This window comes from Devosia sp. 1566, assembly GCF_004005995.1.
Classification (GTDB): Bacteria; Pseudomonadota; Alphaproteobacteria; order Rhizobiales; family Devosiaceae; genus Devosia.
Genome location: NZ_CP034767.1, coordinates 1694136 through 1924821 on the forward strand (window position 1 = coordinate 1694136; position 230686 = coordinate 1924821).

At 61.7% G+C, this 230686-nt stretch carries 208 protein-coding genes and 6 pseudogenes (2 of these 214 only partly in view); 94 read left to right on the forward strand and 120 right to left on the reverse strand.

Annotated features, from left to right (window positions below; genetic code table 11):
* Positions 1-2009, forward strand: the 3' portion of a protein-coding gene (locus ELX51_RS08305) for a ComEC/Rec2 family competence protein (protein ID WP_127753073.1). It extends 139 nt beyond the left edge of the window; 2009 of the gene's 2148 nt are visible here — the last part of the coding sequence; the start codon falls outside the window, past its left edge; it ends in the stop codon at positions 2007-2009.
* Positions 2010-2017: 8 nt separating this feature from the next.
* Here the strand turns inward: ELX51_RS08305 and ELX51_RS08310 are convergent, their stop codons facing one another.
* Genes ELX51_RS08310 through ELX51_RS08320 form a run of 3 tightly spaced genes read right to left on the reverse strand, consistent with a single transcriptional unit; the run spans position 2018 to position 4433 of the window.
* Positions 2018-2893: an SMP-30/gluconolactonase/LRE family protein gene (locus ELX51_RS08310; protein WP_127753074.1), complete on the reverse strand. Its 876-nt coding sequence runs from the start codon at positions 2891-2893 to the stop codon at positions 2018-2020.
* Positions 2890-3501, reverse strand: coding sequence for a 2-dehydro-3-deoxy-6-phosphogalactonate aldolase (locus ELX51_RS08315; RefSeq protein WP_127753075.1), 612 nt, complete (start codon positions 3499-3501; stop codon positions 2890-2892). Before ELX51_RS08315 ends, ELX51_RS08310 begins: the two co-directional genes overlap by 4 nt.
* 11 nt (positions 3502-3512) lie before the next feature.
* Positions 3513-4433, reverse strand: coding sequence for a 2-dehydro-3-deoxygalactonokinase (locus ELX51_RS08320; protein ID WP_127753076.1), 921 nt, complete (start codon positions 4431-4433; stop codon positions 3513-3515).
* 214 nt (positions 4434-4647) lie between these two features.
* Here ELX51_RS08320 and ELX51_RS08325 point away from each other — a divergent pair, with 214 nt between their 5' ends.
* The gene (locus tag ELX51_RS08325) at positions 4648-6477 is read left to right on the forward strand and encodes an IlvD/Edd family dehydratase (RefSeq protein ID WP_127753077.1); all 1830 of its coding nucleotides are present in this window, start codon (positions 4648-4650) and stop codon (positions 6475-6477) included.
* Positions 6478-7160: 683 nt separating this feature from the next.
* Here ELX51_RS08325 and ELX51_RS08330 read toward each other — a convergent pair.
* The 9 genes from ELX51_RS08330 to ELX51_RS08370 form a co-directional block, all read right to left on the reverse strand.
* The gene (locus ELX51_RS08330; RefSeq protein WP_282567582.1) at positions 7161-7526 is read right to left on the reverse strand and encodes an NUDIX domain-containing protein; all 366 of its coding nucleotides are present in this window, start codon (positions 7524-7526) and stop codon (positions 7161-7163) included.
* 41 nt (positions 7527-7567) lie between these two features.
* Positions 7568-8281 carry a transcriptional repressor LexA gene (gene lexA, locus ELX51_RS08335; RefSeq protein WP_127753079.1) on the reverse strand — a complete coding sequence of 238 codons (714 nt, stop codon included), beginning with the start codon at positions 8279-8281 and terminating at the stop codon, positions 7568-7570.
* A gap of 108 nt (positions 8282-8389) precedes the next feature.
* Entirely contained in the window at positions 8390-9592 is a 1203-nt protein-coding gene (gene glp / locus ELX51_RS08340) for a gephyrin-like molybdotransferase Glp (protein WP_127753080.1), read from the reverse strand.
* The gene (gene moaC, locus ELX51_RS08345) at positions 9589-10071 is read right to left on the reverse strand and encodes a cyclic pyranopterin monophosphate synthase MoaC (protein WP_127753081.1); all 483 of its coding nucleotides are present in this window, start codon (positions 10069-10071) and stop codon (positions 9589-9591) included. The genes glp and moaC overlap by 4 nt, the downstream gene beginning before the upstream one ends.
* Complete coding sequence (trpC, locus tag ELX51_RS08350) at positions 10068-10883, reverse strand: indole-3-glycerol phosphate synthase TrpC (protein WP_127753082.1); 816 nt, start codon at positions 10881-10883, stop codon at positions 10068-10070. The genes moaC and trpC overlap by 4 nt, the downstream gene beginning before the upstream one ends.
* On the reverse strand, positions 10880-11899 hold the full coding sequence (trpD, locus tag ELX51_RS08355) for an anthranilate phosphoribosyltransferase (protein WP_127753083.1): 1020 nt from the start codon (positions 11897-11899) through the stop codon (positions 10880-10882). Before trpD ends, trpC begins: the two co-directional genes overlap by 4 nt.
* Entirely contained in the window at positions 11899-12495 is a 597-nt protein-coding gene (locus ELX51_RS08360) for an aminodeoxychorismate/anthranilate synthase component II (RefSeq protein ID WP_127753084.1), read from the reverse strand. Before ELX51_RS08360 ends, trpD begins: the two co-directional genes overlap by 1 nt.
* Before the next feature lie 110 nt (positions 12496-12605).
* Positions 12606-14114, reverse strand: coding sequence for an anthranilate synthase component I (trpE, locus tag ELX51_RS08365; RefSeq protein ID WP_248305288.1), 1509 nt, complete (start codon positions 14112-14114; stop codon positions 12606-12608).
* A gap of 21 nt (positions 14115-14135) precedes the next feature.
* Entirely contained in the window at positions 14136-16010 is a 1875-nt protein-coding gene (locus tag ELX51_RS08370; RefSeq protein ID WP_127753086.1) for a peptidylprolyl isomerase, read from the reverse strand.
* A gap of 124 nt (positions 16011-16134) precedes the next feature.
* On the opposite strand from ELX51_RS08370, the gene tpiA reads away from it, so the two are divergent.
* The 4 genes from tpiA (at position 16135) to ELX51_RS08390 (ending at position 19432) form a co-directional block, all read left to right on the forward strand.
* Positions 16135-16890 (forward strand): triose-phosphate isomerase, encoded by a 756-nt coding sequence (gene tpiA, locus ELX51_RS08375; RefSeq protein WP_127753087.1) that lies wholly within the window; start codon positions 16135-16137, stop codon positions 16888-16890.
* Between the two features lie 101 nt (positions 16891-16991).
* Entirely contained in the window at positions 16992-17507 is a 516-nt protein-coding gene (gene secG / locus ELX51_RS08380) for a preprotein translocase subunit SecG (protein WP_127753088.1), read from the forward strand.
* A gap of 108 nt (positions 17508-17615) precedes the next feature.
* Positions 17616-19244: a CTP synthase gene (locus tag ELX51_RS08385; protein WP_127753089.1), complete on the forward strand. Its 1629-nt coding sequence runs from the start codon at positions 17616-17618 to the stop codon at positions 19242-19244.
* Positions 19245-19255: 11 nt separating this feature from the next.
* Positions 19256-19432, forward strand: coding sequence for a DUF4169 family protein (locus ELX51_RS08390; RefSeq protein ID WP_127753090.1), 177 nt, complete (start codon positions 19256-19258; stop codon positions 19430-19432).
* Here the strand turns inward: ELX51_RS08390 and ELX51_RS08395 are convergent.
* Complete coding sequence (locus ELX51_RS08395) at positions 19429-20433, reverse strand: serine hydrolase (protein WP_127753091.1); 1005 nt, start codon at positions 20431-20433, stop codon at positions 19429-19431. The two genes, ELX51_RS08390 and ELX51_RS08395, sit on opposite strands and share 4 nt — an antisense overlap.
* Before the next feature lie 201 nt (positions 20434-20634).
* Here ELX51_RS08395 and ELX51_RS08400 point away from each other — a divergent pair, with 201 nt between their 5' ends.
* The 3 genes from ELX51_RS08400 to ELX51_RS08410 all read left to right on the forward strand — a co-directional run bounded on the left by ELX51_RS08400 (position 20635) and on the right by ELX51_RS08410 (position 23978).
* Complete coding sequence (locus ELX51_RS08400; protein ID WP_127753092.1) at positions 20635-21696, forward strand: Gfo/Idh/MocA family oxidoreductase; 1062 nt, start codon at positions 20635-20637, stop codon at positions 21694-21696.
* 103 nt (positions 21697-21799) lie between these two features.
* Positions 21800-23077 carry a phosphopyruvate hydratase gene (gene eno, locus ELX51_RS08405; RefSeq protein ID WP_127753093.1) on the forward strand — a complete coding sequence of 426 codons (1278 nt, stop codon included), beginning with the start codon at positions 21800-21802 and terminating at the stop codon, positions 23075-23077.
* 109 nt (positions 23078-23186) lie between these two features.
* Entirely contained in the window at positions 23187-23978 is a 792-nt protein-coding gene (locus ELX51_RS08410; RefSeq protein WP_127753094.1) for an SDR family NAD(P)-dependent oxidoreductase, read from the forward strand.
* Between the two features lie 305 nt (positions 23979-24283).
* On the opposite strand, the gene ELX51_RS08415 is transcribed toward ELX51_RS08410, so the two are convergent.
* Complete coding sequence (locus tag ELX51_RS08415; RefSeq protein WP_127753095.1) at positions 24284-25759, reverse strand: AMP nucleosidase; 1476 nt, start codon at positions 25757-25759, stop codon at positions 24284-24286.
* A gap of 379 nt (positions 25760-26138) precedes the next feature.
* Between ELX51_RS08415 and folD the strand changes: the two genes are divergently transcribed.
* Both folD and ELX51_RS08425 read left to right on the forward strand, forming a co-directional pair.
* Positions 26139-27041 (forward strand): bifunctional methylenetetrahydrofolate dehydrogenase/methenyltetrahydrofolate cyclohydrolase FolD, encoded by a 903-nt coding sequence (gene folD, locus ELX51_RS08420; RefSeq protein WP_127753096.1) that lies wholly within the window; start codon positions 26139-26141, stop codon positions 27039-27041.
* A complete protein-coding gene (locus tag ELX51_RS08425; protein WP_127753097.1) occupies positions 27038-27580 on the forward strand; it encodes a DUF1643 domain-containing protein in 543 nt (180 codons plus the stop codon). The genes folD and ELX51_RS08425 overlap by 4 nt, the downstream gene beginning before the upstream one ends.
* Before the next feature lie 197 nt (positions 27581-27777).
* Here ELX51_RS08425 and ELX51_RS08430 read toward each other — a convergent pair whose 3' ends face one another.
* Together ELX51_RS08430 and metH are read right to left on the reverse strand one after the other, a co-directional pair.
* The gene (locus ELX51_RS08430; RefSeq protein WP_127753098.1) at positions 27778-28125 is read right to left on the reverse strand and encodes a hypothetical protein; all 348 of its coding nucleotides are present in this window, start codon (positions 28123-28125) and stop codon (positions 27778-27780) included.
* Between the two features lie 89 nt (positions 28126-28214).
* On the reverse strand, positions 28215-31985 hold the full coding sequence (gene metH / locus ELX51_RS08435) for a methionine synthase (RefSeq protein ID WP_127753099.1): 3771 nt from the start codon (positions 31983-31985) through the stop codon (positions 28215-28217).
* A 234-nt stretch (positions 31986-32219) separates the two neighbouring features.
* On the opposite strand from metH, the gene ELX51_RS08440 reads away from it, so the two are divergent.
* Genes ELX51_RS08440 through ELX51_RS08470 form a run of 7 tightly spaced genes read left to right on the forward strand, consistent with a single transcriptional unit; the run spans position 32220 to position 39363 of the window.
* Positions 32220-33257, forward strand: a complete 1038-nt coding sequence (locus tag ELX51_RS08440; RefSeq protein ID WP_127753100.1) for a septal ring lytic transglycosylase RlpA family protein — start codon at positions 32220-32222, stop codon at positions 33255-33257.
* A gap of 47 nt (positions 33258-33304) precedes the next feature.
* The gene (locus tag ELX51_RS08445) at positions 33305-34465 is read left to right on the forward strand and encodes a D-alanyl-D-alanine carboxypeptidase family protein (protein ID WP_127753101.1); all 1161 of its coding nucleotides are present in this window, start codon (positions 33305-33307) and stop codon (positions 34463-34465) included.
* Between the two features lie 21 nt (positions 34466-34486).
* Positions 34487-35173 (forward strand): dTMP kinase, encoded by a 687-nt coding sequence (tmk, locus tag ELX51_RS08450; protein ID WP_127753102.1) that lies wholly within the window; start codon positions 34487-34489, stop codon positions 35171-35173.
* Positions 35170-36198, forward strand: coding sequence for an AAA family ATPase (locus ELX51_RS08455; RefSeq protein ID WP_164854807.1), 1029 nt, complete (start codon positions 35170-35172; stop codon positions 36196-36198). Before tmk ends, ELX51_RS08455 begins: the two co-directional genes overlap by 4 nt.
* The gene (gene metG, locus ELX51_RS08460) at positions 36195-37742 is read left to right on the forward strand and encodes a methionine--tRNA ligase (RefSeq protein ID WP_127753104.1); all 1548 of its coding nucleotides are present in this window, start codon (positions 36195-36197) and stop codon (positions 37740-37742) included. The genes ELX51_RS08455 and metG overlap by 4 nt, the downstream gene beginning before the upstream one ends.
* A 1-nt stretch (position 37743) precedes the next feature.
* The gene (locus ELX51_RS08465; RefSeq protein ID WP_127753105.1) at positions 37744-38523 is read left to right on the forward strand and encodes a TatD family hydrolase; all 780 of its coding nucleotides are present in this window, start codon (positions 37744-37746) and stop codon (positions 38521-38523) included.
* 3 nt (positions 38524-38526) lie between these two features.
* Positions 38527-39363, forward strand: coding sequence for an MBL fold metallo-hydrolase (locus ELX51_RS08470; protein ID WP_127753106.1), 837 nt, complete (start codon positions 38527-38529; stop codon positions 39361-39363).
* On the opposite strand, the gene ELX51_RS08475 is transcribed toward ELX51_RS08470, so the two are convergent.
* The 5 genes from ELX51_RS08475 to ELX51_RS08495 are packed head-to-tail and all read right to left on the reverse strand — an operon-like array spanning position 39353 to position 44349.
* On the reverse strand, positions 39353-40435 hold the full coding sequence (locus ELX51_RS08475; protein ID WP_127753107.1) for a DUF2218 domain-containing protein: 1083 nt from the start codon (positions 40433-40435) through the stop codon (positions 39353-39355). The genes ELX51_RS08470 and ELX51_RS08475 overlap by 11 nt on opposite strands.
* Positions 40432-41280 carry an ABC transporter ATP-binding protein gene (locus ELX51_RS08480; protein WP_127753108.1) on the reverse strand — a complete coding sequence of 283 codons (849 nt, stop codon included), beginning with the start codon at positions 41278-41280 and terminating at the stop codon, positions 40432-40434. Before ELX51_RS08480 ends, ELX51_RS08475 begins: the two co-directional genes overlap by 4 nt.
* Positions 41277-42263, reverse strand: coding sequence for an iron chelate uptake ABC transporter family permease subunit (locus tag ELX51_RS08485; protein ID WP_127755222.1), 987 nt, complete (start codon positions 42261-42263; stop codon positions 41277-41279). Before ELX51_RS08485 ends, ELX51_RS08480 begins: the two co-directional genes overlap by 4 nt.
* A gap of 50 nt (positions 42264-42313) precedes the next feature.
* Entirely contained in the window at positions 42314-43357 is a 1044-nt protein-coding gene (locus ELX51_RS08490) for an iron ABC transporter permease (protein WP_127753109.1), read from the reverse strand.
* Entirely contained in the window at positions 43354-44349 is a 996-nt protein-coding gene (locus tag ELX51_RS08495; RefSeq protein WP_206524737.1) for an iron-siderophore ABC transporter substrate-binding protein, read from the reverse strand. The genes ELX51_RS08490 and ELX51_RS08495 overlap by 4 nt, the downstream gene beginning before the upstream one ends.
* Before the next feature lie 289 nt (positions 44350-44638).
* On the opposite strand from ELX51_RS08495, the gene ELX51_RS08500 reads away from it, so the two are divergent.
* The 5 genes from ELX51_RS08500 to ELX51_RS08520 all read left to right on the forward strand — a co-directional run bounded on the left by ELX51_RS08500 (position 44639) and on the right by ELX51_RS08520 (position 51486).
* Positions 44639-46732 (forward strand): TonB-dependent siderophore receptor, encoded by a 2094-nt coding sequence (locus tag ELX51_RS08500; protein WP_248305331.1) that lies wholly within the window; start codon positions 44639-44641, stop codon positions 46730-46732.
* A gap of 675 nt (positions 46733-47407) precedes the next feature.
* Positions 47408-48382 carry a sialic acid TRAP transporter substrate-binding protein SiaP gene (locus tag ELX51_RS08505; RefSeq protein ID WP_127753112.1) on the forward strand — a complete coding sequence of 325 codons (975 nt, stop codon included), beginning with the start codon at positions 47408-47410 and terminating at the stop codon, positions 48380-48382.
* A gap of 75 nt (positions 48383-48457) precedes the next feature.
* Positions 48458-49030, forward strand: a complete 573-nt coding sequence (locus ELX51_RS08510) for a TRAP transporter small permease (RefSeq protein WP_127753113.1) — start codon at positions 48458-48460, stop codon at positions 49028-49030.
* Between the two features lie 3 nt (positions 49031-49033).
* Positions 49034-50440 (forward strand): TRAP transporter large permease, encoded by a 1407-nt coding sequence (locus ELX51_RS08515; protein WP_127753114.1) that lies wholly within the window; start codon positions 49034-49036, stop codon positions 50438-50440.
* The gene (locus ELX51_RS08520) at positions 50437-51486 is read left to right on the forward strand and encodes an L-idonate 5-dehydrogenase (protein ID WP_127753115.1); all 1050 of its coding nucleotides are present in this window, start codon (positions 50437-50439) and stop codon (positions 51484-51486) included. The genes ELX51_RS08515 and ELX51_RS08520 overlap by 4 nt, the downstream gene beginning before the upstream one ends.
* Here the strand turns inward: ELX51_RS08520 and ELX51_RS08525 are convergent.
* The 5 genes from ELX51_RS08525 to ELX51_RS08545 form a co-directional block, all read right to left on the reverse strand.
* A complete protein-coding gene (locus ELX51_RS08525) occupies positions 51483-52160 on the reverse strand; it encodes an HAD-IA family hydrolase (protein WP_127753116.1) in 678 nt (225 codons plus the stop codon). The two genes, ELX51_RS08520 and ELX51_RS08525, sit on opposite strands and share 4 nt — an antisense overlap.
* A 76-nt stretch (positions 52161-52236) precedes the next feature.
* On the reverse strand, positions 52237-53037 hold the full coding sequence (locus ELX51_RS08530) for an ABC transporter ATP-binding protein (protein WP_127753117.1): 801 nt from the start codon (positions 53035-53037) through the stop codon (positions 52237-52239).
* Entirely contained in the window at positions 53034-53891 is an 858-nt protein-coding gene (locus ELX51_RS08535; protein ID WP_127753118.1) for an ABC transporter permease, read from the reverse strand. The genes ELX51_RS08530 and ELX51_RS08535 overlap by 4 nt, the downstream gene beginning before the upstream one ends.
* 54 nt (positions 53892-53945) lie before the next feature.
* Positions 53946-54911: an ABC transporter substrate-binding protein gene (locus ELX51_RS08540; protein ID WP_127753119.1), complete on the reverse strand. Its 966-nt coding sequence runs from the start codon at positions 54909-54911 to the stop codon at positions 53946-53948.
* Positions 54912-54971: 60 nt separating this feature from the next.
* Positions 54972-56957 carry a N,N-dimethylformamidase beta subunit family domain-containing protein gene (locus ELX51_RS08545; RefSeq protein WP_127753120.1) on the reverse strand — a complete coding sequence of 662 codons (1986 nt, stop codon included), beginning with the start codon at positions 56955-56957 and terminating at the stop codon, positions 54972-54974.
* A gap of 267 nt (positions 56958-57224) precedes the next feature.
* On the opposite strand from ELX51_RS08545, the gene ELX51_RS08550 reads away from it, so the two are divergent.
* Complete coding sequence (locus tag ELX51_RS08550) at positions 57225-58181, forward strand: nucleoside hydrolase (protein WP_127753121.1); 957 nt, start codon at positions 57225-57227, stop codon at positions 58179-58181.
* Here the strand turns inward: ELX51_RS08550 and ELX51_RS08555 are convergent.
* The gene (locus tag ELX51_RS08555; RefSeq protein WP_248305289.1) at positions 58178-59083 is read right to left on the reverse strand and encodes a MurR/RpiR family transcriptional regulator; all 906 of its coding nucleotides are present in this window, start codon (positions 59081-59083) and stop codon (positions 58178-58180) included. The two genes, ELX51_RS08550 and ELX51_RS08555, sit on opposite strands and share 4 nt — an antisense overlap.
* Before the next feature lie 133 nt (positions 59084-59216).
* Between ELX51_RS08555 and ELX51_RS08560 the strand changes: the two genes are divergently transcribed.
* From ELX51_RS08560 to mazG, 13 genes are all read left to right on the forward strand, one after another.
* Entirely contained in the window at positions 59217-60251 is a 1035-nt protein-coding gene (locus ELX51_RS08560; protein WP_127753123.1) for an ABC transporter substrate-binding protein, read from the forward strand.
* 96 nt (positions 60252-60347) lie between these two features.
* Positions 60348-61367, forward strand: coding sequence for an ABC transporter substrate-binding protein (locus ELX51_RS08565; RefSeq protein ID WP_127753124.1), 1020 nt, complete (start codon positions 60348-60350; stop codon positions 61365-61367).
* A 26-nt stretch (positions 61368-61393) separates the two neighbouring features.
* Positions 61394-62803 (forward strand): amidohydrolase family protein, encoded by a 1410-nt coding sequence (locus ELX51_RS08570; protein WP_127753125.1) that lies wholly within the window; start codon positions 61394-61396, stop codon positions 62801-62803.
* Positions 62803-63594, forward strand: coding sequence for an ABC transporter ATP-binding protein (locus ELX51_RS08575; protein WP_127753126.1), 792 nt, complete (start codon positions 62803-62805; stop codon positions 63592-63594). Before ELX51_RS08570 ends, ELX51_RS08575 begins: the two co-directional genes overlap by 1 nt.
* A complete protein-coding gene (locus tag ELX51_RS08580; RefSeq protein ID WP_127753127.1) occupies positions 63594-64352 on the forward strand; it encodes an ABC transporter permease subunit in 759 nt (252 codons plus the stop codon). Before ELX51_RS08575 ends, ELX51_RS08580 begins: the two co-directional genes overlap by 1 nt.
* On the forward strand, positions 64349-65122 hold the full coding sequence (locus ELX51_RS08585) for an ABC transporter permease subunit (protein WP_127753128.1): 774 nt from the start codon (positions 64349-64351) through the stop codon (positions 65120-65122). Before ELX51_RS08580 ends, ELX51_RS08585 begins: the two co-directional genes overlap by 4 nt.
* Before the next feature lie 5 nt (positions 65123-65127).
* Complete coding sequence (locus ELX51_RS08590; protein ID WP_127753129.1) at positions 65128-65430, forward strand: cupin domain-containing protein; 303 nt, start codon at positions 65128-65130, stop codon at positions 65428-65430.
* An 11-nt stretch (positions 65431-65441) separates the two neighbouring features.
* Positions 65442-66023: an AAA family ATPase gene (locus tag ELX51_RS08595; RefSeq protein WP_127753130.1), complete on the forward strand. Its 582-nt coding sequence runs from the start codon at positions 65442-65444 to the stop codon at positions 66021-66023.
* 9 nt (positions 66024-66032) lie between these two features.
* Positions 66033-66608 carry a nucleoside 2-deoxyribosyltransferase gene (locus ELX51_RS08600; RefSeq protein WP_127753131.1) on the forward strand — a complete coding sequence of 192 codons (576 nt, stop codon included), beginning with the start codon at positions 66033-66035 and terminating at the stop codon, positions 66606-66608.
* Positions 66608-68008 (forward strand): amidase, encoded by a 1401-nt coding sequence (locus ELX51_RS08605; protein ID WP_127753132.1) that lies wholly within the window; start codon positions 66608-66610, stop codon positions 68006-68008. The genes ELX51_RS08600 and ELX51_RS08605 overlap by 1 nt, the downstream gene beginning before the upstream one ends.
* Before the next feature lie 114 nt (positions 68009-68122).
* Positions 68123-68974: a MipA/OmpV family protein gene (locus ELX51_RS08610; protein ID WP_164854808.1), complete on the forward strand. Its 852-nt coding sequence runs from the start codon at positions 68123-68125 to the stop codon at positions 68972-68974.
* A 268-nt stretch (positions 68975-69242) separates the two neighbouring features.
* Entirely contained in the window at positions 69243-70139 is an 897-nt protein-coding gene (locus tag ELX51_RS08615; protein WP_127753134.1) for an rRNA adenine N-6-methyltransferase family protein, read from the forward strand.
* Positions 70140-70376: 237 nt separating this feature from the next.
* Positions 70377-71186: a nucleoside triphosphate pyrophosphohydrolase gene (mazG, locus tag ELX51_RS08620; protein WP_127753135.1), complete on the forward strand. Its 810-nt coding sequence runs from the start codon at positions 70377-70379 to the stop codon at positions 71184-71186.
* Here mazG and hflX read toward each other — a convergent pair.
* The 7 genes from hflX to dusB form a co-directional block, all read right to left on the reverse strand.
* A complete protein-coding gene (gene hflX, locus ELX51_RS08625) occupies positions 71183-72562 on the reverse strand; it encodes a GTPase HflX (RefSeq protein WP_127753136.1) in 1380 nt (459 codons plus the stop codon). The genes mazG and hflX overlap by 4 nt on opposite strands.
* 3 nt (positions 72563-72565) lie before the next feature.
* Positions 72566-72817 (reverse strand): RNA chaperone Hfq, encoded by a 252-nt coding sequence (gene hfq / locus ELX51_RS08630; RefSeq protein ID WP_046138466.1) that lies wholly within the window; start codon positions 72815-72817, stop codon positions 72566-72568.
* 181 nt (positions 72818-72998) lie between these two features.
* Complete coding sequence (locus ELX51_RS08635; protein WP_127753137.1) at positions 72999-74378, reverse strand: sigma-54 dependent transcriptional regulator; 1380 nt, start codon at positions 74376-74378, stop codon at positions 72999-73001.
* A complete protein-coding gene (locus tag ELX51_RS08640; protein ID WP_127753138.1) occupies positions 74378-76711 on the reverse strand; it encodes a PAS domain-containing sensor histidine kinase in 2334 nt (777 codons plus the stop codon). The genes ELX51_RS08635 and ELX51_RS08640 overlap by 1 nt, the downstream gene beginning before the upstream one ends.
* A gap of 154 nt (positions 76712-76865) precedes the next feature.
* Complete coding sequence (ntrC, locus tag ELX51_RS08645; RefSeq protein WP_127753139.1) at positions 76866-78314, reverse strand: nitrogen regulation protein NR(I); 1449 nt, start codon at positions 78312-78314, stop codon at positions 76866-76868.
* Entirely contained in the window at positions 78311-79432 is a 1122-nt protein-coding gene (locus ELX51_RS08650; RefSeq protein ID WP_127753140.1) for an ATP-binding protein, read from the reverse strand. The genes ntrC and ELX51_RS08650 overlap by 4 nt, the downstream gene beginning before the upstream one ends.
* Positions 79429-80433: a tRNA dihydrouridine synthase DusB gene (gene dusB / locus ELX51_RS08655; protein ID WP_127753141.1), complete on the reverse strand. Its 1005-nt coding sequence runs from the start codon at positions 80431-80433 to the stop codon at positions 79429-79431. Before dusB ends, ELX51_RS08650 begins: the two co-directional genes overlap by 4 nt.
* 174 nt (positions 80434-80607) lie before the next feature.
* Between dusB and ELX51_RS08660 the strand changes: the two genes are divergently transcribed.
* The gene (locus ELX51_RS08660; protein ID WP_127753142.1) at positions 80608-81801 is read left to right on the forward strand and encodes a bifunctional 2-C-methyl-D-erythritol 4-phosphate cytidylyltransferase/2-C-methyl-D-erythritol 2,4-cyclodiphosphate synthase; all 1194 of its coding nucleotides are present in this window, start codon (positions 80608-80610) and stop codon (positions 81799-81801) included.
* A complete protein-coding gene (locus ELX51_RS08665; protein ID WP_127753143.1) occupies positions 81801-82304 on the forward strand; it encodes a CinA family protein in 504 nt (167 codons plus the stop codon). Before ELX51_RS08660 ends, ELX51_RS08665 begins: the two co-directional genes overlap by 1 nt.
* Here ELX51_RS08665 and ELX51_RS08670 read toward each other — a convergent pair.
* The 13 genes from ELX51_RS08670 to aspS all read right to left on the reverse strand — a co-directional run bounded on the left by ELX51_RS08670 (position 82292) and on the right by aspS (position 97748).
* Positions 82292-82732 (reverse strand): type II toxin-antitoxin system RatA family toxin, encoded by a 441-nt coding sequence (locus ELX51_RS08670; protein WP_127753144.1) that lies wholly within the window; start codon positions 82730-82732, stop codon positions 82292-82294. The two genes, ELX51_RS08665 and ELX51_RS08670, sit on opposite strands and share 13 nt — an antisense overlap.
* Entirely contained in the window at positions 82732-83685 is a 954-nt protein-coding gene (gene lipA / locus ELX51_RS08675; protein ID WP_127753145.1) for a lipoyl synthase, read from the reverse strand. Before lipA ends, ELX51_RS08670 begins: the two co-directional genes overlap by 1 nt.
* An 89-nt stretch (positions 83686-83774) precedes the next feature.
* Positions 83775-84821, reverse strand: a complete 1047-nt coding sequence (locus ELX51_RS08680; protein WP_127753146.1) for a Gfo/Idh/MocA family oxidoreductase — start codon at positions 84819-84821, stop codon at positions 83775-83777.
* A 48-nt stretch (positions 84822-84869) separates the two neighbouring features.
* Positions 84870-86309: a dihydrolipoyl dehydrogenase gene (lpdA, locus tag ELX51_RS08685; protein WP_127753147.1), complete on the reverse strand. Its 1440-nt coding sequence runs from the start codon at positions 86307-86309 to the stop codon at positions 84870-84872.
* A 30-nt stretch (positions 86310-86339) separates the two neighbouring features.
* Positions 86340-86990 (reverse strand): SGNH/GDSL hydrolase family protein, encoded by a 651-nt coding sequence (locus ELX51_RS08690; protein ID WP_127755223.1) that lies wholly within the window; start codon positions 86988-86990, stop codon positions 86340-86342.
* 5 nt (positions 86991-86995) lie between these two features.
* Positions 86996-88387: a pyruvate dehydrogenase complex dihydrolipoamide acetyltransferase gene (locus tag ELX51_RS08695; protein WP_127753148.1), complete on the reverse strand. Its 1392-nt coding sequence runs from the start codon at positions 88385-88387 to the stop codon at positions 86996-86998.
* Positions 88388-88398: 11 nt separating this feature from the next.
* Positions 88399-89796 (reverse strand): pyruvate dehydrogenase complex E1 component subunit beta, encoded by a 1398-nt coding sequence (locus ELX51_RS08700; protein WP_127753149.1) that lies wholly within the window; start codon positions 89794-89796, stop codon positions 88399-88401.
* Entirely contained in the window at positions 89797-90147 is a 351-nt protein-coding gene (locus ELX51_RS08705) for a hypothetical protein (protein ID WP_127753150.1), read from the reverse strand.
* Between the two features lie 7 nt (positions 90148-90154).
* On the reverse strand, positions 90155-91150 hold the full coding sequence (gene pdhA, locus ELX51_RS08710; RefSeq protein ID WP_248305332.1) for a pyruvate dehydrogenase (acetyl-transferring) E1 component subunit alpha: 996 nt from the start codon (positions 91148-91150) through the stop codon (positions 90155-90157).
* Between the two features lie 138 nt (positions 91151-91288).
* Positions 91289-91687 (reverse strand): septum formation initiator family protein, encoded by a 399-nt coding sequence (locus tag ELX51_RS08715; protein ID WP_127753152.1) that lies wholly within the window; start codon positions 91685-91687, stop codon positions 91289-91291.
* A gap of 167 nt (positions 91688-91854) precedes the next feature.
* On the reverse strand, positions 91855-94149 hold the full coding sequence (locus ELX51_RS08720; RefSeq protein ID WP_282567575.1) for an NADP-dependent malic enzyme: 2295 nt from the start codon (positions 94147-94149) through the stop codon (positions 91855-91857).
* A 109-nt stretch (positions 94150-94258) separates the two neighbouring features.
* On the reverse strand, positions 94259-95833 hold the full coding sequence (locus tag ELX51_RS08725) for an EAL domain-containing protein (RefSeq protein ID WP_127753153.1): 1575 nt from the start codon (positions 95831-95833) through the stop codon (positions 94259-94261).
* Positions 95834-95969: 136 nt separating this feature from the next.
* On the reverse strand, positions 95970-97748 hold the full coding sequence (gene aspS / locus ELX51_RS08730) for an aspartate--tRNA ligase (protein ID WP_127753154.1): 1779 nt from the start codon (positions 97746-97748) through the stop codon (positions 95970-95972).
* A gap of 188 nt (positions 97749-97936) precedes the next feature.
* Between aspS and rnd the strand changes: the two genes are divergently transcribed.
* Complete coding sequence (gene rnd, locus ELX51_RS08735) at positions 97937-99109, forward strand: ribonuclease D (RefSeq protein WP_127753155.1); 1173 nt, start codon at positions 97937-97939, stop codon at positions 99107-99109.
* Here the strand turns inward: rnd and ELX51_RS08740 are convergent, their stop codons facing one another.
* The 4 genes from ELX51_RS08740 to ELX51_RS08755 are packed head-to-tail and all read right to left on the reverse strand — an operon-like array spanning position 99110 to position 104633.
* Complete coding sequence (locus ELX51_RS08740) at positions 99110-100648, reverse strand: Ppx/GppA phosphatase family protein (protein WP_127753156.1); 1539 nt, start codon at positions 100646-100648, stop codon at positions 99110-99112.
* A complete protein-coding gene (locus ELX51_RS08745; RefSeq protein ID WP_248305291.1) occupies positions 100645-102816 on the reverse strand; it encodes an RNA degradosome polyphosphate kinase in 2172 nt (723 codons plus the stop codon). Before ELX51_RS08745 ends, ELX51_RS08740 begins: the two co-directional genes overlap by 4 nt.
* Positions 102809-103564 carry a hypothetical protein gene (locus ELX51_RS08750; RefSeq protein WP_127753158.1) on the reverse strand — a complete coding sequence of 252 codons (756 nt, stop codon included), beginning with the start codon at positions 103562-103564 and terminating at the stop codon, positions 102809-102811. Before ELX51_RS08750 ends, ELX51_RS08745 begins: the two co-directional genes overlap by 8 nt.
* Positions 103542-104633 carry an AI-2E family transporter gene (locus ELX51_RS08755; RefSeq protein WP_127753159.1) on the reverse strand — a complete coding sequence of 364 codons (1092 nt, stop codon included), beginning with the start codon at positions 104631-104633 and terminating at the stop codon, positions 103542-103544. The genes ELX51_RS08750 and ELX51_RS08755 overlap by 23 nt, the downstream gene beginning before the upstream one ends.
* Before the next feature lie 134 nt (positions 104634-104767).
* On the opposite strand from ELX51_RS08755, the gene purM reads away from it, so the two are divergent.
* Both purM and purN read left to right on the forward strand, forming a co-directional pair.
* Positions 104768-105844 carry a phosphoribosylformylglycinamidine cyclo-ligase gene (gene purM / locus ELX51_RS08760; protein WP_127753160.1) on the forward strand — a complete coding sequence of 359 codons (1077 nt, stop codon included), beginning with the start codon at positions 104768-104770 and terminating at the stop codon, positions 105842-105844.
* On the forward strand, positions 105841-106455 hold the full coding sequence (gene purN / locus ELX51_RS08765; protein WP_127753161.1) for a phosphoribosylglycinamide formyltransferase: 615 nt from the start codon (positions 105841-105843) through the stop codon (positions 106453-106455). Before purM ends, purN begins: the two co-directional genes overlap by 4 nt.
* On the opposite strand, the gene ELX51_RS08770 is transcribed toward purN, so the two are convergent.
* Entirely contained in the window at positions 106433-107344 is a 912-nt protein-coding gene (locus ELX51_RS08770; protein WP_127753162.1) for a 5'-methylthioadenosine/S-adenosylhomocysteine nucleosidase, read from the reverse strand. The two genes, purN and ELX51_RS08770, sit on opposite strands and share 23 nt — an antisense overlap.
* A gap of 173 nt (positions 107345-107517) precedes the next feature.
* Between ELX51_RS08770 and ELX51_RS08775 the strand changes: the two genes are divergently transcribed.
* Positions 107518-108435, forward strand: coding sequence for a DMT family transporter (locus tag ELX51_RS08775; RefSeq protein WP_127753163.1), 918 nt, complete (start codon positions 107518-107520; stop codon positions 108433-108435).
* 25 nt (positions 108436-108460) lie between these two features.
* On the forward strand, positions 108461-108661 hold the full coding sequence (locus tag ELX51_RS08780) for a hypothetical protein (RefSeq protein WP_127753164.1): 201 nt from the start codon (positions 108461-108463) through the stop codon (positions 108659-108661).
* Between the two features lie 17 nt (positions 108662-108678).
* Here the strand turns inward: ELX51_RS08780 and ELX51_RS08785 are convergent, their stop codons facing one another.
* From ELX51_RS08785 to ELX51_RS08830, 10 genes are all read right to left on the reverse strand, one after another.
* On the reverse strand, positions 108679-109212 hold the full coding sequence (locus ELX51_RS08785) for a YqhA family protein (RefSeq protein ID WP_127753165.1): 534 nt from the start codon (positions 109210-109212) through the stop codon (positions 108679-108681).
* Complete coding sequence (gene gatB / locus ELX51_RS08790; protein WP_127753166.1) at positions 109209-110711, reverse strand: Asp-tRNA(Asn)/Glu-tRNA(Gln) amidotransferase subunit GatB; 1503 nt, start codon at positions 110709-110711, stop codon at positions 109209-109211. Before gatB ends, ELX51_RS08785 begins: the two co-directional genes overlap by 4 nt.
* A 106-nt stretch (positions 110712-110817) precedes the next feature.
* Positions 110818-111330 carry a GNAT family N-acetyltransferase gene (locus ELX51_RS08795; RefSeq protein WP_127753167.1) on the reverse strand — a complete coding sequence of 171 codons (513 nt, stop codon included), beginning with the start codon at positions 111328-111330 and terminating at the stop codon, positions 110818-110820.
* 11 nt (positions 111331-111341) lie between these two features.
* Complete coding sequence (locus tag ELX51_RS08800) at positions 111342-111650, reverse strand: chorismate mutase (RefSeq protein ID WP_127753168.1); 309 nt, start codon at positions 111648-111650, stop codon at positions 111342-111344.
* 75 nt (positions 111651-111725) lie between these two features.
* On the reverse strand, positions 111726-112043 hold the full coding sequence (locus tag ELX51_RS08805) for a hypothetical protein (RefSeq protein WP_127753169.1): 318 nt from the start codon (positions 112041-112043) through the stop codon (positions 111726-111728).
* A gap of 100 nt (positions 112044-112143) precedes the next feature.
* A complete protein-coding gene (gene gatA / locus ELX51_RS08810; protein WP_127753170.1) occupies positions 112144-113628 on the reverse strand; it encodes an Asp-tRNA(Asn)/Glu-tRNA(Gln) amidotransferase subunit GatA in 1485 nt (494 codons plus the stop codon).
* On the reverse strand, positions 113625-114098 hold the full coding sequence (locus tag ELX51_RS08815; RefSeq protein WP_127753171.1) for a hypothetical protein: 474 nt from the start codon (positions 114096-114098) through the stop codon (positions 113625-113627). Before ELX51_RS08815 ends, gatA begins: the two co-directional genes overlap by 4 nt.
* A complete protein-coding gene (locus ELX51_RS08820; RefSeq protein ID WP_127753172.1) occupies positions 114095-114577 on the reverse strand; it encodes a GNAT family N-acetyltransferase in 483 nt (160 codons plus the stop codon). The genes ELX51_RS08815 and ELX51_RS08820 overlap by 4 nt, the downstream gene beginning before the upstream one ends.
* A gap of 3 nt (positions 114578-114580) precedes the next feature.
* Complete coding sequence (gene gatC / locus ELX51_RS08825; RefSeq protein ID WP_127753173.1) at positions 114581-114868, reverse strand: Asp-tRNA(Asn)/Glu-tRNA(Gln) amidotransferase subunit GatC; 288 nt, start codon at positions 114866-114868, stop codon at positions 114581-114583.
* Positions 114869-114966: 98 nt separating this feature from the next.
* Positions 114967-115497: a hypothetical protein gene (locus ELX51_RS08830; protein ID WP_127753174.1), complete on the reverse strand. Its 531-nt coding sequence runs from the start codon at positions 115495-115497 to the stop codon at positions 114967-114969.
* A 70-nt stretch (positions 115498-115567) separates the two neighbouring features.
* Between ELX51_RS08830 and ruvX the strand changes: the two genes are divergently transcribed.
* From ruvX to dprA, 5 genes are all read left to right on the forward strand, one after another.
* Positions 115568-116032 (forward strand): Holliday junction resolvase RuvX, encoded by a 465-nt coding sequence (gene ruvX, locus ELX51_RS08835; RefSeq protein WP_127753175.1) that lies wholly within the window; start codon positions 115568-115570, stop codon positions 116030-116032.
* Between the two features lie 68 nt (positions 116033-116100).
* Entirely contained in the window at positions 116101-117087 is a 987-nt protein-coding gene (locus tag ELX51_RS08840; protein ID WP_127753176.1) for an aspartate carbamoyltransferase catalytic subunit, read from the forward strand.
* Positions 117084-118382 carry a dihydroorotase gene (gene pyrC / locus ELX51_RS08845; protein WP_127753177.1) on the forward strand — a complete coding sequence of 433 codons (1299 nt, stop codon included), beginning with the start codon at positions 117084-117086 and terminating at the stop codon, positions 118380-118382. The genes ELX51_RS08840 and pyrC overlap by 4 nt, the downstream gene beginning before the upstream one ends.
* A 69-nt stretch (positions 118383-118451) precedes the next feature.
* Positions 118452-119057: a glycerol-3-phosphate 1-O-acyltransferase PlsY gene (plsY, locus tag ELX51_RS08850; protein WP_127753178.1), complete on the forward strand. Its 606-nt coding sequence runs from the start codon at positions 118452-118454 to the stop codon at positions 119055-119057.
* A gap of 3 nt (positions 119058-119060) precedes the next feature.
* On the forward strand, positions 119061-120188 hold the full coding sequence (gene dprA / locus ELX51_RS08855; RefSeq protein ID WP_127753179.1) for a DNA-processing protein DprA: 1128 nt from the start codon (positions 119061-119063) through the stop codon (positions 120186-120188).
* A gap of 18 nt (positions 120189-120206) precedes the next feature.
* On the opposite strand, the gene ELX51_RS08860 is transcribed toward dprA, so the two are convergent.
* Positions 120207-121238, reverse strand: a complete 1032-nt coding sequence (locus tag ELX51_RS08860) for an aldo/keto reductase (protein WP_127753180.1) — start codon at positions 121236-121238, stop codon at positions 120207-120209.
* A gap of 146 nt (positions 121239-121384) precedes the next feature.
* Between ELX51_RS08860 and topA the strand changes: the two genes are divergently transcribed.
* Positions 121385-124021: a type I DNA topoisomerase gene (topA, locus tag ELX51_RS08865; protein WP_127753181.1), complete on the forward strand. Its 2637-nt coding sequence runs from the start codon at positions 121385-121387 to the stop codon at positions 124019-124021.
* A gap of 116 nt (positions 124022-124137) precedes the next feature.
* Here the strand turns inward: topA and ELX51_RS08870 are convergent, their stop codons facing one another.
* Positions 124138-125184, reverse strand: a complete 1047-nt coding sequence (locus tag ELX51_RS08870) for a dipeptidase (RefSeq protein ID WP_127753182.1) — start codon at positions 125182-125184, stop codon at positions 124138-124140.
* A 293-nt stretch (positions 125185-125477) separates the two neighbouring features.
* On the opposite strand from ELX51_RS08870, the gene rnr reads away from it, so the two are divergent.
* The 3 genes from rnr (at position 125478) to rpmG (ending at position 128413) form a co-directional block, all read left to right on the forward strand.
* Positions 125478-127760: a ribonuclease R gene (rnr, locus tag ELX51_RS08875; RefSeq protein WP_127753183.1), complete on the forward strand. Its 2283-nt coding sequence runs from the start codon at positions 125478-125480 to the stop codon at positions 127758-127760.
* Between the two features lie 4 nt (positions 127761-127764).
* Positions 127765-128163 carry a DUF983 domain-containing protein gene (locus ELX51_RS08880; RefSeq protein WP_127753184.1) on the forward strand — a complete coding sequence of 133 codons (399 nt, stop codon included), beginning with the start codon at positions 127765-127767 and terminating at the stop codon, positions 128161-128163.
* A gap of 82 nt (positions 128164-128245) precedes the next feature.
* The gene (gene rpmG / locus ELX51_RS08885) at positions 128246-128413 is read left to right on the forward strand and encodes a 50S ribosomal protein L33 (RefSeq protein WP_035096841.1); all 168 of its coding nucleotides are present in this window, start codon (positions 128246-128248) and stop codon (positions 128411-128413) included.
* A 360-nt stretch (positions 128414-128773) separates the two neighbouring features.
* Here the strand turns inward: rpmG and ELX51_RS08890 are convergent, their stop codons facing one another.
* Entirely contained in the window at positions 128774-130144 is a 1371-nt protein-coding gene (locus tag ELX51_RS08890; protein ID WP_127753185.1) for a PleD family two-component system response regulator, read from the reverse strand.
* 75 nt (positions 130145-130219) lie between these two features.
* A complete protein-coding gene (locus ELX51_RS08895) occupies positions 130220-130591 on the reverse strand; it encodes a response regulator (protein ID WP_127753186.1) in 372 nt (123 codons plus the stop codon).
* 99 nt (positions 130592-130690) lie between these two features.
* On the opposite strand from ELX51_RS08895, the gene ELX51_RS08900 reads away from it, so the two are divergent.
* The 7 genes from ELX51_RS08900 to ELX51_RS08930 all read left to right on the forward strand — a co-directional run bounded on the left by ELX51_RS08900 (position 130691) and on the right by ELX51_RS08930 (position 136093).
* Positions 130691-130972: a DUF3572 family protein gene (locus ELX51_RS08900; RefSeq protein WP_164854809.1), complete on the forward strand. Its 282-nt coding sequence runs from the start codon at positions 130691-130693 to the stop codon at positions 130970-130972.
* A gap of 322 nt (positions 130973-131294) precedes the next feature.
* A complete protein-coding gene (locus tag ELX51_RS08905; protein ID WP_127753188.1) occupies positions 131295-131753 on the forward strand; it encodes a RidA family protein in 459 nt (152 codons plus the stop codon).
* A gap of 57 nt (positions 131754-131810) precedes the next feature.
* Complete coding sequence (locus ELX51_RS08910) at positions 131811-132572, forward strand: glycerophosphodiester phosphodiesterase family protein (RefSeq protein WP_164854810.1); 762 nt, start codon at positions 131811-131813, stop codon at positions 132570-132572.
* The gene (locus ELX51_RS08915) at positions 132544-133740 is read left to right on the forward strand and encodes a GNAT family N-acetyltransferase (protein WP_127753190.1); all 1197 of its coding nucleotides are present in this window, start codon (positions 132544-132546) and stop codon (positions 133738-133740) included. Before ELX51_RS08910 ends, ELX51_RS08915 begins: the two co-directional genes overlap by 29 nt.
* A 72-nt stretch (positions 133741-133812) precedes the next feature.
* A complete protein-coding gene (locus tag ELX51_RS08920; RefSeq protein ID WP_127753191.1) occupies positions 133813-134937 on the forward strand; it encodes a hypothetical protein in 1125 nt (374 codons plus the stop codon).
* A gap of 42 nt (positions 134938-134979) precedes the next feature.
* Positions 134980-135435 (forward strand): HIT family protein, encoded by a 456-nt coding sequence (locus tag ELX51_RS08925; protein WP_127753192.1) that lies wholly within the window; start codon positions 134980-134982, stop codon positions 135433-135435.
* Positions 135368-136093: a YoaK family protein gene (locus ELX51_RS08930; RefSeq protein WP_164854811.1), complete on the forward strand. Its 726-nt coding sequence runs from the start codon at positions 135368-135370 to the stop codon at positions 136091-136093. The genes ELX51_RS08925 and ELX51_RS08930 overlap by 68 nt, the downstream gene beginning before the upstream one ends.
* Here the strand turns inward: ELX51_RS08930 and ELX51_RS08935 are convergent.
* Positions 136090-139572 (reverse strand): AsmA-like C-terminal domain-containing protein, encoded by a 3483-nt coding sequence (locus ELX51_RS08935; RefSeq protein ID WP_127753194.1) that lies wholly within the window; start codon positions 139570-139572, stop codon positions 136090-136092. The genes ELX51_RS08930 and ELX51_RS08935 overlap by 4 nt on opposite strands.
* Before the next feature lie 141 nt (positions 139573-139713).
* On the opposite strand from ELX51_RS08935, the gene ELX51_RS08940 reads away from it, so the two are divergent.
* Both ELX51_RS08940 and ELX51_RS08945 read left to right on the forward strand, forming a co-directional pair.
* Positions 139714-140196: a peroxiredoxin gene (locus tag ELX51_RS08940; RefSeq protein ID WP_127753195.1), complete on the forward strand. Its 483-nt coding sequence runs from the start codon at positions 139714-139716 to the stop codon at positions 140194-140196.
* Positions 140197-140267: 71 nt separating this feature from the next.
* Positions 140268-141413: a M23 family metallopeptidase gene (locus tag ELX51_RS08945; RefSeq protein WP_127753196.1), complete on the forward strand. Its 1146-nt coding sequence runs from the start codon at positions 140268-140270 to the stop codon at positions 141411-141413.
* Positions 141414-141416: 3 nt separating this feature from the next.
* Here the strand turns inward: ELX51_RS08945 and prfB are convergent.
* Positions 141417-142545, reverse strand: a protein-coding gene (gene prfB, locus ELX51_RS08950; protein WP_127753197.1) for a peptide chain release factor 2 whose coding sequence is annotated in 2 segments (ribosomal slippage) — positions 141417-142475 and positions 142477-142545 — 1128 coding nt in all. Because the reading frame shifts where the segments join, the coding sequence is not laid out codon by codon here.
* Positions 142546-142689: 144 nt separating this feature from the next.
* Between prfB and ELX51_RS08955 the strand changes: the two genes are divergently transcribed.
* A complete protein-coding gene (locus tag ELX51_RS08955; protein WP_127753198.1) occupies positions 142690-143163 on the forward strand; it encodes a cytochrome C in 474 nt (157 codons plus the stop codon).
* A 14-nt stretch (positions 143164-143177) separates the two neighbouring features.
* On the opposite strand, the gene ELX51_RS08960 is transcribed toward ELX51_RS08955, so the two are convergent.
* The 3 genes from ELX51_RS08960 to ELX51_RS08970 all read right to left on the reverse strand — a co-directional run bounded on the left by ELX51_RS08960 (position 143178) and on the right by ELX51_RS08970 (position 147569).
* The gene (locus ELX51_RS08960) at positions 143178-143687 is read right to left on the reverse strand and encodes a peptide deformylase (RefSeq protein WP_164854813.1); all 510 of its coding nucleotides are present in this window, start codon (positions 143685-143687) and stop codon (positions 143178-143180) included.
* Positions 143688-143692: 5 nt separating this feature from the next.
* Positions 143693-146194: a penicillin-binding protein 1A gene (locus tag ELX51_RS08965; protein ID WP_127753200.1), complete on the reverse strand. Its 2502-nt coding sequence runs from the start codon at positions 146192-146194 to the stop codon at positions 143693-143695.
* A gap of 124 nt (positions 146195-146318) precedes the next feature.
* Positions 146319-147569 (reverse strand): N-acetylmuramoyl-L-alanine amidase, encoded by a 1251-nt coding sequence (locus tag ELX51_RS08970; RefSeq protein WP_127753201.1) that lies wholly within the window; start codon positions 147567-147569, stop codon positions 146319-146321.
* A gap of 611 nt (positions 147570-148180) precedes the next feature.
* Between ELX51_RS08970 and ELX51_RS08975 the strand changes: the two genes are divergently transcribed.
* On the forward strand, positions 148181-151084 hold the full coding sequence (locus ELX51_RS08975; RefSeq protein ID WP_127753202.1) for a ribonuclease E/G: 2904 nt from the start codon (positions 148181-148183) through the stop codon (positions 151082-151084).
* Positions 151085-151116: 32 nt separating this feature from the next.
* Here the strand turns inward: ELX51_RS08975 and ELX51_RS08980 are convergent, their stop codons facing one another.
* Positions 151117-151626, reverse strand: a complete 510-nt coding sequence (locus ELX51_RS08980) for a GNAT family N-acetyltransferase (RefSeq protein ID WP_127753203.1) — start codon at positions 151624-151626, stop codon at positions 151117-151119.
* Positions 151623-152768: an aminotransferase class I/II-fold pyridoxal phosphate-dependent enzyme gene (locus tag ELX51_RS08985; RefSeq protein ID WP_206524715.1), complete on the reverse strand. Its 1146-nt coding sequence runs from the start codon at positions 152766-152768 to the stop codon at positions 151623-151625. The genes ELX51_RS08980 and ELX51_RS08985 overlap by 4 nt, the downstream gene beginning before the upstream one ends.
* Before the next feature lie 145 nt (positions 152769-152913).
* On the opposite strand from ELX51_RS08985, the gene ELX51_RS08990 reads away from it, so the two are divergent.
* The 7 genes from ELX51_RS08990 (at position 152914) to ELX51_RS09020 (ending at position 158208) form a co-directional block, all read left to right on the forward strand.
* Positions 152914-153783, forward strand: coding sequence for a DsbA family protein (locus tag ELX51_RS08990; RefSeq protein ID WP_127753204.1), 870 nt, complete (start codon positions 152914-152916; stop codon positions 153781-153783).
* A gap of 80 nt (positions 153784-153863) precedes the next feature.
* Positions 153864-154298: a type II 3-dehydroquinate dehydratase gene (aroQ, locus tag ELX51_RS08995; protein WP_127753205.1), complete on the forward strand. Its 435-nt coding sequence runs from the start codon at positions 153864-153866 to the stop codon at positions 154296-154298.
* Positions 154299-154335: 37 nt separating this feature from the next.
* The gene (gene accB, locus ELX51_RS09000; protein WP_127753206.1) at positions 154336-154824 is read left to right on the forward strand and encodes an acetyl-CoA carboxylase biotin carboxyl carrier protein; all 489 of its coding nucleotides are present in this window, start codon (positions 154336-154338) and stop codon (positions 154822-154824) included.
* Positions 154825-154835: 11 nt separating this feature from the next.
* On the forward strand, positions 154836-156182 hold the full coding sequence (accC, locus tag ELX51_RS09005; RefSeq protein WP_127753207.1) for an acetyl-CoA carboxylase biotin carboxylase subunit: 1347 nt from the start codon (positions 154836-154838) through the stop codon (positions 156180-156182).
* A gap of 152 nt (positions 156183-156334) precedes the next feature.
* Positions 156335-156967, forward strand: coding sequence for a leucyl/phenylalanyl-tRNA--protein transferase (gene aat / locus ELX51_RS09010; protein ID WP_127753208.1), 633 nt, complete (start codon positions 156335-156337; stop codon positions 156965-156967).
* Positions 156964-157740, forward strand: coding sequence for an APH(3') family aminoglycoside O-phosphotransferase (locus tag ELX51_RS09015; RefSeq protein WP_127753209.1), 777 nt, complete (start codon positions 156964-156966; stop codon positions 157738-157740). Before aat ends, ELX51_RS09015 begins: the two co-directional genes overlap by 4 nt.
* A gap of 105 nt (positions 157741-157845) precedes the next feature.
* The gene (locus ELX51_RS09020; RefSeq protein WP_248305292.1) at positions 157846-158208 is read left to right on the forward strand and encodes an SPW repeat protein; all 363 of its coding nucleotides are present in this window, start codon (positions 157846-157848) and stop codon (positions 158206-158208) included.
* Here the strand turns inward: ELX51_RS09020 and ELX51_RS09025 are convergent.
* The 3 genes from ELX51_RS09025 to ELX51_RS09035 all read right to left on the reverse strand — a co-directional run bounded on the left by ELX51_RS09025 (position 158198) and on the right by ELX51_RS09035 (position 159615).
* Entirely contained in the window at positions 158198-158698 is a 501-nt protein-coding gene (locus tag ELX51_RS09025; protein ID WP_127753211.1) for a GyrI-like domain-containing protein, read from the reverse strand. The two genes, ELX51_RS09020 and ELX51_RS09025, sit on opposite strands and share 11 nt — an antisense overlap.
* An 89-nt stretch (positions 158699-158787) precedes the next feature.
* Complete coding sequence (locus tag ELX51_RS09030; protein ID WP_127755226.1) at positions 158788-159198, reverse strand: DUF2155 domain-containing protein; 411 nt, start codon at positions 159196-159198, stop codon at positions 158788-158790.
* A gap of 33 nt (positions 159199-159231) precedes the next feature.
* Positions 159232-159615 carry an NADH:ubiquinone oxidoreductase subunit NDUFA12 gene (locus ELX51_RS09035; protein WP_127753212.1) on the reverse strand — a complete coding sequence of 128 codons (384 nt, stop codon included), beginning with the start codon at positions 159613-159615 and terminating at the stop codon, positions 159232-159234.
* Between the two features lie 466 nt (positions 159616-160081).
* Here ELX51_RS09035 and ELX51_RS09040 point away from each other — a divergent pair, with 466 nt between their 5' ends.
* The 4 genes from ELX51_RS09040 (at position 160082) to ELX51_RS09055 (ending at position 168904) form a co-directional block, all read left to right on the forward strand.
* Complete coding sequence (locus ELX51_RS09040) at positions 160082-163801, forward strand: vitamin B12-dependent ribonucleotide reductase (protein ID WP_127753213.1); 3720 nt, start codon at positions 160082-160084, stop codon at positions 163799-163801.
* Between the two features lie 490 nt (positions 163802-164291).
* A protein-coding gene (locus ELX51_RS09045) for an IS3 family transposase (RefSeq protein ID WP_248305293.1) occupies positions 164292-165418 on the forward strand; the annotation gives its coding sequence in 2 pieces (ribosomal slippage) (positions 164292-164535 and positions 164535-165418; 1128 coding nt in all).
* Between the two features lie 8 nt (positions 165419-165426).
* Entirely contained in the window at positions 165427-167226 is a 1800-nt protein-coding gene (locus ELX51_RS09050) for a TniQ family protein (RefSeq protein WP_164854815.1), read from the forward strand.
* A gap of 796 nt (positions 167227-168022) precedes the next feature.
* The gene (locus ELX51_RS09055; protein WP_282567583.1) at positions 168023-168904 is read left to right on the forward strand and encodes a LysR family transcriptional regulator; all 882 of its coding nucleotides are present in this window, start codon (positions 168023-168025) and stop codon (positions 168902-168904) included.
* Here the strand turns inward: ELX51_RS09055 and ELX51_RS09060 are convergent.
* The 5 genes from ELX51_RS09060 to ELX51_RS09080 are packed head-to-tail and all read right to left on the reverse strand — an operon-like array spanning position 168901 to position 174257.
* Positions 168901-170211 carry an amidohydrolase gene (locus tag ELX51_RS09060; RefSeq protein ID WP_127753217.1) on the reverse strand — a complete coding sequence of 437 codons (1311 nt, stop codon included), beginning with the start codon at positions 170209-170211 and terminating at the stop codon, positions 168901-168903. The genes ELX51_RS09055 and ELX51_RS09060 overlap by 4 nt on opposite strands.
* Positions 170208-170993: an ABC transporter permease gene (locus ELX51_RS09065; RefSeq protein WP_127753218.1), complete on the reverse strand. Its 786-nt coding sequence runs from the start codon at positions 170991-170993 to the stop codon at positions 170208-170210. Before ELX51_RS09065 ends, ELX51_RS09060 begins: the two co-directional genes overlap by 4 nt.
* Positions 170990-171847 (reverse strand): ABC transporter ATP-binding protein, encoded by an 858-nt coding sequence (locus ELX51_RS09070; protein ID WP_127753219.1) that lies wholly within the window; start codon positions 171845-171847, stop codon positions 170990-170992. The genes ELX51_RS09065 and ELX51_RS09070 overlap by 4 nt, the downstream gene beginning before the upstream one ends.
* Before the next feature lie 17 nt (positions 171848-171864).
* The gene (locus tag ELX51_RS09075; RefSeq protein ID WP_127753220.1) at positions 171865-172842 is read right to left on the reverse strand and encodes an ABC transporter substrate-binding protein; all 978 of its coding nucleotides are present in this window, start codon (positions 172840-172842) and stop codon (positions 171865-171867) included.
* A 26-nt stretch (positions 172843-172868) separates the two neighbouring features.
* Positions 172869-174257, reverse strand: coding sequence for a UbiD family decarboxylase (locus ELX51_RS09080; protein WP_127753221.1), 1389 nt, complete (start codon positions 174255-174257; stop codon positions 172869-172871).
* 213 nt (positions 174258-174470) lie between these two features.
* On the opposite strand from ELX51_RS09080, the gene ELX51_RS09085 reads away from it, so the two are divergent.
* Complete coding sequence (locus ELX51_RS09085) at positions 174471-175061, forward strand: UbiX family flavin prenyltransferase (RefSeq protein ID WP_127755227.1); 591 nt, start codon at positions 174471-174473, stop codon at positions 175059-175061.
* Here the strand turns inward: ELX51_RS09085 and ELX51_RS09090 are convergent.
* Both ELX51_RS09090 and ELX51_RS09100 read right to left on the reverse strand, forming a co-directional pair.
* Entirely contained in the window at positions 175012-175542 is a 531-nt protein-coding gene (locus ELX51_RS09090) for a TIGR02444 family protein (protein WP_127753222.1), read from the reverse strand. The genes ELX51_RS09085 and ELX51_RS09090 overlap by 50 nt on opposite strands.
* A gap of 1013 nt (positions 175543-176555) precedes the next feature.
* Positions 176556-176957 (reverse strand): hypothetical protein, encoded by a 402-nt coding sequence (locus tag ELX51_RS09100; protein WP_127753223.1) that lies wholly within the window; start codon positions 176955-176957, stop codon positions 176556-176558.
* 262 nt (positions 176958-177219) lie between these two features.
* On the opposite strand from ELX51_RS09100, the gene ELX51_RS09105 reads away from it, so the two are divergent.
* Complete coding sequence (locus ELX51_RS09105) at positions 177220-178497, forward strand: hypothetical protein (RefSeq protein ID WP_127753224.1); 1278 nt, start codon at positions 177220-177222, stop codon at positions 178495-178497.
* A gap of 10 nt (positions 178498-178507) precedes the next feature.
* Here ELX51_RS09105 and ELX51_RS20475 read toward each other — a convergent pair whose 3' ends face one another.
* From ELX51_RS20475 to ELX51_RS09120, 3 genes are all read right to left on the reverse strand, one after another.
* The gene (locus ELX51_RS20475) at positions 178508-178585 is read right to left on the reverse strand and encodes a hypothetical protein (RefSeq protein WP_127755228.1); all 78 of its coding nucleotides are present in this window, start codon (positions 178583-178585) and stop codon (positions 178508-178510) included.
* A gap of 145 nt (positions 178586-178730) precedes the next feature.
* Entirely contained in the window at positions 178731-179237 is a 507-nt protein-coding gene (locus ELX51_RS09115) for an ester cyclase (RefSeq protein WP_127753225.1), read from the reverse strand.
* Complete coding sequence (locus tag ELX51_RS09120) at positions 179234-180112, reverse strand: SDR family oxidoreductase (RefSeq protein WP_127753226.1); 879 nt, start codon at positions 180110-180112, stop codon at positions 179234-179236. The genes ELX51_RS09115 and ELX51_RS09120 overlap by 4 nt, the downstream gene beginning before the upstream one ends.
* A gap of 88 nt (positions 180113-180200) precedes the next feature.
* Here ELX51_RS09120 and ELX51_RS09125 point away from each other — a divergent pair, with 88 nt between their 5' ends.
* Positions 180201-181103, forward strand: coding sequence for a LysR family transcriptional regulator (locus ELX51_RS09125; RefSeq protein ID WP_127753227.1), 903 nt, complete (start codon positions 180201-180203; stop codon positions 181101-181103).
* A 405-nt stretch (positions 181104-181508) separates the two neighbouring features.
* On the opposite strand, the pseudogene ELX51_RS09130 reads toward ELX51_RS09125, so the two are convergent.
* Positions 181509-182833, reverse strand: a pseudogene (locus ELX51_RS09130) (cytochrome P450); the annotation flags it as partial.
* A 229-nt stretch (positions 182834-183062) separates the two neighbouring features.
* On the opposite strand from ELX51_RS09130, the gene ELX51_RS09135 reads away from it, so the two are divergent.
* Positions 183063-183779, forward strand: a complete 717-nt coding sequence (locus ELX51_RS09135; RefSeq protein WP_127753228.1) for a class I SAM-dependent methyltransferase — start codon at positions 183063-183065, stop codon at positions 183777-183779.
* Here ELX51_RS09135 and ELX51_RS09140 read toward each other — a convergent pair whose 3' ends face one another.
* From ELX51_RS09140 to ELX51_RS09200, 13 genes are all read right to left on the reverse strand, one after another.
* On the reverse strand, positions 183780-184421 hold the full coding sequence (locus ELX51_RS09140) for a ThuA domain-containing protein (protein ID WP_127753229.1): 642 nt from the start codon (positions 184419-184421) through the stop codon (positions 183780-183782).
* Complete coding sequence (locus tag ELX51_RS09145) at positions 184418-186058, reverse strand: acyltransferase (protein ID WP_127753230.1); 1641 nt, start codon at positions 186056-186058, stop codon at positions 184418-184420. The genes ELX51_RS09140 and ELX51_RS09145 overlap by 4 nt, the downstream gene beginning before the upstream one ends.
* On the reverse strand, positions 186058-187068 hold the full coding sequence (locus tag ELX51_RS09150) for a hydroxyacid dehydrogenase (protein WP_127753231.1): 1011 nt from the start codon (positions 187066-187068) through the stop codon (positions 186058-186060). Before ELX51_RS09150 ends, ELX51_RS09145 begins: the two co-directional genes overlap by 1 nt.
* The gene (locus tag ELX51_RS09155) at positions 187065-188918 is read right to left on the reverse strand and encodes a DUF2264 domain-containing protein (protein WP_127753232.1); all 1854 of its coding nucleotides are present in this window, start codon (positions 188916-188918) and stop codon (positions 187065-187067) included. The genes ELX51_RS09150 and ELX51_RS09155 overlap by 4 nt, the downstream gene beginning before the upstream one ends.
* Positions 188918-189952: an oligopeptide/dipeptide ABC transporter ATP-binding protein gene (locus ELX51_RS09160; protein ID WP_127753233.1), complete on the reverse strand. Its 1035-nt coding sequence runs from the start codon at positions 189950-189952 to the stop codon at positions 188918-188920. The genes ELX51_RS09155 and ELX51_RS09160 overlap by 1 nt, the downstream gene beginning before the upstream one ends.
* Positions 189949-190956 (reverse strand): ABC transporter ATP-binding protein, encoded by a 1008-nt coding sequence (locus ELX51_RS09165; RefSeq protein ID WP_127753234.1) that lies wholly within the window; start codon positions 190954-190956, stop codon positions 189949-189951. Before ELX51_RS09165 ends, ELX51_RS09160 begins: the two co-directional genes overlap by 4 nt.
* Positions 190946-192088 carry an ABC transporter permease gene (locus ELX51_RS09170; protein WP_127753235.1) on the reverse strand — a complete coding sequence of 381 codons (1143 nt, stop codon included), beginning with the start codon at positions 192086-192088 and terminating at the stop codon, positions 190946-190948. The genes ELX51_RS09165 and ELX51_RS09170 overlap by 11 nt, the downstream gene beginning before the upstream one ends.
* Positions 192088-193077, reverse strand: a complete 990-nt coding sequence (locus ELX51_RS09175; protein ID WP_127753236.1) for an ABC transporter permease — start codon at positions 193075-193077, stop codon at positions 192088-192090. Before ELX51_RS09175 ends, ELX51_RS09170 begins: the two co-directional genes overlap by 1 nt.
* Positions 193078-193224: 147 nt before the next feature.
* On the reverse strand, positions 193225-195132 hold the full coding sequence (locus ELX51_RS09180; protein WP_127753237.1) for an ABC transporter substrate-binding protein: 1908 nt from the start codon (positions 195130-195132) through the stop codon (positions 193225-193227).
* Positions 195133-195239: 107 nt separating this feature from the next.
* The gene (locus ELX51_RS09185; RefSeq protein WP_127753238.1) at positions 195240-197060 is read right to left on the reverse strand and encodes a heparinase II/III family protein; all 1821 of its coding nucleotides are present in this window, start codon (positions 197058-197060) and stop codon (positions 195240-195242) included.
* Positions 197061-197302: 242 nt separating this feature from the next.
* Complete coding sequence (locus tag ELX51_RS09190) at positions 197303-198310, reverse strand: LacI family DNA-binding transcriptional regulator (protein ID WP_127753239.1); 1008 nt, start codon at positions 198308-198310, stop codon at positions 197303-197305.
* A 387-nt stretch (positions 198311-198697) separates the two neighbouring features.
* Positions 198698-199390 (reverse strand): RES family NAD+ phosphorylase, encoded by a 693-nt coding sequence (locus ELX51_RS09195; RefSeq protein WP_127753240.1) that lies wholly within the window; start codon positions 199388-199390, stop codon positions 198698-198700.
* Complete coding sequence (locus ELX51_RS09200) at positions 199391-199819, reverse strand: antitoxin Xre-like helix-turn-helix domain-containing protein (protein WP_248305295.1); 429 nt, start codon at positions 199817-199819, stop codon at positions 199391-199393.
* Between the two features lie 258 nt (positions 199820-200077).
* Between ELX51_RS09200 and ELX51_RS09205 the strand changes: the two genes are divergently transcribed.
* Positions 200078-200536 (forward strand): helix-turn-helix domain-containing protein, encoded by a 459-nt coding sequence (locus tag ELX51_RS09205; RefSeq protein ID WP_248305296.1) that lies wholly within the window; start codon positions 200078-200080, stop codon positions 200534-200536.
* A gap of 5 nt (positions 200537-200541) precedes the next feature.
* Here ELX51_RS09205 and ELX51_RS09210 read toward each other — a convergent pair whose 3' ends face one another.
* From ELX51_RS09210 to ELX51_RS09230, 5 genes are all read right to left on the reverse strand, one after another.
* Positions 200542-200781 carry a hypothetical protein gene (locus ELX51_RS09210; protein ID WP_127753241.1) on the reverse strand — a complete coding sequence of 80 codons (240 nt, stop codon included), beginning with the start codon at positions 200779-200781 and terminating at the stop codon, positions 200542-200544.
* 898 nt (positions 200782-201679) lie between these two features.
* Positions 201680-201874, reverse strand: coding sequence for a hypothetical protein (locus tag ELX51_RS20480; RefSeq protein ID WP_127753242.1), 195 nt, complete (start codon positions 201872-201874; stop codon positions 201680-201682).
* Positions 201875-202302: 428 nt separating this feature from the next.
* The gene (locus tag ELX51_RS09220; protein ID WP_248305297.1) at positions 202303-203220 is read right to left on the reverse strand and encodes an FAD-dependent oxidoreductase; all 918 of its coding nucleotides are present in this window, start codon (positions 203218-203220) and stop codon (positions 202303-202305) included.
* A 162-nt stretch (positions 203221-203382) separates the two neighbouring features.
* Positions 203383-203805 carry a response regulator gene (locus ELX51_RS09225; protein ID WP_127753243.1) on the reverse strand — a complete coding sequence of 141 codons (423 nt, stop codon included), beginning with the start codon at positions 203803-203805 and terminating at the stop codon, positions 203383-203385.
* Between the two features lie 84 nt (positions 203806-203889).
* Complete coding sequence (locus tag ELX51_RS09230) at positions 203890-205038, reverse strand: histidine kinase dimerization/phosphoacceptor domain -containing protein (protein ID WP_127753244.1); 1149 nt, start codon at positions 205036-205038, stop codon at positions 203890-203892.
* Positions 205039-205454: 416 nt separating this feature from the next.
* Between ELX51_RS09230 and ELX51_RS20300 the strand changes: the two are divergent.
* Positions 205455-205663 (forward strand): annotated as a pseudogene (locus ELX51_RS20300) (DoxX family protein); the annotation flags it as partial.
* A 199-nt stretch (positions 205664-205862) separates the two neighbouring features.
* Here the strand turns inward: ELX51_RS20300 and ELX51_RS09240 are convergent.
* On the reverse strand, positions 205863-206207 hold the full coding sequence (locus tag ELX51_RS09240) for a helix-turn-helix domain-containing protein (protein ID WP_127755232.1): 345 nt from the start codon (positions 206205-206207) through the stop codon (positions 205863-205865).
* A gap of 119 nt (positions 206208-206326) precedes the next feature.
* On the opposite strand from ELX51_RS09240, the gene ELX51_RS09245 reads away from it, so the two are divergent.
* Positions 206327-206710 carry a nuclear transport factor 2 family protein gene (locus ELX51_RS09245; protein ID WP_127753245.1) on the forward strand — a complete coding sequence of 128 codons (384 nt, stop codon included), beginning with the start codon at positions 206327-206329 and terminating at the stop codon, positions 206708-206710.
* A 133-nt stretch (positions 206711-206843) separates the two neighbouring features.
* On the opposite strand, the gene arsH is transcribed toward ELX51_RS09245, so the two are convergent.
* From arsH to ELX51_RS09270, 5 genes and pseudogenes are all read right to left on the reverse strand, one after another.
* Positions 206844-207587, reverse strand: a complete 744-nt coding sequence (gene arsH / locus ELX51_RS09250; RefSeq protein WP_127751699.1) for an arsenical resistance protein ArsH — start codon at positions 207585-207587, stop codon at positions 206844-206846.
* On the reverse strand, positions 207544-207966 hold the full coding sequence (gene arsC / locus ELX51_RS09255; protein WP_127751700.1) for an arsenate reductase (glutaredoxin): 423 nt from the start codon (positions 207964-207966) through the stop codon (positions 207544-207546). Before arsC ends, arsH begins: the two co-directional genes overlap by 44 nt.
* On the reverse strand, positions 207963-209024 hold the full coding sequence (gene arsB / locus ELX51_RS09260; RefSeq protein ID WP_127751701.1) for an ACR3 family arsenite efflux transporter: 1062 nt from the start codon (positions 209022-209024) through the stop codon (positions 207963-207965). Before arsB ends, arsC begins: the two co-directional genes overlap by 4 nt.
* Before the next feature lie 4 nt (positions 209025-209028).
* Positions 209029-209467, reverse strand: a pseudogene (locus ELX51_RS09265) (arsenate reductase ArsC).
* The gene (locus ELX51_RS09270; RefSeq protein WP_127751702.1) at positions 209460-209816 is read right to left on the reverse strand and encodes a metalloregulator ArsR/SmtB family transcription factor; all 357 of its coding nucleotides are present in this window, start codon (positions 209814-209816) and stop codon (positions 209460-209462) included. The pseudogene ELX51_RS09265 and the gene ELX51_RS09270 overlap by 8 nt, the downstream one beginning before the upstream one ends.
* 174 nt (positions 209817-209990) lie before the next feature.
* Between ELX51_RS09270 and ELX51_RS09275 the strand changes: the two genes are divergently transcribed.
* Together ELX51_RS09275 and ELX51_RS09280 are read left to right on the forward strand one after the other, a co-directional pair.
* Complete coding sequence (locus ELX51_RS09275) at positions 209991-210494, forward strand: YetF domain-containing protein (protein ID WP_248305207.1); 504 nt, start codon at positions 209991-209993, stop codon at positions 210492-210494.
* Complete coding sequence (locus ELX51_RS09280; RefSeq protein WP_127753246.1) at positions 210491-211723, forward strand: DUF2254 domain-containing protein; 1233 nt, start codon at positions 210491-210493, stop codon at positions 211721-211723. The genes ELX51_RS09275 and ELX51_RS09280 overlap by 4 nt, the downstream gene beginning before the upstream one ends.
* A gap of 423 nt (positions 211724-212146) precedes the next feature.
* Here ELX51_RS09280 and proX read toward each other — a convergent pair whose 3' ends face one another.
* The 3 genes from proX to ELX51_RS09295 form a co-directional block, all read right to left on the reverse strand.
* Positions 212147-213175 (reverse strand): glycine betaine/L-proline ABC transporter substrate-binding protein ProX, encoded by a 1029-nt coding sequence (gene proX, locus ELX51_RS09285; protein ID WP_127753247.1) that lies wholly within the window; start codon positions 213173-213175, stop codon positions 212147-212149.
* Between the two features lie 88 nt (positions 213176-213263).
* Positions 213264-214196: a proline/glycine betaine ABC transporter permease gene (locus tag ELX51_RS09290; RefSeq protein WP_127753248.1), complete on the reverse strand. Its 933-nt coding sequence runs from the start codon at positions 214194-214196 to the stop codon at positions 213264-213266.
* An 8-nt stretch (positions 214197-214204) separates the two neighbouring features.
* Positions 214205-215347 (reverse strand): glycine betaine/L-proline ABC transporter ATP-binding protein, encoded by a 1143-nt coding sequence (locus ELX51_RS09295; protein WP_248305298.1) that lies wholly within the window; start codon positions 215345-215347, stop codon positions 214205-214207.
* Between the two features lie 432 nt (positions 215348-215779).
* On the opposite strand from ELX51_RS09295, the gene ELX51_RS20010 reads away from it, so the two are divergent.
* Positions 215780-215938, forward strand: a complete 159-nt coding sequence (locus tag ELX51_RS20010) for a hypothetical protein (RefSeq protein WP_164854817.1) — start codon at positions 215780-215782, stop codon at positions 215936-215938.
* Between the two features lie 751 nt (positions 215939-216689).
* Here the strand turns inward: ELX51_RS20010 and ELX51_RS09300 are convergent.
* From ELX51_RS09300 to ELX51_RS09320, 5 genes are all read right to left on the reverse strand, one after another.
* Complete coding sequence (locus ELX51_RS09300; protein ID WP_127753250.1) at positions 216690-217544, reverse strand: aminoglycoside phosphotransferase family protein; 855 nt, start codon at positions 217542-217544, stop codon at positions 216690-216692.
* Between the two features lie 272 nt (positions 217545-217816).
* A complete protein-coding gene (locus ELX51_RS09305) occupies positions 217817-218128 on the reverse strand; it encodes a type II toxin-antitoxin system RelE/ParE family toxin (protein WP_127753251.1) in 312 nt (103 codons plus the stop codon).
* 4 nt (positions 218129-218132) lie between these two features.
* The gene (locus ELX51_RS09310; RefSeq protein WP_127753252.1) at positions 218133-218396 is read right to left on the reverse strand and encodes an addiction module antitoxin; all 264 of its coding nucleotides are present in this window, start codon (positions 218394-218396) and stop codon (positions 218133-218135) included.
* Positions 218397-218802: 406 nt separating this feature from the next.
* Positions 218803-219231, reverse strand: a complete 429-nt coding sequence (locus ELX51_RS09315; protein WP_127753253.1) for a nuclear transport factor 2 family protein — start codon at positions 219229-219231, stop codon at positions 218803-218805.
* A 294-nt stretch (positions 219232-219525) separates the two neighbouring features.
* Positions 219526-220674 (reverse strand): glycosyltransferase family A protein, encoded by a 1149-nt coding sequence (locus ELX51_RS09320; RefSeq protein ID WP_127753254.1) that lies wholly within the window; start codon positions 220672-220674, stop codon positions 219526-219528.
* 296 nt (positions 220675-220970) lie between these two features.
* Between ELX51_RS09320 and ELX51_RS09325 the strand changes: the two genes are divergently transcribed.
* Together ELX51_RS09325 and ELX51_RS09330 are read left to right on the forward strand one after the other, a co-directional pair.
* A complete protein-coding gene (locus tag ELX51_RS09325; protein ID WP_127753255.1) occupies positions 220971-222764 on the forward strand; it encodes an ABC transporter ATP-binding protein in 1794 nt (597 codons plus the stop codon).
* A complete protein-coding gene (locus tag ELX51_RS09330; RefSeq protein ID WP_127753256.1) occupies positions 222761-225787 on the forward strand; it encodes a glycosyltransferase in 3027 nt (1008 codons plus the stop codon). The genes ELX51_RS09325 and ELX51_RS09330 overlap by 4 nt, the downstream gene beginning before the upstream one ends.
* A 287-nt stretch (positions 225788-226074) precedes the next feature.
* Here ELX51_RS09330 and ELX51_RS09335 read toward each other — a convergent pair.
* Positions 226075-226731: pseudogene (locus ELX51_RS09335) on the reverse strand (lyase family protein); the annotation flags it as partial.
* 59 nt (positions 226732-226790) lie between these two features.
* Between ELX51_RS09335 and ELX51_RS09340 the strand changes: the two are divergent.
* The 7 genes and pseudogenes from ELX51_RS09340 to ELX51_RS09370 form a co-directional block, all read left to right on the forward strand.
* A pseudogene (locus tag ELX51_RS09340) lies at positions 226791-227914 on the forward strand (IS3 family transposase).
* Positions 227915-227950: 36 nt separating this feature from the next.
* Positions 227951-228169: pseudogene (locus ELX51_RS09345) on the forward strand (hypothetical protein); the annotation flags it as partial.
* 68 nt (positions 228170-228237) lie between these two features.
* Entirely contained in the window at positions 228238-229248 is a 1011-nt protein-coding gene (locus ELX51_RS09350; RefSeq protein WP_127753258.1) for a sensor histidine kinase, read from the forward strand.
* Positions 229249-229593: 345 nt separating this feature from the next.
* On the forward strand, positions 229594-229800 hold the full coding sequence (locus ELX51_RS09355) for a cold-shock protein (RefSeq protein WP_127753259.1): 207 nt from the start codon (positions 229594-229596) through the stop codon (positions 229798-229800).
* 179 nt (positions 229801-229979) lie between these two features.
* Positions 229980-230225, forward strand: a complete 246-nt coding sequence (locus ELX51_RS09360) for a hypothetical protein (protein ID WP_127753260.1) — start codon at positions 229980-229982, stop codon at positions 230223-230225.
* A 55-nt stretch (positions 230226-230280) separates the two neighbouring features.
* Positions 230281-230529 (forward strand): hypothetical protein, encoded by a 249-nt coding sequence (locus ELX51_RS09365; RefSeq protein WP_127753261.1) that lies wholly within the window; start codon positions 230281-230283, stop codon positions 230527-230529.
* A gap of 141 nt (positions 230530-230670) precedes the next feature.
* Positions 230671-230686, forward strand: partial view of a hypothetical protein gene (locus ELX51_RS09370; RefSeq protein WP_127753262.1) — the beginning only. Its footprint extends 203 nt past the window's final position; the window shows 16 of its 219 coding nt (coding positions 1-16); the start codon lies at positions 230671-230673; the stop codon falls past the right edge of the window.

Here is a 230686-nt window from a genome sequence, read left to right on the forward strand (position 1 = left end):
CGGCCCTGGCGGGTCGACGGGTGTTTGTGCTCCTGCCTTTTGCTGCCATTGCCGGGCTGGTCAGCTATGCGGGCCTGCCGTTTGAACCGGCGGGCTCGGCACTCGGGGCGGTCGGCGCGGCCGCTTGCCTAGGGGCGTGCCTCGCGCTGCGCAATCTGGCGGCCTTGCGGCTGGCGGTGTTGTTTGCGGCCTTCTGGGGCGGTTTTTGCCTTCTCCCGGTTCATGGCGCGCTGTGGGGAACGGGCATGCTGCCGTTCCCGCTTTACGGGCAATACGAGGCAGTCATCGACGAGATTCTTTCGGCGACGCAAGAGGATCGCCGCGTCGTGGTTTCAGCCTTGCGGCCGTTGGGAGAAGCGCCATCGGCGCCGATCAACAAGGCGCGATTGCTGATCCCGGCCGAGCCGCCGCTGCAACCGGGTGACACCGTTCGGGGGCAGTTGCGGTTGGCGCCAGTGCCGGGGCCAGTGCTGCCCGGCGCATTTGACGGGCAGTTTCACGCCTATTTTGCGGGGATCGGCGCCTATGGCAATGCAACTGGTGCGATGACGCGTGTCGCTGAGGCGACGGACTTCAATCTGGGCCGTTCGGTCGAGGATCTGCGACGTGCGGTCGGCGCCCGGCTGGACGAACAGATGGAAGGCGCCTCGGCCGCCATTGCCCGCGCTATGGTGGTGGGGGATCAGAGCGCCATTACCGACGAAACGCGTGACGTGATGGCAGCTTCGGGCCTTGCGCATATCTATTCGATTTCCGGGCTGCACCTGTCGATCGTCGCGGGCGGCGTGTTCTGGTTGGTGCGGCTGTTGCTGGCGAGCCTTCCCGGTTTGGCCGTGCGCTGGCCGGTCAAGAAGCTCGCGGCGGTGGCCGGAATTGCTGCGGCTTTCAGCTATTTGCTGCTGGCGGGCGGGCTGGCCAATGTGCCGGCACTCCGCTCGACTATCATGCTGGCCCTGATCTTTGGCGCGGTGCTGGCGGGGCGGCGGGCGTTGACCATGCGCAATGTTGCCATTGCGGCGCTGGTGGTGATCCTGCTCGATCCCGCCAGTGTGTTTCGGGCCAGTTTCCAGCTGTCCTTTGCAGCCGTGGTGGCGCTGATCGGCATTTATGAGTTGCCCCGAAGAACCCCCTCGGTGCACCGGGCGGGTATTGCCCGTCTCATCGTCTCGGTGGGGACCGCCGCCCTGACCAGCTTCATCGCCGGCACCGCCACCTTGCTGTTCTCTGCCTATCATTTCCAGCAGACCGCACCCCTGGGGGTGATCGGCAATGTGCTGGTGTTGCCAGTGGTCAGCCTCGTCATCATGCCCTTTGGCGTCCTCTCGGTATTGCTGATGCCGCTCGGGCTGGAAGCACCGTTTGTTGCGGTGATGGGCTGGGGCATCGATCGGATGGTGCACGGCGCGGTCCTCGTGGCGGGTTGGAGCGAGGGGCTCACCGGCAATCCGCTGCTGACCTCAACCGCCTTGCTGCTGGGGCTAGCGGCGCTCGCCTGGTTTGCGTTCTTTCCCAGCCGGTGGCGCTTCCTTGCTCCGGTGGCGGCGATCCCATTAATCTTGCTGTTTGGTCTCGATCAGCGCCCCGATGTGCTGGTTGCCGATACGACCCAAGCCGTCGCGGTGCGCAGCGAGACCGGGCTGGGGCTGCTTACCGGCCGGGCAGGCAGCTTTGCCGTTGACGTCTGGGGTCAACATTACCAGGAAGAAATTGCGCCCGTCATCGACGCGGCTCGCTGCGACAGCCTCGGTTGCGTGGTCGCGACGGAGCAATTTGGGGTGGCGGTGGTGCGTGATGTCGGCGCCTTCGCCGAAGATTGCGCCCGCCACGATCTGGTGGTGACGCGGTTGCGGGCGCCGATTGCCTGCCGGGCGCAGGCCCAGGTGATTGACCGCGACGATCTCGCAAGGGGCGGCGTGCACTGGTTAAAATGGGAGGATGGAGAGCAGCGCTTTGTCGTGCGGACTGCCGTGCCAAACCTCACGCGCCCCTGGCGCGTGAGGTCACAATAAGGGGCAGGCTAGAGGACGATGCGCGCCTCCGGGATGCCGGGCACATCCACCTGGATCGAGAAGACCCCGCCGGCCACCTTTTCGGCAGCCAGCTGTTCAGCGCTTAGATTCTTGGCGGCGGTGGTGATGAAGAGGGTCTTGAGATCGGGGCCGCCGAAGGCAGGACAGGTGACCTGCGAGACCGGCACTTCGATGATCCGGTCGATCGAGCCATCCGGCGCATGCCGCACGACGCAGCCGCCGCCCCATTTCGCATTCCACAGATAGCCTTCGCTATCAACCACCGCGCCGTCGGGGAAGCCGCGGCCGTCCGAGACATCGGCGAAGAGCGACCATTCCCCGACCGGCATGCCGGTGGCCGGATCGGTCTGTACCCTGAGAATCTTTTTGGTGGGGGTATCGGTCCAGTAAGCGGTGCGCCCATCGGCCGTGAAGCAGGTGGCGTTGGGGATCGAGGCGTTGGAACGCAGCACGCTCAGTTGACCCGCGCGGTAATGATAGAGCTTGCCGCCCGGCGCTTCTTCCTCCTTGCGCATGGTGCCGATCCAGAAGGCGCCCGAAGGATGCACCCGGCTATCATTGCCGCGGTTGAGCGGATCGTCGGCTTCCAGCGGGATGATGAGGCTTTGCTCATCGGTCTGCAGGTTGAAGCGCTTGAGCCCGGTTTCGGTAACGAGAGCGAGGTTGTCCGCATCGATGATGGCGGCAGCGGCGACATTCTCGTCAAAGCTCCAGCTCACCTCGACATTGCCGCGGGCGGAGGTGGCAAACAGCTTTTGGTTGTTGATGTCAAAAAAGAACAGCTGCTGGCGGTCGGCGTGCCAGAACGGGCCTTCGCCCAAGGCACATTTGCTGTCGATCAGCAGGCTCGCGGTTTGCGTCACGCTGTGGTCCTCCCATCATAGGCCGCTACGGCCTGGGCGGCCCGCTGGCCGACTTCGGCGGGGGTGCTGCCGGGCTTGTATAAAAAGGTGCCCAGGCCAAAACCGCTGCAACCCGCAGCGAAATATTCACCGAAGTTATCCGGCTTGGCGCCGCCCACCGCGTAAAGCGGCAGCTCGGGCGGCAAGACCGCCTTCATCGCCTTGATGCCGCGCGGGCCCAGAACTTCAGCGGGGAAAAACTTGAGCCCGGTGGCGCCCGCCTTGATCGCCTTGAACGCATCACTGGGAGTGAACACGCCGGGATAGGAGCCCAGCTGAATGCGCACCGTTTCTTCTATAACCGACCGGTTGGTATCCGGGGATACAATAAAGGTTCCGCCGGCGTCGGCGACGGCCCAAACCTGCTTTTTGTTCAGAACGGTGCCCGCGCCCACCATCACGTCATCCCCGAGCGCCTCGGCCGCCAGCGCAATGCTGGTCAGGGCGTCGGGGGAATTGAGGGGCACTTCGATCATGGTGATGCCGGCCGCAACAAGGGCGTGGCACACATCCAGCGTTTCGGGCGGGGTGATGCCGCGCAGAATCGCGATCAGGTGGCGGTGGGGCATGGGGTCTCCAATCAGACGATAAAGGCACGTGCAGCTTTAAGGCCGGCGAGCACCACTTCGGTTCCATCCACGGCTTCGCCTTGTGCCCCGATCATGCCGAGCACCTCGGCATAAAGGGCGCAGAGCGCGGGGGCGCCGATCAAAGGAACGGTTTGTTCGCCGATCAGCGCACGGCGGCTGCCAATTTCGGTGCCGATCAGGAGGCCCGAAAGATAGCCGGTGCACCAACCGGGCTGACGGCCGGACAGGAGCGAACTGGCGCGGACCGCAAAGAGCTCGCTGGTGAGCTGTTCGGGCCGCTCGAGGCCGACCTCTGCACCCGCGGCAAAGCCTTCGGCGCGCTCGGGCCCATTGCTGTCTTCAGTCAGCGAATAGCGCAGCACCGAATGATGGCGCAGCAGATCGAAGAGCTCGCCCGTCATTGCGGTGGAGAAATGCTCAATGCGGGTGCCATTCATGCTGACCCATTTGGAATGGGTGCCGGGCATGCATACCACGCCATGGGCATTGGGGCGCAGGGTCGCGAGGCCCAGTAGCTGGGTTTCCTCGCCGCGCATCACATTGTCGCCGCCGGCCTTCTGGCACACACCGGGCAGAATTGCCGGGGCCAGGTGATTGTTGGGCATGGGCGGGCGCACTGCGCCGTCAAGCAGGCCGCGCAAATCGGTTGGTGCTTCCAAATAAGGCGCTTCGAACCAGCCCTGGCGCGCGCCGGCCATGCCGCAGATCAATACGTCGAGCGCACCGCCGTTGTTGCCGACTAGACCATCGAGCAAGGTTTCGAGCACGCCTGGATACTGGTCGCGCGTCAGCTTGCCCATGCCTTGATCGGATTTGCGCGCAACGATCACCGTGCCGTCGGAACTCAGGCCCCAAGCCCGCAGGTTGGAGGTGCCCCAATCGACCCCGACCCAATCCACAAATTCACTCATGCTTGCCCCTCTTGCAGTCCGCCCCGCACTTTCGGGCAAACCTAGTCGCTGCGCTGGCCTGCGCCTAGCCGATTCGACGCCGCCCGGTTGCCCTGCGAGCGCAAGGGGCGACGAAATCCAACAGGATTGGCGTTCACTCCTGCAACTAACATGCTAGAACTGTAGCAAACAGCAGCCTGTATTCGCCTCGGCGGAACTATTGAGGAATAAGGTAATGACGGCAGACAACAGCTTCTCTTCCCCCAATGGGCAGGGCAGCGCGCCCAAGAAGCTGCGCTCGCGCGCCTGGTTCGACAATCCCGAGAACCCGGACATGACCGCGCTTTATCTTGAGCGCTACATGAATTTCGGCGTGTCGCGGGAGGAATTGCAGGGCAACAAGCCCATCATCGGCATCGCCCAGACCGGTTCTGACCTTTCCCCCTGCAACCGCCACCATATCGTGCTGGCCGAGCGCGTGCGCGAAGGCATCCGGGAAGCGGGTGGCATCGCCATCGAATTTCCCGTGCATCCGATCCAGGAAACCGGCAAGCGCCCCACTGCGGGCCTGGACCGGAACCTGGCCTATCTCGGGCTGGTGGAAGTGCTTTATGGCTACCCGCTCGATGGCGTGGTGCTGACCATTGGCTGCGACAAGACCACCCCGGCCATGCTGATGGGCGCAGCCACCGTCAACATCCCCGCAATTGCGCTCTCGGTCGGACCGATGCTCAATGGCTGGCACAAGGGCGAGCGCACTGGCTCGGGCACCATTGTGTGGAAGGCGCGCCAGATGATGGCGGCTGGCGAGATCGACTACGCGCAGTTCATCGAGCTGGTGGCGTCCTCGGCGCCGTCCACCGGCTTCTGCAACACGATGGGTACGGCAACCACGATGAACTCGCTGGCCGAGTCGCTGGGCATGCAGCTGCCCGGCTCGGCCGCGATTCCCGCGCCTTATCGCGATCGCCAGGAAATGGCCTATCGCACGGGCAAGCGCATCGACGACATGGTGCATGAGGACCTCAAGCCCTCCGACATCATGACCAAGGACAATTTCATCAATACCATCGTGGTCAATTCCGCGATTGGCGGGTCGACCAACGCCCCGATCCACATCCAGGCGATCGCCAAGCATATCGGTGTCGAGCTCGATCTGCAGGATTTCCAGACCTATGGGCATAAGGTGCCGCTGCTCGTGAACCTGCAGCCGGCCGGCGAATATCTGGGCGAGGATTACTACCATGCGGGCGGCGTGCCGGCGGTGGTCAACGAGCTGATGAAGCAGGGGCTGATCCGCGAGAACGCACCCACCGTCAACGGCAAGACCATCGGCGAGAACTGCCGCAACACGCCCATCCAGGACGAGAAGGTGATCCGCCCGTTCGAGCAGCCGCTCAAGGAAGAAGCCGGGTTCCTGGTGCTGCGCGGCAATCTCTTCGACAACGCGATCATGAAGACCAGCGTGATCTCGCCCGAGTTCCGCGAGCGCTACCTTGCCAATCCCGAGCATCCCGGCATGTTCGAGGGCAAGGCGGTGGTGTTCGATGGTCCCGAGGACTATCACCACCGGATCGATGATCCCTCGCTTGATATCGACGAGCACACGCTGCTGTTCATGCGCGGCGCGGGCCCGATCGGCTATCCGGGGGCGGCTGAAGTGGTCAATATGCGGCCCCCTGCCTACCTCATCAAGAAGGGCGTCCACGCGCTGGCCTGTATCGGCGACGGGCGCCAATCCGGCACGTCGGGCTCGCCCTCGATCCTCAATGCCTCGCCTGAAGCGGCAGCGGGCGGCAACCTGGCCATCCTACGCACGGGTGACCGGGTGCGTATCGACCTCAACAATGGCACCGCCGATATCCTGATCTCGGACGCCGAGATTGCGACGCGCCGGCAAGAACTGGCGGAAGCGGGCGGCTACAAGTACCCCGCGCACCAGACGCCCTGGCAGGAGATCCAGCGCGGGCTGGTCGACCAGCTTGGCAATGGCGCCGTACTCAAGCCAGCAGTGGCTTACCAGCGCATTGCCCAGACCTATGGCGTGCCGCGCGACAACCACTAGGCTCAGCCGACAACGACTTCGAGATCCCCGCTTCGGCGGGGATTTTTGTTTCCAAGGCACGGCGAAACTCCGGTCGGCGCGAGGCCTCCGGTTGGGAGCGGCGTTGGCGAGGCATTGCCTCAAAAAACGTTGCGCAAAACGGAAGCTCCGCCCCGCCAACAGCGACTGGGTGCCGATGCCCGCTCCCTCCTGCGGCGCATGCCAGATTCCGCGGATGTCGAACTAAACCCTGGCGGGCACCGCTGCCTGCGCCACATCAGGGTTCCGATGGCCAGTGCAGCTGCCATCGCGATTCTTCACCCAAGACCACCGGACGATAGAGGTCCACGGCTCTTGCGGACACCGGCCGGATCGCGGCGACCCACGATCCCCCAGCCTCCGCGCACCAACCACTCGTCATGATCTCGCTTGGGTGCGCGGATGAGGAGACTATGCGGGTGATCGGCGGGGGCGGGGATAAGTTATTGTCGGGGGGTATGGGGCTTGAGCGGATTGCGCATTGGAGGTGGCCAGCCGGGTCTAACGTCACTCGCGGAGGAGGGACTAAACCCCCACCCCGGTCCTCCCCTCAAGGGGGAGGGTGAAGGAGGGGGCATACAGGCGCTGGTCTGGTGCGGCTGATGAGGACCCTAGGGCGGCAATCGAGTTCCGTCGAAGAGATTATTTCTTGGCCGATTCCGGCTTTAGGCGTGGCGAGCGATGTGGGCGAGGGCCCGCTGGAACATGGGGTGCCATTCGGGGCCCGGTTGGCGCTCGAGTGGCCACCAGAAGAACTCGAACCTATGACCACCATCATCCTGGGTAAAGTGACGCCAGTGTTCGGGGACGGGAGCGGCGGCACTCACCACAACGAAGTGCCAAAGCTGTTGCTCTGCAATGGCACTGCTGGATGGCAGCGTGCGCAAAGCCTCTGCCTGCAGGCCAGACTCCTCCGCGAGTTCGCGCAGGGCACCGACTTCAATCGGCTCGGAGCCTTCCCGTGTTCCTTTCACCAGCTGCAAGCCAGCCAAAGGATGCCTGAACGCCAAGCAGTGGCGCTCTTGCCCCACCCCGCGCAGCAGGACAGGACAGAGTTTTTCGACCCTGGGCGTCAATATTTACGCAGCAGGCCCACCAGGCGGCCCTGAACCTTGACGCGGTCGGGCGGGAAGATGCGGGTTTCGTAGGCGGGATTGGCCGCTTCAAGCGCGATGGTGTTGCCCTTACGGCGCAGCCGCTTGAGGGTGGCTTCCTCGTCATCCACCAGCGCGACGATGATCTCGCCGGTCCCGGCAACGTCCTGGCGGCGGATCAGCACCGTGTCGCCATCGAAAATGCCGGCATCGATCATCGAATCGCCGCGCACTTCGAGCGCGTAGTGCTCGCCAGGGCCAAGCATTTCGGGTGGCACCGAGATGGTGTGGGAATGGCTCTGGATGGCCTCGATGGGGGTACCGGCGGCGATCCGGCCCATGACCGGGACCGCGACGGGGCGCACATAATCATCGCTCCAGCCCGAGCGTGGCGGCGGAGCGGCAACACGGCCCAGATTGCCTTCGATGACGCTGGGCTCGAAGCGGGCCTTGCGGCCGCCGAGCGCGGGGTTCATCGAATCGGGGAGTTTGAGCACTTCCAGTGCCCGCGCGCGATTGGGCAGGCGGCGGATGAAGCCGCGCTCCTCAAGCGCCGTGATCAGGCGGTGAATGCCCGACTTGGAGGCCAGATCCAACGCGTCCTTCATCTCGTCAAACGAAGGGGGAATGCCGCTTTCCTTCATCCGCTCATGGATGAACATCAGCAGTTCATGTTGCTTGCGCGTCAGCATCGGAGCCCTTCAATCGCAGAATCGGAACAAAGACTGAACGAGCATAGGTGTTCCAGTTATGTTCTGCAATAACGCTCAAGGGCGCAGGAGAAAATTCTTTGGCTCTGCTTAGAACCCGTCCAGCGGAATGGCCGCAGCTAGGGTGCCGGCGGGTTGTCCGGGATCGTACTCCGGCTGCACCAGCAGCATATCGGCACGGGCCAGCGAGGAGGTATGACCGCTATCGGTTTCGCTGATCGGGAGCAAGCCCGCACCTTGGCTTGAATGCACCATTTGGGCACGCATGAAGTGGCGCCGGGCGGTATTGGGCGGCGTGGGCGCAAGAAGCGGCAGGTGCCAGCGGGCGGGTTCGGCGACGCCGAGCCAGCGGCGGAGCGCCGGCTTGATGAAGACGGCGGCGGTCACCATGGCCGAAACCGGATTGCCAGGCAGGCCAAACACCAGGGTTTTGCCCAGAGTGCCGAACATCAGTGGCTTGCCCGGGCGCATATTGATGCGCCAGAAATCAAGCTGCACGCCGAGACTCAGCAGGATTTCCTGCACGATATCATGGTCGCCAACACTGGCGCCGCCCGTGGTGATGACGAAGTCGGGCGCTTCGGCAAAGATGCCGGCAAGGCGCTCGGCAAGCGCCGCCCGGTTGTCGGGAGCGATCCCGTAGTCGCGGATCTCGGCGGCGTAAGGCGCAAGGAGCGGCCGCAAGCCGAAGCTGTTGGAGGCAACGATCTGGCCCGGTCCGAGAGCGGTGCCGGGCAGCACCAGTTCGTCCCCGGTGGCAAGGAGCGCTATGCGCGGCTGCATGGCGACGGGCAGCGTCGCGCAATTAGCGGCGGCCGCGACGGCCAGTTGCATGGGCGTCAGGCGCGAGCCTTTCGGAATCAGCTCTTGTCCCTGCCGGAAGTCGTGGCCAAGCGGGCGAATGCTGCGCCCGATGGGAGGTTGGGCCGCAAAGCTGACGCGGTCGCCGGTGCGGGTCGCTTCCTCCTGCATGATCACGGCATCAGCGCCCGGGGGCACGGGCGCGCCGGTGAAGATGCGCACGCAGGTGCCCGGGGCGATATCCGCGCCAAAGCCGGCGCCGGCCTGGGCGGTGCCGACGACATCTAGGATCGCGCCCGGCACGATATCGGCCGCACGCACGGCATAGCCGTCCATGGCGCTGGCGGGGAAAGGCGGCTGGTCATGGCGGGCGAGCAGGGGCTCGGTCAGTACCCGGCCGGCGGCGGCCTCAAGCGGCACCGACTCGGTGCGGGCGGGCGGCACGCGGGCGAAAATGGCCGCGAGGGCGTCTTCAACCGGGAGCAGGCTCATGGCGCCCGCTGGAAATCGCCGGACTTGCCGCCCGATTTTTCGAGTAGGCAGATCGCGGAAATAACCATCTCGCGGTCGATGCCCTTGGCCATGTCGTAAAGCGTAAGCGCCGCGGTGGAAGCCGCCATGAGGGCTTCCATTTCCACCCCGGTCTGGCCGGTGGTTTCGGCAGTCGCAAGAATGGTGATGGCGCCGGGCTCGCGCGCCTCCATCTCGACGCTGACCTTGGTGAGCGGGATGGGGTGGCAAAGAGGGATGAGCTCGGCGGTCTTTTTGGCTGCCATGATGCCCGCGACGCGCGCGACGGCCAGGGCGTCGCCCTTCTTGAGGGCGCCACCCATGATGGCGGCAATGGTTTCGGGCCGACCGCTGATCACCGCCTGGGCGAGGGCGCGGCGGCGGGTGACTGCCTTGTCGCCGATATCAACGATCCGGGCCTCCCCGCGCTCGTTGAGATGGGTCAGCTGCGGCTCGCTCATGGATGGGCGGCCTGGGGCACACCCTGCAGGAGGGCGCGGGTGGCGGCGACCACATCGGCCTGGCGCATCAGCGATTCGCCGACAAGGAAGGTGCCGATGCCGGCTGTGCGGTCGAGATGCTGCAGGTGTTCGTGGCCGTTGATGCCGCTTTCGCTGACCAGCACCTTGCCCGCGGGCACGCCGCCAGCAAGGTTGACCGAGGTATCGAGCCGGGTTTCGAAGGTGCGCAGATTGCGGTTGTTGATGCCGATGAACTCGGCGTCGAGCGCCAGCGCCCGGTCGAGCTCAAGCTGGTCGTGCACTTCCACCAGCGCATCCATGCCCCACTCACGGGCGCTATCGAGCAGGTAGCGGGCAACATCGTCGCCAATAGCGGCAAGGATGATGAGGATGCAGTCGGCCCCCCAGGCGCGCGCTTCGGCGACCTGGTAGGTTTCGAACAGGAAATCCTTGCGCAGGACCGGCAAGGCGGTGGCGTCGCGCGCCTCGCGCAAAAACGCCGGCGAGCCCTGAAACGAGGGCTGGTCGGTGAGGACCGAAAGGCACGTCGCACCGGCCTCTTCATAGGCGCGCGCGATCTCTGCCGGGTTGAAGTCGGGCCGGATCAGGCCCTTGGAGGGACTGGCTTTCTTGACCTCGGCGATCAAGGCGTATTCGCCGCGGGCGCGCTTGGCCTTGATGGCGGCGAGAAAGCCGCGTGGCGGGGGCTGCTCATGGGCGGCGGCAACCACTTCGTCCCAAGGGCGCAGGGCCTTGGCCGCGGCGATTTCCTCGCGCTTATAGGCTTCGATCTGCTTGAGAATATCGCTCATGGGGGTGTTCCATTGGAGATGGCGACAAGGCGCTCGAGGGTTTCCCGGGCCTTGCCGCTGTCGATCATTTCGGCAGCCATGGCGGCGCCGCTGCGCAGATCGCTCACCACATCGGCCACGATCAGCGAGGCCGCGGCGTTGAGGAGGACGATGTCGCGATAGGCGCCGGGAGCCCCATCAAAGAGCGCGTGGATGGCGAGGGCATTATATTCGGGCTCGCCGCCCAGCAGGTCATTGGGATCATGGCGTGACAGGCCGGCGTCTTCAGGGGTGACTTCGAAGCTGTGAAGGTTGCCGTCAGCGATCTCGGCCACATAGGAGGGGCCAGTGACCGTAAGCTCGTCCAGCCCATCGCGACCATGCACGACCCAGGCCTTGATCGCCCGGTTGGCGAGAAGCGCGGCGGCGACCGGCTCCACCCATTCCGGGGAATAAACGCCGAGCATATAGCGCCGTACGCCAGCTGGGTTGGACTGCGGTCCGAGCAGGTTGAACATGGTGCGCACGCCCATTTCAGCGCGCGAGGGGCCGACATGACGCATGGCCGGATGATGGGACGGCGCGAACATGAAGCCGATCCCGGCCTCGTTGATGCAGCGCGAGATTTCGGCGGGGGTGAGGTCGAGCTTGACGCCGAGGGCTTCAAGGGCCTGGGAGGAGCCCGATTTGGACGACAAGGCGCGGTTGCCGTGCTTGGCGACGGGAACGCCGGCGGCGGCAACAACGATGGCGCTGGCTGTCGAAATGTTGAGCGTGCCAACACCATCACCGCCGGTGCCGACAATGTCGATGGCGTGTTCGGGAGCGTCGACCGTCACCATCTGCTCGCGCAGGATCGACACGGCGGCAGCGATCTCACCCACCGACTCGCCCTTGAGGCGCATGCCCATGAGGAAAGCGCCGAGCTGGGAGGGGGTCGCTTCACCGGCCATGATGGTGCGCATCACCGAGCGCATTTCCTCGCCAGTGAGATTGCGGCGGTCAGCAATCTTGGCCAGTGCCTGCTTGATGTCCATCAGGCGGTCTTTCCGTTGAAGTCGCGAGCGAGGTTGAGGAAGTTCTGCAACAGCGCGTGCCCGTTCTCGGAGGCGATGCTTTCCGGGTGAAACTGCACGCCATGTACCGGCAGGCTTTCGTGCTGCATGCCCATGATCAGACCATCATCGGTGGTGGCGGTGACCTTGAGGGTAGCGGGCAGGGTGGTCGGTTCAACCACCAGCGAGTGGTAGCGCGTGGCTTCAAAGCGCGAGTTGAGACCGCGGAACAGCCCTTCGCCCGTGTGATTGATGGCGCTGGTCTTGCCATGCACCAGTTCGGGCGCCCGCACGACGTCGCCGCCCATGGCCTGCCCGATGGCCTGATGACCAAGGCATACGCCCAGAATGGGGATCTGCGCCTTGAAGCGGTCGATCACCGCCAGGCACACGCCGGCTTCGTTGGGGGTGCAGGGCCCGGGAGACAGGACGATGGCCTGGGGGGCCATGGTTTCGATCTCGTCGGGGGTGATCTTGTCGTTGCGCACCACGGTGAGTTCGGCGCCAAGTTCGCCCAGATAGTGGACGAGGTTGTAGGTGAAGCTGTCGTAATTATCGATAACGAGCGTGCGGGTCATGGGTCTGCTCCAGCGCAGCTATGGGGAATGGGGGTTCAGAGATCAGAACCAGCCCCGCCATCGATAATTGTTCGACCTCATCGTGAGGTCCACGCTGGTCTTGTCGCCGCTCATTGCCCGATCCTCGCCTCGCCGGCATAGCGTAGCGCTTCCTCGGCAGCGCTGAAAAGGGCGCGCGCCTTGTTTTCGCATTCCAGTTGTTCGAGGGCCGGCTGGCTATCGGCAACAATGCCGGCGCCGGACTGCACATAAAGTTTGCCGTCCTTGAGCAGCGCGGTGCGCAAGACGATACAGGTGTCCATGGTGCCATCGGCGCCGAAATAGCCCACACAGCCGCCATAGATGCCGCGACGCGACTTTTCCAGCTCGTCGATGATCTCCATGGCGCGCACCTTGGGGGCACCCGAGACCGTGCCGGCCGGAAAGCCGGCGGCGAGCGCATCGACAAAGTCGTATTGCGGATCGAGCACGCCAACCACATTGGAGACGATGTGCATGACGTGGCTGTAGTATTCCAGAAAGAACTTGTCGGTGACCCGCACAGTGCCGGTCTTAGCGACGCGGCCCACATCGTTGCGCCCGAGATCGAGCAGCATCAGGTGCTCGGAACGTTCCTTGGGGTCGGCCAGTAGTTCGGCCGCCAGTTCCTGGTCGCGGGTCGGCGTCGAGCCGCGCTTGCGGGTGCCGGCGATGGGCCGGATGGTGACCTCGCCTTCGCGAACACGCACGAGGATCTCGGGGCTGGAGCCCGCCACGGCGAAATCCCCGAAATCAAGGAAATACATATAGGGGCTGGGATTGGTGCGGCGCAGCGCCCGATACAAGGCGGTCGGCGGCAGGGTGAACTCGGCCTCGAAACGCTGGCTGAGCACGACCTGGAAGATATCGCCGGCGGCGATGTAGTCCTGCGCCCGGGCGACCATGGCGAAATACTCGTCGCGCGTGGTGTTGCTCTGGACGGCGATGTGCTGCAGGTCGGGTACGGCCGGGGTCGTTGGCAGCGCCCGCCCAAGGCGGGCGATAGCGTCATCGATCCGAGCCGTCGCGGCTTCATGGGCCTGGCGGGCGGTCACCCCCTGGCGGACGTAAACGGGCGCGGTGAGATAGAGCTCGTCCTTGACCGTGTCGAACACCGCCAGCAGCGAAGGGCGCATCAGCATGGCTTCGGGCAGCTGCAGATCGTCCGGATTGCTGTCGGGCAGCACTTCCATATAGCGGACCATCTCATAGCCCAAAAAGCCATAAATGCCGGCCGATTGAGGCGGCAGGCCTTCGGGCACCGAAATCTGGGAGTCGGCCACCAGGTGCCGCAGGGCATCAAGCGGCTGGTCGGGCAGGGGCTCGAAGGCTGTCGCGTCAAGCTGGGCCTGCCGGTTGATCCAGGCGGTGCCTTGTTCAACCTTGAGGATCACATCAGGCAGCAGGCCGATAATGGAGTAACGCCCGCGGGTCGAACCATCCTGCACCGATTCCAGCAGGAACGTGTTGCGGCGATCCTGAGCCAGCTTGAGATAGGTGCCGATCGGCGTTTCGAGATCGGCCACGATGCGGCGCCAGACGATCTGGGACTCACCCCCGTCATAGCGATCTGCAAACTGCTGGGTGAAGTCGCTGGCCACTATCGTGTTTCCCGAAAGAGCTTACTGCGCCGTGGAGAGGGTCAGCGCCTGCTGGAGCGCCTGCTCGTTGACCCGCAGCCCCGCTTCATCTCGCACGGCGGAGACGAAATCACCGAACAAGCCGACGCGCACTTCGTTCTCGAGGCTGGCGCTGGTTTGCGGATTGAGTGGGCCTTCGGCAGGAACTGCTTCAACCACCTGGAACACCACGGTCTCACCAGCCTGATTGATGGCCATGCCATGATGATCGGGGCCGCCGTCAAAGGCGGCCGCCGCAACGAGGCCATCCACGGACGTGCCCTCGGCGCCACCGCGGTTAAAGGGCGGGCTCAACTGCGGGAACACGGAGAGCGAAGCGGCAACATCGGCCAGGGGCTCGCCGGCATTGAGGCGATCAACCGCAGCCTGGGCTTCGGTGGCGATCGCCGCGTTGATCCGCTCGGCGGTGATCGCGGCGACGACCGCATCGCGCACTTCATCAAGGGTCTGGTCGCGCGCTGGCTCGATGGCTTCCAGGTCGAACCATATATTGTTGTTGGCGCCCAGCGAGATGGCCGGCGTGAGATTGCCTTCCTGGGCGGCAAAGATCGACTGGACCACGCGCGGACGCTCGCTTTCGGGCAAGCTCGCGATAACGGCGAGTTCTGCCCCGCTTTGGGTAACGCCTACCTCATAGAGCTCAAGACCAAAGCGCTCGGCGATTTCGCTGAGCGGCCGGAAGGCGGCGCGTAGTTCCTCGACCTGGTCGAGCACTTCGGCGATTTCCTTGCGTGCTTCGGCCAGAGCCAGATTCTCGCGAATCTGTTCACGTGCTTCTTCCAGGCTGGTCTGACCGCCCGCTTCGATGGTCTGCACATGCACGACACGTGGGCCCGCCACGCCACTGATCACTCGGTAACCGCCGGCCGGCAGGCTAAAGGCGGCTTCGGCCAGCGTGGCGTCAGTGATTTCGGCCTGCCCTCGAGTGCCAAGATCGGTGACGGTGAGGCCGGCTTCCGCCACCACATCGGCAAAGGGGCGGCCCGAGGCGGCACCCGCTTCAAACAGCGCGGCTTGTTCGGGCGAAGCCAGAACGGCCTGCTGAATGTTGCGGCGCTCGATCGTGGTCAGGCTATCCTTGGTGCGCTCATATTCAGCGGCAACCGCCTCGTCTGAAATCGTCTTGGTTGCGGCGAGCGAGGCAGGCGACAGCGCAAGGAGCTGCACCTGGCGCGTTTCAACGGTGCGGTACTCGGCCTGGTGTTCGGCGAGATAGGCGGCCAATTCTTCCTCGGTTGGCACCGGGGGCGTTGGAACATTGGTGTCGCTGATCACGAAGAAATCGACGGTGCGCTGATCGGCAATGTAGCGGTTGAGCATCTGGGCGGCGGTCGGGGGCAGGCTGGTGTCGCCGAATAGCGACAGCGCCAGCTGCTGGCGGCGCGCAGAATCGGCCTGGTCCTCGAAATACTCGGACTCCGACATGCCATTTTGCTGCAGCACCTGCTGGAAGACCGCGGGATCGAAGGTGCCCAGCGTGCCGCTGAAATTGGGGTCTTCCCGCAAGAATTCGCTCAGCTTCTGCTCGGAAACACCAAGCCCCATGCGGTGGGCAAGACCATCAAGGGCCGCCTCTTGCGCAAGGGACTGCAGCACCAGGCTCGGAACGCCGAAGCTCTCGGCTTGTTCGAGTGTGGGCATGGAGCCGATCTGCTGGGCGATCTGGTTAAGCTGGCCGCGATAAGCGCGCAGGAAGTCGCGCGAGCTGATCTCTTCATCGCCAACGCGAGCAACGGTGCTGCCGCCCAGGTCGGTGATGACATTGTTGATGCCAAAGCCGGCAAGCCCCACCAGGAGGAAGGCCCCCAGGATCTTGCCCATCCAGGATTTTGCAAACAAACGCAAACTATCGAGCATGTGGGGCGTTCCGCTACACGAGATACAGGGCTTTACCGCTGGCAAGGCGGGGTACTACTAGAGTTAGTGACTGCCGGGGTTAGGGCAAAGCCCGCTCCGGTGCAAGAGGCAGGAGTATACAAGAGTGACCCGCACCATCACCCCCCTGATCGCCGGCAACTGGAAAATGAACGGGCTTCGCGCCGCGATCGACCAGTTGGGAGAGCTAGCCAGTCTGATGACCTCGGGCGATGCCCCCCGTGCCATGGTGGTGATTTGCCCGCCTGCGACCATTCTTCACGCCGTTGCCAATCGGGGCGCGACCAGCGGCATCATGGCCGGCGGGCAGGATTGCCACCAGGCCGCTTCGGGCGCGCATACGGGCGATCTGTCGGCACCGATGCTCGCCGATGCCGGCGCGCAATATGTGATTGTCGGGCATTCCGAGCGGCGGGCCGATCACGGGGAAAGCGACGACCTGGTTCGCGCCAAGGCGGAAGCCGCTATTGCGGCGGGGCTCAAGCCGATCGTCTGCGTCGGGGAAACCGAAGCGCAGCGTGACAGCGGCGAAGCCGAGAGCGTCGTTGCAGCGCAGCTGGCCGCCTCGGTCCCCGATGCTGGCGCCGAGCACGGCATCGTCATCGCCTATGAGCCGGTCTGGGCCATCGGAACGGGCCGCACACCGCGCAATGAAGAGATCGCTGCCATGCACAACCGCATCCGCCAGTTGCTGGTTGAGCGGTTCGGTGAAGACGGCCAGACCGTCCGGATTCTCTATGGTGGATCGATGAAGCCGCAGAATGCGCGCGAGATTTTGGCCATCGAGAATGTGAATGGCGGGCTGGTCGGTGGCGCGAGCCTCTTGGCAAAGGACTTCTACACCATTATCTCGGCGGTATGAGCCGATCCGGATGCTGCGCTGAAAAGCGGCGCAAGCGTCTGGCATTTGCGCGAGGGGGCGTGTAGAACGCCCCATCTTTTGCTTGACCGAAACTGAGATCGATGGCGAACGTCCTCATTGTTGCTTACCTCCTGATCGTGCTGGCGCTTATTGCGGTGATCCTGCTGCAGCGCTCCGAGGGGGGCGCGCTCGGAATCGGCGGGGGCAGTGGCGGCGGCTTCATGACGGCCCGCGGCTCGGCCAATCTGCTGACCCGCACCACGGCGATTCTCGCTGCACTGTTTTTCGCCACCGCCATCGGCCTGACCATTCTCAACGAAGTGGATCGCGGCAGCTCGGGCATTCTTGAGCGCGCAGTCCAGACCCCCGATGGCACCGCGCCCACCAGCGTGCTTGATGCGCTCAATTCGCTGCAAAGCTCGACCCCGTCCGATCTGCCCGTGCCCGCAGCCCCTGCCAATGACCCCGTTGCGCCCGCTGGTTCCGACCCGGTCACCGAGCCTACTGCGCCCGCTCCGGCTGCGGCCCAGAACAATGCGGCCCCAGCGGCTCCCGCTACGGACCTGCCAGTGCCCGAGGCACCGGCAACGGCCCCGGCGGCCCCGCCCGCCAACTAAGCCGCAAGGCAGAACCGAACAGGGGGATGGCAACATCCCCTTCTTCTTTTGTGGAGAGCGCAAAGGCGCTCTTTGATTCGAATCGCTGTTTGAGTAAGGTGAACGCCCATGGCTCGGTACGTATTCATCACCGGAGGCGTGGTCTCCTCTTTGGGTAAAGGTCTGGCATCAGCGGCTTTGGGCGCTGTGCTGCAGGCGCGTGGCTACAAGGTGCGGCTGCGCAAGCTTGATCCTTACCTCAATGTGGACCCGGGCACGATGTCGCCCACCCAGCACGGCGAAGTGTTCGTGACCGATGACGGGGCGGAAACCGACCTCGACCTGGGCCACTATGAGCGCTTTACCGGTCGCTCGGCCAACAAGCGCGACAACATCACCACCGGCCGCATCTATTCCGATATTCTCGCCCGCGAGCGGCGTGGCGATTACCTCGGCGCTACCGTGCAGGTCATTCCGCACGTCACCGATGCCATCAAGGAATTCGTGCGCGAGGGCAACGAGGACTTCGACTTTGTTTTGGTCGAGATCGGTGGCACCGTCGGCGACATCGAGGGGCTGCCATTCTTCGAGGCGATCCGCCAGCTCGGCAACGACCTGCCACGCGGCGATACCTGCTATCTGCACCTGACCTTGATGCCCTATATCCCCTCGGCGGGAGAGCTCAAGACCAAGCCGACCCAGCACTCGGTGGCCGAACTGCGCTCCATCGGCATCATGCCCGATGTGCTGCTGGTGCGTTGCGATCGTCCCATTCCCGATAGCGACAAGCGCAAGCTCGCGCTGTTCTGCAATGTGCGCGAATCGGCGGTGATCCAGGGCTTGGACGTTGGCTCAATCTATGATGTGCCGCTGGCCTATCATCACGAGGGGCTCGACCGTGAGGTGCTTGCTGCCTTTGGTATCACCGACGCACCGACGCCCGACCTGACGGCCTGGGAAGAAGTGTCCAAGCGCCTCCACAACCCCGAAGGCGAGGTCAATATCGCTATCGTGGGCAAGTATACCGGTCTCAAGGACGCCTATAAGTCGCTGTCCGAAGCACTCAACCATGGCGGCATCGCCAACCGGGTCAAGGTCAACCTGCAGTGGATCGATTCGGAAGTGTTCGAGCGCGATGACCCCGCGCCTTACCTGGAACATGTGCACGGCATCCTGGTGCCGGGGGGCTTTGGTGAGCGCGGCTCGGCCGGCAAGATCGAGGCAGCACGCTTTGCCCGCGTCAAGGACGTGCCGTATTTCGGCATTTGCTTTGGCATGCAGATGGCCTGCGTCGAGGCGGCGCGCAACACCGCCGGCATCAAGAATGCTTCGTCCACGGAATTCGGCCCGACCAAGGAGCCGATCGTCGGGATGATGACCGAATGGACGCGCGAGAATAACAAGGAAGTGCGCGGCAGCGACACCGACTTGGGCGGCACGATGCGGCTGGGTGCCTATCCGGCGCAGCTGACCCGAGGCAGCCGCGTTGCCGATATCTATGGCACCACGCACATTTCCGAGCGGCACCGTCACCGCTATGAAGTGAACATGGACTACCGCAAGCTGCTGGAAAAGAACGGCCTCTTGTTCTCGGGCGTATCGCCCGACGGCAAACTGCCAGAAATCGTGGAGCGCACCGATCACCCCTGGTTTATCGGCGTGCAGTTCCACCCCGAGCTCAAGAGCAAGCCCTTCGAGCCTCACCCGCTGTTCGCCAGCTTCATCGCGGCTGCCATCGATCAAAGCCGGCTGGTGTAGGAGCCTAGCGGATGGCCGAGATCGTCAATCTTCGTACCGCCCGCAAACGCAAGGCGCGCGAGGATGAGGCCGTCAAGGCTGAGCAGAACCGAATTCTTTTCGGCCGCACCAAGGCCGAAAAGAACCAGAGCAAGGCCGAAGCGGAACTCGCCGCCCGGCGCCTCGAAGGTCACAAGCTTGAGGACTAGGGCGTGCCTGGCGAAGCCGGGCGTACGGCGGCGATAATCTCCGCTAGCAGCGCTTTGAGATCATCGCGGTGCCCGGTGCTCGCGGCAGGCAGGCTCGCATCCGAGGTCATGACCACGGTGAGGTCCAGCTCGGGCACCAGATAAAGCATTTGCCCGCCATAGCCCCAGGCATAGCGCACCTCCTCGCCACCGATGCTGGTGAGGAACCAGCCATAGCCATAGCCATCCGCATTGAACCGAGACGTGGTGCGCCGAGTCCAGGACTGGTCGATCCAGCTCTGTGGTAGCACGCGCTCGCCATTGCCGGCCAGGCCGCCAGCGCGGAACATTTCGCCAAAGGCCAGCAACGAGCGCGGGCTCATCGCCATCTCGTTGCCGCCGAGATAGATGCCTTGCGGGTCACGTTCCCAAGCGGTGATCTCGAAACCTTCAATCGCACCCAGCCAGTCGCGCGCGAGGGCAAGGGTGGTTTTTCCCGTTGCCTTGGTCAGCGCCGCTGATAGAAGATGGCTCGAGCCGGTGGAGTAGAGCATGCGGCCCCCGGGCTCGTCGGCAAAAGGTTGATCAAGCGCTGCGCGCACCCAGTTGCGGCTCGCGATCCAGCGACCGTAGTTCGGCCCCGATGTGGGTTGCAGCCCCGCCTGCATGGACAGCAGATTGCCGATCGTGACCCGCTCGAGGCGAGGATCTGGATCGTCGGGCAGCTCTTCATCGAGAATGGTGGCGATGGGCTGATCGACGCCCTCCAGCACGCCGCGCTCGATGGCAATGCCGACCAGCGTCGCGAGGATCGTCTTTGACGCCGACTTGATGTTGGTCGGATCCGTGACGCTGTGGCCACGATAGCCCCGCTCGGCAAGAACCTTGCCATGCTGGGCTACGATTACAGTCTCGAGCGGCTCCAGCTGCTCGGCCGTGGTGAGTATCTGGGCAAGATCTTCCTGCGCCGCGGCGGGAAAACTGAAGGCGGCAAAGGCCGCAAAAAGCATGGTTCGGATCATGGGTGGAGCCTTCATCCAAAGCGCGGCAAATCAAGGGCGGTGAGCCCGGTACAAAAACGTAAAAAGCCGCAGAGAAGGTCATTCCACCCAGTTGACCGGCGCGGGCCGTTGTCGTCCTTTGAGCTTGCGTTTGATCGCAACCCTTCGGGGCGCCGAAGGGTTGGGGCAAGGCAACAATCTGCGCACAACAAAGGTGTTTCCATGCGTCTATTGCTTCTCGGAACCGGCGGCATGGCCAGGCTCCACGTCAAAGGGTTCCGCGAGGTCGAAGGTGTGGACCTGGTCGGGGCGGTCGATACCGACCCGAACCGGCTGCAGGCCTTCAGGGAAACGCACGATATTCCGCGCGGCTTTGCTTCGCTTGACGCGGCGCTTGAATGGGGCGAGTTCGACGCTATCTCCAATATCACACCCGACAGCGTACACTACCCGACGACCATGGCGGCGCTGACCGCGGGCAAGCATGTGTTCTGCGAAAAGCCGCTGTCCACCAACTATGCCAAGGCCCATGAGATGACGGAAACAGCCGAGCGGCTGGGCCTCGTCAACATGGTCAACCTCACCTATCGCAATGTGCCCCAGATCCAGGCGGCGCAGCGCATGGTTGCGGAGGGCGCAATCGGGCAGGTCAAGCACTTTGAAGCGAGCTATCTACAGAGTTGGCTGGTGTCCAAAGCTTGGGGCGACTGGCGGACTTCGCCGACCTGGTTGTGGCGCCTGTCGAGCAAGCATGGCTCAAACGGTGTTCTGGGCGATATCGGCATCCACATCCTTGATTTTGCGAGCTTTGTCGTCGGCAGCGATTTCGCTGACGTGTTTTTCCGCCTGCAAACCTTTGGCAAGGCCAAGGACAACCAGATCGGCGAATATGTGCTCGACGCCAACGACACCTTTGTCATGACGGCTGAAATGCAGGACGGCGCCATGGGCGTGATCCACGCCACGCGCTGGGCTACCGGCCACCTCAATGACCTGCGGCTGCGCATCTATGGCGACAAGGGCGGGCTCGATATCTCCGACCTTAATCACCATCCCAAGCTGATGGCCTGCCTCGGCGATGACGCGGAAACCGCCACCTGGCGCGAGATCGAGGTTGACCCGGTACCCACCAACTATAGGCGGTTCGCCGAAGCGGTGCGCGATGGCGCCAACCAGGAGCCATCCTTCCGCCACGCCGCTAACCTGCAGAAGGTGTTGGATATGGCCGCGACCACCGAGCGCGACCGCACCGAACATGTTGCGGGGCCGGCTAAGTCGGTCTAGCGCCAACGCCTAGCGGCTTTTTTTGCGCTGAGCCCTTTTCCTTGTCACACCCGACGTCTAGGAACAGGGCCAGCAAGTAAAACCGCCGAGGGAAGGGCTTTCCATGTCTTCGATCATCCACGTAACCGGCCGCCAGATCTATGACAGCCGTGGCAACCCCACGGTCGAGGTCGATGTGGTGCTCGATGACGGCTCCTTTGGCCGTGCAGCGGTACCCTCGGGCGCCTCGACGGGCGCTCATGAGGCAGTGGAGCTGCGCGACGGCGGGCAGCTCTACTTGGGCAAGGGCGTGACGCAGGCGGTCGAGAACGTCAACACGGCGATCTTTGACGAGATCCAGGGCATGGATGCGCTCGACCAGATCGCGGTCGACCAGGCGATGATCGAGCTTGACGGTACCCACAACAAGGGTCGCCTGGGCGCGAACGCCATTCTCGGCGTGTCGCTGGCGGTTGCCAAGGCGGCGGCGGAATCGAGCGAGCTGCCGTTCTATCGCTATATTGGTGGGCCCAATGCCCATGTGCTGCCCGTGCCGATGATGAACATCATCAATGGCGGCCAACATGCTGATAATCCTATCGATATGCAGGAGTTCATGATCCTGCCGGTGGGTGCGGAGAGCCTGTCTGACGCCGTGCGGATCGGGGCGGAGATCTTCCATACCCTCAAGAAAGGTCTTTCGGCCGAGGGTCATAACACCGCGGTGGGTGACGAGGGCGGGTTCGCGCCGAACCTGAAATCGGCAGATGAGGCGCTGGGCTTTATTATGAAGTCCATCGAAAAGGCGGGTTACAAGCCGGGTGAGGATGTATTCCTTGGCCTGGATTGCGCCGCGACCGAGTATTTCAAGAACGGTCAATATGCGATGGAAGGCGAAGGTCGCACTTTGTCTTCGGAGGAGAATGTGCGGTTCCTGGAAGATCTGGCCAATCGCTATCCGATCATTTCCATCGAAGACGGCATGGCCGAGGATGACTGGGATGGCTGGAAGGCGTTGACTGAAGCCATTGGCAAGAAGGTACAGCTGGTGGGCGATGATCTGTTCGTCACCAATACTGAGCGCCTGGTATCAGGCATCAAGATGGGTGTCGCCAATTCCATCCTGGTCAAGGTCAACCAGATCGGCTCGCTCTCCGAGACTCTCAACGCCGTCGATACTGCCCATCGTGCAGGTTACACTTCGGTTATGTCGCACCGCTCCGGCGAGACCGAGGATTCGACCATTGCCGATCTTGCCGTGGCGCTCAATTGCGGGCAGATCAAGACGGGTTCGCTGTCGCGCTCGGACCGTTTGGCCAAGTACAACCAGCTGATCCGCATCGAGGAGCAGCTGGGCACTTCGGCCAAATATGCCGGCTTCTCGGTGGTCAAGGGCCGCTGATCGCCACAATGATGAACGGATCCTGAACGGGTCCTGACGCAACGTTAAGAATGCGGAACAGCCGAGTTCGGCCATCGTTGATCTGGATGCAAAAAGTCCGGAGTTTGACATGGCCGAATTCGACAAACTCGCCGTTGTGACCGGTGCCTCTTCAGGCATCGGTTTTGAACTGGCCAAGCACTGCGCCGAGCAGGGCTATAATCTCGTGATCGCCGCCGACGGATCCGACATCGACGACGCCGCCGAAACGCTGCGCCAGTTCGGTGGCAGCGTCGAGGCGGTGCAGGCCGATCTTTCCACCTATGAAGGCGTCGATGAGCTCTATGCCGCTGTGGCTGCGCTCGGGCGACCTGTTGATGTGCTGATGGCCAATGCCGGCCGGGGGCTCGGCAAGGCATTCCTTGACCAGGACTTCGCCGACATCCAGCAGGTGATCGACGTCAATGTCATCGGCACGACCTATCTGCTGCACAAGTTCGTGCGCGACATGCGCGACCGCAATGCGGGGAAAGTGCTGATCACCGGCTCGATCGGGGGTTTGCTGCCCGGCAGCTTCCAGGCGGTGTACAACGCGACCAAGGCCTATGTGGATTCATTCGCCTATGCGCTGCGCAACGAGCTCAAGGACACCGATGTCACGATCACCCTCCTGATGCCGGGGCCCACCGACACCAACTTCTTTGAAGTGGCCGACATGCTGGACACCAAGGTCGCCACCGACAAGAAGGACGATCCGGCAATGGTGGCCAAGGCTGGCTATGACGCGATGATGCGCGGCGACGGGCATGAAGTGTCGGGCTTTGCCAACAAGATGCAGGCGCTGATGAGCAATGTGCTGCCCCAGGGTGCGCTGGCTGAACGGCACCGGCAGATGGCCGAGCCGGGCACGGGCAAGCAGTAGGGTTTCGGGCGTCTTCCGCGCTATGCTATTGCGGAACCGCCTGCACCCCCACCCTCGATCCCTCCCCTCAAGGGGGAGGGAGGCGATGGGGCGAGTTGTGGTGGTTCAATGTGAATCTCGTCCTACCACAGGTGTCACCCCGGTGTTGAGCCGGGGGTCATCCTGAGGTGGGCCCCGGCTCAGGGCCGGGGTGACAATCGGGCTTTTGGGGGGGCAGGTGGGTTCCACGGGGACCCCCTCCCTCGGTCCCTCCCCTCAAGGGGGAGGGAGGCGCAAGCCGCATCTGGTGTGGCGCAATAGTCCTTCTACTGAAACGCCGTTTCCACAAAGCTGCGCAGTTTGCGGGAGTGGAGGCGTTCGGCGGGTTGGTCGCGCAGGATTTCCATAGCGCGCAGGCCGATCAGCAGGTGGCGGTTGACCTGGGTGCGGTAGAAGTCCGAAGCCATGCCAGGCAGTTTCAGCTCGCCATGGAGTGGCTTGTCGGACACGCAAAGCAGGGTGCCATAAGGAACGCGGAAGCGGAAGCCGTTCGCGGCGATGGTGGCCGATTCCATATCGAGGGCGACAGCGCGGGACTGGCTGAGGCGCTGGGTGATCTCGGCCTGGTCGCGCAACTCCCAGTTGCGATTGTCAAAGGTTGCGACAGTTCCGGTGCGCATGATGCGCTTGGTTTCGAGCCCCTCGAGCTGGGTGATTTCCTCCACGGCCCGTTCCAGGGCGACCTGCACTTCGGCAAGGGCCGGAATGGGCACGGAGAGGGGCAGGTCGGCATCGAGCACATGGTCTTCGCGCACATAGGCATGGGCGAGAACGTAGTCGCCAAGTTCCTGCGAGTTGCGCAGGCCCGCACAGTGGCCGAGCATAATCCAGGCATGGGGGCGCAAGACGGCGATGTGGTCGGTGATGGTTTTGGCGTTGGATGGGCCAACCCCGATATTGACCATGGTGATGCCGCGGCTGCTGCCCGTGGTCAGATGGTAGGCGGGCATCTGCGGGGCGCGAGCGACGGGGGTGCCGGAGACTTCGCCGCCAAGCCGGACATTGTTGGTGATGAAATTGCCCGGCTCGATGAAGCTATCATATTGGGCATGCCCGGAGGACATATACTCCTTGGCGACCCGGCAAAACTCATCGATGTAGAACTGGTAATTGGTGAAAATCACGAAGTTCTGGAAATGCTGTGCATCGGTGCCGGTGTAGTGGCTGAGGCGGAACAGCGAATAATCCACCCGGGGTGCGGTAAACGCGGCGAGCGGGTAGGGTCCGCCCTTGGGCGGGATGAAGGTGCCATTGGCGATTTCGTCATCGGCATTGGCCAGATCGGGCGCATCGAACACATCACGTAGCGGAATATCGAGCGCGTTGAGCGCTTCACCATCCACTCGTGAATTGGGCGGCATGGCGAAATGCAGCGGGATCGGGGTATCGGATTCCCCGATATCGATCGTGCCGCCGTGATTGTTGAGGATGACGGAGAACTGTTCCTGGAAATAGGTGCGGAACAGGTCCGGCGCGGTCACGGTGGTGCGGTAAAGGCCGGGCGTATGCAGATAGCCATAGGGCAGGGTGGAGCGCCCGCGCCCGAAGCTGGTTGAGCGCACCTCGACCTGCGGATAGCAGGCCCGCACCCTTCCGCCCGGGATCACCCCATGCGCCAGCCCATCCAGATGTTCGCGGATGAAGCTGGTGTTGCGGTGGTAGATCTCGGCCAGAAACTCCCAGGCTTCCTGTGGATCGGTGAAGGACCTGGTGGCGATGTGAGGCGGGCTGATCGTCGTCATTGTTTTTCTCGTTGACCGGCGCGGTGGGGAGCGGGCTCAGGAACAGCTACCATCAAGTCGTGGCAGCCTTGCGACGCCAACCAAACACCGGTGACGCGGCTTGGTTTCACAACGCCGTGTGCTGCTGATTTTGCGCCGCAATTGCCCTTCATCTTGGTCCCTGTTCACTGGCAAGGCAAGCGACCCATGCAGCTGGTGAATCGGGACCATGTTCCGCTGCTTGTCCCCAAGCCCTCAACAGTGCGGTGGGGCTGGTCCCCCGAGGGCTGCAATGGCTGACGCTGTTGCAGCCCTCGCCTTTTTAGGCGTGCCGCAGTGGACGGCGGCGCTATCCTTGGCTTAAGGGAACCCCATCGGCTTTGGTCAAGGAGAGTGCCCAATGACTGCCAGGATAATCGACGGAAAAGGCTTTGCCGAAGGTCTGCGCCGGCGCATTGCCGCTCATGTCGCGCGCCTCAAGGCCGAGCACGGCATCACGCCCGGATTGGCCGTGATCATCGTCGGCAGTGATCCGGGCAGCCAGGTCTATGTCGCCCAAAAGGCGCGGCAGACGGTTGAAGTGGGCATGCACTCCGAAAAATACGAACTGCCGGAAACCACTGATGAAGCCGAGGTGCTGGCGCTGGTCGAGCGGCTCAACGCCGATCCGGCCATCCACGGCATCCTGGTGCAACTGCCACTGCCTGGCCAGATCGACTCCAAGAAGGTGATCGAAACCATTTCACCCGACAAGGACGTGGACTGCTTCACGCCCGAAAGCGTCGGCAAGCTCGTGATCGGCCTGCCGGGACCGGTTTCCTGCACGCCGCTGGGTTGCCTCATGCTGCTTCGCGACACGCTGGGGGACCTTTCGGGCCTGCATGCCGTGGTGGTTGGCCGCTCCAATCTGGTGGGCAAGCCGATGGCGCAACTGCTGCTGCGGGAAAACTGCACGGTCACCATGGCCCATTCGCGCACCCGCGACCTGCCGCGTGTTGTTGGCCAAGCCGATATCGTGATTGCCGCCGTGGGACGTCCCGAGATGATCAAGGGCGATTGGATCAAGCCCGGCGCGACCGTGATCGATGTCGGTATCAACCGGGTTGATGCACCCGAGCGCGGCCCCGGCAAATCACGGCTGCTGGGCGATGTGGACTTCGCTTCGGCAGCGGAGGTTGCAGGCGCCCTCACGCCAGTGCCGGGAGGGGTCGGGCCAATGACCATTGCGTGCCTGCTGGCCAATACGGTGACAACAGCTTCGCTGATCAATGGGCTGGTGCCCCCAAGCGATCTGACCGCATGATTGGAGACGACCATGATCCGGGCGGTCGGGTACGCCTGGCCTTGCCGCCGGGCGTGCGCGGGGATGCGCAGTTCAGCGACCATGAACATCGCCAACTGATGCGGCGCTGGCTGGGCGACAGCTTCCCCGAACAGTACATCATGTTCATCGGCATGAACCCTTCGACGGCCGATGCCACTGTCAACGATCCCACCTGCGCGCGCGAATGGACTTTCGCCCGCCGCGAGGGCTACACGGCCATGGCCAAGGGCAATGTGGGCGATTATCGCGCCACCGACCCCAAGGCGCTGCTGGTGCCGGGCGTTGTGGTGTCCTCGCCGGCCAATTTGCCCTCGCTGCGCGCTGCAGCGGCCGGGGCTGACCGAGTGGTGCTTTGCCACGGCAAGCTCAACAAGGCGCTGGCACCGGCCGGGCGGGAACTGGTGGAGGCGCTGCGCGCCGACGGCGTGGAGCTGTGGTGCTTTGGGGTCAACGCCGATGGCTCGCCCAAGCATCCGCTGTATTTGCGACTCGATACGCCCCTGATGCGGTTCTTTTAGCGTTTTTGCGGCTGCCGGAAGTCGCTGCGGCTGCCGATAGCATGGATGTGCCCTCCCGGGCTTAAGCCGGGATATCGGGCGCTAGGAGGCGATCTCGCTTGGGGGGTAAATCTCGGGATGAGGCCCGGGGTAAGGCCAGGGTGACATCGGGGGTGGGCCGGGGCGGTGCAGGGACGACGAATTCAGTCGTCTCTGCGTCAGGCCTCGCTGGCGAGGTAGAAGGCGCGGGCGACGGCGTGGTCGCGCAGGGCCTGGGCCGGGAGCTTGCCCTGGAGCGCGGCCACTAGCCGGGCCTGGTCCTGGACGGCACTGGCATCCACGACGACCTTGGAAAAGGGCGCGCGCAGGCCCTGGCGGGCTTCTTCCAGCAAATTGAAGAGCTGGGCACGAATGTCGAGCTGGGCGGCGCAGGCGGGGCACTGCTCACCATCAGCGTGACCGTGCCCGGTATTGGCGGGGAGACGGAGCAGGGCGGTTTCCGGGTCCAGGGCCGCAAGAAAACGAGGGGCGCTCACCAGTGTCACCGGAATGCGGTTATGGGGCATCGCTGACCTCGCCGCTGGCCCCGGCCGGGTGGCCGAAGGTGGGACGGAATATAGGAGGCGTGCCCCAGTTGGGGCACGCGGGTTCAGCATCACTCGGCGGCCACGATGGCCGGGCCGGGGATGTAGTTGAGGATCGGGCCGAGCCAGCGCTCCACTTCCGCCACGCTCATATTCTTGCGCCTGGAGTAATCGAGCACCTGGTCGCGTTCCACCTTGGCTACGCCGAAATAGTAGGCGTCGGGATGGCTGAAATACACGCCTGAAACCGATGAGCCGGGCCACATGGCATAGCTTTCGGTTAGGGTGACGCCGGCGGCGTTTTCCGCATCGAGCAGCCGGAACAGCGTAGTTTTTTCCGTATGGTCGGGTTGGGCGGGATAGCCGGGCGCCGGGCGGATGCCGCGATAGGGCTCGGCAATCAGCTCTTCGGGTGCGTAGGTTTCGTTCGCGCCATAGCCCCAGAACTCCTTGCGCACCCGTTCATGCATGGCTTCGGCCATGGCTTCGGCGAAGCGGTCGGCCAGCGCCTTGACCAGAATGGCCGAGTAATCGTCATTTTGCTGCTCGAAGCGCTCGGCGATCGCCACTTCCTCGAGCCCGGCCGTGACCACGAAGGCGCCGATGTAATCGGGCTTGCCGCTGTCGACCGGCGCCACGAAATCGGCCAGCGCCATGTTGGGCTTGCCGTCGCGCTTGGTCAGCTGCTGGCGCAGGGTGAAAAGCGTGGCGAGTTCCTCGCTGCGGTTCTCGTCGCTCCACAAGCGGATATCGTCGCCGACGGAAGCTGCGGGCCAGAAGCCGACCACGGCCTTGGGCTTGAACCACTTTTCATCGATGATCTGGGCCAGCATTTTTTGGGCATCAGCCCAAAGCTGGCGCGCCGCTTCCCCTTGGCGCTCATCCTGGAGGATCGCGGGATAGCGGCCCTTGAGTTCCCAGGTCTGGAAGAACGGGGTCCAATCAATATAGCGGGCGAGCTCGGCCAGGTCCCAATCGGCAAAGATGCGGGTGCCAAGGAAGGCGGGAACCGGCGGGGTGTAGCTCGACCAATCCGGCGCGAAACGGTTGGCCCGGGCTTTTTCCAGCGACAAGCGCTGCTTTTCCGATTCTGCGCGCTCATGGGCCGCGGCGGCCTTGGCATATTCGGCGCGGATATCGGCGATGAACGACACCTTGTTGTCGGGCGACAAGAGGTTGCCGACGACGCCGACGGCGCGGCTGGCGTCGTTGACATGGACGGTCTGGCCGCGTTCGTAGCGCGGGTGGATCTTGACGGCGGTGTGGACGCGGCTGGTGGTGGCGCCCCCGATCAGCAAGGGAATGTCAAAGCCCTCGCGCTCCATTTCGGCCGCCACATGCACCATCTCGTCGAGCGAGGGGGTGATGAGGCCGGATAGGCCGATGATATCGACCTTCTCGTCGCGAGCGGTCTGCAGGATCTTGGCGGTGGGCACCATGACGCCCAGATCGATGATCTCGTAATTGTTGCAGGAGAGCACGACCCCGACGATGTTCTTGCCGATGTCGTGCACGTCGCCTTTGACGGTGGCCATCAACACCTTGCCCGCGCTTTTGCGGCCGGTGGCGTTGCCGTCGGCGTTCTTTTCGGCCTCCATATAGGGGAGGAGCAGCGCCACGGCCTGCTTCATCACCCGAGCCGATTTCACCACCTGTGGCAGGAACATCTTGCCCGAGCCGAACAGGTCGCCAACAATGCTCATACCAGCCATCAACGGGCCTTCGATGACATGGAGGGGGCGTTCCGCATTGCGGCGGGCTTCGTCCGTATCGGCGTCGATATATTCGGTGATGCCGTTGACCAGCGCATGGGCGATGCGCTCTTCGACGGGCTTGTCGCGCCAGCTCAAGTCCTTGGCCGCGGCTTCCTTGCCAGCGGTGCCGCGATAGCGCTCGGCGAGGGACAGCAGGCGGTCGGTGGCGTCCGGGCGGCGGTTGAGGATCACGTCCTCGCAGGCATCGCGCAGCTCGGGGTCGATGGACTCGTAAACGGCGAGCTGGCCAGCATTGACGATGCCCATGTCCATGCCGTTCTGGATGGCATAGTAGAGGAAGACCGCGTGCATGGCCTCCCGCACCGGCTCATTGCCGCGGAACGAGAAGCTGAGATTGGAGATGCCGCCCGATATATGGACATGGGGCAGGGTGTCGGTGATCTGTTTGGTGGCCTCGAGGAAGGCCACGCCATAGCCATTGTGTTCCTCGATGCCGGTAGCCACGGCGAAGACATTGGGATCAAAGACGATGTCTTCGGGCGGAAAGCCGACTTCCTCGGTGAGGAGCTTGTAGGCGCGCGTGCAGATCTCGACCTTGCGCTCGAGGGTGTCGGCCTGGCCCTGCTCGTCAAAGGCCATCACCACCACGGCAGCGCCATAGGCGCGAACCAGGCGGGCCTGGTGCAGGAATGATTCAACGCCCTCCTTCATCGAGATGGAATTGACCAGCGCCTTGCCCTGCACGCATTTGAGGCCCGCCTCGATCACTTCCCATTTGGAAGAGTCGATCATCAGCGGCACTTTGGCGATATCGGGCTCGGCGGCGAGCAGGTTAAGGAACTCGATCATCACCCGCTTGGAGTCGATCAGGCCCTCATCCATGTTGATGTCGATGATCTGGGCGCCATTGGCGACCTGGTCGCGTGCCACTTCCAGAGCGGCCGTGTAGTCGCCGGCGGTGATGAGCTTGCGGAAGCGCGCCGAGCCCGTAACATTGGTGCGCTCGCCGACATTGACGAAGGGAATGTCCTCCGTCAGCGTAAAGGGCTCGAGGCCGGCAAGGCGCAGGAGCGGCTCCTGGGTCGGGATTGCCCGGGGCTGAAAGCGGGACACTGCGTCGGCAATGGCGCGGATATGGTCAGGCGTCGAGCCGCAGCAGCCGCCCACGATGTTGAGATAACCGGACTCGGCAAAACCGGCGATCTGCTCGGCCATGAATTCGGGCGACTCGTCATATTGCCCGAAGGCATTGGGCAGGCCGGCATTGGGATAAGCGCAGATCAGCGTATCGGCGACATCGCTCAATTCGCCCAGATGAGCCCGCATGGCATTGGCGCCCAGAGCGCAGTTAAGCCCGATGGTGATGGGATTGGCGTGGCGCACCGAGTACCAGAACGCCGAAGGCGTTTGCCCCGAAAGGGTGCGGCCGCTGAGATCGGTGATGGTGCCTGAAATCATGACCGGCACATCAATGCCGCGTTCTTCGAACAAGCGCTGCGCGGCAAAGATGCCGGCCTTGGTGTTGAGCGTATCGGTGATGGTTTCAAACAGGAGCAGATCCGCGCCCGCATCCACGAGCCCGCGAATGGCTTCGCCATAGGCGACCACCAGCTCATCAAAGGTGATGGCACGGTGACCGGGGCTGTTGACGTCCGTCGACATGGACGAGGTCTTGTTGGTGGGCCCAAGCGCCCCCGCAACAAAGCGGCGGCGGCCATCAGCGGCCTCGGCGCGCAATGCGGCGCGACGGGCGACGACGACGCCCTGATAGTTGATGTCGTAGACGGCAGACTCCGTGCCGTAATCGGCCTGCGCCACGGAGGTCGCCGAGAAGGTGTTGGTTTCGGCGATATCGGCCCCGGCCATGAAATAGGCGTAGTGGATATCCTCGATCTGCTGCGGCTCGGTCAGCACCAGCAGGTCGTTGTTGCCCTGGAGCGGCAAGGTCCAATCGCGGAAGCGCTCGCCGCGGAAATTTTCTTCGGACAGCTTGAGCCGCTGGATCATGGTGCCCATGGCACCATCCAAAATCAGGATGCGCTCGCGCGCTGCCGCAGAGATGGCCTGGCGAACCTCGGTCCAATCGGGCAGGGCGGGCTGATCTGGCTGGGCAACGGGCTGAGTCATAGCCGTCCTATCTTAAACTTCGGTTCGTCGGATCGCGCGAGACATAAAGATATCTTTATATGACCTGCGCCGCAAGGGTGGGCTGCGTCGCGCCTATTGCCGCTAATTGCGGATAAAGGCGAGCTTTGTCGCTCACATTTCGTTCGCCTTAACTTCACTTCAACCAGATTCCCGTTCCATAGGCGCCAAGCAGGCCAGCACCGGGCTTCAGTCTGTGCTCAGCAGCGTGGTTACATGAGTTTGTATAAAGTGAAGACCTCCAGGCAGTCCGCCGTTCGCGCCCTTGCCCTCGCGGCCCTCATTGCACCTGTGATCGCCGCATGCGGCGGTGGCGGGCTAGGCGCCACCGTCAAGCGCGATGCATTTACCTCCGAAGAATTCGGCGTCAGCGCTTCGCCGCGCGTCACCAATCATCCCAACCCACCCAAGGGTGGCGGGCGCTATCAGCTTGGCAAGCCCTATAAGGTTCGGGGCAAGGTCTACGTACCCCAGCACGACCCGAACTACCGGGCTGCCGGTGAGGCGTCCTGGTATGGTTCTGACTTCCACGGCCGCCGCACCGCCAATGGTGAAATCTTTTCAGCCAATGCCATCACCGGCGCCCATCCAACCCTGCCGCTGCCCTCCTATGTGCGCGTGACCAACCAGGCCAATGGTCGCTCGGTTGTGGTGCGGGTCAATGATCGCGGCCCTTATATGCCCGGCCGGGTGATGGATCTGTCCCATCGTGCCGCCGAGCTGCTGGGCTATGTGAATAATGGCCATGCGCAGGTGAGCGTCGAATATGTCGCGCCGGCCCCGCTGGAAGGCGACGATACCCGCATGCTGCTCGCCAGCTATTCGGGCCCGCCGATCAACAGCGGCAATACGCGCTTTGCCGATAGTGGCAATAACAGCTTGTTCGACATGGTCGGCGGCCTGTTTGCCTATGCCGATACCACGCCCGAGGCGCAGGACCTCAATATCGATACCGCCCATGCTGCCGCCACGGCGATGGCAACCCGCGCGCCCCAGCTCAAGGATTGGGTGGAGGCGGTGGATGCCGACGCCCGAGACATCAAGCTGGCACTGGGCGTGTTCAGCGACAGCGATAATGCCATTGCGCTGGCGCAGCGCTTCGCCGTCCTCGGCGCAGTGGACGAGAAGCCGGTGAGCGTCAATGGCCGCGCGGCAACCCAGCTGGTGCTCACCAAACTCAAGCCCGGTGTATCACGCACTGATGTACTCGAACTTGCGCGAGAACTTGGCCTCAACGACATAGTCCTCTATTAATCGGCGAAGGGCACTTTGTGCCCGGCTCCCCTCCGGAGACTCAAGCCATGGGATTGTCGATCGTGAACCGCTTTCTTGTCTGTCTGGCAGCGCTGCTGGCGCTGTCAGTTCCTGCCTTTGCGCAAGCCAATTTCGACACTAAAGCCAAGTTCGCCGTCCTGATGGATGAGGAATCGGGAACCGTCATCTTCCAAAAGGATGGCGATGTACCCATGGAGCCGGCCAGCATGGCCAAGCTCATGACGGTCGCCGTGGTGTTCAATGAAGTGCGGGCCGGACGGGTCAACCTTACCGACGAGTTCTTTGTATCCGAGCATGCCTGGCGCACCGGCGGCGCGTCCTCGGGTGGCTCGACGATGTTTGCCGACCTCAACAGCAAGATCAAGGTCGAGGATCTCGTCCGCTCGGTGATCATCCAGTCGGGTAACGACGCGGCAATTGTGCTGGCCGAGGGTATTGCCGGTTCGGAAGGCAGCTTTGCCGCGATGATGAACGAGCTGGCCGAGGATATCGGGCTGCGCGGTTCGCACTTCACCAATTCCACGGGACTGCCTGATCCCGAGATGCATGTGACGGCGCGCGACCTCGCGAATCTGGCCCGCTATTTGATCCGCGAATATCCTGAATACTACCACTACTTCTCGGAACCCGAGATGGAGTGGAACGGCATCCGCCAGCCCAACCGCAACTCGCTGGTGGAAATGGGCATCGGCGTGGACGGCCTCAAGACGGGCCACACGGAAGCGTCCGGTTATGGCTCGGTGATCTCTACGGACGACGGCGGCCGCCGCCTGATCGGGGTCGTGCATGGATTGACATCGATGGCGCAGCGCACCGAAGAGGGGCGCAAGCTCATCACCTGGGGCACGCGGGCGTTCGAGCGCATTGCCGCTTATCCCGCGGGCAAGGTTGTCGCCTATGCCAATGTTTATGGCGGCAGCAGCGGCAGCGTTGGCCTTGTGGGCGACGGCGAGGTTTCGCTTTACCTGCCGCGCGGCTCGCGCAAGTGCCTCAAGGGCGAAGTTGTCTATACCAGCCCACTGATGCCGCCGGTGCAGGCGGGCGACCAGATCGCCGAGTTGCGCGTATTCTGTGACAACCAGCTGGTGCAGGCTGCGCCCCTTTATGCCGCCGAAACGGTGGAAGAAGGCGATTTGGTGCGCAAGGCAACCGATGCTTTGAAGCAGCTCGCCCTCGGCTGGATGTAGGCAGAACATAGGCCCCATCTCATGCTTCAGGCTCCCATTCCTCGCCCCGCCCGCTTCCTGACCTTCGAAGGGGGCGAGGGGGTCGGCAAGTCGACCCAGGTCAAGCGTCTGCTCGCCAATCTTAACAATTTCTCAATCCAGGCCGTGCGCACCCGCGAGCCGGGTGGTACGCCTCGAGCCGAGGCCATCCGCTCCTTTATCCTGCAGGGACGTTCGGAAAGCTGGGGGCCGGGAGCCGAAGCCATCCTGTTTGCGGCGGCCCGCCACGATCACGTGACGCAATTGATCGCGCCAAATCTGAGCCAGGGGACCTGGGTGATCTCGGACCGTTTCCATGACAGCACTCGCGCTTATCAGGGGCTGACTGGAGGCGTTGACGACAAGCTGATCGAGGCGCTCGAAGTTCTGGCGCTGGACGGCCACACGCCGGACCTCACCATCGTGCTCGACATGGATCCCGAACTGGCGTTTCGGCGCGTCGCGCAACGCGACCTCGAGGATGGGCTGGCGCAAACGGGCGATCGGTTCGAAAAGGAAGAGCTCGACTGGCACCGGCGGCTGCGCGAGGGATTTCTCGCCATTGCCGCGGCCAATCCCGACCGTTGCGTCGTGCTGTCCGCCGACCAGGACGAGAACGCGCTGGAAGCCCAAATCTGGGACGCGGTGCAGGCGCGCTTTCCCGAACTGCTCGAAGGCACCCAGGCGTGAGCGATCCTGACGCGCTTGCCGATCTGCCCGCGCCCGAGCGGCGCCAGCGCGCCCGGGGGCACGATAATGCCCGCGCCACCATCTTGGAGCGGCTGGCGGCGGGGCGGCTGCCCGGTGGCATTCTGCTGCACGGCCCGCAGGGCATCGGCAAGGCTACGCTGGCCTTTGAACTGGCGAGTGCCATCCTGGGGGCGACGGGCGACGAGGATGCCCATCGTGTTGCCGAGCAGGTTGCGGCCATGTCGCATCCCAATCTCTTCGTGTTGCGGCGGCGCCCCAAGGACGCCAAGGGCTTTTACACCGTGATCCGGGTCGAAGATGTGCGTGACCTGCGCGACAGCATGCACCGCACGCGCGGGCGATCGGGGCATCGCGTTGCCATTATCGACCCGATCGATGATGCCAACCCTTCCGCCGCCAATGCCTTGCTCAAGACGCTCGAAGAGCCACCACCAGATACGACGTTCCTGCTGATCTCGCATCGGCCGGGGCGGTTGTTGCCCACCATCAAGTCGCGCTGCCATGTGCTGGGGCTGCGGCCGCTCGCCGACGCCGAGCTGCGGGCTGTGGTGGAGGGGGAAAAACCCGATCTATCCGTCGCCGAGCTCGATCGGGCCGTAGCGCTTGCCGGCGGGCGGCCACGCCGGGCCTTTGAAACCCTGGCGCTCGGGGAAGACTCGGCGCTTGGTGCCCTCAGCGCCTGGCTGCAGGCGCCAACGCGCCAGCCCGCCAGCGTGCACCTGACCCTTGCCGATGCACTGGGCGCCGACCCGCACGGGGCGGAGATGTCCTTTGCCAAGGAAATGCTCGACAACTGGATGGCCGATGAAGCGCGGCGGGCGGCGATTGAGCCATCCAACCGCTTGCGGCTTGCCTCGGCAAACGAGCTATGGGACAAGGCGCACGCATTGCTCGAGGAAGCCGAGAGCATCAATCTGGATACCAAGCAGACCCTGGTCGTTATCTTCGATGCCATTCGGCGGCACCTCGACCGGACCGCTGCCGCCCCGACCGAGTACTCATGAGCAACAGCTTTTACATCACCACCGCCATCTCCTATCCCAACGGCGCGCCCCATATCGGCCACGCCTATGAGATGATCGCGACCGACGCCATCGCCCGCTGGAAGCGGCTCGAGGGGCGCGAGGTATATTTCCTCACCGGCACCGACGAGCACGGCATCAAGATGGTGCAGACCGCCCAGGCGCAGGGCATCCCGGTGCGCGAGCTGGCGGACCGCAATTCGGGCGAATTCCGGCGGCTGGCCGAAGCGCTCGAGCTTTCCAACGACGATTTCATCCGCACCACCGAGCCGCGCCACCATGAAGCGAGCCAGGCCATCTGGAAGCGCATGGCCGACAGCAGCAATGGCGACATTTTCCAGTCCACCTATAAGGGCTGGTATTCGGTGCGCGATGAGGCCTATTTCGATGAGGACGAACTCACCGAAAAGGACGGCAAGCGCTTTGCGCCCACGGGCGCCGAGGTGAACTGGGTGGAAGAGCCCACTTACTTCTTCCGCCTTTCGGCCTACCAGCAAAAGCTGCTCGACCTCTACGAGGCCAATCCCGATTTCATCGCGCCCAAGGAGCGACGCAATGAAATCATCTCCTTCGTCAAAGGCGGGCTGCAGGATCTGTCGATCTCGCGCACGACCTTCGATTGGGGCATTCCGGTCCCCGATGCGCCGGGACATGTGATGTATGTCTGGGTCGACGCGCTGACCAACTACATCACGGGCCTCGGTTTTCCCGATGAGCAGAACGAGCTGTTCAAGAAGTTCTGGCCGGCTGATTTGCATGTGATCGGCAAGGACATCATCCGCTTCCATACGGTGTACTGGCCCGCCTTCCTGATGAGCGCCGGCCTGCCGGTGCAGCATCGCGTCTTTGCGCACGGCTTCCTGACCGTCGACGGGCAGAAGATGAGCAAGTCGCTCGGCAATGTCATCGACCCGTTCCATCTGGTCGAGACCTTCGGCGCTGACGCCCTGCGCTATTTCTTCCTGCGCGAAGTCTCGTTCGGCAATGACGGCGACTACAGCAATGAAAAGCTGGTCAACCGGGTCAATGCCGATCTCGCGAACAATCTGGGCAATCTGGCGCAGCGCTCGTTGTCGATGATCAACAAGAACTGCGACGGCAAGGTGCCCGCTGTTGGCCACGCCACGGCGGCCGACGAGGCGCTGGAGCGCGAAGTCGGCGAGGCCATCCAAACCGCGCAGAAGGCGATGGACGAGCAGTTGGTGCACGAAGCCACCGGGGCGATCATGGCCGCGCTGAGCTCGGCGAACAATTACTTCGCGGCCCAGGAGCCTTGGGCCCTCAAGAAAACCGATCCCGAGCGCATGGGCACCGTGCTGTATCGCACTGCCGACACCGTGCGGCGCCTGGCCATCCCGATGCTGGCCTTTGTGCCGGGCTCGGCCGCCAAGCTGCTCGACCAGCTGGCGGTGCCCGAAACCGACCGGCTGCTGCCGTTGGCGCTAGTGCGAGACCGCCTCGCTCCTGGCACGGAACTGCCCGTGCCGCAGGGCGTTTTCGCGCGTCTGGACAAGCCGGCAGAGTAAGATGCTGATCGATAGCCACTGCCATCTCGATTTCGAGGCGCTGTCCGCCGATCTGGACGGCGTGATGAGCCGGGCCAAGGCCGCCGGGGTTGCCGGAATGGTGACGATTTCCACACGTGTGGAAAACTTTTCGACCTATACGGACCTGGCGGAACGATACGAGAACGTCTGGTGCTCGGTCGGTACCCATCCGCATAACGCCCATGAGGAACTGCATATCACGGCAGATGAACTCGTGCGGCTAAGTGCCCATCCGCGCTGCGTAGCCATTGGTGAGGCGGGACTGGATTACTTCTACGACAATGCGCCCCGCGATGCGCAGGCCACAGGCTTGCGCCGCCACATCGTGGCTGCCCGGATCACCGGTCTTCCACTGGTTATCCACAGCCGCCAAGCGGACGAGGACATGGCTGCCATCCTTGAAGAAGAGGCCGGGCAGGGGGCCTTCCCCTTTGTTCTGCACTGCTTCACGGCGGGTCCCGAACTGGCGCGGCGCGCCTTGGCGCTGGGTGGCTATATCTCGTTTTCGGGGATCATCACCTTCAAGAATGCCGAGGAGATCCGGGAAGTCGCGAGCTTTGTGCCGGCCGACCGTTATCTCGTGGAAACCGACGCGCCCTATCTCGCGCCCATTCCGCATCGCGGCCAATCCAATGAGCCGGCCTTTGTGCGCCACACCGCCGAAAAGCTCGCCGAGGTGCGCGGCATCGATCTGGAAACCCTTGGCGCGCAGACCACCGCGAATTTTGCGCGGCTGTTCAGCAAGACCGGGCTGGTTTGAGCGATGGCAGCCGCGACCAAGCTCGTTGCGACGATCCTGGGCTGCGGCTCCTCGGGCGGCGTGCCGCGCGTGGGCAATAATTGGGGCGATTGCGACCCCAGCGAGCCGCGCAACCGGCGTCGTCGCTGCTCGCTGCTGATCGAAGGCTGGAGCGAGGGCAGCACGGAGCCGACGCGCATTCTCATCGACACCGGCGCCGATCTGCGCGAACAACTGCTCGATGCGCAAGTTGGGCGGCTCGACGCCGTGTTCTATACCCACGAGCATGCCGACCACACACACGGCATCGATGATCTGCGCGTGCTGGCGCTGCAGAACCGCCGGCGGGTAGATGTGTTCTTCACGCCTGAATGCGGGCAGCGGTTGCGCGAAGCCTTCGGCTATTGCTTTGCCACGCCCAAGGGTGGGGATTATCCGCCAATCCTCAACGCCAATGAGATCGAGCCCGGGGAAGGGCTGACCATTGACGGTCCGGGTGGGAGCATCGACATTACCGGCTTCGAGCAGGACCACGGCAATATCCGCTCGCTGGGCTTCCGCGTCGCTGACTTCGCTTATTCCTGCGATCTTTCGGGCATTCCAGGCCAGTCCTTTGCGGCGGTGTCAGGGCTGACGTCCTGGGTGATCGACGCGCTGCGTCCGGCGCCGCATCCCAGCCATCTGAGCCTGCCCGAAACGCTCGAACTGATCGAGCGCTTCGCGCCAAGCCAGGCGGTACTGACCAATCTGCATATCGACCTGGACTACCGCGCCACCGAAGCGGGCACACCCGACAATGTCACGCCAGCTTTCGATGGCATGCAGATCGACATGCTGAGCGGCGAAGTGCTCAATCGCTGACTGAGCCTGCGGGCGCCTCGCGTTCCCAATACCACGCGACATACATGGCCTTGCGATCATGGCCGCGGCTCTTGAGGAATGAGCGCACGGCGCGGACATCCTGCTTCTCGCAGGCCACCCACACATAGGTCTGGCTATCAACCGCGCCGAGGGCTTGCTTGATTTCGCCAGCGAAGGTGCCCTGGCTTGCATCGGGATAGGTCTTGCGGTGCAGCCAGCGGATATCGAGCGCGGCGGCGGAACGGAGTTCTTGCTCTTCGCTCTCGTCCCAAACCTCAATCAGGGCTTGCAGGCGCGTTCCCGCCGGCGCTTCCTCCGCGATGCGTGCAATGGCTGGCAGAGCCGCTTCGTCCCCGGCAAGGAAGATCGAAGCGCCCTCCGGCAACTTGCCGCTGGATGGGCCCAAGAGAGCCACTTGCATTCCGGGTACTGCATCGCGCGCAAAGTCCGCGCCCGGCGTTTCGACGCCTGGTACGGGGTGCTGCAGGAAATCGATCCAGAGTTCGCCGCGCTCGGTGTCGACCGCCCTGATCGTATAGGCGCGAACAAGCAGCGCATCATCACCCTCAGGCCAGTTCACCCGGCCATCGCGGCGATAGCTGGGCCAAACCGGCGGGCGGTTCTGCGGCGGCACCAGGAGTTGCACATGCATTTCTCCGCCAACGAATGGGGTAACATCGGCGCAGCTGAATTTCACGCGCCGCATGCGGGGGGTGATGTCCTCGGCGCCCGCCACCGTGACATGGTGCAGGTTCGGTAGGGTCAGGGGCTGGGCTGGCTCGGACCATTCCAGCGCGAATGGCTCCTTGCCGGCGAAATGGAACAGATGCTCCGCCAGATCTGTGCGGCTCATTTCCAGCGCCAGGGGCGTGGGCGCGGTCAGTTCGATCAACAGTTTGCCGGCATCGGCCCGGATGCTGGCCAGGCCGGCTTCATTGCGCAACAGCGCGAAATTATCCAGCCGCTGCACTTCGGCGTGCTCGACGAAATGCTCGCAGATTTCCTCCAGCATCCAGATCGGATCGCTCGGAAGCGCCACGCCGGAAAGCTTGTATTCCTGCAAAGCGATCATGGGGAGGTCTCCTTGAAGCGGTGGTGGGGGTTGGAATGGGTTGGGGGCGCCAGCGTGCCGTGCCGACTGATGGGCAGCATGATGGGGCGCCCCGAAACTGGGTCGGTGATGACCTGGCTCGCGATGCCGAACACCTGCTGGATGGTGGCTGGTGTCACCACCTGATCGGGATGGCCGATCACCTGCACTTGCCCGCCGGCCATCGCCACAAGGCAGTCAGCATAGCGAGCGGCCAGGTTGATGTCATGCAGCACCATGACAATGGTGGTGCCGCGCGAGCGGTTGAGGTCGGTCAGGAGGTCAAGCACTTCGATCTGGTGACTGATGTCGAGAAAGGTGGTTGGCTCATCGAGGAGCAAAATGTCGGTTTGCTGCGCCAGCGCCATGGCAATCCAGACGCGCTGGCGCTGTCCGCCCGACAGCTCTTCGATCGGGCGCTCCGCCAGTTCAGTGGTCCGGGTGGCAAGGAGGGCGTTCTCGACCGCTTCGTCGTCCTGCCGGGTCCAGCGCGCGAACAGCCCCTGGTGTGGATGCCGGCCCCGGCTCACCAGATCGGCCACGGCTATGCCTTCAGGCGCAATGGGCGACTGCGGCAGCAAGCCCAGTGTCCGGGCCAGCTGGCGCGGTGGGGTCTGGTGGATCGCCTTGCCGTCCAGCACCACTTGCCCGCTATAGGGGATGAGGAGGCGCGACATGGCGCGCAGCAGGGTGGACTTGCCACAGGCATTGGCGCCCACGATCACCGTGATCCGCCCCATCGGCACCTGCAGATCGAGGCCATGGAGGATCTCCGTCTCGCCATAGCGAGCGCGAAGCTTGTCGACCGTGAGGGAATGGCGCGTCACAACGTGCCTCCGGTGCGGTTGGTCCGCACGATGAGGTAAATCAGGTAAGGCGCGCCCAAGGCGCCGGTGACCACACCCACAGGATAGCGGGCGGGCAGCAGGAACTGCCCGACGTAATCGGCCCCCAGGACCAGCAATGCCCCCACCAGCGCCGCCGGAAGGAGCAGCGATTGGCGCGGGCCCACGATCCGGGCCGCAATAGGTCCGGACAGGAAGGCCACGAAGGCGATTGGGCCTGTAACCGCCGTGGCCGTAGCGATCAGGCCTACGGCCGAAACGATCACCAACACCCGCGTTTGCGAAACGCGTACGCCAAGGGCCGAGGCCGTGTCGTCGCCCAATCGAAGTAGATCAAGCTCGCGGGTGAGGAGGAGCAGAACGCCACCAAACAAGGCGAGGGCTCCTAGCACCGGAACGGCCTGAACCAGCTGGACGCCGTTGAGGCTGCCGGACAGCCAACGCAGGGCCTCCTGCAAATTCCAGTCCGGGGCCTGGGTGAGGAGATAGGCAACCATGCTTTCCAGCATGGCGGAAACGCCGATGCCCACGAGGATCAGCCGGGTGCCCGCGACCCCGTTGCGAAAGGACAGCCCGTAAACGAGGAGCGCGACCGAAAGGCCCGCGCCAACGGCAAAAAGGGATACGACGGTTCCCTTGAGCGAGAGCACGACAATGGCGAACACGGCGGCAGCACTCGCGCCCGAACTGATGCCGATGATGTCGGGGCTGGCCAGGGGATTGCGCAGCATGATCTGAAAGGCCGCGCCCGCCATGCCAAAGCTCAGGCCGGACAAGATTGCCAGTACACCCCGGGGCAGGCGCAACTGTCCGACGGCAAAGCTGGCGCCGGCCACATCCTCGCCGAGCAGCACCCGCAGCACATCGGCCGGTGGCGTGAAGGATTGGCCCAATGTGAGGGTCAGCGCGAAAAGAGCCCCGAGGAGCGCAAGCAACCCGGCCGTGACAGTCGCCTGGCGGGCCATGCGGTTGCGCCGGCCGGCGGCGAAGCTGAACGGAGCGGCGGCGAGCACGGTTACAGCTCCCGGATACGTTGGCGGCGAACCACCCAGATGAAAAAGGGTGCGCCGACCAGGGCCGTGATGATGCCGACATCGAGCTCGGCCGGACGGGCGACAATGCGTCCGACAATATCGGCCAGCACCAGCAGGCCTGCGCCACCGATGGCCGAAAGCGGCAGCAGCCAGCGATAATCGGAGCCAAACAGCAGGCGGCACAAATGCGGCACCACAAGGCCGACAAAGCCGATCGGGCCGCAGGCCGCCGTGGTCGCGCCGCAGAGCAGGATGGCCCCGAACGCCCCCACCGCCCGGATCAAGGCAACGTGCTCTCCCAGGCCTGCAGCCAGGTCATCGCCCAGAGCCAGCGCGTTGAGCTTTTTGGCACAAAGCAGGCTGACAATGAGCCCGACAGCGAGGAAGGGGAGCACAACGAGGATGCGCTCGAAGTCAGCGCCGCCGACCCCGCCGATCTGCCAGGAGCGGATGCCGCCGGCGATGTCGTTGCGCGGCAGCACCACGGCCGTCACCAGCGAGGAAAAGGCAATCGAGGTTGCGGCACCAGCCAGCACCAGCTTGAGCGGGGTCGCACCACCGCGGCCCAGCGAGCCGATGGTGTAGACCAAGAGGGCGGTGCCTCCCGCGCCACCGATTGCTGCCCAAACAAAGGCTTGGGTCGAGCTGATGTTAAACCAGGCAATGCCAAGAACCACCGCCAGCGCAGCCCCGGTATTGACCCCCAGAATACCTGGATCGGCCAGGGGATTGCGGGTGATGCCTTGCATTACGGTGCCAGCGAGGCCAAGGGCGGCGCCGCTCAGCAAGCCGAGCACGGTCCGGGGGATGCGCAGCGAAACCGAGGCCTGTCCGATCGTGTCTTCATGCCCGAGCAGGGCTGCGGTGATGTCCGCCCAGGAAACTTCGCGCGAGCCCACGGTGATCGAAAGTACGCAAAGCAGCGCCACGAGTGCAACACCGGCGGCCAGCCACAGGCTGCGTTGGCCACCCGATGGGCCAAACAGCTTGGGGGGAGCGGTCCTTGACGCGCCGGACACTGTCATTGCAGCTTTTCCGCCGCATCCGACAGCAGCGCCAGGTAGTCGTCGAGAATAAAGGAGATCGAAAGCGGGGTCGGATTGGCCGCGGTTCCCGCGGGATCGGAGCCCAGAACGACCAGTGCACCCCGCGCAGCCGCCGGCATCTTGGAGATCAAGGAATTGGCTTTAACGGCATCCACCAGCTGCTGATCGCCATAGGTGACGAGGATATCGACGTCGTTGAACATGTCGATCTGCTCGGCACTCACCGAGCCCGAGTACTTCCCGGGAAGGGAGGCACTGGTGACGCTTTGGGGGGATTGCAGCCCCAAATCCGCGAAGAATTTCACCCGCGTGTCGTTGGCCGTGTAGAAATTGATGGTGCTGAGGTCAAAGGCATTGAGATGGGTCACGAACATGGCCCGCTTGCCGAGCAGGTCCGGGTGAGCGGCGGCTGCCTCGGCGATCTCGGCCTCGATGCCGGTGACCAGCGCTTCGCCTTCGGCGCCCAGGCCGAGCGCCTGGCTGTTAAGGCGGATCATCTCGCGCCACTCGGTCGACCATGGCGCATCGGGATAGGCGACCACGGGAGCGATTTGGCTCAGCATGTCATAGTCCGGCTGGCTGAGCCCGGAATAGGCGGCCAGGATCACGTCGGGATCGGTTGCGGCCACAGCCTCGAAATCGATCCCGTCGCCCTCATCGAATAGCACCGGCGTTTGCGCCCCGAGTTCCTCGAGCTTGTTGGCCACCCAGGGCAGCACGCCATCAGCATTGTCATCGCCGAAATCGGCGCGGGCAAAGCCCACGGGCACAATGCCAAGCGCCAGCGGCACCTCGTGATTGGCCCAAGCGACCGTCGCAATGCGCACTGGCTTGGCGGGAATCACCGTGGTGCCCAGGGCATGCTCGATGGTGAGGGGAAAGCTGGCGCTTTCCTGCGCCATGACGCCGCCGGCAGCGCCAACAGCGCTCCAGGCCATAATGAGGATCGCAGCAAAACGAGGCAGCCGCAGCATCGGCATAGTCCTTCAGGTATAAAGCGGACTGTCCATGTCAGGTTTGACGGTGCGGCGTCAACCGGCGAAATCGCACCACCAGCAAGATTTTGAAATTGCCGGTGAATTGCCATGCATCTGTCGGCTTTGCTAAAACCGGAGCACAGCAGTCAGCTTACCAGCGAGCCACCGAAACCGGCCGGATCGCTGTTGAACCAGTATCATCCGGATTGAATTGGGTACGACTATGGGCATTGAGGGATACGGCGAAACGAGCAAGCGCAAGCGGGGGCATTTGGGGATCCCCATGCTGCTGGGCTGCACGGCCCTGGCGGGCATGGTGCCCAGCCTCGTTTTTGCGCAGGATACCGCCGGCGCCGGCTCAACGCTGGTGCTGCCTGCCATTACCATCGAGGGGCAGGCCCAGAATAGCGACGATGACCGCGCCTCGATCGTTGCGCGTACCACCACCAGCGGCTCCAAACTTGCGACCCCGATCCTCGACACCCCCGCCACGGTTTCGGTGATCACGGCCAAGGAAATCGAGCGCCGCGACGCCGAAACGGCCGAAGAGATCCTGCAATATACACCCGGCGTGGTCACCGACTTCTATGGTTCGGATGGTCGCTTCGATTACTTCAAGATCCGCGGGCTCGATGCTTATGCCTATCGGGATGGCCTTGGCATCGGCCGGCCGTTCCTGGGCGTGCGCGAGGAGCCTTATGCCTTTGAGCGGGTGGAAGTGGTCAAGGGCGCCAACTCCACCGCATTCGGCCTCGGCGACCCCGGCGGTTCGGTGAACTATGTCAGCAAGACCCCCAGAAGCGAGAAGTTCGGCGAGGTCTTTGTGACTGGAGGTTCGTTCGGCCGGGGCGAGATCGGCGCTGATTTCGGCGACAATATCACCCCCGATGAGACGCTCTCCTATCGTCTCACCGGCAAGGTGCGCCTGGCGGGGGACGAATATGACTATTCCAATGACGACGAGGCCTTTGCCATGGGCGGCGTCACCTGGCGCCCAAGCGACGCCACCAAGTTGACCGTCGTCTACGACCACCTCCGCAAGCGGAATTCGCCCAATAGCGGCGGCCATCCGGTGGGCACCGACTTTGACCGCGACGTGTTTTTTGGCGAACCCGACTTCAACTACGCCACGCTTGACCGTGACACCGTGAGCCTGATGTTCGACCACGATTTCGGGTCGGGCCTCACTTTCAGCTCCAACGCGCGCTATTCCAATTCCGCCAGTGACTATGGCTACGCCTATATCTCGGGCCCAACCACGGGCACCGTGGCGGCCCGCGACTTCGTGGCCAGCGAAGGCAGCCGCGAACACTTCATCATCGATGGGCGCCTGCAATACGAGGCTAGCCTCGGCGATGTCGATTCCCGCACACTGGTGGGCGTCGAGCACAATGACGACAACTCCACGAGCAAGGGCTTTTACGGCGCTGCTCCTGGCATTGATTGGACGGACCCGGTTTATACCGGTGCGCCCAAAGTGCTGCCGATCTATGCCGATGCGGCCTACAACACCAAGGGCAACGCGATCTATCTGCAGCAGGAATTGACCTTCTCCGATAGCCTGATCGCCACAGTCGGCGTCCGCAATGATTGGCTCGATCTGGAGCAAACCGACAATCTCAGCGGCACCACCTTTGGCGGTGACTTCAGCGAGTTCACCAAGCGCGCCGGCCTGGTCTACAAGTTCACCCCGGAAGTATCGGGCTTTGTCAGCTATGCCGAGTCAGCGGTTCCGGCAGCGCCCTATGGCACGCCCGTCACCACCCTTGCGCCCGAGCGCGGCCAGCAATGGGAAGTGGGCGTCAAATACCAGCCCGAGGCTTATCCGGCGCTGTTCACCGCTTCGCTCTTCAGCCTGTCCAAGGACAACATCACCGTCACCATACCGGGAACCCCGCCGACGCAGGAAACCCTGGGCGAAGTGAGCGTCAATGGCATCGACCTCGAGGCCAAGGCCGAGCTGATGGAAAATCTGACGGTCACCGCCGCCTATAGCTACATGATGTCGGAGATCGTGGAGGATGGCGCCACGGGCAATGCCGGCAACGAGCTTTCCCGCGTGCCCAATCACCTCGCTTCGCTTTGGGTGGACTACACCATCCCCAGCATCGGCAGCCTGGGTGAGATCACTCTTGGCGCCGGCGCGCGCTATACCGGCGCCTATTACATCGACGACGCCAACACGACCAAGGCCGATGCGGCCATAATCTTCGATGCTGCCCTGAACTATGAGATCCAGGAAAACACCACCCTGCAGCTCAATGTCAGCAACATCTTCGACGAAAAGCATGCCGCCCAGAAATATGTCGGCGGCTTTGGTGCCACCTTCTACAATCCCGGCCGCACCATCAGCGCGACCCTAAAGCAAACCTGGTAAGCTGTAACTCACGCCCACCCGCTGTTTAGCGGGTGGGCACGGCCCGTTTCTTGATGCGGTGGCCTTCGCGGGAGCCCTACCAAACAAGAAACCGCTCTGAGCGGCTCGAAATTGTTCGGCTGGCAGGAGATAGAAAGTTAAGCAATCTCGGCTGCGGCCAAAATTGCTATAGTGTTGTCCACACACAACTTTTGCCCGCAGCAGAATACCTCCTTGACACTGCAGGGCGAACGCGACAGCCTTCCGGTAAAGGTCAGACCGCTTCCTGGGAGGCAGGCGGTCATGGCTAGGAGGATATAGCGGCGATGCCAAGTCAGGCCGTCGAACCACGCCGGGTTTATCGGCAGATCGCAGACCAGCCACGCCAACGGATAGACGCCAGGGACTTCTTGGCGAGCGACCGGTTGCGGTATCGCTATGGTTGGCTTGACATGTGGCGCGCCACCGTCTGCGGGGCGCTGCTTACGCCTGCAGCTGAAGTGCGGCGTTCGTGCAACCCAATCCCGACCATGATTCCAGGCCCGCAAGACCGATGCAAAGGTGTCCGCTGCTATTGGAAACCCGATGCTCTGAGAGCTTTGCGGAAATTACCTCAGCGAAGGGGCAGGGGCTAGTCACGCGCCGGGAGGAGACTTGGCGCAAGAAGTCAGAGCAAAAACAAAAAGGAGGTTCACTGTGTTGAAAAAATACGCCGTTCTACTGGGCACCATTGCTGCAGTCGCGCTGCCAATTGCGTCAGCTTCGGCCCAAACTGCGCTGAAATGGGCCCATGTCTACGAAACCTCCGAACCTTTTCACACGGAATCGGTGTGGGCGGCGGAAGAGATCGAGAAACGCACCGATGGCCGCTACACCATCGATGTGTTTCCGGCCTCGCAGCTGGGCAAGGAAACCGACATCAATCAGGGGCTTACCCTTGGAACGGTTGATATCATCATTTCCGGCTCAAGCTTTGCCGCCCGGGAGTTTTCGCCGATCGGGGTGACCTATTTCCCCTTCATCTTCCGCGATGCCAACCATCTGCTCGCCTATACGCAAAGCGATAAGTACAAGGAACTGACGGCCGGTTACGAAGAGGCGTCAGGTCACCACATCGCGGCCACCACCTATTACGGCACGCGGCACACCACATCCAATCGGCCGATCGAGAAATGCGCGGACATGCAGGGGCTCAAGATCCGGGTCCCCGATGTGCCAGCTTACCTGGCCATGCCCCGTGCTTGCGGCGCCAACACGGCACCCATTGCCTTTGCCGAAGTCTATCTGGCCCTGCAGCAGGGAACGGTGGAAGCGCAGGAAAATCCCCTGACCACCATCGACGCCAAGAAGTTCTACGAAGTGCAAAAGCACATCATCCTGACCGGGCACATCGTTGATCATCTCAATACGATCGTGTCGCAGTCGCGCTGGGCGCAGCTCTCCGACGAAGACAAGGCGATCTTCACCGAGGTCATGCAGGAAGCCGCAGAGCGGGCCACCAACATCGTCGTCGAGCGCGAAGCCGAGCTTGTGCAAACCTTTACCGAGCGTGGCCTGACGGTCACCGAGGTGGATCGCGCCGATTTCGAAGCCAATGTCATGCAGAAAGTGACTTTCGAGGAGTTCGGCTATCGCCAGGCCGATTGGGAGGCGATCCGCGCCATCCAGTAGTTCGCGAACAAGGCAGGCCCGGCAGCACAAACCGCGGCCTGCTTTTCCGCCCCCTTGCTTTCGGAGCTGCGGCGAATGAGCCAAGAAACCCACACCCAGATTTCCGCCGAAGAACTCTCCAGCGCTTTCCAAGAAGACACTGCGCCGATCGATCTCAAACAATATGCCTGGGAAGATTGGATCACCCTCGCCGTGTTCTGGGGCATGTCCCTTTGCGTTTTCCTGCAGTTCTTCACGCGCTATGTGATGAACAACAGTTTCGCCTGGACCGAAGAGATCGCGATCAACTGCCTGGTTGTGGTGGTGTTTCTGGGCGCAGTGATGTGCACCCGAATGACCCGGCACATCCATGTGGATGTGATTTATCACTATCTGCCTGCGGGGGTTGGGCGTTGGCTGGCGCTTGCGGTCAACCTGATCACCATCGCCTTCTTTGCCTACATGACCTGGCTGTTCTGGCGCTATGTCGGCATCGTCCATGACGAGCGCATGGTCACGATCGACCTGCCGCGCAATGTGGTGTTCTACGCCGTTCTGGCGGGTTTTGCCTTAATGACGGTGCGCGCCGTCCAGGTGTTCGTCGGCAATATCCGGCGAGGCTATTCGGTGCTGGAGCGGCCAACCGCCTTTGACGGGCTGGGGGAATAAACCATGCTGCTCCTGATCGGCGCCTTTCTCGCCCTGATGCTTATCGGCGTGCCCGTCGCAGTATCGATGGCGGGCTCCTCTCTGCTTTACCTGCTGGTTTATGGGGTGGCGCCCGACATCATCGCCGCCCAGCGCATGATCGCGGGCGTCGAGAGTTTCCCGCTGCTCGCCGTCCCGTTCTTCATTTTCGCCGGCAATCTCATGAACATAGCCGGCGTCACCGGGCGCATTTACACCTTTGCCCTGGCCCTGGTGGGCTGGATGAAGGGTGGCCTCGCGCAGGTGAACATCATCGGCTCGGTGATCTTCTCGGGAATGTCCGGAGCGGCGCTCGCTGATGCTGCGGGCATCGGCACCATCGAGATCAAGGCCATGCGCGAGCACGGCTATCCGGTCGAGGCAGCGGTGGGGGTGACTGCGGCCTCGGCGACGCTGGGCCCGATCTTTCCGCCGTCACTCCCCTTCGTGATCTACGGCATGATGGCCAATGTTTCGATCGGGGCGCTGTTCATGGCCGGTATTCTGCCCGGCGTGGTCATGACCCTGCTAATGATGGTCACGGTCGCCATCTTTGCGTATCGCCGGGGCTGGGGCTCGGACACGCCGTTCCAGTGGCGCAAGCTGGGTGCGGCCTCGGTTGAGATATTGGTGGTCGCCGCCTTTCCCTTGTTCGTCTACCTGCTGACCTGGGCGGGACTATCCCTCAACCTGGCGGTAGGACTGGCCTTGCTGGTCCTCATTGTCTGCGACTGGTATTTCGATTTTTCGGCCGTGATGGCGCTGATGACCCCGGTTATCCTGATCGGGGGCATGACCATGGGCTGGTTCACCCCGACCGAGGCCGCCATGGCGGCGGTGGTCTGGTCACTGTTTCTGGGGCTGGTGCGCTACCGGACGATGACGCTGGCAAGCCTGGCCAAGGCGAGCTTTGACACTATCGAGACCACGGCATCGGTGCTGTTTATCGTAACGGCAGCGTCGATCTTTGCCTGGCTTTTGACCGTCAGCCAGGCAGCACAGGTGTTTTCGAGCTTCATCACCTCGTTGACCGACAACAAATGGGTGTTCCTGATCCTGGTCAACATCCTGATGCTGGTGATCGGGTGCTTTCTCGACACGATCGCGGCGATCACCATCCTTGTGCCAATCCTGCTGCCGATCACCCTGCTGTATGGCATCGACCCGGTGCATTTCGGCCTGATCATGACGCTGAACCTGATGATCGGGCTGCTGCATCCGCCGCTCGGCATGGTGCTGTTCGTGCTCTCGCGCATCGCCAAACTTTCGGTGGAGCGCACGACCATGGCGATCCTGCCCTGGCTGGTTCCCCTCTTGGTGGCCTTGATCCTGATCACCTTCATCCCCGCGATCAGCCTTTGGCTGCCGACGCAAATGGGACTGATCCGATGACCAATGAGCCCATTGCGGCGACACTGTTCGGTCCCGAAGATCTTCGCGTCATCGAGCACCCGCTCGGGGCACTGGCGCCCGGCATGGTCCGGGTGCGCTTTGGTGCCGGCGGGATCTGCGGCTCAGACCTGCATTATTTCCGCCACGCGCGCACTGGCGATTTCGTGGTCAATGCGCCGCTGATCCTTGGCCACGAAGTGGCGGGTGAGGTCGTCGAGATCAATGGGGCGGCGCCTGGGCTCAGCGTCGGCGACCGCGTAGCGGTTAATCCTTCCCGCTGGTGTGGCCATTGCGCCCGCTGCGAGGAGGGGCGGGCCAATCTATGCGAAAACATCTACTTCATGGGCTCGGCGTCAAAGACTCCCCACATGCAGGGCGGCTTTGCCAGCATCTTTGACGCAATGCCGGCGCAATGCGTGCGGGTTGGGGGAGACGTTTCCTTCCAGGCAGCAGCACTGGCCGAGCCGCTCGCAGTCAGTTTGCACGCCGTGGCGCGAGCCGGGGAGATCGGGGGCAAGAACGCGATCATCTTCGGCGCCGGCCCTATCGGCCTGCTGGTGATGCTCGCGGCGCGCCTCAAGGGCTGCGGTCAGATGACGGTGGCTGACATCGCCCAGGCGCCGCTGGCTTTTGCCGACCGGCTTGGAGCGGACCGCGCCATCGATCTGTCCCCTGGAGAGGCAGAGTTGACCGGCCTGGCGGCCGAAAGTCCGTTCGACATTGCGTTTGAGGTTTCCGGCACTGCAGCCGGGCTTGCTGCCGCCATTGCCAGTGTTCGCCGCGGTGGCACGGTGGTGCAGATCGGAAATCTGCCGGGCGGCAAGATCCCGGTGCCGGCCAATGCGGTGATGAGCAAGGAAATCGACCTCAAGGGCACTTTCCGCTTCGGCACCGAGTTCAACGAGGCCGTGGAGCTGATTTCCGCCGGGGAGATCGACGTGCTCAAGCTGGTGACGGCGGAACGATCCCTAGCCGCGGCAAATGATGCGTTTCAGCTTGCCGCCGACCGGTCGCGCAGCGTCAAGGTCATGCTCACGGCGGACTAGGCGGAGAGAACCTTTGCAGCCACCAGGGCGAGCAGCTTCTCGTCGGCGAAATCCCTGGCAGCCATACTCGCTCCTGCGGCAACGAGTTGCTCAAGTTCAAGCCCGGTGGCAATGCCAATCGTGGTGATGCCGGCGGCGGTGGCCGACATGATGCCGGTGCGCGAATCCTCGAAGGCCACGCAGTTGGCCGGATCGGCGCCGAGGATGCGCAGGCCTTCGAGATAGGGCAGGGGGTGCGGCTTGCCATGAGCGAGCTCGTCGCCAATGACGACGTCCTTGAAGCGCTTGCGCACCCCGATGCTGTCGAGCAGCAATTCGGCGTTGGGACGGGGGGCGTTGGTCACCGCGATGGCGGGCAGGCCTTGCGCATCGGCCCAGTCGAGCAAGGCAAACAGGCCGTGCACGGACTCGACGCCCGCGGCAGCCAGGTCACGGAACAGCGCTTCCTTGCGCATCATGATGTCCCATTGGACTGCGGGCGTCTCGCCGGGGAAAAACCGCGCGCCGATGGCTTCGTTGGCCATGCCCTGCAATTCACGCCCGAAACGCTCTCTATCGAACTGATGCCCATAAGGAGCAAAGGCCTGGTTGAAGGCCTTGAGGTGCAGCGGATCGCTTTCAACCAAGGTGCCGTCGAGGTCGAAAAGCAGTCCGGAGCGAGGTTTAAGGGTCATTTTGATCTTGCGGTTCCAGCGCGGGGGTTAATCGTCGGCGGCGCGAGCTGTCGGCCGTGAGCCTGCTGTGGGATGCCTAGCGATGCTCCATGGACATGACTTTAAGCGTTTCCTCGCGGATGTCGGCGAGGACGTCCCGCTTGAGGGCTGAGAATTCGGGGCTGGTGACGATGTCGTAGCGGCGGGGGCGCTCCAGATCGACCTTGAGTTCCCGCTTGAGCCGGCCGGGCCGCGACGCCAGAACAACCACCCGGTCAGCCAGGAAGATGGCTTCCTCCACGTCATGGGTGACGAACAGCACGGTGACCTTGTGGTCTTCCCATACTTTGAGCAGCAACTCCTGCATCATGCCGCGGGTCTGGGCATCGAGGGCTCCGAACGGCTCGTCCATCAGGAGCAGGGAGGGCTTGTAAACGAGGGCGCGCGCAATGGCGACACGCTGGCGCATGCCGCCCGAGAGCTGGCGCGGATAGGCCTGCTCGAAGCCGGCGAGCCCCACTTCGGCGATGAACTGGCGCACCAGTTCAGCTTTTTCGGCCTTGCCCATGCGGCTCTTTTCGAGCGCAAAGAGGATGTTGCCCTCAACGGTCATCCACTCGAAGAGGCTATAGCCCTGGAACACGAAGCCACGGTCCCGGCCGGGGCCGGTCACCGATTTGCCGTCGATAAGGACATCGCCAAAGGTCGGCTCGGTCAGGCCGCCAACCATGTTGAGGAGCGTAGACTTGCCACAGCCCGAGGTGCCGACGATGGAAACGAATTCGTTGGGCGCGACGGTCAGATCGATGCGGTCGATGGCCAGGAACTCGTCACCGCCCTCGCCAAAAATCTTGCCGACCGCATCAACGACGATCTTGGGAGTGGATACGGCGCTCATCGATTACCCGTCCAGCGGAATAGGGAGCGGCCCGTGCGTTTGAAGGCGTAGTCCGTCAGCAAGCCGAGCAGGCCGATAAACAGCGTGCCGAAGATGATGGTGTCGGTGGCAAGATAGCGCTGGGCGTCCATGATGCGGCGGCCAAGGCCGGTTTGGGCGGCAACCAATTCTGCAACCACGAGATAGGTCCAGGTCCAGCCAATGGTGATGCGGCACGTGTCCCAGATGGCGGGCAGGGCGGCGGGCAGGATGATGCGCCACAGGATCTCGGTATTGGAAAAGCCCAAGGTCTGGCCGGCACGAATGAGGTTGATGTCGATGGTCTTGACATTGTCCATCACCATCAGGGCCATCTGGAAAAAGGTCCCGAGGAAAAGGATCAGGATCTTCTGCTCGTCCCCGATGCCGGCCCATAGGATGGTCAGCGGGATCAGCGCCACGACGGGCATGTAGCGAATGGTCGAGATCAGCGGCTCAAGGGCGCCTTCGAACAGGCGAAAATTGCCCATGAGGATGCCAATCGGAATGGCCAGCAGCGCCGCACTCAGCCAGCCCACAAGGATGCGGTAGACGCTGACACTGGCGTCCTGAAGGAGAATGCCCGTGCTGATCTGCCGCCAGGCTTCCTCGAGGATGGCGTAGGGGCTGGGAAGAAAGAGGGGTTTGACGAGGCCCAGCGCCGTGACCGCCCACCACACCAACACCAGCGCAACCGGAACCACAAAGCCCGCGCCGTTGAAAACGCTGTCTGGAATGGATTGGCGCAGCCGCAACAGGCCGGCGCGGCTGCGGCTCTTGCGGCGATCGGTCCGGCCGGCAGCGGCGGCTTGGGCGATGCTCGAACTCTTGGGCATGCTGGTTCTTGTGATCCGGAGTGAAAGCCGGCGCTTGGGGGCGCCGGCCAGGGATTAGCGGCTGGCGGCCGCGTTGACCGCCGCAAGGTCGAGGAAGTCTTCCCCGGTCGGCACGGTCTTGACGTCGTTCGGATTGGCCTGCTGCATGATACCGCCGATCTCTTCGACGGTGGCCTGGAACTCGCCGCCAAGGGCTGCGGCATTTTCAGCGAGGTCATAGAGGTGCACGCCGGCAAAGGCGGTGTTGAATTCCTCGATGGGGCTGCCGACGGCGTCGGCAATGATCTTGCCGCCTTCTTCCGGGTTGTCGCGCATGAAGGTCACCGCCTGGTCCCAGGCCTTGATGATGCCGACCAGGGCGTCTTGGTTTCCGGCAATGAAGCTTGCTTCGGCGGCCAGGACGTCACTGATCAGGCCCGGCTTTTCGCCAGCCGTATAGAGCACCTTGAAGTCCGGACCCTGCGCCAGGGCAGCGGAGATATAGGGCTCATAGGTGACGGCAATGTCCACGCGGCCAGCGATCAGCGCCAGGCCCGCATCAGCGGCCGCCAACGGGACAGCCTCCACATCGGCAATGGTAAGGCCGTTAGAGTTAAGCGCGTAGTTGATCAGCAGATCGCTGGTGGAGCCGATCTCATAGGCGACCTTCTTGCCCTTGAGTTCGGCGATCGAGGCAATGTTGTTGCCCGCCAACACGGCATCCGCCGTCGTCGAGCCGTCCATGATCATGAAACCCTTGAGATCCACGCCGTTGTTGATGTTGAGGATCACGGTATTGGTGGCAGCCGAGATGACCTGGATATTGCCGCTGGCTAGTGCTGCCGCCATGTCCTGGTCCCAAGTGAAGTTGATAAGGTCAACTTCGACGCCGTTCTCTTCAAAAAAGCCCTTTTGGTCGGCAATCCAGAGCGGGCCATAGCCAAGCCAGGGCTGCACGCCGATCTTGATGGCCTCAGCCTGAGCGGGAAGGGCGAGCGCGGTCAGCGCCAGGCTCGCGAAGGCAATCGATGCAATTTTCATGGGCAATTTCCTTTGGTGACACGCCGGTGAGCAATTCGCCGCATACATGAACGGATTAGATCAGCTTGCAAAGTGCAAGAGCAGGTTCGTGGTGATCCTGCCCACATCGTTTTGATCATCGGGGCCGGGCAGGGCGCCAAGGAAACATACGGAACTGGCGGAAAAGACGGCCCCGCCAGATGGATGGGGCAGATAGGTCATCTCGGCGAGCCGACGAGCTTCTCGCTCCGGCGAGCCACCTTCATACCACCGGCCGGGATCGTCGACATAGTCCTCGGAAAAGCCCGAAGCGGTGGCGAGAACCACGATCCCGTCCGGGGTGCCGAGGAGCCAGTTGGTGTTGTCGACCTCGTAGCCAGCGGCTCCGCCGAGAACCATGCCGGTATCGCCGAAGTTCTCTCCGATCACGCCATCGAACAGCCAGGCGAACGCCTCGTCATGGCTGGCCGGCGCGCGCGTAAAGGGCAGGGCCTTGCTGAACCCCATCAGGGCGATGCCAACGCCGGTCAGGCTGAACTCGCCCCGGCCCCGGTCGCGCAAATAACCGCCCGGCTCGTTGGTGAGGGCGAGCGGCATCTCGGCGAGCGGGCCGTCCCAGGTGCGGCCCGGCTGGGTGGGGCCACGGCGCAGCTCCATCAAATTGTCCTTGAAGGCGACTGCGGCGGCAAAGCCATTGCCCCCCATATAGGCCAGGCGCCCGCCACCGGCCACATAGGTGCGATAGGCTTCTTCCATGGCGACCGAGAGATATTCGGGGTGGCTGCCGGTGACAACGCCCTTGTAGCGCGCCAGCAGGCCAGCGCCGTCCCGATGCAGATCGTGATCGGTGGTAAGGTCGAAGGCGATGCCGTTGCGGGCGGCAAAGCGCAGGAAGTGCAGATCGACGGGCAGCAGGTGTGGCGCGCCGCAAAGCGGGTAGACGTAATCGTCGCGCAGGGTGGCCTTTGGCCGCCGGGTGGATGCAAGGGAAACACCACTCGCGTCCGAGTGATAGTCGTAGAGTGAACGTAGATTGTTGGCGCGGGCGAACGCATGACCACGATCGGTGCCGATCCATTCGTAGAGATGCGGCGGCAGGAATTCATCGGCATAGGCGAGATAGGTGGCGGTGGGTGCCACAAAGAGCAGCCGAGATTGGGCCTGTTGAGCAGAAACAAAGAACGGCAGCCGCTCGATCTCGCCGCCTGCAGTCACCAGTTCAACCGCGTAGACGCCCGATCGTGCATCGGCGGGAATGTCGATGGCGAAGTTTGCGGACCACTCAAGGCCAGCCATGTCCGTGTCGTGAAAATGGATGGCGTCGTAATGGCTGGGTGTCAGCCGCGGATCAAGGCTCGAGCCGTCCCAACGGGCGGAGCGGACGCAAAAGGTTGGGTTGTTATGCAGCGTCAACTGCAGGTCGCCCGCGGGAAGTGGCTCTGCGGTGAATAGCGTCGGAAACGTCCAGTTGGCCCGGTCACTCTCGGTGGTGACGGCGATGTTGGCGAGGCGGCAGTTGAGGGTCGGGAGTGCTTCGCCTGAATCCGAGCAGAAGATCAGCCTTTGAGGTGTCTGAGCTGCAAGCTCGCAGGACAGCGTGAAAGGGCTGAAGCGATGGAGCGCGGTGATCGCGAGGGTCCCAGCGGCGAACTCGACCTTCAGCCATTGGTTGGTGGGCAGGGTGCCGATCTGGGTTTCAACGCCTGGAGCCTGGTAGATCAGCCGGTCATTGTCCTCGATGAGAAGCGCGAAGCTGCCGGTGTCGAGCAGCACGCGCCGACCGGAATTACGGGTGAGCAGGAGCTCGAACGACAGCGCGGTGACTGCGGCCGGGGCCTCGATGCTCAGCCAGGAGCCTTGCGAGAAGCTGCAATGCTTGACCTCCTGCAAACGCTTGACCGGCCAGTCCAGCTCCGGCAGATCGTCGCGATCAAGAGCACGGATACGGACCGCTTCGACCGGGCTGCGGCTCGAACAGGAAACCAGGCGCTGCCGAGCGGCATCGCCGGTCCAGGGTTCGACATAGCCAGTCACGGCCATGGCCGCGTGATCAATAGTGCGCCGCATAGGTTGAAGTCTCGCAGAGGAGCTTGGCTTCTAGAGCACCCAAGACGCGACGCAAAGTCCTGTCTTGCCATCCGTCTGACCCAGGAAGCTTGGTGAAGCCGGAAACAAGCTTGGGCCCAGCAGGCTCGCGGCAGGGCGGAGCCGATGAGACAGCCATCCAACAGGGCGGGGGCGGTGTATGAATAATTTCAGCACAAAGAGGACTTGCTAAGAATATTTTCAGCGCTAGGCTTGGTGCCTCCCTCCAGCCTCCTCAAGGACCCGCAAGTGACCTCGACCTGCCGCATGATCCTCGACGTTGATACCGGCATCGACGATGCCATGGCCGTGGTGTTTGCGCTCAATCATCCCGGCATTCAGCTGGAAGCGCTGACCACAACCTACGGCAATATCGATGTGGCTTCCGCCACGCGCAACACGCTGCAGCTGCTGGAAGCGGCGGGACGGACCGATATTCCGGTGGCGGCGGGGTGTTCGCGGGCGCTGACGCGGCCGTTTCACAAGCGCGGCAGCCGCATCCATGGCTCCAATGGGTTGGGCGAAGTGGAACTGCCGCTGCCCACAAGCCAAGCGCGGCCGATCTGGGGGCCAGACCTGATCATTGAGCTGGTACGGGCCAATCCGGGCGAGTTGACGCTGGTGCCGGTGGGGCCGATGACCAATGTGGCGCAGGCCTTGATGAAGGCGCCTGACATTGCCGAAAAGCTCAAAGGTCTGGTGCTGATGGGCGGCACGATCTGGCATCCGGGCGTGCCCGGCATCGCCTCGCCGGTGGCCGACGCCAATTTTTTCAATGATCCGGAAGCAGCGCGGATCGTGTTGCAATCGGGCGCGCCGATCACATTGGTGGGCATGGATGTGACCATGAAAACCAAGCTGACGGCACCGATGATGGACGAAATCGCCGCGCGCGGCGGCAAGGCGGCCGGGATCACCATGCAGGCGGCGCGGTTCTATCTCGCAGCTTATCAGGCGCAGTATCCGGACATAACTTATTGCGCGCTGCATGACCCGCTGGCAGTGGCGGTGGCGCAGGACCCATCGGTGGTGACCATCGAGCCGATGCAGATCGATGTGGAATGCGTCGGGGAGCTGACACGCGGCCAAGTTATTCCCGATCGCCGCCGCACCGGCACGACGGTGCCCAGTGCCGGAGTGGCCGTGGCGGTGGACAGCGAGCGCTTCGAGGCGCTGTTCTTGGAAACGATGGTCGCCGGGGCCTAGCGGCTGCGTTCGGGGGCGATGAGCCAGGGATAGGCGAAGTCGGCGAATTTTTCGGCGGCTTGCGTGGCGCCGGGGGAACGGGAGGCGACCCCGGCTGCGACGGCTTCGAGCAGGGCCAGGATCGCGGTATCGGAAGTGGAGCTGAAGGAGCGGGTGGCGCGCACATAAAGCGTCAGCGTGCCAAGGCTCGCCAGGGGCGAAGTCTGCTGATCGGTGATGGCGAGAATGGGGATGCCGCGGCGCTGCACGGTGCGGGTGATTTCCACGGTGTCGCGCATATAGCGCGGGAAGGCGATCGAGACCACGAGGTCCTTTTTGGTGAAACGCGAAAGATTGCGGGCCGCCGAAAGCGTGCCCCCGCCATTATCGATCATGCGCACCGGCCGGTCGGCGAGTTCCAGGCGATGGGCAAAGACATTGCCGAGGGCGGCGGCATTGTCGAAGGCGAGGATGAAAATGTTCTCGGCCCCGAGGATCATCTCCACGGCCTGCTCGGCGCTGGCAGTATCGAGATTGCGCATCGTCTGGGTGAGGTTGTCGATGTCCTGCTCGATGGAGGCAGCGATCACATCGCGCAGACTCGACTTTTCCGAGAGCTTGGTGCGCAGGCGCTCCACTGGGGCAAACACCGATTCAAAACCCTGCACCACTTCGGCGCGAAACTGCGCATAGCCCTCAAAGCCCAAGGAACGGGCAAACCGGTTGGCGGTAGCGACGGAAACGCCCGAGGCGGTGACCGTGTCGTTGATGCTCATCTGCGCCACCTGCATAGGCTCGGACAGCACGAAATCGGCGAAGGAACGCAAGGCTGGCGACAAACCTGGATAAGCCCTGGCGATGCGCTGGGCGACTTCGGAATCGGCAGGCAAATAGCCAAATGATGAAGTTTTAGGCAGGTTCAATTTTTGCCTCCGAATGCTATTGTAATCAAAATTACATATGCTAGCGTAGCTGTAACAACGGATTACAGCCAGCGCTTTTGCGGCCGTAAACGCCAAGCTTCGCATGTGTGGACAGCAGCAAGGAGCCGTGCCGATGGGGTTTTCGCGCTATTTACAACCGAGTCGGCGGCAGGTGTTGCTGGCCGGGATTGCCGGTCTGGGATTGAGCCTGCTGCCGCGAGGGGCCTGGGCGCAGGGAACGGGTAAGACCGCAATCACCCAAGCCTTCGGCTGGATCTCCAATGTGGAATATGCCGGCTTCTGGACGGCGCTTGAGCAGGGCTATTTCGCCGAGGAAGGGATCGAGGCGGACTTCCTGGCTGGCGGCCCCAACGCCCCCGATGTGCTGGTCTCGCTCGCAGCTGACAGCGCCCAGATCAGCAATGCCAACTGGCTGCCGGTGCTCGATGCTATCGAAAAGGGCAATGACTTCGTGGTGCTCGGCGCCATGTGGCAAAAGAGCCCCGCGGCCCTGATATCGCTGGCAGCCAAGCCCGTGCGCGAGGCCAAGGATCTGGTGGGGGCGCGGATCCTCGCGCAGAACCCCACAGACAAGCTGATCATCGACGCCATTCTGGGCAATGCCGGACTGCCGCTGGACTATGAGATCATGCCGACCGGGTTTTCGCCCGAGCCGCTCCTGTCGGGCGATGGCGATGTGTATTTCGCCTTTGCGACCAATCAGCCGATCACGCTGGAAAATCTGGGCCTGGTGCAGGGCACCGATTTTTTCGTGACGCTGATGGATGACCTTGGCTACCAGGTCAAGCAGGCGCTGATGGTGACCAAGAAGTCGTTTCTGGCCGAGAACCGGCCGGCGATGGTGGGCTATATCAGGGCGCTGATCCGCGGCTGGGATTATGCCTTTGCCAATCCCCAATATGCGCCAGAGATCGTAGTGGACAAATATGGCGCCGATCTGGGGCTCGACCTCGCCCAGCAGCAGCGCCAGATGGAGCTGCAGATCCCGCTGATCAAGCCGGACGGCGAGGGCAAGCTGTTCTGGTTCGACCCCGCGGTGATCGAGGGGGCGATGACGGATGCAGCAGTGGCGGCGGGCCGCAAAGTGCCGCCCCTTGCCGAGCTGGTGGATATGAGCGTGCTCGAAGAAGCGCACGCCACGCTCTGAGTTTCTGAGAGCCTCCCCATCTCTTGGTTCCATCCCGCGCCGTGGCGGGGTGGCTGGTTCAACGCGCCCATGCGCAGCCCTTTGGAGTGTGCCGATATGCTGAGACGCCAACTGCTTGCATCCGCTGCCGGGGGTCTGTTGGCCTCGGCCTTGTTGCCGCGCTTTGCCATGGCGCAGGCGAGCACGCCGTTGCGCGTGCAACTCGGCTGGATCGCCAATGTGGAATATGGCGACCACTGGATTGCGCTGGAAAATGGGTTGTTCAGCCAGGCGGGGCTGGATGTGACGGTGAGCCCGGGCGGGCCCAATGCACCCGATCCGTTGACCCTGATTGCGGCGGGCAATGCCGAGATCGGTTACACCAGCTGGCTGCCATTTCTGGATGCGGTGGGGCGCGGCAATGATTTCGTGCTGATCACAGCGCGCCAGCAGACTTCGCCCTTGGGGATCATTTCGCTGGCGGCCAAGCCGATTTTAACGGCCCAAGACATTGTGGGTTCGCGGATCTTGGCGCAGGGCCCGGCGGAAGAAACCGCCATCCAGGCGACGTTGGGCTTGGCGGGGCTCGACCCGGAGAGCTGGACCATGGTGCCCGCCGGGTTTTCGCCCGAGCCGCTGGTGGCAGGGGATGGCGAGGGTTACACCGCCTTTGCGGTGAACCAGACCATTACGCTCGAAAACATGGGCCTGGTGCCAGAGAAGGACTTCTTTTTCCGCTCCTTTGATCAACTGGGCTTTCCCTCCTATGCGGGGCTGGGCTTTGTGTCGCGGGCGTTTCTCGAGGCCAACCGGCCGGCGATCGTGGCCTATCTCGCTGCATTGATGCAGGCGTTCCAGGTCAATGAGGCGGATCTGACGCTGGCGCCCAAGCTGGCGGTGGAGAAATACGGCGCCGATTTCGGGCTCGAATTGGCCCAGCAGACCCGACAGAACGAGCTGCAGCTTCCCTTTATGCGACCGGGCGGCGATCCGGCTTATCCGGTCTACGGGCTCGACAAGGCCAAGATGGCGGGCCCGATGTATGACGCGGCACGCGCAACCGGGCGCACCGAACTCCCCCCCATTGACGATATCGTCGACACCAGCCTCGCCCAGGAAGCGCTGGCTTCGCTCTGACCTGTTTATCCCAAGGAGATCACCCCATGACCCCAGACAACTTCACCACCAAGGGCGAGCCGCAGCTGGTGGATGTGGTGGTGACCGGCGCCGAGATCGTGACCCTCGATGCCGAAAATCGGGTGATCAGCGATGGCACGATCGCGGTGGATGGGGGGCGGATCGTCTTTTTGGGTGAGGGGGAAGGGGGGCGAGCCTATCGGGGGCGCACCACCATCGATGCACGAGGGCGGATCGCCATGCCCGGGCTGATCGATGCGCATTTCCATACCGGGCAGCAATTGCTGCGAGGAAAGCTGCAGGCGATTGCCAGGAAGCGTCCACTCAAGCTGCCGGTGTGGAAGAACTACCTGATCCCGTTCGAGAGCTGCCTCGAGCCCGAGGATGTGTATTTGTCGGGGCTCGTCGCCTACACCAACATGATCCAGGTCGGCACGACCTGTTTCGCGGAAGCGGGCGGACCGCATCCCGACGAGATGGGACGGGCGGCCATGGATGTGGGCATCCGGGGTTTCGTGTCGCTGTCGACGGTGAACCAAAGTGAAAACATCGGCGCGGAAGTGCCGGCCAATATGTTGATGACGCATGACCAGGCGCTGGAGCGCAATGTGGCGCTGGTGGAGCGCTGGCAGAGCAATGAGCGGGTGAAGGCCTGGCTGAGCCTGCGGCAGGTGATCGTGTGCTCGCCCGAGTTGATCCGCGATATCTCGCAGGCTTCGCGGGACCTGGCGGTGAAGATCCATACCCATTTGTGTGAGGGCAGCTATGAGATCGACTATACGCTCGAAAAATTCGGGCTGCGGCCGACCGAGTGGCTCGAGACCATGCAGGTGCTGGACCACAACCTGCATTGCGCCCATTCGGTGCTGCTCTCGCCCAAGGAAGTTGATCTTTACGAAAAGTACCAGCTCTCGGCCTGTCATTGCGGCTTCAACAATTATTCCATCGGCCATCCCCGGCTGATCGAAATGTGGAAGCGCGGCATCGCCATCGGGCTGGGCACGGACGGGCCGGGTTCGGCGGGGACGCTCGATCTGTTCCAGGTGGCGCATGTGGCGCGCGTGGGTCAGCAGGCGGTCAATTCAGCCGTGTTCCACCAGCGCGAGCCGATTTCCTCCGAAGAACTGCTGCGGATCGCGACGCATGGCGGGGCGCGGGCGCTGGGGATCTTCGATGAGGTGGGGAGCCTCGAAGTGGGCAAAAAGGCCGACCTCCTGCTTTGCGACACCTCGCATATGGATCATGCGCCGATCTATGACCCGCTGTTTGTTGCGGCTTCGATCCTGGTCGGCCGGGACGTGGAAACGGTTGTTGTGGATGGCAAGGTGGTGATGCAGGACCGCGCCATGCTGGGGATCGACCAGGAAGCGATCCGCGCCAAGCTCAAGGAGCGCCTGCCAGTGATTTCGGAACGGTTCGAGCGGCTGGTGGCGTGATGAGCAGCCCAACGGTGTCACAGGACTGGTCGATCAATGTCGACCGCGTGCGCAAGAGTTTCAAGCTCGACGACGGCAAGGAACTGGTCGCTATCGAGGAGGTCGATCTCAAGATCGGCAAGGGCGAGTTCGTCGCGCTCCTTGGCCCTTCGGGCTGCGGCAAGAGCACGGTGTTGCGGCTGGTGGCGGCGCTGGACAATGCCACCCATGGGCGGGTGACGGTTGAAGGGCGCGATCCGCTGGAGTTGTCGCGCGCGCACCGCTTAGGCGTGGCATTCCAGGATCATGCGCTTTTGCCCTGGCTCACCATTCACGACAATATCGCGCTGCCGTTCAAAGTGGCCGGGCGGCAGGTGGATGAGGCGCGCGTGGCCGAACTGCTGGCGTTAGTGGGGCTGACGGGGTTCGAGAAGGCGCGGCCCAAGCAGTTGTCCGGCGGCATGCGGCAGCGCGTTTCCATTGCCCGGGCGCTGGTGCTCCGGCCCGATGTGCTGCTGCTCGACGAGCCCTTCGGTGCACTCGACGCGGTGACGCGCCGGCACATGAATGTGGAACTGCAGCGCATCTGGAGCGAAAGCAAGATCACGACGCTGCTGGTAACCCATTCGGTGGAAGAAGCGCTGTTTCTGGCTGACCGGGTGATCGTGATGAGCGGCCGGCCGGGACGGGTGATCAAATCCATCGACGTGCCATTTGCCCGGCCGCGCAGCCCCGATGTGCAGCGCACGGCCGAGTTCCATCACCTCGCCGACGAGCTGACACTGGCGCTGGAACCCGAGGGGCTGCACTGATGCGCATCTCGATGGAAAAGCTGCAGTCGATCGTGCTGGGCGCCGTCGGCATCCTGCTGTTCCTGAGCCTCTGGGAAGTAATCGGGGTTAACCGGTTGGCAGGGCTGACTTGGCCGCCGCTGAGTACGGTCCTCGTGTTCATGTTTGATCCCTCGCGCCAAGCGCTGTTTTTGCGCGCCATGGCGGCGAGCTTTTCCATGGTGGCGGCGGGCTATGCGCTAGGGACGCTGATCGGCGTTCTGACCGCAGGGCTCGTGCATGTGGTGCCGGTGTTGCGGCCGGGTCTCGACCGGCTCGCCGGGGTGATCCACGCCATTCCCGCCATTGCGCTGGCGCCCTTGTTTATCGTGCTGCTCGACCGGGAACTGACCGGGATGGCGATCGCAACGCTCAATGTGTTCTTTGTGCTTTATGTCGCGACCACATCGGGACTGGCCAATTCCACGGTGACGCACCGGGACCTCTTCCAGGTGCTGGGCTCCTCGCCATTGACGCGCCTATTGCGCCTCGATTTGCCTGCCGCACTACCGGCTATGGTGAGTGGGCTGAAATTTGCCATTCCTGCCGCTTTCATCGGCGCGATCCTCGGCGAATGGTTTGGCTCCTCGCGCGGGCTGGGGCTGCTCATGGTCAGCGCGATGCAGAACTTCCAGATCCCGCTCCTGTGGAGCGCGGTATTTATTGCCTCGGCGGCTTCGCTTCTGGCTTTTGGAGCGATGAGCCTGCTCGAGCGCTTTGTTTATGGGCGATACGCATGAGCACATCAGCGAAACGAAGCTTTGGCTCTACCCTGCGTATCGGCCTCTCGCGCTACTGGGGCGTCCTGGCGGTGTTGTTGGCTTGGCAGGCCTGGGTGTCGATCTCGGGCGTCAACGCCATTGTCATGCCCCAGCCCATCAATGTGCTGACAGATCTGGTCACCAATCCGATGGTGTACATCACCAATGGCGGGCAAACCCTGATACTTGCCGCCCTGGGGCTGGTGCTGGGCATGTTCCTGGGCACGATTGTTGCGGTGCTGGCCTGGACCTCGCGGCTGCTGAACGGGATCCTCGTGCCATTGGGGCTGATCTTTTCTTCGGTGCCCGTAGTGGCGCTGATCCCGGTGCTGGCGCGCCTCCTCGGCTATGACCTCAAAACCGTGCTCGCCATTGTGGTGATCATCTCGTTTTTCCCGGCCTTTGTGTTCACCTCGGCCGGGCTCAAGGCACTGCCGCCCGGGAGCGATGATCTGTTCAAGGTCCTCGGGGCTTCGCGTCTGACGCGGTTTTTCCACCTGGTGCTGCCTTCGGCCGTGCCCAACTGGATGATCGCGCTGCGCCTGGCCGCGCCGCCCTCAGTGCTGTCGGCCATGGTGGCCGAATTCCTGATGGGCTCGAGCGGGCTTGGCTACCTGTTCCGCTCGGCGGCCAGTGATTTCCAGACGGAGCGGGCCTTTGGCACCAGTGTCGTGGCCACCGTGATTTCGGTGCTGTGCTTTACCGCGGCCCTTGGGGCAGAGCGGCGCGTCAACAACAGATGGAAGTGAGCGCAATGAACGAAGATCTCGAACATCTCATCCCCGCCATCGCCACGGTGCAGGTGGACAATGAGCGGGTCAGGGCCACCCGCTACCACTTTGCGCCGGGATCGGAGACCGGCTGGCACAAGCATGGCCATGACTATGTTGTCGTGCCCACACTGGCTGGAACGCTGACCATCGTGGAACTCGATGGCAGCCGGCGCGAGGTCGCCTACCAGGTGGGGGAAAGCTATGGGCGAGTGCTGGGGGCCGAGCACAACGTGGTCAACCTTTCCGACAGCCCCGTCGAATTTGTTGAAATCGAACTGAAATAGGTTGTTTGCCGATGTCCAAAGTCACCTTGCCTCCTGATCCCTGGCAGAACGTCAAGACCCAGCACGGCATCCCTGCCGATGAGGTGATCTCGGGCCTGCAGAAATGCCTCCGGCGCGGCATGGCTGAGACGGCACTCCTGCTGGCCTATGAGATGTATGTGACCAGCCCCGAGATGGAGGAAATGCTGTGGTCGCGCTTGTGCGTGATCGCAGTGGAGGATGTGGGGGCGGGCAATCTGAACCTGCCGGTGCTGGTGGATACGCTTTATCGCACCCATCAGCGCTATCCGCGTCCGATCGGCGACAGGTTTCTATTTGCCGCCCATGCCATCCGGCTGATCGCCGAAAGCCCCAAGGACCGCACCACCGACGACATGGTCAATTTCGCGCGGCTGGAAAACGTCGTGCGCAACAAGGCGCCCGAAGTGCCCGACTTCGCCATCGACATGCATACCAAGCGCGGCTGGGAAATGGGCCGCGGCTACGAGCATTTCATGACTGAAGCGTCGCGCGTCGAGAACCGGATCGAAACCGGCGACACCTCTTATCGCGACCGCATCATGGCAGCCATTGCGGCGGGCGAGTTGTCCTGAGGGCGCGACATGAAAACGGTTTACCTGGCCGGCCCCGAGGTGTTTTTTCCGGACGGGGCAGCAATCACCGCGGCCAAACGCGAGCTGACCCGCAGCTATGGCTTTGTGCCCCAAATCTGGAACGAGGAGCGGGACTGGCCCAGCGACAAGTTCGAGATCGGTGTGTTCATCGCTCGGGGCAATGAAGCGGTGATGAGCGGCAGCGACTTCATTATCGCCAACATGACCCCGTTCCGGGGCATCAGCGCCGATGTGGGCACGGCCTATGAAATCGGCTTCATGTGCGCGCAAGGCAAGCCCGCCTTTGGCTACACCAATGATGGCAGGTTTTATGGGCAGCGCGCCGCCGAAGATTTCTACGGCGGCAAGGTGGCGCCGGATGCCAAGGGCGTGACCCGCGGGCCGGACGGGCAGATGGTGGAAGACCATGCCATGTCCGACAATCTGATGCTGGATGGGGGCATGCATTTGCGCGGCGGGCTAGTGGCGCGGCCGCCGGCAGGCACGGTGCTGCCCTTTGGCAATCTCAGCGTGTTTGAGGCGTGCCTGGCGGCCGCCAAGCGCTTTTTCGGGACGGCTAGCTGATGGCGCCTGATGCCACGGCGCTGAGCGCGGAGCTGGCCACAGGTCGGGTATCGGCGGTGGAGTTGGTGGAGCAGAGCATTGCCGCCATCAAGGCTGGCGATGGCGTGCTCAATGCCGTGGTGGTGCGCGACTTCGAGCGGGCGCGGGCCGCGGCTGAGCAGGCCGACCGGTGCCTCGCAGCGGGCGAGCGGCTGCCGCTGCTGGGCGTGCCGATCACCATCAAGGAAAGCTTTGATGTGGAGGGGCTGCCCACCAGCTGGGGGCTGGAGGCTTTTCGCGGCGCGGTGGCGCGCGAGGACGCGGTAGCGGTGGCCCGGCTGCGCGCCGCCGGCGCGGTGATCCTCGGAAAAACCAACGTGTCCCAGGGCTTGGATGGCTGGAATGCCGATAACCCGGTTTATGGCCGGACGGGCAATCCGGTGCGGGCAGGGTTGTCGCCGGGCGGTTCGTCTTCGGGGGCAGCGGCGGCGGTGTCGGCGGGTTATGTGCCGCTCGATATCGGCTCTGATCTGGGGGGCTCCATCCGCGGGCCGGCGCAGTTTTGCGGCATCTGGGGCCATGTGGCGAGCATGGGGCTGATCCCCTTGCGCGGGCATGCGCTGGCTGGGCGCAAGGCGCGGTTCGACCTTTCCTGTCCGGGGCCACTGGCGCGGAGCGCGCGGGATCTTGAGTTGGGGCTCACGGTCATGGCGGGGCCCGATGCCGATGAGGCAGTGGGATATACGCTGACGCTGCCGCCGCCAAGGGTGGAGAAACTAAGCGAGTTGCGGGTCCTGGTGCTGGAGGAGCATCCGATGGTGCCCACCGACCCCGAAGTGCGGGCAGGGGTGGCGCTGGCGGCGGAACTGCTCGGGCGGGCAGGGGCGAAGGTGCGGCGCGCCGAGGGCGTGATGCCCGATGTGGAGGAGGCGACGCAGATTTATCTGCGGCTGCTTGGGGGCGCGGTGGCGCTGGGGCAGACGGCGGAACAGTTGGCGGCGGCACGCGAAGAACTCCGGGGGCTTGATCCTGGGAGTATGGCGGCGTGGCGCATCGGCGGCATGGTGGCGAGCCATGCCGAATGGATCGAGGCCAATGAAGCGCGGGTAAAGCTGCGCTGGGCCTGGCAGGAGGTATTTCGCGATTGGGATGCGCTGATCTGCCCGCCCATGTCTGTGGCGGCGCTTGGGGAAGCGGAAGCCGCGGCGCCGAGCGTGTTGGTGGATGGCGTTGCCATGGAGCGGGGCGACAGCGTGGCCTGGACGGCGCTGGGAAATGGCGCGGCGCTGCCGGCCACGGTGATGCCGATAGGGCGCATGCGCGACGGCCGGTCCACCGGCATCCAGATCATCGGGCCTTATTTGGAAGATCGCACCACGATCGCCATCGCAGGACTGCTGGACGTCGCGCATTGTCGGTAAAAACCGCGTTTGTGAAAGGTTGATGCAAGATAGGAGCAGTATGGTGCTCGAGCTTCAAGCAAGGCATTGATTCGCCGGTGCGATGAAGGCAGGATCCTAGACAAGGTGGAACAAGTGCGACACGACTTCACAAGCCGCTTGAAGCGCAAGGCATTGCTGAGCGCCCTTGTTCTATCGCCAACAGTCGCCCAGGCGGCCGACTTCGATTCTTTCGGTCCGGCCGCAACCGAGCTCGTGGCGATCGAAACGAGCAAACCTGACCTGATTTTCGAGTTCGGCCTGGGTGTCGGCACTGCCCCAATCTATCCGGGCTCGACCGAGTACGGCATGACGGTCAACCCAATCATTCGCGTTGAGCGTCTCAATATTCCCGGGCTCATTGATATCGGCGGAGAAAAGTCCGCCGGCGGTTTGCGGTTCGGTCCATCCTTTGCAGTGCAAGGGGAACGGATCAGTTCAGACCACGAGCAGCTCCTGGGACTGGACGACGTCGATACGACCTACGAGGTCGGCGGCCGAGTTGGCTACGAGTTCATTTTCAGCGACGTGCTCAGTACAGAGCTATATGGGCAGGCACGCTACGCCTTTGGCGGTGCGGAAGGGCTCGTCGGGGAAGTGGGACTGGACGCGACGGCTCGCCTGACACCGCAGCTTGAGGTTGTGGGCGGCGTATACGCGAGCATGGCGGGCGAGGATTATGTGGACACCTATTTCGGCGTGACGGCGCCAGAGGCCATAGCGAGTGGCGGGCGTTTGGACGCGTATGATCCTGGAGCGGGTGTAACGGCGGTTGGCGTCAAGTTGGCCGCGCGGTACGAATTGTTTTCGGATACTTTTTTCAATGCGAGTGCCGAATATAGCAGGCTGGTGGCCGATGCTGCCGACTCTCCAGTCGTGCAACTGGGTACCGAAAACCAGTTCGTTGTTGGCGTTGGCCTGTCCAGACGATTTTCGTTCAACTATTAGGTGCCAGACCAAGATTGGGGAATCCGTCGCCCTCGCACCTGCGCAGCAGGCACTAGGTCCATCAGACCTGCCTATCCGGGCGCGTGCCGCCATAAGGGCAGGGTGCTCGCTACCGCCCGATCAAGCCCACGTCAGGAAAGCCTGATTGGGCTCCGACCAGCGGAGTAAGGCGTGCCAACATAAGACATGTTGCGGCGTACGTTCTGGTCATCTGCCCGCGGTCGCTCTAGTCTCGGAAAGACGGAGGCGGAACGGAGCGGGGCTGATTTTGAGCACCACTGACCTGGAGATCGTTCGGCGTGGCTACGCCCGGCAAGTAACAGCGCTTCTGGGCGCCCGCAACGAGAGGCTCGAAGCGGCTTTTGCCGCTGTGCCACGAGAGCGTTTTCTGGGGAGCGACCCCTGGTATATCGTCAAACGGGCTCAGGGCTTTGTTCGCCTGCCAGCCAACGACCCGGTCTATGTGTATCAGGATGTGCTGATTGCCCTCGACGAAGAGCGAGGCATCAATAACGGTAGCCCGTCTTTGCATGCCAGCATGCTCGACGCCTTGGCTCCCAAGCTTGGCGACACCGTCGCCCATATCGGTGCTGGAACAGGCTATTACAGCGCGATCCTTGCTGAACTGGTGGGAGCAACGGGCCGCGTTGTTGCCGTGGAATTTGATCACAACCTCGCCCAGCAAGCGCACAGCCACCTCGCTGATCGGCCCAATGTCGAGGTCATCACCGGTGATGGGGGCGATTGGCCTCGGGAGGACGTTGAAGGCGTTTATGTCAACTTCGCGGTGGAGCGGCCTGCCGAGCCATGGATCGACCGCCTCAAGATGGGCGGACGCCTGGTATTCCCGCTCGGGGTCGCAAGCCCGGCCAAGCCAAATGGCGCCAGGTTTGCTCAAGGTGTGGCGCTACGGGTCGAAAAGGCAAGCGGGTTGCATCCTGCAAGCATTATCAGCCCGGTCAGCTTTATCTTCGCGGAAGGCGCGGCCGGCACGCCAGACCCCGGTCTCGTCCAGGCATTCAAGGACGGTGGCGTGGAGCTCGTACGAAGCCTGGCCTGGCACCAGGAAGTGGACCCGGCCAGGTGCTGGCACGTTGGGGCTGGGTGGGCGCTTTGTTATGGAGGCGTTGCGCAGGGCTTAGGGCCAGAAGGCAGTGCGAGATGACGGGCGTCTGCCAGCCGACACTGCTGGCCGTCTATAACGCATGCATCTTGCTGCGCTTCAGACACATCGCAGTTCCATAATATATCTTATGCGAACTGCGGATGTGCAGAAAACCGTGGCTGCTGACGGCTTGGCGAACCCGCCTCACCCGCTCTAATTGGCTGTTGCCGTGCTGGGCTACTGGCAAGCCCTAGGCATTGCTAAGCTGTCGGCGCTGATTCCAATCAAGGTTCCTCCATGCAACCCTCGCGCGAAATTTCACGGCTGATCGAGATCATGGCGGCGCTGCGTGATCCGGTGACGGGTTGCCCGTGGGACCTGGAGCAGACCTTTGCCACCATCCGGCACTACACGATCGAGGAAGCCTATGAGGTCGCCGACGCTGTTGAGCGCGAGGACTTTGCTGATCTGCGCGAAGAACTGGGTGATCTGCTGCTGCAGCCGATCTACCAGGCGCAGCTGGCCAAGGAAGCTGGGCACTTCGATATTGGCGATGTGATCTATGCCATCACCAGCAAGCTGATCCGCCGGCATCCGCATGTGTTTGGGGATCTCGATGCCAATGATGCGGAAGCGGCCCAAAGCCGCTGGGAAGCCATCAAGGTCGAGGAACGCGCCGCCAAGGCGGCTCGCAAGGGCGAGCAGACGCCTTCAGTGCTCGATGATGTCCCCTCGACGCTGCCAGCGCTTGCCCGGGCCGAGAAGCTGACCAAGCGTGCGGCTCAGGTTGGCTTTGACTGGCCCCACTATGCAGCGGTCAAGGAGAAGCTGCTGGAAGAGCTGGCTGAAGTCGACAGCGCGCGTGAAATGCAGGACCAAGCCGCGGTGCAGGAGGAAATCGGCGACCTGCTGTTCGCCGCCGCCAATCTGGCCCGTCAAGCCGGCGTTGATCCAGAAGCCGCGCTAAGGGATGCCAACAGCAAGTTTAGCCGGCGCTTTCACTATGTGGAGGCGCGGTGCCGCGAGGACGGCGTTGCTGTCGAGGACGCCGGGCTTGATCGCCTCGACAGCTACTGGAATGAGATCCGTGCGGCGGACAAAGCCTAGGCTTCGACGCTTCCGATCCGGCCATTGAAGCGCTCGAGGAAGGCCGCCTTCTGGCGCGGTTCGACGCGCACCACATAGCCCGAGCCTTGCTCATTGGGTTCGTCGCGCGAGATGATCTCGGAATGGGCATGCAGCCAGCCGATATCGCTGCCGGCGCTGTGGGGCACATGCACATGATAGGTGCGGCTCTTGTCGGCGAGCGCCGTCTCGACCGCGAGCTTTAGCTCGTCGAGTCCCTGCCCGGTTTTGGCGGAAACCTGTACCACTGCCGCGACCTTGCCGGCCGGGCTGACCGAGGCGAGCAGCGGATCATCGCCGTCAGCGACGGGTGCCAGCAGATCGATCTTGTTCCACACTTCGATGACGGGCGTGGTTTCGGGCGAAACGCCCAAGTCACCCAGGACCTTGAGCACATCGAGCGCCTGCGCCAGATGGTCATTATTGGCGATGTCGCGCACGTGGAGAATGACGTCGGCATCCACCACTTCTTCAAGGGTGGCGCGGAAAGCAGCAACGAGGTCGGTGGGTAGATCGGCAACGAAGCCCACAGTATCGCTGATCATCACCTCGCGCCCATGCGGCAGCTGCAGCTTGCGCACAGTGGTGTCGAGGGTAGCAAAGAGGAGGTTCTCGGCAAACACCCCTGCCCCGGTCAGAGCATTGAACAGGCTCGACTTACCGGCATTGGTATAACCCACCAGCGCCACGATGGGGAACGGGGTGTCGTCGCGCTGCCGCCGCTGCTGGGCGCGCGTCTTCTTGACCTTTTCCAGCCTATCCTCGAGCAGCACGATGCGGTCGGTCAGCTGCCGCCGATCGCTTTCGATCTGAGTTTCGCCCGGGCCGCCCATGAAGCCCAGGCCGCCGCTGCCGCGCTGACGCTCAAGGTGGGTCCAGGAGCGCACCAGACGGCTCTTCTGGTAGTTGAGGTGGGCCAGTTCCACCTGCAGCACGCCTTCGCGGGTTGCCGCGCGCTCGCCGAAAATTTCCAGAATCAGCGCGGTGCGGTCGAGCACCTTGGCGCCGGTTTCTTTTTCGAGATTGCGCTGCTGGATTGGCGTCAGCGCCGCATCCACCAGCAACAAGTCGATATCGTCGTTCTTGACGCGCTGCGCCAACGTTTCCACGTGACCGCCGCCAAGAAAAGTGGCCGGCTTGATCTCGCGAACCTTGAGCACTTCGGAGAACACGATGTCGAGCCGAATCGCTCCAGCGAGCCCCTCGAACTCGGACTTGCGCGATTCGATGGTATGGGCGGAGGAACTGCCGCGCACATCGGGGCAAATCAGGCCGGCGCGCGTGGGTACCTCGCGCCGGTCGATAAAGGCCTGGGGTCCGCCTGGCAGGTCGTCGTCTAGCTCGTCGTGATCGGTCATGGATTAGTCGCTGTCTTGGTTCTGCTCCGGATCGAAAAGCTGGATTGGGGCTCCGGGCATAATCGTCGATATCGCGTGCTTGTAAACGAGCTGCGACTGCGCATCGCGCCGCAGCAGCAAGCAAAAATTGTCAAACCAGGTGATCACTCCCTGCAGTTTGACGCCGTTCACCAGGAATATGGTGACCGGTACCTTCTGCTTGCGCACGTGATTGAGGAAGGAATCTTGCAGATTCTGCTGCTTTTCACTGGGCATTCAGGCCTCTTTTATGCGGCAGTCTTGTTGCGCGACGCCTCTGATTGAGCGTCTGTCTGGTCCCCGGAAGCACCGCGTTGTTCCGGTTTATGGGGTAGTCTTTTGGTCTGGCACTATGGCACGCCTGCTTTTTGCTGCCTACCCGCGGCGGCTGCATGGCTCGGCTTCGTTTTCCTCGGTCTTAGAGTCCCAGCGACTTGATCTTGCGATGCAAAGCACTGCGCTCCATACCGACGAACTCCGCAGTCTTGGAGATGTTCCCGCCGAAACGCTCGATTTGCGCCAGCAGATACTGCCGCTCGAACACTTCGCGCGCATCGCGCAGCGGCAGGCTCATCAGATGGGCCGACGAGTCGGTGTCCCCTACGGTTGGCAGCACCTCGCCGATATCAGACGGCAGCATGGCTGCGCTGATTGTGCCGTCTTCGGGCTGCTGGTCCTTCATCAGAATCAGGAGCCGTTCGATCGAGTTGCGCAACTGGCGGGCATTGCCGGGCCATTCCTGTGCCTGGAGCACCGCCATGGCGTCGTCGCCGACGGCCAGGCGCTGAAGATTGTGCATGCGGCAGACCTGCTCAATGAACACGTTGACCAGCGGCGGCACGTCTTCGCGCCGCTCCTTAAGGGGCGTGATTGGCAGGGGCACGATGGAAAGCCGATGGAACAGGTCGCTGCGGAATTCTCCCGACTCGATCTGCGCGGCAACGTTCTGCGAGCTCGAGGCGATGATGCGAACATCGATCGGCACCGCCTGGGTTCCGCCGACACGATTAAAGCGGTTCTCGACCAGCGTACGGAGCAAGGCTGCCTGGGTGGCTTGCGGCAGCGTGGTGACCTCAGAGAGGTACAGCGTGCCGCCATGAGCTTTCTCGAGCGCTCCGACCTCAACCTTGAGCACGCCGGACTTGTCGCGGGTTTCGCGCCCGAACAGCACCACCGGCACTTCTTCCGGGGCGTAGAGCGAGGCGTTGATCTCGACAAACGGCGAATCGGCGCGGGGGCTGCGTTGATGCAGCAGGCGCGCGACGAGCCCCTTGCCAACGCCTGAGGGGCCGGAAATGAAGATGCGCGAATTAGTCGGCGCCGATTTCTCGATCAGGCCGCGGACCTGCTGGAGCGCGGGGGAGCTGCCCACCATTTCGCTCTTGGTGGCCGATCGCTCCTTGAGCTCGGCAACCTCGTTGCGCAGGCGCGTCGCTTCCATCGCTCGCTGGGTGATATGGAGCAGCCGGTCGATCTTGAACGGCTTTTCGATATAGTCATAGGCGCCGCGGCGAATGGCCGAAACGGCGGTTTCGACATTGCCGTGGCCCGAAATCATCACCACCGGCATTTCGGGGTGCTGGGACTGGAAGACATCGAGCAATTGCAAGCCGTCGAGCCGCGAGCCCTGCATCCAGATGTCGAGGAAAACGAGGCTGGGCCGCCGGCGGGCGATCTCGTTGAGACCGCTATCGGCGTCATGAGCCTGGCGAGCTTCAAAGCCCTCGTCCTCAAGGATGCCCGCAATGAGTTCGCGGATGTCGTCTTCGTCGTCGATGATCAGAATGTCGAGTGCCATTAGGTGTGAACAGCCGCTTGCATGAGCGGTTCCTCCTGTTGGGATGGCCATTGTTCCTGCCGCGAGGAACCGGCGTTATCCGAAAAGCTGTGGGGCGAGCGGAGGGGCAGCGTGAAGGTCACGCAAGCCCCTACCCGGCCGCTGGGATCTGGTTCGGCGTCGACCAGCTCGACGATACCGCCATGCTGTTCGACAATCTTGGCAACGATGGCGAGGCCCAGCCCCGTGCCCTTTTCGCGCGTTGTCATATAGGGCTCGAGGAGCCGCTGCCGGTTGTCCTTAGGCCAGCCCTTGCCGTTGTCAGAAACGGTGACCCGGGCGAAATTGCCTTCAAGTTGCGCCGCGACCGTGATGGTGGGCTCCCAATCGGGACCAGTCGGCACCGACTCGAAAGCTTCCACCGCGTTCTTGATGAGGTTGGTGAGCGTTTGGGAGATCAGGCGACTGTCAAAGAAGGCAATGATGGCCTTTTCGGGCAGATGCGTGATGATGTTGAGATCGGGCAAGCGGACGCTTTCCAGGAACACGGCCTGGCGCACGGTATCTGACAGATCGGCCGGTTCGGGCGCCGCTTCTGGCATGCGCGCGAAGGCCGAGAACTCGTCGACCATCCGACCGATATCGCCAACCTGCCGCACGATGGTGTTGATGCACTTGTCGAACACATCGCGATCATCTTCGAGCTTGGCGCCATAGCGGCGGCGCAGGCGCTCGGCGGAAAGCTGAATGGGGGTCAGGGGGTTCTTGATCTCGTGGGCAACGCGGCGCGCCACATCGGCCCAGGCGCTGGTGCGCTGAGCCGATTCGAGATCGGTGATATCGTCAAAGGTCAGCACATAGCCCTTGGATTCGGCGATGGAGCCTTCGCGGGTGAGCTGGACCTGATAGGTGCGCCGGTCCGTTTCGTTGCCGAGCTGAATTTGATCACGAACCTGGCCGCGACGCGCCGAACGGGCTCGCTCCAGGATGGGTGCGAGCTGGCTCATCACATCCTCGATGCGCTTGCCCATCAGGCTGATTTCATCGGTGTCGAGCATCTCGCAGGCGCGGGCGTTCACGAGAGTTACCGCGCCAAATGAGTCGAGGCCGATGATGCCGGCGGAGACGCCCTCCACCACTGCTTCCGTGAACTGCCGACGCTTCTCGTTCATCTCGTTGGCCGTCAGCAGCGCTTCGCGCTGAGAGCGCAGCTGCTGGGTCATGCGGTTAAAGCCAGTGGAGAGATCACGCAGATCGCCCCTGCCCTCCTGCACGGGCACCTGAACGTCCAACTCGCCGCGGCTGACGCGGGAGGAGGCGATCATCAGGTTACGGATTGGGTCGACGAACCGGTTGGCGAGCGCAATGCCGGTCCAGAGGGCGGCGAGGAGCAGCACCACCGCAAGACCGATATACATGATGGTAAAGGTGATCTGCAGCACCAGCCGGTTGGAGGCGTATTCCCGGTACTCGGTGATGTTCTCGTCGGTGAGCCGCATATATTCGAGCACCTCGGCGTCAACCGGCCGGGCGACGAACAGGAAAGTATCGTCGTAACCGCGCAGCTTGACGATGGAGCCGACCAGATTGGTCTTGCCCGGGGCAATTGAAGTCGGAGCCCCCTCCCCCACGCCTTGGGTGATTCCCTCGGGCAGCTTGGGATAAGCGCCTTGGACCGCAATCTGGGCGCGCATCAGCGTTTCACCGTCGCCGGTGATCAGGGAGGTGAAAGGGAGCGAGCGGGTAATGGCTAAGGCAGTCAGGATGCGTCGGAAGCGGTCTTCGTCCTCCTCGAACGTGCCATGGGCCTGCTCGAGTTCAGCCGCCACCCAAATGATGTCGTCCCGCAGCACCTGAGCATGCTCGAGCATGTAGGAGCGGGCTACGAGCCGCGAGCTTTCTACCATGGCCCGGGTTCGCTCGGAGAACCACTGGTCGAGCCCCTGGTTGAGCGCCAGCGAAGCCACGACGGCAACGATCACTGCGGGAACCGCTGCCACAAAGGCGAACATGCCAACCATCTGGATCTGCATGCCGGCGCCTGCCTGACGGCGCAGGCGCGCCTGCACCAGCAAGGTCGCCTCGGTCACCACCAGCGCAATCACCAGCAGCACGAGGATGCCAGTGACGATCCAGATTGCGGTCCACACCTCCGGGGATGGCTCGATCCGCGTGATGCCAGACAGAATCAGGAAGGACAGCGAGGACATCAGCACCGATGCCACTACGACCACAAAGCCCAGAACGCGGAGCGGTCCATTGCCAGCGGCGGCAAACAGCGAGCGCGACTTTGCTGCAGCCTTCGCTGGCCGCCCCGCCTTGTATCGGATGATCCTGCTTGTCGCTTCGGTCAAATCGTGGTCCGGGCCCGTTGCTGCCGTGGGGAGGCGGAGCCTGACCCAATTCGCTCCTTCCTTCAAGATAATTGTTGCCGAAATGTGACACCCGCGCCGCGGCGCGGCCGTGCTTCCGCTGCGTGGAGCGGTTTTGGTCTCTAATCGACCCGGATCAGCCGTTGCGTCGGCTGTGTTTTACAATTTCGATGCTGTGAGTGCGGATCTTCTTGCGTAGCGTGTTGCGGTTCAGGCCCAGCAGGTCCGCGGCCTTGATCTGATTGCCGCCGCAGGCGTTGAGCGCCATGGCGATTAGCGGGGCTTCCACCTTGTCGATCACCCGCTGATAGAGCCCGGCCGGAGGCAGATTGGGCTCGTACTCGCGCAGCAGTTGCCCCACATGGGTTTCCACCGCCATGGAGACGTCGACAGGACCGCTGGGGGCTGACGAGGGGGAGCGATCAATGATGTTCAGTTCGTTCTGGACGATCTCGGCGGAAATATTCTCGTCGACATAAAGGGCGGAAAGCCGGCGAACCAGGTTTTCCAGCTCGCGCACATTGCCGGGCCAGGCATAGTTCTGCATGAGCCGAATGGCTTCGGGCGTGATGGTCTTGGGCGGCTCGCCTTCCCGTTGGGCCGAGCGCAGGAAGTGGGCTGCGAGGTCACCGACATCCTCCACCCGCTCGCGCAGCGGCGGCAGCCGAAGCGGCACGACATTGAGGCGATAAAACAAATCCTCGCGGAACAGTCCTTGCCGGATCATCTGGCTGAGGTCGCGGTGAGTGGCGGCGACGATGCGCACATTGGTCTTGATGGCGCTGCGACCACCGACCATCGTGTACTCTCCCTCCTGCAGCACGCGCAGAAGCCGGGTTTGCGCGTCCATCGGCATGTCGCCGATTTCATCGAGAAAGAGCGTGCCCCCTTCGGCCTGCTCGAAGCGGCCAGAAGAGCGCGCATTGGCACCGGTGAACGCCCCTTTTTCATGGCCGAACAATTCGGCCTCAATCAGGTCGCGGGGAATGGCGGCCATGTTGATGGCTACAAACGGGCCATTGCGGCGCTTGCCGAAGTCGTGGAGCGCGCGCGCCACCAGTTCCTTGCCGGTGCCGCTTTCGCCGTTGATCATGACGGTAAGGTCAGTCTGCATCAGCCGGGCAAGAGCGCGATAGATGTCCTGCATCGCGGTGGAGCGGCCCACCAGCGGCATGGTTTCGCCTGGATCTTCCGCCTTGCGTTCGGCGGGTGTGGGCTTTTTGGCATCGGCCAGTCCGCGTGCGACAACCGACAGGACTTCGGTGATGTCGAACGGCTTGGGTAGGTATTCGTAGGCACCAACCTCGGAGGCGCGAATTGCCGTCATGAAGGTGTTCTGGGCCGACATCACGATCATGGGCAGGTCCGGCCGGATCTTCTTGATCTTGGGCATGACCTCAAAGGCATTGCCGTCGGGCATGGCCACATCAGTGATGAGGATGTCCCCTTCCCCGCGGCTGACCCAGTTCCACATGGTGGATATATTGCCCGTGGGACGAACCTCGTAGCCCGCACGGGTCAAGGCCTGGTTGAGCACCATGCGAATGGCGGCATCATCATCGGCAAGCAGAACAACGTGACTCATGGAGCCGAAACCTCTTCGGATGGCGCTTGAGAAACGCCACTGGCGACCGGAAGGAGAATGCGGAAGCGCGTGCGGCCGGGGCGGCTCTCGCAATCGATGACACCACCATGATCACCGACGATCTTGGCAACAAGGGCAAGGCCAAGGCCCGAGCCATTGGTCTTGGTGGTCACGAATGGATCAAACAGGAACGGCAGAATATCGGGAGGGACTCCCGGGCCATTGTCTTCGATCACGATCTCGAGTGGCAGCGAGATACGTTCGGAAACGCCGGTGACGCTGATGCGAATGCCGGGGCGAAACGCCGTTGTGAGCCTTATCTCGGGTTTTTGCGTGCGCTCCAGTGCCTCGGAGGCATTCTTGACCAGGTTGATGAACACCTGGATCAGCTGGTCGCGATTGCCGAGCACTGGAGGCAGGGACGGATCGTATTCCTCAGAAAAGGCAATGCCGCGGGCAACACCATTGCGCGCGAGCAGCTTCACCCGATCAAGGATGACGTGAATGTTGATAGCGTCTCGTTCCATCGGCCGCTCGTCGCCAAAGACCTCGACGCGGTCGATCAGGTTGACGATGCGGTCGGTTTCCTCACGGATGAGTCGGGCGAGCGGAATTTCCTCGCTGGCAACGGATTGTTCCAGAAGCTGCGCGGCACCTCGGATCCCTGAAAGCGGGTTCTTGATCTCATGGGCGAGCATGGAGGCCAGGCCGGTGACCGAACGGGCGGCACCGCGCGAAACCATCTGCCGGTCGATCTTGTCGGCCATGGTGCGCTCCTGGATGAGGATCGCGATGCGGCCATCGGTGTCGGAAATCGGGCTGGCAAACACGTCGGCAATGCGCTCGTCACCGAAGCGCGATGAACCCACCCGCACGCGATATTCCGTCATCGGTGCCCGCCGGGTAGCAACGGTATCAACGAGCCCGATAATGGGCGAGCCGAAGGCAATGAGATCATCAAGCTTTTGGCGGCTGAGAACGCTGAGCGAAGCGCCGAAAAACGCCTCGGCGGCGTAATTGACGAAGGTGATCTGGCGGTCTTCCGCGCAGACGATGATGGGCTGTGGCAACGCCTGCAGCACGGCGGTGGACGGGAACTCATCAAGCGTCGCGTTCAAGCGGCAACCCTCCAGTCGGCGGCATAAAGGCGAGAGATCATGCTGAGCACCTCAGGCGGCGACTCACAGTTAAGCAGCGCGGTGCGAGTGGCTTTGTCGAAGGAAAGACCCGCCGCTTCCGCATACCAGTCGAGGTGCTTGCGGGCGGCGCGAAGGCCAACAGCGGTGCCATATTCAAGCAGGATCGCTTCGTAATGCTCGGCGACGAGTTCGGCCAGCGCAGTGCCGATCGGTGCCGGAGCGGGCGCTTCGCCAGCAAGCTCGGCGCCGATTTGACCCACCGCCCAGGGGCGGCCTTGGGCCCCCCGGCCCAGCATCACCGCTGCAGCGCCCGACAGGGCCAGCGCCTCGCGCGCCGTGGCGAGATCGATGATGTCGCCATTGACCACAACGGGCACTGAGACAGCCTCAACCACGGCGCGCACGCGGTCCCAGCGGGCCTGGCCCTTGTAGAATTGCTGGCGAGTGCGCCCATGCACCGTGATCATCTGCGCTCCCGCCTCGACCGCCCGTCGGGCGATTTCGGGCGCGTTGAGCGTGTCGTCGTCCCAGCCCAAACGCATTTTCACCGTGACAGGAAGCGGAGTGGCGGTCACAACAGCATCCACCAGGGCAATGGCCTGATCGGGCACCCGCATCAGGGCTGAACCGGAATACCCGTTGGTCACCCGCTTGGCGGGACAGCCGAAATTGATGTCGATGATATCAGCGCCAGCCTCATAGGCCGCGCGCGCCCCAGCGGCCATCCACTCTGCTTCGCAGCCGGCCAACTGTACCATATGCGGCAGGGAGCCGGCGGGCTTGCCGAGCTTGCGCACCATGTCCTGGTGTCCGGTGGTGAGCGCGGCGCTGGCGATCATCTCCGACACTACCATGCCGGCACCGAAGCGCTCGGCCAGGGAGCGGAACGGGCGGTCGGTTATGCCCGCCATTGGGGCCAGCAAGGCATTGTTCGGAAGCTGATGCTTTCCGATGCTCAACGCGCAGGCAAACTTACTCACCAACTGCCCCGGATTTATTCACTTCGTGGGATTTGCCTGCACAATAATCAATTCCACCGAGCACGCAACAGTCAAACGCTGCGCTGAGGGAGAGGCCTGCCTGCACTTGCCGCATGGCTGCAGCGCGGTTAGACCAGCGCGATGTGACGGTTTGTTGTTTCAGGTTCCCTGCTTATGCGTTCTCGATCCATTGCCGTCATCGTTGTTGCTGCGGGGCGCGGCGAACGAGCCGCTGCAGGCGGCGTTTCCGAGCCCAAACAGTATCGCATGCTGGCGGGCGAGGCGGTGCTGTCGCGCACCCTCAAGGCATTTCTGGGGCTGCCCGAAGTTCAATATGTGCTGCCGGTTATCCATGCCGAGCATGCCGATCGCTTTGCGGCTCTAGAATTGCAGCATGAGAATCTATTGCCCCCGGTGTCTGGCGGCGCTACCCGGCAGGCTTCGGTGCTGGAGGGGCTAAAAAGCCTCGCCAAGCTGCGGCCGGACTACGTCTTGATCCAGGACGCTGCTCGCCCGCTGGTGGAAGGTGACGTGGTCGCCGGGGTGATCGATGCGCTTGCCGAACTGGAAGGCGCCCTGCCCGCCGTAGGAGTAACCGACACCATCAAGCGCTCGCCGGATGGCGCCCTGGTCACGGCGACCGAGGATCGCTCGACCTTGTTTGCGGCGCAGACCCCACAGGGTTTCCGCTTTCCCCAGTTGTTCTCGGCGCATATGCGCGCTTCGACGGTGCGGCGCACCTTCACCGACGATGCCGAGATCGCCGAATGGGCCGGCCTACGGGTAGGGCTGGTGCCGGGCACGCATCGCAATATCAAGATTACCCACCCAAATGATTTCCAGCTAGCCGAGCGCCTGCTGGCAGGAGCTGAGATGATCACAGAAACCCGTGTTGGCACCGGCTTTGACGTGCACCCCTTCGAGCCGGGCGACGCTGTCTGGCTGGGCGGCGTGCGTATTCCACACACCGCCAAGCTCAAGGGTCACTCTGACGCGGACGTGGCGCTGCATGCCCTCACCGACGCTCTGCTGGGTGCCATAGGCGAAGGGGATATCGGCATTCATTTTCCGCCCAGCGACGACCGATGGAAAGGCGTGGGTTCTGTCGTGTTCCTGCGGCACGCCGGTGACCTCGTGAACAAAGCGGGCGGCCGGATCGTTAATGTCGACGTCACGATAGTTTGCGAGCGGCCGCGGATTGCCGAACATGTGCCCGCCATGCAAGCTGTGATCGGCGAGGCGCTTGGAATTGCGACTACGAGAATCGCGATCAAGGCGACGACGAACGAGCGGCTCGGTTTTATCGGGCGGGAGGAAGGAATGGTCGCCATGGCCAGCGCCAGCATTGAACTGCCGAGGCTCGATTGATGACCCTCACACCAGAGCCTGGTCGGGCGGAGCGCGTCATCGCGCTGCTGGCTGCTGCCGGCAAGACCATCGTCACGGCCGAAAGCTGTACCGGGGGGATGATCGGGGCGGCCATCACCGATGTTCCCGGCTCATCATCGGCCTTTTACGGCGGCTATATCACCTACGCGAACGCGGCCAAGTCGCGCATGATCCAGGTGCAGCCCCGCTTGATCCGGGATTATGGCGCCGTGTCCAACCAGGTTGCCCGCGCCATGGCGGACGGCGCGCGCAACACGGCGCGGGCTGACTACGCCCTGTCAGTCACTGGTATTGCCGGTCCGGACGGGGGCAGCGAGAAAAAACCGGTGGGCCTGGTTTATGTAGCGATGTCGTCAGAACTCGCGACCGTCGTGATCGAGCACCGCTTCGGCGATCTGGGTCGCGACGGTATCCGCCGCGCCAGCGTCGATGCAGCGCTCGATTTGGCGCTTCAGGTGCTAGCGGATGTTCAAAGCCCGTAGCGCCGGTCCGCTTCCTCGCCAAAGGCGCGCATGATCTCTTCCTGCTTGGCCGCAAAGGCCGGCTCGGCTACCGCCGCAATGAAGGGATTGGAGATCTTGAAATCGATCTCGAAACGCACACGGGTGCCCTCCCCTTCCGGCTCGAAGCGCCAGCGACTGTCGAGATGGCTAAAGGGACCGTCCACCGCCTTGGCATCGATTACCAATGCTTCAGGATCCAGCTTCACCCGGCTCGTATAGGCCTGTGTGATGGGACCAAAGGACAGGGTCATGCGGGCGAGCCGGGTACTCTCGGGTGCGGCCGGGTCGGGCTGCACCACCATGTTACGGCAATTGGGCACGAAACGCGGGTAGTCTTCCAGATCGGCGACGATTTCGAACATGCGTTGGGGCAGATGCGGCACATGCCGCTCAAAAGTACGTTTCATCAATAACCAAGCTTCTGGAGCCGTGCAGTGCGAAGGCGTGCGAAATCTTCGCCCGCATGGTGGGACGAGCGCGTAAGCGGGCTAGAGGACACGAGGGAGAAGCCCTTAGCCGTCGCCACGGTCGCGTAGGACTTGAACTCCTCGGGGGTTACGAACCGCTGCAGCGGATAGTGCTTCTTGGTGGGCTGCAGATACTGGCCAATGGTGAGGAAGTCCACATCGGCTGAGCGCAGATCGTCCATCAGCTGGAGCACTTCGTTGCGCTCTTCGCCCAGCCCAACCATGATGCCTGATTTGGTGAACATGGTGGGATCGAGCTCCTTGACCTTTTGCAGCAGGCGGATGGAGTGGAAGTAACGGGCGCCTGGCCGCACCTTCAGATATTTGGACGGCACCGTTTCTAGATTATGGTTGAACACATCGGGCTTGGCGGCGACCACGATCTCCAATGCGCCATCCTTGCGCAGGAAATCGGGGGTCAAAATCTCGATCGTGGTGCCAGGGTTGCTGGCGCGGATCGCCAGGATCACTTCGGCGAAGTGCCGGGCACCGCCGTCAGCCAGGTCATCGCGATCCACCGAAGTGATCACGACGTGTTCGAGCCCGAGCTTCTGCACGGCCTTGGCGACATTCTCCGGCTCATTGGGATCAAGCGGCCCCGGCAGGCCCGTGCGCACATTGCAAAAGGCGCAGGCGCGGGTGCAGATCTCGCCCATGATCATCATGGTCGCGTGCTTCTTACTCCAGCACTCGCCGATATTGGGGCAGCCCGCTTCCTCGCACACCGTGACGAGATTGTTCTCGCGCACGATCTGCTGGGTTTCCTTGTAGACCGGCGAGCCCGGCGCACGGACGCGAATCCAGTCGGGCTTGCGCAGGACGGCGTTGTCGGGCCGGTGCTCCTTTTCAGGATGACGGGGCCGGAGGAGCGAATTGTCGATGAGCGTAACCAAGATAAGGTCCTGACTGGCACGGTGTGCCTGCTATATCGCTCCCTTACGGGGCCGGTTCAACCCAGCCTCTCGTTGCATGACGGAGAAGTTCAAACCCTCTCCATCACCTCGGCGATTTCGACCCACTCCCCATCGCGAAATGCCGAAAGGATCGTCGCCTGGACGAGGGCTAGGGAATAAAGGTTGTCCTCGCCCGAACTGAAGCGAGCCGGGACCGACCCGGTCTCGATCACCTTGGCGACCGCGGCTAGGGTTCCCCTGCGGTCGGGGTATTCCACCGGCGCCAGTTCAACCTGCTTGGGCTGAGCATCACGCTCGCGGGTTTGCAGCCGATCCGGACCCGCCTTGCCCATGAAGTGATCCCGCGAGGTCCACCAGATTTCGCCTTCCGAGCAGTCGATGGTCCATTCCCCGGCCCAGGGCGTGGCCGGACCATTGCTCATCCAGGAGCCCCGATAAGAGACAATCACGCCCTTCTCGAACTCTATTGTCGCAACGCCTGTCGGGTGATGCCCAAAGGGGCTGCCCGCCGGGTTCCAGGTGCGGCAGGACACGCGCTTGGGATTGTCGTTGAGCACCATGCGCATCAGGTCAAAATGGTGGATCGACATATCAGCAAGCAGCGGATCGGGCATGTCCCAATAGCGGTAGCCCTGGGACGGCGCATGCCGGCGGAAGTCGATGGAAACCAGATTGATTGGCCCGAACTTTTGCGCGCCGATCATTTCCGCGGCGGCGATCGGAGCTGGCTGGAAGCGGTAGTTCTGGCTGACCATCAAGATACGGTTGCGCGCTTTGGCGAGCGCCACCAACTCCTTGGCCTGCGCGATAGTTGAGGCAAAGGGCTTTTCGACGATGACGTTGAAATCGAGTTCAAGCGCCTGCTTGACCACCGGATAGTGTGCTTCGGTGCGCAAGGTGGCGATCACCAGATCCGCTTCAACGCTGCGGGCAGCTTCTTCGAGGCTCAGAAAGCATTTGTTCTGGGGGACACCCAGTTCAGCCTGGACGCGCGCAATCGCCTCGGGATTGGCATCCACATAGGCCACCATCTCGACCGTGGGGACCTGGGGAATAACTTCCTTGGTCCAGTCAAAGCCCCAGAACCCGAGGCCGACCTGAATGGCTTTGACCATCTGGCTTGTTCCCTGTGTTTGTCCGCAGCGCGCTCGGTGCCGGCGCGACTAGACGTTCAACGCCCGCCCATAGGCATCCAGCACGCTTTCCTTCATCGTCTCGCTCAGCGTAGGGTGCGGGAAGATGGTGTGGATCAGCTCTTCCTCGGTGGTTTCGAGGTTCATGGCGATCACAAAGCCCTGGATCAATTCGGTCACTTCAGCCCCGATCATGTGGGCACCGAGCAACTCGCCGGTCTTGGCGTCGAAGATGGTTTTGACGAGGCCATCGGGTTCGCCCAGCGCAATGGCCTTGCCATTGCCCACGAATGGGAAGCGCCCAACCTTGATCTCGCGGCCGCTTTCCTTGGCCTTGGCTTCGGTAAGACCCACGCTGGCCACCTGCGGCTCGCAATAGGTGCAACCCGGGACCTTTAGCTTTTCCAACGGATGCGCATGCATACCGGCGATCTTTTCCACGGTGATCACCGCTTCATGCTCGGCTTTGTGCGCCAGCATGGGCGGACCGGCGACATCGCCGATGGCCCAGATACCGTCCACATTGGTCTTGCCGAAGCTATCGATCACGATGGCGCCGCGCTCGGTTTTCACACCAACGGTCTCAAGCCCGATATTCTCGATATTGCACTGCACACCGATGGCCGAGATCAGCTTTTCGCCACGGATCTCCTGCTTTTCGCCGCCCTTGAGCTCGACATGAGCAACAATGCCGTCCGCTGTCTTGTCGACCTTGGCCACCTTGGCTTCGGTCAGGATCTTGATGCCGCGCTTTTCCAGGCGCTTGCGCGCAAGGCCCGAGATCTCGACATCTTCCACCGGCAGGATCTGCGGCAGCAACTCGATAATCGTCACTTCCGCCCCCATGGAGCGGTAGAAGGATGCAAACTCGACGCCAATCGCGCCCGAGCCCATCACCACCAGCGACTTGGGCATGCTCGCAGGTTTCATGGCTTCGAAATAGGTCCAGATGCGTTCCCCATCTGGCTCGATGCCGGGAAGCACGCGCGGACGGGCACCGGTAGCGATAATGATGTTCTTGGCCTTGTAGGTCCCCTCGCCCAGCGCATTCTTGGGCACCGGGCCCTGCGGCTGCACGATCGCCTTCTTGGTCGGCGCGACACGCACTTCGCCCGGCTTGGTGATGACGGCTTCGCCCCAGATGATGTCGACCTTGTTCTTCTTCATCAGGAACTGCACGCCGTTGTTCATCTGCGCCGCAATTGCGCGCGAACGCTTGACGATGGCATCCATGTCAAAGCCGTAGTCATTGGCCTTGAGCCCGTAATTGCTGGCATGCTCCATATGGCCATAGACCTCGGCCGTGCGCAGCAGAGCCTTGGTGGGGATGCAGCCCCAGTTGGAACAGATGCCGGCCATGTGCTCGCGCTCGACAATGGCAACTTTCATGCCCAGCTGTGCCCCGCGAATGGCGGCCACATAGCCACCAGGGCCGGCGCCGATCACGAGTAGGTCGTATTGGTCAGCCATTTTGGCCTCCGAATGGTCGATAGAAGCGGCTCAAAGAGCCAGCATGGATGCGACGACAGGCGCAAGGCCCTCGCCGATTGCGCGGGTATTGGCCGCGTCCAGATGAATGCCGTCCAGCGGATCAGGCGTGGCAACGGTGCTGGCGTCAAAAAAGCCGGTGTTCAATTCCTGCGCCCGACGCTGGTAGTGCGCTGCGAACTCGCCCGATTCACGCACCGCATGCTCGACGCCGCCAAAGCTCCGGATCATGTCGGCATTGTCGGTGGCGCAGGCGAGCGGGGGCGCCACCAGCAAGATTTGTGGTACTGGCTCGTTGAGCATGGCGAAGTGACCACGCGTGAGCTGCACCAGGCGACGCATGCCAAAGGATGCGGTCAGCGCGCTGCCGCACACTGCCGGCTTCAGATCATTGGTGCCCAGCATGATAATCACGAGATCAAGCGGAGCATGGCTCGCGAGCAGCGTCGGCAGGATGCGGGCGCCATTGCGATCGGCGTCAGCGGTCCAGTCGTCAAAGGCCGTGGTGCGACCACCGAGGCCCTCGGCGATCACCCGCACCTGACCGCCTAGGCCAGCCTCAAGGACGCTGGGCCAGCGGTTCTCAAAGGCATGGCGCGGGCCGCCAATGAGCGGGTTGGCGCCATAGGTCAGGCTATCGCCATAAGCCAGGATGGTTTTCATCGCGCTCACGCCAGCATCATCACGGGAGTTTCGATCAGGCCCTTGAACACGCCCAGGAGTTCTGCGCCCAGGGCACCGTCGACGGCGCGGTGATCGCAGGAGAGCGTAACCGTCATGAACTGGCCGGTCTTGACCTGACCCTTTTCGGCATAAACGCGCTCTTCGCCGGCACCAACCGCCAGGATCGTGCCATGGGGAGGGTTGATCACCGCCGCGAAGTGCTTGATGCCGTACATGCCCATATTGGACACCGAAGTGGCGCCGCCCTGATACTCATGCGGGGCCAGCTTCTTGTTGCGGGCTCGCGTCGCGAGATCCTTGACCTCCTCGGAGATCTGACGGAGCGACTTGGTGTCGGCTGACTTAACGACTGGCGTGAACAGCCCGCCGGGCACCGCCACGGCGACCGCAACGTCGGAGCGCTTGTGATAGAGAATGGAGTCGCCCGCCCAGGTGGCGTTTGCCGCTGGCACGCGCTGCAGGGCCAAGGCCCAAGCCTTCATCACGAAGTCATTGACAGAAAGCTTGAACTCGGGCTTGCCGTCCTTTGATTTTGGCGCACCGGCATTGATCTGCTCGCGCGCTTCCATCAGCGCGTCGATCCGGCAATCAAGCGTCAGGTAGAAGTGCGGAATGGTCTGCTTGGACTCGGTGAGGCGCTGGGCCACCACCTTGCGCATGCCGTCGTTCGGCACGATCTCGTAGCTGCCTTCCTCGTACATGGCCATGACCTGGCTCTTGCTGAGGCCTGCGGGAGCGGCGGCGCCAGCGGTCGATGCCGGTGCTGCAGCGGCGGCCGGAGCCGTCTTGGGCTGAGTTTTGCCGGAGCGAAGCGCTTCGATATCGGCCTTGATCACGCGGCCCTTGGGGCCGGAGCCCGCAACGGTCGCGAGATCAATGCCCCTTTCACGCGCCAGGCGCCGGGCAAGCGGCGACGCGAACACCTTACCATTGCCGTTGTTGGCCGAGGGTGCCGCTGTTGCTGGCGCCGGCGCCTGCGGCTGAGCGTCCACCGGTGCCGTCGAAGTCGTCGAGGTGCCCTTGTCATACATCAGCGTGCCGGCATCGCCCTTGGCCGGCCCCTCGGCAGCAGGTGGTGCTTCCGCTTTCGGCGGTGCAGCAGGAGCGGGAGCGGATGTAGCATCGGCGCTTTCGCCTTCCTGCAGCAGCACGGCGATAACGGCATTGACCTTCACGCCGTCGGTGCCTTCGGCCACAAGGATCTTGCCGATCTTGCCCTCGTCCACGGCCTCCACTTCCATGGTGGCCTTGTCGGTCTCGATTTCGGCGATCACGTCACCGGAGGAAACGGTGTCGCCTTCCTTGACGTGCCATTTGGCAAGCTTGCCCTCTTCCATCGTGGGAGAGAGCGCCGGCATGGTGATATCGATCGGCATCGGAACTCTCCTTAGGAGCGGTAGGTCACGGCATTAACAGCCGCGATCACTTCATCGACATTGGGCAGCGCCAGCTTCTCGAGATTGGCGGCATAAGGCATCGGCACGTCCTTGCCCGTCACGCGCACCACCGGCGCATCAAGGTAGTCGAATGCCTGCTCCATGACGCGGGCCGAAAGTTCGGCACCAATGCCGCCCTGCGGCCAGCCTTCTTCCACCGTCACCAGGCGACCGGTCTTCTTGACCGATTCAATAACTGTATCGCTATCCATCGGGCGCAGCGTACGCAGGTCGATCAGTTCCACATCAACGCCAGCGGCGACCAGCTTCTCGGTTGCCTGCGTGGCGTAGCGCATGCCCATGGAGAAGGACACGATCGTTACATCAGCACCCTTGCGGGCGATGCGGGCCTTGCCGATGGGCAGCAGGAAATCGTCCATCTTGGGCACAAGGCCGCTCGAGCCGTAGAGAATCTCGTTCTCGAGGAAGATCACGGGATTGGGCGAGCGGATCGCGGACTTGAGCAGACCTTTGGCATCGGCGGCACTATAGGGCGCCACGACGGTCAGGCCCGGAACATGGCTGTACCATGCCGAAAAGTCCTGGCTGTGCTGGGCGCCCACGCGCGCTGCCGGACCATTGGGGCCGCGGAACACCATGGGCGCATTAACCTGGCCGCCCGACATATAAAGCTGCTTGGCGGCGGAGTTGATGATCTGGTCAATCGCCTGCATGGCGAAGTTGAAGGTCATGAACTCGACAATCGGCTTGAGGCCGGCGAAAGCGGCGCCGACTGCCAGCCCAGCAAACCCGTGCTCGGTGATCGGCGTGTCAACGACGCGCTCGGGACCGAACTCTTCGAGCAGGTTCTGGGTGATTTTGTAGGCACCCTGGTACTGGGCGACTTCCTCGCCAATGATGAAGACGTCCTTGTCGCGCCGCAACTCCTCGGCCATGGCCTCGTTGAGTGCCTGGCGGACCGTCATCTCAACCATCTCAACGCCTTCAGGCAGGTCGGGATCGCTCTGAGCGGCAAACTTGGGTGCTTCGGCAGCGCCTGGTGCTTTGGCTTCAGCCGGAACCGAGGTGGTCTCGGCAACGGGTGACTGGCCCTGAGGATCGGACGATGAAGCCTGGGCAGCGTTTTCCTTGGCTTCGCCAAGTTCTTCGTCTTCGCCCAGGACCAGGGCAATGGGCGTGTTGACCTTAACGCCTTCAGTGCCTTCCTCGATCATCAGCGACTGAACGGTGCCGCTATCAACAGCTTCCACTTCCATGGTCGCCTTGTCGGTCTCGATTTCGGCCAGAACGTCGCCGGGCGAGACTTTGTCGCCGACCTTCACGAGCCACTTGGAAAGCTTGCCTTCTTCCATGGTCGGAGAAAGTGCAGGCATGAGAATTTGAGGCATTTAGCTCTCCAGCGAAAGCGCAGCGGGCCCAATGGCCGGCAGGCTGGCAAGGGAAAAAGACAGGGCAGCTATTCCGGTGGGGACAGCGCGTGTGTTCGCCGCCCAACTACTCAGCATCAAGCCCAGAACAACAAAGACCAAAAAGGCAATCACGGCACGCTTATACACCCGATGCGGCAGGGCTCGAGCCCCGCCACGCACTTCGAGCGCACTGAACTTCCACCATCCGAAGGGGAACAGTGACGCCAGCCCGGGCTGGGCGGCGAGCCGCACCATTGCCATTGCCTGCACCACTGCAACGATCAGTGTCAGCAGCGCAAACAAGGCAACAACGCCCAGAAGGATGCTCATCCGAGCCTCAGGCCGAAACGGTGACGTCGGTCCAGAGCTCGGCGGCATCCGGCTCGGGATCATTGGTCGCAAAATCGGCGGCCTCGCTGACGATGGCGCGAATTTCGCTCTCCAGTGTCTTGAGCGTTTCTTCCGTTGCCAAGCCGCCTTCCAGCAGGCGAGCACGGACCTGCTCGATGGGATCACGCTCCTGGCGGTACTTGGTGACCTCGTCCTTGCTGCGGTACTTCGCGGGATCCGACATCGAGTGGCCGCGATAGCGGTAGGTCAGCATTTCGAGGATGTAGGGCCCCTTCCCCGAGCGGGCATGCTCGATGGCGCGCTTGGCTGCATCGTAAACCAGCCGCACATCCATGCCATCCACCTGCTCGCCGGGGATGTCGAAGCTCAGGCCGCGCTTGGAAAGGTTCGTGGTGGCGGCAGCCCGTTCAAGCGAGGTGCCCATTGCGTATTTGTTGTTCTCGATGATGAACACCACCGGCAGGTTCCAGAGCTTGGCCATATTGAAGCTCTCATAGACCTGACCCTGATTGGCGGCGCCGTCGCCGAAATAGGCAAGGCTCACCGAATTATCGCCCCGGTACTTGGCAGCAAATGCCAGGCCAGCACCCAGTGACACCTGGGCGCCCACAATCCCGTTGCCACCGTAAAAGCGGTGCTCGTTGGAGAACATGTGCATCGAGCCGCCCTTGCCCTTAGACAAGCCCCCGCGGCGCCCGGTGAGCTCGGCCATGACACCCTTAGGGTCCAGCCCCATGACCAGCATGTGGCCGTGATCACGATAGCCGGTGATCTGCGCGTCCTTGCCCTTTTCGCTGGCCATGGTTACGCCGGTGACGACCGCTTCTTGGCCGATGTAAAGGTGGCAGAAGCCGCCGATCAGGCCCATGCCATACATCTGGCCGGCCTTTTCCTCGAAACGCCGGATCAACAGCATCTCGCGAAAGGCCTCGAGCTCCTGTTCTGCGCTGAACTGGGGAACATTGGATTGCGTCGTTGCCATGCCGGCTACACCCTTACGCGCCATATCAAGCGCTCCGCTATGAGGGGAAAAACACGCTTGGCCAAGTTGGCCACAGAACCGCAAGTTAACGCAAGCGGCCACGCTACGGCAAGCCCGCCAGGCTGCCGCCGGCACAGGCTACAAGGTTGTTTCTGCGTTCAAAATTCCGTTTAACCTATCCTCGGTTATTTCGTCGAATGAACCGGATAGTGGTTTACCTGTGCGCGGATCCACCATCACGATGATGTCCGCTTCGTTCGCCATGTTCAGCATTGCACGGGCGCGCTCAGTGACCAGGTCTGGGTCCAGGCGGCGCGTGTCCATAAGGGTCGCGCGGTGCTTATAGGCGTCGATTTCAGCCTGCAAAGCGGAGGATGTGTTCTTCAGGACGTCGATGTCGGCCAAGATCTGTGCGCGGCTTTCGATGCCGAACTGCCCTCCAATGGCAGAAAAGCCCAGATAGCCCTGGAACGCGAGCAACGCTGCGGTCAGGCCAAGTGGGCGCCAGAATGGGGGTCGCTTGAGACGAGTCGGCATAAGGGCCAGCTGCTGTTGAACGGCACGATCATGCGCCAGCAGGGCTTAATGACAGGTTGCGATGCCGGTGCAATTCCAAGGTGCGATGGGCCAGCGAGGGGAGCACCTCGCCCCCTCGCTAACCGTCGGCCTACAATCTTCCCCGCTGACTTGTTTCGACGGCGGAACTACTGATCCGATTCCGTCATCCCAATCGCCTCGGTCGCCGCGATCGCGGCCATATTCACGATACCGCGGCTGGTGGTCGAAGGCGCCAGAATATGGGCGGGTGCCTTGGGCCCCATCAGGATGGGTCCAACGGAAAGCGCATTGTTCATTTCCTTGAGCAGCGTCATCGACAGATTGGCGGCGTCGAGATTGGGGAAGATCAACAGGTTGGCTTCCCCACGCAGGATCGTGTCGGGGATATAGCGTTCGCGCAACTCCTCATTGAGCGCCAGATCCCCCTGCATTTCGCCTTCAACGATCATCTCGGGCGCGACGGCCTTGAGCTTCTGGTAAGCCGCCCGCATTTTGAAGGCGCTGTCGCCGTCACGCGAGCCGAAGTTTGAATAGCTGAGCAGCGCTACTCGCGCTTCGATATTAAAGCGCTTGAGGTGATTGCGAGCCTGGAGAGCAATCCCTACGATCTCGTCAGGTGTTGGGTCCATGTTGACATAGGTGTCAGCCAGGAAGAATGCGCCGCGTGGCATGATCAGCATGGAGAGAGCCGAAACATCGCTCACCCCGTCCTGCAGGCCAATTACCGAACGGATGTCGCGGACATGCTTGATAAACCGACCCTGCAAACCACAGATCAGTGCGTCCGCCTCGCCCCGCTGGACTGCCAGTGCCCCGATCACCGTGGTGTTGGTGCGCACCACCTGACGGGCGGTGTCCGGCGTCACCCCGTCGCGACCCACCAGCGAATGGAAGAGCGAAACATAGTCGCGATAGCGCGGATCGTCTTCGGGGTTGATCACCTCGAAATCGTCCCCGGGTCGAAGATTGAGGCCGAAGCGCTCGATGCGTGCTTCGATCACGGCCGGGCGCCCGATCAGAATGGGGCGCGCGATCCGGTCTTCCAGCAGCACCTGGGTAGCCCGCAAAACGCGTTCGTCCTCGCCGTCGGCAAAAGCAATGCGTTTGTTCTGGCCCTGGGCCCGATCAATGATCGGCTTCATTACGAGGCCGGAGCGGAACACAAAGCGATTGAGGCTATCGCGATAGGCTCCAAAGTCTTCGATAGGCCGCTTGGCCACGCCCGAATCCATTGCGGCGCGCGCGACAGCCGGGGCAATGCGCAGGATCAGGCGCTGATCGAATGGGTTGGGAATAATGTGCTCAGGACCATACACGGCCGGCGCACCCGAAGGCGATACTTCGAGCCCCGGCTCATGGGCGAGCTTGGCAATGGCACGCACCGCCGCAAGCTTCATTTCCTCGTTGATGGTTGTCGCGCCCACGTCCAGCGCACCCCGGAAGATGAACGGGAAGCACAGCACGTTGTTGACTTGGTTGGGGTAGTCCGACCGGCCGGTGCAGACCATAGCATCGGGACGCGTAGCTTTTGCCACCTCGGGCATGATCTCGGGATTGGGATTAGCCAGCGCCAGGATCAAGGGCTTGGGCGCCATCTTCTCGAGCATCTCTGGGCGAAGCGCCCCAGCGGCGGAGAGCCCCAGGAACACGTCGGCGCCGTCGATGACTTCAGCCAGGCTTGTGGCGTCGCTGACGCGCCGGAATTGACCGCGCCACTTGTCGTTGACGTCGTTGCGCTTGTGGGTGACGAGGCCGTCCTTGTCCGCAACCCAGATGTTCTCGTGCTTGGCGCCGAGCGCCACCAGCACATTGAGGCAGGCAATGGCCGCGGCCCCTGCCCCCGAGGTGCAGATCTTGACGTCCTCGATGCGCTTGCCAGCCAGTTCAAGGCCGTTGAGCACCGCAGCACCCACAATGATGGCAGTGCCGTGCTGGTCGTCGTGGAACACCGGAATGGGCATGCGCTCGCGCAGGGTTTCCTCGATCTCAAAGCAATCGGGCGCGCGGATGTCTTCGAGGTTGATGCCACCAAAGGTGGGCCACAGCGGCGCCACGGCCTCGATGAACTTGCCCGGATTGATCTCGTCGATCTCGAGGTCAAAGACGTCGATGCCGGCGAACTTTTTGAACAGGACCGCCTTGCCTTCCATCACCGGCTTGGAAGCGAGTGCGCCGATATTGCCCAGGCCCAGCACTGCTGTGCCGTTGGAAATCACCGCCACGAGGTTCTGCCGGGAGGTATAGCGCGAGACCGCGTCGGGGTTCTGCGCGATTTCCTCGCAAGGCGCCGCAACGCCAGGAGAATAAGCGAGTGCCAGATCGCGCTGGTTGCCTAGGGGCTTGGTGGGCTGAATCTCAAGCTTGCCCGGCTTGGGATATTCGTGGAAGTGAAGTGCCGCTTCGCGCAAGGCGCGACGCTGCTCGTTGATGTCCGTCGACAATCCCGTCTCCTCCGAGGTGGATTCCCGGCCATCGGGGCCGGCTGGCGCGTTCGTGCCACCATTCAGCGCACTTGAAAAGGGCGAATGACCCCGATTACGCTTAAGCACCCTATGCGGCGTCGGCAACGAGGCCGGGTGTCCTGCTTGGCGGGATGGTCGCCTGGTGCAGGGCGAGGGCGAGTTCCTTGAATGCTTCGGCGCGCAGGGCTGGCGAAAAGATGAAACCCTGCGCCTGCAGCACGCCGTGGGCGCGAAGGTAGAGGGCCTGGGCCTCCGTCTCGACGCCCTCGGCCACAATCTCGCACTCAAGGTCGCGAGCCATGGCGATCAAGCCGTCCAGTACGGGCACATTGGTGGTTCCCGGTTTGATCATGTCGATAAAGACGCGGTCGATCTTGATGACATCGACGCCCAGCGTCTGCAGATAAGCCAGATTGGAGTGTCCGGTGCCGGCGTCGTCCATGGCCAGGCGAGCGCCAAGGGCATGCAGCCCGGCAATAACGCTATGGGCCTGCTGGGAATTGCCGAGCGGTTTGCGCTCAGTGATTTCGAACACCAATTGCCGGAAATCGACGGCTGATCCCCCAAAAATCGCTTGGACATCTTCAACGATGGAGCCGTCGCGGAAATGTCCTTCAAACAGATTGATGGAGATCTTGAGCTCGGGCATGAGGGTGCAAAGCTCCCCGAGGTCGTATTTGACCTGCTGCATCAGCGACAAGGTCATGGGAATGGCCAAGCCCGAGGATTCGGCATAATCGATGAAGGCGCCAGGGGAAACGATCTCTCCGCTGCGCTTTTGCCAGCGGCACAGCACCTCGCAGCCGACCAGTTCGCCGGTCCGCAAATTGATCACCGGCTGGTAACATGGCCGCATTTCGCCTCGCGCGATTGCCCGCTCAAGCTCGAAGCCCGATACGCGCGAATGCCGCACCGAGTGGATGGCGAGGATCAAAAAGGCCGCGCTCATCAGGCAGGCAATGACGGTAAAGCTGACATCCAGATCGGCATAACCCGCCCGCACGGTCGCGAACGGCACTGCCGACTCAACCTTGATCGGCAATTGGCCGGCAAACCCCTGGCTGAAGATGAACTGGTCAGCGGATGCGCGCCCCTCGAACGGCTTGGGATCACCGATGGTCGCAACGGGGTTACCATCAGCCAGCAGGACCCGGATCATGCCGCCGGCAGGAATGGCCCGTTCGAGCCCTTCAGTCGTGGCTCCGATCAACGGCACAAAGACCGAGACGATGCGCTCGGACCCGGAAGAACGGCTGATCTGGAGGGCCGGCAGGGCAATATCGCCCATGCTCACCACGCGTATGGTTTCGCCCTCCTCGCCTGTCGGTAGGGCTGCGGACAAGGGCGAATAGCGGACGGTCCGACCGAAGGCCGCGCAGTACTGAACCGCGTCGCTGTTCTCGACCAGCACCTGCTTAAGGCTGAAGCTTGCTTCAATGGCGCGCTCGATGCTGGCCAGGAAAGTCGGGGTGCAGGTCGAGCGGTTTTCCGCAGAAATGCGATCGAGACTAGCGAGTGCGTCGGCTACCCCGGTCTCGATGGAGCGGGTCACCGCCGCAACGGAACGGCCCGCTATGTCGGTCTCTTTCACCCGGACATAGGCATCCAGCAGATGGTCCACCGCTGCGATGGGCACAAAGGCCAGCATCGCACCAAGCAACATGAGTATATGGGGGTATTTCGTTCTCAAGGCGCGCCCGGCCCAAACTGGAGAGCCTTGAATATCAAGCCGCGCTTAATGGCTACTTAAGTCCAGCGCCGATAGCCGGGCAGTCTTGCGACTGCCCGGGGGAATGTCTTTATTTTTCCTGCACGTTGAGACGGATGCCGAGCTCGCGCAGCTGCTTGGCCGAAGCTGGGCTTGGCGCGCTCATCAGCAGATCTTCAGCCTGCTGGTTCATCGGGAACGCGGTGATCTCGCGCAGGTTCTGCGCGCCGCAGATCAGCATCACGATCCGGTCTACGCCAGCGGCCATGCCACCGTGAGGCGGCGCACCATACTGGAAGGCGCGATACAGCCCGCCAAAGCGATCTTCCACGTCCTGGCGCGAAAGTCCCACCAGCTCGAAGGCCTTGACCATAGTCTCCGGTTCCTGGTTCCGGATGGAGCCGGACGCGATTTCGTAGCCGTTGCAGACCGCATCATACTGGTAGGCCTTGAGCGACAGCGGATCGGGCCCGTTAAGCCCTTCAAGCCCCCCCTGCGGCATGGAGAAGGGGTTGTGGGCGAAGTCGAGTTTCTTTTCTTCCTCGCTCCATTCATAGAACGGAAAGTCCACAATCCAGCACAGGGCAAACTGCTCAGTGTCAAGGAGGTTAAGCTCGGTGCCGACCCGCGTGCGCGCTTCGCCAGCAAAGCGATACATCTTCTCTGGGCGACCCAGCACAAAGAACACAGCGTCGCCGTCCGCGAGGCCCAACTGGGTCCGGATAGCCGCTGTGCGTTCCTCGCCGATATTCTTGGCCACCGGGCCCGAGCCCTGACCGTCCTTGAAGAAGATGTAGCCCAAACCGGGCTGACCCTGGCTTTGCGCCCAGGCGTTCATGCGATCGCAAAACGCGCGCGAGCCGCCGGTCGGCGCCGGGATGGCCCAGACCTCAACCTGGGGATCGGCTTCGATCTGGCCGGCAAAGACCTTGAAGCCCGATCCGGCGAAGTGCTCGGTGACGGACTGCATCTCAATGGGGTTGCGCAGATCGGGCTTGTCGGAGCCGTATTTGCGCAGCGCCACATCATAAGGGATGCGGGGGAATTTCTCAGTCACGCGCTTGCCGTCAGCAAACTCGGTGAAGATGCCGCGCAGCACGGGCTCCATCGTGTCCCAGACATCTTCCTGGGTCACAAAGCTCATCTCGAGGTCGAGCTGATAAAACTCGCCAGGCAAGCGATCCGCGCGCGGATCCTCGTCGCGGAAGCAAGGCGCGATCTGGAAGTAGCGATCAAAGCCGGCCACCATCAGCAGCTGCTTGTACTGCTGGGGCGCCTGGGGCAAGGCGAAGAACTTGCCGGGGTGAATGCGGCTGGGCACCAGGAAATCGCGCGCGCCCTCGGGCGAGGAGGCGGTCAGGATGGGGGTCGAGAACTCGGTGAAGCCGATCCCCTCCATGGTGCGGCGCATATAGGAGATCACCTTGGTGCGCTTGACGATATTGGCGTGCAAGGTTTCACGGCGCAGATCGATGAAGCGATAGCGCAGCCGAACATCTTCTGGGTAGTCGGGTTCGCCGAAGACCGGCAGCGGCAGTTCGCGCGCGGCGGAAAGCACTTCAATCTCGCGAATGAACACCTCGATATCGCCCGTGGGCAGATTCGGGTTCACGGCTGCGCCGTCGCGCAACTTAACTTCCCCGTCAATGCGGATCACCCACTCTGCGCGGACCTTCTCCGCGTCGGCAAAGGCCGGAGAATCAGGATCGATGACACATTGGGTGAGCCCGTAATGGTCGCGCAGATCGATAAACAGCAAGCCGCCGTGATCACGCACCCGATGCACCCACCCGCTCAGGCGCACCGTGTCGCCGGCCTGTTGCGCAGTCAGGGCACCGCAATTGTGCGAACGATAGCGATGTGTGGTCATAGCAAACTCTGAAAAACTGGCCGGAAATTGGGGGGGAAAAGCGCATGGGCGCGGTTCGATGTCAAGAAGCACCGCCCGCCGTTCCGCGGATGGCTTCGCGGGGAGAACTCTGCGGTCGCATTCAGGTATGGAGTGGGCTAGGCTCACCTGCTAGAAACAATCGTGACTATTTCAAGACGGACCTCGGTATGAACCTTGTAGTTTCCACAGGCGTGCTGGCCGCTTTTTGCGAGCGGGCCGCCAAGTTCGATTTCGTCACTGTTGACACCGAGTTCCTGCGAGAGACTACTTACTGGCCGAAGCTGTGCCTTATTCAGGCCGCTACGGACGATGAAGCGGTTTTGATCGATCCACTGGCGGCTGACCTTGATCTGTCTCCTTTTTTCGAGCTGTTGGCCAACCCCGACGTTATCAAGGTCTTCCATGCTGCCCGGCAAGACATTGAGATTTTCGTCAAGCTGACCGGCAAGGTCCCCAACAACATTTTCGACACGCAGATTGCGGCCAGCGTCTGCGGCTTTGGCGACTCTGTGTCCTATGACAACCTGGTGCGCTCGATCACCAATATCGAATTGGACAAGTCTTCCCGCTTCACCGACTGGGCAGCGCGTCCCCTGAGCGAGAAACAACAGGTATACGCGCTGGCCGATGTGACACATCTGCGTGACGTTTATCGCGAGCTGCGCAAGCAGGTTGATGCCACTGGCCGCTGGGACTGGGTCGAGGACGAACTCGGGGTGCTGCGCAGCATCGACACCTATGTCGTTCAGCCTGAGCACGCCTGGGAACGGCTCAAGATGAAGATCAACCGGCCGCGCGACCTCGCTGCGTTGCAGCGCCTGGCGGCGTGGCGGGAACGCCGGGCGCAGGATAGCGACCAGCCACGCAGCCGTGTTCTCAAGGACGATATGCTGTTTGATCTGGCCATGCAGCGTCCACTGACGCCAGACGCGTTTGAAAAGCTGCGCACGGTCCCACGCGGGTTTGGCCGGAGCGCGACCGCAGCTGAATTGATGGCGTTGCTCAAGGAAGTGGAAGCTCTGCCCAAGGCAGAGCTGCCTGCTGTGGCCGAACGCTACCGGGGCCCCTCTCCTAAAGGCGCTGTGGGCGATCTGATCCGGGTGCTGCTGAAATCAGTGGCCGACGAGCACGGCGTCGCCGCGCGGATCATCGCCACCTCAGACGAGATCGACGCCCTGGTGTTGGACGACGATGCCGATGTGCCGGCCCTCAAGGGTTGGCGGCGCAAACTGTTTGGTGAAAAGGCGCTCGACATCAAGCATGGGCGGATCGGCCTCGTGGCGACCAACAAGGGCGTGCGGGAAATCGTGGTGCGGCCGCGCGCTGCTGCCGCCGAATAGCTATTGGACGCGCACGCGTGAGGTCTTGAACTCGGTCAGGCCGACAAACTGCTCAAAGCGGTTGCGCAGGTGTTCGGCATCCAGAAAGGCGAGGTCGCGCGGCAACACCAGCTGCAATTCATTGCCGTCAGCAGCCAGGCCGATGCGCTGCAGGATGCCCGGCATCGCCGCAGTAATCGGGTAAGCCACCCGGAACAAGGCTCCAATCAATCGGGCCCGTGCGGTGCCTTCGGGCGATGCCAAGCCAAGCAGTGGCTGCGTGATGCCCTTGGTCTTGAGCCCGTTATATCGAACCGCGATAACCATGGCGAGGAACGCCCGCCCAGGATGGTCCACACCAGTCAAGCCCCCAAAGGCCACTGCATCTATGCTTTGCGAGCCCCGGTAGTCCGGATGAGCCCGCCAGCCGATATCGGCAAGAAGGCACGAGACGATCCGTAACCGCTTGTCAGTCTCGGTTTCTACGGTGCCGCTTACCGCGAAGAACTGGTCCGTGAACTCCATCAGGTCATTGGCATGGGACGGGGACCGCGACCGCAGCACGGATAGCTCTTCGGCGCCTTGAATCAGCGGATCAAGCGCACGCTCACGATTGTCGAGCATACCAAATAGATAGCCCTCGCGCACACCCAGCGCCGAAAACACGACTTCGTTGAACTCACCGGCCTTTAGGACCTCACTGATCACGGCTGCGCCAAAGGGCACAAGCTCACGGCGGGAGGAACTGGCATTCTCGGCACCCGGATAGTGCTTGAGCGAGCCGTGCTCGACAATATCGGTGCACAGCTTGATCATGTCGTCCGCCGGCACCTTGTAGTGCTGCACCATCTGCAGGGGATAGTCGCGTTGGACCTGATGCAGCTTGGCCAGCGTTCGCCAGGTGCCACCAATGGCAGCAAAGCTCCCGCCGGGCTTCTGCTGGGCAAGCGCGGATTTCCTCAGGCGATCACGGACAAGAGCTGCCGCCTTGGTGGGCGAGCCGTCGCTGTCGTCCTGCAGGCGGATCACGCCAAGCTCGAACGACTCGCCTTCCCGGTCGGAGCCATCGATGATGCGCGACAGCTCAAGGCTGCCGCCCCCCAGATCGCCTACAATGCCGTCAAAATCTGGAATGCCTGCGACCACACCAAGGCCGGCGAAATGGGCTTCCTGCTCACCCGTCAGCACTTGCACAGGACTGTCGATGATGGCTTCAACGGCGGTGACGAATGCCTCCCGGTTCGCCGCATCGCGCACGGCAGATGTTGCGAGCACATAGACCTTGCCAACTCGCATCATGCGCGTGACCAGGGCAAAGCGTTTGATTGCCTCCAACGCCTGGGCGACATTGGCGTCAGCCAGGCGCCCCGACTTGGCAATGCCACGGCCGAGAGCGCAGGAGGCCTTTTCATTGTAGAGCGGCGTCAAGGCGCGGGCGTGACGTTCATAAACAACGAGTCGTACGGAGTTGGACCCGATGTCGAGCACTGCTACTGGCCGAGCGCCCTTGATCCTCCCCTGAGCGGTGGGATCGGCATCTACGCCCCAAAACTGGTTCAATCAAAATCCTCGTCGCCATCTTCCCGCCCCGCCGTGCCGCGACCCGACAACGATGGATTGGTCATGAAATAGTCGTGCGCGTTGAACGGTTCCTCGCCTTCTGCAAGGCGGATGCGGTGCGAACTGCCATCCGGCAGCACTTCCCAGCTCTGCTGGTTGTCGCGCATATAGGCAACGAGGATCCGGTCGACGATCTGCTTATGCACCGTCTGGTTGAGGATCGGCACCATGACTTCGACCCGGCCATCGAGGTTGCGCTGCATCAGGTCCGCCGAAGAAATATAGACCTTGGCGCGCGAGGACGGGATCGCTTCACCATTGCCAAAGCAGTAGATGCGGCTGTGCTCGAGAAAGCGGCCAACCACCGATTTTACCCGGATATTTTCCGAAAAACCGGGGATGCCCGGCCGTAAGCAACAAATCCCGCGAACGACCAGATCGATCTTCACCCCGGCCTGGCTTGCGTCATAGAGCGCGTCGATGATCTCGGGGTCCACCAGCGAGTTCATCTTGAGCAGAATGCTCGCGGGCTGCCCCGCCTGCGCGAATTCCACTTCCCGATTGATGTTGTCGAGCAAGGTTTGCCGCAAATTGACGGGCGAAACCGCGATGGTTTCCAGTTCCGTCGGCCTTGCGTAACCGGTGATGAAGTTGAACACCCGGGCCACGTCGCGCGTCACGGCAGGATCGATCGTGAAATAGCTGAGGTCGGTGTAAACCTTGGCGGTGATCGGATGGTAGTTGCCGGTGCCGATATGGCAGTAGCTGACGAGCTTGCCCTTTTCACGGCGCACCACCTGGCTCATTTTGGCGTGAGTCTTGAGCTCGATAAAGCCGAACACCACCTGGGCCCCTGCCCGCTCCAGGTCGCGCGCCCAGCGGATATTAGCTTCTTCATCAAAGCGTGCCTTCAGTTCCACAAGGCACGTCACCGACTTGCCCGCTTCCGCCGCCATCACCAATGCCTTGATGATCGGACTATCGGCAGAGGTCCGGTAAAGAGTCTGCTTGATGGCGACCACTTCGGGGTCTCGCGCCGCCTGCATCAAGAACTGCGCAACCACATCGAAGCTCTCGAATGGGTGGTGGACCAAGATGTCCTTGGCGCGGATCGCGGCGAAGCTGTCGCCGTTGTAGTCGCGGATACGTTCGGGAAAGCGCGCGAGATAAGGGGTGAATTTGAGGTCGGGGCGGTTGATGTCACAAATCTTGCGAGCATCGGCGAGCCCGAGAAACCCCTGAACTTCAAAGATTTCGCTGTCCTTGACGCCGAGTTGCTCGCTGATCTGGCGCTTGAGCGCGCGGGGCATGGTTCGCTCTATTTCCAGCCGGATCACCAGACCGCGGCGGCGTTGGCGTAGCGCCGACTCGAATTCAACCACCAGATCGGCCGCTTCGTCGTCGATTTCGATCTCACTGTCCCGCACCAGCCTGAAGGCGCCGGAGCCGACAACTTCATGGCCAGGGAACATCTTGTGAAAGAACAGCTTGACCAACGTGTCGATCGTCACGACCTCGCTGCGCCCATCCGATACCAGCCCCGTAGGCAGGTTGATGAAGCGATCAAGATTGCTGGGAATGCGCACCAGGGCTGTCAGCGGCACTTCGCTGTTGGGCCGCCGCAGCTCAAAGGCGAGCGCGAGCCCCAAATTGGGAATGAACGGGAACGGGTGGGCCGGATCGACCGCGATCGGGGTCAGAACCGGGAAGATTTCTTCGCGGAACAGCTTGGCGAGATAATTGACCTGTTCGCTGCTCAGGTCATTGGTTTCATGGATTACCACGTTCTGCTCGAACAACTCTTCGCGCAAGCTTTGCCAATGATCCTGCTGTTCGAGCTGAAGGTGCTGGGCCAACGTGGAAATCTCGTCCAGCTGTTCGCTCGGCGACAAACCGTCAGCGCTTTGTTTGACGAGGCCAGCCCGCAACTGGCCCTTGAGACCTGCAACGCGGACCATGAAGAATTCATCGAGGTTGTTGGCTGAAATTGAGACGAAGCGCAGCCGTTCCAGCAGCGGATGGGCGGTGTTAGCGGCCTCTTCAAGCACGCGCATATTGAACTGGAGCCAGCTGACTTCGCGGTTGACGAACCGGGCCGGGCTTTTGCGCAGAGCTTCGGCTTCGGGCACGGCGGCGTCTGCTTCCCCAATCTGACCGATTTCATTCATCTTCCGGCCCACCCCAGTCCAATTCATCGCTCCCGGCGCCTTGTGCCACCAACCGGCGATCGAGAGCCTCGGCAGCAACGCTGCGGGTGATGGCTGTACCCTTGGCGAGAGCCAGGCGATCCATCAACTCCACTAGACTAACGGCCTCGGCAGCCGATCTTTCCATGCGCGCCACGATAAAGGAAATCACCTTTGGCTCGACCACGATCTGTCGGTCACCAAACAGTTTCACCAACATCTGTGACAGCTGGATGTCATCGGTCAACTCCAGCGTAAATGCCGCAGCACGCCGCGCTCGGGAGCGGACATCGTCGGTTGCCAGCGGCCAGTGGGCGACTCCCTCGCGTGCCGTCAGCAAAAGCGGGCGGCTGTCGCGTAAGGACTGGTTGAGGAGGTGAAACAAGGCGGCCTCAGGATAGCCGCGGCTGTCGACATCCTCGACTATCACCGGCTGCCGGCCGCCATCGCTGGCGAGACGCGCCAGGTCATCAGCTCCGGCAAACACCGCCCCGCTCCTTTCGGCAAAGATGCGCGCCAGGTGTGACTTGCCCGACTTGGCTGGACCGACCAGCAGCGTCACTGGGTCGGCCCAATCGGGAAAGCTCATGATCCGGCCATGCGCCAGTTCGTTGCCGTCCCCTACCAGGAAGTCCTCTAGGCCATGGGATGGCGTATGCCCCAGATCCAGTGTCAGCTGCGCACCGGTATCGGGGATTTCGTCGTCCTCAGACAACATCGGCATCGCCATCGATGCTGCCTGCTTCGCCCTGGTAGAGAGCGCTTTCACGATATTTCCGCACGCCATAGCGCACCAGCACGCTACCGATCGCGGCCATCGGCACGGCCAGCAGCAGGCCAACAAAGCCGAACAAAGCACCCAGGGCGAGCAGCGCGAACATCATCCAGACCGGGTTGATGTTGATCGTAGAGCCGACAAGCTTGGGATAGAGAATGTTGCCTTCAACAAACTGGCCGACCATGTAGATCATGAAGATGATAACGATGAACCACCAGTCAGGCCAGAATTGGACGATGGCGATGCCCATCGAGAGCACAAAGCCAATGGCGAAGCCCACAAACGGAACGAAGCTGAACAGGCCACCGATCAGCCCGATCGCGAGGCCGAAGTTCAGCCCCACAAGGCTGAGTGCGGTCGCGTAAAAGGCGGCCAGGATGAGCACTACGCTGCCCTGCCCGCGAATGGCGCCACCCATGGCGCTGTCGATGTCGCGCAGGATGCCCTGGATTTCGCCCTTGTGGTCGCGCGGCAGCAGGCTTTCCAGCCCGCGCACCATGCCTTCCCAGTCGAGCAGCAGATAAAAGCACACGACCGGAGTGAAGATGATGATACCCACGGCGCTGATCAGTGTCGCGCCGCTTGAAAGCACTTCCCCGGTGAGGACACCCACAAGGCCCACCATGCGACCCATCAGGTCCGTCATGGTGGCTTCCACCTGCGCCGCGCGCTCAGGTCCAAGCCATGCATTGAGCTCAGGCGCCCATTTACGCGCCAATGCTTCCAACTCAGCCGCATAGCCCGGCAGGCGCTGCACCAGCCCGCCAACCTGCTGCGCGACGAGCGGCACCAGCATGAATATCAGGCCCAGAAGTATGGCCACGACTGTAGCCAGCACCAGCGCCGTCGCCCAAGCGCGGTTGAAGTGCCATTTCTGCAGTTGGTTTACGATTGGGTTGAGCAGATAGGCCAGCGCAGCCCCGACAACGAAGGGCAGCAGGATGCCCCGGAACAACCAGAGCAACAGGATCAGCACGACGAATGATCCGATCCAGATCAGCACTTGATTTCGCAGTGTCATTGACTGGACCGGCCCTTGCGTCGGTTGGGTGGAGAAGCTATCAGGCCCTCTACCGGCCCCCTCCGGAAATGGCAACTGCCCTGGTCTCTAGCCTGCGGCATTGCGCACGGTTTCCCCAATTGGCACTGAGGCCCATGTCCGACCCCCAAAACCTGCCACCAAACGGTCTTTCATACAAGCAGGCCGGCGTCGACATCGATGCGGGCAACGCCCTTGTCGATGCGATCAAGCCCGCCGTACGCTCCACGCGGCGGGCGGGCGCCGATGGCGAGATCGGTGGGTTTGGGGGCCTGTTCGACCTCAAGGCCGCTGGCTTCACCGACCCCGTCCTGGTGGCGGCCAATGATGGCGTCGGCACCAAGCTGCGGATCGCCATTGAAGCTGGCAAGCACGACAGCATCGGCATCGATCTTGTTGCGATGTGCGTCAACGACATCGTCGTTCAGGGCGCCGAGCCGTTGTTCTTTCTGGATTACTTCGCCACCGGCGCGCTTGATGTTGAGCAGGGAACCGCGATCGTTGAGGGGATCGCCGAGGGTTGCCGCCAAGCCGGCTGTGCCCTGATCGGCGGGGAAACCGCGGAAATGCCGGGCATGTACCACGGCAAGGACTATGATCTGGCCGGCTTTGCCGTGGGCGCTGCCGAACGCGGGACCCTGCTGCCGCGAGCCGATCTCGCGCCAGGCGATACGCTCGTTGCGATAGCCTCCTCGGGCGTGCACTCGAACGGTTATTCGCTGGTGCGCAAGATCGTGGAGCTCTCGGGCAATGACTGGTTCATGGATGCGCCATTTGCGCCCGGCCAGTCTCTGGCCGACGCCCTGCTCACCCCTACCCGCATCTATGTGAAGCCCATCCTCGCGGCGCTGAAAGCCGGGATCGGCATCAAGGCCCTGGCCCATATCACTGGCGGCGGCTTTATCGACAATATCCCCCGCGTCTTGCCCGATCATCTGGCGGCGCATGTGAATCTCGGAGCCATTACCGTGCCCAAGGTTTTTGGCTGGCTGGCCCATACGGGCGGTCTCGCTGAAGCCGAAATGCTGCGCACCTTCAACTGCGGCGTTGGCATGCTGATCGCGGTTGGCACAGACGAGGCCGCCAACCTGGTGGAGCACCTCAACGATGCTGGGGAAACGGCAGCAATCGTTGGCGAACTCGTGCAACGCACCGGCGAGGCGGTGACCTTCGAGGGCAGGCTCTCGCTGTGAGCCGCACGCGCACTGCCATTTTGATCTCGGGCCGTGGCTCCAACATGGCGGCGCTGATCGAGGCGGCAAAGGCCCCCGACTACCCCGCCGAAATTGTCGGCGTGGTCTCTAATCGGGCCGCTGCTGAAGGACTGGCCCTTGCTGCGGCTGAAGGGATCGCGACGGCGAGCCTTGCACAAAGCAAGTTTCCGAGCCGGGACATGTTCGAGGACGTTCTGACCCAGGTCCTTGAAAGCTGGGACACCGAACTGGTTTGCCTTGCTGGCTTCATGCGCGTCTTGGGCGAAGATTTTGTCAATCGCTGGCAGGGGCGCCTGATCAACATCCATCCTTCCCTGCTGCCGCTCTACAAGGGGTTGGACACGCATGCCCGGGCACTAGCCGATGGCGCGACCCGCCATGGCTGCACCGTTCATTTTGTCACCCCGGGCTTGGACGAAGGACCCGCCATCCTGCAAGCTGAAGTGCCGGTGCTGCCGGGCGATACGCCCGACAGCCTTGCCGCGCGGGTGCTTGTCGAAGAGCACCGGCTTTATCCAGAGGCGGTGCGGCAGCTCGCCTCTGGAGAGTTCGGATCCTTGGGCAGCCTTACTCCGGCAGTGCTGCAATGAAGGCGGTTACGACGGCAGCCGAATTGTTGGACGCCAAGCCCATGAAGGTGCCCATCTGGTTTTCGCCTTCGCCGCCACCCGCCAGATCTGACAGCGAGCGGAACGCGATGAAGGGCACATCATTGGCATAGGCCACATGCGCTACGGCGGCGCTTTCCATGTCGAGCACCTGCGCCTCGAAGGTCCCAAAGGCATATTCACGCAGTTCTGCATTGTCCACAAAGGCCGCGCCCGAAACGCCATTGCCACCAACATGAATGCTCGGCGTGGTGGTGAGGCAGGCGTTTTCTGCCGAACAATCCTCCAGCTTGATCTCAGCTGCAACCTTCTCGGCGACCGCCAACAGCTCCGCATCGGCGGCAAACCAGAACTTCTCCTCGGGCTTGCCACCCTCGCGGGCGATATCCACGGTCTGCGGGAACATCATGCCGAATGAGGGATGGGGCGCGTCCATGAATGAGGGCGGCGTGAACTTCCCATCCACTTCGCGCGCCATGATGACCTCGAGATACTGGCCCCACTGCGCCGGCACAATCACATCCCCGATATGGCGCTCGGGATTAACGCCACCCGCTATGCCGGAAAACACGATGCTTTCGATGTTGAAGTGGTCCAGCGCCAGCTGCGAGGTCATCGCCGCATTGACCATGCTGACCCCGGTCAAGAACAGCACCACCGGCTTGCCCTCAATCACCCCGGTTGCAAAGGTGGTGCCATTGACCGTGTAATCCTTGCGTTCGCTGAGGGCTTCCTGCAGCGCAATCCATTCGGGGCCAAAGGCCGACATCACCGCAATGCGCGGCGTGGTATCCAGAGTTTCCGCCGCCAGGACCGCGGGCGCGGCGGTGGCGAGCAGAAGAGCAGAAACGGCAAGACCAAGTTTGTGCATAAGAGCCCTCAGAAGTTTACCGGTGAAGGCTAGCAGCCCCCTCAACGCATGCAACTGCAATGGCGCATAGGAGCCATCCGCTCATCACGTGCATTGATGCTTGCCATCGTCAAAATCGGTTCGACCTTTGCTGGCGACAGGCCTAGCGTCGCCGCTTCCTGGGAAAGAATCACATGTCGGCACGCTACTGGGCGCTCATCATTTTTATCGGAAGCATCTGGGGCACCTCGTTCCTGTTCAATGCTGTGCTGATCCGTGAACTGGGGCCAATCACCGTGGCCGCAGGCCGGGTGACCATCGCCGCGCTGGTCAGCTGGTTATTGTTTTTCGCCCTTCGCAAGCCCCTGCCCCGTGATCCGATGCTGTATCTCAAGCTCGGCCTCCTCGGCGTGTTCAGCTATGCGGTGCCGTTTACGCTTTTTCCCATTAGCCAGGCCCACATCCCTAGCGGTCTTGCTGCGATCATCAATGCCCTGCTGCCGGTTGTTACCGTACTGGTCTCGCATTATTGGCCAGGCGGCGAAAAAATAAAGCGCCACAAGGCTGCCGGCGTGGTTGCGGGGTTTACCGGTGCGGCATTGCTGGCTTCACCATCCCTGGCGGCCGGCAATGAGCATGGCGAGCTTTGGGCCATTGCCGTCTGCTTTGCCGCCGTGATGCTCTACGCCATCACGCTCAATGTCGCGCGAAGCTTCAAGGCGATCGAGCCCACGACCATCGCCACCATTGCCATCTCTGGCGCGGCGTTGACTTCAGTGCCAGTTGCGCTTTGGGTTGAAGGGGTGCCACACATCGAGCGGATCGAAACCTGGGCGGCCTGGATCGCCATCGGCGTTTTCTGCACCGCCTTGGCGTTCCAGCTGATGTATCGGCTGCTGCCGCGCGTTGGCACCACCAACTTCGCCTCCAACACCTTTGTCACCCCGGTCGTCGCGGTCTTGCTCGGGGTGTCGCTGCTGGGAGAATCCATTCGGCCCATTCACCTGCTGGGCATGGGCGTGGTGTTTTTAGGCTTGTTGCTGATCGACGGTCGCATTCTCAAGATCTGGCGCAAGCCAGTGTCCGGAACTGAGGTCGTATCGCCCCGTTGAGTTAGGTCCCAACGAGGAGGCAGGCATGCCCATTCCACCCAATCCAGAGATCGATCCCGCGGAAACGCCCGAGATCGTGCCGCAGCCTGTTCCGCCGCCGCCGATGCCCGTGAGCTTCCCCACTCCAGACCCATCCGAAATTCCGGGCAACGTGCCGGTGGAAGATCCGCAGCCAGACTACCAGCCGGAACTTCCCCCCGAGCCAGGTCACGACATCAATCCGTGACTTAGCGACGGCCCCGTTTAGTCGTGGCCGTCGATCTTGCTGAGGAAATAGGTGAGCGCGCCGATCACGACCGCTGTTGCGGCACCCAGATAAACGATGTCCGGTCCGCTGCTCCAGGTCACAGCGCGCCCGAGAAAATAAACCGCCAGCACGGTGATGGCCACGCCCACCAGCTTTGACTTCAGATCATCGAGATTGCTGATCTTGAGCCAACGTGGCAAGGCCAGATCCTGGTTGAAGTAGAGCTGATAAAGGCCGAGCGAAACCACCTGCACCACGGTCGCGAGCAAGAAAAGATCAACCAGCTCGATGGCGTGCAGCAGTGCCTCGTCCTTGCTTACGGGATGGTCGGCGAAGAACAGCTCGCGGATGAAGTGCCAGGTTTCAGCGACCCCATAGATCATCAACGCCATTGAAGCCGCCATTGTGGCTAGCACCGGCAGGATGATGATGCGGCTGACCAGCGCGCCGATGACGCGCATCAGCCACGGCCCCATACCGTGATCCAGCAACTGCTTTGGGGCTTCCTTGTCTTCGGCGGGCTCGCTCACTCTTCGAGGCCGAGCTTGCGCTTCATCAATTCGTTCAGGGCCTGCGGGTTAGCCTTGCCGCCCGATGCCTTCATCGCCTGGCCAACGAACCAGCCAATCATGGTGGGCTTGGCCTGAACCTTGGCGACCTGATCGGGGTTGGCGGCGATGATCTCGTCGACCACCTTCTCGATGGCGCCGAGGTCGGTGACCTGCTTCATGCCGCGCCGCTCGACGATCTCGGCAGGTTCGCCCTCCGGCTCCTCAGCAATGATGATCTGCAGCAAATCCTTGGCGATCTTACTGGAGATCGTGCCGGCGGCCACGAGGTCAACAATCCCCGCGATCTGAGCTGGCTGCAGATGGGTTTCCCAAACAGCAAGCCCCTGGCTATTGGCATAGGCGGCAACATCGGCGTTGAGCAAATTGGCGACAGCCTTGCCGTCGCGCTTGCTACCCCCATGGGCCACAACGGCCTCGAAGTAATCGGCCGTCTCGCGATCCAGCGTCAGCACCATGGCGTCGTAAGGGGTCACACCATAGTCGCGGACAAAGCGGGCCTTCTTCTCGTCCGGCAGTTCGGGCAGGTGTTCCGCCAGAGCCGCCACGAAAGCGTCGTCAAACTCCAGGGGCAGCAGGTCGGGATCGGGGAAGTAGCGGTAGTCATGCGCTTCTTCCTTGGAACGCATGGACCGGGTTTCGCCGAGCTTCGGATCGAACAGGCGGGTTTCCTGGTCGATCGAGCCGCCGTCTTCAAGGATATCGATCTGCCGACGCGCTTCGTATTCGATCGCCTGACCGGCAAAGCGCACTGAATTGACGTTCTTGATTTCGCAGCGCGTGCCGAACTCACCCCCGGGGCGTCGCACCGACACGTTGACGTCGGCACGCATGGAGCCCTGCTCCATATTGCCGTCGCAGGTGCCGAGATAACGCAGAATCGTGCGAAGTTTGGACAGATAAGCCTTAGCCTCGTCAGCCGAGCGCAGGTCCGGCTTGGAGACGATCTCCATCAGCGCCACGCCGGAGCGGTTGAGGTCCACAAAGCTCATGGATGGATGCTGGTCATGGATGGACTTGCCCGCGTCCTGCTCCAGGTGGAGCCGCTCGATGCCGATCTCGATGGTCTCGTCGCCCATGTCGAGCAGCACCTTACCCTCGCCGACAATAGGGTCCTTGAACTGGCTGATCTGATAGCCCTGCGGCAGATCGGGATAAAAATAGTTCTTGCGGTCAAAAACGGACCGTTTGTTGATCACGGCCTTGAGCCCAAGGCCGGTCCGCACAGCCTGGCGCACGCATTCTTCGTTGATGGTCGGCAGCATGCCGGGCATGGCTGCGTCCACGAACGAAACATTGCTGTTGGGCGGATTGCCGAAGGCGGTCGAGGAGCCGGAAAACAGCTTGCTTTCGGAGGTCACCTGCGCATGCACTTCCATGCCGATGATCACTTCCCAGTCTCCAGTGGAGCCGGAAATAAAGCGCTTCGGATCGGGCGTACGGGTGTCGATAAGGGTCAAAGTGAGCTCTCTGAACGGCATGCGGGAACACGACCCAGTGCTTACTGACCAGCGGCGCGCGATGCAACGCCTCTTTGCCCGATCTGGTCAGTTCCGGCGGTCGAGCTCAATCTTCGTCGTCGAGATCGCCCGCGAATGGGTGTAATTTCTTCTCGAGATGAACGCTCATGAATGGCTCGTGATGGGCACGCCCATCGGGACGCATGGCGAGGATGCGGTAGCCTTGCCGTTCATAAAAGCGGACCGCGCGAATATGGTCTGCGGGGGTTTCGAGCTGCACCCGGCTGGCGCCGAATAGTTCCAGCACCGACTCCATGCGCCGCAGCAGCATGGAGCCGATGCCCTGGCCTTGGCTTTCCGGAGCCACAAACAGGAACGGGATATAAGCGCGCCGGGCGGAGCGCGAACACCAGCCGACAGGCATGCCATCCTGTTCGGCCACAATGATGCGCGTCAGCGTTTCGGCGACGGCGCGCCTAAGCCGGTGCTGCTCGGCGTCGCGCATGCCGGGTGTTTCGGTTAGCAGCGGCAAAATGCCCTTTGTCCAGGAGCGGTAGGCGATGTCGGCTAGAATGCGTGCGTCACCGGGTTCGGCATTGCGGATCAGGACACTGCGCATGACACACTCTCCTAAAGGGGGCGCCGCCGCGCCGTGATGATGCCCTTCTCGTAATTGATGTTCCAATCGATCAGGGTTCGCCACACAAGTTCGGCCTGATCCTCGTCAAGATCAAGAGCCAAACTACGCTCGCGCACCTTGGCGATCACTGCCTCGATGCGGACGGGGTCGCGCGCCTCGTGCGGGTCGGTCTTGATCTCGGCCATGCGGGTGACATAGCGATGCCGCTCCGCGAAGAGGTGCAGGAGCGCCTGGTCGATCCGATCGATTTCGGCACGGACATCATCTTTGGTCTGGCAGTCGGCGGGCGCGGTGGTCACGGCAAAGGTCCATTGGTGCAAAACTCAGTGCTGGTTTGCACCGACCTGCCGGCAAAGGCAACCGTTCGCGGCCCCCTAGTGGCGTGTCACCTCGCTGAGCGCCGCGGCGATATGTTCCCATTCCTGCGCGACGCTGGCGGTGGCGCGGCGCTTGCCGGCCCGGCGGTACCAATAGTCGGCATTGCCCATATCGGCTTCGATCCAGTGCATCAGCGCATGCACCCAATCAAATGCCTGCACACCTTCCATGGCCTGAACGATGGTGTGGGCCTGCTCCCACTCGGGGCCGACACGGAACTCACCTTTCTTGAGCCACCACAACGCTTGCAGCGGCTTGCTCATGTCTTTGGGCGGCTCGGACCAATCGAGCGAGGTGAAGATATCCACGGACATATGACTTTCCGAAAAGAAACGGGCCGTCCCGAAGGACGGCCAAATACGCAAGGGCTGAAATAGACCCTTGCCGAAGCCGGTTCAAGAGACCGGCTCTGGCTCACCACCAAGGCTTCGGTGAGAAATCGGTCGCCGCGCTGCGCTCGATCACCCGAGCGGCTGCAAAAAGCGTTTCCTCGTCAAAGGGCTTGCCGATCAGCTGCAGCCCCAGCGGAAGCCCCTGCCCGTCCTTGCCCGCCGGCACCGCAATGCCCGGCAGGCCCGCCATGTTCACGGTCACCGTGAAGACGTCGTTGAGGTACATTTTCACCGGATCGGCGGCGAGGGTCTCGTCGCCAATGCCGAAGGACGCCGACGGCGTTGCCGGGGTAAGGATGGCGTCAACGCCGGCGGCGAAAGCGTCCTCAAAATCCTTTTTGATCAAGGTACGAACCTTCTGCGCCTTGACGTAATAGGCATCGAAATAGCCGGCGCTCAGCACATAGGTGCCGATCATGATCCGGCGCTTCACTTCACGGCCAAAGCCGGCGGCGCGCGTCAGCTCATACATGTCGGTGATGTCCTTGCCCGTCACGCGCAACCCGTATTTGACGCCATCATAGCGCGCCAGGTTGGAGGAGGCTTCGGCCGGAGCCACGATATAGTAGGCGGGCAGCGCGTATTTGGTATGCGGCAGCGAGATATCCTTGACCGTAGCGCCTTCAGCGCGCAGCCATGCCAGCCCCTGCTCCCAGAGCTTTTCAATCTCGGCGGGCATCCCTTCCATGCGGTATTCCTTGGGAACACCGATGCAAAGGCCCTTTACGCCTCGCTCAACCGCCGCGGCGAAGTCTGGCACCGGCAGGTCGACACTGGTGGAATCCTTTGGATCAAAGCCCGCCATGGAGCGCAGCATCAGCGCTGAATCCTCCACAGTGCGAGCGATCGGGCCGGCCTGGTCAAGCGAGGAGGCAAAGGCGACGGTGCCCCAACGCGAGGAACGGCCATAAGTCGGCTTGATGCCCACTGTGCCGGTGAACGCCGCTGGCTGGCGGATCGAGCCGCCCGTATCGGTGGCAGTTGCCCCAGCGCAGAGCCATGCCGCCACAGCGGCGGCCGAACCACCCGAGGAGCCCCCGGGCACCAGCTGGGCATTGGAGCCTTCAGAGCGGAACGGGCTGACAACAGGGCCGTAATAGGAGGTCTCGTTGGACGAGCCCATGGCAAACTCGTCCATGTTGAGCTTGCCCAGCATCACGGCGCCATCGCGCCAGAGATTGCTGGTGACAGTCGACTCGTAGCCTGGCTTGAACCCATCCAGAATATGGCTGGCGGCCTGAGTGTGGACGCCCTTGGTGGCGAACAGGTCCTTGACCCCAAGCGGAATGCCTTCGAGGGAGCCGCCCTCGCCCTTGGCAAGCTTCTCGTCGCTGGCCTTGGCCATGGTAGTGGCCTGCTCGGCCGTGACCGCAACATAGGCGTTGAGCGCGCCATTGGCCGCCTCGATCGCGCCAAGGTACGCGCCGGTCAGCTCGGTGGCGGAAAAGCTCTTGGCCTTCAGCCCCTTGCTGGCTTCGGCAAGGCTCAATTTGGTCAGGTCGGTCAACGCGGTAACTCGCTTAGATTGGCGCAGCGGTGGAAAAGCGTCGCGCCGGGCGAAGCTCCCTCCGAGCTGGTTTCATTGGTTGCGGCCGCACTCATGGCAGCCTCATGGGAAGACACCACCTGCACGGTGTCGGATGTGAGTGGCGTCAGCGCCAACGTGTCGGGATAAATGGCACCCGGGTTTTCACACACGGCTGACACGAAAAGGTGGGCATTACCGGGCTTGGCCTTGATGTCAAAGAAGTGGCAGCTGGACTCGAGGGTCTGGATGCCATCATCAAAGGTCATCACCTGAAACCCGAGGATGGAGATGGCGTCCAGACCATCTTTTTCCAGCGCATCGCAGCCGGCGGGATCACTCACGTAAACCTTGGTGCGGTCGACACTGGCAATCTCCTGCGCCTGGGTAGTTCCAGCGGCGAGGATGACGACGCTTGACAACACGGCGCCTTTGACGATCCGGATGCTCATGCTTCTGCTCCCTGCCGCAACGGCATTGCAAAGAAAGCCGACCACTCGCTGTCGGGATAATCAAGGAACGGGCCGCGCGGGATGAAGCCGCTGCGCTGGTAGAGCCGCTGCGCTTCGGCAAAGCCGGGCCCCGTGCCTGTTTCCAGCATCAACTGGCTCAGCCCCTTTTGCCGCGCCAGATCGACAATGGCGCCAAGCAGCGCCGAGCCAACCCGCTGGCCACGAACGGACGGGTCCGTGAACATGCGCTTGACCTCGCCCAGATCCGAAGAATGAACCTTGAGCGCGCCGCAGCCCACTGCCTCGCCTTCGGCATTGCGCGCCACGAAAACCGTCGTGTCGTCACCCGCCATCTGCTCAACGGTCATCTTGAACTGAAATTCGATTGGCGAAAGCGGCAGCAGGTGATCGTTGAGCGCCGCCACAAGGCGGCGCACATCGTCCTGCAACGGCGTTTCAATGCCAATCGTGACGGCCATCGCCTACTCCACGACCTTGGGGACCATGAAGAAATTGTCTTCCGACAGCGGCGCATTGGCCACGATCAGCTCAGGATAGCCGCCATCGGTGATCGCATCGTCGCGCCGGCGCAACTGCATCGGGGTCACCGACGTCATTGGCTCGACGCCGGACACATCCACTTCGCCCAGCTGTTCCACGAAACCGAGAATGGCGTTCAGCTCGCTTTGATAGCCAGCGACTTCCTCGTCCTCGATGCGAATACGCGCCAGGCGCCCGATACGCTTCACCGTTGCGGCGTCTACCGACATGGCTCATGCCTCCAAATAGGGAGATGCGGCCCTTGCCGCTCTGGTGCCGCTTTTAACAATGGTGGCGGGCAAGTTGCAATGGCAGAGGCGCCGCGGCTTTAGAGCTCAAGCCCCAGCCGCGACTCGAGAGCAACCAGAGCGGTGTCGTCCAGGTGGGCTCTCAAAGCGGGAATGGCTTGATCAAGCTCAGCGTCAGCAGCCGCCAGCGCAAGCAATCTCGGAGGCTGGCGCTCCAGCAGATTCCTGCCGTTGGCCACTAATTGACCAGCCGAACCAAACAGCACCACCACGGCATCGCCGAGCCACCGCCCGAACGGCAACAACTCCCCGGCTACCAGCAGCAAGGGCCGCTCACCATCCACATGCACGAGAACCAGCCCCGCCCCTGCCCGCAAGATTGTTGCCTCGACGGGACCAGCGTCGAGCGGCCGGATGCGCCGGGGCTTCCAAAGGGCAAGATCAACCTGAGGCAAGCAATCTTCCGCCGCAGCCAATCCGAAAACCCGATCCGCCCCCGACACCAGCTCAGCCGCGTCGATCCCGGCCGGGGCCACACCGGCATCGGCAACCAGGATCAAGCCGCCAATGTGAATGCGGAGCGTCGTACCACCAAACCAGGTGAGTTTCATTGCAAAGTCCAATCGCCAAAGTCAGGGGAAAACTATAGGAGCGGCACCATTGAGCAAGCCGAGGTGCAGCATGAGCGACGATCTTCCGGAAAATCCCCTCGCTGGTCTGCCCCCCACCGGCAAGCTCCTGTGTCTTGATCTTGGCACCAAGACGATCGGCGTGGCCGTCTCAGACGCGATGCGCTATTCGGCGACGCCGCTCGAAACCATTCGGCGCACCAAGTTCACCCAAGATGCCGAGCGACTCGACGAGTTGATCGCGCAAAATAATGCCGTCGCGATCATTCTCGGACTGCCGCTCAACATGGATGGGAGTGAAGGGCCGCGGGTGCAATCGACGCGGGCCTTCGCCCGCAATCTTGCCGCCCGGATCAGCATCCCCATCGCCTTCTGGGACGAACGCCTGTCCACCAGCGCCGTTACCCGCATGATGATCGACGCAGATCTGCGGCGCGACCGGCGCGCCGAACTGGTCGACAAACTCGCGGCCAGCTACATCCTCCAGGGCGCGCTCGATCGCCTGCGCCGGGGATAAAGCAACAAACAGTTGAACACCCGCCACCCCTCCGCTAGACCGCAGCTAATTGCAGGGGATCCGAGGCCATGGCTGAACCAACCGGCGGCAACGTCACGCAAGCTGGCAGCAGCGCTGGCGACTTCCCCCCCTTTCGCCAGCGTCACCTGCTTTCCATCGCCGATCTAAAGCAGCACGAGATCATCGACCTGCTCGACCGGGCCGAGCGCATGGTCCCCGTTTCGCGCCAGGAGCGCAAGACGCATCCTACCCTGTCGGGTAAAACCCAGATCAACCTGTTCTTCGAACCCTCGACCCGTACTCAGGGCTCGTTCGAGATCGCCGGCAAGCGCCTCGGCGCGCTGGTGATGAACATGTCGGTAAAGTCCTCCTCGGTATCCAAGGGCGAGACGCTGGTGGATACCGCGACAACGCTCAACGCCATGCGCCCGGATGTGATCGTGGTGCGCCATTCGGCGGCCGGCGCGGTGGAGCTTCTCTCGCAAAAAGTGGGTTGTGCTGTTATCAATGCGGGTGATGGCGCCCACGAACACCCCACTCAGGCGCTGCTCGATGCGCTCACCATCCGGCGCCATAAGGGCCGTATCAATGGGCTGACAGTCGCGATCTGCGGGGACATCGCCAATTCACGCGTGGTGCGCTCCAACCTGCTGTTACTCGGCGCGCTTAATGTCCGCACCCGGGTGATTGCCCCGCGCAATCTCTTGCCTGCGGGGATCGAGCAACTTGCAACCGAAGTGTTCACCGATATGCGCAAGGGCCTCGAAGGTGCCGATGTGGTCATGATGCTGCGCCTGCAGCATGAGCGCGCCAATGGCCGCATGATCCCTTCGGTGCGCGAATATTACCGCTTCTATGGATTGGACGCCGACAAGCTCAGCCATGCCAAGCCGGACGCGATTGTGATGCATCCCGGCCCGATGAACCGGGGCGTGGAGATCGACCCAGCCATTGCCGACGGTCCCGCTTCGGTGATTACCGACCAGGTGGAAATGGGCGTGGCCGTACGCATGGCAGTGCTCGATGCCTTGCTGCCTGCGGGAGACGTTCGATGAACCGCCCATTGCTGATTGAGAACGCCCGCCTCGTTGATCCGGCTTCCGGCACAGATGCCCGCGGAGCTGTGCTGGTCGAGAATGGCGTCATCACCGATCTCGCGCTTGAGGGGCCCATCGGTGTGCCTGACGGAGCCGAGGTGATCGATGCTGCGGGCCACGTGCTGGCGCCGGGCCTCATCGATATGCGCGTGTTCACCGGCGAGCCCGGCAAGGAATATCGTGAAACGCTCCAGTCGGCCGGCGAGGCCGCCGCCGTCGGCGGAGTGACGAGCTTTGTGATGATGCCGGACACCAGCCCGGTGGTCGACGATGGTGCGCTGGTGGATTTCCTGCTGCGCCGGGGCAAAGCCACGAGCAAGGTCAATATCTTGCCCGCCGCCGCGATCACCAAGGGATTGCGTGGCGAGGAGATCACCGAGTTCGGGCTCCTGCAGGAGGCAGGCGCCGTTTGCCTGACCGACGGACGCAGCTCCATCCAGTCCAGCGCGCTGCTGCGCACGGCGATGAGCTATGCCGCCAATTACGACATGCCGATCGTTCATCACCTCGCGGACCGTGGGCTAGTTGGCGATGGCGTAATGAACGAAGGCTTCTTCGCCACTATTTTGGGCCTCAAGGGCATTCCGCGAGAGGCGGAAACCATTCCCCTGGCGCGGGACCTGCAACTCGCTGCTTTGACCGGCGTGCGCTACCACGCGGCACAGATTTCCACTGCCAGCTCCGCCGAACTGGTCCGGGCGGCCAAGGCCCGGCACGCCAATGTGACGGCCGGCGTGTCGATCAACAATCTGGCGCTCAATGAAAACGACATCGGCCGCTACCGGACTTTTTTCAAGCTCGCAACACCCCTGCGCTCCGAAGATGATCGCCAGGCCATGATCGAGGCGCTGCGCAACGGCACGATCGACACCATCCATTCCGATCATGACCCACAGGACAGCGAGGTGAAGCGGCAGCCCTTTGCCGAAGCCTCGGATGGCGCGATCGGGCTCGAAACATTGCTGGCGGCGGCATTGCGGCTGGTTCATTCCGGCGAGGTGGATCTCCTGTCGGTGCTGCGGGCGATGACCATCCGGCCGGCGCAAATCCTGGGCCTGCCTTCCGGGCGTATTGCGCGCGGAGCACCAGCCGACCTGATCTTGTTTGATCCCGATTATCCCTGGCAGGTCAGCGAAACGGCGATACGCTCGCGTTCGCGCAACACCAGCTTTGAAGGCGCGCGCCTTGCCGGCAAGGTAATGCGCACCATTGTGGGTGGACAAACGGTTTATCTCCACACCTACACGCTCTAGCCATGTGCGAGCCCTTGTGGAACGGGCGAGGCTGGGGCTACCAATACTCACCTTCGCTCGGAACCTGTTATGGCCCCTGATCTGCTTACCCTGCTCTACGCCATCGTGCTCGGCTATCTCTGTGGCTCGGTGCCGTTCGGCCTACTGCTGACTCGCGCGGCCGGGCTTGGCGATATCCGCGCGATTGGCTCGGGCAATATTGGTGCCACCAATGTGCTGCGTACTGGCAATCGCTGGCTCGCGGCCGCAACGCTGGTTCTCGACGCCGCCAAGGGCGCCGTGCCGGTTTTGCTGGCTCGCTATCTTTGGGGCGAGGACGCGGCAATGGTCGCTGCGATCGGCGCCTTTATCGGGCACTGCTTTCCGGCGTGGCTGGGCTTCAAGGGCGGCAAGGGTGTCGCCGTGCTGATCGGTGCCCTCCTGGCGTTGTCCTGGCCTGTGGGGCTGATCTTTTGTGCGGTCTGGCTGCTGATCGCCGTGACGCGCAAGACCTCCTCCCTCGCTTCACTCACCGCTGGCGCCACCGCACCGATTTTTGCCTATGTCGTCGTCAATGAGTGGCTCGCGGTAGCAGTGGCGGTCATGGTGATCCTGCTCTTTATCCAGCATCGCACCAACATCGCCCGTCTGATGGCGGGAACCGAGCCAACCATCGGCTCTACCAAGAAAGCCTGATCCGTGGGCAAAGGCGCTGCACTGGTTTCTGACCAAGAGCGCCTTGCCTGGCTTCGCCTGATTCGCACTGACAATGTCGGCCCCGTCACTTTTCGCCAACTGCTCGGCCGCTTCGGTTCAGCCGAGGCGGCGCTCGACGCCCTGCCCGGCTTGCTCAAACGGGCCGGAACGCAGCCGCGCATCTCGACCCGTATGCAGGCCGAAGACGAACTCGCTGGCCTGCAGCGCTTCGGCGCCCATCTCGTGCTCAGCTGCGATCCCGACTATCCGCCCCATCTCGGCTTCATTGCCGGCGCGCCGCCGGTGCTGACCCTCGCGGGCGGCGCCAATCTGGATTGGCGGCGCACCGTGGGCATGGTCGGTGCGCGCAACGCCTCCTCCGCCGGGGTGAAGATGACGCGCCTGCTCGCTACCGATCTTGGTGCCCGCGGTTATACGATCGTTTCCGGCCTCGCCCGCGGCATTGATGCAGCGGCCCACCGGGCAAGTCTGCAAACCGGCACCGTTGCGGTCCTAGCGGGCGGCTTTGACCAGATCTATCCCGATGAGAACATTCCGCTTGCCCATGACATTCTCGACCACGGCGGCGCCTTGCTCACCGAGATGCCGCTCGGCTGGGAGCCTCGTGCCCGCGATTTCCCGCGCCGCAATCGGCTGGTGTCAGGGCTGTCGCTCGGCATTGTCGTGGTGGAAGCGGCCAAACGCTCGGGCTCCCTGATCACGGCGCGCCTTGCGCTGGAGCAGAACCGGGATGTCTTTGCGGTGCCGGGTTCGCCCCTGGATCCCCGGGCCGAAGGCGGCAATGCCTTGATCCAGCAAGGGGCGAAGCTGATCACTAATGCCGAGGACATCATCGAAAGCCTGGGCTCGGCCGATCCGTCGCGCCAAGCCCTATTTGATCGACAATGGGAGCCGGGCCCCGACGAGGTCGGCGCTGGGTCAGACGTCCCCGATCCTAGTGACGCGGATCGCTTGCGCGGTTTGTTGAGCACCGCTCCGATGGAAGTCGATGAACTGCTGCGGCAAACCGGACTGTCTGCCGCAGCGATGCAGATGCTGTTGCTGGAGCTCGATCTGGCGGGCGAGATCGAGTGGTCGAGCGGTCAGCTGGTCGCGAAACGCTACCGCTGAACCGCCTTATTGCCCTGGTTAGCGGCCACCTTCCAGCTTACGATGCCGCTGGTTGATGCCGCCTGCCCCGTATGGATAATCGCCGATCTGCGGCTTGCTCGCCTCGTCAAGCCGCGCAACCTCCTCAGCGCTTAGGCTCAGATCGCCCGCGGCCATGTTGTCGGCCAGCTGTTCGCGCTTGCGGGCGCCCAGGATCACCGAGGTGACGGCGGGTTTTTGCACCAGCCAGGCCAGCGAGACCTGCGCTGCACTGACGCCGCGCTGCTCGGCGATCTGCATGACCGCGTCGATAACCGCCCAGGTCTGTGGGTTGGCATTGCGCTTTTCATACGCCTCCATGCCGCGCTTGGGGTTTTCGCCCAGCCGCGTTGCCCCGCTTGGCATTTCGTCACGCTTGTATTTGCCCGACAGCCAGCCGCCAGCCAGCGGCGACCAGGGCAGTAGGCCCATGCCGGCATCGAGCACGGCAGGCACGATTTCGTGCTCGATATCGCGCACCAGTAGATTGTATTGCGGCTGCAAGGTTACGGGAGGGGTATAGCCCTGCGCCTTGGCAATCCACACTGCCTTGGTCAGCTGCCAGCCGAGGAAATTGGAAAAGCCGTAATAGGCGATTTTGCCGTTACGCACCGAATCATCAAGGAAGCGCAGGGTTTCCTCGATCGGCGTCAGCGCGTCCCACGCATGCATCTGGTAAAGATCGATCTGCTCGACGCCCAATCGCCGCAGCGAGGCATCCAGCGCGTGCCCCAGATGTTTGCGCGACAAGCCAAGGCCGTTGGACCCTTCCAGCGTCGGAAAGCGGCCCTTGCTGGCAATCACCAGCCGGTCAGCCATCCCGCCCTTGCTCTTGAGCCAGCGACCAATGATCTCTTCGGAGGTGCCATTGGTGTAGACGTCAGCCGTGTCGAGGAAATTCCCGCCCGCTTCGACATAATCATCCATCAAGGCGAACGACGTGGCCTCGTCCGCGTCCGACCCGAAGGTCATGGTCCCAAGGCAGAGTGCCGAAACCACCGTGCCGCTATTGCCCAGTTTGCGTAAATCCATTGTCAACTTCCTCCTGTTGATCGCCACAACGGCCCGGCCGACACTCGGCTCCACGGGATCATACTAAATCAGCGCCCGTTGACACTGCCCCTCGGCTTCACCATGTTGCGCCACCTTGCGTTGCAGTGTTTCGGATCGGGTTTTCCATGAAGGTCGTTGTCGTTGAGAGTCCGGCTAAGGCTAAGACAATCAACAAATATCTGGGTAAGGACTATGAAGTCCTGGCCTCCTTCGGCCATGTCCGTGATCTGCCCGCCAAGGACGGTTCAGTCCGGCCCGACGAAGATTTTGCCATGTCCTGGGAGGTTGATACCGCCTCCAAGAAGCGCCTTGCCGACATTGCCAACGCGCTTAAAGGCGCTGATGAACTGATCCTTGCGACCGACCCTGATCGCGAAGGCGAAGCCATTTCCTGGCACGTGCTCGACGTGTTGCGCCAGAAAAAGGCGATCAAGAAAGACACCCCGGTCCAGCGCGTGGTGTTCAACGCCATCACCAAGGATGCCGTCACCGCAGCCATGGCCAAGCCGCGCGACATCGACATGCCGCTGGTCGATGCCTATCTCGCTCGCCGCGCGCTCGACTATCTCGTGGGCTTCACCCTTTCGCCGATCCTGTGGCGCAAGCTGCCCGGCTCCCGCTCGGCGGGGCGCGTGCAATCGGTGGCTTTGCGCCTTGTGTCCGATCGCGAGTCCGAGATCGAGCGCTTCAAAGCCGATGAGTACTGGTCGGTGGAAGCCAAGCTCGCGCAAAAGGGCAAGAGCTTCATTGCCCGGCTTTATTCGGTGGATGGCAAGCGCACCGACAAGCTCGCAGTCAAGAACGGCGAGGATGCCGCCGCGCTCAAGGCGCTGATCGAAGCTGGCCAGTTCAATGTTTCGGGTGTTGAAAAGAAGCCCACCAAGCGCAACCCCTATGCGCCCTTCACCACCTCTTCGCTGCAGCAGGATGCCTCGTCCCGGCTAGGTCTGTCGCCGTCGCGCACCATGCAGATCGCCCAGCGCCTCTACGAGGACGGGTTGATCACCTATATGCGTACCGACGCGGTGCAGATGGCCCCCGAAGGCATCGCCATGGCGCGCTCTGCCATCACCAAGAACTTTGGTGCCGAATACCTGCCGGAAAAGCCGCGCATCTATCAGACCAAGGCCAAGAACGCCCAGGAAGCGCACGAGGCCATCCGTCCCACCGATATGCTCAAGCATCCCGATACGATGAGCAATCTCGATGCCGACCAGCTCAAGCTCTATGGCTTGATCTGGCGCCGCACGCTGGCGTCACAGATGCGCTCGGCCGAAATCGATCGCACTACAGTTGACATCGCCGTCAATGTGCCTGGCCGCCAGGTCGAACTGCGTGCTGTTGGCTCCGTCGTTACCTTCCCCGGCTTCCTGGCGCTGTATGGCGTTGAAGCCAAGAGCGACGATGACGAGGAAGACGAGGACAGCCGCGAATTGCCGCCGCTGGCCGTTGGCGACAAGCCTGCCCTGCAGGCCGTCGAAATCGAGCAGCACTTCACCCAGCCGCCGGCCCGCTACACCGAAGCCAGTCTGATCAAGAAGATGGAAGAGCTCGGCATCGGCCGGCCCTCCACCTATGCCGCTACCCTCTCGACCCTCAAGGATCGCGATTATGTGCGCCTTGAGGGCAAGGCGCTGCATCCCGAGGATCGCGGCCGCATCGTCACGGCCTTCCTCGAGAGCTTTTTCAATCGCTATGTGGAATATGGTTTCACTGCCAATCTGGAAGAACAGCTCGATCTGATTTCCGCCGGTGAGCTCGACTACAAGCAGGTGCTGCGCGATTTCTGGCGTGATTTCACAGTTGCGACCACCGAGATCAAGGATCTGCGGGTCACCGAGGTGCTCGACGCCCTCAATGACTTGCTGGAAGACCACATCTTCCCGGCCAAGCCTGATGGATCGGATCGTCGCCTGTGCCCAACCTGCGGCACGGGCCAGCTGTCGCTCAAGCTTGGGAAATACGGTGCTTTTATCGGCTGTTCGAACTATCCCGAATGCAAGCACACCATGCAGCTGTCCGACGCGGCCACTGGCCAGTCCTCGGAAGCGGCGGCAGGTGACGGCGTGTTGGGCACCGATCCGGAAACGGGGGAAGAGGTTTACCTCAAGACAGGGCGCTTTGGCCCCTATGTGCAGCTTGGTGACGGCAAGGAGCCCAAGCGCTCCTCCCTGCCAAAGGGCTGGGAAGCGGCGTCCCTGACGCTCGACAAGGCCCTGCAGTTATTGTCACTGCCACGGGAAGTGGGCACCCATCCGGAAACGGGCTCGCCGATCACGGCAGGGCTCGGGCGCTACGGCCCCTTCATCCTGCATGACGGCAAATACGCCAATCTGCCCGATGTGGAGGAAGTGTTCACCGTCGGCATCAACCGCGCCGTGGACCTCTTGGCGCAAAAGGCGGCGGGCGGTTTCAAGCGCGGTGGCGCTGCCGTCGCCGCGATCCAGACCTTCGAGCACGACAACGGCCCCATCACCGTGCGTGCTGGTCGCTATGGTCCTTATGTTAACCAGGGCAAGATCAACGCCACCATTCCCAAGGACGTCAAACCCGAGGATGTAACGGTGGACCAGGCGGTGGAATGGATCGCCGCGCGCGCCGAAGCCACCGGCACCAAGCCCAAAAAGGCCCCAGCCAAGAAGGCAGTTGCCAAGAAACCTGCCACCAAGACGGCTGCCGCCAAAAAGCCTGCTGCCAAGAAAGCTGCGACCAAGAAGTCACCAGCCACCAAGACCGTGGCCGACGAAGACGTTCCGTTCTGACGCATGGTTTGTCGGGGCGCGCGAGCATGATCTGGATCAAGGGCACTGATCGGCCCCTGCCCTAGCTTAGCACTGCACCGCGTCGGCTGGAGCGCCGCCTGACGCCGTCTACCGGTTCAGCCGATAGTGCGCTCGATCAGCGACAGCCAGTTGTCGCAGGCGATCTTGCGCACCAGCGTTTCGCCATAGCCCTTGTCCAACAGCGCGGCGAGCAGCTTTTGCACGCCCGTGACATCGCCGATCTCGGCGGGGATCATGGCGCCGTCAAAGTCCGAGCCAAGCGCCACGCCGTCTTCTCCCAGTGCTTCCACCAGACTGTCCACATGGCGCACCATCATCTCGATGGGCGTATCGGCGCGCATCTGCCCGTCCGGACGCAGAAAGCCTGTGGCAAAGTTCAACCCGACAACGCCCTTGCTTTCGGCGATCGCTGCCAGCTGCCAATCGACGAGGTTGCGCGCATGCGCGGTGATGGCATGGACATTGGAATGAGTGGCAACCAGCGGCTTGTTGCTGATCGCAGCCACATCTCGAAACCCCGCGGCATTAAGATGCGACAGGTCGATCATCACGCCGAGGCTATCGCAGGCGCGCACCAAGGCTTTGCCCGCATCCGAAAGTCCCGGGCCGATATCTGGATCGGCGGGGTAGCGAAACGGCACGCCGGTGCCAAAGGCATTGGCGCGGCTCCACACCAGCCCGATCGAGCGCAAACCGGCCGCGTAAAGCACATCAAGGGAGCGCAGATCCGTGTCGATCGCTTCGGCGCCCTCGATATGCAGCACTGCTGCCAGATTGTCGGCCGCGATCGCCTGGCGAATCTCGGCAGCGCTCCGGCACAGGCTTAAGGCGCCAGCCCGCTCCAGCCGCAGCAGGATCGAGGCCATGGCAAGAGTCACCGATTGCGCATCGGCCAGCGGCAATTCAGGGGGAAGCGTGGAGCTTGGATTGGCCGAATTGGCCACCACCGATCCAAGGCCGCCCTTAAGCGGTGGCGGAAAGATCGCAAACAACCCACCCACCATACCGCCCGTGCGGGCACGTGGACCATCGATCTGGGCCGCAGGCATCCCCTCCACAAACAGCCGCTCGGGGTCGGCGACACCCGCTTCCAGCAGCTTGAGCAAGGTGTCGTTGTGGCCGTCGAAAAATGGAATTGTCATGGGAACTCAGCAGAATCGGTGGAATCTTGGCACCCTAGCATCCTCTGGACGGGGACGGGTCAGCCGATAACCTGTGCCTTGTTCCGCATGGACGACCTCGGTGAGATAGAGCAATACCGGCCCTATCCCGGCCATACTCGGCACCAGAGCGCAATAACCTCGATCTCGTCGCGCAACATTTCAGCGGCGTCAGACATTGAAATTAGGCAGGTCAGGCGGACTTGGCAGAGCGGCGGTTTGCAAAAGCCCGGGCGATCCCTATTTATGTTGCAACATAAAAAGAACTGACACTTATGGCCAAACTACAAACAAGAGCAAAAAACACTTCCGGCCCCAAGCGCCCCCGCCTCAGTGCTGCCGAGCAACTACCTTCACGCGAGCAATTGCTCCAGGCGCTCGCCGAAACGCCCGATCTCAAGGGCAAGCGCGATCTGGCCAAGCTGTTCGGCATCCGCGGCGATCTGCGCAAACCGTTCAAGGCCATGCTGGCTGAGCTGGAAGGCGAAGGCGTTATTACCCGCACGCGCAAGGCGCTGCGCCGTACCGCCGCCCTGCCCCCGGTAACCGTGCTCGACATCCCCACCGATGCCGATCCCGATCACCTTCACGCCTTCCCAGCCCAATGGAATGACGAAGAGGGCGAACGCCCCCGCGTGCTCGTTTATCAAGGGCGCGACGCCCGCGTCATACCCGCTCCAGGCGACCGCATCCTGGCCCGTATTGACGCCGGTGATGGCGAGATCCCGGCCTATACCGCCCGCCCGATGAAGATCCTCGACAAGCCGCGCCGTGCCCATATCGGCATTGTGCGCATGGATGAGGACGGCGCCCGCCTCATTCCCGTGGATCGCAAGCAAAAGGAAATGCGCATCCCCATGGGCGACCTTGGCGACGCCCGCGACGGCGATCTGGTGGAAGTGGAGGTCAAGCTTTCAGGCCGCCTGATGATCCCGCGTGCCCGCGTTACGGCCGTGATCGGCAACCCGGCTTCCGAAGGCGCCATCAGCCTCATTGCTATCCACAGCCTCGAGATCCCCTATCGCTTCCCGACATCGGTGCTACGTGAGGCCGAGGAAGCCAAGGAAGCCACGCTCAAGGGCCGGGAGGATTGGCGTGACCTTCCGTTGATCACCATCGATCCGTTCGACGCCAAGGATCACGACGACGCCGTCTATGCCCAGTCCGATCCCGATCCCGCCAATGCCGGCGGGCACCTGGTCACCGTGGCCATTGCCGATGTGGCGGCCTATGTCCGTCCCGGCTCAGCGCTCGACCGCGAGGCCTATCTGCGCGGCAATTCTGTTTACTTTCCTGACCGCGTCGTCCCCATGCTGCCCGAGCGCATCTCCAACGAGTTGTGCTCGCTCAAAGAAGGGGAACCGCGTGCGGCCCTTGCCGTGCGCATGGTCATCGGCGCCGACGGGCGCAAGCGCTCGCACAGCTTCCACCGGGTGCTGATGCGCTCGGCCGCCAAACTGTCCTATCAGCAGGCACAAGCAGCCATTGACGGCCAGCCCGATGACAAGGCTGGCCCGCTGCTCGAGCCGATACTGCGCCCGCTCTGGGACGCCTATGAGACCATGGCCAAGGCACGCGACCAGCGTGGGCCGCTCGATCTCGACCTGCCCGAACGCAAGATCGTTCTGGACGAGAAAGGCATGGTCAAGGACATCCGGATCCCCGAGCGCCTTGATGCCCACCGGCTGATCGAAGAAATGATGATCGCGGCCAATGTCGCGGCGGCCGAAACGCTGCAGGCCAAGAATATGCCCCTGCTGTTTCGCGTCCACGATACCCCTTCGACCGAGAAACTCGCCGCCCTTCGCGATTTCCTTGGTTCGCTCGATATTGCGGTCAAGAAATCCGACGCGGTGCGAGCCAGCGACTTCAACGGCATCCTGGCCCAGGCCCGCAAGGCGGGCAATGCCGAGCAGGTATCGGAAATGGTGCTTCGCTCGCAGGCGCAGGCAGAATATGCCCCCGAAAATTACGGGCACTTCGGCCTCAACCTCGACAACTACGCCCACTTCACCTCGCCCATTCGCCGCTACTCGGATCTGATCGTCCACCGCGGCCTGATCCGGGCACTGGGCTTGGGTGATGATGGCCTCTCGGACAACGAGATGCAAAAGCTTGCCGGCATCGGCCAGCACATTTCAGCGACCGAGCGCCGGGCCATGGCGGCGGAACGAGAAACGTCCGACCGCCTGCTGGCGCAATTTCTGGCCGGCCAGATCGGGGCGCGGTTCGAGGGCCGGATCTCCGGGGTTACCCGCTCCGGCCTGTTCATTCGGCTCCTTGATACCGGAGCCGACGGCTTTGTTCCCGCCTCCACCCTGGGAGCCGATTTCTATCGTTATGAGCAAGAGCAGCAGGCAATGATCGGCGATCGCACCGGCGAGAAGTTCGCCCTGGGCGACCGCGTGACCGTTCGCCTGCTCGAAGTTGCCCCCGTGGCAGGGGCAATGCGGTTTGAACTTCTCTCGGAGGGCAGCCGCGTCAATCCGTCAACTACACGGCGGACAACGAAACGCCCATCTAGGACACTCGGCCCCAAAGGCCGTCGCAAGAGGTGACGCCATGAGCATCGTAGCCAAAAGTACCAATCAACGCAGCGTCATGCAGGCTATGTGGCGTGGCGTGCTGTGCAAGTGCCCACATTGCGGCGAGGGCAAGCTGTTCCGTGCTTATCTAAAAGTCGCCGACCGCTGCGAAAACTGCGGTGAGGAGTTTCACCATCATCGCGCCGATGACTTGCCGCCCTATATTGCCATCACCATTGTCGGCCACCTGCTTGTTGGCGTGATGATGCATATGGACATGACCTATCACGTCAATCCGCTGACCTATCTTTATACCATGGTACCCTTGGGCATCATCATGCCGCTGGCTATGCTGCCCTCGATCAAGGGTGCCGTTGTGGGGCTGCAATGGGCCAACCGCATGTATGGCTTCGACCCAGCCAAGCGTGAGGCTTGACATCCGGCGGTAAATCCGTAGGTTGCACCCAAATTCCGGCGCCGCGCTCGCGGCGCCTCTTTGTTTACGCGAGGACACTCCAATGGCCAAAGCCGCTTCCGTCAAGATCAAGCTCGTGTCGACGGCTGATACTGGCTTCTACTATGTCACCAAGAAGAACGCCCGCACCCAGACCGAGAAGCTGTCGTACAACAAGTACGACCCGGTTGTGCGCAAGCATGTTGAATTCAAGGAAGCCAAGATCAAGTAATTGATCCTCTTCCTAGCCGAACAAAAACCCCGCAGCGATGCGGGGTTTTTTGTTTCTGAGGCTGCGAGCAGCGGCCACGGCCTGCAGGCCACCCAGATGATGAAAGGAAAGTGGCTGGTCCGGAGCGGCATGTCGAAGAGGCCACTCTGTCCGCGTCCGGACCAGCCGCCCTACGGTCTCAGGAGTTGCGGCGGACCTGAGAGAGCCGTAGGGAACTTTGGGCACCATCCACAAGAACTTGGCAGCGCCGTTAAAGAAACCCTACGCCTGCCCCGCTAAAACTCAAGCATATCCAGCAGGTTGTGGCCGCTAAGCTTCTGTTAAGTATAATGGATAACCCTAACGACGTAGCTGGCAGGCTCAAGCGGCGTCAAAGACAACTTGGTTACGGCCCTGCCGCTTGGCGCGATAGAGCGCCACATCGGCTCGCTTCATCAGCACTGCCGGCGTATCCGAGACGCTCTCGTTGAGTGTCACGCCAGCCGAAACCGTCACCCACATCGGCCGGTCGCCGCCGACATCAAAACCCTGTTCGGCAATGGCTCGGCGCACCCGCTCGGCGACGGCTTCCGCCTGCCCCATATCGGTATCGGGCATTAGCACCACGAACTCCTCCCCACCGAAACGGCAAGCAAGGTCGACACCTCTGACACTGCGCCGCAACCGCTGCGCGAACTCCTTGAGCACACTGTCCCCGACATGGTGCCCATAAGTGTCGTTGACGGCCTTGAAGTGGTCGATGTCGAGAATCATGACGGCCATGTCCCGACCTTGCGACTGCGCCTTGCTCAACATCACATGCAGGTGCCGCTCGAAATAGCGGCGATTATATAGCCCGGTCAGGTCATCCGTTACCGCCATGGCCATGGTGTTGTTGACGCTTTGCCGCAGCTCCAGCGCATAGCGCTGGCGCCGGATTTGCGTGCGCACCCGGGCCGCCAACTCATTGCGCTCCACCGGGCGCATAATGAAATCATTGATGCCCAGATCCAGCGCCCGCACCACTTTGGGGCGGTCGGTCTCATCGGCAATCAAAATGATGGGCAAGGTGCGCGTATGTTCGAGCGTACGGATCTGCGAGCACACCCGGAGCGGGTCGAAATTCTCAAGCGCCATGGCGACGAGCACAACTTCGTAGGGCGCCCCGGTAACCTGGAACACGGCATCGGCGGGCTGAACGAGCACATCAACGCTATGCTCGGGAACAAGATAGGTCTTGATCCGCTCGGCATGGCGCGCGTCGGTGTCGATCACCAGCACATGCCCGCCGCCAGTGTCGACATTGTCCATCGCACGCAGCGCGTCCTCGATGGCGATTTGCTGGCCCGTGAGGGCCCGCGCGCGCAGCTCGTCGGTCAGCGTCTTGAGGCGCGCCAGGCTTTTGACCCGGGCCATCAGTTGCATGTCATCGACTGGCTTGGTCAGAAAATCGTCGGCACCCACTTCCAGCCCCCGCACCTTGTCGGAGGGCTGGTCGAGCGCGGTAATCATCAGCACCGGAATGTGGTTGGTCCGCGGGCTCGCCTTGAGGCGGCGGCACACTTCAAAGCCATCCATATCGGGCATCATTACATCGAGTAGGACGATATCCACATCGTTGCGATTGCAGATTTCGATGGCCTGCGGGCCGGAACTGGCGGTCAGGACCTCGTAATACTCAGCGGCTAACCGAGCCTCCAGCAGGCGTACATTGGTCGGGATGTCGTCGACGATCAATACGCGTGCAGTCACTCTTCGCCCCACCTACCACAGCCGGCATATAGACGACCGGGCAGCACCATGGCCGCGCCGAGCGCAACGGCCCCCTCAAGCCGGGCCAATATAGCGGGCAATAGTTTCCAGAAAGTGAGGCACCGAAATGGGCTTGGAGATGTAACCCTCGCACCCGCCTTGCAAAATCCGCTCTTCGTCGCCCTTCATGGCAAAGGCAGTCACCGCGATTACCGGGATATGGGCAAGCTCTTCATCATCCTTGAGCCACTTGGTGACCACCAGTCCCGACACTTCAGGCAACTGGATATCCATCAAGATCAGGTCGGGATGGTGTGCGCGCGCCAATTCCAGCGCTTCCATGCCGGAGCGGGTCTGGATGACGGCGTAACCGCGCGATTCGAGCAGATCGTTGAAGAGCTTCATGTTGAGCTCGTTGTCTTCCACGATCATCACTGTTTTTGGCATCAAACCTCGCTTGCGCTGCTCGAGTACCCTCAGCACTTCGTTTTACCGCGCCATTCAGGTAACATCGAACTCATTACAAAAGACCAAATGAGCCTGGCTGTGCCCCGTATCGAATCTGCGCCCCCTCCCAATGCCTCCGGGCTCGCCGATGCCTGTCTCTCCTACCTTGCCGAGAACCCCGATGAACTCTTGGCATTCATGCAGGTCGCCGGCCTTGATCCCGACTCGCTGCGGCGCTCCACTGGTTCCCCAGCCTTCCAGCACGGACTTATCGACTATTTTGCGGCCAACGAGCCGCTGCTCCTGTCAATTTGTGCCAATACCGGCATGGCACCCGAAACCTTCATGCGGGTTTGGCACCAGCTCAATCCAGCCGGCTAAGCACAAACGCCCTCAGGGCATGCTGCCGGTTTTCACTTGCGCCGCCGCCCCGGAGCCCTGATGATCCGGCGACACGGCTGATGTGCTCGATGGCGTCGGCTGCCCTCTGCTGAACCGGCCAAGTCTTGGGGTGCGCTGCCGGCCGCTCGGAATCGGTGTATCGGTTTCGGGAAGGCCAAGGCTACGGTGCGATCTGCCGGAGTTCGGCAATGCCGAGGCCCGCAGTCGAGTTGAACATCTCGGCGCATTGGGCTTCGGCCATGCAAGTAAAGCCGATGCACCGCCGGCCCAACCAGAATGACGACAACCAAGGCAAACAGCGATGACCAGTCCCACTGAAAAACTGCGTGAATACGGCTACGAGCTCCCTGCCCCCAAACCGCCGGTCGCCAGCTATGTTCCAGTGACCCGCACCGGCAATATTCTGTACGTGTCGGGCCAGATCTCCAGCAATGAAACCGGCGTCGTCACCGGCCTCCTGGGCGATACCATGAATGTCGTGCAGGGCGGCAACGCTGCCGAACTCGCGGCGCTCAACGTGTTGTCGCAAATCGTCCATATGGGTGGCGTGCCGCTGGAAGAGATCAAGCGTATTCTCAAGATCACGGTTCTTGTGGCTTCAACGCCTGACTTCACCGAGCACCATCTGGTTGCCAATGGGTGCTCGAACCTCCTGGTCGGGGTGCTGGGTGACCGGGGCAAGCATGCCCGTGCTGCCTTCGGCGTTGCCGCGCTGCCCTTTGGCGCCGCCGTGGAAATCGAAGCCGTGGTGGAAGTCTAGCCACAGGCCCGGTCCTCGCCCACCTCCATATCCCCAGCACAACTGGATACCAAAACTTTGACCGACCTGCCCCTTTTCCCGCGTCCCGTCGCCCATCGTGGTCTGCACAATCGTGCCGCTGGTGTCATCGAAAACAGCGCTTCCGCCTTTGAAGCCGCTATCGCCGGCAACTGGGCGATCGAGTGCGATCTGCAGCTGACCTCGGACGGCGTGCCGGTGCTGTTCCATGACAGCAAGCTTGAGCGCCTCACCGGACGCACCGGTGCGGTCAGTGAGCTCACTGCTGCCGAACTCACCGCGATCCCCTTACTCGACAGCGCCGCCGGTGATCGGCCCCAGCGCTTTGCCGAGTTCCTTGAACAGATCAATGGCCGTGCGCTGCTGCAGATCGAGCTCAAGCATCAGGCCGACAGCGCCGGCACTCAGTTGCTCGCCCGCGCGGCGGCCGAAGCCTTGAAGTCCTATGCCGGCCCGGTAACCGTCGAGTCCTTCGACCCCAACCTAATCACCCAGATCCGTCAGTTCGGTTTTTCCGGCCCGCGCGGCATCATCACCTACAACTATGAAGGGGTTGAAGCCGAGCAGAACTACACGGCAGAGCAGCGCTGGACCCTGCGCCATCTGCTGCACTGGCATGAAACTCAGTTCGATTTCATCTCCTGTGCCAAGGACGCGCTGGAGCTGCCCGCGATCAAGTTCTGGCGAGCGCTCGGCAAACCGGTGACCGGCTGGACGATCCGGTCTAAACAGGAATGGGAAGCCGCCCGGCCCCATATCGACCAGATCGTCTTTGAAGGCTTCGACCCGGACCTTGCCTGATCCCGGCTATACCGCCACTATCCATCCAACCACCGCCGGCATTTCGGCGGAGGTTTGGAACAGCCTTGTGCCGTCCACGGATGGGCTGGCGGATAACCCGTTTCTGAGCCACGCCTTCTTCCTGGCCCTCGAACAATCCGGCTGCGCCACTGCCCGCACCGGCTGGCAACCTCAGCACATCCTGCTGGCCAACAGCGCAGGCCAGCCCGTTGGGCTGATGCCGCTCTTTCTCAAGTCCCACTCCATGGGCGAATATGTCTTCGACCACGGCTGGGCCAATGCCTTCGAGCGCGCGGGCGGGGACTACTACCCCAAGCTGCAGTGTTCGGTGCCGTTTACCCCGGCCACCGCGCCCAAGCTCCTGGTACCTAGCGGTAGCCTTGAGGAACAGGCGGCACTGCTTTCCGCCGCTCAGCAACTCGCCAGCCAGCGCCACGCCTCGTCGGTGCACATGACCTTTGTGCCCGAAGCCGAGGCCGATCTGGTGGAATCAACCGGCTGGCTCAAGCGCCTCGACACCCAGTTCCACTGGCACAACCAGGGCTTCGACAGTTTCGAGGGTTTTCTCGAAACCCTCTCCTCGCGCAAGCGCAAGACCATCCGGCGGGAGCGCCGCGATGCGCTCGTCAATGGCCTTACGGTCAAGTGGCTGACGGGCTCTGACCTCCAGGAGCATCACTGGGACGCCTTTTACGATTTTTACGAGGATACCGGGGCGCGCAAATGGGGCCGGCCCTACCTCAATCGCAAGTTCTTTTCCCTGCTTGGTCAAACCCTTGCCGACCGGATCGTGCTGATGCTGGCCTATGACGGCCCCACCCCAATCGCCGGCGCGATCAACTTCCTTGGCCATGATCGCATCTTCGGGCGCAACTGGGGTGCTACCCGCGAGGTGCCGTTTCTCCACTTCGAGCTCTGCTACTACCAGGCGATCGATTACGCCATCGCGCACAAGCTGGCTGTGGTGGAAGCCGGGGCCCAAGGCGAACACAAGCTCGCCCGCGGCTATGCTCCCGCCACCACTTATTCCGTGCACTATATCGCTCATCCTGGCCTGCGCGAGGCCATTGCCGACTTCCTTGAGCATGAGCGCGCTTCGGTTGCGCGCGAGCAGGAAGCGCTGGACACCTACACTCCGTTCCGCAAGGGCGAGCGCACCGACCGCTAGCGCGGCACGATGCCCCTTGGACTTAGCCGGCACCGGAGGCTATGTAGGTTAACGCTCCCTGCAGGAATCCGCATGAATATCTCTGACGCTTTCGTCTTTATTCTCCAGGCCGGCGTCACCTTCGTGTTCTCCACCGCCCTCTTCGATGCGCTGCACTGGTTGCTGCATCGCTGGGAAACCTCGCGGTTCAAGCTCTTGCGCACCTTCTCGTCCTGGCACTGGGTGCATCACAAGTTTCTTGACCTCGATATGAAGATCAATCCGGCCTATGCCCGGGCCAATATCTGGTTTCACATCCTGCCGGAATACGCGACCTCGATGCTGGGGATCGCGCTGTTCCTGCTCGTTTTCCCTTGGCCGCCCATAGCGCTTGTGGCTGTCATTCGTACCATCATGCTGGTGATGACCTTCCGCGAGGAAGGGCTCGACTACAACCACATGGCGATGGATCGCGTCGGTGCCCAGCAGGGTCTGCTCTGGGTGGACAACAACTACCACGCCATGCACCACGTCTACCCGCATAACTTCTTTTCGTCCTTCGCCAACATCTTCGACCTGCTGTTCGGCACCACTTGCCAGATCAAGGGTCGCCGCTTTCTCGTTACCGGCGCCAGCGGGTCTTATGGCTCGGCGATGGTGGCAAAGTTGACCGATCTGGGTGGTCTTGTGGAAACCGCCAAGTCAGGCACCGATTTTTCAGCCGGCGACTATGACCGCATGCGCGAAAAGCTTGAGCGCGCCGAGGTGCTGGTGCTCGCCCATGGCGCCAAGTCGCAGGATTGCTGGAACGCCAATTTCGTCACCTTCACCGATCTGATCGAGCTCTTCACCGCCCTTGGCAAAGACAGGCTCACCCCGCCCGAAGTCTGGGCGGTGGGCTCGGAAGTCGAGTTTCACGGCGATATGGGCATGGAAGAGCTCAAGGATTATTCGGCCTCCAAGCGCGCCTTTGCGCGCCGTGCGCTGGATTATTACCACTCCGACGCTGTCTTCTACCGTCACATCGTCCCGTCGAGCTTTACCTCCGCAATGGGCAAGGGGGCAATGAGCGCGGGCACCGCCGTCAACATCACGCTGTTCTTTATTCGCCGCGGCTTTTCCTATGTGCCGGTCACCTTTACCGGCCTTGCGGTTCTGAACTATTTCCGCTTCCGCTTCTTCCAGCGCCGCTCGGGACAGGCGGCCCCGGCCGAATAAGCGGTTGATCTCGGCTCTTGAGCCGAGCACCTTGCCGGGAGTATGCCGAGGCCATCCACTCCCGCGAGGTACACCGTGAGCACCGCCTACGATCCCGACAACATCTTCGGCCGCATTCTCCGGGGCGAAATGCCAGCCCACAAGGTTTACGAAGACGACACCGCCTTGGTGATGCTCGATGTGTTCCCCCAGTCACGCGGGCACACGCTGGTTCTGCCCAAGGCGGCCTCGCGCAACCTGCTCGACGCGGATCCTGCCACCCTTTCGGCCGTGATGCCGATCGTGCAGCGGGTGGCTGTTGCGCTCAAGGCAGCGACGGGGGCTGATGGCATTCGCCTCGTCCAGTTCAATGAAGCCCCTGCTGGACAAAGCGTGTTTCACCTGCATTTCCACCTCATTCCCGTCTATGAGGGCGAGGCTTTGGGCGATCATGGCAAGGGTGCTGCTGACGCCGCTGAAATGGCCGGGCTGGCGCAAGAAATCGCCAGCCGCCTTTAAGCCGGTGACGCCCGCTCCCAAGCTCGGCCAAGGGCTCTTGCTCACCGGATTGGCCGGGTTCATCGATGCGATCGGCTTTATCGAACTGGGTGGCTACTACACCTCGTTCATGAGCGGCAACACCACCCAGTTGGGCAATTACCTGCTCGATACGCCCTCGGCAGCCGCGTTGCTGCCGCTGGGCCTCTTGCTGCTGTTTTTCACTGGCAGCACGGTGGGATCGCTGCTGTCTTTGGCAAGCGAGCGTTTTGGCCCAGCCCTTGTTGCGGCCTTGTTGTTTTCCAGCACAACAGGGGCAATCGCCTTGCACTTTGCCGGCGCCGAATCGCCACTCTCGATGGGGCCCTTGGCCTTCCGCGCGGGCGCCCAGAACGCTTTGTTGTCCCCGGCCGGCTCCGTTCGGCTTGGCGCGACCTTCGTGACGGGTACCCTGTTTGCTGCCGGCCAGGACCTGGCCAAGGCCATCCACAAATTGGCACCGCGCTGGCGATGGACGCAACACCTCCTGGTTTGGCTTTCACTGTTGCTGGGTGCCGCCCTGGGCGCGGCATCCTATCAGCGCCTGGGCCCGCTCGCCCTGCTTGCACCCGCGACTCTCCACGCTGCCTTTTGCCTCGGGCTGGCGCTGCGGCAGCGCAAGGCGGGCCCACGGCCTTAGTCGACCCGTGGCTGCTCGCGCGAGCGGAACTCGAACAATTCGCGGAAGGCTCCGGGGACCAGTGCGGATAGCGGGTTGATGCGGAAATCGGGCTTGGCGAGTGGTCCCTTGACTGCAAAGGTCACGCCCACCAGCCCCTCACCATCACGTCCGCCCAAGAGCGGCCCGAGCAGCGGGATTTTCTGAAACGCGCTGTTGAGCCCGAATAGCGGCACATAGGTGCCCGCCAGATCGTATTGCCGCTGGTCGGTATAGATAAAGCCGCGCATCGTTCCGCCTACGGTGTCGCCGGTCAAAACAGCATTGGTAACCTCGACGCGGTCCGAGCGCCGCACGAAATTGACCATGCCGCGGTCGAAATCCAGCCGGTTCCCGCGCGCGATCACCGCTCGCGAATCCGCGTGGTTGCCAAGCACCTGCGCAACATTGGCCTCGTCCACAATGGAAAAGCCGCGCATGCGCAACTGGCCGAACTCGGCGCCTGCTTCGCTGTCGGTGGTCATGACGAGATTGCCCTCGCCGCCCGCCAGCTGTGAATACACGCCCAGGAGCCGCAGGATCGTTCCGGCATCGCTGAATGCCACCGTCATCGTTCGCCCCTTGGGCGCGGGATTGGTGGTGACCGAAATGGCGTTGTCATCACCAAACTGCGCCGTCAGCCGCGCCCGCCGCATGTCGCTGCCCTTCAGGGACAGGTCCAGATCGAGATTGAAGGCGGTCGTGGCGTAATAACCCAGCGCTCGATCGAGCTCCACGTCGAGCACCAGCGTCTGGTCGAACTCGGTGGTTTGCACCCCCCCGGTGCCTTCATCCAGGCTGAAGAAGCGCTTCAGCATGGGCTTGAGGTCCAATTGGGTACCGCGCACCTGCACGGAATAGCCGCCATCGATCGGAGCGAGCTTGAGTTGCGCGCCATCCCCCTCGCTGAGGCCGAAATCGATGAACTCGGCACTTTGCAGCCCAGCCTCGGCGTCGAACTTGAGGCCGCCCTTGAGTTTCACGGTGTCAAAAGCCAGATCAATCCCGAATAGCTCGGTTACACCATCGGTTTGCTTGACGATTGTCTGCAAGGTGCCGGGGACGCCGGCAGCCTTGCTCAACCCTAGATCCCCAATGGTGAGCGCTGCCTCCTTGAGGTCCACCGCGATCTGCAGCGAGCCATCCGGCAGCGGCTGCGCCACAAAGCCAACCTGCCCGCTCATGAACGGCGAGGCATCGAACCCCATGGCGGCCAGGTCCTTCACCTCCACCTTGGAAGCGAGCCGGAACGCCGGCTGAGTTTCCGGCGTGCCGGCAATCTCCAGCTGCGCCTCCATACCGTCTATGTCAGCGGTACCCTGCACCTGATAGCCGTCCTGCGAGGCGCTGAAGGACAGCTGCCCGTTGCCGATTGTGCGCTCCTGTATGGCCTGAGTGCTGGCGAAATTGGCGACATTGCCATTGACCACATAGTCGAGGTCCAGCGGCGCGCCGCTTGCTTCATCGGGCAGCTTGATGGTTGCCACAAGCCCCAGATCAATCTGACCGGATAGCGCGGCAAGATCGAGCGGCAGGCTGGCTTGCGCCAGCATTTCGGGCTGCTGTTCCTTGGCCAGGGCAAGCAGGGATGGAATACCGGCGCTCACATCCCCCGAGATCTCGAGAATGCTTTCTGCCGGATTGGAGTTGTCCATGATCACGGCCGGATTGCGCACCGCAATCGGCCCCGTCGTGGTCGCGATGGCACCTCCACCAGCCGAAACCGTCAGGTTGGGGCCGCTTAATTGCAATCGCGTTTCGCCGTCAATGGCGATATCGGCCATCTCCGGCACCGGTTTGACCACGACGCCGGTACCAACCATGTCGATCTGCATCGCTTCGGGCGAAATCGGCTTGTCCTCGCCGCCCACTTCCAGGCTGCCCACCGGAAATTTGAACTTCAGCCGCGCGCGCGTCACCATACCGTCGCTCACATTGGCCACAAACCAGTCACGGCTTTCCGTGCCCAGCATATAGGGCCAGAGGCGTTTCAGGTCGTCCGCACTAACCCCTTGGCCTACAATGGTCATGTCGAGAGCCATGCCGGCCTTGAGAATATCGATCCGGCCGGCGCTTTCGACGATGGCAGCGCCCTTTTTCGCGACGAGCCGGTCGATGCCCGTGGCACCATAAAGTGGCGCCGACCAGCCCGAGAACTCGACGCTGTCGAATGGCTCCGCCGGTGCCGCCATGTCGTTGGGGTGCACGCGGACCTCGCGTGCCTTGATCATCATGCCGATCGTCGGCCCGAATTCCGCATCGAGGCCGAGCGCAAACGTGCCCGAAACGCGGGCGGAACTCTGGCCGATCTGCAAGGCGGCCTCGTGCAACTCGAACCGGGCGTCCTTTGGCGACCAGGTCACGTCCATGATCGAGCTCGCGACTGGGAAGAACTCGTCCTCGATGCGCATGTCGAGACCCGTCAGGTCGATCTTGAACGCGCCGTCCACGAGCTTGCCCGTCTCGGGCGCAAAATGCACATCGATGGACAGCGCACCCGCGCCCCGCAGGGCCGCGATGCTTTCAGCGTCATCGACAAAGGGGGCCACGGCCGCAAAATCGATATTGGCAATGTCGGCCTCGAGCCGGGAGCCACCCTTGTCGTCGAGGGTGCGCGACAGGCTCCCCATCATCGTACGCCCTCCCAGGGCTGCCGAGAATGTTCCCCTGGTGTCCTCGCCGCCGGGCGTAGGGCCGATCTCGAGGTTCACGCCGTTGAACTGACGCATCCGCCCGTAAACGGCATCGATCATCTCGACGGTGCCGTCCTTGATCGTCAGCTTGGAGAACCGGCCCTGTTGCGCCTGCTCCACAATGTCGGCCACACCCTTCTCGCTCGCCTCGAGATTGTAGATCAGCCAGTCATTGTCGGACCGCAACTGCAGCGGCACCGACCCACCCTGAACGTCGACGCCACTGGCGGAAATGTCGACGCTGGGGAACGCATCCTCCCCCTCCAGCACCCTTGCAGTCGTCCCGCCCTGCTCGTCGGCCACTAGCTCAAAGCTCGTGGTGCGTGGCCCAAACAGGTCCTGCACGATCTGGATGTGGGGGCGCACAATGGTGATGGTGGCCCCAGGCTGCCCAACCAGCGCACGGATCGGCGAGAACCCGATCTCGAGCGCATCCATCTTGACCTTGGCTCCGGTCTTGGCATCCGTCATCAGCACGGGCGAGAACTGCAGCACTGGCCAAACGCCACGTTCGAGCGCCAGCGCCATTCCCCCCAGATCGAGCTTGCTGGTGGGGGGCATAATGGATTGCGCCAGCGCCCGCGCCGCTTCACCGCCAAATGGCAGCCGCAGCGGGGTCACCAGCAGCACTAGATACAGAACGATCAGCAGGACGGCTGGCACGCCCAACACCCAGGCGCCCATCTTGGCGGCAAGACGCATAGGATGCCGACGCCGCATTGCGGGGGCTGGACCTGGCGTGTCTTCGAGGGTTGTTGACGCGCTCACTTACATCCAGATCAAGCTCGGCCGATTAGTCTCCCGGCCTCTTGAGAATCAACCGCAAGTGGCGGCTTCTTGCGCGATGATACCGGCTGGAATATGGCACCGGCAGCTACAATCTAGCGGGGAAAACAGGATTTAACCGGCATGCTTGCGCCTGGGGATACCGCTCCCGACTTTACCCTGCCGCTCGACGACGGCACCTCCTTCCACCTTGCCGATCACCGCGGCAAGTTTGTGGTCCTGTTCTTCTATCCGCAGGACGATACCCAAGGCTGCACCAAGGAGAACCTCGAGTTCTCCAACCTGGAGCCGGAGTTCGCCCGAAGCGGTGCTGTCCTCCTCGGCATATCGCCGGATACTGTGGAAGCGCATCGCAAGTTCCGGGAAAGATACAGCCTCACCGTGCCGCTGGCCGCCGACCCCGAGCGGACCGTGATCGAGCTATTTGGGGTATGGCAGCTCAAGAGCCTCTATGGCCGCCAATTCATGGGCCTCGTACGCACCACTTTCGTTGTCGCGCCTGATGGCCGGGTCGCCGCCGTGCTCCGCGTCACGCGCGTTAAGGGTCACGCTCAAAAGGTTCTCGACCTTCTCGGAAATTTGCAGCCCATTACTTCGGAAAGCTGAGGCTTTTCCGTTTTTTAACCATGCAGGATCATACTCGCTAACCATAAATATGGATCAGCGGAGTGTATGGCGTGCGTAATGGAGCGAGCTTCTCGTCGCCGGGTCGAGCCAAGCCCAAAACGGCTCCCCACGCCGGCATTCGCCCGCTCTGGTTCTACGGCATGTTCACGCTGCTCTTGGCCGGCAATGCCCTGACCGGCACCGCCCTGCTGTTCTCTCCCGAGATCGCCAAAGTCCTCAACGGCCAAACCGAACAGGTTATCCAGGCCTACGAGGATCGGATCGCCCAGTTGCGTGTTGAAGTCGACCGTCTCCATTCCCGCTCGTATGCGCAGGCGGGCGACATCAACCTGCAACTGCAGGAACTTTCGCAGCAACAGGAAATGCTGCTGGAACAGCATCAACTGGTCAAGGTCCTTGTCGACAAAGCCGGTGAGCTTGGCATTCAAACTGCCGCCCTCGGCTCCAGCCCCGGTGAAGTGGCAATGGCGGCGCCGACCAACGCCAGCGGTAATCCCGACATCGACGAAACGGCTCGTGCCCTCGCCCAAATGATGGGTGAAACCGAGCACGCCATGACCAGCATCGCCCAGACCGCTACCGAGCGGACGACCAGCATTGTCAACGAGATGGCCGAGATCGGCATTCGCGTCAGCCTGCCCGACGCGCTTGATGGCGTTGGCGGCCCCCTGCTGGCGCCGAGTGACGGCGGCGACGCAGCGCCGATGATCGAGGACGCCAATGCGGTGATGGCAGCGCTGGTGCGCTACAAGGCGGCCCGTGAATCAATCGATGCCGCGCCCATTCACCTGCCCATCGCCGGCACCTACCGCCAGAGTTCAGGCTTTGGCAATCGGCGCGATCCCTTCAGCGGCAAGCGCGCCTTTCATTCCGGGCTCGATTTCGCTGCGCGCTCCGGCACCACCGTACTGAGCGCGGGCCAAGGCGTGGTGACCTTTGTCGGCGTGCGCTCTGGCTATGGCAATGTGGTGGAGGTCACTCATCCCAGCGGCTTGGTAACCCGCTATGGTCACCTCTCCGGCTTCCTGTCCAGCAAGGGCCAGAAGGTGCACACCGGCACCCCTATTGCCAAGGTTGGCTCTACGGGTCGGTCAACCGGCCCGCATTTGCATTTCGAAGTGCGACAAGGCAGCCGCGCCATGGATCCCAAGCAGTTCATGGAAGCCGGCAAGCGCCTGCAGGCGCTGCTCGGCTAACCACTATTTGCCTTCGGCCACGACATCGGTCGCAACGCCAACCCGCTGCGCCAAAGCCGCTTCCATGAACTCATCGAGATCGCCATCCAGCACCACGGAGGGCTGGCCGCTTTCCACGCTTGTGCGCAGATCCTTGACCATCTGGTAGGGCTGCAACACGTAGGAGCGGATCTGGTGACCCCAGCCGATCTCGGTCTTGCTCGCCGCCTGCGCGTTGGCCGCTTCCTCGCGCTTTTGCAACTCGGCTTCATAGAGACGAGCCTTGAGCATGTTCATGGCCGTCGCGCGGTTCTTGTGCTGGCTGCGCTCGGCCTGGCACGCCACGATGATGCCCGATGGCACGTGGGTGATGCGGATGGCCGAATCGGTGGTGTTGACGTGCTGCCCGCCCGCGCCTGACGCGCGATAAGTATCGATCTTGAGATCGCTTTCACGGATCTCGATGTCAATCGAGTCGTCCACCACGGGATAAACCCAGACACTGGAAAAGCTCGTATGCCGTCGAGCCGCCGAGTCGTACGGGCTGATCCGGACCAGCCGATGCACGCCGCTTTCGGTCTTGAGCCAGCCATAGGCATTATGGCCCTTGACCAGTATGGTCGCCGACTTGATGCCGGCCTCTTCACCATCATGCATTTCGATGGTTTCGACCTTCATCTTCCGCCGTTCCGCCCAGCGCGTATACATGCGCAACAGCATGTTGGCCCAATCCTGGCTCTCGGTGCCGCCGGCACCAGAGTGGATTTCCACATAGCAGTCGTTGGCGTCGACTTCACCCGAAAGCAGAGTCTCGATCTGCCGGCGGCGCGCATTGATGCGCAGCTCGAAGATTGCTTCCTCGGCTTCCTTGACGATCTCGGCGTCGCCTTCGGCTTCGCCCATCTCGATCAATTCGAGGTTGTCGCGGACGCCGTTTTCCAGCTCGTGCACGGCCTTGACCGCCACGTCGAGCTCATCGCGCTCACGCATGGTGACGCGAGCCTTTTCCGGATCGTTCCAGAAGTCAGGTGATTCAGTCTGCGCTGTTAGCGCGTCGAGACGAAGTTGTGCCGTATCCCAGTCAAAGATGCCTCCTCAGCAGGCCCAAAACCTGCTCGATGTCGGCGACGGCTTTTTCGATTTCCGCACGCATGTGAACTATCCTTTTGTGTGGGGCCTCATGTAGCCGTCCACCCCCGCCCAATCAACCCATTGAGCTATCAAAGCGGACTTGCCAAACTGCCTCGCCCGGCCAAGGCTGATCCAGGGGAAGTTCAACATCGCAAGGGAAACGCACATGTTACGCATGGGAGTGTTGCTGGCCGCGGTATTACTGTCGCACGCCGCTTTGGCTGCGGAAGCGGAGCCATCGGTGGAGCATGGCGAGCGGATCGCCCGCATCGGTGGGTGCCATGATTGCCATAGCCCCGGCTATGCGGAAAACGGGGGTCAACTCGATCCCGCCACCGCGCTGATCGGCAGTCCGGTTGGCTACCAAGGGCCCTGGGGCACCACCTATGCCGCCAATCTGCGGCTCACCGCTGCCGAGCATAGCGAAGATGAATGGGTGGCGTATTTGTCTGAACTCGAGACTCGGCCGCCCATGCCTTGGTTCAACCTGCGCCATTTCACCGAAACGGAAATGCGCTCCCTCTACCAGTATATCGTCGCCCTGGGTCCGGTGGGCGAACCAGCGCCTGCCTATGCCCCTCCCGGCACGCCAGCGACAACGCCCTTTATCGTCATGGCGCCACCAAGCATGCCGGAGTAGTCAGCGAGGCGACTTCAACCGGCACGCTGTTCCTTTTTGAACCGGCGCAGCACTGTTTCGCGCTTAAGCCGCGACAGGTGGCTGAGAAAAAACACGCCCTGCATCTGCTCGATCTCGTGCAGGCAGCAGCGGGCGACAAACCCGTCGAAGCGCTGCGTCACTCGATCCCCCGCCGCAGTGTCGTACTCAATCACGGCCCAATTCGGCCGGCTGATCGCCACCTCGATCCCCGGCAAAGATACCGAACCCTCACTGCCGACTTCCGCCTCAGCGCTACACTCGGCAATGCGGGGATTGAACATCACCCGATAATCGCGACCTGATGTGTCCGCCGCAATGCTCACCACGATGACGGGCTCGTTCAGCCCGATATGGGCCGCGGCCAAGCCGTAAGCCTTGGCGGCTTCTGCGGCGGCAAGCAATTGCTCCCCTGCCCGTTCCATCGCCGCGTCGAGGGGCCGCGTTGCTGCGGGCGCCGAAAGCGCCGGATGGGGAAAGCGGACAAACGGCAAGATTCCGGTCACCCCCGTTACTCCGACAGGGATTGCGGGGCCTCATACTCCTGGAAGCGGCCGCTGGGCATGGCTTGGGCGGGCGAATCCTGGAAGCCACCTGAATAAGGTTGCCGATAAGCCTCATAGCCCGGCTGCGGCTGCTGGCTTTGTGCCGTGTTGTAGCCGCCACTTTCGATGCCGATGACCGAGGTCATCAGATTGGGGCCGCTGCCAGGCTTGAAGGCCTCGAGAATAGCCGATTCACCCTGATAGGCCTCGACGCCGGAGTTCGGATTGATCCAGGCCGTGGCCATGCCGGAGGGTACGTTGAATGGCGTCGGCGGCTTGCCCCGCAGGGCGTTCTGCATGAACTCGGTGAAGATATTGACCGAGAACGTGCCGCCGGTCACCGAAGAGCCCATGGAACGCGGCTGGTCATAGCCAACATAAACCCCGACCGCCAGTTCAGGGGTGAAGCCCACAAACCATGCGTCCTTGTAGTCATTGGTAGTGCCGGTTTTGCCAGCCACCGGACGGTTGAGCGCCTTGGCGGCCGTTCCGGTGCCGCGTTGCACGACACCCTCCATCATCGAGGTGATCTGATAGGCCGTCATCGGATCGAGCACCTGCTCACGATTATCCACAATGATCGGCTCGCCCTGCCCCTGCCAGGCCTGCGCCTTGCAGCCTTCGCATACCCGCTCGTCATGCCGGTAAACCGTCATGCCATAACGGTCCTGGATGCGGTCGATCAGCGTCGGCACGATCTTGCGGCCGCCATTGGCGATGGTGGCGTAAGCTGCCGTCATCCGCATATCGGTGGTTTCGCCGGCACCCAGCGCCATCGCGAGCACGGGCTGCATGGAGTCATAAACGCCGAACAGGCGCGCATATTCTGCCACCAGCGGCATGCCCAGGTCCTTGGCCAGTCGAACCGTCATCACGTTCCGGCTGCGCTCGATGCCGCGCCGCAGCGTTTGCGGGCCATAGAACTGCTGCGCATAGTTTTCCGGCCGCCAAACCGAGCCATCCGAATTGCGGATTTCTACTGGCGCGTCGAGCACCACCGATGCGGGCGTATAGCCATTATCGAGCGCCGCTGCATAAACGATTGGCTTGAACGAGGAGCCGGGCTGGCGCAGGGCCTGGGTGGCGCGGTTGAACTCGCTTTCCGCGAACGAGAAACCGCCCACCATGGCGAGCACCCGGCCGGTGCGCGGGTCCATTGCCACCAACGCGCCCTCGATCTCGGGCAGTTGCTCGAGCGTGTAAATTCCGTCCTTGCCCGCGACCGGGGAAACATAAACCACATCCCCAACCTTGAGGATGCTCGACAGCGGCTTGGACACCCACTTGATCTCGGGCCCGGACAGCACAGCTTCCGTCCGCTCGTCCGAAATGGCGCCGTCAACGTCATCTGCGGGTCGCAGTCCGATCCTGGCCTGGTTGCCATTCATCTCCAGCACCACGGCAAGCCGCCACTCCGGCACGTCGCGGAGCGGCTGGATCTTGGCAACATCCAGGCCCCAGTCCTGGCCGATCTCGATGCTGGCAACCGGCTCGCGGAATCCCTTGGAATGATCAAACGCGATCAGCCCGTCCATCAGCGCCCGGCGGGCATATTCCTGCAGCTTAGGCTCAAGCGTCGTGCGCACCGACAAGCCGCCGCCATAAAGCTGGTCTTCCCCATAAAGCTTGGCCAGTTCGCGACGCACTTCCTCGGTGAAATATTCGGCCGAGTACAACTGGCTGCCCGACGCCCGTGGAATGACGTTGAGTGGCTCCGCCTTGGCGGCGGTCGCTTCTTCGGGCGTCACATAGCCGTTCTCGACCATGCGATCGATTACCCAGTTCCGGCGCTGTACGGCCGCCTCGGGTCGCCGGAATGGGTGGTAATTATTCGGGCCCTTTGGGAGGGCAGCGATATAGGCCGCTTCGCTGAGCGTGAGTTGGTAGAGTGCCTTGTCGAAATAGTTCAGCGCCGCTGCAGCCACGCCATAGGAGTTCAGCCCAAGGAAAATCTCGTTGAGATAGAGTTCGAGGATCCGATCTTTGGAGAACGTCGATTCGATGCGCACGGCCAGCAGCGCTTCCTGGATCTTGCGGTCCCAGGTCTGCTCCGAGCTCAGCAGGAAATTCTTGGCCACCTGCTGGGTAATGGTCGAGGCGCCCACCATTGGGCCACTGCCGCCATCGAGCTTTTGCAGCAGGTTGTCACGCACGGCGCGCACCACGCCATCGATGGCGATGCCGCCATGATGGTAGAAATCCTTGTCCTCGGCCGACAAGAACGCGTTCACCAGCAGCGGCGGCACGGTCTCGATCGGCTGGAACAGCCGGCGCTCGCGCGCATATTCAGCCAAGAGCGTGCCATCGGCGGCATGCACGCGCGTCGTCACGGGAGGCTGGTAGTCCTTCAGCACGGTGTAGTCGGGCAGCTGGGCCGTAACCATGGTCAGATACACTGCCGCGAGCGCCAGCACCCCCAGCACCGCGAACATTCCAAAACTAAACAGCCAGCCAAGCAAGCGCAGCATATACAAAAAGTCTCCAGGGCTTGCGGCCCGATGTGTCAGGAATCATAGCAGACGTAAGCTGTGTTGGGGATCACGACCGCGCAAACCCCGCATTGGGACGCGCAGCCGTCACCTCAAAGTCACATCATTGCGGCGGCGCTATGCTGTCAAAATATGTCGAAATCCCGCGCGCCAGAGCCGTGGCGGTCCGATCCTGCCAGTCCGACTCCATCAGATTGGCGATGTCAGTGGCGTTGCTCAAAAAGCCCAGCTCGATCAGCACCGAGGGGACATCAGGCGCCTGCAGCACGAAAAAATCAGCCTGCCGCAGCGGAAATTTCCGCAACGCCACGCTTGGCTCGAGCTGGTGCACGATGGCCTGCCCAGCCATATAGGACTGCACCCGCATTTCCCGGCGCATCAGGTCAACCAGGATATCCACGACCTCTGGTGCCATTTGCGGGGGCGCAAAGCCGGCGATCACATCGGTCTTGTTCTCGGTATCGGCTAGGACCTTGTCGAGCACGTCCGTGGCATTCTCGTCGCGTGTATAAACGCTGGCGCCACGGATTTCGGGCTGCTGGAAACTGTCGGCGTGAATGGAAAGAAAGAGATCTGCCTTGTTGGTCCGCGCCAGCGCGACGCGTTCTTCCAGCCGCAGGAAAGTATCGTCCTCGCGCGTCAGCGCCACGTCGAACCGGCCCGATTCCACCAGCAATTCCTGCAGCCGCAGAGCAAAAGAAAGGACGATGTCCTTTTCCTTGACCCCGTTGGGAGTTTCCGCCCCGCTATCGATCCCACCATGGCCCGGGTCGATCACCACCAGCGGCCGCGTCACCACCGGCAGCTCAGTGCCCCCTGGAGGCGTGGACGCCGCCGGGGCCGCTTCCGTGGTGCCGGTGATGTCACGCGCCGCATTGGCCGCGAACTCTTCGGGCGTGGCGGGAATGATGTCCACCACCAGCCGAGCCGGCTGGTCCTCGAAGGCATCGAGCACATAGGCTTGCTGGACTTGGGCCGGAGCAGCCAGCGTCAGGGTGGTACGAACCCGGTCAGCTGCCGCCTGCTCCACAAGATAGCCCGACACCAGCCCTTCCCCCGCAGGCGTGCCGGATGGCTCGGCGAGCGAAAAGGTCGCCGCCCGCACATCGATCGCCAGCCGGTTAGGATCGCCCAGCGAGACCAGGGCGAAGTCGGTCCGGCCCGCGAGGTCAACCACGAGCCGCGCGCGTTCGGGCGTCGAGCTGACGCGCACCTCCATCACATTGGGTAGCGCTGCTGGTGCGGCCGGAGTTGCCGTCGCCGGCGGCTCCTGCGCCAAGCTGGCAATTGGCGCTACGCCCAACGCTCCCGAAAGAATGCAGAACAGCGCGAGCGCACGGAGGGGTTTAAACAAATGCGGACAGGCCTTATCTATAATTTAGGCGCGCAGATGCCATCGCTTTGAAGCGATTCTGCGGCATTTCCTTTATGCGCTGTTTCGGCCCAATGGCCAAGAACAGCTCGTCCGAGGTGGCTGATCAGCCGCTCGGCAGTTTGGGACTTTCCTGTTGCTAATCGGACGCAACGGCCCTACACGCTATGAGGTGAAGTGCAAGCTTCCTGCATGACGGTTCCGGTGCCCTAAGGCACTGCAAACGTAAGCCGGAAGGGCTCGGGACACAGGCGCAGAATACGCCTGACACCCCGATCAGATGCGGCAAATCCAGCGCTTCTCTATGAATTTCGGTTCTGATGAACCGGACGGCTGGGACCGGCGCTCTGCCCCACTCAGTCCAAAAGGAAGAGGTCATATGGCCCGCAGGCGAACAGAACGTGGTGTGATCGACGAAACCGGTCGCCGTTTTGCTTTGCTGCCATTTTCGGCCATGACCTGCACTGCCGGCGCCCCGACCAGCCTGGTCCCGCGCGCCACCCCCCTTAAACCACTCGCCTCGCATTGCGCCACTCGGAGATTGCCACCTGTTGGGCAGCCTCTTGTCGGCGCGCGAGTGCGCGGAGCTCATAATGGCTACAAAGAGAATGCTGGTGGATGCCATCCACCCGGAAGAAACGCGGATCGTCGTCACTGCGGGTAACCGCATCGAAGAGTTCGATTTCGAATCGGCAACCCGCCGCCAGTTGCGCGGCAATATCTATCTCGCCAAGGTCACCCGCGTGGAGCCTTCGCTCCAGGCAGCCTTTGTCGAATATGGCGGCAACCGTCACGGTTTCCTCGCCTTCAGCGAAATCCATCCCGATTACTACCAGATCCCCGTTGCCGACCGCGAAGCCCTCCTCGCCGAAGAGCAGGAGGAAGAAGTTTCCGACGAGGCGGCCGCCGATGAAGGCGCAGCCCCCGAGTCCGTCAGCGAACCCGCTGAAGAAGCGGGCGAAACATCTGAAACATCCGACGCTGCCGAGGGCGACGACAGCCATATCGAGCAGGCGCCGGCCAATAACGAGCCGGTGGAAAGCGTCGGCGGTGCCGATGCGCTTGAGGAAGTGCCGGAGCGCCGCCGCTCATCGAGCAATAACCGCCGCCACTACAAGATCCAGGAAGTGATCAAGCGCCGCCAGGTCATGCTGGTGCAGGTGGTCAAGGAAGAGCGCGGCAACAAAGGCGCGGCTCTGACCACCTATCTGTCGCTCGCCGGCCGCTATTCCGTTTTGATGCCAAACACTGCTCGCGGTGGCGGCATCTCGCGCAAGATCACCAATGCGGCGGATCGTAAGCGCCTCAAGGAAATCACCTCCGACCTGGAAGTGCCGCAGGGCATGGGCGTAATCCTGCGCACGGCCGGTGCTTCGCGCACCAAGGCCGAGGTCAAGCGCGACTTTGAATATCTGATGCGCCTTTGGGAATCGGTGCGCTCGCTCACCCTCAAGTCCCAGGCCCCCTGCCTCGTTTATGAAGAAGGTTCGCTGATCAAGCGCACCATTCGCGACCTCTACAACAAGGACATCGACGAAGTGTTCGTCGCTGGCGAGGACGCCTTCATCGAAGCGCGCGACTTCATGCGCATGATCATGCCGAGCCACGCCAAGAACGTCGTGCTCTACAAGGAAGATCAGCCGCTTTTCTCTAAATACGGCATCGAAGCGCAGCTCGATTCCATGTTCTCTCCGACCGTGACCCTGCCGTCGGGCGGTTACCTCGTCATCAACCCGACCGAGGCGCTGGTTTCCATTGACGTCAACTCGGGACGCTCCACCAAGGAGCACAATATCGAGGACACCGCGCTCCAGACCAATCTGGAAGCAGCCGAGGAAGTGGCCCGCCAGCTCCGCCTGCGCGATCTCGCCGGCCTCATTGTCATCGACTTCATCGACATGATGGAGAACCGCTCCAACCGGGCTGTCGAGCGCAAGCTCAAGGACTGCCTCAAGGACGATCGCGCCCGCATCCAGGTTGGCCGCATCTCCCATTTCGGTCTCATGGAAATGAGCCGCCAGCGCATCCGCTTTGGCGTGGTGGAAAGCTCCACCCACAAATGCCCGATCTGCGACGGCACGGGTCTGGTGCGCTCCACCGAATCCATGGCGCTGATGATCATGCGCCACATCGAAGACCATGTGATGCGCAAGCAGGGCCAGTCCATCAATGTCCGGCTGCCCATCGAGGTCGCGCTTTACATCCTCAACTTCAAGCGCGAGACCCTGACCGCGCTGGAGCAGCGCAATAACCTCTCCATCACCATCACCGCCGATGGCAAGATGACCGGCCAGCAGTTCGCCATCGAGAAGGGTGAAGCCCGCGTTTCCGCCTATGCTGAAACCCGTGCTGTCGAGCATGTGCGGGTCGATACCGCCACGATCGACGATGCCGATGACGAGATCATCGAGGACGAGGCTGACGAGGTCGAAGACCAGCCCGTGTCGGCTGGCGAAGTTGGCGAAGGCGAGCCCTCGCGCAAGCGCCGCCGTCGCCGCCGCCGCGGTGGTGAACGTGGCGACGACAATGGTGGTCGCCCCGCTCAGACCCATTTGGCTGCGCCCATTGACGAAGCCGAGCTTGAAGACGCTTCGGCCGCAAGCAGCGAAGCCGAGGAAGCCGGGGCGGAGCCTGAGAGCGTGCGTGAAGCCGTCGGCTTTACGGCCGATGAGGGCAGCGAGGAAGAGCGCCGCAAGCGTCGCCGTCGTGGCCGCCGTGGTGGTCGCCGCAATCGGCGTGAACTGGAAGCCGAAGCCGGTGTCACGGAAGCTGTGCCAGCTGGTGAAGCCGAACTGAGCATGGAAGCGGTTGCCGAAGTCGCCGACGCCCTCCTGGCCCAGGAAGAGATCGCCACGGGCGAGCCGACCCTGACTGAAACTCCGGTTGAAGTGCCGGTGGAGCCAACAGCGGAAGCGGCGGCAGAAATCCCTGCCGAAAAGCCCAAGCGCGGCCGTCGCAAGAAGGTCATCGAGACCGAGGAAAGCGATCCTGTGCCGGCCGAAGCCGACGCAAGCGCTGAACCTGCTGCCGTCGCGACCGAAGAAGCTGCGGCTGCGCCCGAAAAGCCCAAGCGCAAGCCTCGCGCCCGCAAGCCCAAGGCCGAAGCTGCAGCAACTGAGCCCGAAACGCTGCAAGAAGCGGCTCCCGTTGTCGCCACCGAGCCGGCTTCCGAAGCTGCAGCGGAAGCGCCATCCGTACCGGCCTCGGAAGCGCCAGGCCTTGAGCCGGTCGCCGTTGCGGAAACAGACGCACCGACCGAGGCCCCGGCCGAAGTCGAGCTTGCCGCCCCGGCGGAGCCACTGCCGGAGCCGGCCGCTGAGGCAGCGCCCGAAGCTTCGGCTTCAGCCGAGCCCGCCCGCATCCGCCGGACGCGCAAGGAACTGCCTGAGGAAGGCGTCGTAGTCTCCTCGAGCACCCCTCGTCCCGAGGGTGAGCCGGACAAACAGCCTGAAAAGAAGAAAGCCGGTTGGTGGCAGCGCCGCCTCGGCCTTGGCTAGAAACAACAAAGGCGGCCCCCGGGCCGCCTTTTTCACATCCCCCGTCGGTACCGGAACACAAGGTCTTCCGGATCCTGACGCGCCGCGGCAGGGTCGACCACCCCGCCTAGGCGCCTGGCCACAGCCTGCGATGCTGTATTGGCGGGATCGCAGTAGCTCACCAATGTGGGCAGTTTCAGCTCCGCAAACGCCCAGTCGCGCAGCGCTGCCGCGGCTTCGCTGGCATAGCCCTGTCCCTCAAAGCCGGCATAAAGCAGCCAGCCAAGTTCCTTTTCGGGAAACAGCGGGCCGTGATTGATGCCCACTTGCCCGATGCACCGGCTATCCGCCAGCCGGTCAATCATCAGCGCGCCGTGCCCGAACAAGGGCCACATCGCCACGTCCTGGCAAAACGATAGCCATGCTCCGCGCTCGTCGAACGGGCCACCCATATGAACGGAGCGCCGTGAGACCATCATGGCGGCATAGCTGGCGAAATCCGCCATCTCGGGTGCCCGCAACAACAGCCGCTCCGTCCTGAGCGTCGGGATAGCAGCGCTCATCGGAGTGCCTTGGCCATCCGCTCCAGCGCCAATTCGATGCTTTCGCGTTTGCCGGCATAGCTCAGACGCACATAGCCCTGTCCGCCGACACGGTCGAAATCGATGCCCGGCGTGATCGCCACCCCGGCCTCTTCCAGCATCCGCTCGCAGAACTCCAGGGAGTCATTGGAGAACTTGGCGATCCCTGCATAGGCATAGAACGCCCCGTCCGAGGGCTCGCCCAGGGCAAAGCCCAGCGTGCTCAGGCCGTCATGCAGCAGTCCGCGATTGGCCGCATAACCCGCTTTCTGCTCTTCCGAATAATCGCGCTCACCCAAGGCGACCGTAGCGGCGATCTGACTCAGCGTCGGGGCCGAAATAAACAGATTCTGCTGCAGGATTTCGGTACGCCGGATCAGGTCCTCCGGCATCACCATCCAGCCGATCCGCCAGCCCGTCATGCAGTAATATTTGGAAAAGCTGTTGATCACGACAGCGTCGCGCGTCAGCTCCAGCGCGCTGACCGAAGGTCCGCGATAATCGAGCCCATGATAGATTTCGTCCGAGATCAGCCGCACGCCGAGCCGGGCGCAGGTGTCAACGATGTCGCGCAGCCCTTCCCGGTCCACCGTTGCCCCTGTCGGATTGGCAGGGCTCGCAAACAGCAGTCCCTCAAAGGGCGACGCGGCATGGGTGGCGGCAATCTCCGCACCAGTTAGGCGCCAGCCATTGGCAGCAGTGAGCGGAATTTCAGCCACCCCGAACCCCAGCCCCAGCAGCGTGTTTACATAGGCCGGATAGCCCGGCCGGGTAATGGCAATGCGAGCCCCCGGCCGAAAAGCAGCGTGAAACGCCAGAATGAACCCGGCCGATGACCCCATGCTCGCGAGAATCAGGTCCGGATCTACGGATACGCCATGCTGGGCCGAGTAATAGGCCGACAGTCCCTCGCGCAGTTCCGCCAACCCTTTGGCATTGGTATAGCCCTGCGCCTGCGGCAAGGCCTTGGTGACGGCTTCGATCACCTTCGGCGCCGGCGGCGAGCCCGGCTCGCCCAATTCGAGGTGACACACCGTCCGGCCCGTCGCCTCCATGGCTTTGGCGCGCTTGAGAATTTCCATGGCTTGGAACGGCATCAAGCCGTCTGGTGCTGGGTCGGACATAAATGAGCTCCTGCTATGGGTTTGGCCTATCCTGTTCTGGCCGTGCTCTCAACCAAGTGATGCGCCAGCCACGGGCCGTTTACGCGCCGCTGTAATATTGCTTGGTGTCTGCTAAAAGGCGCAGCGTCCTGCTTCGGAGTCGTCCATGCCTCGCCTCACCCTTGCTCTTGTTGCCCTGGTCGGCGTCCTGGCTGGCGCTTTGGGCTACTCCATGTGGAGCCGCCCGGTTCCACAAACCGATGCAGTCGCGGTTCGCGCCATTGTCGATACGGTCCTGGCCGAGCGCGAGGCCGCAACTCCACCACCGGTCCCTGCCGCTGCTCCCGCTATGGCTGAGCTTGATCCTGCCCAGCTCAACCCGCTCATTGAAAACTACCTGATGAGCGACCCGACGATCCTGCAGCGCCTATCGACCGCTCTCGACACCAAGCTGCGCACCGCCGAGCGCGAACAAGCCACCACGGCCATCGCCAGCATGCGCGAAGCCATCTTCAACGATCCCCGCCAGGTCGTGCTCGGCAATCCGGAGGGCGACGTCACCCTGGTCGAACTCTTCGACTACAACTGCGGTTATTGCCGCAGTGCCCTGCCCGACCTCGCCACGCTTCTGGCCGAAGATCCCAATCTGCGCGTCGTGCTCAAGGAATTCCCGATCCTGTCCAACGAATCGATGGATGCCGCCCGCATCGCCGTTCTGGTGGGCCGGGAGGATGTGGATTATTGGCGCTTCCACGAGGCCCTCTTCACCACGCGCGGCCAGGTCGACAAAACCGCAGCCCTCGCCGCCGCCGCTGATCTTGGCCTCAGCCCGGTCAACCTTGAGCTGCAGATGAACGAGGAAACGGTCGCCCAGACGATCAAGACGTCCTACGAAATCGCCCAGGCGCTCAACATCACCGGCACGCCCACCTACATCATTGGCAATGAGGTCATTCCGGGCGCCATCGGCATTGACGAGCTGCGCAGCCGCATCCGCAACATGCGCGCTTGCGGTGAAAGCCAGTGTGAAGGCTGACGCCGCCTTTTGCCTTTTGCCGCCGAGTCGTGTAACCGACGATCTTCCGGCCCTCAACTGCCGGTGCAAAGGCGACCTTCATGGCTAAGCGCGTACTCGTACTCAACGGACCCAATCTCAATCTTCTGGGCATCCGCGAGCCCGGCATCTACGGCTCCAATACCCTCAAGGATATTGAGAACCTGTGCCGGGATACGGCGACCGAACTCGGCCTCAGCGTCGATTTCCGGCAGTCCAATCATGAAGGCGAGCTGGTCACCTGGATTCAGGACGCGCGCGCCACAGCCGATGCCATCCTGATCAACCCGGCCGCCTATTCGCACACGAGCCTGGCCATTGCCGATGCCCTCAAGGCCGTCGGCTTGCCAGTAGCCGAAGTCCACCTTTCCAATATTCACCAGCGTGAGCCATTCCGGCACCATTCCTTTGTCTCAGCCGTTGCTGTGGGTGTGCTTTGCGGCTTTGGAGCGCTCGGCTATAAGCTGGCGCTCCAGGCACTGGCTGAAAAACTGTAAACAACGATCGACGCGCAAGCGCGGGAGACCAACAAGAATGAGCAAGTCATCGCAAGTGGACCAGGATCTGGTCCGCGCCATCGCCGAACTCCTCAACAAGGAAAATCTCGCCGAGATCGAGATTGAACAAGAAGATTTCCGCGTCCGCGTCACCCGGTCCTACGCCAACGAGACGGTCACCTACGCAGCCCCGCCGCAATACGCGCCTGCGCCAGCAGTGGCCATTCCGCTGGCCCCTGCCGGCTCCGTGCCGGCTGCTGCGCCCGCCGCGATTGAGGACCTCGCCTCCAATCCCGGCACCTTGACTTCGCCCATGGTCGGCACCGCTTACCGCTCGCCCGAACCCGGCAAGCCCGCCTTTGCCGAAGTTGGCTCCAAGGTCACCGAAGGTCAGACCCTGCTGATCATCGAAGCCATGAAAACCATGAACCAGATCCCCGCCCATCGCTCCGGCACTGTTGTCCGCATCCTGGTGCAGGACGCGCAGCCGGTGGAATACGGCGAGCCGCTCGTCGTCATCGAATAGGAGACGGCCCCGTGTTCCAGAAGGTTCTGATCGCCAATCGCGGCGAGATCGCGCTGCGCATCCTGCGCGCCTGCAAGGAGCTGGGCATCCAGACCGTTGCGGTTCACTCCACCGCCGATGCCAATGCCATGCATGTGCGCCTGGCCGATGAAAGCGTCTGCATTGGCCCCCCCGCCGCTAAGGACAGCTACCTCAACATCCCCTCGATCATGGCCGCCTGCGAGATCACCGGCGCCGATGCCGTGCACCCCGGCTATGGCTTCTTGTCCGAGAACGCTCGCTTCGCTCAGATTTTGACCGAGCACAACGTCACCTTCATTGGCCCTTCCGCGCACCATATCGAGATCATGGGCGACAAGATTACGGCCAAAAAGACCGCCGTTGAGCTGGGCATTCCCGTTGTGCCGGGTTCCGCCGGCGCCGTCGAGAACGATGAGGACGCCATCTCCACGGCGGCCGAAATCGGCTATCCCGTGCTGATCAAGGCCACCGCCGGTGGCGGCGGGCGCGGCATGAAGGTCGCCCATAGCGAAGCCGAACTTCTGGTCGCCTGGTCCACGGCCCGCTCGGAGGCTAAGGCCGCTTTCGGCAATGATTCCGTTTACATGGAAAAATACCTGGGCAAGCCGCGCCACATCGAAGTGCAGGTGCTGGGCGATGGTCAGGGTAACGCCGTTCATCTGGGCGTGCGCGACTGCTCGCTGCAGCGCCGCCACCAGAAGGTCTGGGAAGAAGCGGGCGGCCCGACAATCCTGCCTGAGGAACGCGATCGGATCGGCGAGATTTGCGCCGCCGCCATGCGCAAGCTCAAATACTCCGGCGCAGGCACGGTCGAGTTCCTCTACGAGAACGGCGAGTTCTATTTCATCGAAATGAACACCCGACTTCAGGTGGAGCACCCCGTCACCGAGCGCATCACCGGCATCGACATCGTCTATGAGCAGATCCGTGTTGCCTCGGGCGAGGCGCTCTCGATGACGCAGGACAAGATCAACTTCTATGGCCACGCCATCGAAGTTCGGATCAATGCCGAGGACCCGCAGACCTTTGCTCCCTCGCCTGGCACAATCACCTTCTACCACCCGGCCGGTGGCGTAGGCGTGCGCGTCGATTCTGCCGTTTACCAGGGCTACAAGATCCCGCCCTATTACGACTCGCTGATCGGCAAGCTCATTGTTTACGGCCGCACCCGCGAGGAATGCCTGCAGCGCTTGCGCCGCGCCGTCGATGAATTCGTCATCGACGGGGTCAAGACCACCCTGCCCTTGTTCCAGCGCCTGATCAAGGAGCCGGAAATCCTGGCTGGCGACTACGACATCCACTGGCTCGAAAAATACCTCGCCGCCAACAAGGTCTAGACTTCAAGCCCTCGTGGTCCAGCGCTGGGTGGCGCATTGACCATGGGGGCTTTTCTACCGCCCTGTTATAGGGGCTATGGTCTGGTGCGAGTTCTTCACGAACCTCGAACCACGGGGGCGGGCACACCGCTCCAGGAGTTGCAGCCACACAAATGCCGCGCCGTCCTGACCCGTTCAGCATCGAGATCACCCCGGAGCTGATCATCCGGGCTTATCGCGCGGGCATATTTCCCATGGCGGAGGACGCCGCCGACAAGGACGTGTTCTGGGTCAGCCCGGAAATGCGCGGAATTATTCCGCTGGATGGTTTTCATATTTCCGCCAGCCTACGCAAGGCGATCCGCAAATCCCCCTTCACCATCCGCGTTGATACCGATTTTCCCGCCATCATCGAAGGCTGTGCCACCGTGGGTAAGGATCGGCGCAGCACCTGGATCAACGCCACCATCCGCTCGGTTTATGGCGAACTGTTCCGTCGCGGCATTGCCCACACTGTGGAAGTGTGGGATGGGCCGGACCTGGTGGGCGGCCTTTATGGCCTCGCTATCGGTGGCGCATTCTTTGGCGAATCCATGTTTCACCGCGCCACCAATGCCAGCAAGATGGCCCTCGCCCATCTGGTGGATCGGCTCAATGCAGGCGGCTTCACACTGCTCGACACCCAGTTTGTCACCGATCACCTGGCATCGCTCGGCGGCATCGAAATTGCGCGCGCAGATTACGAGGAGCGCTTGGGCAATGCGCTTCTCCTGCAAGGCGACTGGCACGCGATCGACCGCCAATGACCATACCTGCGGACCTTCCCCCGAAATTCGCTGATCTGGCCGCACGCGACTGGACACCGATCACCATCGGCAAGTCCGGTGCGCGGGTCTGGCGCATCGCCCTCAGCGATGGCACCGCGGTTTTTCTCAAGAGCGAGTCCAACCATCCGCTGGCGGAACTGCCCGGGGAGATCGACCGCCTTGGCTGGCTCACCCGCATGGGCTTCAAGGCGCCGCGCATCATCGACACGGATGAGACCCAGGGCGGGCTATGGCTGCTCATGACTGCGGTGCCCGGCCAGGACCTTACCCATTGGATGGTGGACAAAGCCGAGTTTGTTCGTATCTACGCTCAATGCTTGCGGCGGCTGCACGCCCTGGATCCCCGCACCTGCCCATTCGACCATAGCCTCGATCAGCGCCTCGCCGCCGCGCAGGCCCGGGTTGCGGCCGGCCTTGTCGACGAAACCGACTTCGGGCCCGACCAAAAGGGGTGGAGCGCAGGGGCTGTGCTCGACTGGTTGCACCGCAACAGGCCCACCAGCCGCGACAGCATCGTCACTCACGGCGATGCTTGCGCGCCCAACATCCTTGCATCCGAAGGGCGCTTTTCCGGCATGGTTGATTGCGCTCGGTTGGGCGTGGCCGATCTTTGGCAGGACTTGGCGCTAGCCTGCCGCAGCATCCAGTACAATATTGGCGAGGAACATGTCGCCCAATTCCTCGCCAGCTATGGCGCCGAATGGGACGAGGTCCGCTACCGCTACTACAATGCGCTCGACAACCTGTTCTAGCGGCAAGCAACAAGCACAGCTGCCATAACATGGTCTAAGCGCTGCGCTGCTTGCGGAACTTAGGTCCCCCGCTCCAGTTGACGCCAAACAACCGGAGAACTGACCATGATTCCAACTCGCGTCCATGGCGTCATTGACTATATCGTCGGTATTGTTCTGATCCTCGCGCCCTATATTCTCGGCTTCGCCGATGGAACGGCGGCCCAATGGGTGCCGATGATCCTGGGCATTACCGCACTCATCTACAGCCTGCTCACCCGCTACGAGCTGAGTATTGCCAAGCTCATCCCCATGCCGGTGCATCTGGGCCTCGACATTGCCAGCGGTCTGCTGCTGGCAGCTTCGCCATGGTTGTTCGGCTTCGCCGATCGGATCTGGTGGCCCCATGTGCTGATCGGCGTATTGGAGATCGTGATTCCCCTGCTGACTGCCCGCCACAGCAGCATCGAAACTACTGTCAGGGCTTGAGCTTAAACGCCAGCGTGGTCACCCAATCCTCCGGGTTGGGGACCTCGCTCGGATCGGTCTCGTAGATCTCTAGCCGACAGGCGAAATGATCCCCTTCGGCTTTCTCGACCATGTCGAACTCGAGGCCCACCAACCTCGTCCAGCCGATCAGCATGGCCGTTACCTGCTCGAGTGCATCGTAGTGGCCGTGCCAGTCCAGGGTCACATAGCGCCCCGCCGGCAACACGCCGAACCTTACGCCGTCTGCCTCCTGCCCGGGCTGCGCCACGGGCACGCCAGCCTCGACATCGAGGGTCTCGGCCATGTTGATGCGGCGATAATTGTAAAAGGGCGCAGAGCTGGGGGCGATGCCCTGTTCGCCTAGAAAACCGAACAGCTTCGGAAATCCCTGGTCGGCCGGGAGTTTCATCTCATCCATTCGGACCCGGAACGGTAGATAGGCATAGGCCTGTTCAGGTCGTTCAACGATCTGCGGCAAACTCAGCATCATCTTCTCCTGGTTTGATCAGGAACAGGACGCGCGTGGACCCGCCAAGCCGACAGGCCCGCCACAAGAATTGCAGCCCAGGGGAATTTATCTTAGCGCGCGTCTGGCGGCGGTACATCGGTGGAGGTTTTGCACTCCACCAGCCAAACATCATAAACCGCATGGTCCACGGCGTTGAGCGCCGGGCTGTCTGCAAACATCCAGCCGGTGAACATGCGCTTGCTCACACCCTGCAGGCTGCGCTGGTCCACTTCCAGGAATGCGGAGGTGCGTTGCTGGGTTTCGGTTGGCGCCCGGTTGTAGCAGGCGCGCGGGGTGATCTCGAGCGCGCCGAACAGCACGGTTTCGTCGACATAAACGTCAAAGCGCGTGATGCGCCCGGTGATCTTGTCGAGACCGGCAAAGGTCGCGACCGGATTGGCGATGGGCTGGGCGACGGCCGACCCTGGCACGGCGAGCACCAGAATGGTGCCGAGCACGGCAATTCGGCGCCAAAGGCGCAGCGGCTCTAAATCAGTGAAGCGCAAAGTCTCGGCCTATTCAGGCGACCAGGCTTCATAGTCACCCGTCACCCGGGGACGCTCACCCGATTTGAGCAGGCTGCCATCGGGACGGTAAGCCTCCGCCGTGCCAGTCATGTTGCGCTGATGCGGCTTTTCCCAGGCATGGGGGGTGTAGGTGTCTTGGGTGGGCGGCAGGTCCGTGCGCCCGTGCATCCAGCCATACCAGCCTGGGGGAATGGTCGAGGCATCGGCTGGCCCGTTATAGGTCACGTAGCGCCGACTGCTCTTCTTGTCCTTGTAGTAGCGGTTGCCGAACTGGTCCGTTCCCACGAACTCGCCGTGCCGCTTCAGCCACAGCCTGGTGCCCCAGGTCTGGCCGTGCCACCAACGGAAAATCTCAAGGAGGAAGTCTTTCATCGGGCGTTCCACATCAGTCTTGTGCCCACGTTGGGGCTGCAGTGCCTTTACCATGCTGCATATGGCGACACTAGGGTTTCGTGCGGGGAACAAGAACGCTAGGCAAACACAAGGCCCCCGCTGCTGCGCACAGCTCGATTTTTTGCCATTGACTCCCGTGCGGTCCAGAGTCGCAGCCAGCCGGCATTTTGGTAAGCCCTTAGGACTCCTGACTCTTCGCTCGATCGAGCCCGAACGCGGCGTCCTTATCATCATCCATTAACGATTTGATAACGGTTTCGCGAACCCCCGGTTTTCCTCGTTTTTCACAGGCTCGTACTATATATAGATCAGTGCCAGCAGCTCATGCACAAGCTCTAGCGAATTTTCTCCCGTCGACAGCTTCGCGGGAGATGGTATCGATGACCCAACACCGGAGTCTGGCCACTAAGCTCGCCAGTCTCAAACCGCATCAATCGAGGCCACCATGAAGATCGATCGCCGTTTCACTGCCGCCGCCGAGGACCGCTACGCGTCAATCGAATTCCGCTCCGCCACGAGCGAGATTCGCAATCCGGATGGCTCGGTCGTTTTCAAGCTCGAGAACATTGCGATTCCCGCAACCTGGAGCCAGGTCGCTGCCGACATTATTGCGCAGAAGTACTTCCGCAAGGCCGGTGTAGCCCGTGCGCTCAAGAAGGTTGAGGAAAACTCCGTCCCGTCCTGGCTGTGGCGCTCCGTCCCTGACGAAGCCGCGCTCGCCAAACTGCCGGAAGCCGAACGCTTCGGCTCGGAAATGGACTCGCGCCAAGTCTTTGATCGCCTTGCCGGCACCTGGACCTATTGGGGCTGGAAGGGCGGCTATTTCGACAGCGAGGACGATGCCCGCGCCTTTTTTGACGAGCTCTGCTACATGCTCGCCACCCAGCGCGTCGCCCCCAACTCGCCGCAATGGTTCAACACCGGCCTGCACTGGGCCTATGGCATCGATGGTCCCGGCCAGGGCCACTTCTATGTTGATCCCTTCACCCACAAGCTCGTGCAGTCTAGGAGCTCCTACGAACATCCCCAGCCGCATGCCTGTTTTATCCAGTCGGTCAACGACGACCTCGTCAATGATAACGGCATCATGGATCTTTGGGTGCGTGAAGCGCGCCTGTTCAAGTATGGCTCGGGCACCGGTACCAACTTCTCCAAGCTCCGTGGCGGTGGCGAAAAGCTTTCCGGCGGCGGCCGTTCTTCTGGCCTGATGAGCTTCCTCAAGATCGGTGACCGTGCTGCCGGCGCCATCAAGTCGGGCGGCACCACCCGTCGCGCCGCCAAGATGGTGGTGATCGATATCGATCACCCCGATATCGAGGAATACATCAACTGGAAGGTCAAGGAAGAACAGAAGGTCGCAGCGCTCGTGACCGGCTCCAAGACCGTCTCCAAGCACCTCAAGGCCATCATGAAGGCCTGCGTCAACTGCGAAGGCAATGGTGACGATTGCTTTGACGTGACCCTCAACCCCGCCCTCAAGCGCGAAGTGCGCGCCGCCAAAAAGGCGCTGGTGCCCGAGAACTACATCTACCGCGTCATCCAGTTCGCCAAGCAGGGCTATACCGATCTCGAATTCCCCATCTACGACACCGATTGGGATTCCGAGGCCTACCTGACCGTGTCGGGCCAGAACTCCAACAATTCCGTCCGGGTCACCGACGACTTCCTCAAGGCGGTCGAAACCGATGGCGACTGGAACCTGACCGCCCGCAAGGATGGCAAGGTCACCAAGACCCTCAAGGCGCGCGATCTGTGGGAACAGGTCGGCTATGCCGCCTGGGCTTCGGCCGATCCCGGCATCCAGTACCACACCACCATTAATGAGTGGCACACCTCGCCTGCGGCCGGCCCGATCAACGCGTCCAATCCGTGCTCGGAATACATGTTCCTCGACGACACCGCGTGCAATCTCGCTTCGGTGAACCTGCTGCCCTATCGCAACCCCGATAGCTCGTTCAACACCTCGGCCTATGAGCACACCGTCCGCCTTTGGACCATCGTGCTCGAAATCTCGGTGATGATGGCGCAGTTCCCCTCGCGCTCCATTGCCGAACGCTCGTTCGAATACCGCACGCTGGGCATCGGCTACGCCAATATCGGTGGCTTCCTGATGACCTCGGGCATTCCCTATGACTCCGCCGAAGGCCGTGCCATTGCCGGTGCCGTCACCGCCATCCTGACCGGCGTCGCCTACGCCACCTCGGCCGAGATGGCCAAGGAGCTCGGCCCCTTCAAGGACTACAAGCGCAACGCCCCCCATATGCTGCGCGTCATCCGCAACCATCGCAACGCCGCCCATGGCAATGCCGAGGGCTATGAGGGTCTCTCCATCACCCCCGTGCCGCTCGATCATGCCTCGCTGATTGACGCCAACCTCAGCGAGCGCGCCAAGCTCGCCTGGGACAATGCCCTCGCACTCGGCCAAGCCCATGGCTATCGCAACGCCCAGGTTTCCGTGATCGCCCCCACCGGTACGATCGGCCTTGTCATGGATTGCGACACCACCGGCATCGAGCCCGATTTCGCCCTGGTGAAGTTCAAGAAGCTCGCCGGCGGCGGCTACTTCAAGATCATCAACCGTGCCGTGCCCCCGGCCCTGCGCACCCTTGGCTATTCGGAATCCCAGATTGCCGAAATGGAAGCCTATGCCGTGGGCCACGGCAATTTGAACCAGGCACCGGGCGTCAACCCGTCGACGCTGCGCGCCAAGGGTTTCACCGATGACAAGATCGCCGCGCTCAACGCTGCGACCGCATCTGCCTTCGACATCAAGTTCATCTTCAACCAGTGGACCCTGGGTGTCGATTTCCTCAAGTCGCTCGGCGTCACCGAAGAGCAGATGAACGACTTCTCGTTCGAGCTGCTGCCCTTCCTGGGTTTTTCCAAAAAGGACATCGAGGCGGCCAATATCCATGTTTGCGGCGCCATGACCCTCGAAGGCGCGCCGCATCTCGAGGACGAGCATCTGCCCGTGTTCGATTGCGCCACCCCCTGCGGCAAGATCGGCAAGCGCTACCTGTCGGTGGAATCGCATATCCTGATGATGGCGGCCGCTCAGCCCTTTATCTCGGGCGCCATTTCCAAGACCATCAACATGCCCAATGACGCGACCGTGGAGGACGCCAAGCAGGCTTACATGCTGTCCTGGCGCCTGGCGCTCAAGGCAAATGCGCTCTATCGCGATGGCTCCAAGCTCTCCCAGCCGCTCAACTCCTCCGTGCTCGCCGCTGCCGACGAGGATGAGGACGAGGATCACGTCGAGAACCTTGTCGCCATGAACGCCGATGCCCGCGTCCCCGCGATCGCCGAAAAGATCGTCGAGCGCATCATCGAGCGCGAAGTGGAAGTGCGCTCGCGCGAAAAGATGCCCGATCGCCGCAAGGGCTACACCCAAAAGGCCGTGGTCGGTGGCCACAAGGTTTATGTGCGCACCGGCGAATACGATGATGGTCGTTTGGGCGAAATCTTCATCGACATGCACAAGGAAGGCGCCGCCTTCCGTGCCATGATGAACAACTTCGCCATCGCCATTTCGCTGGGCCTGCAATATGGCGTGCCGCTGGACGAATATGTGGAGGCCTTTACCTTCACCCGCTTCGAGCCCGCTGGCATGGTGATGGGCAATGACCGGATCAAGAACGCGACCTCGATCCTCGATTACGTGTTCCGCGAACTCGCCGTTTCCTATCTCGACCGCGACGACCTCGCCCATGTGAACCCCGACAGCCCCACCTCGCTTTCAGGTGGCGTTGATGAGGAACACCATGCGCGCCACTCGGCTTCCGCCAGCCCGGCACCGGTTCCAGCCGAAAAGTTCGTGTCCCGCGGCATGACCCGTGGCCGCACCCAGAACGCCTCGCTGATGCTGGTCCCCACCGCCCAGGCCGCGCACTACGCCGCCCCGGCCGCCTCCACCTCGACGGTGACCACGCTGCGCTCGTCCACGGCCCTCAAGATCGACCCGACCCCGACTGCCCTCAACGCCGCCGAGCTCCACCCCATCCCAACCCCGCCCCCGTCCAAGGACACGGGCGTGCTCCGCGCCGAAGCCCAGATGAAAGGCTATACCGGCGACCAATGCACCGAGTGCCACAACTTCACGATGGTCCGAAACGGCACATGTTTGAAGTGTGATACCTGCGGTACGACGACTGGTTGTAGTTAAACTAACGCCATTGATTGGTGGTGAACTTCGCAAAATTCTGCCCTTTGAAACAATGTTCTGCCCTGTCGAACGATCCACAAGGCATTGTTGGTGAATAAGCTAAGTTGTGGTCGAGGAGCCAATGTTCTGGGCTGCATAGCGGACGGATGGTGAGAGACCCAAAGTTGTGAATTCGGCCTCAGAGTTCTGAACTGGCCTAAACAGTCTGAAGTGGTTGTTCGAATTATCTAAACGGCGGCGAGATATTTCTCGCCGCCTAGTACCTGAAAGAACATTTAGTGAACCTGCGTTTTTGCCCGTGAGTTGAGGCTTGGAAACTGGTCGCTCACAACCAAAAGGATAACTCCTGTGAAAAGACTCGTTTTCTGTTTTGACGGTAGCTGGAACCGCATCGATGCCGCTTACCCCACCAATGTCCTATTCACTGCCCATGAATAGCCCCTAGATTTGTAGACGCCTTCTTCCCTAATTTTGAGGCAAGGAGGCCTGCATGGGCAAAAGCAATTTCACTGACGAGTTCAGGCGCGATGCGGTGCGTCAGATCATCGAGCGGGGCTATCCGGTTTCGGAGGTTTCGAAGCGTTTGGGGGTGAGTGCCCACTCGCTTTATGAGTGGCGCAAGAAGTATGGCGGGGCGATCGACAAGGGCGATGAACAGTCCGAAGAGATCCGGCGGCTCAAGCGCGAACTGGTGCGGGTCACCGAGGAGCGCGACATCCTAAAAAAAGCGGCCGCGTACTTCGCCAGGGATGCAAAGTGAGGTACGCGTTCGTTGCCGAGCATCGTCAGCAGTTCTCGGTGCGCACCATGTGTCGGTGCCTGCGCATCCACCCCAGCGGCTTTTATGCGTGGATCAAAACGCCAATGAGCAAACGGGCCCAGGAAGACATCCGTCAGACCCGGCTGATCGAGGACGCCTGGAGCCAGAGCGGCAAAGTCTATGGCTACCGCAAGCTGCATGACGACCTGCTTGATCAGGGCGAGACCAGTTGTGCCAACCGCATCGCCCGCCTGGCCAGACTGGCTGGGGTCAAGGCCCAGATCGGTTATCGGCGCCGAGCTGGCACCTATGGCGGCAAACCATCGGTGGTGATCGACAACACCCTGAACCGGCAGTTCGACGTCGCTGCACCCGATACCGCCTGGGTGACCGACATCACCTATATCAGGACCACGGAGGGCTTTGCCTATCTGGCCGTGGTCATCGATCTGTTCTCGCGCCGCGTCATCGGCTGGTCATTGCAAAGCCGGCAGACCAGCGAGGTCGTCTTGCAGGCTCTTCACATGGCGGTCTGGCGCCGCAAGCCACACAACACGGTGCTGGTCCATTCTGACCAGGGCTCCCAGTTCACCAGCATGGATTGGGCCAGCTTCCTGCGGCACCACAATCTGGTTCACTCAATGAGCCGGCGCGGAAACTGCCACGACAATGCTGTAGCTGAGAGCTTCTTCAATCTGCTCAAGCGCGAGAGGATCAGGCGCCGCACCTATCGAACGCGGGACGAAGCCCGCCAGGATGTGTTCGATTACATCGAGATGTTCTACAATCCGACCCGTAAGCATGTCCGCAACGGCATGCTATCGCCCGTCGAGTTCGAGAAACGGCACCAAATCTAACCCCGAAGGTGTCTACAGAACGTGGGGCTATTCAGAGATCTGTTGATCGAGGTGAACGTCAGCAAGTCGTCGAACTTGCTCAGCTTGGAGGAGCAGAACCTTCAGAACTCCTTCGCTTCACGCCCGTAGCGCTGGAGCGTAAAGGGTTTCACACTCTCGGCGATGAGATTGTGGGCTATCGCGGGGTCAACCGTACGTTCTTCCGCTTCTGCCCTCATTGTGTTGCCGAGGACATTAAGACCTTCCCGGGCCCTGTCGGAGCTCGTCCATGGTTGCGGCTGGAATGGACTGTCGGCCATTTCAGGTCGTGCGATACCCACGAAGTGTATCTCGCCAACACGACGCCGGTTCGGCGACGCTTCGAACCGTTCGATTTCAGCGAAACCATCGCGACCTTTATCAGCGATATCGAGCACTATCGATCTGTCGCTGAACGAGCGGCCCCTTCACCTTTCCAGACCTGGATGGCTGCCAGGTGGGGTGGTCAGAAAGATCCCGCGAACTGGTTGGATCAGTTTCCGTTTTATGTTGCCGCCGAATGGTGTGAGGCGCTTGGTATCTCCGCGCTTCATTCGCCAAAGGTGCGAACCTCGCAACTTACCGAACGCGATTGGGCAGAAGCCGGCAACGCTGGCTTCAACATTGCATTTCAGGGAGCGCCGGCAATTGAAGAACTGCTCGCGCGCCTGAACGAAGGGCAACGTGAGACTCGGGGGTTTTGGGGCGTCCACGACACATATGGCTACGCCTACAAGTTTTTGATGCGCACGCTCGAAGACGAGGATTTTAGCCGGATCCGCGATCTTGTTCGCAATTTTGCTAACAGGACCATGCCTCTCGAACCTGGATCCGATGTGCTGGGTGTAGCCATTGCTGACCCCGGCGTTGTCACTGTCCGGTCCGCTGCCAAACAATCCGGTGTTCACGATCGGACCATCAGGCGCATTTTCGACCGCAAGGGGCTCGCGCCAGCCGCCTTTGACGATAATTTGCGTAATCATCGAGTGACGGTATCCTCTGGCGACGTCAAAGCGATGCTTGATAAGTTGAAGGGGGCCATCAGCGGTCCGGAGGTGTCGAGACGCTTCGCCATTCCGCGGCTTCACCTTAATGCCTTGCGCAAAGTTGGTGCGTTGCCCACCGCTACCCAGTCCGAAAATACGCCGCACGCCAAACACCGGTTTTCCCTTAATGACGTCGACAGCATGTTGGAAAGAATGTTCGCCGGTGCGGAGGACGTTGCCGCTCCAACGGATCGTCAGTTGCCGGTAATGGATTGCAGACATGTAGCCGGCGCCAGCCTTGAGACTGTGTTGACTTCGGTTTTCGATGGCACCCTGACTTGGAAAGGTCGACTTGCCGGGCGCTCGGGCTACTCCGCTTTGCTGCTTGACGCAGATGAATTGATTGAACGGGTGAGAACAGAACCCGTCCTTGTAAATTGCCTTAAGTCGGATCTCCCTTCCCTGATTCCCGGTCTCAGTCCCCTCGCGATCGAACCGCTTGTTGCTGCTGGCATCCTCATTACGGCAACGGAATTTAGTCGGAACGCGCGTCGAAAGGTTCCAGTGGTTCTCCGAACGAGCGTCGACGATTTCAACCGACGGTATGTCTGCCTTGGCGGCTTGGTCAAATCCACCGGCCTGCATTTCAAGCAGGTCCAATCGGTACTCTCACGCCATCGAATTACCCCAGCTTTCGAGCCGGATGAGATGAAGGTTTGGTTATACAATCGTCAGAAGCTGCGGCCTCTGGTCGAGTCCGAACCGAACGTCTGGGCAAACGAGCAGGATGAGGCGCCGATCTGATGTGATTTCGCAATTGCGCTTGAGCATAGCGCTTCCGAGGCATTGCCCAGCCTATCCCTGGTCAAGGATCAAGCACCGGTGCGGCGATGCATTTTTCTAAGAGATTCGTAGCAGTATATCAGTTCGACAGCGTCGCAGTCCCCAGCACCCATCATGATTCCGATATTGCAGCACTGCGTTCGAATACCTCGATCACCGGCCGCTCTGGATCCGGGTCCACGCGGGCGGCCGGATGCCGGGTAGATTGCATATTGGACGATGTAGTTCTGGTGGAGTCCGCGAAATTCGGGCAACTCGACAGGATGCATTCCGGCATGAGCGAGCTCCATGAATTCGGTCCAGATCGCGACAGGCAAGGTTCCACCACCCGCGGATCGTCGTCCCGACCGAGCCAAACGCCGTGATGACGTTCGCCGTGTAGCTGACGAAGCTTGCATCTCTGGAGTTCTGGCTTTGTGCAAAGACTTGAGAGTTGCCTAGAGTTTGTGCATTGCGCCGGTCATCTGACTGGTCACATGCGAGGCGCAAGAAGGGCCTTGGCCGAACACATGAAAAGTTTTCATGTGAACGTCTGCTTCGGGATGGTGAGAAAGCAGCCGGAATAGCGGTTACGGGCCGACCTCTGCCGCCTCCGGCCGTTACCCGCTTCTGAGCATTACTTCAGTGGCTGTTCAAAGTGCATGGGCTGGCGCAATGGCTTGTTATCTGACGCTTATGGTAGCTTTCCAAGGCAAACACAGATCAACATTCGAGTGAGCGCGTCTTGAAACTGCCCCAATCAATCGACTCCACGGCATTGCGCTATTTTCAGGCTGCGGCCACTGCCTGCTCGATGCGAAGGGCCGCCGATCAGCTCAACGTTTCGCCTTCGGCGCTGTCGCGGCAAATCTCGGCGCTTGAGGAAAAGCTTGGGGCCCCTTTGTTCGAGCGCATGCCGCGCGGGGTGAAGCTGACCAGCGCTGGTGAAATTCTGCTGTTTCATGCTGAACAGAGCTTTAAGGAGCTGGACCGGGCGCAGAAGGCTATCGCCGAGCTGAAGGGGCTGCGGCGTGGCCAGATCAATATCGCCATCGTTGAGTCTGCCGCACGCGGGCTGTTGCCGCCGGTCCTGGCGGCGTTGTGGGCCCGCCATGCCGACGTGAAAGTTTCCGTGCAGGTGGCCGGCACATATGAAGTGCTGCGGCGCGTGGAGCGGGGCGAGGCTGATATCGGCATCGCTTTTAATGTCTTGCGCGAAACCGACCTGATGGTTGTCGATGTAGCGCGGCTGCGTATCGGGGCTATCATGTCGAGGAACCACGAACTTGCCGGACGCAAATCGCTCAAGGTTCAGGATCTGGTCGGACGGCCGGTCTTTCTGGCCGACTCGTCGCTGATGCTGCGCGACGCCCTGGCCGATGCGGAGCGCAGCTGGGCGCTCGATGTGCGGCTCGTCACCAACTCGATCACGCTGATGAGCGCTTTGGCCGCGACCACGAACGGCATCGCCCTCAAGACGAAAGTGGGAGTGAGTGAGGAAATTGAGAGGGGCGAGCTCAACTTCGTTCCGGTGGATGACAGGCGATTGCCGGTTCAGCACCTGGCCGTCGTGGTGCGGCGCAACCTGGCCTTTCCCGCCTTGGTCAACACCATTGCCAAGGAATGCACCACCGCCCTATCGCGTATCCGCGAAGATTAAAAGGCGGTGGCCCGGGCCCTTTGTGCCAGCTCTTCCGCCACGAGACGGTGTTCCGCCAGCGCTGCCCTGTGCGCCGCCCGAACCAGAACGCCATCGCGCACCAGAACCTGCCCGTCCACCATGGTTAGGCTCACATCGCTTCCGCGCGCCGCGTGGACCAGATTGGTTTCCGCCGTGTCGGGCAGGCAGGGCTGCAGGTGAAAAGCGTGCGTGTTGATCATGACCAGATCGGCAGCCATGCCCGGCGCAATGGCTCCGACGCCCACTGCCCCTATGGCAGCCGCACCGCCGCGCGTGGCCATGTCGAGAACCTGCCGCGCCCCGAGAAGCGTGGGGTCCCGAGCAAGCCCCTTGTGCAGAAGGGACGCAAACTTCATCACGTCGAACATATCGAGCCGGTTATTGGCCTTGGCCCCGTCCGTGGCGAGCGCGACATTGATGCCGCAACTGCACATGAGCGGCACCTCGGCAATACCGGAGCCAAGTTTGAGATTGGCGTGGGGGCAATGGGCGACATGGGCGCCCGCTCCCGCGATGATGCGCCTGTCATCATCGTTGAGCCACACGCCGTGGGCGAGCAAGGTGGTCGCTCCCAATCCGCCCAGATCATGCAGATGCGCAACCGGGCTTCGCCCGGTTCGTGCCCGAGTTCTGTCCACCGAAAAGCGCGTTTCGCTGCAGTGCAGATGCAGTCCGACCTCGTATTGCGCCGCAATTTCGATGCCCTGACGAATCTGAGCATCGCTGCAGCTTTCCAAATCGTGCAGGCCCACCCAGACCCGCACGCGCGGATCAGTGTCCCTGAACGCCTCAAGCAAACTGACTGTGTCATCCAGATGAGGCGCAAAAGGCTTGGTATCGGCAACATAGGGGGCGACCACAAGGCGAATGCCGCATTCAAGCGCAGCGTCCACTGCCGGACGCGGGCGGATGCACATGTCCAACATGCTGGTCGTGCCCGACATAAGCGCCTCGCCATAAGTGGCAAGGGCGGCCACCCTGGCTTCGGCATCGGTCAAATTGGCTTGCTCGCGCTCGATGACGCCCAGCCAGTCTTCTAGCACCACCCCTTCGGCACTGCCGCGCGTGAGACTGGAGTGGGAATGGCAATGGGCATTGACCAGACCCGGCATGAGGACATTGCCATTGCCATCTATGGTTTCGCCAAAGCCATTAAGTTCGGCAGGATCGTCTTGGCCGAGGCCCGATATACGGCCATCCCTGACGGCAACCCAGCCCGCGAACGGTCGGGTGGTGCCCGCGGCTCCTACCACGAGGACATTTTGGAAAAGAGTGCTCGATGTCATCCGGCAGCCTCCGCGCCTTCTCCGCGCGTTGCCAGCCTCTCAAGCCGTCCGAAGAGGACGAAGGAGGTCACGCCCAGAGCTGCGAGCACCGCCACACAGACAAAGAGCAGATCGGTACGCAACTCGGTGGCCGAGGTGATGATGAGATAACCCAGTCCCACCCCGGAGCTGTAGAACTCAGCCACCACGGCCCCGACCAGCGAGAGAGATGCAGCAATCTTGAAGCCGGCGAAGATGAAGGGCAGCGCGGTGGGCAGCTGAACCTTCAGCAGCAATTGCAGCCGGCTGGCATTGATCGAGCGCATGAATTCAACCACCCGCCTGTCTGCCGACTTCAAGCCACGCGTAGTGTTGGTGACGACAGGGAAGAAGGAAATAATCGCGCAGATCAGGACCTTGGGCAGAAGGCCAAATCCGAACCAGATGGTCAGAAGCGGCACGAGTGCGATGACCGGTATTGCGTTGGATACGATGATGAAGGGCAAGAGGCCCTTTTCAAGGAACCGCGAATGCACGATGCCGGCAGCGATGCTGACCCCAAGCACGGCCGAAATCGTAAAACCGAGAACGGCTTCGAGCAGGGTAAGGCCGGTGTGATACCAAAGGTTCTGCGTGCTCTGGAACCGCACCGCGATATCGCTGGGCGCCGGAAGCAGCCATGCGGGCACATTGAGCAGTTGAACGCTCCCCTCCCAGGCCGAGATGATGACGACGAGGATAATCAGCGGAGGAAGCACCGCCCAGGATAGCTTGTGCAGTGTCATCTTCGTGGAGGTTTTCATGACCGCAACGCATCCCTTGCTTCGCGCACCAGACGCATGAACTCGGGTGTCTCGCGCATGTCCTCGTGCCTGGGTCGCTCAAGATCGACAGGCAATATTGTCTTGATCCGCCCCGGATGGGGCGACATAACGACGACCCTGTCGGCCAGATAAATGGCCTCGGAAATATTGTGAGTGACGAACAGGATGGTTTTCTTTCCCACCGACCACAGTTTGAGCAGATCGTCCTGCAACTGCATCTTGGTCAGTTCATCCAGCGCGCTGAACGGCTCGTCCATCAGCAGAATGGAGGGGTCCCAGGCGAGTGCGCGCACGATGGCCACGCGTTGGCGCATTCCGCCCGACAGTTCATGCGGGTAGGCATTGCGAAAATCCCCGAGACCGACGGACTTGAGCAAGTCCATGCAGCGGGCCTCCCGCCCCTCGGCCGGCACATTCAGGACTTCAAGCGGCAGCAGCAAATTCTCGATCGCCGTGCGCCAGGGCAGAAGGGCGGGCTCCTGGAACACGAAGCCGAAGTCGTTTTCCCGCCTGGCTGCCTCGGGGGGCGCCCCGCGAATGAGGATTTGCCCTGCAGTGGGCGCAACCAGATCACTCACCAGACGCAGTAGCGAGCTCTTGCCGCAGCCGGTCGGGCCGAGCAAGGCAATGAACTCTCCCTCTCCCACGCTCAGATTGACGTCCGAGAGTGCATTGACGCGTCGACGCGGCGTTTCGAAGCTTAATGAGACCGAACGCACCGAAATGCAGGCCGGCGCCGCCAGGCTTTGTACGGTAGAGCCCTGCTTGAGAATGGCTTCGTCACGGCCAGCAAGCTGGCCGTGACTGGGATCTGGTCTAGTGGTTAGCGACATCGCCTGCCTGTCGTGGGTCACTGCGCAATGAAATCGGTGGTGAACAGGCTTGATGCCTCGGGCGCCGCATCCACCAGGCCCAGTTTGGCGGCCAGCTCGGAAGTGCTCTGCCAGCGCGCTTCGCTCATTGCGCCGATTTCGCGGTCCGCACTGCCAGTCCAGTAAGGCGTGGTCAGCTCCAAAACCTTGGCTTCACGATCGGTGTCGACTTCGTCAACTGCCCCTGCAACAGCGGCGATCGCTTCGTGGGGATTGTCCATGCTCGCCTGCATGGCCGCAAGGGTCGCCCGTACGAAGCCGGCCACCAGGTCGGGATTGTCCGCGATCACATTCTGGCCGGCAACCAGCGTCAGTCCATAGGCGTCAACGCCGAATTCCGACACCGGCATGACATGGACAGCCATGTCCAAGGTGGCCGCCTCGATTGGCTCATTCATCTCGAAGCCCATCATCGCCCCGACCTGGCCGACCAGAAGCGGCTGCACGCCGAAGCCAACGTCGGCCATTTCCACATCGTCTTCCGATATGCCGTTCGCGCTGAGCATGGCACTCAGGCCCTGGCTGGTGGCGCTGCCCTTCTTGTTGCCCAGCAGCACGCCGTCGGTCAGCTGGTCGGGAGAGGTGATCGGGCTATCCTGGGGACTGATGACCACGGTCGGATTGTCCTGATAGAAGCCGGCAATGGCCACCACCGGCACATCCTGAGCCTTGGCCTGCACCAGCACGAGACCATCCACCAAGCCGAACTCGACGGCGTTGGCGCCAACCTGCTTGACGGTATCGGACGAGCCGGAACCGGAAATGATCTCCAGATCAATCCCCTCCTGCGCATAAAGCCCCGAAGCCTGACCGTAGTAGAACGGTGCGTGTTGTGCGCCCGGACGCCAGTCGAGTCTGATTTGTACCGAGGTCAGGTCGTCCTGGGCAAAGCTCGGCATAGCCGAGAGCGCAGTCGTGGAAAGAATGAGAGCAGCAAGAAGGGAGCGTCTGTTCATTGCGGTTTACTCCAGCGCGGGGGGATTTAGCGAATTGATGTAAGGGTTTCTCGCGCCCATTTCTGGGCGCTTTCGGGCAACACTGCCCGCTCGACGTCCCAATTCATCGGGGCCGTGGCATCCAGGGCCAGTTTTGCCGAAGTACCGTTGCGAGACGAGGGATCGAGTTGGTTGCACAAGGCATTGGGCACGCAGAACATGTCCGTGTCGGCCTGAAAGCGGGTCGCCAGCGCCCACATCACCTCGTCCTGATTAAAGACGTCTACGTCCTCATCGACGGCAACCACGAGCTTGATATAGGGGTCGAGCCCCATCAGCAGCATCATGGCGTGGTTGGGTTGTCCCTCGGCCGATTTCTTGAGAGACATATAGGCGTGAAAATGCGTGCCGGATTTGGGCCAGTTCACCGCCTTGAGGTTGGGAACCATTTCCCGCAGCCGCATGACAACATGGGCTTCCTTGCTCGAGCGGCCCAGCAGCAGGTGCTCTGCGGAAAAGCCGGGAATGATGTCGTGGAAGATCGGCCGCTCGCGGTGGGTGATGGCCTTGGCGACAAAGACATTCTTGGTGGAACGATAGGTGGAATAGCCGGTATATTCGCCGAACGGCCCCTCCTCCTCCTCGACGCCGGCCAGGATCTCGCCTTCGATGACCATCTCGGCCCAGGCGGGAACCTCGACTTCGATGGTCTTGCACTTGACCAGATCGACCGGCTGTCCGAGCAAGCCGCCGGCGATGTCCAGCTCATCGACCTCCATGGCAACTTTGGCGGCTGCAGCGAGATTGATTGCCGGGTGCACCCCGATGACTATGGCAACTTCCAGGTTCTTGCCCCGGGCAGCGCAGCGCGACAGGTGCTCCCAGATATGGCCGCGGGAATGCAGGCTGGCACCCAGCCGATTTGGTCCCTTGAGCTGCAGCCGCTGGTAGGACAGGTTGCGCACCCCGGTATCGGGATCCTTGCATATGAGAATGCCCGAGCCGATGTAGCGGCCCGCATCCTTCTCGAAATGCCGGCTGATCGGCAGCGCACCGATGTCAAGTTCGTCGCCTTGAATGACATGGTCATGCACCGGACCGCTCTCCACCAGACGGGGTGCAATGGTCTTTTCGGCGGCCTGCGCCCAACGCTCATGGAACTTGCCCGGCTCGACACCGCAGAAGCGGGCGATGCGCTCGCGGCTTGCAAACAGATTGCTCACTACCGGCATGGTGAAGCCGTCAGGGTTGTCAATCACCACCACGGGATCGCGACCCTGCCGCTCCAGTTCGAGCACCAGTGCGGTGGGCAGATAGTCGATATCGGTGGGCTGATCGAGTGTCAGGATTTCGTGGTCCTGAAGGTCTGCTAGCCAGCTTCGCAACGAAGGCGCTTCATTGCGTTTCATGCTGGAAATTCGGTCGAACAGAGACACGTCAGCAAACTCCCGTCACTCGAGGCGACACATTTTCTAGTGCGATGAGTGCAATCTTCCACGCTCAAAAGCAGCGGTAAATTACCGATTTGTCACCCGCGTGTTGTTGAAAAAGCAACGCTTGACCAACTTGACGCACCCCAGGAGATTGGGATTATCTCTGGGCGAGCGGCGGAGGATGACAGCCGAGATAACAGCCAAGGAAAAGGCGACATGAAGAGGCTGATCGTGGCCATTACCGGGGCATCCGGGACCATTTTCGGGATACGCGCCCTGCACATGCTGCGAAGCCAGGATGATGTCGAAACGCATCTTATCCTGTCGCCCTCGGCGGCGCGTACAATCGTCGAGGAGACCGATTATTCGGTCGATGAGGTCAAGGCGCTGGCTGATGCTGTTCATGCTTTTAAGGATATCGGCGCCTCTATCGCTTCGGGTTCATTCCTGACGCAGGGCATGCTGGTGGCTCCCTGCTCGATCAAGACGCTGAGCGGCATCGCCAATTGCTATGCCGAAGAACTGATCGTGCGCGCCGCCGACGTCTGCCTGAAGGAGCGTCGCCGCGTGGTGCTGATGCTGCGCGAAACGCCTCTGCATGCCGGGCACATTGCATTGATGGCGCAGGCCACGAGCAATGGCGCTATCATCATGCCGCCGGTTCCGGCCTTTTACGCCCAACCCAAAACGCTGATCGAGATGGTGGATCAATCTGTCGGGCGCGCACTGGACCTGTTCGATATCGACCTGCCTACCGTCAAACGTTGGAGGCAGACGCAGCCCGGAGCGCACGCAGAACAGCCTTGAGACTTTCGCTGCTCTCTGCACGAGCCTGGGGTCCACCGAAATATTCGAGGCACGCAGCCAAGCCGCGCTCAACTCTGTGCGGATCGCCGGTATCGTGTTTGCCGCCTTGCCAGCGCTCGGCAAACTGCTGCAATACGTCAAGCTGATAGAGTTCTGCCTCCAACTCCGCAGCCTTGATCCTGTTGCGAATACTATCAGATGCAGAATCCGGCGCTGGAGCGGGCCCGCTTTTAAGCCGGCGGCGAATTGCCCGAAGCGGCTGCACTACTTCGGAGCGCCAAGCCTTGACCCGCTCGTCCGCCGCCGCGATATCGCGCAGCTCTAGCGCTTTCCCACCTTCATGCGCCACCCAGGCAGTAAAGAGGAGCATATTGACGTCGACCGCATAAGTGTCCTGCAGCTCTAGGCACATGGTGGAAACGCCATCCTGAGCGTAGATATGAACCGCGAACTGGCGCAGGGATTTGAAGGTGGTGCTCATGGCTCGCTTCCGTCGTGTTCATGCCGATCTGCCAGACGCGGGAGCGATATCCAGGACATGAGTTTCTCGGCACGCTGGCTGGCAATTCTGGCTATCGCCGCCGCTTGCTCCGCAGAAGCAGCGTCAACGACTGCGAGGCCCCTACGACCAAGCACTGCAAGTGCTATGCCATTCAGATGGTGGCGAAACCCTGCAGAAATTACTGTGGATCCCGCCGGATGATCAAAATCTGGGCAGGCTTCTGCTTCATGCTTGCGCTGCCCCCGTGCTCCTAACGCATGCCTAACACAGACCAGGGCGCGATCAGACGTTGGAGCAAAGTAAGGGCGCGAAAGAGCAGGAGGCCGAGCGTGAACAGGATGATCCGGCCGGCAAACGCCAATGGAATTCGGAACATCGAGGTGGACTAGGCGATGAAATAGCCCAGTCCGCAGTCGGCGGCCACCAGTTGAGCAACGACCGCCCCGATCACCGCGAGAGTGATCGAAACTTTGAGCGCCCGAAAATACATAGGGCATGGAATAGGGCAGAAGGATCCGTGTGATTTCGCTCCAACGCCCGGGGCCTACCCTCGCCCAGCACCTCGGTTTTCACGCCATATCGAGCACTCAGCTTGAGCAAGGCTCGCTCCGACAAGCCGATCTGGCTATCTGAATCATGGCGCTCAAGCTCGAGATCATCATCAGCAACACTCGCCGCGGGTGGGTTTGCCATCCCCCGATTCCACACCAAAAGCTGCCTGCCCTCTCACAACCCCTACCCTGCCCTTCAACTTTCTTGGCCGATTGTCAGAAATGGGGTGGGTTGCGGACAGTCGGCTTTCGGGGGAGTTATGCTATAGGTGACCGTTGCGAAGCCAGTCTTATGCCTCCTTTAAGATGGTCAAAGTGCTGAAGCGATGCCAAACTTTGAGGTAACTATGCGCGGAGCTTTCCTCGTCTTGTTGCGCTAGCAGCCAGGCACTCATCAGAGGCCCGGGCGAGCGACAGTGGCCCCAGGGTTGGTTTCCGGCACTATTCGCCCACAGACGTGAGGTTGACGACCTTGTAGGTGGAAGTGAGATAGGCAAGAGTCTTGACGCCCCGTAACCTGGCATTGGACTGCACCTCTTCCTCGAGCAGCCGCTCGGCGTCCGCGCGATCGGCACCGAACCGCACGCCGATGACCACGAAGTCGCCGTCGGTCTCGACCATGAGGAGGGTCACCCCGGCATCACTCTCGTTCAGGCAGAACCGCTCGTAATCTTGCGTGGTCAAGACCGTCCCGTCCGGCCCGCGGTAAGCGCCTCCGGATTGCGGGACCATCTCTGCATCATCCACCAGAACGCGTTCGAACTCCTGCCTGGTAGCCGCCGGGCACTGCAGGTCCATGGAGGCTCGGGCGACCGTACTGCCCATGCCCACGAGGACCGACATGCCGAGCAACTACAGGCGCAATTTCGGCATCGTATGTTCCCGGTGGGCTGTTCTTAGGCGGCGTGATTGTCGTCACAACTTAAAATATCAAAAGGTTACCTGCCTATATACCACCAGACAATACTGCTCCGTCGTATATAAAAGGTGACAACCTGAGAACACCAAATCCGATTCCCCGCGTAGTTGCCCGGCCACTCGGGCTCGGAGGATACGCGGTCCGAATGGTTAGTTTAGTGTATCGGTCCCCGAAGTGGGTCGAGCGATGTCCAACCACGTGAGCCGCGACTTCCGCCCCGTCTCCGCCTTCCGAGGCATCCCTTCCTTACTCTGGCTGCTTGCCTGTGCCTGGTGCGCGTATTGGACTTGGCATCTCGTCTGGTGGACCATCCCCGCTCCCCACGGCCTCGTCTTGTTCACGGCAGGGTTCGTCGTTTCGCCGTTCGCCGTGTTGTTCATTGCAACCGCATACGAGTGGTGGCGGCGGCTGGAATCGCGTCATTCCACCCGAAAGGCAATGCATCTCCATTGCGCGGTGATGATAGTGGGCAGTGTCTTGCTGTTCACGTTCGGCGGTAACCCAAAACCGGGGAGCTTGGAGGACATCAGGTCCTACGGCTTCCTTCTCGCGTTCTACACCCTGTTGGACCTGCCGATACTCCTCCTGCTGTGGATTGAACGGCGTGCCGGGAGGCATGGCCCGGGATGGGTCCGGCTGACGTGTCTGGCGGTGGCCGTTCCGGGTATCGTCGCCTTGCTGTTCGTGTGGTCGGCGGCGAACATCGGCCTGGTTGCCTGGAAGGCCAAGTCCACCGCGGGTACGGACCCCTACTGCCTTCAGGTCCATGGTGACCCCTACAAGGTGGTGAACGCTTGGGCCGACTTGTCCGGGTTGCGCATGACCACCCCGGAGACGGTCAGGGGCGGCGTCACCAGCGACGACTATATACGGGCGGTCTTTCACGCCGTTCTCGTGGTCAGGACCGCGGAGGGGAACAAGGCCTACAATTGGTCGTACCGCGCCCAGGATTTCCTCTCGTTACCCATCGGTCCCTCACTGGGACGCACGTTAGGGCCTTCCCGCGTCACGATAGCGTGTACGCCCGTGCACGACTATCTTGGCAAGCTGGGGAGCCATGTCCCGGCCTCCCCGCCACTCGATTACTTCCCCCCGCTGAACTTTCCCGCGAGGCCGCATCGGGTACTGCCGCCCCTGCCGGAGGGCGAGCCCTTCCTGCCTCCGGTTCCCGCCGGCAAGGAATTCTGGCACGGCATCATGGTTCGCTACCTCAGCCTGGAGGCCCTGCTCGAGGCCTGCGAGATCGAGGTGACGCGAGAGGCATTGGAGGAAGTCCGTGCGTTGGCCGAGAAGGCCAGGGTGATGACGGGGTACACGGAGGACCAGGGACTGCGTGCATATCGGGGCATCCTGTTCAGTACAGGGTTGCTTGGCGACTACGCTTGCCGAACGGAAGCGGGATCTCGCCGGGAGCTCATGCAATACTTGCCCCATTCGGGCCTCCGCCCGAAGTCCACCCGGTAAAGCAACCCGGTTAGCGACGAGATAAAGCCACCCGGTGCATCTCCGCGATGGCCCGGCCATGGTCGGGCACATGGTACAGCATATGCATGGCAATGACGACGTCGAAGTATGGGCGGCGAACGGCAGGTCGGACGCGTCGGTCGTTTCACCCTTGACCGATGCGAATGGCAGGGCGGCACAGCGGCAGCTTTTCGGCAACGGGCGCGCTTCGAAGAGGCCGCGCCTGTCCAAGGTCAACCCAACATCTTGAGTTGGGTCATCAGCTCCAGCTGATCCGAACTGAGCCAGTACTCCGCCACCTTGCCGTTTTCGATGCGCAGGAAGTCGGCGCCGGCAAATCGCACCGCTGTGCCGGGCTCGGCCTGGGCACCGGGAAAACCGCCTTGGTAGACACCGCTCGCCAACCACCGCCCGGCAATCATGCCATCGCCGAAGAGTGGCGGAACCTGGACATCGAAGACCAAAGGTTTGATCGCGGCATGAAGCTGGCCGATCCAGCCCGCCATCCCGGCCGCGCCGGCATAAACGGATAGGTCGCCGCCACCGATGGGGTACATGTTGAGCTTGTAGTCTTCGGCCATGATCTGCTCGGCCATTGCAAGATCGCCATTCCACATGGCAATCCACTTGTCCCAGATCGCCACTAGTTCGCTTTCACCGGACTGTGCCAGGCTCATTAATGTCATTCCCAGCAGCGGCACTGCGGCAAGGCTGGCAGTCATCATCGTACGTCGTTTCATTGTTCAGCTCCTGGCTTGATGGTGAAAGCAGTCTTGTAGTCGGCGAGGAAAGCCGCGAATGAGCGGGGCTCACGCCCCGTCACCGCTGACACTGCCGGGCCAACCCCGTCGGCCTCGTGGCGGGCGTAGTGGGCGTAATCCTCGATCAGCCCATCGGCTTGCCATTGGGGAAATCCCGCCGTGAGCGCGGCATCGCGCATGACACCGGGCGAGATCTCGACAAAGGTGACGGCTTGGCCGATGGCCATGCCGATCTGCCTTGCTATATCCTCATGGGTCAGCGCCTGCGGGCCGGTGAGATCATACACTTGGCCCTCGTGACCGGAGGTGGTCAGCACGGTGAGGGCGACGGCGGCAATGTCACGGCTATCGATCAGGCTGACCCTGGCGTTGCCGATGGGCGCAAACAGCTTGCCCGTGGCGGCGATGGCGCCGCCGAAACCCACAAATCCCTGCATGAACAGATTGGGCCGCAAGAAGGTAAAGGTCATGCCGCTGTCGCGGATCGCCTGCTCCACCGCCGCGTGATAGCGCAGGAAGCGCACCGGGGAACTGGCTGCGGCATGCAGTTGCGACAGCTTGGTGATATGCCTGACCCCCGCCCGCTGGGCCGCAGCGACAAAGGTTAGTTGCTGCTGCTCGGCCCGCTCGGTGGAATTGGTGAGCAGGAAGGCCCGCTCAACGCCCTGCAAAGCCGCCCCAAGCGAGGCCAGGTCGTCGAAGTCACCAGTGACCGGCGTGATGCCCGCAAGGCCTTTGAGCTTGTCGGCGGCGGCGGCGGAGCGTGTCATGGCCCTGGCCGCTAGACCCTGGGCGGCAAGCTGTTTCGCCAGTTCAAGGCCGACCTGCCCGGTGGCACCTGTAAGAAGGATCATCGTCAGCTCCTGTTGTGTCCCACCAATATGAATGCGGACAGCCATCAAGCAAATTGACAAGAGCATTCAGGCGGTCAGTATATAATGTATGAGCATAAGTGCCCCGAGTGCGAGCATCGACTGGGAGCGGCAGCGGGCCTTCATGGCCGTGATGCGCGAGGGCAGTCTGTCGGCTGCGGCCCGGGTCCTCAATGTCGCCCAACCCACCGTTCGGCGTCGCATCGAGGATCTGGAGCGCGAGCACGGCATCGTGCTGTTCACCCGGTCGCCCACTGGACTGCTGCCGACCGCCATTGCCCATGAGCTGACCGCGCATGTCGAAGCCATGTCGAGCGCCGCCCAGTCCTTTGCGCGTGCCGCCTCTGCCGAGGCTGGATCGCCCGCCGGTGCGGTGCGGATCACCGCCAGCGAGGTCGTGGGGGTCGAAGTTCTGCCGCCAATGCTGGCGGCGCTGCGGGCGCGGCATCCGGGACTGGTGATCGAACTGGGGCTCAACAATCGCACCGAGAATCTGCTCGATCGCGAGGCCGATATAGCCATTCGCATGGTGCGTCCGGTGCAGGAAGCGCTGGTGGTCAAGCGCATCGGCGCTATACGGCTCGGTCTTTACGCCTGCCGGAGCTATCTGGCCGCCCATGGCACGCCCACCTCGTTTGAAGAGGTCAGATCCGCCGGACTGATCGGCTTTGAAAGCGAGACGCCTGGCATCCGCACCTTGCGTCAGCGCGGCCTTTCATTCGGGCCCGAGGATTTCATCTTCCGCACCGACAGCGACCTTGCCCAACTAGCGGCGATCCGCGCGGGCGTTGGGATCGGCGTCTGTCACGTCGGGCTGGGCGAACGCGACCCCGAGCTGGTCCGGGTGTTGCCGGACGCGTTCAGGATGGAGTTTGAGACATGGGTGGTCACGCATGAGGACCTGCAGCAGGTGCGGCGGGTGCGTCTCGTCTTCGACGCCCTGGTCGAGGGCCTGACAGCCTACGCCCGGTGAGCCGGTTCGCGACAGCTCGCTGATTGTACACGGCAGGCGCCAAGCCGTTCGGGTGACCCGATGCGTCGACCGAATGCTGGCCATGCGAAAACCGCCTTCCGCATCGCGTCATCAAGGTCATTTGCATCATGAGCTGCTTCCTGCCTGCCACTGTGACGGCTGCCGCGGCGTGAAGGAACGGCGGCTTCCGGGAAATGGAGGCGCTGACGCTCACGGCCGATAAGGGGTCGGCAGCAGTTCCTTGCCCCACTTCAACTCTGGGGTGGTTTCCTGCCCGTCCGCTTTCAGGGGCGATATGTAAGAAGGAGACGGAAATAAAACATATGGACATCTGCCAACCGTGGCGCCGACACGTGGTCGATATGTCATGATAGGAGGTTGCATCTGGCGGCTACTGCGATGCGCCCTCATCTCGATGCTAGACCCTGGTCTCAGTGTTACCTTCATAGTGGGCTCTGGGGTGTGCTGGGTGACGTTTTTGAAACTGAGTCGCTGCAGCAAAACGGCAAGGACCGCAACGGCCTCCATCATGGCAAACATTGACCCTATGCAGACCCGTGGCCCGGCGCCGAACGGAAGATAAGCATATCGGTGACGAGATCTTGTCGCTTCCGGTGCAAAGCGATCAGGATCGAAGAACTCTGCGTCCAGCCACAAGCTGGCGTGGCGATGCACGGCATAGATCGGCACATAGAGGATGGTGCCGGTGGGAATGTCATACTGACCCAAACGGAACCCCTGCTCTGCGGTCCGGGTAATAATAGGCGCCGCAGGATACAGACGCATCGCTTCGGAAAACACCTGGCGAGTGTAGGCAAGACGATCGATGTGCTCAGACTGAAGCTCTTGCCCACAGGTGACGGTCTCAATCTCCTCGATCACTTTGGCTTCGTACTCGGGATGTTTTGCAAGCAGGTGCAGTGTCCATGCCAATCCCAGCGCCGTTGTCTCATGACCAGCGGTGATGAAGGTCATAAGGTTATCGATGACCTCTTGATCCGTCATGGCTCGACCTGTCTCCGGATCGGAAGCCTGGATGAGCATCGAAATCAGATCGTGATGCTCAGCACTGCTCGAGCGACGGTGGGCAACTATCGCCGCCAAGCTCGACTGCAAGAAAGCGACAGCCTCATTTGCTCGCCGGCGACCAGGATATGGGACCCAGGCTGGGGCGCCTGACATCGCCAGGGCAAAGGTCCATCCACTTGGCTCCAGATAGTCGGTGATGCTTTGTTCAACGCGATCGACATCGATGCCTTCACCTGCCGACATCATGGTTTGCACGATGATGTCGAATGTGGTCCGCATCATCTCATGACCGATATCGATGGGCGCAGCGGCCTTCAGAAGTCGGTCTCGCGTTCTTGTCGCGGCGTCGATCATGGCTGGTTGCAGATCGACAAGTTTTCATGCCGAAAAGCTCCAGCAACCGATTGCCTTTGCCACTTCCAATGTGGGCCATCAGCGGTCAGCAGCCCCTCGCCTAGGGCCGGGCCAAGGGCGCACCGCATCTCTTCGCCTTTGCTCAATGCACCCGCATTCTTCACCAGGGCTTCATGGATCAGGACGGGATCGAGCAAATGCGTTCGAAGCTTGCCAGCGATACGGGAGAAAGCAATCGGCTCTGAGAAGGCCTCAGGTGGTATCGTCTTGAGGGGGTTACGAACCAAGGCGGTCAATGTCGGCAACACCGCCCGTCGTTGGGGACGGATGGGGGCAGTGGAAGACATGTTCTCGAGATACAGTATGATCACCCATATAGAAGCGATCCTTTGGCCAGTGCTACCGCATAAGGCGTTTTGGCTAAGTGCGCTTTTCGTCCAGCATGTAGAAGTGCGGCCACCTGACCGGGGTAACTGCAACGCAAACCATTCCACTTCACTGTGTACGTTGAATGCAATACGGCTCTGTCCTACAAAGCGTCAGCTCAAGTTCCCGCTGGCAGCCTCAGGTGCAGATATGAACTCCAGCCTGTACCCTCCCGATTTCTATGCTGACCGCCGCAGCCATACCGCACATGCCGCGCGGCAAATCCTTTCCGCCCTCCCTCCAGGCCTCCTCACCGGAAGCGCCGCCGATATCGGCTGCGGCACCGGCACCTTCCTTGTCGCGGCGCTGGAGTTGGGCGCCACCAAGACCTTCGGCTTTGAAGGCGATTGGGTGGGTCCCGAAATGCAGGACGATGCCCGCATCGTCTTCATGTCCAACGACCTCGAAAAGCCTCTCGCCGCGCCGAAGGTTGATCTCGCGCTCTCGCTTGAAGTGGCCGAACACCTGTCCCCCGCCCGCGCCGCAAGCTTTGTCGCCGACCTCGTTGCCATGGCCCCGGCCGTGCTGTTCAGCGCCGCCATTCCCGGCCAGGGCGGCGTCGGGCACCTCAACGAACGATGGCAAAGCTTTTGGGCCACCCACTTCGCCACCCATGGCTACGCGGCCTATGACCTGATCCGCGACGCGATCTGGTCGGACGAAGCCGTCCCCGCCTGGTATCGGCAGAATATCGTGCTCTATCTCGACAGCCAAACCGCCCAGCGCCTCGGTCTCCCCCCGACAGCACCGGCGCTGCTCGATCGCGTTCACCCCGCCTTTTGGGAGCGCGCCAACCGCGAACTGCGCTATGCCAACGCCCTGCCCGAGTCCGAAGTGCTCAAGCGCCAAGCGCAGCAGCAGCAGTGATCAGCGCGCCGCCCACAGCAGCCCGCGCTTCAAAATCGTTCGGACCTGCGGGATTTCCAGCTCATCGGCAGTGTGCCCGAGCGAGGAGTAAAACACCCGCCCCTGGTCATGCATTGTCGTGAATACGACCGGCATGACCACGTCCTTGCGCCAGGCATGGAGCTCGCCCGAAAAGGTCGTCGTGGCAAGCACATCCACCGCCGGATCGTAGTTGAGATAATACTGTTCGCTGGTGTGCTCAAAACTTTCGATCCCCGCCATGATCGGATGATTGGCCTGCGTCACATCCACTCGATAGGTGATGATATTGCCCGGATGCTGCACCCAGTAGCAGCTCGCCGCATAGCGAAACTGCACGCTGGCGCGAAACGTCGTCGCCAGTCCCATGTGGTAGCCTGCCAGCCCCGTCCCCGCCCGGATCGCAGCGATCAGCTTTTCCATCTTCTCGGGCGCCAGGGTCCCGTCGGTAATTACCGGCACGACAAGATCAACGCGGCCCACATCGTCAGCGCCCAACGCCTCGTAATCAGGCGTTACAGTGACCGCAAACCCTTCTTCCTCCAGCAGCTGCCGCACCACATGGGCGCCGCGTTCGGGCGTATGGAGCTCCATGCCGCCCCAGACCACCAGCGCCTTTTTCATAGTCCCAGCCCCACCGCTTCGGTTCGATGCACGCCTTTGGGCACGTACGCAAAATCATGCTCAAGCCCGAGGAGCTTGGCCGAAAGGTGCACCACCGAAAGCCACATTTCGGTGCCCTGCAAGCCTGGCTCCTGCCCATCGGCAAAGGCAAAACCCTCGCCATCGATCCAGCGCTGCCCCGCCCGCGCAATCACCGATCGCGCGATCTGCTCGCCTTCGGCGCGCCGATGATCAGTCTGTCCCAGGCATAGCAACATCGGATGGATCGTATCGAGCAGGTTGCACGCGGTATAGGTCGGCCCCGAGAACCCGCCATAGTTGCGATGGTTCAGCAGCACGGAATCGATCGCCGCTTCCGGCCGCGGCACGGCGACGCCAAACTGGGCATAGGTGCCCCGGGTCAGCCGATAAAAGCCATTGACCGGCTGCAGCAGGCCTTCCGCTGTTGTTGGCGAACCCCACAGGCCCGAGCCCCGGTCCTGCCGCATCGCCAGCCAGCCGAACAAGGTTTCGCGCGAGGTGCCGGTCGAAAAATAGCGCGCGTTGAAATAAAGCGCCGTGCCGATAGCATCGACGCCCGCTCCCGCGCCCCAGGCCCGTTCTCGCCAGGTCAGCCCCTCGAGCCACTCCCGCAATTCTGGCGCCGGCACTTCAACCGCCGCGACAGGGTAGAGCGGCCGGCTGCCCAGCGTTTCAAGCGCATAGCCGACGGCGAGGACATTGTAGAGCGCCAGCCCGTCATCGCGCATGGCGACACCGGTCTTGGGACCCTGATAGGGATCGGGAAAAAGCCCGTTGGCCTTGTCCTGCACCGCCTGCAATCGCGCGATCACCGCGGCAACATTCAGCCCCTCCGGCAGTCCACCAAACCCGGTGGCGATTTCGATCGCATCGCAGAGGTGCCTAATGCTCGGCCGCGCCGCGCCATGGTTTTCGCGCGACAGATACTCTCCATCGTTGCGGTTCCGCCGCAGGATATCCTGCCACTGCGCGCCGGCTCGCTCGCTTAGCGCCTGCAACTGTGCGCGCGTTTCGTCGGCACGACCGCGTCCGCGAAAACGCAACACCTTTGCCGGCACGCCAGCAACCATCGCCATGGCTGGTACGTCCTTGCTAACCACCGCGCCGGCCGCGATCACCGCACCCTTGCCAATTGTCACACCATCGACCACCACCGCATTGGCGCCGATCCACACATCGTCGCCGATGGCGATGCCGATCGTCTCGTGCTTTTGCATGTGGATCGGCTGATCGGGATCGTCATAGCCGTGATTGAAACCGACCAGCGACGCATGGCTGGCAATACGCACGCCATGACCGCAGGTCACCTTGCCAGAGATCATCGCATAGGGATTGACGGTGCAATGATCACCAAAGGTCACGTCGCCCCGCACCAGCGCGTGGCCGGCAATCCAGCTTTCGGCGCCGAGCACCAACTGTGTAGTAAAAACGTCGGCGTCCGCAGCCACGTAGGCGGTGGGATGAAACGTCGCCCCGGCCCGCTCTCGGAGGGCATCGAGCCGTGCTTGATGCGCGGGACCCGCGATATCCTCAGGCCTTCGATCCCAGGTCAGGAACTGCAGGCGCGCTTCATGCCAGTCAATGTCCGCAGGCGAAGTGAACGCGGGTCGATCCATCAGGCCAATCGCTCCAAAAGTGCCGGCTCAACCTCGTAAAGCAGCGGTTCGCCGCGCACAAAGCGCTCCACTTCTTCCACCGCCATCAATCCCAGCCGCCCCCGTTCCGTGCCGATCGCGCCGGCAATATGGGGCGTCAGGAACACGTTTGGCAGGGTGAAAAACGGCGAACTCGGCGCCGGGATTTCAGGATCCGTCACATCGATCACCGCCTGGATGCGCCCGGTCTGCAGTTCCGCCAACAGCGCTGCTTCATCCACCAGCGCCCCGCGCGCCGTGTTGATAAAGGTTGCGCCATCCGCCATCAGCCGCAATTGCCGCGCCCCGATCATCGCCCGATTGTTGGGCAGCGACGGGGCATGGATCGACACCACGTCGGAGCGGGCCATCAAGATATCGAGATCGACCAGTTCGGCCCCTTCGGTCACCGGATCGCCCGGCTGCACAAAGGGATCATAGAGCAGCACGGTAAAATCGAACCCCCGCAGCATGGTGACCACCTTGCGGCCGATGCGCGAGGCACCGACCAGCCCGACGGTACGACGGAAATTACCCACATTGCCGTCCATCAGCGTGTGGGTCGAGCGCCGGCTGGAATCGGCGCGGTAAAGATCGCGGAACTCGAAAATGCGCTTATGAGCAAACAGGATTGCCGCCAGCGTGAACTCGGCCACAGGCACCGCATTGGCCTCGGCCGCATGGGTCACGCGGATGCCTCGGTCATAGGCGCTCGGGTCGACAGTGAATTTCACCGTTCCCGCCGCATGTGCAATTAGGCGCAGCTTGGGCGCGCTCCTCAGGATTTCCGGACCCAGCATCGGACAACCCCAGCCGGTCACCAGCACTTCGGTTTCTGCCAGCATGCGCCGGTTGTCCGCGCTCGCCAGATCCTGCAGTGGCTTTGGGGAAAGCACGTCGCAGCAGGCGGCCAGCCGATCCAGCAGGCCAGCATCGAACACGTGAAGGGTCTTTTCGGGGCTCATGGCAAAGGCGAGTTTTGGCCGCATCAGAAGCGCTCCGGCACCAGAATGGCACTGACATCGACACCTGCCCGGGCAAACAGGGCATCAAGCTCGGCAAGGTCTGGCGCCTGGGGCGGATTGCCCAGCGCCGCCTCGGCATCGGCACTCGCCGGCAGCGCCATCGCTGCCGTGACCAGGATCGTCGTTCCCGCCGGGATATCGCCCCGCAATTGCGGCACAATGGTTTTGGATGCGATCAGGTTGGTATTGGGCAACGCGCGAAATGCCCTGCCCTCACGCTGGCCTCCCAGATCGACAATGGCGCTGACGTCCGTCTGGCTCTGGGCAACGGCTCGGCCCTTTTCGTCGATGTAAGTATCGGTATTGCTATCGGCCCGGGCGATGGCAAAACCACCCTCGGTGCCGTGCAGGGCGCGGGGCGTTTCGATCCGATGCACGCGGATATGCCAGTCGCCGGACGGCAGCAGCCAGGTTTCTACCGATACGTCGCTCCACGGCTTCCAGCGCGCAAAGAGCGTGTTTTCGGCGATCTGAGCGGTTTCGTTAGTCTCGCGCACCCGGTAGTGCCGGCCATCATCGCTCAGCGCCAGGGTGCCGTCGAAGGCGCCGGAATGGTAAGCGCGCTCGTCCACTTCCACCGAAAACGCATAGCGGCTCGAATACACGAACTTGGCGTATTTTTCGGTGCCATGGCGCATCTGCCAGTTTTGCTGGCCACCCGCCAATGCCACCACATTGCCTGCCGTATGCTGCATCACCATGCCGGGATGTTTCAGTGGCACCGGTTCCGTGCCAAAGTCTGCCGGCAGTTCCTCGGCGGTCCAGAAGGGATGATCGGCCGGCAGTGCCAGTGGCAGAAAGGCTTTCAATGCCCAATAGGGCGAGCCGGCAGAATTGTAGCTCTCCGACATGAAAAGGTTGGGATATCCGTAGCCGATCGAGAGCACACCATTGCCATGGGCGATCGGCAGCTTGCTCCACCAGCGCAAGTGGCGCAGGAAGTGCCCTTTGATCACGCCCCATGGCATGGCTTCCAAGTTGGCGAAGGCCAGCGCGCCCCAAAAGCCGCCACAGGCAAAGCGATAGGTCAGCGAACGGCCGAAAGCGAGCGTGCCGCCGTCCTCGTCGAACCAGTGCCGGATATCCTTTGCAAAGAGCCGCGCGCGCTCCTTGAATTTTTCCGCCCGCGCATCGTCGCCCGTGGCGAGACGGGCATAGATCAGGCCATAATAGTGCATGGCGAAGGGAATGTAATGGTCGATGCGGCGGATATTGCCGTCTCGATACCAGCCATCGCCCAGATAAAAGCCGTCGAGTTCCTCAAGGTACTTTTCGGTCGGCGAGCGATCGAACTCGACCCCGCATTCCTCCAGCCCCAGATCGATCAGGATGCGGAAGAACTTCCAGTTGTTGTCGGCAAAGTCGAACTTGCGGGCATGCTTAAGGTAGGCCGCAAGATTGTCCTTGGCTTGGCCGCTTAGCGGCTCCCACACCAAGTGCGGCAGCATGCGCATGGTGAAGCCAATAGCCGCCAATTCGACCTGGCGCTGGTCTGTGCCGTTGACCATGCCCCAATATTCGGGATGGTTGGGATCGGTGCCATTGGCGAGGCCCTGTCGATAAAGCGCCCAGTGGTCGAAGTCGCCACCACCAGCCGCCAGCGGGGTCAGGCCCCAAAGCGGTCGGGCAAAACCTTCAAGGTCCGCCGCTGCCCGATCGAAATGCGCTCCTGCTCCATCGAGCCGCACGCGCGCGCCGCCTTCGGAAAAGTACGGTAGCAGCGGCGCAAAGAGATCACGCACGCCCTTTTCGACATCGTCGCGCGTCTGGAGCGGATTGCCGAACAGGGGATTGGCACTCGCAGGATCGTAGGTCATCAGGCAAAAACCGGTTGCGGCGCCGCGTCATAGGCGCCTTGAAGATCGAGTGTTTCGGCAAAATGGCAGGCCGCGAGCTGGCTCGCGCCATTGATGGGGCGCAGTGCCGGCTTGTCGGCGCGGCAAATGTCCTGGGCGTATTTACAGCGCGTGTGGAAAGGGCAGCCCTGGGGGCGATTGCCGAGATAGGGTATTTCGCCCTTGAGTTCCTTGTTGCGCCCCTTGCGCCGGGTCGGGTCGGCGATCGGCAGCGCTTCGAGCAGCATTTCGGTATAGGGGTGGCGCGGCCGCTCGAACAGCATTTCGGTGGGCGCGCTCTCGACCACATGGCCCAGATACATCACTACCACGCGGTCAGCGATGTAGTTGACGACGCCCAGATCGTGGCTGATGAAAATGTAGGTCAGCCCGAACTCGGCTTTGAGGTCATCGAGCAGGTTCAGCACCTGCGCCTGGATGGAAACGTCGAGCGCCGAAACCGCCTCGTCGGCAATCACCAGTTTTGGATCGAGCACCAGTGCCCGCGCGATTCCGATGCGCTGCCGTTGCCCGCCCGAAAAGGCGTGCGGGTAGCGCCCGGCGCCGTCGGCGGCAATGCCGACCTTGGCCAGCGTTTCGATCACCCTGTCTTCAAGCTCGCGGCCCTTGGCAATCTTGTGCACCCGCAGCGGTTCGGCGACGATGTCGAACACCCGCATATTGGGGTTGAGCGAACTCATCGGGTCCTGGAAGATCATGCGCATATCGCGCCGATAAGGCTTGATCTCGCGCTTGTTCAACTGCGTCAGGTCAACCTGCTCGCCACCGGGCCGACGATAAAACACATGGCCCTCGGTCACTGGCTGCGCCTTGATGATGCAGCGCCCCAGCGTTGTCTTGCCGCAACCGCTTTCGCCCACGATGGCCAGCGTTTCCCCGGCTTCCACCGTTAGGTTGATGTCGTTGAGCGCCACTAGTTCGCGGCCTTTACTGAAAAGGCCGCCCCCGAGCGTAAACACCTTGGAGAGATGCTCGACCGTCAGCAGCGTGCTCATGCCAGTACCTCCTCGCGAACATGGGTCAGGAGGTGACAGCGGGCAAAATGACCCTCGCTGATCGGCGTGCGTTCCGGCCGCACCGTCGGGCATGGCGCAAAGGCGTAGGGGCAGCGGCTGGTGAAGGCGCAGCCCACCGGCCGGTCCTTGGGCGAAGGCACCGTGCCCTTGATCGGCGACAGCCGTTGCCGATCCGCCTTGCGCGAGAGTTTGGGCACCGAGTTCATCAGCGCCTGCGTGTAGGGGTGCTTGGGCGCGCGAAACACGTCGAACACGTCGCCCTGCTCCACCACATCGCCCAGATACATGACCGCCAGGTCATCGGCGATCTCGGCCACAACCCCCAGGTCATGGGTGATAAACAGCATGGCCATGCCGAAATCGTCCTGCAGTTGCCGCAGCAGGTCGAGGATTTGCGCCTGCGTCGTCACGTCGAGCGCCGTGGTCGGTTCGTCCGCAATCAAGAGCTTTGGCGTACAGGCCAGCGCCATGGCGATCATCGCGCGCTGCCGCAAACCACCGCTCAACTCAAACGGATAGGCATTGGCGCGATCCTTGGCCCCCGGCACCCCGGCCTGGTCGAGAATGCCGATCGTCCGTTCCCGCGCCTGCTTCTTATTCAATCGTTCATGAAGGATAATGATTTCGTCGATCTGGTCGCCAATCGTGTGCACCGGCGAAAGCGAGCTCATCGGCTCCTGAAAAATCATCGAGATTTGCGCCCCGCGGATCGCGCGCATGGCGAGACTATCGGACTTGAGTCGGGCGATATCCTGGCCCTCGAACACGATCTCGCCGGTGCGAATGTCGGCGTTCTTGTCGAGCAGGCGCAGCACTGCGCGGGCGGTGACAGATTTGCCACAGCCGCTTTCGCCCACCAGCGCCAGCGTCTTGCCCGGCGTCAGCGTCAGGTCGACCTGGCGCACCGCCTCGATGTCGGCCTCGTCGGGCGAGGTGAAGACGATCGACATGTCGTTGATGGTGAGAAGAGGTTTAGCGGCCATGGGGATCTGCGGCATCGCGGAGGCCGTCTCCAAAGAAATTGAGGGCAAGGATGACGATGACGACGCAAAGGCCCGGCGCCAGCAGCCAGGGTGCCGTCGCCAGCGTCCTGATATTCTGCGCGTCCTGCAGCAGCGTGCCCCAGCTGACGATCGGGGCCTGCAGCCCGAGCCCGAGGAATGAGAGCGCGGTTTCCGCCAGGATCATGCCGGGAATGGCCAGCGTCGCCGCCGCAATGATGTGGCTGGTAAAACTGGGCACCATGTGCCGCGTCACGATGCGCCAGTCGCTGGCACCATCGAGTTGCGCCGCAGTGACGAAATCCTCGGTCCGCAGCGACAGGAACCGCCCCCGCACCACGCGCGCCAGCTCTGTCCAGCCGATCAGCGACAAGATCAGCGTGATGGCGAAGTAGGTCTGGAGTGCGCTCCAATCCTTGGGCATCGCTGCCGCCAGTCCGAGCCAGAGCGGGATGGTGGGCATTGAGCGGATGAACTCGACCACGCGCATCACCGCGCTATCGAACCAGCCGCCGTAAAACCCGGCAAAGCCGCCGATCACCACGCCAAAGAACAGACTCATGACCACGCCCGCCAGACCAATCGAGAGCGAAATGCGCGTGCCATGAATGAGCCGGCTCAGCATGTCGCGCCCCAGCCGATCGGCGCCCAGGATATAGAAGGGGTCGCGCGGGTTCTCGACGCCCATGAACTTGATCGACATCGGGATGAACCCGGCCAACAGATAAGGCTCACTTTCGGCAAAAAAGCGCACCGGCAACCGCGCCTCCTCGTCGACCACAAAGGTGCGCCGCAGCGCCACCGGGTCGATCTCGGTCTTGTAGCCGTTGACATAGGGCCCAATACTCCAGGAGCCATCCTCGTTCTGGGCAAAGAAATGCAGCCCTTGGGGCGGCGCGTAGGTATAGCGCGCGCTGTAGTCGGAGGGGTCCTGCGGCGCCAAGAACTCGGCGATCAGCGCCACGAGGTAAAACAGCACCACGACCCAGAGGCTGACCAGCGCCAGCTTGTGCCGGCGGAAGCGGCGCCACATCAGGCCAAGCTGGCTTTCGCGCCGAGCACGCAGCTTGGGCACATCGACATGGATGGTGGGCTGAACGGTATCCACGGCCATCACTTGCCTCCGTAACGAATGCGCGGATCGATCAGCGCCAGGAGAATGTCGGAGATCACCGTGCCGACCACCGTCAGCACGCTGAGCAGGAGGATGATCGCGCCGGCCAGATACATGTCCTGCGTGGTTAGCGAGCGCAGCAGCATCGGGCCCGCGGTAGGCAGGTTCAGCACCACGGACACGATCACCGAGCCAGATACCAGCGCTGGCAGCAGCCAGCCGATGGTGGAGACCAGCGGGTTAAGCGCCAGCCGCACCGGATATTTGAGGATGACCTTCCATTCCGGCAGGCCCTTGGCCCGCGCCGTCACCACGTATGGTTTTTTCAGCTCATCGAGCAGGTTGGCGCGCAGGATGCGGATCAGCTCGGCCGTGCCGGCCGTCGCCAGCACCAGGATGGGCGCCCAGGCATGGCTTAAAAAGTCCCAGATGCGCGGCAGGCTCCAGCGGGCATTCTCAAATTCGGGCGAGAACAGTCCGCCCATCGTGGTGCCGAACCAGATGTAGGCGAGATACATCAGGATCAGCGCAAAGAAGAAATTGGGAATGGCGAGGCCGATAAATCCGGCAACGGTCGCCAGGTAATCGCCCAGCGAATATTTGCGCACTGCCGCATAGATGCCGATCGGCAGCGCGATCAGCCACATGACGACGACGGCCATGCCTTCGACCAGTACTGAATTGCCGAGACGGCCCCAGATCAATTCCCAGACCGGACGCTTCCATTCGAAGCTATGGCCAAAATCACCCTGGACGATGCCGGTGATCCATTTCCAGTATTGGACATAAAATGGTTCGCCGAGCCCATATTGGCGGCGCAGGTTTTCGATGACGCGCGGATCGACCTGGTCACCGGTCGAGGCGAGCTGGGCGATATAGCTCGTCAGGTAATCGCCAGGCGGCAATTGGATGATGGCGAAGGCCACGATGGACACCGCCACCAGCGTCAAAAGCATGGCGATAAGACGCCTGATGATGAAGCCAATCATGAGTGCTGCCTGTTGCGCGAGGGATCAGGTTCCCCTCGCGGCTGGGGTAGTGCCGCGAGGGGAAGGAAGCGGGTGGGAGGTCGTGCCCGCTTGTTGTGGTGGTCGCCGTTCCGAACCGGAAAATGGCGGCCACTTCTCTTGGAAGGCTTATTCGAAGTACCAGACCACGGGGTCCATCGGCGCCGGGGTCGGGAAGAGCCAGGCGTTGAACATCGTGTCAGGCACGTTCTTGAGGTTGTTGCGAACGATCGAGTAGCTGTTGGGCATCAAGCTCACGCCAATCACCGGGAATTGCTCCTTGGTGATCGCCAGCACCTGGTTGAACAGGTCGGCGCGCTTTTCCGGATCGGCTTCGGCACGGACCTGGTTGTAGAGGTCCATCTGCTCCTTGGCCCAATCGGCCGGCTCTTCGGCGATTTCAGGACGCGTGCCGTTGAACCACTGTGCCCAGCGATAGGCCCAGACCGATTCATCGGAGAACGGGAAGTAGTAGCGCGGCTCCTGCAGCGCCTCGATGCCACCGTCGCCCGCCCATATCTGGGCGTCGAACTCACCGGCCGGACGCTTTTCGTAGAACAGCGTGCGGTCGATATTGTTGAGTTCGAGATCGATGCCGAAAGCTTCAAGCTGCAGCTGCATGATTTCGAGCATGTCGATCCATTCGGGGCGCAGCGCCGAAATCACGTCGACCGTGATCTTGGCCGGAGTGCCATCGCTCAAGAGATAGATGCCGTCGCCATTACGCTCGGTGAGACCCGCGGCCTCGAAATGCTGGGCGGCGAGATCGGGATCGAACTCGGTATATTGCTTGGCCAGTTCCTCGTCATAGAACTGCGATTCCGGGCGTGGCGCGACCTGGAAGGGTTCGCCCTGGCCGGTAAACACCACATCGATGATTTCCTGGCGATCGATGGCGTGGGAAATGCCGACGCGGAAGTCCTTGGAGTTGAAGAGTTCGTTCTTGACCGGATCGAGATGGTTGAGATTGAGCTGCAGCACCAGCGTGTTGGACGCTGAAGGGATCACTTCGCCCAGGTGGTAACCGCCCGCTTCCTGTCCATCAAAGAACAGGGGCTTGCTCACATTGGTGGCGATGTGGCGTTCCTGGAAGTCGATTTCGCCATTGAGCGCAGCAAGTGTCAGTTCTTCAACACCACCCTGGCTCACGCGCATATCGAGATTGTCGATATAGGGAAGCTGGTTGCCCTCGGCGTCGGTCTTCCAGAAGTATGGGTTGCGGGTCCAGGTGACGCGCTGGGCATTGGCCGAGAGCGGCGTCTCGATCACCCAGCCATAGATGGTGGGAAGGTCAGCATTGGAGAAGCGGATGGTTTCCCAGCCCCAGGCGCAACGATCCTGCAGGTAAAGCGCCCAGCCGTCGAAGCCGGCAGAAGTCGCGTCAGCATCGGCGTTTTCGTTGTAGGTGGGGTGGAACTGGCTGCAATAGGCTTTCTGCAGCGAAGTGATGTGGATGCCGTCGGTCGAGGCGAGGGTCTCAAGGAACATGCCGTTCGGCTTTTCGAACGTGAACTTGAAGTTCAGATCGTCGATGACGGTCAGCGTCATCGGATTATTCTGGTTGTCGATCCAGCTATTGGCCGCGTAATCGGGGTCCTGGTACATTTCGACGGTGAAGGCGATATCTTCGGTCGTGTACGGCGTGCCATCGGACCACTTCACGCCGTCGCGCAGCGTGAAGGTATATTCGGTGGCGTCGTCACTGGCTTCCCAGCTTTCCGCCAGGTTGGGGAGCACGGTCTTCCATTCGTGGTCGTAGCGAACAAGGCCTTCATAGGCCACGGTCTTGACGATCAGGCCGTTGTCACCGCCGCCATTGAGGCCCATGCGCCAGGTGCCGCCATACTTGCCGACACTGTCGCCCTCGACCACCAGCGGATTGGATGGCAGGCGCTCTCCTACCGCCGGCAGCTCGCCGCTTTCCACCATCGCGTCAAGCACTGGCGATTGTTGCTGCGCCAATGCCGGCGCGGCCCCAACCATCAAGGCCGCCAGCGCTACTGCGCCGGTCAGGCCACCCATTCGGTCTATCCTCATCACGTCCTCCCTTGTCCGGGCTTTGCGCCCGGGGTTTCCATTGGCATCCGGCTGTTCCTCAAAGCCGGCGCCGCGCTTAGACTTGCCGCCTGGGCAAGACCCTCCGCTCAGCCGAGCGGCGAGATGCAGAGCGCGATCCGTCCTTCCCGGGCTTTTTGCCTTGGGGTGAACACCACGCGAATAAGATCGACGGCGGGTTGATATTGCTTCTCCACGCCCTCATGCCGGTTGAGCGAGACGTCGAGTGCGGCCGCGTCATAGTCCACGCGCAGGCCTGACTTGGCGTCTCCGATGCGAACCACGCCATTGTCCGCTTCCGCCGCGAGCGGGGTGACCAGCACCGACTGGAATTCCCCTTCTCCTACCGAAAACTGGAATAGGTCTTCGAGCAGCACCCGCCCACCCTTGGTCTGCCGATCGAGGGTCAGGCTGCGGCGCAGCAATGCAAGACCTGCCGGTGCCGGATAGGCAGCGGTCAGGTCGAGCTCCAGCCGGTCGGCCTCAGACGTGTGAGAATGGTGCTGCACTTCAGCGGCATGCTCGCGCCCCTCCCGCTGCTCGAACCCGTTGACCACCGGCACCGAATGCCCGCGCGAAGAGGCCATCAGGTTGTCGTATCGATCCGGCCCGAAATAGGCCTTCGAGTAGCGACCGCGGCCAGGATCGGTCAGGACAACCTTGCCGCCCGAAACCACCATGAATGAGCCAAGATCGTTCTGGTTGTGCATCTCGTCATTGTGGCCGCCCTTGGCCGCCACACGGATTGAATTGGCGTCGGACGGATCGAGGCGGCTGATCATCCAGCCCATCTCGTCGTACCAGTCGTGCGGACCAAGCTGCGCCGGCGCCGCCTCTTGCAATGGCCACGCAAACTGGCGCAGTGGCCATGCAAACTGGTTGAACACCGAGACGGCAAAGTCATTGCGCATCCCGAGCCCCAGCAGTTCCGGCAGGTCCATATGCCTTGCCAGCAGCGTCAGCAGGCCCGGATGAAAGCTCGGATTGCTGTCGGAATCGGAAAAACTGACCCAGGTGCCCGGTGCCAGCATGGTGCGAACCGGAAACTGCGCGATGGAGCACAGAACGTCCCCTTCAAGCAGGTCGATCTTGCCGCCACTGCGTTCGAATAGCAAATGCGCCAGCACGGCATAATTGCCAAAACCGTAGGTCCAGTAATCGGGACCCTCGGAAGAGCCGCCTTCGGCGTCAAAAGTTTCGAGATAATCGGCAAGGCTATGGATGCCGCGCGTCACGATCTCGGCCAACCGGCCGGTATCGCTCTCAAGATAAAGCGCCGCGCCTACAGCTCCGGCGACGCAGACCGCCGTCCAGTTGTTGACCTGCTTGGCCGGCGTCGTATGCAGCCACCAATGATCGTTGCGATCAAGAAACGGCCCCACGACACGGCGTTCGACTTCGGCCCGCAACCGCGCGCGAAGGTTGACCGAAAGCCGCTCGCCGATCAGATAGTCCATCTCGGCCAGATCCAGCGCCGTCATCGCGGCTGCCAGATCCACCGTGGGACGGTCAGGATGGTCGAGCTCTCGGGCATGGGCCGGCCAGGCCCAATTGGTTTCCTCGAGCCGCGCCCAGGCGATCTCCTCTAGCGCAGGCAGGAAGCGCCCCTCGCCTGCCAGCCATTCGGCAAGGGTCAGCCGATAAAGCATCGACCGTCGTGCGCGCTGTGCATCTTCATAGCCTTCGCGACGGCCGGTCTCGCGGAACTCGGCATAAAGCCGCGCAGGCAAAGGCGGCATCGCCGTTTCGGCGTCACGCTGGGCATCTCCGATTAGGTCGGCGACCACCCCATCGCCAAGACGCGCCCTGAGCGCGTCGAGCTTGGACCCGTTTCGGGGAAACGGCAGGAAGTCAGGCGCGCTTTCGAGCACCATCCTCACATGCTTGACGTTCCACCCTCGCAACTCCACCCGTTTCCTCCTTGCGGCGCTCTCAACGTTAGCAGTCTGCTAACCGATCGCTTTCTGACGCTATTCCGCAGACACAAAACTACACACGCTTTTCACGCAAATTCAAGAAATTTGCGTACTTCATGCAAATTACGCAAGTTTTCGGAATTTGCGTTGTCGGGACAAGGTCATAGTTGCTTCTGACCACAGGAAATATGAGGCTTTTCAATACGGTGCGGCAAAAAAGATTTGCTCAACCGCGGCTAAATCAGGGGATGGACTGTCTCACCCTCGACCAGCGACACGCCAGTTTCCAACTGCTGGACCGCTTGCTCACCTTGCATCTGGCTGGCGAGCAGCCGCACCACGCCACGGCCTATGGCCTCACGATCGACGCGAATGGTGCTCAGCCGCGGACTGGCCATGGTGGCAATCGGCAGATCGTCAAAACCGATCAGCGAGAAGTTCTCGGGCATGGGCGAATCCTGGCCAAGGAGCGCATCCACCATGGTGACAGCGACGCTGTCGTTCCAGCAAAACACCGCTGTCGCATCGTACTTTTTCTCGAGCAGGCCCGAGAGCAATTCGCGGCTCGAATGCTCGTTAGAAATGACCAGAATGCCCTCGGCATCCGGATGGTCCGCGATTGCGGCCTCGAAGCCGCGACGACGCTGCCTTATGGTCGGACGGTGGTGATAGGTGTAGTGCAGGATCTTGCGATGGCCATGATCCAGCAAATGCTTGGTCGCCATATAAGCACCGTAGAAATTGGCCGGCGAGACTGAGCTGAAGCGCATCAGCGGGTCGCTGCCATTGGCCAGGACGATCGCAATTCCGGTGTCCATCGACCATTCGACCATCTCGTCGTCGGGATCGATGCCGGCCAGCACGACCGCATTGGCACCAGACTTGGCCACCTGCTTCTTGACGAAATCGAGGGTGACCATGTCCTCTTGCACGAGCCGGACATCGATGGCGATGCCTGACTCCGCCGACTGGCTGCGCATGCCCTCGACGATCCCGTGGTAAAAGCTTGCTAGGTTGCCGATGGCGCTGTTGAGGGGCACAAGTGCCAGCGCCCGCTTGTCGAGCTTGCTCCTGTCAACGGGGTGCTTGCTCTTGTATCCTAGGCTGCGCGCTACCCGCTGCACATCCCGGCGCACCGCATCGCTGATGCCAGTTTCATTAGCCAGCGCCCGCGACACTGTTGAAACCGATACCCCTAACTGTTCCGCAATGTCGGCTTGACCAGCCCGCCGTATAAGCGCCATCGCAGCTCTCTCCACCTCGCGCAAAATTTGCGTTTATTGAGAGAAGCAGGTGTCTACTATAAAATCAACCGTGACTTCACTAAACCTCGAATCCGAATGAGGAAAAGCGCCTTCTGAGTTCTTCTGGACTAAGAAAGCGGACTGGAGATGGACTTTACGCCATGAGGTTGCAGTGCGCCTTGACGAATTTTAAGGGACACTCAGGAGGGGCTGACGGGCGAGGGCACGCCGGGCCTAGGAGACCCTTGGACGTCTTGAGCGTCAGCTTTCAGGCCCGGGCACTGCAAGTTCCTACGACCGAAATGGGGTCGATTGCTGCCGGGCGGCAACGCGCCCCTGCCCTGCCCTGCCTCCGTCCAACCATCCATCTGATCAGGGTCGAAGCGATCACAGCGGCCCTTCGATCAGCGGTGCTGGATCGCCCTTCCAAATCATGCGGTAGACGGCGCCCTGGCGAACGGACTGAACGGCAGCCGGCCGCAAGGCGACAATGCAAGTGCCGCCCGGGTGTCGTACGGATGGGTAGATGATGCCGTTGAGGCCAGTGACCCGGGCGCGCTCCGCGATGGCGTTGCCGACCGGGTAGGCCCTCGCCGTGTCCGGATCGAGCGCAGGATGGTCGGGTACCTGCCTAAGGTCGAGGAACTCGCCGGCAAGGCTACAAAACATCTCCGCGTACTCCACCGTGGCGTGGTAGTCCCCCGCATCTGCCAGCATGTTGGTCAGGTGATATCCGACTTCGCTGATGCAGGTGGCGACATCCAGAGCGGCATACCAGGCACCCCGGTCGGCGCCATTGAAGCGGTTCGGCTGCTGCGGCTTGGCATAGGCAAACGAAGCGTTGATGAAGTGCGCGTGTGGGACATCGTAGACGAGCTCGTTGGCGGCGAGCCCCGCAATGCCGCGATCCTGCGCCATTAAGCGACTGCTCGTCGCGTCTTCGATCTCAGCCAGCGCGGCGAGATCATCCTCGTTATCGACCAGGGGCCTTAACACCGCCGCACGCAGCCGCGCCGTCGTTACCAGTCGAACCGTCCTCGGAAAGGCTTCGGTGACAACCGGCACACCGTCGATCGACAATCACAGGCCCCCGCGGACGGCGTCCACATAGCGGCGCACCGCGAGCATTTGCGGAATGCCGCCCTTGAGCATGGAGTCGATTGGGCTCATCCCGGCAAACAGCGGTGCCTTGTTGACCAACCAGGGCCAGCGGTCGGCCATATCATCGGCGAACAGCAGATGGAGCCCCTTGTAGATGCCGACCAGGGCGGAGATGCGCGTGAGTTGATCCTGGCTGAGGGTCTTGTCCTTTCCCTCCTGCTTCATGCGCTCCCAAGTGCTCGTGGACACATCGAGCAGCGCCGCCGCCTGTTCACCCTTGAGACCCCACTCTTGGACGAGACGCTTGTAGGCTTTCAGGGCGACCTTTGAGAGCCGTACGCGGTCACTCTCGGCCGAGAAGTCCTGCCGGTTGGGCATTGTCGGCATTAGAATATCGATCTGCAACACCGTTACCTCCCTCATATGATAAGCAATGCATACCCATATGACGGCGATTTGTCCACAGATCAAGCTCTGGGCTTGCCATCACCTGCGGGGAAACCCCGTTCTGTTGATTGCCGCCAAGATCTGACCCGCTAAGGGCAGAAGTTTCGCTGAGAATTGACCCATGTTTTGATCGTTTCCCCGGCTGTTGGTCGGGGGACACAGGAGTGATCGACATGGCGTTATCGAGCGTAATCAAGGCGCTGGCATTTCCGTGAGGGGGTGCCGATCCGAGCTCAGCCCCCCACCATCTTCATGCAGGTTGCCGGAACCGGGCACCGCATCACCTGCGAACACCCATTGCCTGTGCTGGCGGAGCGTCCCGCAGTCCGCGATTTGCTGCTGCGCTTTGTGCATGTCATGTACACCCAGGCGGCCTACAGCGCCTTGACCAACGCAGTCCATCATCTTGATCAACGCCTCGCCCGCTGGCTGCTGATGTGCCACGATCGGTCAACTGGCGACGAGATGCCGCTCACGCATGAATGGCTGTCCTTGATGCTGGGGGTTCGTCGTCCGAGCGTTACGACGGCCCTGCATGAGCTTGAAGGCAAACACCTCATCGGCATGGATCGCGGCTACATCACGGTCCGTCGTCGCGAAGCGCTGGAGGAGTTTGCAGCCGACGCCTATGGCCGACCCGAGCAGGAATATCGTCGGCTGGTCGGGCCGATGCGATAGCGCTTCTATTTCAGCGGCTGGATGGCGAAGTTCAGGGACAGCTGTAACACGGCCTCCCCCTGCTCGTTGCGGACCCACATTGTGACGTTCTTCTGCGGGGCCCCACCAGGAATGAACTCCTTAGCAAGCTCAGCCATGCTCAACGACGCCTCATCACGAGCAGCCTGGTCGTTCGCAAGCTCAGAGCCTTCCTCGTCCCTGAACAGCACGGTGCCATCGTCCGTGTCGAAGAAATAACGGGGCATGGCCAACTCCTAAGTGCTTGAGGGCAACGGCGCCTCGGCCCCGAAGTTTCGTGGCTATCCTATGTGGCACCCGAGCTCTTGGTGTAGAGCCTGTAAGTGACACCGTGCCAGGAGGCGCCTCAACGTAGACCTTAGCTTAGCCCGCGGGTTGGCGGGGACGCCGTTCCGGCGCAGATCCAGTCCAAGGGACAGCCGAGCTGCCTCCTCAGGTGAGCCCGCCCTCTGGATGAACTCCGTGGCGGCACCCTCAGTCGGGGCACAATCCACAACTCGATACTTTCTTCTCAACCGCCTACCTCTCTCCCTTGTCGCTAATCAAATCAGCCGCTGGCTGTTGAGAGCTGCGATCAATCAGGCGTCCCCGGAACATCCCCGTGGCGGAATACGACGGTTCGCTCCACAACCTCACCACCGCCTGCCTCTCTCAGCTGAGTCCACGCCATCACCGCCGGATAGGATCGCACCAGCTGCTCGGCAGCGTTGTACGCGGCTGCTTCATTCCGCATCTCACGGGGCGCGAACGCCGGCACCATCTTGCCCGCCTAGTCTTCCCGGAAGGCCTGTAGCAAAACCAGCTTTGACGAGGTGAGTTTTTTCGTATCCATGAGGCGTTCTATCGTGAAACCGCTGCGAAGTAGCGAAGAACAGGACATTCTCAACAGCGTACGCGAACGCGGTGCTCGGGTGCACGTGGCCAGGTGCCAGTTGGGGAAGCCCGGTCACCTCGCAGGCGCCAGCCCTAGCTACGGATCCGAGGGTTTCTTGTTTGGATTGGGAGGCGTCTTGGCTGGCTCCTCAACCGGGGTCGCATCGGCATCGCTACCAGGCTCGACGTCGGCGAGGGCGGGGTCGGGTTTCTTCTTCTCTGTGTCCTTCGGAGAATTGGGCATGGCTGACCTCATCTGAAACAGAACCAATCCGCGCTGGAGGTAATTTGTTCCACGGCACGGGATGACACGGCCTTAGCGCTACCCGAGGGATCGCCGCCGATCTGGCTGGACTTCATAGTGACACAGTCAACATCACGAAAGAAACTGGCCTCACCGAAACCGGCGCTGTCGTCAGCGGAGGTGGAGATGAACTCGATCAGCACGACATCCTCACCGGATCGAACGCGGACGGAACCATGGCCGCCGGGAAAAACTTGCGGCGATTGGACCATGAACGGAGAGGGGTCCGCCATGGTGGGCCAACACGACCGTTCCGGCCGTGACACCCTGGCTACTGACACTTCCTGGAACGCGGCGCACCCTTCACGAGGCTGCGGACAGGAAGCCTTGGTGGGAACCGGAGCGCTGGCCTGCTCTACTGCTTTGCGGCTTTGCCGGTCGGTAACGGTGGCCTCAATGCCCAAATTAGCCTACGGCGACTCGGTGGCATACTGGGGCCGCACTGGCTTGAACTGGTCGGACGAACATGTGGAGCCGCTGATTTCCCCCCAGTCGCGCGTTACTTAGCGGTCTGCATCGCCTTTCACCGGCCTAAAGAGGGTGTAATCCGGACTGCCTGCTGTTCTGCAACTTAAGAAATGAGCCGCACGCCCCGTGCCCTCGTTGCGTACCGCCACAGCCACTGCAGGCTGACAAGCAGCTTCTTTTCGAAGCTGACCAGCAAATAGACATGTACAAAGGCCCAGAGCAGCCAGGCAAGCCGCCCCCTCATCTGAAAGCGCCCAAAATCGAAGATGGCAGCGTGCCGGCCAATCACTGCTGTGTTGCCGCGGTCATGAAAGCGAAACCCTGCGGCTCGATCCGGTCCTTGCCGTAACGCACGCCCCAGATACTCTCCTTGCTGTTTGGCGACTTGCGCCAGACCCGGCAACATTCGTCCGTCCTGCTGCAAGGCGGCAATGTCCCCAATGGCGTAGACATTTTCCATATTCATCACCGCCAGGCGCTCATCGACCTCGATGCGTCCGCCTGCAGTGGGTTCAATACCGAGCCACTCGGCTACCGGAGTGGCACCTACGCCTGCTCCCCAGACAATGGTTCCGGCGGGAACGAACTCTGCATCAATCGTGACCCCCCTGGAGGTCACGTCACGAAGGCGGCGCTTGGTCAAAACCGTAACCCCCAGCTGCTGCAGCTGCTCAGTGGCATATTGTGCCAGGTGCTCGGGAAACTGGCCAAGAATTCTCTCCCCGCCTTCAACCAGCAACACCCGGGCCTCGGACGGGTCGATGCTGCGGAACTCGTCCTTAAGTGTCCACCTGCCCAACTCGGCAATTGCGCCAGCCATCTCGACGCCAGTTGGACCACCGCCAATCACCACAGTGGTGGTGAGACGCTGCTGCTCCTGCTTATCTTCGCTCAATTCCGCCAGCTCGAACGACCGCAGCAGCCCAAGGGAGACGATGCCAAGGCGATCCTGCTCGACAACCATCTCGACAACCAGCTTGAGTTCTTCCGGGTCGGCCGCGAGGTGAACAATAGCCGGCACGAGGGGGCGGATACCAAGAAGCCTCTTTTGAACGCGCTCTAGGAACCGAATTCGGGGTCGCTCTTTATCAGGCCAAACGGCGCGCGATACCCCTCCAGCGCGGTTTAAGAAAGCCGCAGGCGGTGCCCCCACCGCGGGCGGCTTTCTCTTTCACCCTCGCGTTCAGCTTTCGCGCTTCGCGGCCTTCTTGAGCTGCTCCGGCATGATGTCGTCCGGCATAATCTCCTGGAGATGGTCGTAGACGACATCTGCCGAGAAGGGCTTCCCGATGAAGACGGCGCCGTCCGGCATGTCCCCGGGCTGCGGTTTTAGATGACCTGACGAAACCACGATGGCGATATCCGGCCAATTCTTCGCGCAGGTGCGGGCGAGGTCGAAACCGTTAAGTTCACCCGGCGGCATCTCCACATCGGTGAACAGCAACTGGATGCTGGCGTGGGACTCCTCGAGGATCGCCAGGGCCTCCCCAACTTCCCCCGCCTCGTACACCCGGAAGCCGGCGTCTTCGAGAATTCGCGCCGCATCCATACGGATGAGCACGTTGTCATCCGAAACCAAGGCAAATGGCGTGTAGTCGTCTGACATAACGTGCTCCAGCAAGGCGTTTTAGGACAATGCATGGATTAAGGAAGCGATGCTTAACTACACTCCGCCATCTCGTTCCACCTGTCAGTGAACGGTGTCTTTCAGCCCTGGAAAGTCGATCCAGAACTTGGCACCGGCTCCGTCTTCCCGAGTTCCGAACTGAAGAGTCCCGCCTAGTTGACGGGCCAATGCCACGACGACCTTCATGCCCAGCCCACTCGTATTCGCCGGATTGAAGTCCGCGGACAGGCGGTCACCCGAGTTGGCAACCGAAAGCCTATGCCTTCCGGGTGACGGCTCTTTGAAGCTTACCTTGATCTGACCGCCCCCGTGTTTGGTCGCATTGATGACCAGCTCGTTCAGGACCAGGCCCAGAGGTACGAGCAGGTCCGCCGCCAATGAGGCAGGCTGTACATCGACCAGAATGGGCACATCCGCGTTCAACGTACCTTGCAGCTCTGCCATGAGATTTTCAATGTAACCCTTCGCATTCACCGAACCGGCACTCTGGTTCTTGAAGATATGCTGGTGTACCCGGGCCACCGACGCAACTCTCAGAGCCGCCACACGAAGCTGTTCGGCGGCATGCGAGCCCTCCACCTGCCTTGCCTGGAGCTGCAGCATGGATGAAACCAGCTGCAGGCTGTTCATCACGCGATGGTCGATTTCCTGCCCGAGCATGCGAGCTGTCTCGAGTGCGTCGGAAAGCTCTGCAACCGCTTTTCGTGCAGCCAGGCGCAGTTCCATCTGGTCCATGACAACCGAAGCAAGATGACGAAGCTGCTTGATCTGTTCTTCGGTGACCGGGCGTGGCTCGCGATCGATTACGCAGAGCGTGCCAAGTTTGAATCCATCTGCCGTGGTTAGCGGAACGCCTGCGTAGAACCTCAGACCGAACTCTCCGGCGACCAGTGGATTGGCCAGGGAACGAACGTCTGTCGCCGCGTTCTCGAGAACCCAGACCTGATCCTGTACGATCGCCGATGCGCATAGTCCCGGCTCTTTGCCGATCTGCTTGACACCATCAAGCCCGTGATGGGACTTGAACCAGACCCGATCCGTATCGACTAGGCTGATGATCGAGATCGGCACGTTAAACAGGCTAGCTGCAAGCGCGGTGATCCTGTCGAACGAGCCGTCCGGCGGCGTGTCGAGTATGTCGTAGCGCCTCACGGCGGCCAAGCGCGCTGCCTCGGCTTCGGCATCCGTCAAATTCGATTGTGTCGACGACATCGTTCTTCCCGGAGAGGCTAAGAGCATGGTGTAACTCTCAGTCATCCGCGCCCTTGTTCAGTGGCCATTGATATTCACAGCCTACAGCATTTCCGCTTCATCGATAGCATGCCGCTGCTGAGATATCGCTTACGTTATCCCCCCGTCAGCGATCTTGACGGTCAAATTGCCGAGCGGCAGTTTTTGGGATCTAGCTATGTCATATCGAAGGTCTGAATGGGGTCGTTAGCAGCGCCCTACCCCACTTCGTATTGGGGGTGGGTAGCGGACTGGCAGATTCCGGGGGCCACGTTTCAGAAGCTGCCGCTCTATGAGAAGGCCCGGCATACTCGGGCCTTGTGAGACGTGCGCTGGCACAGGCGGAAGTCTCTGCTCTGCACTCCATTTTTGTCCCTGCTTGGAAAAGCCCTGCTCGTCAGCTTGGTCTTGTCCTCGGTTTCTTGACAGGTGCCTTTTTCCGGGAGGCGGCGGCGTTGGCAGGCCTTTATGTTCTGTTCCTCGGCTTTGCATTCTACGGGCCCCCTCTTGGCAGGGGAACCCGATGCAGGTGGGGTTTTTCATCAACCATCTCACATTCATGGCCGGCTTGCTGTTCGCCGCCGTGCATGGACCGGGCGGACGCTGACCCTCGCTTCGCCGGCGTCATGGCGCGCATGGTCAGCTCACGACACGGATAGTCGTTCATCAGGCAAGAGGAGGGCATAATGCTCAGACGCACTTTCCTGTCACTGTCGGCGGCGCTGGTACAGCTCATTGCTGTGCCCACACGAGCCCAATAAGCCGACCAGCCGCACAACGGGCGGCCAGGTCCTGGCAAATGGATGCTACTCCTCCGGGGGTTGCAGTTGCCGACGATACAGGATCCCCCATTCATGCAGCCCGGCGAGGACGGGCTCCAGGGAATGGCCCAGCGGGCTTAGTTCGTATTCGACCCTGGAAGGAACTTCGGCGAAGACGGTCCTGACGACGACTCCGTCCTGCTCCAACTCTCGCAGCTGCAGCGTCAGCATCCTCGGTGTCGATCCGGGGACCAGATGGTGAAGTGCGCCAAAGCGACGTCGTCCGCTCAGCAGTGCATAGAAAATCAGTGGCTTCCACACCCCGCCCACAACGGAAAGGGTTGCCTCTATCGGGCATCCCGTTCTCTGCTCAGACCGCTTCCAGCGCATCGCATTACTTTCAAGAATGGTACTCGCAGCCAAACTTGTGCGTACTTGTTCGTGCCCGCCGCATCACTCAGTTTGCCGACACAGCGGCCAGAGATGGCGGAAATCGGGAGTGCTGCCATATGAGCTTAACCGACGAGAACAAGGCGTTCATCCAGGAAATGATCAGTTCAAAGAGGCGCCTCGAGGACTACCCCGATCGTTTCGACGATGACCTGATCATGCATGAACCAGCGTCCCTGCCCTTCGGGGGGACATATCGGGGATTAGGTGAGTTTCAGAAGTTCTATCCCTCGGTGCGGGCGTTCTATGACTTCGAGCGCTTTGAGCTGCTTGGAGTGTACGGTGATGGGGATATCGTGTTCGCCACCATTCGCGCAGGTCTGGTCGGTTCTGCCGGGACAATCCATTTGGCCGAGCAGTTTCTGTTTGCTGGAAGCAAGCTGGTGGAGGTTCGCTTGCACATTTGCGACGACGGTGCCGCAGCCAAGCGCCTGCGGCGATGAGAGCGGCATTCCGGCTCGGCTCCGGACCGCCCCTTTGGGGTGGGAAACAGTCCGTCCGGTTTGTGATCCGCAAGTTCAGATAGCGGCCATTCCTGATGCGGGCTCGTCGTTTGGATCACCGTGCCTTCGTAGTCTATAAAGACTTCGGGCCGACTCGCTCCTCGAGTTTGGCTGCCGCTTCCTTGCGCTCGCTGTAACGGGAGGTCAGGTAGCTGGAGACGCCGCGGTTGATCAACGTGAACTTCACCAGCTCTTCCATGACGTCCACCACCCTGTCGTAATAGGACGACGGTTTCATGCGGCCGGCTTCGTCAAACTCCTGGAAGGCCTTGGCGACCGAGGACTGGTTCGGGATGGTCACCATCCGCATCCAGCGGCCCAGGATACGCATCTGGTTCACGGCGTTGAATGACTGCGATCCGCCAGAGACCTGCATAACGGCTAGGGTACGACCCTGAGTCGGGCGGATGGCGCCGCCCGGCAGGGGTATCCAGTCGATCTGGGACTTCATTACCGCAGACATGGCTCCGTGCCGTTCCGGCGAAGTCCAAACCTGGCCTTCGGACCACAGCATGGCGTCGCGGAGTTCCTGCACCTTCGGGTGGTTTTCGGGCGCATCGTTGGGCAACGGCAGGCCGTTGGCATGAAAGATGCGGACCTCGGCGCCGAGGGCTTCAAGAAGACGCTGCGCCTCGAAGGTCAGAAGCCTGCTGTAAGACCGCTCCCGCAGTGAGCCATAGAGCATCAGGATGCGCGGCTTGTGGTCCATAACCGGGGCAGTGAGCTTGGAGAATTCCGGCACCTCGAAGGCGCCGCTGGTGATATTTGGCCGATCAGACAAGCCGTTTCCCTTCGGCGTCGATGATGACTTCGCCATCTTCCTTCGTGAACGGGCCGATGTCGGGGTTCTCCAAGATGTCGAGCACGACCTCTGATGGGCGGCAGAGGCGCGTGCCGATCGGCGTCTCCACGAAGGGGCGGTTTAGCAGGATCGGGTTTGCCCCGATGGCATCCAGAAGCTCGTCATCCGTCTTGGCGGGATCGGCCATCCCAAGCTCCTCAAAGGGCGTATCCTTCTTGCGCAAGGCATCTCGCAGCGAGAGACCTGCGGCGGAAACCAGCTCCACGATACGGTCGCGGCTCGGCGGCGTCTTGACGTACTCGACGACAATTGGCTCGACGCCGGACTGGCGGATCATCGCCAGTGTGTTGCGGGACGTTCCGCAATCAGGATTATGATAGATGGTGACGCTCATCCGGTGACCCTCGTTTCGGTGTTGTGACGTACGGCGGGGCCGCGTTCGTACCAGCCTTTGGAGCGGTTCACGATCCAGACGACAGACAGCATGACGGGCACCTCGACCAGGACGCCGACGACCGTCGCCAGGGCTGCACCGGAGTTGAATCCGAACAGGGCAATGGCCGCGGCCACGGCCAGTTCGAAGAAGTTCGATGCACCGATCAGCGCGGAGGGGCCAGCGACGCAGTGCTGTTCTCCGGAGACCCGGTTCAGGTAATAGGCCAGGCCGGAGTTGAAGTAGACCTGGATCAGAATTGGCACCGCCAGCAGCAGGATGACGGTCGGCTGTGCGATGATCTGCTCGCCCTGGAAGCCAAAGAGCATGACCAGGGTCAGCAGCAAGGAGGTGATCGATATAGGCTGCAGGACGGACAGCACCCGGTTCATGGCGTCGATGCCCCCATTGGCCAGCAGCCAGCGTCGATAAAGCTGCGCGGCGATAACCGGCACGACGATGTAGAGTCCGACCGAGAGCAACAAAGTGTCCCATGGCACGGTGATTGCCGACAGTCCCAACAGCAGGCCGACGATGGGAGCAAAGGCGACGACCATGATGGCATCGTTCAGCGCAACCTGAGACAAGGTGAAATGCGGCTCTCCCCGCACCAGGTTCGACCACACGAACACCATGGCTGTGCATGGGGCTGCCGCCAGGATGATCAGACCGGCGATATAGCTATCGATCTGCACCTCAGGCAGCATCGGCCGGAACAGCCAGCCGATGAAGAGCCAGCCGAGCAGAGCCATGGAGAACGGCTTGATGGCCCAGTTGATGAAAACAGTGACGCCCATGCCACGCCAATAAGAGCCGACCTGGCGCAGGCTCATGAAGTCGATGCGGACCAGCATGGGGATGACCATGAGCCAGATCAGCACCGCCATGGGGAGGTTGACCTGGGCGTACTCGAACGAGCCCAGCCCCTGGAACACGGCAGGGAAAAAGTGGCCAGCGGCGATGCCCACAACGATGCAGGTTGCGACCCAAAGCGTGAGGTAGCGTTCGAAGATGGACATGGTTCTACGCGGCCTTCGACGACTTGGTGGTGGTGCCGTCCATTGCTCCGATGCCTTCAAGCCTCGAGTTCAATGCCATGCGATCGATGCTGGCGATCGGCAGGTTGATGAAGGCGCCGATGCGGTTGCAAAGGTACCGCAGGGCATCCCCAAACGCGGCCCGCTGCTTGAACTCGGGGCCGTCAACCGCTGCGGGATCTTCGATGCCCCAGTGGGCGGTCATCGGCTGGCCGGGCCAGATCGGACAGGTCTCGCCGGCGGCGTTGTCGCAAACTGTGAAGATAAAATCCATCTTGGGCGCGCCCGGCACCCTTCGGCGTCGAACCGGCGGAGTATGCCTGGAAGCGGCCGCTGCCTACATGGTTGAGGATAGCCTCGCCCAGGATGGAGCGGGCCGAATTGCCAGTGCAGAGGAATAGGACGTTGTAGACGCGGTCAGACATGGCTCGTCTCCATGGGAGAGCAGCACGGGGTGAATTCGGCGACTAGGGGTTCGCACAGTTCCGGGCGACCCCCGCAACAGTCCTGCACCAGAAAGCTCGCGATCTCGCGCACGCGTTCCACTACGGCGCGGTAGACGATCGAGCGACTATGCCGTTCCGACTCAACAAGCCCAGCTCGCGCCAGAACCGCTAGATGCGACGACATCGTGTTCTGCGGAACTCCCAGGCGCCGCGCGATCTCCCCTGCCGGAAGACCATCCGGCTCGTACTCCATCAAAAGACGGAACGTTTCGAGGCGTGTTGCCTGCGATAAGGCAGAGAAGACGTCGATGGCTGCACGTTGTTCCATATATCTAGCATTATGGATTAACTGGTTCTCCGTCAAGTATACTTACGCCGCGACCCTGGTGCGGAAACATTTGGACTGATGTGTTGGCTATCTCGTCGCGGCCTTGACCGTGCTGGTGCATGGGCTCAGGCTGATCCGCGCCATTGGCGCCATTTCTGCTGATCGGAGCAATGCATGAACTGGACCGGAATGTTCTTCCAGGACTGGCAAGGGCTCATTCGCACCTTGGTCGTCGGTGTGCTGGCCTATGGTACGATTGTGCTGTTCCTGCGCATCTCGGGCAAGCGAACGCTGGCTAAGCTCAACGCCTTCGACCTTGTCGTTACCGTTGCACTCGGCTCAACGCTGTCTGCCATTCTGCTCCAAGAGTCCATTGCCCTGGCAGAGGGTGCCTTGGCTCTGGGGCTGTTGATCCTCATGCAGTTCCTGGTTACCTTTGCCTCCGTCCGGTGGCGACCTTTTGCCAAGGTGGTCCGCTCCGAGCCGACGCTGCTGGCCCGAGACGGAGCCTTTTGTTCTAGGGCAATGAAGCGCGAACGGGTGACCGAAGACGAAGCGCTCAGCGCCATCCGCTCATCGGGGGCCAGGGGCATCGCCGAGGTCGAGTATCTAGTGCTGGAGAGCGACGGCACGATAAGTGCCTCATTGCGCTCGGCCGCCGCCAAGGATCCTGCATGAGTCAGGTTTCGTTCTATCTCCGGCGCTTGCTGCGCAAAATGTGGTTCTTGCCAGCAGTATTTTCCGCGCTCGCCGTGCTCACGATCCTGGCAGCGTTTTATCTGGCGCGCTGGGCACCCGAGGAGCTGCCCTTCACCATCACCCAACAAGCTGTGCAATCCATACTGGAAATCCTTGCGACCAGTCTGTTGACGGTGTCGGTGTTTGCGCTTTCCACGCTGGTTGCTGCGTTGTCGTCGGCTTCTGCATCTACCACGCCGCGCGCTGCTCAGCTCATCGTGGGAGATCGATCTGCCCAAACCTCCATATCCCTTTTTATCGGTGCATTTCTGTTTTCCATCCTGGCGATCCTTGGGCTATCGGCAGGTATCTATGGCTCGGCGAGCCGAATGCTCCTGTTTTCCGTCACCTTGGGCGTTGTTGCACTGGTGGTTGTGGCCCTTATTCGATGGATAGCTCAAATCTCGGACATTGGGCGAGTGGGACATACAATCGATCGGGTCGAGACTGCCACGGCTCATGCACTGCGCACCCTTGAGGAACATCCACTGTTCGACTGCCGCTTATTGGAAGGAGAGCCTGAAGGGGTACCAGTCAGCACTGACAAGCTCGGATACATCCAGCACTTCGACGCAAAACGGCTGCAAACGCTCGCTGTCGAGCATGATCTTCAGATTGCTGTCACTGCACGTCCGGGATCGTATGTGTCAGCGGCACGGCCGCTCATGATGGTGGAAGGTGAACTCAACGATAAGCTCACAGCGGAACTGATCAGAGCTTTTGTTGTAGGCGGTCAGCGGAGCTTCGACAGCGACCCGCGGTTCGGCCTGGTAGTTCTTGCCGAAATCGCGGATCGGGCGCTTTCGCCAGGGGTGAATGATCCCGGCACAGCGATCGATGTGATTGGGACACTCACAAGACTTTTGTCCAGCTGGCAGCCCAGCACCCCGACTGATCCTGAAAACGACCGGGTTGTCGTCCCGCCACTCGCCCCTCAAGATCTCCTGGAAGATGCCTTCCGTCCCATAGCACGCGACGGGGCCGGCATTATCGAAGTGGTGCTGCGTCTTTTGCACAGCTTGGAGATCGTGGCCGAATTGAACCCGGAACTACGCAAAGCCGCGCTCACCACTGCCCTGGATGCTGCAGGCCGCGCCCAACAAACACTTAAGGCGCCAGGCGATTTGCATGCTTTGCATGCTGCTGCCCATTTCACCCAGAGCGCCTAGGCAGTGCTGAACAGGCGAACCCAGGGCCCTTGAGCTCGCAGTAAGGAGTTTTGACCACCAGAGTGTTCGAGGGTGCATGTATGCCTTGCCAGGGGCGCAAAGCGGTAATGTCCGGCCCCCCCCTGATGAAGCGAAAGCACTGGAACGACCCAAATATGAGGCCGGCGAAAAACGCGGCGGTGACTGCCCTAACAGCAACCGAACTCGCACCGGCATTGGTCATCCGCCAGCCAATTGTGGTGCTGAGCGCACCATCGGCAAGCATCAGTATGGCGACACTGGCAAGCACCGGCAGGATAGGACGGATGGATAGCAGCATGCTACCCTCTGCGCTTGTACCGACCTTAAGGTTGCCGGTGCATCCGTGCGGGCCGAGTCTGGGCCGGCTTGCATGCCAGCCCAGTTGCGGTGTTCAGCCTTGTGCTACGAAGCGGCAGACCGCGCTTGTTCAATCCAGCCATCGACCAGATCGCGGTTGTTTGCAATCCATTCTGCAGCCTGCTGCTGGATATCTTGGGTGCTGCCGGCTCCGCTGTTCATCGCGGCGTTCTGCTCAAAGATCGCAGGGAGCGGGATGGCGGCAACTTCCAGCAGCTTTGCGGCAGCCGGATTGTCCTGGAGAAAGGCGCTATTAGCCACCGGCACGATGTCGTTTGCCGGAAAGCCGAGTGTGCACGGATCCGCCACACAGCCTTCAACACCCGCGATCACCGCGGCGTCGGCCAGATCGGCCATGTCCTCTGGCAGGTCCACTTCCGGAACCTCGATCCACATGACATCCTCGCCTGGGACGAGTTCATTGACGGTCCAGTTGGGTGTCCAGGTGTAGAAGAGGATCGGCTCGCCAGCCTGGTGAGCGGCAACAGCATCAGCCATGGAGGCTGAATAAGCAGCTTTGATCGGGTTGATGTGCTCGCGCAGTTCATAGGCATCGAGATGGTGTTCGATATTGATCTCGCAGCCCCAGCCCGGCGGGCAAGCCACGAGATCGGCCTTGCCGTCGCCGTTCCGATCGAAGGCTTCCTGCACTTCGGGCCGCTTGAAGTCGTCCAAGGTCCTGATGCCGAACTTCTCGACCGAAGCCTTGTCGACCAGGTAACCTTCGAGTGCTCCTGCCTTGGCTACAGCGCCAACGATTTCTGCCTGGCCCTCAAAGGCAGGGCGGTAGGTGTTGTGCAGCGGGAACCAGCCGTTGACCCAAAGATCGACATCACCCTGAGCGACAGCTTGATAAAAGGGTGGATTGTCGAGCGTGGTTGGCCCTTCAACCTTGTAGCCCAGTTCTCCGAGCAGTTGCTTGTAGATCTCGGCGTGGAACCAGCCAGTGTCCCAGGTGGCTTGCGCCATGTTGACGGTCTTGCCTTCGCCCGGGTTGTCCTGGGCGATAGCGGGGGCAGCTACGATAAGCGTGGAAAGTGCGACGGCAGTCAGCGTCTGGGTGAGTCTGAACATTGGATCAGCTCCCTTTTTGGCGTTGGAAGACAGATGCGGACGCGCCAACGTCCGCTCGAGAGGGCACCAGAACGGCGCCCGGGAAGGCTCAGACGGCCTTCCGGGTTTCCCCGGAGGACACAGGTGTCCCCCGGCGGAAGAAGGAAAGAAGTGTCTGGCGAAGCGAGACGGTGCGGAAGCCCTGAGACTCACCTAGTGCTTGAGTGATGCGGTCGAGGATAATGGCGAGCAGCACGATGGCCAACCCACCGGCCGTGGCGCCGCCGACATCGAGGCGTCCAAGTCCGGTATAGACGGTGAGACCGAGCCCGCCTGCGCCAATCATGGAGGTAATGACCACCATGGACAGCGCCAGCATCAGCGTCTGATTAAGACCAGCCATAATCGTGCGCAGCGCCAAAGGCAGCTGCACGCTGATCAGCATCTGCCACGGGGTGGAGCCGAAGGCCTCGGCTGCCTCGATCAGATCGCCACGCACATTGCGGATGCCTAGATTGGTCAGCCGTACGATAGGCGGCAAGGCAAAGATGATGGTGGCGACGATGCCTGGAGCCATGCCCACGCCAAACAGCATGACTATGGGCACCAGATACACAAAGGACGGAATGGTTTGCATGATGTCGAGCACTGGCCGCACGACCGTCAGCACACGATCGCTGCGTGCGGCGGCAATGCCCATGGGAATGCCCAAGACGACGCAGAACAGTACCGAGGTTACAATCATCGAGAGCGTTGTCATGGTTTCGGGCCATAGCCCGATAAGGTCGATAAACAGCAGGGCGAGCAGAGTGAAGATCGCCATGCCCCGTCCAACAAGGCGCCAGGCAACGAACGCGAGCACAGCGGTGAACGCCATCATGGGCACGGTGTTGAAGAAGGTGTCGAGCCAATCGAGAATAAGGGTAACAGGCACCTGCAACGCCCGAAAGAACGGCCGGAAGTTCGGCACGAGCCACTCGCGGACCAGCACGTTGATCCAGTCGGAGAACGGCAACAGGAAGAAATCGGAAGGACTTAACATGAAACTCCTCAGGGCTTCGCCGCCGCGGCAGCATCCACAGATGCAGCCGGCTCACCGGAAAGCTGCGCCAGCACCGCTCCAGGCTCCACCACCCCGAGCAGGCGGTTGTTGTCATCGGTAACGGCAATAGGCAGGCCATTGCTGGCTGGGGCATAAAGCTCGCTCAGCGCCGTGTCGGCATCCACTGTCTGGAAATCTGAACTGACCACATCGGCAAGGGTTACGCCGTCCGTCCGAACGGCAGCGGCGGCGTCCTGGTAGGTCACAACCCCGGCAATGTCCTCGCCGTTCATCACGTACAGTGCGTTGCGCTGCACATCTTCCATGCTCTGGACAGCCGTTTCGGCCGTGTCGGTACCCAACTGAAGGAATACCGGTTGCTCGGCCACTGACTCGGCTGTGAAGACCTTGCCCCGATCGATATCGGCGACAAAGGCGGCGACGTAATCGTCCGCCGGATGGTCCACGATCTCCTGGGCGGTGCCGACTTGCACCAGTTTGCCGTCCTTCATGATGGCAATCTGATCACCGAGGAGCAGCGCTTCATTGAGGTCATGAGTGATGAACACGATCGTTTTGCGGAGCGCCTTCTGCAGGCGCAGCAACTCGTCCTGCACTTCTCGGCGTATCAAGGGGTCCAGCGCACCGAAAGGCTCGTCCATCAACAGCACTTCCGGGTCGGTCGCGAGCGCCCGAGCGAGACCGACCCGCTGCTGCATACCGCCTGAGAGTTCATCCGGAGCGCTGTCGGTGTAGGCGCCGAGCCCAACCTGCTCCAGAGCGATCTGTGCTCTCTTCCGGCGCTCAGAAGTGCCCACGCCCTTGATCTTCAAACCATATGCCGCGTTGTCTGCAACGCTCAAATGGGGAAACAGCGCGAAGTGCTGGAACACCATGGCGATCTTGTTGCGCCGCACCGCCCGCAGCGTCTGCGGTGAACACGAGGCAATGTCTTCGCTATCCACAAGGATCTCCCCGGCCGTGGGCCGGATGAGTCCGTTGAGCATTCGCACCAGCGTGGACTTGCCGGAGCCGGAAAGCCCCATCACCACGAAGATCTGCCCCTCAGGCACTTCGAAGCTGACATTGTTCACGCCAACCGTGCTGCCGGTGGCCTCAAAGATTGCGTCCTTGCTTTCGCCAGCTTGCATGCGAGCTCTCGCGGCTTCCGGCGCCTTGCCGAAAATCTTGGTAAGGTTTTTTATCTTTAACTTGGCTGTCATGTAATCCAAAAGAGGAAACGCGCTGAATTTTCTGCGCGCTCACTAATATACCATAAGTTTTACAGTGTTTCGAAATAGACCCTACGCCCATGCTGGCAGCAAGGGCGTAGTCAATCCGTATGTCGGTAATTCGAATGCGCGAAACTTATTGCACTTGGCTGGGCAGTTCAACCCTTCGTGGCAATTTTCTGACTTTCCAGAGGCATCGAGGCAACTGCTTGATCATCTATCCCGTTCAATGGACTAAGGTAATCAGCGGCTGAAGTGATAACTGCTTTGCTCGCCCCTGGCAGGGCGCTGGATTAGAGTCGGGGTCTTGCTTTCCTGACGTCGCGGGATGACACAACCAGGAGAAAGTACATGGAAAAAATCATCAACACCTACGAAGCGTCAGCGGCGAATGGCGCTTCGGTCACGGTTTATGAGGTTCAGGACATGGAAATGCAGGCACCATGGCACACCCCAACCAGAAGGAACCCGGCATCAGGCGCATGCAACTCTCCGACGGTCGAGTGCTGACGATGGTAGGGGATCGGGAGTTCAAAATTGCCGGTACTGACGAGGTATTCTTGCTGGACCGACCCTATGCGCCCTGATGATCGGCCAAAAATGGCCGGCAATGGCTGCAAGAGGGGCCGAAGGACTAACTTCAGGACTGTGCGGCGTAGAGGTCCACGACCCACGGCGTGAAATCATCCTTTAGGCACCAGACCTTGGCTCTTGCTACTCGGCGATGTAGGGAGAGCGGCTCGGCAAGGATCTCACCACCCAGGCCCGCTCCCGGAGCGCGCCGAGATCGACATGGAGCGCCCCTGCGAACAGGAGAAACGCCAGCATGCCTTCGAGCACGATCTGCTTGCTTTTGACCCGAGGGCTACCCAGCTGCGCGGCGATCTAGCCTTAGCCCGGGCAGAAGGACAGGGCGCCCAGATCAATGCAGTGCACATGATGGCCGCGAAGCACCCAAGAGCAGCTGCGGCACCTGACAGCTGCCAAAGTGTTCCGAAAAGTGGCGCCCCGCCCGTTTGCCCAAGGGCAAGCATTAGGAATGGCAGCCCCAGACCAAATGCCGGGCGGTCGGCATAAAGCTCTATCCCCCACAAGACACCGTTCAATGCTCTTTGGCCGGCAACACGGAGCCTGCTTCCCAAAGTTAGGATCGTTGTCGATGAGCTGGTACGGCGGGCTGAACGCCGGGAGCTGTAGTCGCAAGCGTTCATGTCTTTTGGGGGGTGGTTTTCTGCCAGTCTGCAAATGGGTGATGCTCAGACTAAGCGGACAACACCCGCCGGCACCACGACCGGACGGCGGGATCGTCGTGCGCAAAGCACCAGCAACTGGCTATCCATCGCTTGGCACTCAGATAGTCGCTATCCAAGCCCTCGGACCTAAGCCATTCGAGAGCCAAGCCTCTGTCATCTTCGGATGCCAACGGAGAAAGTTCGTGGTCGAGATAAGCGACTGCCGACCAAACATCGAGACGCCTGTCCGCCATCCTGGATGAGGGGCCGAAGTCGATTATGGCGCTGACACTGCCCGCCAACACGTTGTCAGGGAAGATATCGAAGTGCACCAAGGAAGGGGTCGAGCAGTCCGGCATTTCTCCGGGCTCCACCATGACAAGTTCGGCCAAAGGCCCACCGACGAGCTGGACGCTGCGCAACTTTTCAATGAGGTACTCGCTGTAGGTGGTGGAACGAATGCCGGGCGGCACAAAAATATCGCCCCAGAAGGGCATGTGGATTTGGATGTCGCCTATCGATGCCGCTGCGTCCAAATAGCTGCAAACCAGGCGATCGCGAGATCGACCTTGAGTAGTCTTCAAGGTCTCGGTCAGCGTTATGCCGGTCAGCCTTTCCTCGATCACCGCCACGCGCCCGCCGACGTTGAAGATGTCGATCACTTTGGGTGTTCTGAAGGCTGCCGCCGTGTGCGCAGCGGAAATCTTCTGCAAGAGTTCTGCACGCGTCCGCTGAGCGCCTGCTTGCCCGCCGGGCCGCACCAATCTCAGAACTCGATCACCGCCGATGTCGAACACCCGCGCGTCGCTACCCTCACCGATAAGAGGAACGCCTCCCCATCTGAGGTGCGACAGCACTTGTTCGTCGGACCACTGGTTCTGCATCGGTGAGCTTTCCCACTGCAAGGAGGCTGCAACAGGTGGGTCTCGGAGCTGCGTGGTCAATCGTTACGTGTGGAGTGGCCGCTTCCTTGCTCACCCCTAAGATCTACAACCAGGTGGCATTCTCCGCGGGACGTGGCCCCGGACGGCAGGCGGACCTCTCAACGACCACTTATGAAAAGTGGCGGAGGGGATGGGCCTACCGTCGAACCTTCTCCACCAGCGGAAGCCGCCGACGGCCCGTGCAAGCACTGTGGGCGTGGGCGCCTGCCGTCTCAGTCGCGAAAATCTTCCTTGAACCTGTCGATCTGGTGCATGCGCTCATGCAGAATCGCGACGATACCGATATCGCCGTCGGACAGTCGGCGCCAATAAACGAAGTGGTGCTCGTACCGGAAGAAGAACCCTTCGACGCCGAACTCTGCCGGGATGGGCTTTGAGGCGACGCCATGCGCCTCGATCCGTTCGAACGCTTGGAACATGCCGGTAATGTAGCGATCGGCCTGAACCTCGCCCCATCGGTCGCGCGTATAGCGGTAGATGTCATCGAGGCGGAGTGATGCCGCCTCCTGAACCCGGATCGCCATCCGGTCAGGCCCGGTTGCGAGCGATGACTTCGGCCGCTGTCAGCTGCCCGTAGCTGGTCTCGGGCGCGGCGAATGCGCGGGTCAGCTCGGCCTTCAGCCGGTCGAAAGCCTCCTGCTCGGCCCGCTCCTTGTCTCGCCGGATCAGGTCACGGACATATTCGCTGATGTTCTCGTAGGAGCCGTTCTCGCCGACATTGGCCGCGACGAAATCGCTGAGCGCACCGCTCAGACGTACGGTCATGGTCGTCGTGGTCGTAGTGCGGGACATGGAAGGCTCCTCATGCTTGGCGTGTATTCAATATAACCAAAAAACACGACACATCAAGGAAGGCGGCGGCCCAGTTTGGGCTCCGCGCCGTGGCCGGACCCCAGGCCACCTCAAATCTGGATTCGATAGTGAACTAACTTCCACCGTCTGCCGGCCGCGTAGCTACATCTGTTGTCAGACATGTCTGCTTTTCGGAATTTGCATAAGTCCATTTATCGGCTGGAATGGGGTCGACTGCGGACCATCAGTTTCAGCGATAAGCGAACCAGCAGGACTATGAGCCTAGCCAGGGAGCTGCCACCTAAGAACAGGCAGGCGAGCTTGCAAAGCCACAGACGTTCAGCCCCAAGTCGAGACGCGGTCGCCTTGGTTCACCAGAGGCGAACTGCCCGAACGCTCGTGAAGTCTAGGGCTGAAGGTCGGTCACTGCGCGATTGGTGCCGTCCATGGCCAGTGGAAAGCTGAGGTGATCATGCACGATCTTCCACAATCCTGCTGTTCGCTGCAACACAACGGTTCGTCGGCTCCAGGAATCGACCTCGGTCCCGTCAACCTTCGTTCCCACCATACGAGATAGCCCGAAAACAACCGCCAGGTCGCCATCGATCATGACTTTAGGATGGTGCAATCGAACTGACACGCCGTTGCGCCACGTGTCCAACCAGACCATCAATTCTCCGACGTTGCGAGCTGCTTCGCCTCGATAGACGAGAGGGGGTGGTAGATCGAAAACTACGACGTCCGCTGACATGGCATCTACATTCCCCTGCGCATCGCCTTTCTCGGTGGCTTCTTCCTGCGCTCGGATGGTGGCTAAAATTCCGCTCTCGATCATCACCGTTCCTCAAGGTTGCCTGGAATGACGAACGAGCATCCGTCCAATCGACATCACAGCGGGTCGGTATCTATGAAGCAGCCGGCTAACCCATGACTGCTTTCGGAGACTTGAGAATTTTGAATCATCGACCGAAACGGGGTCGGCAGCGGCCGGACTTCCGCCGTTACAAGGCCGGCGCGATTGGGGCGGCGGTCGGCGCTTCGTTGATATTTGTGGACGGCTCTGCGGCACCGACGTGCCTCATGCGATCACTCGGCCGCCGGGACGCCATCAATGGAAGTTTGCCTACAATCATGAAAGCTTTGATATTCGAGCGTTGTCGATCCGGTCCAGTGCGGCCAGACGTTTCTTGCGGCCTTTGTCGATCAGCGCGAGAGCAGCTAGCCGAAGCCCTGTTCTATTCCTGACAGCAACCTCATCAATCCGTTCGGAAGGATCGAGTTCGAAAAACCGCGGCTTTAGGGCTTCAGCCGAAGAAACAGCCGGCATATCGGACCCGGCCCTGCTATCAAGCAGCACATGCAGGTAGCGCTTTGCCAAATGCGCGAACAAGATTGAGCCCTCCACCGGACTATATCTGAAGACCTGCAAGGCAGCCTGAGCTGCTTCCAAAGCCTGGCCTTTGTTGAACAAGATGTTTGCCGCCACCATGTGGGTCGAAAAGCGCGAGCTGTTGCGCACGACCCTAGGTAAGTCGGGATTAGCCGCAAGACGCCGCTCCACTGTTGCGACGATTGAGCGAGCCATCCTTGTGCTGTCGCTGGACATATTGCCCGGATAGGAACGGTAACCAACGAGATACGAGGGAACTCCGACGATCCGAAATCGCTCGGCGAGTTTCAGCTCGATATCCAGGTCTTCGCAGCCTCCTATTCCAGCATCCGCGTAGGACGGATCAAAGCCACCAACACTGAGAACTACCGAACGGCGTGCCATGAGGCTGCTGCCATTCCCGACGAACTTGCCCACTAGGTGGCGAGCCAGTATTGACCCGCTGCAAACGTCGGGATGAGAGCTGCCAACCACTCTGTCGTCCCAGTCTATCCTGCGGTGCAGCACGTAGCTGGCAGCATAAATCCGGCCGTTCCCATCAGTCATGGCGCGAACCTGTTCAACCAGCTTTGCGGGATGCCATAGGTCATCGGCATCAAGGAAAGCAACAAAAGCTCCCCGGGCGGCAGCAACACCAAGATTGCGGGCCCGGGCAACGCCCCCATTGCTGATCGTGATGATCCGCAGGCGATCGTCCCGGCGGGTGAACTTCTCGGCTATGCTGAGGGTGTCGTCTGTTGAACCGTCGTTTACGACGATAATCTCGAGATGTTTGTAGGTCTGCTGTGCTGCAGAGTGAAGCGTACGCTCGATATACTCAGCCGCGTTAAATGCGGGGACGACAACGGAAACCAGCGGATCTGGCCGGGATGGTGAAAGATCGTCCATGGGCCCCTGTCTCGTCGAAGATCTCACGCGGCTCGGAGGTAAACCCTCGCTAAATCAATTTCCATACAGACGCCTACCGCAGAGCTCATGATAGGTTTTCCCTGGTAAGGATCAATTAACCAAAAGATTGGGGCTATGGGAGTCGGCGAAAAGGGTTCTGCCCTGCACGGCGCGGGCGCTCCAAAACCGCAACAGGCACCCTCGGCACCGTGCCGGTGGGTCGGAGCGTCGGATCCGCGGCACTGTCCGGAAGCCGCCTTTCCACGCGCCAATCGCCTCTCTGCGCGGCAAGCTCGATGAAAGATGACGTCGCAATCTTGCGAGCGCTCTGGCCGTTACTGGCGACTCAACGGTACGCCCTTGCCATTATCATTGGTCTTGGACTGGCGTCATCGCTTCTTGAGGGCGTGGGGATCTATCTATTTCTGCCGATCCTGGAGCTTCTGAGCTCGGAGCAGACATTGCCGGCCGGGTTATCCTTTCTGCACCTCGCCTTGAACCAGATTCCGGCGAATTGGCGAGTTTCGGTACTCGTCCTGCTGGTTGTAATCAGTATTGGCGCCAAAAATGCGCTTTCCTACTGGAACGGGGCCTACATCGCCCGGGTGGATGCCGACAACAGTCACCGCCTGCGCTGTGAGCTGTTCACGGCAATGTTGCTGGCCGCACCGGCCTATCTGGAAACACAGCAGTCCGGACGGCTCGCGAATGCGCTGCTTTCGGAAAGTTGGCGCCTGTCGCGCGCTCTTGGCGCCTTTTACCGGATGATCGTCGACGCCTGTGCAATCCTCATTTTCGTCGCTGTGCTCCTAACCCTGTCATGGCGCACAACGCTCTATGTCGCTCCTTTTATCGGCTTGATCGTGTGTGTGATGCATTTGGTGACCCGCCGCGCCAGGGCGATCGGCGAAGGCGCGGTGGCAACAAACACGGCCTACACCGATCGAGCCTGGGAAACCCTCGGCGGCCTACGAACAATTCAGATCTTTGGTCGTGAAGCATACGAGGACGAGCGTCACGCTGAGACCTCTTCGGGGGTGCGGCACTACTTTCTCCGCGCGCGGCTGCTTGCCAACGCCGTGCCTTTGCTGTTCGAGACCCTGGTTGCCACCGCGTTCGGGGTCTGGATCGTCGCGCTTTCGTGGCTGGGCACCGGATTCCCCACCATGGCGGTATTCCTGCTGGTGCTTTATCGAATGCAACCGCGGGTTCAGTCCATTGTCGCAGCTCGGGCGGAAATACTCGAATTCGGCAGCGCAGCTCTTGAACTGGACGACGTTAGGAGCGAGTGCGTGGCGTCAAGACTGCCCGAGGGGGCGCATAGATTTAACTCTCTTGAGCATTCCATAGTCTTTCGCGACGTGAGTGCGGGATATGCGGGCAGGAACTCGCCGGCTCTATCCGACATCGACTTTACTCTTTTGAAGAACACGACAACCGCCCTGGTCGGTCCTTCGGGGTCCGGCAAGAGCACTCTCGTCAACCTCCTCCTGCGAAGCATGCTGCCCGACAAAGGCGATGTTCTGATTGATGGCGTGCCGATGCGCCACATCAGGGCGCGGGATTGGCATGCCCGCATCGCGGCCGTAACGCAGGACATCTTCCTGTTCGAAGGCAGTATTGCCGACAACATCCGCTACGGGAAACTGGATGCGAGCTTGGACGAAATTGTCGAGGCAGCGCGGCTTGCCCATGCCGATGAATTCATTGCCAACCTGCCAAAAGGCTACGACACCGAAATCGGGGAGCGCGGCATGCGCCTTTCTGGCGGGCAACGCCAGCGTATCGCCCTGGCCCGCGCGCTGGTTCGACAGCCCGAGATCCTGGTGATCGACGAGGGGACAAACGCGCTCGACAGCCATTCGGAAAGGCTCATCCAGCATGCTCTGGGCGAGCTGTCGAGGACGACGACAATCGTCGCTGTGGCCCATCGGCTATCCACGGTGCGCAATGCCGATCAGATTCTCCTCGTCGACAAGGGCCGCATCATCGAGCGCGGAACCTACAACGAACTGATCGCCTGCGGCGGCATGTTCACCGAAATGGTGCAGCTGCAGGCCCTAGACGCCGACGAAAGGGTAAGGCTTTGAACGGCGCCCTGACCTTTGTTATCCCGGCATACAATGCTGCCGGAACCATCAGGGATACACTCAAAAGCCTGGTGAGCCAGGGCCGGACCGACTGGAACGCTTTGGTGGTGGATGATGGCTCCACGGACGCAACATTGGCCATTGTGTCCGAACTTGCCGCCTCGGAACCCAGGATCAAGATTATCCGGAGTCAGCATCTTGGTGTGTGTGGTGCACGCAATGCCGGCCTTTCCGCCACTTGGACCGAATGGGTCTGCTTTCTTGATGCCGATGATCGCGTCCTTCCTCATTACGTCGAACGGATGATGGCTGCAGCTCGGAACGGGGCCGACCTCGTGTATTGCGGCTATGACCGCGTCACTACGGCGGGCGAACTCCTGCTGCGCAACCTCGATGCCTCGTTCGAGAGGCTGGGGTTTGCTTGCGTCGCGCGATACTGCCCGGTTTCTATCCACTGCGTTGCCACCCGCACCCGAGTGCTTTCCGATCTGGGCGGTTTCGATCCAGCACTAGAAGTCTGCGAGGACTGGGATCTGTGGCAGCGGGCCGCCCGAACTGGAATTCGCATCCGGATGGTCCCGGAGGCCCTGGCGATCTATGTCGCCAGTGACCACTCCCTGTCGTTTGACAATGCGCGCATGCTCCGCGACGGCCTCAAGGTACTTCGGCAGGGCCACGCCGCCGACCCGCGCGTGCGTCGGCCTGCTACAGAGTTCGCCATCGGGCTGGCGCCGGATGGTCTGCCGGCGCAGGCCTTTTACTTCGCATGTTGGTGCGCGGCGGCGGAAGTGGGCGCCGGTAGAGATGGAACAGCTTTGCTGGCGGAAGTGGCTAGCCAATCCGTGGTCAATCCGGGAATCAACGCTTTGGGGGAGATCATCGCCAATGGAATAATCGTGGGGTCACGCCAGCCCTCCGCCATGCTCGCTGCTCATTGGGGAACGATAAAGCCGCAGCTGCTTGCCATGGTAGAGCGGCTGTGGCTAAAGCTGAATTGCGCGGGTTTCGACACGGCAATTCTGTATGCAGTTGAATGCTGCATACTCGGGTTGGGTGGCACCAAAGAGCCGCGACACCTTGACCTGACTTGCCGCCTGGCAATGGATTTGAGCGCGCTTAGAACAATCCAAATTCCAAGCGATAGGGACCTGGTGATCGTCGACCTCATGGCAAACTCGCGCCACGTCGGCACCGTGAAGGTTGGTAGTTTCGGCGGGATCACGGACAAAGTTGTCGCCGAAAGCGCGATTGAAAAGCTTGGCGTTCGGCACTTCATCCGGCACAGCCATGTCTGGGACCAACCGAAATTCTGGCTGGGATTCGCAGGTGGATTGCTACGCGAAGCGGCATCGGCCGGCAGCTATGCTTGGCGCACGCGATCCACACGACACCTCGGATTGCGAGCGAGAGGAGGTGCCGTCCTCAGAAGAGCGGCTTTGGACCTGTACCTGGGCTGCTCACGACCCGTGACACGATCTGTAATGATGAAAGAGGGGGGGAGCGCAAGCGGAATGGCGCTCGCCCCTCCATCAACGACCGCCGGGGCACCTTTGCGCAAGCCGCCAGCTTCTGCAGTTGACGTCTGGGAGGACGTGTTTTCCTCCCCCGATCCATGGCAATACGCTTCCGACTACGAGCAGCAAAAGTATCAGTATTCACTTGATCTGCTGCCCGAAGGAACGATCCACCATGCCCTCGAACTGGCCTGCGCTGAGGGTCACTTCACCGTCCAACTTGCCTCGAGGGTGACATCTCTAATAGCCGCCGACATCTCGCCCACGGCGATCACGAGGGCCAGGCAACGCTGCGAAGGCCTTGAGAATGTCGAGTTCAGAACCCTTGACCTCATCATTGATCCTCTGCCCCATTCCCAGGACGTTATCTTCTGCTCGGAGGTTTTGTACTATCTGGACGGTGTCGCCGAGATCGCTGCAGTAGCGGGCAAGCTTCGCGATGCCTTGGCACTAGGCGGGCAGCTGATAATGGCCAACCACTTCCTGCTCAAAGACGACATGACCGCAACCGGCTTCGATTGGGACCAAAATTTTGGTGCCAAGGTGCTGCACCAGCAATTCTTGGCCACCCCAGGACTGCAACTGGCGCGCTCACTGGTAACCGAACTCTATCGCGTCGATGTTTTCAAGCGCTGCGAGGTCGGCAGTGTTCACCTTGAACCCCAGTTACGTCGAGCGGACCTTGGCTGCACCCTCGAGACGTCACTGAAACGGAACATTGTTTGGGGCGGCGCCATCCTAAGACGGCGTGAAGTTGAGCACCACCGCACCTGGACTTTGCCGATCCTCGCTTACCACCGGATCGCCACGGAAGGACCGGAAGAACTCAGGCAATGGCGGGTGGGACCTGGTGAGTTCGAAAAGCAGATGAGGCTCCTGCGCGCGAATGGCTATCATGCGATTTCGTCCGAGCACCTAATTGGCTTGCGCCGCTCAGGCAGGTCGCTCAACGGACGGCCAGTCCTTATTACCTTCGATGACGCCTATCTCGACACAGCCACGACCGCCTGGCCGATCCTGGAAGGCAACGACTTTACTGCCGAGGTCTTCGTGCCCACAGATCTTGTCGGAAAGGAAGCGGCGTGGGATGCCCGCTTCGGCCCTGGCGCCGCGCTGATGGATTGGGACACCATCACTCGCCTCCACGACGAGGGAATGCGTTTTGGCAGCCATCTCGCGAGCCATACTTCAGCCCGCCATCTCTCCAGCAAGAACCTGTTGTACGAGGCGGTCAAATCGCGAGAAGTGCTGATGGATCGCCTGCAGGTCGAGATCAACTCTATCGCCGCACCCTATGGTGCGATCGATGACAGGTTCATACAAATATGCAAGATGGCAGGGTATCAGCTTGGATATTCCTGCGAGAATACCACTGCCAGAATCTCAAGGCCCAACTTTATTTTACCCCGCATCGAGGTCGATGGATCTTGGGACCTGGAGCAATTTGCTTCGTTTCTATCACTGGACCCCAACAGGTCGGATGCGAGTGCAACGGCACTATGCCTCTGAGCTAAGCGCTGGCCTCGGCTTACTGCAAACCATCAAGCAGGAGTCCGCTCTTGAAGTTGGTGCCTTCAAGCTGGCCGCTGCTCTGGTGCAAACGCATCTCGCTTTACCGCGCTCATGGTCACTACCCCCCGTAACTCAGAAAGAGCAGTCAGTCGCCTTCCCGAGCCACACCGGCAGTTGGAGCGCCAAGCATCAGACTGTCGGCTATAGGTACTCGAGTCGCTCAAAGCCGTCATTCTGCAAACGGCCCCAAGTGCCACTCGAAACGGGGCTGCCTGACAGACCGTCTAGCTTTTGTCCTCCTTTCGCTTGTTGTCAGCTCTAGCCGCGGACTCTGTGAGAGGTTCGAGCCGCATCAAGGCGGCGAACTCCTCATGCGTTAGAAAACCTAGCGCGACCGCCGTCGCCTCGACTGAGTGTCCGCTCCCCTGGGCCGCCTTCGCAACGGCGACCGCGTTCTCGTAGCCGATACGAGGCACTAAGGCTGTTACAGCAACGAGGCTGTTGCTCAAAAGACTCGCAATTCGCGTCTCGTCGGCAACGATCCCTGTCACGCATCGCTGTGTCAGCACCGTCATGGCGGCTTCCAGCATACGGATCGACTGGAGGATGTTGAAGATGACAACCGGCTCCATCACGTTGAGCTGAAGCTGCCCTGCTTCAGCGGCGAGGGTCACCGTCAGGTCGTTTCCGATCACCTGGTAGGCTGTCTGGTTCACGACCTCGGGGATCACTGGATTGACTTTGCCCGGCATGATGGATGATCCGGCCTGCACTGCCGGCAGGATGATCTCGCCGATCCCGGCCCGCGGTCCGCTGCCGAGCAGCCGCAGGTCGTTGCAGATCTTCGAGAGCTTCACCGCAATGCGCTTCAGCACCCCCGAGAAGGTCACGAAAGCACCGAGGTCCGAAGAGGCCTCTACCAAGTCGGTTGCCGGGATCAGTGAATAGCCCCTAGATTTGTAGACGTCTTCTTCCCTAATTTTGAGGCAAGGAGGCCTGCATGGGCAAAAGCAATTTCACTGACGAGTTCAGGCGCGATGCGGTGCGTCAGATCACCGAGCGGGGCTATCCGGTTTCGGAGGGTTCGCAGCGCCTAGGGGTGAGTGCCCACTCGCTTTATGAGTGGCGCAAGAAGTATGCCGGGGCGATCGACAAGGGCGATGAACAGTCCGAAGAGATCCGACGGCTCAAGCGCGAACTGGTGCGGGTCACCGAGGAGCGCGACATCCTAAAAAAAGCGGCCGCGTACTTCGCCAGGGATGCAAAGTGAGGTACGCGTTCATTGCCGAGCATCGCCAGCAGTTCTCGGTGCGCACCATGTGTCGGTGCCTGCGCATCCACCCCAGCGGCTTTTATGCGTGGATCAAAACGCCATTGAGCAAACGGGCCCAGGAAGACATCCGTCAGACCCGGCTGATCGAGGACGCCTGGAGCCAGAGCGGCAAAGTCTATGGCTACCGCAAGCTGCATGACGACCTGCTTGATCAGGGCGAGACCAGTTGTGCCAACCGCATCGCCCGGCTGGCCAGACTGGCCGGGGTCAAGGCCCAGATCGGTTATCGGCGCCGACCTGGCACCTATGGCGGCAAACCATCGGTGGTGATCGACAACACCCTAAACCGGCAGTTCGACGTCGCTGCACCGATACCGCCTGGGTGCCGACATCACCTATATCAGGACCCTGGAGGGCTTTGCCTATCCGGCCGTGGTCATCGATCTGTTCTCGCGCCGCGTCATCGGCTGGTCATTGCAAAGCCGGCAGACCAGCGAGGTTGTCCTGCAGGCTCTTCACATGGCGCTCTGGCGCCGCAAGCCACAGAACCCGGTGTTGATTCATTCCGACCAGGGTGCCCAGTTCACCAGCATGGACTGGGCCAGCTTCCTGCGGCACCACAATCTGGTTCACTCAATGAGCCGGCGCGGAAACCGCCACGACAATGCTGTGGCTGAGAGCTTCTTCAATCTGCTCAAACGCGAGAGGATCAGGCGCCGGACCTATCGAACGCGGGACGAAGCCCGCCAGGATGTGTTCGATTACATCGAGATGTTCTACAATCCGACCCGTAAGCATGTCCGCAACGGCTGCTATCGCCCGTCGAGTTCGAGAAGCCGCACCGAACCTAACTCCGAAGGTGTCTACAGAACACGGGGCTATTCACCTTGCTGGTGACCGATGTGGGACTGCCCGGAGGCATGAACGGGCGCCAGGTCGCGGATGCTGCGCGACGTACCCGGCCCGATCTGGAGTTGCTCTTCATCACCGGCTATGCCGAGAATGCGGTACTGAACCATGGTCACTTGGACCATGGTATGCATGTGATGACCAAGCCTTTCGCCGTGGAAGACTTCGCTCGAAGGATAAAGGCGCTGATCGCGTAAAGCTACGACTTGACGGCTATGCCTGTTCAAACTCGCTTCCGGCATGTAGGGAGCCAATTGGAGAAACAATGACCTCAGCCACGCAAAAACCGAACCCAACCCTTTGGCAACCCAAAAACTTGGCCCGTGCCGTTGAAGCAGCGGGATTGGGGCTATGGTCATGGAACGTCGACACCGACGCCCTGACGATGGACGACGTAGCCTATGATCTTTGGGGATTGGAGCGGGGTCTGGAAGTCAACTTCGAAGATCTTTCCGCTCATATCCACCCCGCCGACCGGGACCGGGTCCGAGCTGCCTTCCAGGCGACAAGGGCTTTGCTGGGAGCCTACGACATCGACTTCCGCATCATGGCCAGGGACGAGGTCCGGTGGATTTCGGCACGCGGTCAGGGAGACGATCATGGTATTGTCGAGCGGGTTATGTTTGGCATTTTCGTGGACGCAACTGGCCGCAAGCAGGCGGAAGAAAGCCGTGAGCTTCTCGCTGGGGAAATGAGCCACCGCGTTAAAAACCTGCTCGCCATCGCCACCGGTCTCACCGCCATAACGTCGCGTTCCACCTCGACGGTGAACGACATGGCCCGGGAACTGACACAACGGCTGACTGCATTGGGCCGTGCTCATGACCTTGTGCGGCCTGTTCCGGGACAGAGCGGAGCGGCAGCGGCGCTGCTTGGTGACCTGCTGACGGTGCTGCTTGCCCCATACGATGACTTGGGTGCTTTCAGTGGGCGCATTCGGGTTTCAGTGCCACGGATGAGCGTAGGAGAGACTTCAACCAGCACCCTTGCGCTCATCGTGCATGAGCTCGCGACCAATTCCCTTAAATATGGGGCTCTGTCGGTGGATACCGGCACGCTCGACGTGTCGTGCTCGGCTCAAGACGAAGCCGTCACCATAGTCTGGACGGAAAGAGGCGGCCCGCCCGTTCAGCGGCCTACAGGTAACCCCGGCTATGGCAGCAAGCTGGTGGAACGCAGCGTCACGGGAGCTCTTCGGGGTTCGATCTCCTACGATTGGGATAAAGCCGGGGCGGTCATTACCCTCAAGCTCCACCCTGATCGCCTCGCACAATGAGCTCACATGGAGGGCTTGCGGAAGCAGACCCTCAGGCAGCGCGGGATGACGACGATCAATCTGGCGACCGATGCCTGGGCAACTCCGCTGAGTATTGGTTTGGGTGTGCGACAGACAAACTATTGTTAAGCAGAATACGGGCCCGTACCGATAATCCTATACTCGGACGCTCCTACGTGCAATAAAGTATTTACGTTTTCAGCCTCCGTTGGCTGCCTGTTCTGCCGGTTTACTGGCCCCTGGCTACCCTCCTATTTTGCGAACGTTTAGACATCTGCAGGCACATCGCTTGTGGATCATCTGCCCGCTCGCTTTAGCTCCGGGCTACAATCTCAGGACTTTCAAATGATTAACGGCACCGTTAAATTCTTCAATGCCACTAAGGGCTTTGGCTTCATCTCCCCTGAAGGCGGCGAGAAGGACGCGTTCGTTCATATCTCCGCTGTCGAGCGTTCGGGCCTGAATGGTCTCTACGAGAACGATAAGGTAACCTACGAACTCGAGACCGGCCGTGATGGCAAGATTTCGGCGACCAATCTGACCCTCGTCTAAGCGACTTCAGCCGGGCCAAGGCCCGGCTCCTGCCTCCCATTTTGGTCGAGGCACACCATCCGAAGCAATCCGCGACTTACAGCTGGAACTTCGAACACTCATCTCCACTAGTCTTGCTGCCGGTGCCCCTTTTGGGGGCATGCCGTGCATGCATGATGTCGTCCACAAGGACCTTCACCATGAGCAACTTCAACTATGGCGCCCGGGCAGAGCTGTTCGCCAGCCGCCGGTACGCAAAAAACAATCAAACCCAGTATCGCCGGTTCAATACGGCCGCCGAAGCGGTGCGTTTCGTCATAGAGGATTTGCCGACAGCTGCACGAGCCGGGTCCTACCTCGAGGTCGACGAGCAAAGGTATGAAGGCGGGTCCATCAAGGAACTATACGATGCGGAAGCCTATCCTCTCGAGCGAACCTTCGCTTGAGGTCGCTCCGGTGGACCTGCCGCTTAGGTCTTCGTGAATAGGTCAGGAACATTTTATGTCAGATCAGACCACCAGCCGAACGATCACCTTCCGCTTCCCCTTTACGCTCCCCGGCATGACAGAGCCTCATGCTCCCGGAACATTCGAAGTCATCACGGACGAGGAACAGCTCGACGTCATGTGGGACGCACGTCGCTCGAGCACACGCGTGATGCTGGTCTATCCTGGACGTATCGAGGCATTTCCGGTGAGGGCAAGTGACCTGGAGGAAGCCATCGCACTAGATAGGGAAGGTAAGGCCTGAACAAGAATACCCAAAACGGTGGAATTGGCGACCGCATGATCTTGGCAAACCGAGAACACTCGGGCCCAAGTTGGTCGAGGCGAAGGGATACGCTTCCAAGGAACATGCGGTCACCAGTGTCACCTTCAGGAGGATTCCGAATTGCAAAACTATCCCG

Bases quoted from the DNA above. Each gene is read 5' to 3' on its own strand.
- ELX51_RS08315 (WP_127753075.1), bottom strand. From the start codon at position 3,501: ATGCCCCACCGCCACCTGATCGCGATTCTGCGCGGCATCACCCCGCCC.
- ELX51_RS08320 (WP_127753076.1), bottom strand. From the start codon at position 4,433: ATGAGTGAATTTGTGGATTGGGTCGGGGTCGATTGGGGCACCTCCAAC.
- ELX51_RS08325 (WP_127753077.1), top strand. From the start codon at position 4,648: ATGACGGCAGACAACAGCTTCTCTTCCCCCAATGGGCAGGGCAGCGCG.
- lexA (WP_127753079.1), bottom strand. From the start codon at position 8,281: ATGCTGACGCGCAAGCAACATGAACTGCTGATGTTCATCCATGAGCGG.
- glp (WP_127753080.1), bottom strand. From the start codon at position 9,592: ATGAGCCTGCTCCCGGTTGAAGACGCCCTCGCGGCCATTTTCGCCCGC.
- moaC (WP_127753081.1), bottom strand. From the start codon at position 10,071: ATGAGCGAGCCGCAGCTGACCCATCTCAACGAGCGCGGGGAGGCCCGG.
- trpC (WP_127753082.1), bottom strand. From the start codon at position 10,883: ATGAGCGATATTCTCAAGCAGATCGAAGCCTATAAGCGCGAGGAAATC.
- trpD (WP_127753083.1), bottom strand. From the start codon at position 11,899: ATGGACATCAAGCAGGCACTGGCCAAGATTGCTGACCGCCGCAATCTC.
- ELX51_RS08360 (WP_127753084.1), bottom strand. From the start codon at position 12,495: ATGACCCGCACGCTCGTTATCGATAATTACGACAGCTTCACCTACAAC.
- ELX51_RS08370 (WP_127753086.1), bottom strand. From the start codon at position 16,010: ATGCTCGATAGTTTGCGTTTGTTTGCAAAATCCTGGATGGGCAAGATC.
- secG (WP_127753088.1), top strand. From the start codon at position 16,992: ATGGCGAACGTCCTCATTGTTGCTTACCTCCTGATCGTGCTGGCGCTT.
- ELX51_RS08385 (WP_127753089.1), top strand. From the start codon at position 17,616: ATGGCTCGGTACGTATTCATCACCGGAGGCGTGGTCTCCTCTTTGGGT.
- ELX51_RS08390 (WP_127753090.1), top strand. From the start codon at position 19,256: ATGGCCGAGATCGTCAATCTTCGTACCGCCCGCAAACGCAAGGCGCGC.
- ELX51_RS08395 (WP_127753091.1), bottom strand. From the start codon at position 20,433: ATGATCCGAACCATGCTTTTTGCGGCCTTTGCCGCCTTCAGTTTTCCC.
- ELX51_RS08400 (WP_127753092.1), top strand. From the start codon at position 20,635: ATGCGTCTATTGCTTCTCGGAACCGGCGGCATGGCCAGGCTCCACGTC.
- eno (WP_127753093.1), top strand. From the start codon at position 21,800: ATGTCTTCGATCATCCACGTAACCGGCCGCCAGATCTATGACAGCCGT.
- ELX51_RS08410 (WP_127753094.1), top strand. From the start codon at position 23,187: ATGGCCGAATTCGACAAACTCGCCGTTGTGACCGGTGCCTCTTCAGGC.
- ELX51_RS08415 (WP_127753095.1), bottom strand. From the start codon at position 25,759: ATGACGACGATCAGCCCGCCTCACATCGCCACCAGGTCCTTCACCGAT.
- folD (WP_127753096.1), top strand. From the start codon at position 26,139: ATGACTGCCAGGATAATCGACGGAAAAGGCTTTGCCGAAGGTCTGCGC.
- ELX51_RS08425 (WP_127753097.1), top strand. From the start codon at position 27,038: ATGATTGGAGACGACCATGATCCGGGCGGTCGGGTACGCCTGGCCTTG.
- ELX51_RS08430 (WP_127753098.1), bottom strand. From the start codon at position 28,125: ATGCCCCATAACCGCATTCCGGTGACACTGGTGAGCGCCCCTCGTTTT.
- metH (WP_127753099.1), bottom strand. From the start codon at position 31,985: ATGACTCAGCCCGTTGCCCAGCCAGATCAGCCCGCCCTGCCCGATTGG.
- ELX51_RS08440 (WP_127753100.1), top strand. From the start codon at position 32,220: ATGAGTTTGTATAAAGTGAAGACCTCCAGGCAGTCCGCCGTTCGCGCC.
- ELX51_RS08445 (WP_127753101.1), top strand. From the start codon at position 33,305: ATGGGATTGTCGATCGTGAACCGCTTTCTTGTCTGTCTGGCAGCGCTG.
- tmk (WP_127753102.1), top strand. From the start codon at position 34,487: ATGCTTCAGGCTCCCATTCCTCGCCCCGCCCGCTTCCTGACCTTCGAA.
- metG (WP_127753104.1), top strand. From the start codon at position 36,195: ATGAGCAACAGCTTTTACATCACCACCGCCATCTCCTATCCCAACGGC.
- ELX51_RS08465 (WP_127753105.1), top strand. From the start codon at position 37,744: ATGCTGATCGATAGCCACTGCCATCTCGATTTCGAGGCGCTGTCCGCC.
- ELX51_RS08470 (WP_127753106.1), top strand. From the start codon at position 38,527: ATGGCAGCCGCGACCAAGCTCGTTGCGACGATCCTGGGCTGCGGCTCC.
- ELX51_RS08475 (WP_127753107.1), bottom strand. From the start codon at position 40,435: ATGATCGCTTTGCAGGAATACAAGCTTTCCGGCGTGGCGCTTCCGAGC.
- ELX51_RS08485 (WP_127755222.1), bottom strand. From the start codon at position 42,263: ATGGCCCGCCAGGCGACTGTCACGGCCGGGTTGCTTGCGCTCCTCGGG.
- ELX51_RS08490 (WP_127753109.1), bottom strand. From the start codon at position 43,357: ATGACAGTGTCCGGCGCGTCAAGGACCGCTCCCCCCAAGCTGTTTGGC.
- ELX51_RS08500 (WP_248305331.1), top strand. From the start codon at position 44,639: ATGCTGCTGGGCTGCACGGCCCTGGCGGGCATGGTGCCCAGCCTCGTT.
- ELX51_RS08510 (WP_127753113.1), top strand. From the start codon at position 48,458: ATGAGCCAAGAAACCCACACCCAGATTTCCGCCGAAGAACTCTCCAGC.
- ELX51_RS08515 (WP_127753114.1), top strand. From the start codon at position 49,034: ATGCTGCTCCTGATCGGCGCCTTTCTCGCCCTGATGCTTATCGGCGTG.
- ELX51_RS08520 (WP_127753115.1), top strand. From the start codon at position 50,437: ATGACCAATGAGCCCATTGCGGCGACACTGTTCGGTCCCGAAGATCTT.
- ELX51_RS08525 (WP_127753116.1), bottom strand. From the start codon at position 52,160: ATGACCCTTAAACCTCGCTCCGGACTGCTTTTCGACCTCGACGGCACC.
- ELX51_RS08530 (WP_127753117.1), bottom strand. From the start codon at position 53,037: ATGAGCGCCGTATCCACTCCCAAGATCGTCGTTGATGCGGTCGGCAAG.
- ELX51_RS08535 (WP_127753118.1), bottom strand. From the start codon at position 53,891: ATGCCCAAGAGTTCGAGCATCGCCCAAGCCGCCGCTGCCGGCCGGACC.
- ELX51_RS08540 (WP_127753119.1), bottom strand. From the start codon at position 54,911: ATGAAAATTGCATCGATTGCCTTCGCGAGCCTGGCGCTGACCGCGCTC.
- ELX51_RS08545 (WP_127753120.1), bottom strand. From the start codon at position 56,957: ATGCGGCGCACTATTGATCACGCGGCCATGGCCGTGACTGGCTATGTC.
- ELX51_RS08560 (WP_127753123.1), top strand. From the start codon at position 59,217: ATGGGGTTTTCGCGCTATTTACAACCGAGTCGGCGGCAGGTGTTGCTG.
- ELX51_RS08565 (WP_127753124.1), top strand. From the start codon at position 60,348: ATGCTGAGACGCCAACTGCTTGCATCCGCTGCCGGGGGTCTGTTGGCC.
- ELX51_RS08570 (WP_127753125.1), top strand. From the start codon at position 61,394: ATGACCCCAGACAACTTCACCACCAAGGGCGAGCCGCAGCTGGTGGAT.
- ELX51_RS08575 (WP_127753126.1), top strand. From the start codon at position 62,803: ATGAGCAGCCCAACGGTGTCACAGGACTGGTCGATCAATGTCGACCGC.
- ELX51_RS08580 (WP_127753127.1), top strand. From the start codon at position 63,594: ATGCGCATCTCGATGGAAAAGCTGCAGTCGATCGTGCTGGGCGCCGTC.
- ELX51_RS08585 (WP_127753128.1), top strand. From the start codon at position 64,349: ATGAGCACATCAGCGAAACGAAGCTTTGGCTCTACCCTGCGTATCGGC.
- ELX51_RS08590 (WP_127753129.1), top strand. From the start codon at position 65,128: ATGAACGAAGATCTCGAACATCTCATCCCCGCCATCGCCACGGTGCAG.
- ELX51_RS08595 (WP_127753130.1), top strand. From the start codon at position 65,442: ATGTCCAAAGTCACCTTGCCTCCTGATCCCTGGCAGAACGTCAAGACC.
- ELX51_RS08600 (WP_127753131.1), top strand. From the start codon at position 66,033: ATGAAAACGGTTTACCTGGCCGGCCCCGAGGTGTTTTTTCCGGACGGG.
- ELX51_RS08605 (WP_127753132.1), top strand. From the start codon at position 66,608: ATGGCGCCTGATGCCACGGCGCTGAGCGCGGAGCTGGCCACAGGTCGG.
- mazG (WP_127753135.1), top strand. From the start codon at position 70,377: ATGCAACCCTCGCGCGAAATTTCACGGCTGATCGAGATCATGGCGGCG.
- hflX (WP_127753136.1), bottom strand. From the start codon at position 72,562: ATGACCGATCACGACGAGCTAGACGACGACCTGCCAGGCGGACCCCAG.
- hfq (WP_046138466.1), bottom strand. From the start codon at position 72,817: ATGCCCAGTGAAAAGCAGCAGAATCTGCAAGATTCCTTCCTCAATCAC.
- ELX51_RS08635 (WP_127753137.1), bottom strand. From the start codon at position 74,378: ATGGCACTCGACATTCTGATCATCGACGACGAAGACGACATCCGCGAA.
- ntrC (WP_127753139.1), bottom strand. From the start codon at position 78,314: ATGAGTCACGTTGTTCTGCTTGCCGATGATGATGCCGCCATTCGCATG.
- ELX51_RS08660 (WP_127753142.1), top strand. From the start codon at position 80,608: ATGCGTTCTCGATCCATTGCCGTCATCGTTGTTGCTGCGGGGCGCGGC.
- ELX51_RS08665 (WP_127753143.1), top strand. From the start codon at position 81,801: ATGACCCTCACACCAGAGCCTGGTCGGGCGGAGCGCGTCATCGCGCTG.
- ELX51_RS08670 (WP_127753144.1), bottom strand. From the start codon at position 82,732: ATGAAACGTACTTTTGAGCGGCATGTGCCGCATCTGCCCCAACGCATG.
- ELX51_RS08680 (WP_127753146.1), bottom strand. From the start codon at position 84,821: ATGGTCAAAGCCATTCAGGTCGGCCTCGGGTTCTGGGGCTTTGACTGG.
- lpdA (WP_127753147.1), bottom strand. From the start codon at position 86,309: ATGGCTGACCAATACGACCTACTCGTGATCGGCGCCGGCCCTGGTGGC.
- ELX51_RS08690 (WP_127755223.1), bottom strand. From the start codon at position 86,990: ATGAAAACCATCCTGGCTTATGGCGATAGCCTGACCTATGGCGCCAAC.
- ELX51_RS08695 (WP_127753148.1), bottom strand. From the start codon at position 88,387: ATGCCGATCGATATCACCATGCCGGCGCTCTCTCCCACGATGGAAGAG.
- ELX51_RS08700 (WP_127753149.1), bottom strand. From the start codon at position 89,796: ATGCCTCAAATTCTCATGCCTGCACTTTCTCCGACCATGGAAGAAGGC.
- ELX51_RS08705 (WP_127753150.1), bottom strand. From the start codon at position 90,147: ATGAGCATCCTTCTGGGCGTTGTTGCCTTGTTTGCGCTGCTGACACTG.
- pdhA (WP_248305332.1), bottom strand. From the start codon at position 91,150: ATGGCAACGACGCAATCCAATGTTCCCCAGTTCAGCGCAGAACAGGAG.
- ELX51_RS08715 (WP_127753152.1), bottom strand. From the start codon at position 91,687: ATGCCGACTCGTCTCAAGCGACCCCCATTCTGGCGCCCACTTGGCCTG.
- ELX51_RS08725 (WP_127753153.1), bottom strand. From the start codon at position 95,833: ATGTTGCTTGGTGCGATGCTGGCCTTTGTGCCCATCGCAGCGGTGGAC.
- aspS (WP_127753154.1), bottom strand. From the start codon at position 97,748: ATGACCACACATCGCTATCGTTCGCACAATTGCGGTGCCCTGACTGCG.
- rnd (WP_127753155.1), top strand. From the start codon at position 97,937: ATGAACCTTGTAGTTTCCACAGGCGTGCTGGCCGCTTTTTGCGAGCGG.
- ELX51_RS08745 (WP_248305291.1), bottom strand. From the start codon at position 102,816: ATGAATGAAATCGGTCAGATTGGGGAAGCAGACGCCGCCGTGCCCGAA.
- ELX51_RS08750 (WP_127753158.1), bottom strand. From the start codon at position 103,564: ATGGCGATGCCGATGTTGTCTGAGGACGACGAAATCCCCGATACCGGT.
- ELX51_RS08755 (WP_127753159.1), bottom strand. From the start codon at position 104,633: ATGACACTGCGAAATCAAGTGCTGATCTGGATCGGATCATTCGTCGTG.
- purM (WP_127753160.1), top strand. From the start codon at position 104,768: ATGTCCGACCCCCAAAACCTGCCACCAAACGGTCTTTCATACAAGCAG.
- ELX51_RS08770 (WP_127753162.1), bottom strand. From the start codon at position 107,344: ATGCACAAACTTGGTCTTGCCGTTTCTGCTCTTCTGCTCGCCACCGCC.
- ELX51_RS08775 (WP_127753163.1), top strand. From the start codon at position 107,518: ATGTCGGCACGCTACTGGGCGCTCATCATTTTTATCGGAAGCATCTGG.
- ELX51_RS08780 (WP_127753164.1), top strand. From the start codon at position 108,461: ATGCCCATTCCACCCAATCCAGAGATCGATCCCGCGGAAACGCCCGAG.
- ELX51_RS08795 (WP_127753167.1), bottom strand. From the start codon at position 111,330: ATGCGCAGTGTCCTGATCCGCAATGCCGAACCCGGTGACGCACGCATT.
- ELX51_RS08805 (WP_127753169.1), bottom strand. From the start codon at position 112,043: ATGTCCGTGGATATCTTCACCTCGCTCGATTGGTCCGAGCCGCCCAAA.
- ELX51_RS08815 (WP_127753171.1), bottom strand. From the start codon at position 114,098: ATGAGCATCCGGATCGTCAAAGGCGCCGTGTTGTCAAGCGTCGTCATC.
- ELX51_RS08820 (WP_127753172.1), bottom strand. From the start codon at position 114,577: ATGGCCGTCACGATTGGCATTGAAACGCCGTTGCAGGACGATGTGCGC.
- gatC (WP_127753173.1), bottom strand. From the start codon at position 114,868: ATGTCGGTAGACGCCGCAACGGTGAAGCGTATCGGGCGCCTGGCGCGT.
- ELX51_RS08830 (WP_127753174.1), bottom strand. From the start codon at position 115,497: ATGAAACTCACCTGGTTTGGTGGTACGACGCTCCGCATTCACATTGGC.
- ruvX (WP_127753175.1), top strand. From the start codon at position 115,568: ATGAGCGACGATCTTCCGGAAAATCCCCTCGCTGGTCTGCCCCCCACC.
- ELX51_RS08840 (WP_127753176.1), top strand. From the start codon at position 116,101: ATGGCTGAACCAACCGGCGGCAACGTCACGCAAGCTGGCAGCAGCGCT.
- pyrC (WP_127753177.1), top strand. From the start codon at position 117,084: ATGAACCGCCCATTGCTGATTGAGAACGCCCGCCTCGTTGATCCGGCT.
- plsY (WP_127753178.1), top strand. From the start codon at position 118,452: ATGGCCCCTGATCTGCTTACCCTGCTCTACGCCATCGTGCTCGGCTAT.
- ELX51_RS08860 (WP_127753180.1), bottom strand. From the start codon at position 121,238: ATGGATTTACGCAAACTGGGCAATAGCGGCACGGTGGTTTCGGCACTC.
- topA (WP_127753181.1), top strand. From the start codon at position 121,385: ATGAAGGTCGTTGTCGTTGAGAGTCCGGCTAAGGCTAAGACAATCAAC.
- ELX51_RS08870 (WP_127753182.1), bottom strand. From the start codon at position 125,184: ATGACAATTCCATTTTTCGACGGCCACAACGACACCTTGCTCAAGCTG.
- rnr (WP_127753183.1), top strand. From the start codon at position 125,478: ATGGCCAAACTACAAACAAGAGCAAAAAACACTTCCGGCCCCAAGCGC.
- ELX51_RS08880 (WP_127753184.1), top strand. From the start codon at position 127,765: ATGAGCATCGTAGCCAAAAGTACCAATCAACGCAGCGTCATGCAGGCT.
- rpmG (WP_035096841.1), top strand. From the start codon at position 128,246: ATGGCCAAAGCCGCTTCCGTCAAGATCAAGCTCGTGTCGACGGCTGAT.
- ELX51_RS08895 (WP_127753186.1), bottom strand. From the start codon at position 130,591: ATGCCAAAAACAGTGATGATCGTGGAAGACAACGAGCTCAACATGAAG.
- ELX51_RS08905 (WP_127753188.1), top strand. From the start codon at position 131,295: ATGACCAGTCCCACTGAAAAACTGCGTGAATACGGCTACGAGCTCCCT.
- ELX51_RS08920 (WP_127753191.1), top strand. From the start codon at position 133,813: ATGAATATCTCTGACGCTTTCGTCTTTATTCTCCAGGCCGGCGTCACC.
- ELX51_RS08925 (WP_127753192.1), top strand. From the start codon at position 134,980: ATGCCGAGGCCATCCACTCCCGCGAGGTACACCGTGAGCACCGCCTAC.
- ELX51_RS08930 (WP_164854811.1), top strand. From the start codon at position 135,368: ATGGCAAGGGTGCTGCTGACGCCGCTGAAATGGCCGGGCTGGCGCAAG.
- ELX51_RS08940 (WP_127753195.1), top strand. From the start codon at position 139,714: ATGCTTGCGCCTGGGGATACCGCTCCCGACTTTACCCTGCCGCTCGAC.
- ELX51_RS08955 (WP_127753198.1), top strand. From the start codon at position 142,690: ATGTTACGCATGGGAGTGTTGCTGGCCGCGGTATTACTGTCGCACGCC.
- ELX51_RS08965 (WP_127753200.1), bottom strand. From the start codon at position 146,194: ATGCTGCGCTTGCTTGGCTGGCTGTTTAGTTTTGGAATGTTCGCGGTG.
- ELX51_RS08975 (WP_127753202.1), top strand. From the start codon at position 148,181: ATGGCTACAAAGAGAATGCTGGTGGATGCCATCCACCCGGAAGAAACG.
- ELX51_RS08980 (WP_127753203.1), bottom strand. From the start codon at position 151,626: ATGAGCGCTGCTATCCCGACGCTCAGGACGGAGCGGCTGTTGTTGCGG.
- ELX51_RS08985 (WP_206524715.1), bottom strand. From the start codon at position 152,768: ATGTCCGACCCAGCACCAGACGGCTTGATGCCGTTCCAAGCCATGGAA.
- ELX51_RS08990 (WP_127753204.1), top strand. From the start codon at position 152,914: ATGCCTCGCCTCACCCTTGCTCTTGTTGCCCTGGTCGGCGTCCTGGCT.
- aroQ (WP_127753205.1), top strand. From the start codon at position 153,864: ATGGCTAAGCGCGTACTCGTACTCAACGGACCCAATCTCAATCTTCTG.
- accB (WP_127753206.1), top strand. From the start codon at position 154,336: ATGAGCAAGTCATCGCAAGTGGACCAGGATCTGGTCCGCGCCATCGCC.
- aat (WP_127753208.1), top strand. From the start codon at position 156,335: ATGCCGCGCCGTCCTGACCCGTTCAGCATCGAGATCACCCCGGAGCTG.
- ELX51_RS09015 (WP_127753209.1), top strand. From the start codon at position 156,964: ATGACCATACCTGCGGACCTTCCCCCGAAATTCGCTGATCTGGCCGCA.
- ELX51_RS09020 (WP_248305292.1), top strand. From the start codon at position 157,846: ATGATTCCAACTCGCGTCCATGGCGTCATTGACTATATCGTCGGTATT.
- ELX51_RS09025 (WP_127753211.1), bottom strand. From the start codon at position 158,698: ATGATGCTGAGTTTGCCGCAGATCGTTGAACGACCTGAACAGGCCTAT.
- ELX51_RS09035 (WP_127753212.1), bottom strand. From the start codon at position 159,615: ATGAAAGACTTCCTCCTTGAGATTTTCCGTTGGTGGCACGGCCAGACC.
- ELX51_RS09040 (WP_127753213.1), top strand. From the start codon at position 160,082: ATGAAGATCGATCGCCGTTTCACTGCCGCCGCCGAGGACCGCTACGCG.
- ELX51_RS09060 (WP_127753217.1), bottom strand. From the start codon at position 170,211: ATGACATCGAGCACTCTTTTCCAAAATGTCCTCGTGGTAGGAGCCGCG.
- ELX51_RS09065 (WP_127753218.1), bottom strand. From the start codon at position 170,993: ATGAAAACCTCCACGAAGATGACACTGCACAAGCTATCCTGGGCGGTG.
- ELX51_RS09070 (WP_127753219.1), bottom strand. From the start codon at position 171,847: ATGTCGCTAACCACTAGACCAGATCCCAGTCACGGCCAGCTTGCTGGC.
- ELX51_RS09075 (WP_127753220.1), bottom strand. From the start codon at position 172,842: ATGAACAGACGCTCCCTTCTTGCTGCTCTCATTCTTTCCACGACTGCG.
- ELX51_RS09085 (WP_127755227.1), top strand. From the start codon at position 174,471: ATGAAGAGGCTGATCGTGGCCATTACCGGGGCATCCGGGACCATTTTC.
- ELX51_RS09090 (WP_127753222.1), bottom strand. From the start codon at position 175,542: ATGAGCACCACCTTCAAATCCCTGCGCCAGTTCGCGGTTCATATCTAC.
- ELX51_RS09100 (WP_127753223.1), bottom strand. From the start codon at position 176,957: ATGTCGGTCCTCGTGGGCATGGGCAGTACGGTCGCCCGAGCCTCCATG.
- ELX51_RS09105 (WP_127753224.1), top strand. From the start codon at position 177,220: ATGTCCAACCACGTGAGCCGCGACTTCCGCCCCGTCTCCGCCTTCCGA.
- ELX51_RS20475 (WP_127755228.1), bottom strand. From the start codon at position 178,585: ATGCATATGCTGTACCATGTGCCCGACCATGGCCGGGCCATCGCGGAG.
- ELX51_RS09115 (WP_127753225.1), bottom strand. From the start codon at position 179,237: ATGAAACGACGTACGATGATGACTGCCAGCCTTGCCGCAGTGCCGCTG.
- ELX51_RS09120 (WP_127753226.1), bottom strand. From the start codon at position 180,112: ATGATCCTTCTTACAGGTGCCACCGGGCAGGTCGGCCTTGAACTGGCG.
- ELX51_RS09125 (WP_127753227.1), top strand. From the start codon at position 180,201: ATGAGCATAAGTGCCCCGAGTGCGAGCATCGACTGGGAGCGGCAGCGG.
- ELX51_RS09135 (WP_127753228.1), top strand. From the start codon at position 183,063: ATGAACTCCAGCCTGTACCCTCCCGATTTCTATGCTGACCGCCGCAGC.
- ELX51_RS09140 (WP_127753229.1), bottom strand. From the start codon at position 184,421: ATGAAAAAGGCGCTGGTGGTCTGGGGCGGCATGGAGCTCCATACGCCC.
- ELX51_RS09145 (WP_127753230.1), bottom strand. From the start codon at position 186,058: ATGGATCGACCCGCGTTCACTTCGCCTGCGGACATTGACTGGCATGAA.
- ELX51_RS09155 (WP_127753232.1), bottom strand. From the start codon at position 188,918: ATGACCTACGATCCTGCGAGTGCCAATCCCCTGTTCGGCAATCCGCTC.
- ELX51_RS09160 (WP_127753233.1), bottom strand. From the start codon at position 189,952: ATGAGCACGCTGCTGACGGTCGAGCATCTCTCCAAGGTGTTTACGCTC.
- ELX51_RS09165 (WP_127753234.1), bottom strand. From the start codon at position 190,956: ATGGCCGCTAAACCTCTTCTCACCATCAACGACATGTCGATCGTCTTC.
- ELX51_RS09170 (WP_127753235.1), bottom strand. From the start codon at position 192,088: ATGGCCGTGGATACCGTTCAGCCCACCATCCATGTCGATGTGCCCAAG.
- ELX51_RS09175 (WP_127753236.1), bottom strand. From the start codon at position 193,077: ATGATTGGCTTCATCATCAGGCGTCTTATCGCCATGCTTTTGACGCTG.
- ELX51_RS09180 (WP_127753237.1), bottom strand. From the start codon at position 195,132: ATGAGGATAGACCGAATGGGTGGCCTGACCGGCGCAGTAGCGCTGGCG.
- ELX51_RS09190 (WP_127753239.1), bottom strand. From the start codon at position 198,310: ATGGCGCTTATACGGCGGGCTGGTCAAGCCGACATTGCGGAACAGTTA.
- ELX51_RS09210 (WP_127753241.1), bottom strand. From the start codon at position 200,781: ATGCCCCGTTATTTCTTCGACACGGACGATGGCACCGTGCTGTTCAGG.
- ELX51_RS09225 (WP_127753243.1), bottom strand. From the start codon at position 203,805: ATGTCAGACGACTACACGCCATTTGCCTTGGTTTCGGATGACAACGTG.
- ELX51_RS09230 (WP_127753244.1), bottom strand. From the start codon at position 205,038: ATGTCGTCGACACAATCGAATTTGACGGATGCCGAAGCCGAGGCAGCG.
- ELX51_RS09240 (WP_127755232.1), bottom strand. From the start codon at position 206,207: ATGCGCTGGAAGCGGTCTGAGCAGAGAACGGGATGCCCGATAGAGGCA.
- ELX51_RS09245 (WP_127753245.1), top strand. From the start codon at position 206,327: ATGAGCTTAACCGACGAGAACAAGGCGTTCATCCAGGAAATGATCAGT.
- arsH (WP_127751699.1), bottom strand. From the start codon at position 207,587: ATGGCGAAGTCATCATCGACGCCGAAGGGAAACGGCTTGTCTGATCGG.
- arsC (WP_127751700.1), bottom strand. From the start codon at position 207,966: ATGAGCGTCACCATCTATCATAATCCTGATTGCGGAACGTCCCGCAAC.
- arsB (WP_127751701.1), bottom strand. From the start codon at position 209,024: ATGTCCATCTTCGAACGCTACCTCACGCTTTGGGTCGCAACCTGCATC.
- ELX51_RS09270 (WP_127751702.1), bottom strand. From the start codon at position 209,816: ATGGAACAACGTGCAGCCATCGACGTCTTCTCTGCCTTATCGCAGGCA.
- ELX51_RS09275 (WP_248305207.1), top strand. From the start codon at position 209,991: ATGAACTGGACCGGAATGTTCTTCCAGGACTGGCAAGGGCTCATTCGC.
- ELX51_RS09280 (WP_127753246.1), top strand. From the start codon at position 210,491: ATGAGTCAGGTTTCGTTCTATCTCCGGCGCTTGCTGCGCAAAATGTGG.
- proX (WP_127753247.1), bottom strand. From the start codon at position 213,175: ATGTTCAGACTCACCCAGACGCTGACTGCCGTCGCACTTTCCACGCTT.
- ELX51_RS09290 (WP_127753248.1), bottom strand. From the start codon at position 214,196: ATGTTAAGTCCTTCCGATTTCTTCCTGTTGCCGTTCTCCGACTGGATC.
- ELX51_RS09295 (WP_248305298.1), bottom strand. From the start codon at position 215,347: ATGCAAGCTGGCGAAAGCAAGGACGCAATCTTTGAGGCCACCGGCAGC.
- ELX51_RS20010 (WP_164854817.1), top strand. From the start codon at position 215,780: ATGGAAAAAATCATCAACACCTACGAAGCGTCAGCGGCGAATGGCGCT.
- ELX51_RS09300 (WP_127753250.1), bottom strand. From the start codon at position 217,544: ATGCAGAACCAGTGGTCCGACGAACAAGTGCTGTCGCACCTCAGATGG.
- ELX51_RS09305 (WP_127753251.1), bottom strand. From the start codon at position 218,128: ATGGCGATCCGGGTTCAGGAGGCGGCATCACTCCGCCTCGATGACATC.
- ELX51_RS09310 (WP_127753252.1), bottom strand. From the start codon at position 218,396: ATGTCCCGCACTACGACCACGACGACCATGACCGTACGTCTGAGCGGT.
- ELX51_RS09315 (WP_127753253.1), bottom strand. From the start codon at position 219,231: ATGATCGAGAGCGGAATTTTAGCCACCATCCGAGCGCAGGAAGAAGCC.
- ELX51_RS09320 (WP_127753254.1), bottom strand. From the start codon at position 220,674: ATGGACGATCTTTCACCATCCCGGCCAGATCCGCTGGTTTCCGTTGTC.
- ELX51_RS09325 (WP_127753255.1), top strand. From the start codon at position 220,971: ATGAAAGATGACGTCGCAATCTTGCGAGCGCTCTGGCCGTTACTGGCG.
- ELX51_RS09350 (WP_127753258.1), top strand. From the start codon at position 228,238: ATGACCTCAGCCACGCAAAAACCGAACCCAACCCTTTGGCAACCCAAA.
- ELX51_RS09355 (WP_127753259.1), top strand. From the start codon at position 229,594: ATGATTAACGGCACCGTTAAATTCTTCAATGCCACTAAGGGCTTTGGC.
- ELX51_RS09360 (WP_127753260.1), top strand. From the start codon at position 229,980: ATGAGCAACTTCAACTATGGCGCCCGGGCAGAGCTGTTCGCCAGCCGC.
- ELX51_RS09365 (WP_127753261.1), top strand. From the start codon at position 230,281: ATGTCAGATCAGACCACCAGCCGAACGATCACCTTCCGCTTCCCCTTT.